146 protein-coding genes, 4 tRNA genes, 3 rRNA genes, 14 pseudogenes and 1 riboswitch (2 of these 168 only partly in view) are annotated in these 230,686 nt (G+C 40.7%); of the genes and pseudogenes, 101 read left to right on the top strand and 66 right to left on the bottom strand.

Features of this window, described 5'->3' with window-relative positions:
- Together NXV01_RS01330 and NXV01_RS01325 are read left to right on the top strand one after the other, a co-directional pair.
- A protein-coding gene (locus tag NXV01_RS01330) for a family 20 glycosylhydrolase (RefSeq protein WP_259021593.1) crosses the window boundary here: on the top strand, positions 1–1,089 show its final stretch. 1,437 nt of this gene lie to the left of the window's left edge; only the last 1,089 of its 2,526 coding nucleotides appear in the window; its start codon lies off the left edge, out of view; the stop codon is at positions 1,087–1,089.
- Between the two features lie 248 nt (positions 1,090–1,337).
- Entirely contained in the window at positions 1,338–5,366 is a 4,029-nt protein-coding gene (locus tag NXV01_RS01325; protein WP_259021592.1) for a hybrid sensor histidine kinase/response regulator transcription factor, read from the top strand.
- A gap of 62 nt (positions 5,367–5,428) precedes the next feature.
- On the opposite strand, the gene NXV01_RS01320 is transcribed toward NXV01_RS01325, so the two are convergent.
- Positions 5,429–6,943, bottom strand: a complete 1,515-nt coding sequence (locus NXV01_RS01320; RefSeq protein WP_195650393.1) for an SLC13 family permease — start codon at positions 6,941–6,943, stop codon at positions 5,429–5,431.
- 189 nt (positions 6,944–7,132) lie between these two features.
- Here NXV01_RS01320 and NXV01_RS01315 point away from each other — a divergent pair.
- From NXV01_RS01315 to NXV01_RS01285, 7 genes and pseudogenes are all read left to right on the top strand, one after another.
- A pseudogene (locus NXV01_RS01315) lies at positions 7,133–7,711 on the top strand (RNA polymerase sigma-70 factor); the annotation flags it as partial.
- A gap of 79 nt (positions 7,712–7,790) precedes the next feature.
- Positions 7,791–8,804 carry a FecR family protein gene (locus NXV01_RS01310; protein WP_259021590.1) on the top strand — a complete coding sequence of 338 codons (1,014 nt, stop codon included), beginning with the start codon at positions 7,791–7,793 and terminating at the stop codon, positions 8,802–8,804.
- A 267-nt stretch (positions 8,805–9,071) separates the two neighbouring features.
- The gene (locus NXV01_RS01305) at positions 9,072–12,440 is read left to right on the top strand and encodes a SusC/RagA family TonB-linked outer membrane protein (RefSeq protein ID WP_259021589.1); all 3,369 of its coding nucleotides are present in this window, start codon (positions 9,072–9,074) and stop codon (positions 12,438–12,440) included.
- A 23-nt stretch (positions 12,441–12,463) separates the two neighbouring features.
- Positions 12,464–14,110, top strand: coding sequence for a RagB/SusD family nutrient uptake outer membrane protein (locus tag NXV01_RS01300; protein ID WP_259023418.1), 1,647 nt, complete (start codon positions 12,464–12,466; stop codon positions 14,108–14,110).
- 35 nt (positions 14,111–14,145) lie between these two features.
- Positions 14,146–15,138, top strand: a complete 993-nt coding sequence (locus NXV01_RS01295) for a glycosyl hydrolase family 32 (protein WP_217722929.1) — start codon at positions 14,146–14,148, stop codon at positions 15,136–15,138.
- Between the two features lie 13 nt (positions 15,139–15,151).
- The gene (locus NXV01_RS01290; protein ID WP_259021586.1) at positions 15,152–17,230 is read left to right on the top strand and encodes a DUF5125 domain-containing protein; all 2,079 of its coding nucleotides are present in this window, start codon (positions 15,152–15,154) and stop codon (positions 17,228–17,230) included.
- Between the two features lie 149 nt (positions 17,231–17,379).
- On the top strand, positions 17,380–19,374 hold the full coding sequence (locus tag NXV01_RS01285; protein WP_259021584.1) for a glycoside hydrolase family 97 protein: 1,995 nt from the start codon (positions 17,380–17,382) through the stop codon (positions 19,372–19,374).
- Between the two features lie 155 nt (positions 19,375–19,529).
- Here the strand turns inward: NXV01_RS01285 and NXV01_RS01280 are convergent, their stop codons facing one another.
- Complete coding sequence (locus NXV01_RS01280; RefSeq protein WP_259021583.1) at positions 19,530–20,738, bottom strand: hexokinase; 1,209 nt, start codon at positions 20,736–20,738, stop codon at positions 19,530–19,532.
- A 1,371-nt stretch (positions 20,739–22,109) separates the two neighbouring features.
- Here NXV01_RS01280 and NXV01_RS01275 point away from each other — a divergent pair.
- The 6 genes from NXV01_RS01275 to rrf all read left to right on the top strand — a co-directional run bounded on the left by NXV01_RS01275 (position 22,110) and on the right by rrf (position 28,447).
- Complete coding sequence (locus NXV01_RS01275; protein WP_004327208.1) at positions 22,110–22,445, top strand: hypothetical protein; 336 nt, start codon at positions 22,110–22,112, stop codon at positions 22,443–22,445.
- A gap of 854 nt (positions 22,446–23,299) precedes the next feature.
- Positions 23,300–24,828: ribosomal RNA gene (locus tag NXV01_RS01270) — 16S ribosomal RNA — on the top strand.
- Between the two features lie 186 nt (positions 24,829–25,014).
- Positions 25,015–25,091 (top strand) — tRNA-Ile (locus tag NXV01_RS01265).
- A 58-nt stretch (positions 25,092–25,149) separates the two neighbouring features.
- Positions 25,150–25,223: transfer RNA gene (locus NXV01_RS01260), tRNA-Ala, on the top strand.
- Positions 25,224–25,379: 156 nt separating this feature from the next.
- Positions 25,380–28,259: ribosomal RNA gene (locus tag NXV01_RS01255) — 23S ribosomal RNA — on the top strand.
- 77 nt (positions 28,260–28,336) lie between these two features.
- Positions 28,337–28,447 (top strand): 5S ribosomal RNA (gene rrf / locus NXV01_RS01250).
- Together the 16S, 23S and 5S rRNA genes with 2 tRNA genes alongside form the textbook arrangement of a ribosomal RNA operon.
- A gap of 73 nt (positions 28,448–28,520) precedes the next feature.
- Here the strand turns inward: rrf and NXV01_RS01245 are convergent.
- Positions 28,521–30,311 carry a glycoside hydrolase family 15 protein gene (locus NXV01_RS01245; protein ID WP_259021582.1) on the bottom strand — a complete coding sequence of 597 codons (1,791 nt, stop codon included), beginning with the start codon at positions 30,309–30,311 and terminating at the stop codon, positions 28,521–28,523.
- A gap of 12 nt (positions 30,312–30,323) precedes the next feature.
- Positions 30,324–32,597, bottom strand: coding sequence for a bifunctional alpha,alpha-trehalose-phosphate synthase (UDP-forming)/trehalose-phosphatase (locus tag NXV01_RS01240; protein ID WP_259021580.1), 2,274 nt, complete (start codon positions 32,595–32,597; stop codon positions 30,324–30,326).
- 369 nt (positions 32,598–32,966) lie between these two features.
- Here NXV01_RS01240 and kdpF point away from each other — a divergent pair, with 369 nt between their 5' ends.
- The 8 genes from kdpF to guaA all read left to right on the top strand — a co-directional run bounded on the left by kdpF (position 32,967) and on the right by guaA (position 42,503).
- Positions 32,967–33,047 carry a K(+)-transporting ATPase subunit F gene (gene kdpF / locus NXV01_RS01235; RefSeq protein ID WP_032849815.1) on the top strand — a complete coding sequence of 27 codons (81 nt, stop codon included), beginning with the start codon at positions 32,967–32,969 and terminating at the stop codon, positions 33,045–33,047.
- Positions 33,048–33,078: 31 nt separating this feature from the next.
- Complete coding sequence (kdpA, locus tag NXV01_RS01230) at positions 33,079–34,785, top strand: potassium-transporting ATPase subunit KdpA (RefSeq protein ID WP_259021579.1); 1,707 nt, start codon at positions 33,079–33,081, stop codon at positions 34,783–34,785.
- 18 nt (positions 34,786–34,803) lie between these two features.
- Complete coding sequence (gene kdpB, locus NXV01_RS01225; protein ID WP_074638340.1) at positions 34,804–36,837, top strand: potassium-transporting ATPase subunit KdpB; 2,034 nt, start codon at positions 34,804–34,806, stop codon at positions 36,835–36,837.
- A 16-nt stretch (positions 36,838–36,853) separates the two neighbouring features.
- A complete protein-coding gene (locus NXV01_RS01220; RefSeq protein WP_148365815.1) occupies positions 36,854–37,426 on the top strand; it encodes a K(+)-transporting ATPase subunit C in 573 nt (190 codons plus the stop codon).
- Between the two features lie 118 nt (positions 37,427–37,544).
- Positions 37,545–38,309 carry a hypothetical protein gene (locus NXV01_RS01215; protein WP_007767477.1) on the top strand — a complete coding sequence of 255 codons (765 nt, stop codon included), beginning with the start codon at positions 37,545–37,547 and terminating at the stop codon, positions 38,307–38,309.
- Positions 38,310–38,393: 84 nt separating this feature from the next.
- On the top strand, positions 38,394–39,524 hold the full coding sequence (locus NXV01_RS01210; protein ID WP_004309023.1) for a sensor protein KdpD: 1,131 nt from the start codon (positions 38,394–38,396) through the stop codon (positions 39,522–39,524).
- A gap of 19 nt (positions 39,525–39,543) precedes the next feature.
- On the top strand, positions 39,544–40,983 hold the full coding sequence (locus tag NXV01_RS01205) for a cell wall metabolism sensor histidine kinase WalK (RefSeq protein WP_259023417.1): 1,440 nt from the start codon (positions 39,544–39,546) through the stop codon (positions 40,981–40,983).
- 212 nt (positions 40,984–41,195) lie between these two features.
- A complete protein-coding gene (guaA, locus tag NXV01_RS01200; RefSeq protein ID WP_148365798.1) occupies positions 41,196–42,503 on the top strand; it encodes a glutamine-hydrolyzing GMP synthase in 1,308 nt (435 codons plus the stop codon).
- A gap of 726 nt (positions 42,504–43,229) precedes the next feature.
- Here guaA and NXV01_RS25865 read toward each other — a convergent pair.
- Together NXV01_RS25865 and ribB are read right to left on the bottom strand one after the other, a co-directional pair.
- Positions 43,230–43,993: pseudogene (locus tag NXV01_RS25865) on the bottom strand (DeoR/GlpR family DNA-binding transcription regulator).
- A gap of 5 nt (positions 43,994–43,998) precedes the next feature.
- Positions 43,999–44,613, bottom strand: coding sequence for a 3,4-dihydroxy-2-butanone-4-phosphate synthase (gene ribB / locus NXV01_RS01180; protein ID WP_259021576.1), 615 nt, complete (start codon positions 44,611–44,613; stop codon positions 43,999–44,001).
- A gap of 264 nt (positions 44,614–44,877) precedes the next feature.
- Here ribB and NXV01_RS01175 point away from each other — a divergent pair, with 264 nt between their 5' ends.
- The 26 genes and pseudogenes from NXV01_RS01175 (at position 44,878) to NXV01_RS01050 (ending at position 77,750) form a co-directional block, all read left to right on the top strand.
- Entirely contained in the window at positions 44,878–45,720 is an 843-nt protein-coding gene (locus tag NXV01_RS01175) for a transketolase (protein WP_258978495.1), read from the top strand.
- Positions 45,714–46,631: pseudogene (locus tag NXV01_RS01170) on the top strand (transketolase family protein); the annotation flags it as partial. The gene NXV01_RS01175 and the pseudogene NXV01_RS01170, both read left to right, overlap by 7 nt.
- A 46-nt stretch (positions 46,632–46,677) precedes the next feature.
- Positions 46,678–48,165: a glycerol kinase GlpK gene (gene glpK, locus NXV01_RS01165; protein WP_259011194.1), complete on the top strand. Its 1,488-nt coding sequence runs from the start codon at positions 46,678–46,680 to the stop codon at positions 48,163–48,165.
- Between the two features lie 23 nt (positions 48,166–48,188).
- Positions 48,189–49,612 (top strand): annotated as a pseudogene (locus tag NXV01_RS01160) (L-fucose/L-arabinose isomerase family protein).
- A 15-nt stretch (positions 49,613–49,627) separates the two neighbouring features.
- Positions 49,628–50,647, top strand: a complete 1,020-nt coding sequence (locus NXV01_RS01155) for a GRP family sugar transporter (RefSeq protein WP_259011193.1) — start codon at positions 49,628–49,630, stop codon at positions 50,645–50,647.
- A gap of 109 nt (positions 50,648–50,756) precedes the next feature.
- A complete protein-coding gene (locus NXV01_RS01150; RefSeq protein WP_259011192.1) occupies positions 50,757–53,990 on the top strand; it encodes a TonB-dependent receptor in 3,234 nt (1,077 codons plus the stop codon).
- Positions 53,991–54,003: 13 nt separating this feature from the next.
- Complete coding sequence (locus NXV01_RS01145) at positions 54,004–55,902, top strand: RagB/SusD family nutrient uptake outer membrane protein (protein ID WP_259021574.1); 1,899 nt, start codon at positions 54,004–54,006, stop codon at positions 55,900–55,902.
- Between the two features lie 16 nt (positions 55,903–55,918).
- Positions 55,919–57,589, top strand: coding sequence for a DUF5123 domain-containing protein (locus NXV01_RS01140; RefSeq protein ID WP_259021573.1), 1,671 nt, complete (start codon positions 55,919–55,921; stop codon positions 57,587–57,589).
- Positions 57,590–57,656: 67 nt separating this feature from the next.
- A complete protein-coding gene (locus NXV01_RS01135; protein ID WP_259021572.1) occupies positions 57,657–58,931 on the top strand; it encodes a nucleoside hydrolase-like domain-containing protein in 1,275 nt (424 codons plus the stop codon).
- Between the two features lie 250 nt (positions 58,932–59,181).
- Entirely contained in the window at positions 59,182–60,639 is a 1,458-nt protein-coding gene (locus NXV01_RS01130) for a pectate lyase (RefSeq protein WP_259011188.1), read from the top strand.
- 106 nt (positions 60,640–60,745) lie between these two features.
- Positions 60,746–62,173, top strand: coding sequence for a DUF1593 domain-containing protein (locus NXV01_RS01125; RefSeq protein WP_258978483.1), 1,428 nt, complete (start codon positions 60,746–60,748; stop codon positions 62,171–62,173).
- Positions 62,170–63,261 carry a pectate lyase gene (gene pelA, locus NXV01_RS01120; protein WP_258978482.1) on the top strand — a complete coding sequence of 364 codons (1,092 nt, stop codon included), beginning with the start codon at positions 62,170–62,172 and terminating at the stop codon, positions 63,259–63,261. Before NXV01_RS01125 ends, pelA (NXV01_RS01120) begins: the two co-directional genes overlap by 4 nt.
- 492 nt (positions 63,262–63,753) lie before the next feature.
- Positions 63,754–64,935 (top strand): glycoside hydrolase family 105 protein, encoded by a 1,182-nt coding sequence (locus NXV01_RS01115; protein WP_259021570.1) that lies wholly within the window; start codon positions 63,754–63,756, stop codon positions 64,933–64,935.
- 4 nt (positions 64,936–64,939) lie between these two features.
- The gene (locus NXV01_RS01110; RefSeq protein ID WP_258978480.1) at positions 64,940–66,340 is read left to right on the top strand and encodes a glycoside hydrolase family 28 protein; all 1,401 of its coding nucleotides are present in this window, start codon (positions 64,940–64,942) and stop codon (positions 66,338–66,340) included.
- Positions 66,341–66,419: 79 nt separating this feature from the next.
- A pseudogene (locus NXV01_RS01105) lies at positions 66,420–67,852 on the top strand (glycoside hydrolase family 140 protein).
- 11 nt (positions 67,853–67,863) lie between these two features.
- The gene (locus NXV01_RS01100) at positions 67,864–69,399 is read left to right on the top strand and encodes a pectinesterase family protein (protein WP_259021569.1); all 1,536 of its coding nucleotides are present in this window, start codon (positions 67,864–67,866) and stop codon (positions 69,397–69,399) included.
- A gap of 318 nt (positions 69,400–69,717) precedes the next feature.
- Positions 69,718–71,142 carry a site-specific integrase gene (locus NXV01_RS01095; RefSeq protein ID WP_259021567.1) on the top strand — a complete coding sequence of 475 codons (1,425 nt, stop codon included), beginning with the start codon at positions 69,718–69,720 and terminating at the stop codon, positions 71,140–71,142.
- Positions 71,143–71,145: 3 nt separating this feature from the next.
- The gene (locus NXV01_RS01090; RefSeq protein ID WP_259021566.1) at positions 71,146–72,201 is read left to right on the top strand and encodes a hypothetical protein; all 1,056 of its coding nucleotides are present in this window, start codon (positions 71,146–71,148) and stop codon (positions 72,199–72,201) included.
- A 94-nt stretch (positions 72,202–72,295) separates the two neighbouring features.
- Positions 72,296–72,628 carry a hypothetical protein gene (locus tag NXV01_RS01085; RefSeq protein ID WP_259021564.1) on the top strand — a complete coding sequence of 111 codons (333 nt, stop codon included), beginning with the start codon at positions 72,296–72,298 and terminating at the stop codon, positions 72,626–72,628.
- Complete coding sequence (locus tag NXV01_RS01080) at positions 72,625–73,179, top strand: YfjI family protein (protein ID WP_259021563.1); 555 nt, start codon at positions 72,625–72,627, stop codon at positions 73,177–73,179. The genes NXV01_RS01085 and NXV01_RS01080 overlap by 4 nt, the downstream gene beginning before the upstream one ends.
- 40 nt (positions 73,180–73,219) lie before the next feature.
- Positions 73,220–74,020: pseudogene (locus NXV01_RS01075) on the top strand (DUF3987 domain-containing protein); the annotation flags it as partial.
- Between the two features lie 115 nt (positions 74,021–74,135).
- Entirely contained in the window at positions 74,136–74,987 is an 852-nt protein-coding gene (locus NXV01_RS01070) for a toprim domain-containing protein (protein ID WP_259021562.1), read from the top strand.
- Between the two features lie 407 nt (positions 74,988–75,394).
- Complete coding sequence (locus NXV01_RS01065) at positions 75,395–75,724, top strand: hypothetical protein (RefSeq protein WP_259021561.1); 330 nt, start codon at positions 75,395–75,397, stop codon at positions 75,722–75,724.
- Between the two features lie 7 nt (positions 75,725–75,731).
- A complete protein-coding gene (locus tag NXV01_RS01060; protein WP_259021559.1) occupies positions 75,732–76,133 on the top strand; it encodes a hypothetical protein in 402 nt (133 codons plus the stop codon).
- Between the two features lie 24 nt (positions 76,134–76,157).
- Positions 76,158–76,913, top strand: a complete 756-nt coding sequence (locus NXV01_RS01055) for a hypothetical protein (protein ID WP_259021558.1) — start codon at positions 76,158–76,160, stop codon at positions 76,911–76,913.
- Between the two features lie 168 nt (positions 76,914–77,081).
- Positions 77,082–77,750, top strand: a complete 669-nt coding sequence (locus NXV01_RS01050; RefSeq protein ID WP_259021556.1) for a hypothetical protein — start codon at positions 77,082–77,084, stop codon at positions 77,748–77,750.
- 548 nt (positions 77,751–78,298) lie between these two features.
- Here NXV01_RS01050 and NXV01_RS01045 read toward each other — a convergent pair.
- Positions 78,299–78,372 (bottom strand) — tRNA-Met (locus tag NXV01_RS01045).
- Positions 78,373–78,595: 223 nt separating this feature from the next.
- Between NXV01_RS01045 and NXV01_RS01040 the strand changes: the two genes are divergently transcribed.
- From NXV01_RS01040 to NXV01_RS01025, 4 genes are all read left to right on the top strand, one after another.
- Positions 78,596–78,982, top strand: a complete 387-nt coding sequence (locus NXV01_RS01040; protein ID WP_148365797.1) for an START-like domain-containing protein — start codon at positions 78,596–78,598, stop codon at positions 78,980–78,982.
- A gap of 76 nt (positions 78,983–79,058) precedes the next feature.
- Positions 79,059–80,957, top strand: a complete 1,899-nt coding sequence (locus tag NXV01_RS01035; protein ID WP_259021555.1) for an LptF/LptG family permease — start codon at positions 79,059–79,061, stop codon at positions 80,955–80,957.
- A gap of 5 nt (positions 80,958–80,962) precedes the next feature.
- Positions 80,963–82,180 (top strand): bifunctional 3,4-dihydroxy-2-butanone-4-phosphate synthase/GTP cyclohydrolase II, encoded by a 1,218-nt coding sequence (locus NXV01_RS01030; RefSeq protein WP_148365795.1) that lies wholly within the window; start codon positions 80,963–80,965, stop codon positions 82,178–82,180.
- Positions 82,181–82,262: 82 nt separating this feature from the next.
- Positions 82,263–83,456: a pyridoxal phosphate-dependent aminotransferase gene (locus tag NXV01_RS01025; protein ID WP_148365794.1), complete on the top strand. Its 1,194-nt coding sequence runs from the start codon at positions 82,263–82,265 to the stop codon at positions 83,454–83,456.
- Between the two features lie 237 nt (positions 83,457–83,693).
- On the opposite strand, the gene NXV01_RS01020 is transcribed toward NXV01_RS01025, so the two are convergent.
- Positions 83,694–83,864: a DUF362 domain-containing protein gene (locus NXV01_RS01020; protein WP_002559159.1), complete on the bottom strand. Its 171-nt coding sequence runs from the start codon at positions 83,862–83,864 to the stop codon at positions 83,694–83,696.
- A gap of 180 nt (positions 83,865–84,044) precedes the next feature.
- On the opposite strand from NXV01_RS01020, the gene metA reads away from it, so the two are divergent.
- The 4 genes from metA to NXV01_RS01000 are packed head-to-tail and all read left to right on the top strand — an operon-like array spanning position 84,045 to position 88,497.
- A complete protein-coding gene (metA, locus tag NXV01_RS01015) occupies positions 84,045–84,962 on the top strand; it encodes a homoserine O-succinyltransferase (RefSeq protein ID WP_074559981.1) in 918 nt (305 codons plus the stop codon).
- The gene (locus NXV01_RS01010; RefSeq protein WP_259021554.1) at positions 84,959–86,788 is read left to right on the top strand and encodes a U32 family peptidase; all 1,830 of its coding nucleotides are present in this window, start codon (positions 84,959–84,961) and stop codon (positions 86,786–86,788) included. Before metA ends, NXV01_RS01010 begins: the two co-directional genes overlap by 4 nt.
- A complete protein-coding gene (locus NXV01_RS01005; RefSeq protein ID WP_195650004.1) occupies positions 86,785–87,930 on the top strand; it encodes a zinc ribbon domain-containing protein in 1,146 nt (381 codons plus the stop codon). The genes NXV01_RS01010 and NXV01_RS01005 overlap by 4 nt, the downstream gene beginning before the upstream one ends.
- A gap of 39 nt (positions 87,931–87,969) precedes the next feature.
- The gene (locus NXV01_RS01000) at positions 87,970–88,497 is read left to right on the top strand and encodes a GNAT family N-acetyltransferase (RefSeq protein WP_259023414.1); all 528 of its coding nucleotides are present in this window, start codon (positions 87,970–87,972) and stop codon (positions 88,495–88,497) included.
- 518 nt (positions 88,498–89,015) lie between these two features.
- On the opposite strand, the gene NXV01_RS00995 is transcribed toward NXV01_RS01000, so the two are convergent.
- From NXV01_RS00995 to NXV01_RS00965, 7 genes are all read right to left on the bottom strand, one after another.
- Positions 89,016–91,481 carry a TonB-dependent receptor gene (locus NXV01_RS00995; protein WP_259021553.1) on the bottom strand — a complete coding sequence of 822 codons (2,466 nt, stop codon included), beginning with the start codon at positions 91,479–91,481 and terminating at the stop codon, positions 89,016–89,018.
- Between the two features lie 156 nt (positions 91,482–91,637).
- Positions 91,638–92,240 (bottom strand): LuxR C-terminal-related transcriptional regulator, encoded by a 603-nt coding sequence (locus tag NXV01_RS00990; protein ID WP_148365791.1) that lies wholly within the window; start codon positions 92,238–92,240, stop codon positions 91,638–91,640.
- Between the two features lie 16 nt (positions 92,241–92,256).
- A complete protein-coding gene (locus NXV01_RS00985; protein ID WP_259021552.1) occupies positions 92,257–93,909 on the bottom strand; it encodes an NAD(P)/FAD-dependent oxidoreductase in 1,653 nt (550 codons plus the stop codon).
- 45 nt (positions 93,910–93,954) lie between these two features.
- Positions 93,955–94,329 carry a GxxExxY protein gene (locus NXV01_RS00980; protein WP_409012946.1) on the bottom strand — a complete coding sequence of 125 codons (375 nt, stop codon included), beginning with the start codon at positions 94,327–94,329 and terminating at the stop codon, positions 93,955–93,957.
- A gap of 59 nt (positions 94,330–94,388) precedes the next feature.
- The gene (gene radA / locus NXV01_RS00975) at positions 94,389–95,756 is read right to left on the bottom strand and encodes a DNA repair protein RadA (RefSeq protein ID WP_008777372.1); all 1,368 of its coding nucleotides are present in this window, start codon (positions 95,754–95,756) and stop codon (positions 94,389–94,391) included.
- 12 nt (positions 95,757–95,768) lie between these two features.
- Positions 95,769–96,968, bottom strand: a complete 1,200-nt coding sequence (locus tag NXV01_RS00970) for an ATP-binding protein (protein WP_148365789.1) — start codon at positions 96,966–96,968, stop codon at positions 95,769–95,771.
- A 103-nt stretch (positions 96,969–97,071) separates the two neighbouring features.
- The gene (locus tag NXV01_RS00965; RefSeq protein WP_195650002.1) at positions 97,072–98,109 is read right to left on the bottom strand and encodes an asparaginase; all 1,038 of its coding nucleotides are present in this window, start codon (positions 98,107–98,109) and stop codon (positions 97,072–97,074) included.
- Between the two features lie 401 nt (positions 98,110–98,510).
- Between NXV01_RS00965 and thrA the strand changes: the two genes are divergently transcribed.
- From thrA to thrC, 3 genes are all read left to right on the top strand, one after another.
- On the top strand, positions 98,511–100,946 hold the full coding sequence (thrA, locus tag NXV01_RS00960) for a bifunctional aspartate kinase/homoserine dehydrogenase I (protein WP_148365787.1): 2,436 nt from the start codon (positions 98,511–98,513) through the stop codon (positions 100,944–100,946).
- A gap of 99 nt (positions 100,947–101,045) precedes the next feature.
- On the top strand, positions 101,046–102,254 hold the full coding sequence (locus tag NXV01_RS00955) for a cofactor-independent phosphoglycerate mutase (RefSeq protein WP_148365786.1): 1,209 nt from the start codon (positions 101,046–101,048) through the stop codon (positions 102,252–102,254).
- 13 nt (positions 102,255–102,267) lie between these two features.
- Entirely contained in the window at positions 102,268–103,569 is a 1,302-nt protein-coding gene (gene thrC / locus NXV01_RS00950; RefSeq protein ID WP_099146748.1) for a threonine synthase, read from the top strand.
- 132 nt (positions 103,570–103,701) lie between these two features.
- Here the strand turns inward: thrC and NXV01_RS00945 are convergent, their stop codons facing one another.
- From NXV01_RS00945 to NXV01_RS00935, 3 genes are read right to left on the bottom strand one after another with little or no spacing between them, the layout of a single operon-like run.
- Positions 103,702–104,328: a thiamine diphosphokinase gene (locus tag NXV01_RS00945; protein WP_259021551.1), complete on the bottom strand. Its 627-nt coding sequence runs from the start codon at positions 104,326–104,328 to the stop codon at positions 103,702–103,704.
- On the bottom strand, positions 104,325–104,891 hold the full coding sequence (gene pnuC / locus NXV01_RS00940) for a nicotinamide riboside transporter PnuC (RefSeq protein ID WP_148365783.1): 567 nt from the start codon (positions 104,889–104,891) through the stop codon (positions 104,325–104,327). The genes NXV01_RS00945 and pnuC overlap by 4 nt, the downstream gene beginning before the upstream one ends.
- A 12-nt stretch (positions 104,892–104,903) precedes the next feature.
- The gene (locus NXV01_RS00935) at positions 104,904–107,153 is read right to left on the bottom strand and encodes a TonB-dependent receptor (RefSeq protein WP_259021550.1); all 2,250 of its coding nucleotides are present in this window, start codon (positions 107,151–107,153) and stop codon (positions 104,904–104,906) included.
- A riboswitch (TPP riboswitch) is annotated at positions 107,154–107,250 on the bottom strand.
- Positions 107,251–107,379: 129 nt separating this feature from the next.
- Between NXV01_RS00935 and NXV01_RS00930 the strand changes: the two genes are divergently transcribed.
- Positions 107,380–108,288: a mechanosensitive ion channel family protein gene (locus NXV01_RS00930; RefSeq protein ID WP_148365781.1), complete on the top strand. Its 909-nt coding sequence runs from the start codon at positions 107,380–107,382 to the stop codon at positions 108,286–108,288.
- A 102-nt stretch (positions 108,289–108,390) separates the two neighbouring features.
- On the opposite strand, the gene NXV01_RS00925 is transcribed toward NXV01_RS00930, so the two are convergent.
- Both NXV01_RS00925 and NXV01_RS00920 read right to left on the bottom strand, forming a co-directional pair.
- The gene (locus NXV01_RS00925; RefSeq protein ID WP_004306417.1) at positions 108,391–108,630 is read right to left on the bottom strand and encodes a hypothetical protein; all 240 of its coding nucleotides are present in this window, start codon (positions 108,628–108,630) and stop codon (positions 108,391–108,393) included.
- Positions 108,631–108,697: 67 nt separating this feature from the next.
- Complete coding sequence (locus tag NXV01_RS00920) at positions 108,698–109,984, bottom strand: O-acetylhomoserine aminocarboxypropyltransferase/cysteine synthase family protein (RefSeq protein ID WP_099146753.1); 1,287 nt, start codon at positions 109,982–109,984, stop codon at positions 108,698–108,700.
- A gap of 178 nt (positions 109,985–110,162) precedes the next feature.
- Between NXV01_RS00920 and NXV01_RS00915 the strand changes: the two genes are divergently transcribed.
- The 5 genes and pseudogenes from NXV01_RS00915 to NXV01_RS00900 all read left to right on the top strand — a co-directional run bounded on the left by NXV01_RS00915 (position 110,163) and on the right by NXV01_RS00900 (position 113,211).
- On the top strand, positions 110,163–110,633 hold the full coding sequence (locus NXV01_RS00915) for an Lrp/AsnC family transcriptional regulator (RefSeq protein ID WP_004299136.1): 471 nt from the start codon (positions 110,163–110,165) through the stop codon (positions 110,631–110,633).
- A 216-nt stretch (positions 110,634–110,849) separates the two neighbouring features.
- Complete coding sequence (locus tag NXV01_RS00910; protein WP_259021549.1) at positions 110,850–111,476, top strand: CatB-related O-acetyltransferase; 627 nt, start codon at positions 110,850–110,852, stop codon at positions 111,474–111,476.
- Positions 111,477–111,492: 16 nt separating this feature from the next.
- A pseudogene (locus tag NXV01_RS25860) lies at positions 111,493–111,594 on the top strand (alpha/beta hydrolase); the annotation flags it as partial.
- Positions 111,595–111,790: 196 nt separating this feature from the next.
- The gene (locus NXV01_RS00905) at positions 111,791–112,747 is read left to right on the top strand and encodes a bifunctional helix-turn-helix transcriptional regulator/GNAT family N-acetyltransferase (RefSeq protein ID WP_259021548.1); all 957 of its coding nucleotides are present in this window, start codon (positions 111,791–111,793) and stop codon (positions 112,745–112,747) included.
- A gap of 2 nt (positions 112,748–112,749) precedes the next feature.
- Positions 112,750–113,211 (top strand): DUF3795 domain-containing protein, encoded by a 462-nt coding sequence (locus tag NXV01_RS00900; RefSeq protein ID WP_148365862.1) that lies wholly within the window; start codon positions 112,750–112,752, stop codon positions 113,209–113,211.
- Positions 113,212–113,231: 20 nt separating this feature from the next.
- Here NXV01_RS00900 and NXV01_RS00895 read toward each other — a convergent pair whose 3' ends face one another.
- The gene (locus tag NXV01_RS00895; RefSeq protein WP_148365777.1) at positions 113,232–113,450 is read right to left on the bottom strand and encodes a hypothetical protein; all 219 of its coding nucleotides are present in this window, start codon (positions 113,448–113,450) and stop codon (positions 113,232–113,234) included.
- 249 nt (positions 113,451–113,699) lie between these two features.
- On the opposite strand from NXV01_RS00895, the gene NXV01_RS00890 reads away from it, so the two are divergent.
- Positions 113,700–114,896, top strand: coding sequence for a PLP-dependent aminotransferase family protein (locus NXV01_RS00890; protein WP_258978455.1), 1,197 nt, complete (start codon positions 113,700–113,702; stop codon positions 114,894–114,896).
- On the opposite strand, the gene NXV01_RS00885 is transcribed toward NXV01_RS00890, so the two are convergent.
- The 4 genes from NXV01_RS00885 to NXV01_RS00870 form a co-directional block, all read right to left on the bottom strand.
- The gene (locus NXV01_RS00885; protein WP_258978454.1) at positions 114,888–116,300 is read right to left on the bottom strand and encodes a PLP-dependent aminotransferase family protein; all 1,413 of its coding nucleotides are present in this window, start codon (positions 116,298–116,300) and stop codon (positions 114,888–114,890) included. The two genes, NXV01_RS00890 and NXV01_RS00885, sit on opposite strands and share 9 nt — an antisense overlap.
- A gap of 246 nt (positions 116,301–116,546) precedes the next feature.
- Positions 116,547–117,017: a GyrI-like domain-containing protein gene (locus tag NXV01_RS00880; RefSeq protein ID WP_074557540.1), complete on the bottom strand. Its 471-nt coding sequence runs from the start codon at positions 117,015–117,017 to the stop codon at positions 116,547–116,549.
- Between the two features lie 31 nt (positions 117,018–117,048).
- Positions 117,049–118,179 carry a GyrI-like domain-containing protein gene (locus NXV01_RS00875; protein WP_259021547.1) on the bottom strand — a complete coding sequence of 377 codons (1,131 nt, stop codon included), beginning with the start codon at positions 118,177–118,179 and terminating at the stop codon, positions 117,049–117,051.
- Positions 118,176–118,592 carry a DUF3788 domain-containing protein gene (locus tag NXV01_RS00870; RefSeq protein ID WP_258978452.1) on the bottom strand — a complete coding sequence of 139 codons (417 nt, stop codon included), beginning with the start codon at positions 118,590–118,592 and terminating at the stop codon, positions 118,176–118,178. The genes NXV01_RS00875 and NXV01_RS00870 overlap by 4 nt, the downstream gene beginning before the upstream one ends.
- A gap of 196 nt (positions 118,593–118,788) precedes the next feature.
- Between NXV01_RS00870 and NXV01_RS00865 the strand changes: the two genes are divergently transcribed.
- Positions 118,789–119,409, top strand: coding sequence for a hypothetical protein (locus NXV01_RS00865; RefSeq protein WP_259021546.1), 621 nt, complete (start codon positions 118,789–118,791; stop codon positions 119,407–119,409).
- Between the two features lie 31 nt (positions 119,410–119,440).
- Here NXV01_RS00865 and NXV01_RS00860 read toward each other — a convergent pair whose 3' ends face one another.
- Positions 119,441–120,148 carry a LytTR family DNA-binding domain-containing protein gene (locus NXV01_RS00860; RefSeq protein ID WP_259021545.1) on the bottom strand — a complete coding sequence of 236 codons (708 nt, stop codon included), beginning with the start codon at positions 120,146–120,148 and terminating at the stop codon, positions 119,441–119,443.
- Positions 120,145–121,152 carry a sensor histidine kinase gene (locus tag NXV01_RS00855; RefSeq protein WP_259021544.1) on the bottom strand — a complete coding sequence of 336 codons (1,008 nt, stop codon included), beginning with the start codon at positions 121,150–121,152 and terminating at the stop codon, positions 120,145–120,147. Before NXV01_RS00855 ends, NXV01_RS00860 begins: the two co-directional genes overlap by 4 nt.
- A gap of 230 nt (positions 121,153–121,382) precedes the next feature.
- Here NXV01_RS00855 and NXV01_RS00850 point away from each other — a divergent pair, with 230 nt between their 5' ends.
- From NXV01_RS00850 to NXV01_RS00840, 3 genes are read left to right on the top strand one after another with little or no spacing between them, the layout of a single operon-like run.
- Positions 121,383–122,486: an efflux RND transporter periplasmic adaptor subunit gene (locus tag NXV01_RS00850; protein ID WP_148365765.1), complete on the top strand. Its 1,104-nt coding sequence runs from the start codon at positions 121,383–121,385 to the stop codon at positions 122,484–122,486.
- A gap of 9 nt (positions 122,487–122,495) precedes the next feature.
- The gene (locus NXV01_RS00845; RefSeq protein ID WP_259021543.1) at positions 122,496–125,639 is read left to right on the top strand and encodes an efflux RND transporter permease subunit; all 3,144 of its coding nucleotides are present in this window, start codon (positions 122,496–122,498) and stop codon (positions 125,637–125,639) included.
- 12 nt (positions 125,640–125,651) lie between these two features.
- Positions 125,652–127,013: an efflux transporter outer membrane subunit gene (locus tag NXV01_RS00840; RefSeq protein ID WP_259021542.1), complete on the top strand. Its 1,362-nt coding sequence runs from the start codon at positions 125,652–125,654 to the stop codon at positions 127,011–127,013.
- Positions 127,014–127,056: 43 nt separating this feature from the next.
- On the opposite strand, the gene NXV01_RS00835 is transcribed toward NXV01_RS00840, so the two are convergent.
- Positions 127,057–127,902: a hypothetical protein gene (locus tag NXV01_RS00835; protein WP_259023412.1), complete on the bottom strand. Its 846-nt coding sequence runs from the start codon at positions 127,900–127,902 to the stop codon at positions 127,057–127,059.
- Positions 127,903–128,125: 223 nt separating this feature from the next.
- Between NXV01_RS00835 and NXV01_RS00830 the strand changes: the two genes are divergently transcribed.
- A complete protein-coding gene (locus NXV01_RS00830; RefSeq protein ID WP_195649980.1) occupies positions 128,126–129,433 on the top strand; it encodes a hypothetical protein in 1,308 nt (435 codons plus the stop codon).
- A gap of 58 nt (positions 129,434–129,491) precedes the next feature.
- Here the strand turns inward: NXV01_RS00830 and NXV01_RS00825 are convergent, their stop codons facing one another.
- A complete protein-coding gene (locus NXV01_RS00825; RefSeq protein ID WP_148365758.1) occupies positions 129,492–131,621 on the bottom strand; it encodes a cation:proton antiporter in 2,130 nt (709 codons plus the stop codon).
- A 300-nt stretch (positions 131,622–131,921) separates the two neighbouring features.
- Between NXV01_RS00825 and NXV01_RS00820 the strand changes: the two genes are divergently transcribed.
- Genes NXV01_RS00820 through NXV01_RS00810 form a run of 3 tightly spaced genes read left to right on the top strand, consistent with a single transcriptional unit; the run spans position 131,922 to position 137,373 of the window.
- Complete coding sequence (locus NXV01_RS00820; protein ID WP_259023411.1) at positions 131,922–133,031, top strand: efflux RND transporter periplasmic adaptor subunit; 1,110 nt, start codon at positions 131,922–131,924, stop codon at positions 133,029–133,031.
- 6 nt (positions 133,032–133,037) lie between these two features.
- Positions 133,038–136,145, top strand: a complete 3,108-nt coding sequence (locus NXV01_RS00815; protein ID WP_217721304.1) for an efflux RND transporter permease subunit — start codon at positions 133,038–133,040, stop codon at positions 136,143–136,145.
- Positions 136,123–137,373, top strand: a complete 1,251-nt coding sequence (locus tag NXV01_RS00810) for a TolC family protein (protein ID WP_259023410.1) — start codon at positions 136,123–136,125, stop codon at positions 137,371–137,373. Before NXV01_RS00815 ends, NXV01_RS00810 begins: the two co-directional genes overlap by 23 nt.
- A 103-nt stretch (positions 137,374–137,476) precedes the next feature.
- Here the strand turns inward: NXV01_RS00810 and NXV01_RS00805 are convergent, their stop codons facing one another.
- The 4 genes from NXV01_RS00805 to NXV01_RS00790 form a co-directional block, all read right to left on the bottom strand.
- Positions 137,477–137,860 (bottom strand): MmcQ/YjbR family DNA-binding protein, encoded by a 384-nt coding sequence (locus NXV01_RS00805; RefSeq protein ID WP_148365754.1) that lies wholly within the window; start codon positions 137,858–137,860, stop codon positions 137,477–137,479.
- 21 nt (positions 137,861–137,881) lie between these two features.
- A complete protein-coding gene (locus tag NXV01_RS00800) occupies positions 137,882–138,454 on the bottom strand; it encodes a Crp/Fnr family transcriptional regulator (protein ID WP_074557505.1) in 573 nt (190 codons plus the stop codon).
- Positions 138,455–138,621: 167 nt separating this feature from the next.
- Positions 138,622–140,112 (bottom strand): group II intron reverse transcriptase/maturase, encoded by a 1,491-nt coding sequence (gene ltrA, locus NXV01_RS00795; protein ID WP_258978446.1) that lies wholly within the window; start codon positions 140,110–140,112, stop codon positions 138,622–138,624.
- A gap of 232 nt (positions 140,113–140,344) precedes the next feature.
- A complete protein-coding gene (locus NXV01_RS00790) occupies positions 140,345–140,497 on the bottom strand; it encodes a hypothetical protein (protein WP_167511788.1) in 153 nt (50 codons plus the stop codon).
- A 310-nt stretch (positions 140,498–140,807) separates the two neighbouring features.
- Here NXV01_RS00790 and NXV01_RS00785 point away from each other — a divergent pair, with 310 nt between their 5' ends.
- Both NXV01_RS00785 and NXV01_RS00780 read left to right on the top strand, forming a co-directional pair.
- Complete coding sequence (locus NXV01_RS00785; RefSeq protein WP_259021540.1) at positions 140,808–141,128, top strand: multidrug efflux SMR transporter; 321 nt, start codon at positions 140,808–140,810, stop codon at positions 141,126–141,128.
- A gap of 209 nt (positions 141,129–141,337) precedes the next feature.
- Positions 141,338–142,420: a linear amide C-N hydrolase gene (locus tag NXV01_RS00780; RefSeq protein ID WP_148365382.1), complete on the top strand. Its 1,083-nt coding sequence runs from the start codon at positions 141,338–141,340 to the stop codon at positions 142,418–142,420.
- A gap of 212 nt (positions 142,421–142,632) precedes the next feature.
- Here NXV01_RS00780 and NXV01_RS00775 read toward each other — a convergent pair whose 3' ends face one another.
- Complete coding sequence (locus tag NXV01_RS00775) at positions 142,633–143,283, bottom strand: HU family DNA-binding protein (protein WP_148365380.1); 651 nt, start codon at positions 143,281–143,283, stop codon at positions 142,633–142,635.
- A 347-nt stretch (positions 143,284–143,630) separates the two neighbouring features.
- Here NXV01_RS00775 and NXV01_RS00770 point away from each other — a divergent pair.
- From NXV01_RS00770 to NXV01_RS00760, 3 genes and pseudogenes are all read left to right on the top strand, one after another.
- Positions 143,631–145,722 (top strand): annotated as a pseudogene (locus tag NXV01_RS00770) (BT4734/BF3469 family protein).
- Between the two features lie 383 nt (positions 145,723–146,105).
- A complete protein-coding gene (locus NXV01_RS00765) occupies positions 146,106–146,651 on the top strand; it encodes a methylated-DNA--[protein]-cysteine S-methyltransferase (RefSeq protein WP_148365377.1) in 546 nt (181 codons plus the stop codon).
- The gene (locus NXV01_RS00760; protein ID WP_115485012.1) at positions 146,648–147,499 is read left to right on the top strand and encodes a methylated-DNA--[protein]-cysteine S-methyltransferase; all 852 of its coding nucleotides are present in this window, start codon (positions 146,648–146,650) and stop codon (positions 147,497–147,499) included. The genes NXV01_RS00765 and NXV01_RS00760 overlap by 4 nt, the downstream gene beginning before the upstream one ends.
- A gap of 115 nt (positions 147,500–147,614) precedes the next feature.
- On the opposite strand, the gene NXV01_RS00755 is transcribed toward NXV01_RS00760, so the two are convergent.
- From NXV01_RS00755 to NXV01_RS00735, 5 genes and pseudogenes are all read right to left on the bottom strand, one after another.
- Positions 147,615–148,358 carry a hypothetical protein gene (locus tag NXV01_RS00755; RefSeq protein ID WP_148365375.1) on the bottom strand — a complete coding sequence of 248 codons (744 nt, stop codon included), beginning with the start codon at positions 148,356–148,358 and terminating at the stop codon, positions 147,615–147,617.
- A gap of 38 nt (positions 148,359–148,396) precedes the next feature.
- Positions 148,397–152,740, bottom strand: coding sequence for a tetratricopeptide repeat protein (locus NXV01_RS00750; RefSeq protein WP_259021538.1), 4,344 nt, complete (start codon positions 152,738–152,740; stop codon positions 148,397–148,399).
- A gap of 52 nt (positions 152,741–152,792) precedes the next feature.
- Positions 152,793–153,233: a DUF4062 domain-containing protein gene (locus tag NXV01_RS00745; protein ID WP_259021537.1), complete on the bottom strand. Its 441-nt coding sequence runs from the start codon at positions 153,231–153,233 to the stop codon at positions 152,793–152,795.
- Between the two features lie 443 nt (positions 153,234–153,676).
- Positions 153,677–155,516 (bottom strand): annotated as a pseudogene (locus NXV01_RS00740) (RagB/SusD family nutrient uptake outer membrane protein).
- Between the two features lie 15 nt (positions 155,517–155,531).
- Entirely contained in the window at positions 155,532–158,618 is a 3,087-nt protein-coding gene (locus NXV01_RS00735; protein WP_259021536.1) for a TonB-dependent receptor, read from the bottom strand.
- 541 nt (positions 158,619–159,159) lie between these two features.
- On the opposite strand from NXV01_RS00735, the gene NXV01_RS00730 reads away from it, so the two are divergent.
- Both NXV01_RS00730 and NXV01_RS00725 read left to right on the top strand, forming a co-directional pair.
- Complete coding sequence (locus NXV01_RS00730; RefSeq protein ID WP_015531339.1) at positions 159,160–159,576, top strand: helix-turn-helix domain-containing protein; 417 nt, start codon at positions 159,160–159,162, stop codon at positions 159,574–159,576.
- Between the two features lie 15 nt (positions 159,577–159,591).
- Complete coding sequence (locus NXV01_RS00725) at positions 159,592–159,996, top strand: helix-turn-helix domain-containing protein (protein ID WP_004299170.1); 405 nt, start codon at positions 159,592–159,594, stop codon at positions 159,994–159,996.
- Between the two features lie 503 nt (positions 159,997–160,499).
- Here the strand turns inward: NXV01_RS00725 and NXV01_RS00720 are convergent.
- Positions 160,500–161,825, bottom strand: coding sequence for an ATP-binding protein (locus NXV01_RS00720; protein ID WP_148365367.1), 1,326 nt, complete (start codon positions 161,823–161,825; stop codon positions 160,500–160,502).
- Positions 161,826–162,039: 214 nt separating this feature from the next.
- Here NXV01_RS00720 and NXV01_RS00715 point away from each other — a divergent pair.
- Positions 162,040–162,231 (top strand): annotated as a pseudogene (locus NXV01_RS00715) (transposase); the annotation flags it as partial.
- Positions 162,232–162,348: 117 nt separating this feature from the next.
- Here NXV01_RS00715 and NXV01_RS00710 read toward each other — a convergent pair.
- The 3 genes from NXV01_RS00710 to NXV01_RS00700 form a co-directional block, all read right to left on the bottom strand.
- A tRNA-Lys gene (locus NXV01_RS00710) sits at positions 162,349–162,421 on the bottom strand.
- A 94-nt stretch (positions 162,422–162,515) separates the two neighbouring features.
- Positions 162,516–163,649, bottom strand: coding sequence for an AI-2E family transporter (locus NXV01_RS00705; RefSeq protein WP_148365300.1), 1,134 nt, complete (start codon positions 163,647–163,649; stop codon positions 162,516–162,518).
- 20 nt (positions 163,650–163,669) lie between these two features.
- A complete protein-coding gene (locus NXV01_RS00700) occupies positions 163,670–164,269 on the bottom strand; it encodes a thymidine kinase (protein WP_234133628.1) in 600 nt (199 codons plus the stop codon).
- A 140-nt stretch (positions 164,270–164,409) separates the two neighbouring features.
- Between NXV01_RS00700 and NXV01_RS00695 the strand changes: the two genes are divergently transcribed.
- From NXV01_RS00695 to NXV01_RS00675, 5 genes are all read left to right on the top strand, one after another.
- Complete coding sequence (locus tag NXV01_RS00695) at positions 164,410–165,072, top strand: hypothetical protein (protein WP_259021535.1); 663 nt, start codon at positions 164,410–164,412, stop codon at positions 165,070–165,072.
- A 12-nt stretch (positions 165,073–165,084) separates the two neighbouring features.
- Positions 165,085–165,759 (top strand): 16S rRNA (cytidine(1402)-2'-O)-methyltransferase, encoded by a 675-nt coding sequence (gene rsmI, locus NXV01_RS00690; protein WP_004299177.1) that lies wholly within the window; start codon positions 165,085–165,087, stop codon positions 165,757–165,759.
- 33 nt (positions 165,760–165,792) lie between these two features.
- Positions 165,793–166,650, top strand: a complete 858-nt coding sequence (locus tag NXV01_RS00685) for a hypothetical protein (RefSeq protein WP_074638712.1) — start codon at positions 165,793–165,795, stop codon at positions 166,648–166,650.
- A 96-nt stretch (positions 166,651–166,746) separates the two neighbouring features.
- Positions 166,747–167,439, top strand: a complete 693-nt coding sequence (locus NXV01_RS00680) for a YjjG family noncanonical pyrimidine nucleotidase (protein ID WP_074638711.1) — start codon at positions 166,747–166,749, stop codon at positions 167,437–167,439.
- A gap of 61 nt (positions 167,440–167,500) precedes the next feature.
- A complete protein-coding gene (locus NXV01_RS00675) occupies positions 167,501–168,151 on the top strand; it encodes a MarC family protein (RefSeq protein ID WP_074638710.1) in 651 nt (216 codons plus the stop codon).
- 134 nt (positions 168,152–168,285) lie between these two features.
- Here the strand turns inward: NXV01_RS00675 and NXV01_RS00670 are convergent, their stop codons facing one another.
- From NXV01_RS00670 to NXV01_RS00605, 13 genes and pseudogenes are all read right to left on the bottom strand, one after another.
- Complete coding sequence (locus NXV01_RS00670; protein ID WP_074638709.1) at positions 168,286–169,863, bottom strand: arylsulfatase; 1,578 nt, start codon at positions 169,861–169,863, stop codon at positions 168,286–168,288.
- A gap of 71 nt (positions 169,864–169,934) precedes the next feature.
- Positions 169,935–170,609: a DUF3823 domain-containing protein gene (locus NXV01_RS00665; protein WP_148365297.1), complete on the bottom strand. Its 675-nt coding sequence runs from the start codon at positions 170,607–170,609 to the stop codon at positions 169,935–169,937.
- Between the two features lie 19 nt (positions 170,610–170,628).
- A pseudogene (locus NXV01_RS25855) lies at positions 170,629–172,471 on the bottom strand (RagB/SusD family nutrient uptake outer membrane protein).
- 5 nt (positions 172,472–172,476) lie between these two features.
- Complete coding sequence (locus NXV01_RS00650) at positions 172,477–175,848, bottom strand: TonB-dependent receptor (protein WP_217721291.1); 3,372 nt, start codon at positions 175,846–175,848, stop codon at positions 172,477–172,479.
- A 236-nt stretch (positions 175,849–176,084) separates the two neighbouring features.
- Complete coding sequence (locus NXV01_RS00645; RefSeq protein WP_195649176.1) at positions 176,085–177,092, bottom strand: FecR family protein; 1,008 nt, start codon at positions 177,090–177,092, stop codon at positions 176,085–176,087.
- A 74-nt stretch (positions 177,093–177,166) separates the two neighbouring features.
- Entirely contained in the window at positions 177,167–177,754 is a 588-nt protein-coding gene (locus NXV01_RS00640) for an RNA polymerase sigma-70 factor (protein WP_074638704.1), read from the bottom strand.
- Between the two features lie 356 nt (positions 177,755–178,110).
- Entirely contained in the window at positions 178,111–179,523 is a 1,413-nt protein-coding gene (locus tag NXV01_RS00635) for a RagB/SusD family nutrient uptake outer membrane protein (RefSeq protein ID WP_074638703.1), read from the bottom strand.
- Between the two features lie 20 nt (positions 179,524–179,543).
- Positions 179,544–182,378 (bottom strand): annotated as a pseudogene (locus NXV01_RS00630) (SusC/RagA family TonB-linked outer membrane protein); the annotation flags it as partial.
- A 451-nt stretch (positions 182,379–182,829) separates the two neighbouring features.
- Positions 182,830–183,330: a lipid-binding protein gene (locus NXV01_RS00625; RefSeq protein ID WP_074638015.1), complete on the bottom strand. Its 501-nt coding sequence runs from the start codon at positions 183,328–183,330 to the stop codon at positions 182,830–182,832.
- Between the two features lie 10 nt (positions 183,331–183,340).
- On the bottom strand, positions 183,341–184,033 hold the full coding sequence (locus NXV01_RS00620; protein ID WP_074637983.1) for a BT_2262 family domain-containing protein: 693 nt from the start codon (positions 184,031–184,033) through the stop codon (positions 183,341–183,343).
- Positions 184,034–184,057: 24 nt separating this feature from the next.
- The gene (locus tag NXV01_RS00615; RefSeq protein WP_074637981.1) at positions 184,058–185,554 is read right to left on the bottom strand and encodes a SusD/RagB family nutrient-binding outer membrane lipoprotein; all 1,497 of its coding nucleotides are present in this window, start codon (positions 185,552–185,554) and stop codon (positions 184,058–184,060) included.
- Between the two features lie 12 nt (positions 185,555–185,566).
- Positions 185,567–188,557, bottom strand: a pseudogene (locus NXV01_RS00610) (SusC/RagA family TonB-linked outer membrane protein); the annotation flags it as partial.
- A gap of 851 nt (positions 188,558–189,408) precedes the next feature.
- On the bottom strand, positions 189,409–190,596 hold the full coding sequence (locus NXV01_RS00605) for a site-specific integrase (protein WP_195649174.1): 1,188 nt from the start codon (positions 190,594–190,596) through the stop codon (positions 189,409–189,411).
- Positions 190,597–191,045: 449 nt separating this feature from the next.
- Here NXV01_RS00605 and NXV01_RS00600 point away from each other — a divergent pair, with 449 nt between their 5' ends.
- The 5 genes and pseudogenes from NXV01_RS00600 to NXV01_RS00580 all read left to right on the top strand — a co-directional run bounded on the left by NXV01_RS00600 (position 191,046) and on the right by NXV01_RS00580 (position 201,169).
- Positions 191,046–194,249 (top strand): TonB-dependent receptor, encoded by a 3,204-nt coding sequence (locus tag NXV01_RS00600; RefSeq protein WP_259011145.1) that lies wholly within the window; start codon positions 191,046–191,048, stop codon positions 194,247–194,249.
- 32 nt (positions 194,250–194,281) lie between these two features.
- Complete coding sequence (locus NXV01_RS00595) at positions 194,282–195,910, top strand: RagB/SusD family nutrient uptake outer membrane protein (protein WP_195649171.1); 1,629 nt, start codon at positions 194,282–194,284, stop codon at positions 195,908–195,910.
- A gap of 144 nt (positions 195,911–196,054) precedes the next feature.
- A pseudogene (gene hflX, locus NXV01_RS00590) lies at positions 196,055–197,310 on the top strand (GTPase HflX).
- A 97-nt stretch (positions 197,311–197,407) separates the two neighbouring features.
- Complete coding sequence (locus NXV01_RS00585) at positions 197,408–199,399, top strand: DUF4954 family protein (RefSeq protein WP_148365286.1); 1,992 nt, start codon at positions 197,408–197,410, stop codon at positions 199,397–199,399.
- Positions 199,400–199,531: 132 nt separating this feature from the next.
- Complete coding sequence (locus NXV01_RS00580; protein WP_148365285.1) at positions 199,532–201,169, top strand: fumarate hydratase; 1,638 nt, start codon at positions 199,532–199,534, stop codon at positions 201,167–201,169.
- Between the two features lie 151 nt (positions 201,170–201,320).
- Here the strand turns inward: NXV01_RS00580 and pelA (NXV01_RS00575) are convergent, their stop codons facing one another.
- The 7 genes from pelA (NXV01_RS00575) to NXV01_RS00545 all read right to left on the bottom strand — a co-directional run bounded on the left by pelA (NXV01_RS00575) (position 201,321) and on the right by NXV01_RS00545 (position 210,574).
- Complete coding sequence (gene pelA, locus NXV01_RS00575) at positions 201,321–202,415, bottom strand: pectate lyase (RefSeq protein WP_259021530.1); 1,095 nt, start codon at positions 202,413–202,415, stop codon at positions 201,321–201,323.
- Positions 202,416–202,448: 33 nt separating this feature from the next.
- A complete protein-coding gene (locus NXV01_RS00570) occupies positions 202,449–203,792 on the bottom strand; it encodes a TolC family protein (protein WP_148365283.1) in 1,344 nt (447 codons plus the stop codon).
- Positions 203,789–206,821: an efflux RND transporter permease subunit gene (locus tag NXV01_RS00565; RefSeq protein WP_148365282.1), complete on the bottom strand. Its 3,033-nt coding sequence runs from the start codon at positions 206,819–206,821 to the stop codon at positions 203,789–203,791. The genes NXV01_RS00570 and NXV01_RS00565 overlap by 4 nt, the downstream gene beginning before the upstream one ends.
- A gap of 15 nt (positions 206,822–206,836) precedes the next feature.
- A complete protein-coding gene (locus NXV01_RS00560; RefSeq protein WP_148365281.1) occupies positions 206,837–207,922 on the bottom strand; it encodes an efflux RND transporter periplasmic adaptor subunit in 1,086 nt (361 codons plus the stop codon).
- A gap of 97 nt (positions 207,923–208,019) precedes the next feature.
- Positions 208,020–208,952, bottom strand: a complete 933-nt coding sequence (rsgA, locus tag NXV01_RS00555) for a ribosome small subunit-dependent GTPase A (protein WP_148365280.1) — start codon at positions 208,950–208,952, stop codon at positions 208,020–208,022.
- 98 nt (positions 208,953–209,050) lie between these two features.
- Positions 209,051–209,611, bottom strand: coding sequence for a ribosome recycling factor (gene frr / locus NXV01_RS00550; RefSeq protein ID WP_004299198.1), 561 nt, complete (start codon positions 209,609–209,611; stop codon positions 209,051–209,053).
- A 51-nt stretch (positions 209,612–209,662) separates the two neighbouring features.
- Positions 209,663–210,574: a DMT family transporter gene (locus NXV01_RS00545; protein ID WP_259021529.1), complete on the bottom strand. Its 912-nt coding sequence runs from the start codon at positions 210,572–210,574 to the stop codon at positions 209,663–209,665.
- A gap of 377 nt (positions 210,575–210,951) precedes the next feature.
- Here NXV01_RS00545 and NXV01_RS00540 point away from each other — a divergent pair, with 377 nt between their 5' ends.
- The 7 genes from NXV01_RS00540 to NXV01_RS00510 all read left to right on the top strand — a co-directional run bounded on the left by NXV01_RS00540 (position 210,952) and on the right by NXV01_RS00510 (position 227,597).
- Positions 210,952–214,983, top strand: coding sequence for a response regulator (locus NXV01_RS00540; RefSeq protein ID WP_259021528.1), 4,032 nt, complete (start codon positions 210,952–210,954; stop codon positions 214,981–214,983).
- 131 nt (positions 214,984–215,114) lie between these two features.
- Positions 215,115–218,174, top strand: coding sequence for a TonB-dependent receptor (locus NXV01_RS00535; protein ID WP_259021527.1), 3,060 nt, complete (start codon positions 215,115–215,117; stop codon positions 218,172–218,174).
- A gap of 14 nt (positions 218,175–218,188) precedes the next feature.
- Positions 218,189–219,802: a RagB/SusD family nutrient uptake outer membrane protein gene (locus NXV01_RS00530; protein ID WP_148365276.1), complete on the top strand. Its 1,614-nt coding sequence runs from the start codon at positions 218,189–218,191 to the stop codon at positions 219,800–219,802.
- Between the two features lie 25 nt (positions 219,803–219,827).
- The gene (locus NXV01_RS00525; protein WP_259021525.1) at positions 219,828–221,942 is read left to right on the top strand and encodes a BACON domain-containing protein; all 2,115 of its coding nucleotides are present in this window, start codon (positions 219,828–219,830) and stop codon (positions 221,940–221,942) included.
- 11 nt (positions 221,943–221,953) lie between these two features.
- Positions 221,954–224,617: a glycoside hydrolase family 2 TIM barrel-domain containing protein gene (locus NXV01_RS00520; protein ID WP_259021524.1), complete on the top strand. Its 2,664-nt coding sequence runs from the start codon at positions 221,954–221,956 to the stop codon at positions 224,615–224,617.
- A 3-nt stretch (positions 224,618–224,620) separates the two neighbouring features.
- Positions 224,621–226,033, top strand: a complete 1,413-nt coding sequence (locus NXV01_RS00515; protein WP_259021523.1) for an agarase — start codon at positions 224,621–224,623, stop codon at positions 226,031–226,033.
- Between the two features lie 10 nt (positions 226,034–226,043).
- Positions 226,044–227,597 (top strand): hypothetical protein, encoded by a 1,554-nt coding sequence (locus NXV01_RS00510; protein ID WP_195649162.1) that lies wholly within the window; start codon positions 226,044–226,046, stop codon positions 227,595–227,597.
- A gap of 105 nt (positions 227,598–227,702) precedes the next feature.
- Here the strand turns inward: NXV01_RS00510 and pyrH are convergent, their stop codons facing one another.
- On the bottom strand, positions 227,703–228,413 hold the full coding sequence (pyrH, locus tag NXV01_RS00505; RefSeq protein WP_004306551.1) for a UMP kinase: 711 nt from the start codon (positions 228,411–228,413) through the stop codon (positions 227,703–227,705).
- Positions 228,414–228,467: 54 nt separating this feature from the next.
- The gene (locus tag NXV01_RS00500; RefSeq protein ID WP_195358527.1) at positions 228,468–229,796 is read right to left on the bottom strand and encodes an MATE family efflux transporter; all 1,329 of its coding nucleotides are present in this window, start codon (positions 229,794–229,796) and stop codon (positions 228,468–228,470) included.
- 112 nt (positions 229,797–229,908) lie between these two features.
- Here NXV01_RS00500 and NXV01_RS00495 point away from each other — a divergent pair, with 112 nt between their 5' ends.
- On the top strand, positions 229,909–230,592 hold the full coding sequence (locus NXV01_RS00495; RefSeq protein WP_259021522.1) for a lipopolysaccharide assembly protein LapB: 684 nt from the start codon (positions 229,909–229,911) through the stop codon (positions 230,590–230,592).
- A 32-nt stretch (positions 230,593–230,624) separates the two neighbouring features.
- Here NXV01_RS00495 and NXV01_RS00490 read toward each other — a convergent pair whose 3' ends face one another.
- A protein-coding gene (locus tag NXV01_RS00490; RefSeq protein ID WP_148365269.1) for a zinc-dependent metalloproteinase lipoprotein crosses the window boundary here: on the bottom strand, positions 230,625–230,686 show its 3' end. It continues 1,231 nt past the right edge of the window; the window shows 62 of its 1,293 coding nt (coding positions 1,232–1,293); its start codon lies beyond the right edge, outside the window; its stop codon occupies positions 230,625–230,627.

The following is a 230,686-nucleotide window of genomic DNA, read 5'->3' as shown; positions in this document are numbered from 1 at the left end:
AATTTCACAGATAATGTCATTAATGTCGCAATGCCTTCTACATACCGTTTTCTTGAAAAAGTGATTGATGAAATCGGGCGGATGTATCAGGATGCGGGAGTAGAATTGCCTGCTTTCCATGTAGGTGGTGATGAAGTGCCGGAAGGTATTTGGGAAGGTTCCGCTATCTGCTGTACTTTTATGAAAGAACATGGACTGACTAAGATACGGGATTTGAAAGATTATTTTCTGGAGCAAATTCTGGAAATGTTGGATAAACGTAATATACAGGCGGTTGGATGGCAGGATATTGTTATGAATCCGGATAACACCGTGAACGAACACTTCAGAAATAGTAAGGTCTTGAATTATTGCTGGAATACAATTCCGGAACAAGGTGGGGATGAAGTTCCGTATAAGTTAGCAAATGCGGGCTATCCTATTATACTCTGTAATGTGGGTAATTTCTATTTGGATATGGCCTATTGTTATCATGTGGAAGAGCCGGGATTGCGTTGGGGCGGTTACGTAGATGAGTATGTAACGTTTGATATGTTGCCTTTTGATATTTATAAGTCTTTACGGCGGAATTTGAAGGGTGAATCTGTGGATGTAAAAACTGCCTCAAACGGTAAACAACCCTTGACAAAAGAGGGCTGTCAGAATATTAAAGGTTTGTCCGGACAAATCTGGTCGGAGACAATCCGTAGTTTTGAACAGATAGAATATTATCTTTTCCCGAAAGTCTTCGGGCTGGCAGAGCGCGCTTGGAATGCTCAACCATCGTGGGCATTATCTTCGGACAACAAGATATATATGGATGCCAAACGGAAATATAATGCCGGTATTGTAAATTATGAATTGCCTCGTCTGGCAAAGCGGGGAATTAATTTCCGGATATCTCCTCCCGGTATTATTGTAAGGGATGGATTATTACTGGCTAATACAACCAATCCAAATGTGGTAATCCGGTATACCACTGACGGTAATGAGCCTAATGAAAATTCTGTAGTATGGAAAGAACCGATAAAATGCGATGCTCCATTGATAAAGGCTAAAGCTTTTTGTTTAGGGAAAGAAAGCGTAACAATTGTATTGATAAATAAATGATATCTGAATAGAAGGCTATTTTAATAATATTAGGATAGCTTTCTATTTATTTTGTGTGTTTTGGAAACTTTAGGAATATTGAAAACGATATAAATTTCAGGTTCTTCTTTACACTGTTCAATAAACTCCACCTGTATACATGAGGATTAATTTAATTATCAGTTGAAATATAAATACATTTATCATATTGTGTTTTTATTAATTTTTTCATATTTTTGCAGGGAGTTTTTGGAATATTTGTGAAAGGCATGGATAGTTTTATAAAAATGAGAAGGTATTTGTTGTTTATAATCCTTCTCATTAATGGTACTGTAAGCAAGGGGCAGATTTATAAGTACATAGGGCTGGAAGATGGTTTGAACAATCAGAAAATATACCATATCCAGAAAGACCGAAGAGGGTATATGTGGTTCTTGACTCAGGAAGGGGTAGACCGTTATGACGGCAAACATATCAAGCATTACACCTTTTCCGACAACAGCATGAAGTTGGACTCGCGGATTGCCTTGAGCTGGCTTTATATGGACAGAAAGGATAGGTTATGGGTGATTGGTCAAAAAGGGCGTATTTTCAGGTATGATTCACAACATGATAAATTCGAGCTGGCCTACATACATCCGAAGCTGATTAGAAATAAGTCTCAGGCATTTCTTAATTACGGTTATCTGGATAAAAATGACCATGTCTGGTTGTGTTATAAAGACACCATTACTTGGTATAATATCCGTACTGGCACAACGCAGGATATGGTAATGCCGGTCCACGGGGAAATAACTGCCATCGAACAGACGGAGGGCAACCATTTCTTTATCGGTACGGGAAGCGGTCTGTTTCATGTTGGAGTAGAAGAGGGGAAACTGAAGTTGGTTTCCGATGAAGTCGTGGAAAGTATAGTTACACCGGTACATGAACTCTATTATCACGCTATTTCAAAACAATTGTTTATAGGAGGCTATAAAGACGGAATACTTGTGTATGATATGGGGGAATCGGGAAAAATCACTTCCTGTCATTCACCAAACAATGTAGAGATTAACCGGATTGTTTCATTGAATGCTCATGAATTGCTAGTGGCTACAGGTGGAAAAGGTGTATATAAATTAGATGTGAATACCTGCCTGAGTGAACCATATATAACGGCTGATTATAGTAGCTATAATGGGATGAATGGAAACAATATCAATGACATTTATGTGGATGAAGAAGAGCGTATCTGGCTTGCTAATTATCCCACTGGTATTACAATCCGTAATAACCGTTATCAGAGTTACGACCTGATAAAACATTCTCTCGGAAACAACCGGTCACTGGTGAACGATCAGGTTCATGATGTGATGGAGGATAGTGACGGCGATCTTTGGTTTGCTACCAGTAATGGTATCAGTCTCTATCAGACCGGTACAAAAGAGTGGCACTCCTTTTTTAGTTCTTTTGATCCGGTACCGGATGATGAGAATCACATCTTCTTAGCACTGTGTGAAGTCTCTCCCGGTGTGATATGGGCTGGTGGTTTTACCTCCAATATTTATAAGATAGAAAAAAAAGGGTTTAAAATAAGTTGTTTTTCTCCTGCTTCTATTGCAGGAATACGCCCCGACCAATATATTTTTGATATTAAAAAGGATTCGAACGGTGATATTTGGTCTGGTGGATATTATAATTTAAAACGTATCAATCTTGAGACTAAAAGTGTGCGTTTGTATCCGGGGGTAAGTTCCATCACCACCATTCTGGAGAAAGATGCCCGGCAGATGTGGATTGGTACGAGAATGGGGCTTTATCAGCTTGATAAGAAATCTGGAGTTTACCAATATATTGACTTGCCTATTGAGTCTCTTTACATATGTGCATTATACCAGAGGGAAAACGGCATCCTGTATATTGGTACCCGTGGAGCCGGACTTCTAGTTTATGATAGCAATGAAGGGAAATTTATTCATCAGTATCGGGCTGACAACTGTGCGCTGATTTCCGACAATATTTATACGATTCTTCCACGTCAGGACGGCAGCCTCCTGATGGGAACGGAGAACGGTATTACAATCTATTCACCCAATGAACACTCCTTCCGCAACTGGACGCGGGAGCAGGGGTTGATGAGTGTCAATTTTAATGCAGGCTCTGCCACCGCTTACAGTAGTAGTACGCTTGTTTTTGGCGGTAATGACGGTGCTATCAGGTTCCCGACAGACATACAGATACCGGAGCCGCATTATTCACGTCTGTTGCTGCGTGATTTTATGATAGCCTATCATCCTGTTTATCCGGGTGATGACGGATCTCCCTTAAAGCAGGATATTGACGAAACCGAGCAGCTTGAATTAGCCTACGGACAGAATACTTTCTCTCTTGATGTAGCTTCTATTAATTATGATTATCCGTCCAATATTCTTTATTCATGGAAAATTGACGGTTATCATAAAGAATGGAGCCGTCCGAGCCACGATAACCGGATTCTTGTCAGAAATTTGCCTCCCGGCAGTTATACTTTACAAATTCGTGCCATATCCAATGAGGAGAAATATAAGACTTATGAGACGAGGAGCATTCAGATCATTATTACACCTCCGGTATGGGCCAGTATGTGGGCCATGGTGGGGTATGCAATTCTATTGGTGTTGGTTATGATTATCATATTCCGTATTATCATGTTGCACAAACAAAAGAAGATATCGGATGAGAAAACACGGTTCTTTATTAATACGGCCCATGACATACGTACACCGCTTACATTGATAAAAGCACCGTTGGAGGAAGTTGTAGAAAATCATATGGTGACTGATAAGGCATTACCTCATATAAATATGGCTCTTAGGAATGTGAATACATTGCTTCAACTGACGACCAACCTGATAAACTTTGAGCGGATAGATATTTACTCTTCTACCCTTTATGTATCAGAGTATGAGCTGAACTCTTATATGAATGATGTTTGCGCTACTTTCCGCAAATATGCCGAAATGAAACATATCAAATTTGTTTATGAAAGTAACTTTGACTATTTAAATGTGTGGTTTGATAGTGACAAGATGGGATCTATTCTAAAAAATATTTTGTCCAATGCATTGAAATACACGCCGGAAAATGGCAGTGTGTGTATTTGTGCTTACGAGGAAGGAACCACTTGGAGTATCGAAGTGAAAGATACAGGAATTGGTATTCCTTCATGTGAGCAGAAGAAATTATTCAGGAACTATTTTAGAGGTAGCAATGTTGTCAATCTGAAAGTAACGGGTAGTGGAATCGGGCTTATGTTAGTATATAAACTGGTCCGGTTGCATAAGGGAAAGATTCAGATTCAAAGTGCCGAACAACAGGGTACTTGTGTCCGGATAACTTTTCTGAAAGGAAATAAACATTTCCATAAGGCTAAATTCATTTCCCCTAAAGAGGTGGATGAATGTCCGGAAGTTACCATGTCGGGTGAGGCTCCGGATTTGCCGGTCATGAAATCTCCACAGATGAACAATTCTTCGCAACGTGTTTTGGTAGTGGAAGATAATGATGATTTGCGCAATTATCTTGTTGATATGCTTGCCGTAAGTTATTACGTTCAGTCTTGTTCCAATGGAAAGGATGCACTTGTCATTATACGGGAATTTAATCCGGATCTCGTCATATCTGATATAATGATGCCCGAAATGAGTGGGGATGAGCTATGTTCAACTATAAAGAGTGATATTGAGATGTCCCATATTCCAGTCATTTTGCTGACCGCACTAGGGGATGAAAAAGATATACTCGGAGGACTGGAAATCGGAGCAGATGCTTATATCACCAAACCTTTTAGTGTGGGAATACTTAAGGTTACTATTAAAAACATACTTGCGAATCGTGCATTGCTCCGTCAAGTTTATAATAGTATTGAAGATGAAGAGAAGGATTTACCAGCTAATTGCGCTAATACCTTGGATTGGAAATTTATAGCTTCAGTTAAGGAATGTATAGAGAAGAACATGGGAGATCCGGGCTTTAATGTGGAGATGCTTAGCAGTCATCATCATATGAGTCGTACAAGTTTCTTTAATAAATTAAAAGCGTTGACCGGTTATGCTCCGGCTGATTATATCCGGATGATACGTTTGCAACATGCTGCACAGTTGTTAAAACAGGGTGAACATACAGTAACGGAGGTTTCTGATATTGTTGGATTCTCGGATGTGAAATACTTCCGGGAGGTATTTAAGAAGTATTACGATGTAAGTCCAAGCAAGTATGCAGAGTCGGGAAAGGAGGGAGCTTCTTCGACAACCAATTTTCGAAACGAGACAGATTAACCAAAAAGCCCTGTAAGAATGTTTTCTTCTCACAGGGCTTGTCTTTATGGGAAAGGAATTATTTATAGTAATTTGTTGGAGCCAAGTATAATCAGCATGGTATATCCCAGTATTAGTCCGATGATTCCCATAATTATGCCGACTTTTTCCATATCTTTTTGCTGAATCATACCCGTGGCATGTGCCAGTGCGTTGGGAGGGGTACTGATGGGTAATATCATTGCTAATGATGATCCGATTGCTACCCCGATCAATAAAGTTTCTACCCCACCTAATGAAGACAGGTTTTCGCGCATGCTGCTTCCTGCAATAGCAAGAATAGGGACGAGCAATGCCGCAGTAGCCGTATGTGAGATGAAGTTTGCCATGGCATAACAAATCAGTCCGGAGCCGACAATCATTAGTACAGGAGGCCATGTGTTGAAGGGGATAGCTTCAATCATATGTTTGGCCAGTCCTGTTTCCTGTAAGGCAACACCCAGTGCGAATCCACCGGCTACCATCCAGAGCACACTCCAACTGATTTCTTCCAGGTCACGTTTAGTGATAACCCCTGTTATACAGAATACGGCTACCGGAATCATGGCTACTACATTGGAATTCACTCCTGTCACTTTGTCAAACATCCATAGGACGACAGTGATAGCAAAAGTGATATAAACCACAATGGAACGCCAGTCTTTTTTTGCTTCACCTTCAATTTGTAATTCGATATTTTTTTGTTTAAAAGGGAATAGTCTTAAGAGAATAAACCACGCAATAAATAATACAATAATGGTATAAGGCAACATAAAACTCATCCACTCTCCGAAACCGATGTTTAAGTTTAGCCCTTCCGGGTCATTCAGGTATTTTAAAGCAATGGCGTTGGGTGGAGTGCCGATAGGAGTTCCCATACCGCCTACATTGGCAGCTACAGGAATAGCCATGGCCAGACCTATTTTTCCTTTACCGTCTGCTGGCAGTGCTTTTAACACAGGAGTAAGGAAAGTGAGCATCATGGCAGCTGTAGCCGTATTGCTAAGGAACATTGAAAAGGCTGCTGTAACGAGAATGAATCCTAATAGTACATAGCGTGACTGTGTTCCGAAAGGTCGCAGCATGACGCGTGCCAACAATACGTCCAGTCCGCTTTTGGTTGCTGCGATGGCAAGTATGAACCCACCTATAAATAGCATAATGATAGGATCGGCAAAGCAGTGCATAATGGATTTATACTTGACTGTCTGCCCTAACTTATCAGCTGAAATATTTTGTGTGAGGAACCATAAGCTACTGTCGGAAACGGTGAGTAATAGTAATACAACAATCAATACGGAAGTTGTCCATGCAGGGACAGCTTCGAATACCCACATCAGTGTGGCAAAAATAAAGATGGAAATAAGTCTTTGTTCTATGACGGTTAATCCTTCTATTCCAAATGTGTCAATAGGGAGGAGCCATAAAATAAGGGAGAGGGTAATAGCTACGGTTAACTTAATGCATCGGGTTACTGTCTGATTTTTTGCCAACCGTTTGGCTTTTTTCAAATCCTGATAAGCCTCTACTAGATGGAAGCCGTGAAAAATTTTGTACATAATACTAGGTTAAGATAAAATTTAAAAAAACGGTGCAAAAATAACTTTTTATTCCATATTTAGTTATTAGGAGATGATTTTTTTTCTTTATTTTTTCTAGCTAAAGTGTCTTTGGAGATATTAATATAGATATTAGGTTAATTAGGACAAATTCTCTAAATTTGTGCCATTAACTTGACTAATACATCCATGGAGCATACTGAAACTTTAATAGTGGAGCAGTTGAAGACAGGCAATGAAGATGCTTATCAATACATCTATGACCGTCACTATGCTCTGCTGTGTCATGTCGCGAATGGCTATGTAAAAGATCAATTCCTCGCGGAAACCATCGTCGGAGATACTATTTTTCATTTATGGGAGATTCGTGAAACGCTGGAGATTTCCGTTTCCATCCGTAGCTATTTGTTGAGAGCCGTCCGTAATCGTTGTATCAACGATCTTAATTCAGAATGGGAAAAGCGAGAGATTGCGTTTTCATCTCTAATGCCCGATGAGATAACAGACGATAAAATGACGATATCCGATTCGCATCCGTTGGGGACATTGCTGGAGCGTGAACTGGAAGAGGAAATATATAAAGCCATTGATAAATTGCCGAACGAATGTCGTCGCGTGTTCGATAAAAGCCGTTTTGAAGGAAAATCATACGAAGAAATTTCTCAAGAGTTAGGCATCTCTGTCAATACGGTTAAGTATCATATAAAGAATGCATTAGCATCTTTACAAACGAATCTAAGTAAATATCTGATTACTCTACTTTTTTTTTCGGGTAAAAACGAAAAAAAGTCATTTTTAGACTACCCTCAATTAAAAATCTACTGTCTCCTTTATAGAACGCAGAAAAATGGAAGAAGAAAAGAAACATATTGATGAATTGATTGCAACCTATCTGACCGAAGGTTTGGACAAAAATGCTTTAGCCGAACTAAAAGCATGGATAGCTGCATCACCTGAAAATGAGGATTATTTTATTCAGCAACGGGAAGTCTGGTTCTCTGCCGTGAGCCGTGAAGCCGCGTCGAAATACAATAAAGACAAGGCATTCGATACCTTTAAGAATCGTATCGGGAGCCGGAAGCAAGTGGAGAAAGCTCCTCGCCAGGAATTCCGTTTGTCGGCGTTGTGGCGTTATGCCGCGATTATCGCAGTCATACTTGCAGTAGGATGCTTCTCATATTGGCAGGGAGGAGTGAATGTAAAAGACACTTTTGCAGATATATCCGTAGAGGCTCCTTTAGGATCAAGAACGAAACTCTATTTGCCTGATGGTACATTGGTTTGGTTGAATGCCGGTTCACGAATGACCTACTCACAAGGCTTCGGAGTAGATAACCGTAAAGTAGAATTAGAAGGCGAGGGATATTTTGAAGTCCAACGGAATGAGAAACTCCCTTTCTTTGTAAAGACCAAAGATTTGCAATTGCAGGTATTGGGAACAAAATTTAATTTCCGCGATTATCCGGAAGATCATGAAGTGGTAGTATCCTTGTTGGAAGGGAAAGTAGAATTAAGTAATTTACTGAAAAAAGAGAAAGAAGCTTTCCTTGCACCCGACGAGAGAGCGATATTAAACAAAGCGAACGGATTGATGACCGTAGAAACTGTCACAGCTTCCAATGCCTCCCAATGGACGGATGGCTATCTGTTTTTTGATGAAGAACTTTTGCCGGACATCGTGAAAGAACTGGAACGTAGCTACAATGTGAATATCCATATAGCTAATGATTCATTAAATAAATTCCGGTTCTACGGAAACTTCGTCCGTCGGGAACAAAGTATTCAGGAAGTGTTGGATGCATTGGCATCTACAGAGAAAATACAATATAAAATTGAAGAGCGCAATATAACTATCTATTAACCGGTTACCAGAGATTATAATACTATGATTGTTTAACCTTATAATTGAAGAATATGAGTAAAGGAAATAATACTGAATAGTCTTTAGTGAATGATAAGGAGAGAAAAATAAAAACCGGAAGATCTCGAACATCTTCCGGCTCCTGAATCTCTTCTTTAACAACTTTCAAACGTGAGCATGTTTTCAAAAGAGATTATGCAAAGTTAGCAAAATACATCTCTTTTAAAACGAGTTATTCAAGTTTTAATTAAATAATTTGTTTATTTTATGAATTACAGGAAGAAGGCCATATTAATGGTCGTGGCTCTCTTTTGCCTTAACATAGCAATGCTAGCCCAGGCCGTTTCATTGAAAATGAATAATGTTTCAGTGAAAGAAGCAATGACGCAATTGAAGAATAAAAGCGGATATTCTTTCGTATATAAAGTGGGAGACCTGGATACCAGGAAGATTGTAAGTGTAAAGGCAAAACAATTGAATGAAGCTATCGATCAGATATTGTACGGGCAAGAAGTTGTTTATGAGGTAAAGGGCAAGAATATTATTGTCCAAAAAGGGCAAGCGCGGCAGAAAGTTTTGAAAGATAGTAAGAAACGAAAAATCATGGGTGTGGTGAACGATCTGAATGGTGAACCTATTATTGGTGCTACTGTAAAGGAAAAGGGAGATGTTAATGGAACTGCGACCGATTTGGATGCAAAATTTGTTTTGGAAGTATCATCAGGAGCAGTATTGGAAATCTCTTATATCGGTTATCAGACACAAGAAGTAAGAGTTGGTGACCGGACAACTTTAGCTATTACCTTGATTGAAGATCAGAAGGTGCTAGATGAAGTGGTAGTAGTGGGATATGGTACAACCTCCCGTAAAAACTTGACCACAGCTATTGCGACGGTAAAAACTGAAAAAATATCGAAAGCTGCTAATAGTAGTGTAGCCAGTATGTTATTAGGACGTGCGGCAGGATTACAGGCTACGGTAAATAGTACTCAACCCGGAGGTGAAATAAATATTTCTATTCGTGGTGGTGGAAATCCGATTTATGTTGTTGATGGAGTAGTAATGCCAAATTCTTCTTTAGAAGTCGGGAGTGGGGAAACTGGATTGCCGGATGGTGTTAAACGTGCCGCTTTGGCAGGCTTGAATCCTAGTGACATAGAATCTATTGAAGTACTGAAAGACGCTTCAGCGGCTATCTATGGTATCGGTGCAGCTGATGGTGTTATCCTGATTACAACCAAAAAAGGAGTAGAAGGGAAGCCTCATATTACTTATGAAGGGAGTTATTCTATTCAGAAGCGTTATTCTTATGGGATGAATCGTCTGAATTCACAAGAATACATGAATATGGTCAATTTGTACGGAAAAGAAAATTATTTGTTTATTAATGAGCAATATCCTTATGGAAATGTGGGATATGATGGTAAATGGACTCCGGTATTTACGTCTGAACAGATAGCGAATGCAACTACAACAGATTGGTTGAGTTATGTATTGAAGACAGGGCAAGTTAATAATCAGAATTTGACTATTAGTGGCGGTTCAAAAACACTGCGTTATTATTTAGGATTAAACTATTATGATGAAGACGGGGTTGTTCGTAATGCCGGAATGCAGCGTTATTCTTTGCGGACCAATATTTCTGCGCAGCTGTTTAGCTTCTTGAAGTTGACAACCATTGCTAATTTGAATCATAATAAATATAGTAATTCTACGGTAGGAGGAGATACCGGTAATCAAGGGAATTCGGCAGCAGGGTCACTTTATACAGCAATGAATTATCCGCCTTATCTCGCTATGTACGATAATATGGGAGAATATACAATATTCGGTAGGGAACCGAATCCGTTGGCTGCATTAGAAATTTGCGACGAATCTAAACAAAGTAGTTATTATGTGAACTTTGCTCTTGATATTGATATTATCAAGAATATGTTGTCGGCTAAATTGTTGTATGGTGTGAACAAAGAGAATGGAAAACGTTCTGCCTATATTCCTAAAGATGTTTATTGGGGACTTGTTCGTAAATCAAGAGGAAGCCTTGGATATAATGAACGACAGTATGAAACGATGGAAGGTACTCTTTCTTTCCGGCATAAATTCTGGAATATGATAGATGTGAATGCTGTTGCAGGTATGGGGCGGTATTTAGACAAGGGAACCGGAATGACCGTCTCTTACCAGAATGCTAATGATATGATTAACGACAGCAACCTGGCTGCAGCGGATGGGCCTTTCTCTCCAACTTCGTATAAGTATGAAAATGAGAAACGTTCTCAATTCCTTCGTGCTTCTTTCGATGTATTGGAACGTTATGTATTGACAGCTACTTTACGGCGGGATGGAACAGATAAGTTCTTTCCGGATAAAAAATATTCGTTGTTCCCTTCTGCTTCAGTGGCATGGAAAATGTCTAATGAATCGTTCATGCAAAATCTTTCTTGGCTGAATCTATTGAAGGTTCGTGCTAGTTATGGTGTGACGGGTAGTGACAATTTAGGAACTTCTTTATATGGTATTATCGGTATATCCCGTGAAGATGTTAAGTTTTCGAATAGCGGCGTTACTTATGTACCTTATGCACTGCAAAGCGCCAATTATTCGGATGTGACCTGGCAAAAGACAACGATGAAGAACATAGGATTAGATTTTTCAATTTTGAAAGATAAAATATGGGGAAGTCTTGATTTTTTTCGGAATGATGTGACTAACTTGTTGGGAACAGCTCCCACTTCTTTATTGAATATGTACGGTTATCGTCCTATAAATGGAGGGCATTATAAACGGACTGGTGTAGAATTGTCCTTAAACACCTTGAATATCCAGACACCACATTTTAAATGGACTTCTTCACTGGCATTGTCTCATTATAATGCATATTGGATTGAGCGGATGCCGAATTTTGATTATAAGAAATATCAGAAACGGGAAAATGAGCCGATGAGTGCTTATTATTATTATAAGACAATTGGTGTCATTAATGAAGATAGGAGCAACATGCCAGATTCTCAACGTTCGTTACCTCGTGAAGCACAGTTACCTGGATATCCTATTATTGATGATCGCAATGGAGATGGCAAAATAGATATCGATGATATTTATATGGATAACACGTTGCCTAAGGTATATTATGGTTTTGGTAATACCTTTACTTATAAGAATTTTGATTTGGATGTTTATATGTACGGACAGTTGGGCGTGAAAAAATTTAATTCTACTCATGCTAGTAATTGTTCTGCAGCCAATTTAGCAAGCGGAACATTGGCAAGTAACCCTACAGATTATGCTTATTCTATTTGGAATTCACAAATCAATTCCAATGGGACTGTACCGGGAATTGCTTCCAGTAAATCTGTAGCACTTCCGGAAAATGCCCCGATCAACACCTTCTGGGAGAAAGCCTCGTTTTTGAGAGTCAGAAACATTACATTGGGATATAACTGGGATACGAGGAAACTTGCTTTTCTAAAGGGGAATATACAGAATATCCGTCTTTTTGTAGATTTTCAGAACCCATTCACTTTGACCAAGTTCGAAGGTGATGATCCGGAAATAACAACAGCTGCCGGTAATCTTGGCCATGGGCAATATCCTCAATTAAGAGTCTATTCTTTTGGTGCGAAAATTTCATTCTAATTGATATAAAATGTAGAAATATGATGAAAAAGACAATATTATTACCAATATTATCTTCCTTATTACTTTTATTGGGAAGTTGTGAGAATAATTTCGATGCACATATCTATGGCGACCTTATACAGGGCAAATATCCGTCTACAGAAGATGAATACGTCTCTTATATGATGACTTGTTATATTCCGTTTACATCGGTATTTACATATCAGATAAATAGTGGAACAGGACAGCACGGCTTCTATGTTGCTACCGGGGGAAATATTCGTATGTTTGACTCTACGTCGGATATAATGGCACCAGCTGTAGTGAAATGTAGCGATGAATGGCTCCGTCTTTCTCAGGCAAACTTTGAAAATTGCTATTATTACTGGAGAGGTTGGGTAGATGATGCCAATAACCTGAATCATTTTCCTAAAACGGCAGAGGTAACTCGTTTTACGGAGATTATCGGTACGCTGGAAAAAGCTCCTGAAGATGTACTGGCTAAAGAAAAGAAGAATAGCCTGTTGGGAGAAGCCCGTCTATGCCGGGGGATGATGCTTTATTACTTGATGCATATTTATGGTCCGGTGCCGGTTGTAATTAACCCCGATGATGTGTTTAATGAAGAAGCACTGGGAAATACTGTGCGCCCTACATTGAATGAGATGTGCGGATGGATTACAGATGATTTGGAGTTTGCAGCCAATAATGCTCCTGAAACTACATTGGAAAAAGGGCGATATACCCGTGATTATGCTCGTTTCTGTCTGATGCGTCATTGTTTGAATGAAGGGGGATATATGGATGGTTATTATAAAAAAGCATTAGATATGTATGAGGCTTTGAAAGGTAAGTATTACTTGTTCAAATCGGGCAGCAATCCATATACGGACCTTTTTAAAAATGCCAATAAATTTAATAACGAAATCATTATGGCAGTAAGTTGTGATCCAAATGCTGACGGGAATCCTAAGAACGGGAATGCCAATGTTCTTTCTTGGTTGGTTGTTCCTAATGAAGCGTCAGCATTGGATCCGACAGGAAATCGTACTCCTTTCTATCCGCAAAATGGCGGTTGGAATGCTTTTTACAATGTGGCTCCTAAATTCTATAATAGTTTTGAAAAAGATGATTTACGCAAAGAGGCGATTCTAACAGAATACTGGACAAAAGATGGAATTAAGGTGACTAAAAGTGATATTGGGGTGAAATGGGATGGATTTATTTGTAATAAATTTCCAGTGGAAACTTCAGGTACTTTCCAAGGAACAGATATTCCTCTAGCACGGTGGGCCGATGTGTTGCTGATGTATGCTGAAACAGAAGTTCGTTTATCGAAAGCAGCGCCGACTGCAGCTGCAATAGCTGCAGTGAATGAGGTGCGTAATCGTGCCGGACTGGGAAATCTATCCTCTGAAGCTCTGTCATCTGCGGATGCATTTCTGACTGCAATACTGAAAGAGCGTGGGCACGAACTATTTTATGAAGGATGTCGTAAGATTGATTTGATTCGTTTTAATCGTTATGCACGTGAGACGGCTGCAACGAAGGGCAATGTCCCTACAAAACAGTATATGCCTCTGCCCAATTATGCTGTAGACCAAGCAGCAGAGAATGGAAAAACTCTCGAACAAAACTATGAAAGACCAGATTGGAAAACAGATAAAGATGCAGCTGGTGGAATCTAAGAAAATGATTTTTATTCAATTAAATAACAAATAACATGAAATATATGAATTATCTAATAGGTATGCTAATGATATTTGCCGGATGGGGATGTTCGGATGATACGATACAAGAAAATAAAGAGCCGATGGTAGCTACTGATGGCGGATACTTATTTGCCCATATGACAGATGAAAATTATGCCCGTTTATTTTATTCTGTTTCGCGTGATGCATTCCATTGGGAAACATTGAATAAAAAGCGGATTGTGTTGCCTGACTATTGCGGTCATCCTGATATTTGTCAGGGTAAGGATGGTGTGTTTTATATGATTGGCGTACAGCCTAATACGGGGATACCTATATTGTGGTCATCCTCAGATTTAGTGACTTGGAAGAGTGATAAGTTGAAAAAGTCTATATTTAATAAAATATCAGCTTTGGGTTATAAGAATGAAGAAACCTATTACGGAGCTCCGAAAATATTTTATGATGAGGCAGGTGGGCAATATATTATTACTTGGCATGCCGGTAAAACTGGGAATGACGGAGATACATCAGAATGGAAGACGAAACGTACATTTTATATTTTGACATCGGATTTCAAAACTTTCACCGACCCGAAACGTCTGTTCGATTTTACAGGTAGTGACGAAGACATGGCAACTATAGATGTGATTATCCGTAAAGTGGGTGATGAGTATTGTGCTATCATAAAAGATGAACGCTGGCCGGAAGATGCTCCGGAAGTAGCTAAGACAATTCGTATGACAAAGTCGAAGACTCTAACAGGACCATACCCCAATCCGGGAGCGGCAATTACCTCATTAAGTGTGTGGCATGAGGCTCCCATACTCGTTCCTACAGTAGATGGCGAAGGATTCTTTCTCTATGCAGAACGTTATCCGAAGCAATATGACATGTTTAAAGCTTCTTCGATAGACGGTCCTTGGACTGAATGTTATTTTCAAGGTCCCGATGCCCGTCACGGATGCATTGTTCGAGTAAATGAGAAGGTTTATCAGGCTATTTTAAAGGCATACAAGAAATAAAAAGGACAAATATATGATGAAGAACTATTATATTGTAATATTATTACTTATTTCAGCCCTTGTCGTATCCTGTACGGATAGTGTGGAGAAATATGACAACTGGCCTGAATGGAAAACGCAAGGTCCGGTCACTGTAGGCGGAGAGAAAATGACCGAGACGTATTATACCAATTATATAGGGAAAAAACTTCATTTGACGAAGGAGGCAGAAGTTGATTTTACAGGATTCGATGCGTTGGAATTTGCTTTACAGCCTCATTTCTGGGAGTTTATGTCTGACACAAAAGCCCGTTTTAAAGGTGAAACCGGTGAATACGATTTGATTTATGATGCAACTAATGAGTTGGTATATGTAGAACAACCGGAGAAACAATATCCCGATGCCCTCTACCTGATAGGTGCTAATTTGGGACATCCGGGGGCTGGCAGAGTTATTTCGGCTACATGGAATTTGGATACACCGGATAATGGAATGACCTGCTGTCGAATATCAGACAATGTGTTTGAAATATCACTCTATTTGGCAGAGAATTTTGGTTTTAAACTTTTCAAACACCATGGATGGGGAACTCATCCGGAGATTGAAATTTGGGCACAAGATCTTACTTTAGATAAGCCGACTTTAGTTCAGGGATTATCTTCCGGTGATTTTGTGGCGGGACCTTTGTTTAAGTCTGGTATATATCGTTTGACAATAGATATGAAGAATGGCACTTTCTCTATGCAACCGCAGAATGGCCAGTCTTCTGATGACAATTTTGTAGTTAATGGTCAGGAAATGAGTATCCTTCCCGGTGTATCTTCTTATCTGGGAGTGAAGCTGAATTTACACAAAGGAGATGTACTGAATTTTGAGAATTTCGGTGATATCAGTGAGATGATTCAACCTGATTTCTTTGAAAATGCTGCAGAAGACCAAGCTGTTTTCCGTGGAATGGATGGAGAATATAAACTATATTATGATCCGGGTAACAGGCTGATTTATGTTGAGAATGTCCAATCGGAATTTCCTGATGCTTTGTGGACTTGTGGAAGTGGATATGGCCATCCGGCTGCTGAAAGTGTAACGGCTCATGGCTGGCAATTTAATACGGGTGATTCCTATCAGTGTATAAAAGTTGGTGAAGGTATTTTCGAGATAACATTATTTTTGGATCATGATTTTCATCTGTTATTTTTTAAGAAGCGTGCGGATTGGGGGACAGGCTTTGGAACTTTAGTGCTTGATCCGTTACCTGCTAATCTGTTGGATAAACATTACCAAGTTTCTAATTTGAGTAGCATAGGCAATGGACATTTCACTGGTGATCTTATTCCTGGTAAAGATTTTACTCCTGGAGTGTATCGTCTTCGCATTGATATAAACAAAAGGGTTATTGCCGCGGTCAATAAAATGGATGAAGCCGATGTTAAACCATTAGAATTCAAGATAAATGGAAAACTGATGCAGCAAAGTGGAACGTCTGACTTCTTTGAAGTGGAACTGGCTTTGACACAGGGGCAAACTGTTGCATTTGAAGGATTCTCCTATTTAGAATATATGCTTCAACCGGAATTTTTTGAATTGGTTGACGGACACTATAAGTTTAGGGCTGTCAGCGGAACTTATCGTATCGACTATCAAATAGATAGAGAATTTATTTATGTGGAAAGAATAGATAAAACAAACTATCCTGATGCGATGTGGCTTACCGGAAATGGCTTTGGACATCCCAAGACGGATGGCAGTATCTGGAATTATCTGAGTGTGGACGATACCGGATGGGGATTTGCTACTCCCGGACAATATCTTTGTTGTGCTAAAACAGGTGACGGGATCTTTGAAACGACATTCTATTTTCACGCGAATTGGGGATGTGTGGCTTTCTATCAGGGAAAACATGTGACTGGTGCTTGGTATTATGCTATCAAATCTTCTGAAGTAAATATTGTTTCATCAGATGGCTCATTTGGGCGTGCATGGGGCTATGATGCTGGCGGAGGAAATGATGTTAATTTTGGAGCTACAATTGATAACATAGATAACCAATATGGAGTCTATCATTTAAAATGGGATATGAATACAAATACTTGTATTATTACAAAACTCTAGTGTAGAATTTTGTGTATAAAAAGAGAAAGATCGGAAGTAATGCCGATCTTTTTTGCCTTTGTTTTTAGTTTTCATATAGGTTACTACCATATATTATTTTATTTTTGCATCATTCTTCTTATGATTTGATAACTACTATAATTAAAACCATGAAAAAACTGAAGATTTTATTATTTCTATGTGTTGTCGCATGTACGCTTACGGTACAAGCACAAAAACAATTTACCTTGAACTCTCCGGATGGGAAACTCCAAACAACTATTACCATCGGTGATAAGTTGACTTATGACATCCATTGCGACGGACGTCAGATACTGACTTCTTCTCCAATTTCGATGACATTGGATAATGGAGAAGTTTGGGGAGAGAAAGCAAAGTTGGCCGGCACTTCCGGGAAAAAAGTAGATCAGATGGTTCCTTCTCCTTTCTATCGCGCCAACGAGCTAAGAGATTACTATAATGAACTGACTCTCCGGTTTAAGAAAGATTGGAACGTAGAGTTTCGTGCTTACAATGATGGTATTGCATATCGCTTTGTCAGCCGGTCGAAGAAACCTTTCAATGTAGTGGATGAAACTGTAGATTACCGTTTCCCGTCCGATATGGTAGCCTCTGTTCCGTATGTAAAAGCGGGGAAAGACGGTGATTACGAATCCCAATATTTCAATTCTTTCGAGAACACTTATACTACTGATCGATTATCGAAACTGAATAAAAAACGTTTGATGTTTTTGCCATTAGTAGTGGATGCTGGTGAAGGTGTCAAGATTTGTATCACAGAATCCGGTTTGGAGAATTATCCCGGTCTCTATTTATCTGCTGCTGAAGGGGAAAACCGATTGACGGGTAAATTCGCCCCCTATCCCAAGAAGACGGTGCAGGGCGGACACAATCAACTTCAGATGTTGGTGAAAGAGCGTGAAGTTTACATTGCCAAAGTAGATAAACCCCGAAGTTTTCCATGGCGAATGAGCATTGTTACCACTTCCGATAAAGATTTGGCGGCAAGCAACTTGAGCTATTTGTTGGCTGCTCCTTCCCGTCTGACGGATATTTCATGGATCAAACCCGGTAAAGTGGCATGGGATTGGTGGAATAACTGGAACTTGGATGGCGTTGATTTTATCACCGGAGTAAATAATCCGACTTATAAAGCATATATTGATTTCGCTTCTGCAAACGGAATAGAATATGTAATCCTTGATGAAGGTTGGGCAGTCAACCTGCAGGCGGATTTGATGCAAGTAGTGAAAGATATTAATCTGAAAGAACTGGTAGATTATGCAGCTTCCAAAAATGTAGGTATCATTCTTTGGGCTGGTTATTATGCCTTCGATCGTGATATGGAGAACGTTTGCCGTTATTTTGCCGACATGGGAGTCAAAGGCTTTAAGGTCGATTTTATGGATCGTGACGATCAGTATATGACAGCATTCAATTATCGGGCTGCCGAAATGTGTGCTAAATATAAATTGATTCTCGATTTGCATGGAACGCATAAACCGGCCGGCTTGAATCGTACTTATCCGAATGTGTTGAACTTTGAAGGGGTTAATGGCTTGGAACAGATGAAATGGAGTCCGGCTTCGGTCGATCAGGTGAAGTATGACGTACTGTTGCCTTTCACCCGTCAGGTTTCCGGTCCGATGGATTACACCCAAGGCGCGATGCGTAATGCTTCGAAAGGCAACTATTATCCTTGTAACTCGGAACCTATGAGCCAGGGAACTCGCTGTCGCCAACTTGCTCTGTATGTGGTATTCGAGTCTCCTTTCAATATGCTGTGCGATGCGCCAAGCAACTATATGCGCGAACCGGAATCAACCGAATTTATTGCCAATATTCCGACCGTATGGGATGAAAGTATCGTACTTGATGGTAAAATGGGAGAGTACATCGTAACGGCGCGCCGGGCAGGAAATGTCTGGTATGTAGGTGGAATTACCGATTGGACGGCACGTGACATTGAAGTAGATTGTTCCTTCTTGGGCGACAAGACATACGATGCTATATTATTTAAGGATGGAGTGAATGCCCACCGGGTTGGACGTGATTATAAATGTGAATCTTTCCGGATAAAGAATGACAGTAAGCTGAAGATTCATTTGGCACCCGGAGGTGGTTTTGCACTGAAGATCAAATAATAGCTACTTTAGGTTCTATATTCTATCTAAATATTGAACCGGATTTGACAAGTCTGAAAATAGGTTCGATGCTGTATCTGTAAATTTGATACAGCATCGAATTTTTATGAACAGGCCGATTGAAGACCTGCCGGACAATGATAAATTAGAACATGTCAGGATAATGCCGCAATACCTGTTCCTATCAGATTGGCATTATTCATACTTTTTATGTCGATCTCTACGTCTTCCAAACCAAATAAACTGAAGAGTTCCCGTAATTTCTCCATGACAATCATATTATAGTTTTTATCTTTTCTGTTCTTGCTCCAGAAAAGACTTCCTTCGGCAACCAGGCAAATTCTCCTTATCTCCTTATTGTATGACTTTAGCAACATGATAAGCCCTGTAAGTGAAGCTGCAACCAATTGCGCCGATCTGCCATATATCCACTGTGCCACCTGCACATACACATCTTTATAAATATCGGGATAGTTCATGATAGAGGTAAGCTTTTGTGCATCGAATTTTTCTTCAAATTCTTCCAGAGGAAAAGTCGCTTTTAGAATGTCTCCCAAGTACATGCCGGATACAGCTTTCTCGAAACGTTGTCTTCCCGGATTGTCGGAGATTACATCTACCGTATTATCTACTGCGGTGAGGAATGGCGGATGAAAGTTCCCCGACTCCAGATTAACGGGAATCAAGCCATCGACCTTATGTGACGGACTTAACTTCTTAATTTTGTCAGCCGGAATAAAGGTAGCCATATTGGTGCCTGTTCCCACAATCAGACCTATATATGCATCGTAACTGTTGTCGGTAAGTCCTGCAAATAAACTGGCTACGGTGTCATTAAGCACTTTTATATTCGTAAACTTGATTTTATTTCTTTCGTTTAGATAGTCCAGCAAAGGCTTCCCTACCACTTCTCCAATCATCTCTTTTATGTCAACTCCTTTTGTCCAGCGTAAGAGTTTGGCATCTCCGCTTGGCACAGACTCTGTCGGATAAGAAAAGCAATATCCGATTGGCATTTCTTTCTCCCGTTTTATTCCGGTAATCATGTCTGCCAATTCTTTGAATAACTCTTCGCGGGTATAGCCGGGAGATTTCATAACCGACATGTCTTTCTTCCAACCATTGTTGGGGTGAATGGTTGGAGGAACTTTACTGAAGTCAACGATTGCCACCCGATAATTGGTTCCTCCCAAATCAAGCACTAACGATTTACCATTAATACTACTTGCTTTCGGAGTGATAAAAGTTGGAATGCATTGTATCTCTGCATTTTCAGTGTTCAATCCCTCTTCTACTTTTGCTTTGAATGAACGGGCAATTTCTTTGAGTTGCTCATTATCTAACTGAAAAATATTCTTCTCCATGATATTGACTTTTATTGTGTATACTATGATATATATGAATAACAACTGAAAAGGAATTTTGCTCGGTCGGTCGGTATACGGTATATGGATTCGGCCGGATTCCTGATTTATCTCTTTCTTTTTTGCTCTTTCCTAAAAAATAACCTTTCGTTGAATTCAAGTTCTCCTGCAAATGATATTTCTCATGTTCTCATAAGTGGTATGGTATTTGTTTGTAAATCAATAATATAATAGTATGAGAAATAAACAGTAAAATGGTATTTCTCATAGTATTTCCATCATTTATCCTTAAAAAAGCTGCATTTCTCATCGGTTTCAACTCATTTCTCCTCTTATTCTCATACTCCTTTTATCTATTTTGCTCATTTCTCATGCATGATGGCTGTAGCTTTTTCCGGACTATCGCCGGACTTGCGATTATTCCTTTCCTTATGTCGTTTATTAATCAACTTCCTATTGTTTACTGCTTTCCTGTGTATCATTCACCTTATATCTTTATGTTTTTCCTTAATCATTTTCATTCCTTCCTACTACTATCTGTATCGTTCCACTCCAGTGAACAGGCTTGTGCACTAGAGTGAAAAGAACCGTCCACTCGAGTGGAACGATCTGTTCACTGGAGTGGAACGATACAGATACAGGTCGGAAAATATACAAATGTCCGCTCTATATACTTTCAATAAGCACTGGTAATATATTGTAAAGCAGTGTATAGTCTGGTATTCTACTTGGTCTTTAGCTTAGAATCTGGCTTGATAATTTATAGGATAAATGGTTAAAATACTATGAGAAATACCTTGAAAAGGTATGAGAAATGCGTTGTTTTATGGACAAAATGCTGGTAATACTATGAGAAATGCTATTTTCTATTTTATTTCTCATAGTGTTATGTCTTTGATTTACAAGATATTATTATGTGCGTTATGAGAACATGAGAAATGAAAATGAAAAATCGTTTCTAGTAGAATGTCAGATACGTGTTTTTTTATATGATATAGACTAGATTAATTGATAAAGCATATTTTTTTTCTGTCAAAATTGTTTGTTTAATAGATATTTATTTCTACTTTTGTCATAGTTTACTTTCGAGCGAAGGAAGTAGCTTTTTAATAATTTTATTGAGAACGGTTATTTGTTGCATTCTATATAAAAATCCGCTAATTTTTTACCAGTGAATGACAATGAGTGACAGGTCTCGCGCACTTTTGCATATATACTTTGTTATATACACAATTGGGCGTGGGGCTATCACTTATGTTCACTGGGGGTCTTAGCGGATACCTTATATAGAGCGTAAGTAGATAGTTCCCACGTTCTCTTTTTATATAAACCTCGCACCACCGGGAACTGATGTGGTAATTCATATAAACTATGTGCGGAGACTTTAATCGTATCATCATTCAGCTATCGCAGCATCCTGTTGTGAACAAATCTTTCTCTGATTTAACCTGTACCGAATGCGAACAGGCATATGTCTTGATAAATGAATTGATTAGTTTATCAGTAGAAGAAGATTATACCCTATTGGATTATATTCAGATGGCACGCCTGAAGTATTATCTCGGTGAGCTTTCTTGCAAGATATATTCTGTAAAGGAAGATGCCGCCCTTCATTATGGTAGCGCCCTTCATTTATTGGAGAAAGGCGGTCTCGATCTGAGCCTAAAGAAATGGATTGAACTTGTCAGCCTGCGTATGGAGGAATAAATCGTCGTTGCATTTCAATTCTGCATTTCCTGACGTATGTTTGCCTCATTGCTTTTTGCATATACTTGATTGAATAATCCTGTATATGCAAAAATCATCATGTCTTATAATCCGGTTTTGGTATATTTTATATGGCACTTCTCTTTTCTCTTATGATTTTCTTCTTAATTTATCTTTGCCTTACACTCGCCCGCTCGCCCGCGTGTGATATAATAATGTGTATTTCTCTTCTTGTTTCCGCGCACAATCTATCTGTAACTTAAAAATATGTTCTACAACATCGTTATGCATCAGCACTTTAGCAAATGTATTCAAAAATAATTGGAAAAAATAGTTTGATATATTTGGATTGTATACCAAAAGGGGCTACTTTTGCACCCGCTTTCCAAGAGAAGAAAGCCTTGAAAAATTGACTTAGTGAAAAAGCGGAATCCCACTTAAAGAAAAGAACAAAAAACTTCCGAAAAAGTTTGGATAGTACTAAATAAAGTTCTTATCTTTGCAGTCCGATTCGCAAAGAAAACCGGCGAGTTCTTCTTTCATACATTCTTTCCCTTTCGCATAGAGAGCCAGAGAAATTGAGTAAAAAGAAAAACTGAAAAAAAACTTCCGAAAAAGTTTGGTAGTTAAAAATAAAGCCCTTACCTTTGCACCCGCTTTTAAAACGAAAGCAACAAGTTCTTTGAAATATTGATAAACAATACAAGTAGTACAAGTAAAAATAGAACCGTCAATACTTGTCTTATGAAGTAGCGATACAATTAAGACTAACAGGTATTTGAATAAGGTCAATAAAATTACGGCGTCCTGAACAGAGCAAAAAGATCATCTTAATCGATGATAAAAATACTTTTACAATGAAGAGTTTGATCCTGGCTCAGGATGAACGCTAGCTACAGGCTTAACACATGCAAGTCGAGGGGCAGCATTTCATTTTGCTTGCAAAGTGAAGATGGCGACCGGCGCACGGGTGAGTAACACGTATCCAACCTGCCGATAACTCGGGGATAGCCTTTCGAAAGAAAGATTAATATCCGATAGCATATCAATCCCGCATGAGATTGATATTAAAGAATTTCGGTTATCGATGGGGATGCGTTCCATTAGTTTGTTGGCGGGGTAACGGCCCACCAAGACTACGATGGATAGGGGTTCTGAGAGGAAGGTCCCCCACATTGGAACTGAGACACGGTCCAAACTCCTACGGGAGGCAGCAGTGAGGAATATTGGTCAATGGACGTAAGTCTGAACCAGCCAAGTAGCGTGAAGGATGACTGCCCTATGGGTTGTAAACTTCTTTTATATGGGAATAAAGTTTTCCACGTGTGGAATTTTGTATGTACCATATGAATAAGGATCGGCTAACTCCGTGCCAGCAGCCGCGGTAATACGGAGGATCCGAGCGTTATCCGGATTTATTGGGTTTAAAGGGAGCGTAGGTGGATTGTTAAGTCAGTTGTGAAAGTTTGCGGCTCAACCGTAAAATTGCAGTTGAAACTGGTAGTCTTGAGTACAGTAGAGGTGGGCGGAATTCGTGGTGTAGCGGTGAAATGCTTAGATATCACGAAGAACTCCGATTGCGAAGGCAGCTCACTAGACTGTTACTGACACTGATGCTCGAAAGTGTGGGTATCAAACAGGATTAGATACCCTGGTAGTCCACACAGTAAACGATGAATACTCGCTGTTTGCGATATACAGTAAGCGGCCAAGCGAAAGCATTAAGTATTCCACCTGGGGAGTACGCCGGCAACGGTGAAACTCAAAGGAATTGACGGGGGCCCGCACAAGCGGAGGAACATGTGGTTTAATTCGATGATACGCGAGGAACCTTACCCGGGCTTAAATTGCATTTGAATATGTAGGAAACTATATAGCCGCAAGGCAAATGTGAAGGTGCTGCATGGTTGTCGTCAGCTCGTGCCGTGAGGTGTCGGCTTAAGTGCCATAACGAGCGCAACCCTTATCTTCAGTTACTAACAGGTCATGCTGAGGACTCTGGAGAGACTGCCGTCGTAAGATGTGAGGAAGGTGGGGATGACGTCAAATCAGCACGGCCCTTACGTCCGGGGCTACACACGTGTTACAATGGGGGGTACAGAAGGCAGCTACCTGGTGACAGGATGCTAATCCCAAAAACCTCTCTCAGTTCGGATCGAAGTCTGCAACCCGACTTCGTGAAGCTGGATTCGCTAGTAATCGCGCATCAGCCATGGCGCGGTGAATACGTTCCCGGGCCTTGTACACACCGCCCGTCAAGCCATGAAAGCCGGGGGTACCTGAAGTACGTAACCGCAAGGAGCGTCCTAGGGTAAAACTGGTAATTGGGGCTAAGTCGTAACAAGGTAGCCGTACCGGAAGGTGCGGCTGGAACACCTCCTTTCTGGAGCGATGTCGTAACTGTCACCTAAACGTGACAGCCACTTAAAGACTTTAAAGGTTCTGTTTTTTGTACTACTGGTACTTGTTTATTTATAATATATAGATCAACCATCTATAGAAGTATAGATAGAGATAAACAAGAGAAAAAAGAAGCCGAGTCTAACATACAGGTAGACAAGGTTGAACTAGTCCTATAGCTCAGTTGGTTAGAGCGCTACACTGATAATGTAGAGGTCGGCAGTTCAACTCTGCCTGGGACTACCAAGCTCAAGAACGAAGGAATGACGCGTCAGCGGAATGCAGCAATTCTTGATAACCTCTTGGGGGATTAGCTCAGCTGGCTAGAGCATCTGCCTTGCACGCAGAGGGTCAACGGTTCGAATCCGTTATTCTCCACGATCTCTGAAAAAGAGAAACGATCTTTGACATGATGTACAAAAAGTAAAATTTTAGTAAGAGCTAAAAGTATATATCAAACCGTACGTGATTGATATTGTCATTGAGTATTATTTTTAAATTCTCAATTCTCAATTTTCAATTTAAGAAGTTTGAAAGAAAGTAAGCAAGGGCGCATGGCGGATGCCTTGGCTCTCGGAGGCGATGAAGGACGTGATAAGCTGCGATAAGCTTCGGGCAGGTGCAAATAACCTTTGATCCGAAGATTTCCGAATGGGACAACCCGGCATTCTGAAGGAATGTCATCCATCCTAGATGGAAGCTAACGCAGGGAACTGAAACATCTTAGTACCTGTAGGAAAAGAAAATAATAATGATTCCCCTAGTAGTGGCGAGCGAACGGGGATTAGCCCAAACCAATGTTGTTACGGCAATATTGGGGTTGTAGGACCACGACATCGCAAGACATTTCATGAGTAGAACCCTTTGGAAAATGGGACCATAGACGGTGATAGTCCGGTATACGAAGTGAAACGAAGCGTAGTGGTATCCTGAGTAGCGCGGGACACGAGAAATCTTGCGTGAATCTGCCGGGACCATCCGGTAAGGCTAAATACTCCCGAGAGACCGATAGCGAACCAGTACTGTGAAGGAAAGGTGAAAAGCACTTCGAATAGAAGAGTGAAATAGTCCCTGAAACCGTGCGCCTACAAGCGGTCGGAGCTGTGTAAGCAGTGACGGCGTGCCTTTTGCATAATGAACCTACGAGTTACTTTTTCCGGCAAGGTTAAGTGTCTCAAGACATGAAGCCGAAGCGAAAGCGAGTCTGAACAGGGCGATTAGTCGGAAGGAGTAGACGCGAAACCAAGTGATCTACCCTTGGTCAGGTTGAAGGTTAGGTAACACTAACTGGAGGACCGAACCGATAAGCGTTGAAAAGCTTCCGGATGAACTGAGGGTGGGGGTGAAAGGCTAATCAAACTTGGAGATAGCTCGTACTCCCCGAAATGCATTTAGGTGCAGCCTTGGGAATTACTACTGTGAGGTAGAGCGACTGATAAGATGCGAGGGCTTCACCGCCTATCAAGTCTTGATAAACTCCGAATGCGCAGTAGTTCGATCCCAGGAGTGAGGGCATGGGTGCTAAGGTCCATGTCCTAAAGGAGAAGAATCCAGACCATCAGCTAAGGTCCCGAAATAATTGCTAAGTTGAACTAACGAAGTCAGATTGCTAAGACAGCTAGGATGTTGGCTTGGAAGCAGCCATTCATTTAAAGAGTGCGTAACAGCTCACTAGTCGAGGAGTTTGGCGTGGATAATAATCGGGCATCAAGCAATTTACCGAAGCTATGGGATCAGTAATGATCGGTAGGGGAGCATTCCACTCCGCGTCGAAGGTGAAGCGTGAGCTTTGCTGGAGCGTGTGGAAAAGCAAATGTAGGTATAAGTAACGATAAAGGGGGTGAGAAACCCCCTCGCCGAAAGACTAAGGTTTCCTGATCAACGCTAATCGGATCAGGGTTAGTCGGGTCCTAAGGCTCAGCCGAACGGTGAGGCCGATGGCAGAACAGGTTAATATTCCTGTACTACCTTAAAGAGTGACGTGGAGACGGAGGAGTGACAGCGCCGCGGACTGACGGAATAGTCCGTTGAAGGGTGTAGATGTTGATTGCGGCAGGCAAATCCACCGCAAGAGTCGAACCTGATAGTATACCGAATTCTTCGGAATGAGGTAATAGTGCGTGTAAACATACTCCCAAGAAAATCCGCTAAACTTAATCTTTAAGGTACCCGTACCGCAAACGGACACACGTAGTCGGGTTGAATATACTAAGGCGCTTGAGTGATTCACGGTTAAGGAACTAGGCAAATTGACCCTGTAACTTCGGGATAAAGGGTCCCAACGAGAGTTGGGCGCAGAGAATAGGTCCAGGCAACTGTTTAACAAAAACACAGGGCTGTGCTAAATTGAAAGATAACGTATACAGCCTGACACCTGCCCGGTGCTGGAAGGTTAAGAGGAGATGTCATCGCAAGAGAAGCATTGAATTGAAGCCCCAGTAAACGGCGGCCGTAACTATAACGGTCCTAAGGTAGCGAAATTCCTTGTCGGGTAAGTTCCGACCTGCACGAATGGTGTAATGATCTGGACACTGTCTCAACCGTGAGCTCAGTGAAATTGTAGTATCGGTGAAGATGCCGATTACCCGCGATGGGACGAAAAGACCCCGTGAACCTTTACTATAGCTTAACATTGAATTTGGGTAATTGATGTGTAGGATAGGCCGGAGACTTTGAAGCAGGTACGCCAGTATTTGTGGAGTCGCTGTTGAAATACGGCCCTTTGATTATTTGAGTTCTAACTCCAAAAATGGAGGACACTGTTTGGTGGGTAGTTTGACTGGGGTGGTCGCCTCCAAAAGTGTAACGGAGGCTTCTAAAGGTGCCCTCAGGACGATTGGTAACCGTCCGTAGAGTGTAATGGCATAAGGGCGCTTGACTGGGAGACAGACAAGTCGATCAGGTAGGAAACTAGAGCATAGTGATCCGGTGTTTCCGTATGGAAGGGACATCGCTCAAAGGATAAAAGGTACTCCGGGGATAACAGGCTGATCCCTCCCAAGAGCTCATATCGACGGAGGGGTTTGGCACCTCGATGTCGGCTCGTCACATCCTGGGGCTGGAGAAGGTCCCAAGGGTTGGGCTGTTCGCCCATTAAAGTGGCACGCGAGCTGGGTTCAGAACGTCGTGAGACAGTTCGGTCTCTATCTATCGTGGGCGTATGAAATTTGCGTGGCTCTGACACTAGTACGAGAGGACCGTGTTGGACTGACCGCTGGTTTACCAGTTGTGCCGCCAGGTGCATTGCTGGGTATCTAAGTCGGGATTGGATAAGTGCTGAAAGCATCTAAGTACGAAGCCAGCCACAAGATTAGATTTCTTAGGGTCGTCAAAGACGATGACGTTGATAGGATGCAGGTGTAAAGGTGGTAACATCAAAGCCGAGCATTACTAATTGCCCGTTCACTTTCTTTCGAACATGTACCGGTTGGGTATATACGTTTAGCTTGCTATACACTGAAGTTTTACTTTTCATCATGTCATAACCTTATTCAGGTGGTTATAGCACGAGGGTTCCACCTCTTCCCATTCCGAACAGAGAAGTTAAGCCTCGTCACGCCGATGGTACTGCGTAACAGTGGGAGAGTAGGTAGCCGCCGTTTTTATAGAAGCCCCTTGATTCATTTTGAATCAAGGGGCTTTCTGTGTTTTATCACTTCTGAATCAGGGCGTTCTCTAAGGCCGGATAAAAGATAACCTCTTCTCTTCTTCTGCAAATAAGATAGCTGTATTTACTAATGCCAGATGTGAATATGCCTGCGGGAAGTTGCCCAACTGTTCTTTGGTTTCGAAATCAATATCTTCACTAAACAATCCGAGATGATTGGAGTATTTCAGAACTTCGTCAAACAGGCAGCGTGCTTCTTCTTTATGGCCAGTTACAAACAATGCCCGTATAAGCCAGAATGTACAAATCGTAAAAGCAGAAGTAGGCAACCCGAAATCATCTTTGCTGTTATAGCGATACATAAGTCCTTTATGGAAAAGGGCTTTCTTGACAGCTTCCACTGTTTTATGATAGCGTATATCATCTGCTTCTATAAATCCATAGGGTTCCATCAATAGTAATGAAGAATCCATTGCTTGATTATTATATGTCTGTGTGAAGCTTTGAAGTTCCTTATTCCAGCCATATTTCATCACGTCTTTCTTTATTTTTTCGGCTTCCAGTTGCCAACGTTCGCTATAATTATATTTGTTAAGCATTTGAGCGATTTTAGCTCCGCGATCTAAAGCTACCCAACACATCACTTTGGAAGAAACAAAGTGTTGTCCTTCTCCCCGGATCTCCCAGATTCCCTTATCGGGCTTTCTCCAGTTTTCTACTACTTTTGCTAAAATGGTCTTTACCATTTCCCACATGTCTTCAATTTCATCCAGTGTGCCGGGCATGAGGCGATAATATTGGTAAATCAGGTCCATCAGGTAACCAAAAGAGTCGTTTTGTTTCTGATGGTATGCATCATTTCCTATTCGTACAGGTTTGGAGTTCTTATAACCGGATAGATGGTCGAGTATCACTTCGGTTAGTTGGTGCTCACCCCGGATGCCATACATAATTTGATAGTCATGTTTGGAAACGAATGTGGATTGGATAAATTTCATAAAGCGTTTGGCTGCACCGGTATGTCCGATTTGAAACATGGTTTCGATGGACATGGAAGCATCCCGAAGCCAGCAAAAGCGATAATCCCAGTTGCGCACTTCTCCCACAGCTTCCGGAAGGCTTGTAGTTAGTGCTGCCAGCACAGCTCCGTTGTGGTAGGACATTAGTTTCAGAACCAATAAACTCCGTTCGATTACGTCATTATATAGAGTGTATTTCTTGCTTCTGTCTGTCCAGTTCAGCCAATATACCAGCGTACGACAGTATTCTATTTTCTCCCTTTCTATGTCGATTGGGATCACTTTCTCGTTATAGGAGAGCAGGAGAAATTCGTCTTTCTCAAGAATGATTTCTTTTTTCTCTTTGATGTCCTGAAGAGACAGGGAAGCATATAAATATTGTCTGTCCTTGTTGTCGAAGGAGCAGTAGGATTCTATATACTGTGGAGTGATATTAAGGATCACTTGTCCCTGTGCATAGTTTGGCGCCGGGTGGTAGTTGATCTTGAAACGCGGTTTTCCTTTTATCCAATGTATGTAGCGGTATAATTCGGCAGGTAAATAATGCCCTGTTTCGTCTTGGGAACGATAGCAGGGCATATAGTCGAGCACTACGAATTCTCCTTCATCGGAGGAGAATTGAGTAGAAAGAATATTGGTGTGGGGGACATAACTTTGTGTGATGCAATAGTCTCCGGAAACTTCGAATCCGAAAGCTCCTCCTTTCTCCCGGTCGAGCAGACTGGCAAAAATAGAAGGAGAATCGAAATCGGGAAAACAGAGCCATTCGATATTTCCGTTCTGCGAAATGAGAGCTGCGGTTCGGCAGTTACCTATCACTCCATAATTTAAATTATTCATATTGATTGCTTTTTATTGAGTTTTTAATAGATCTTTGAGAAAGTCGAAAGCGAAAGTCAGGCGATTCTTAATACTTCCTTCTTTTGTGGCAGTTTTTTGTTTGCCTAGTAAAGACCGTAAGAAAGGAAGTACGTCAGATTGGGCAGACAGGTGATAGTGGGCGGCTTCGGATACGCTACCTATTTTAATGGTGATAGCGCTCATCGGCAATGCCTGAAACATATCTTCATCTGTAGTGTCGTCTCCCATCGCTATAACAAAATCATAACGTCTGTTGGCTAGCAGACGCCCCACCTCCGAACCTTTATTGCAATCCGGTGATTTGATTTCGATCACTTTATTTCCTTGCAGAATTTGTAGTTTCTGCCGGGTACAGAGCGAAATCAGCGTGTTGACGAGTTGCTGGGCTCTTAATGTGCCGAGCCATGCGTCACTTTCACGATAATGCCAGGCCAGGGCAGTTTCCTTCACTTCCAGATGGGAACGGGGAGTACGGTCTACAAACATTTGAAGGATAGAGAGAATACCTGCTCCCCATTCTATCTTCTTTATGTTTTTATGCCAGACTCCGTTTTCTTTATAGAAAGCCCCATGTTCGGCAGCCATAGAAATAGGAAGGGTGCCAAGCCATTTTTCTAATGTAAAGTGATCCCGCCCGCTATTGATAACAATATGATTGGCGGGATCGCTAGCCAGTTGTTGTAGAATAGAAATGAGTTCCGGTGTAGGTTGTGCATCCTCAGGACGTGGTTTGAGAGCCGTCAGTGTACCATCATAGTCCAGCAGAATCAGGCGTTGTTTGGCATGGTTATACTTGAGTTTGATTTGTGCAATGCTAGCGGCTACGATACGTTTTTTTCGTAACATATCGTTTTTCATACATGTCGCGTTCAGTTCATTGACAAAGTCGGCTGCCCATTTGTTGACTGTCTGTACGGACAGAATGCTTTGCATACGTTGCAGGCGTTGTTTTTGTTCCTCTTCGGGCATTTCAAGTGCCTGGCAAATAGCATTTTCTATTTGTTCCGTATCGTTCGGGTTGATTTGGATAGCGTCCGTCAATTCTACGGCGGCACCTGCCATTTCGCTAAGGATAAGTACACCGGGATTGTCACATTTGGTAGCTACGTATTCTTTGGCTACCAGATTCATTCCGTCCCGAAGTGGAGTGACGAGGGCTATGTCGGCCACATAGTACATGGCAGTCAGTTCTTCCAGTGAAAAGCCATGATAGAAATAACATACGGGAGTCCAGTTCATTGTGGAGTAACGTCCGTTGATAGAGCCGATTTCTTCGTCAATTTTTGTTTTTAGTTCCGCATAGCTGCCTACATGATCGCGTGAAGGGACAATGACCATTGCCAATGTAACTTTACCGTGATATTCGGCATGATGTTCGAGGAAGGTGGCAAAGCCACGAAGACGGTGCAATATGCCTTTGCTGTAATCCAGCCTGTCTACTGACAGGATCAGTTTATGCTCGCCGAAAAGTTTCCGGGTTCGTTCAATGGCCTGGTGTACTTCTTTATTTTCTGAAGCCTGATGATAGGATTCATAGTTGATTCCCATCGGCAATGCTTCTACTCTGACCATCCGGTTGTTGATCTGTACTTCATCCAGTTTGAAGTCGAGATGCAGCACACGTTCTACGGCACTGATGAAGTGACGCATATAGTCATGAGTATGGAAAGCTATGAAGTCTGCTCCCAGCAGACCCTTCAGAATCTCGGCACGCTCCGGAAGAATACGGAAGAGTTCGTAAGAAGGGAACGGGATATGATGGAAATAACCGATACTTAGTTCCGGATATATTTTCCTCAACATTCCGGGAAGTAGCATCAGTTGATAATCCTGTATCCATACCTTATCGCCGGGACGTATCAGCCGGAAAATCTCCTCACAGAAGAGTCGGTTGACTTGTTGATAGGATTGCCAGAAACAGTTCTTATATAAGGTATAAGCATAAAAGTAATGGCACAAAGGCCAGATAGTACTGTTACTGTATCCTTCGTAGTAGTTTTCAATTTGCTTTTCCGACAAGAAAACCGGATGAAAATTCATTTCCTGTAGTTTCTCGTTAATCTCCTGCTGGTCCTTCTCTTCATTTGTACATATTCCGGGCCAACCTATCCAGTGCTTCTCATAAGAAGTCTGGAGAGAATCTAAACCTGTTGCCAGTCCGCCTTCGCTACGCGAAAATACGAATTTGCCGTTTGTGCCGGCTACTTTGACAGGTAATCTGTTTGCAATAATATAAAGTTTCATATCTATTTCTTCGCAAAGCATGTACCAATTGACTTATGTTGATGCTTAGCCGTTTATTATCAACTGATTATGAAAATGTAGTATCCTCCTTTTGTCTTTTCAAAATGGAATCCTTTTTTCAAAATGGAAGGGTATGTCGGATGGAAAGAAAGTAACAGCTTGTTTGTATCTATTTGAATGTTAGCTCATTATGTATTCTTTGTTTTTTGTGGCACGCATTTGGCATGAAGAATGGCAAGTAAAAATTTATAGTAATCATTTAAAAGGTAAAAACATGGGAATAACACTATCATTTATTTTCTGCCTGTTGAGCGGTTTCGCTTGTTTCTGGCTGTTCTGGAAATGTGTAGACTGGTTTGAGAATATTTAAAGAAAAAAGGAGAATTGATTATGTACACAGCATTATTCGTATTAGGTATTGCAATCTTCGGTTATTTGATGTATGTGCTCATCAAACCCGAGAAGTTTTAAAGTAACACACACAGTTTAAGGTAAAAAGTATATGAATACAGAAATTTTAGGCGTGGTTGTTCAGATAGCCTTGATGGTGATTCTGGCTTATCCACTGGGAAAATACATTGCCAAGGTCTACAGAGGAGAAAAGACTTGGTCTGATTTTATGGCTCCTATCGAAAGAGTCATTTATAAAGTTTGTGGAATCGACCCCAATGAAGAAATGAACTGGAAACAATTCCTGAAAGCATTGTTGATTTTGAATGCTTTCTGGTTTTTCTGGGGAATGGTACTCTTGGTTTCACAAGGATGGTTGCCTTTAAACCCGGACGGCAACGGACCGCAGACTCCGGATCAGGCATTCAATACCTGTATTAGTTTTATGGTGAACTGTAACTTGCAGCACTATAGCGGTGAAAGCGGACTGACTTATTTTACTCAATTGTTCGTCATCATGCTTTTCCAGTTTATTACCGCAGCAACAGGTATGGCTGCTATGGCAGGTATTATGAAGAGTATTGCTGCAAAAACAACCCAAACGATTGGTAACTTCTGGCAATTTTTGGTAATAAGTTGTACGCGTATCTTATTACCTCTTTCTCTGATTGTAGGTTTTATCCTGATTCTGCAGGGAACTCCGATGGGATTTGACGGTAAGATGAAAGTCACTACTCTTGAAGGTCAGGAACAGATGGTTTCTCAAGGTCCTACGGCCGCAATTGTTCCTATTAAACAGTTGGGTACGAATGGCGGTGGATATTTTGGCGTGAACTCCTCTCATCCATTGGAAAATCCGACTTATCTTTCTAACATGGTAGAATGTTGGTCTATCTTGATTATCCCGATGGCGATGGTATTTGCACTGGGTTTCTATACCCGCAGAAAGAAGTTGGCTTACAGTATATTCGGAGTAATGCTTTTCGCTTTTCTGGTCGGTGTGTGCATTAATGTCAGTCAGGAAATGGGGGGTAATCCGCGCATCGATGAGCTGGGAATTGCACAGGACAATGGTGCGATGGAAGGTAAGGAAGTGCGTTTGGGAGCCGGAGCAACCGCGTTGTGGAGTATTGTAACGACCGTAACTTCCAATGGTTCTGTGAATGGTATGCATGATTCTACCATGCCTCTGTCCGGTATGATGGAAATGCTGAATATGCAGATTAATACCTGGTTTGGCGGTGTAGGTGTAGGGTGGATGAACTACTATACATTCATTATCATTGCAGTGTTTATCAGCGGTTTGATGGTGGGACGTACTCCGGAATTCCTCGGTAAGAAAGTGGAAGCCCGCGAAATGAAAATCGCTACGATTGTAGCTCTGCTTCATCCGTTTGTAATCTTGGTGTTTACGGCAATCTCAAGTTATATTTATGTACACCATCCAGATTTTGTGGAAAGTGAAGGTGGGTGGTTGAACAACTTAGGATTCCACGGTTTGAGTGAACAGCTTTACGAGTACACTTCCTGTGCCGCCAATAACGGTTCCGGTTTCGAAGGCTTGGGTGATAATACTTATTTCTGGAACTGGACATGTGGTATCGTTTTGATTCTGAGTCGCTTCCTTCCTATTATCGGACAGGTTGCCATTGCCGGGCTGCTGGCGCAGAAGAAATTCATACCGGAAAGTGCCGGTACGTTGAAGACGGATACATTGACTTTCGGAGTAATGACATTTGTAGTTATCTTCATTATTGCCGCTCTGTCATTCTTCCCGGTACATGCATTGAGCACGATTGCTGAACATTTAAGTTTGTAATACTGAATTAGAGAAGATATGAAAGATAATAAATCAGCTTCTTTGTTTCCAAAGGAGCAAGTTATAGAAAGTTTGAAACAATCATTCGTGAAACTGAACCCACGAATGATGATAAAGAATCCGATTATGTTTACGGTAGAGGTGGCTACGGTAGTCATGCTGCTTGTGACGCTCTACTCCATTGTTAATTCTTCACAGGGTTCGTTTGCTTACAACATTGCCGTGTTTATCATTCTGTTTATCACTTTGCTGTTTGCCAATTTTGCCGAAGCTATTGCAGAGGCACGTGGTAAAGCACAGGCCGACAGTTTGCGTAAGACTCGTGAAGAGACACCGGCAAAGAAAGTGGAAGGCAATAAAATCGTTACTGTCAGTTCTTCACAGTTGAAGAAAGGGGATGTGTTTGTCTGCGAGGCAGGAGACGTGATTCCTTCCGACGGTGAGATTATTGAAGGGTTGGCTTCTATTGATGAAAGTGCCATTACCGGTGAGTCTGCTCCGGTCATTCGTGAGGCAGGTGGCGACAAGAGTTCGGTAACAGGAGGCACGAAAGTACTGTCCGATCATATAAAGGTAATGGTGACTACCCAACCGGGAGAAAGTTTTCTTGATAAGATGATCGCATTGGTGGAAGGTGCTTCCCGCCAGAAAACCCCGAATGAGATTGCATTGACTATTTTGCTGGCAGGTTTTACGCTTGTTTTCGTCATTGTGTGTGTGACTTTGAAACCGTTTGCCGATTATAGTAATACGGTCATCACTATTGCTTCGCTTATTTCTTTGTTTGTGTGTCTGATCCCGACAACTATCGGTGGACTTCTCTCTGCCATCGGTATTGCCGGTATGGACCGTGCACTTCGCGCCAACGTGATTACTAAATCCGGTAAAGCGGTTGAAACTGCGGGCGATATTGATACATTACTGCTGGATAAAACGGGTACTATCACCATTGGTAATCGTAAAGCAACTCATTTCCATACAGCTCCGGGTGTCGATCTGCACGATTTTGTGGAAACTTGTCTGTTGTCTTCCTTATCCGATGAAACGCCGGAAGGTAAGTCTATCGTAGAATTGGGACGTGAGTCGGGCATTCGTATGCGTAATCTGAATACAACTGGAGCACGTATGATTAAGTTTACGGCTGAAACCAAATGTTCGGGAGTAGACCTGGCAGATGGAACGCAGATTCGTAAAGGTGCTTTTGATGCCATCCGTAAGATGGTGGAAGGTGACGGGAATGAATTTCCGAAAGAAGTGGAAGAGATTATTTCTTCTATCTCAAGCAATGGTGGTACACCGCTGGTAGTATGTGTAAACAGAAAGGTGACTGGTGTTATTGAACTGCAGGATATTATCAAACCGGGTATTCAGGAACGTTTCGAACGTCTGCGTAAGATGGGAGTGAAGACGGTAATGGTGACAGGTGACAACCCGTTAACTGCAAAATATATTGCTGAAAAAGCTGGTGTGGATGATTTTATCGCCGAAGCGAAACCGGAAGATAAGATGGAATATATCAAGAAGGAACAGCAGGCTGGTAAATTGGTTGCAATGATGGGAGACGGAACGAACGATGCTCCTGCTTTGGCACAGGCCAATGTGGGCGTAGCCATGAATAGCGGTACACAGGCAGCGAAGGAAGCTGGTAATATGGTCGACTTGGATAACGACCCGACGAAGTTGATCGAGATTGTGGAAATCGGTAAACAATTGCTGATGACACGTGGTACGCTGACTACTTTCTCTATCGCCAATGACGTAGCGAAGTATTTTGCTATCGTTCCGGCCTTGTTTATGATCGCCATTCCCGAACTGGCTGCTCTGAATATCATGCATCTGCATAGTCCTGAAAGTGCTATTCTTTCGGCAGTCATTTTTAATGCGATTATTATTCCGATTCTGATTCCGTTAGCTTTGCGTGGTGTGCAATACAAGCCGATAGGTGCGAGTGCTTTGCTTCGCCGTAATCTGCTGATCTATGGTGTGGGTGGTGTGATTGCTCCTTTCGTGGGAATCAAATTGATAGATTTAGTAGTAGGTTTATTCTTTTAATTAAAAAACAATAGCAATGAAAACTTTATTGAAGTCATTAAAAATAACACTTGCTTTTTGTGTCTTTTTTTCCGTGTTCTATATCCTTATCCTGTGGGTGTTCGCACAGGTAGCGGGTCCTAATAAAGGAAATGCCGAAGTAGCTACGCTGGATGGGAAAGTAGTGGGAGCGGCTAATGTAGGTCAGATGTTTACAAAAGATATTTATTTCTGGGGACGTCCATCTTCTGCCGGAGACGGATATGATGCTACGAGTTCCGCAGGTAGTAATAAAGGGCCTACGAATCAAGAATATCTGGATGAAGTGAAAGCGCGTATTGATACTTTCCTTGTACATCATCCTTATTTGAATCGTGCGGATGTGCCAGCCGAAATGGTTACGGCCAGTGGTTCGGGACTGGATCCTAATATTACTCCTCAATGTGCGTATGTGCAAGTGAAAAGAGTAGCACAAGCACGTGGATTGAGAGAGGAACAGGTGAGAGCAATTGTTGATAAAAGCATAGAAAAACCGTTTTTGGGGTTGTTGGGAACAGAAAAGGTGAATGTATTGAAATTGAATATCGCTTTAGAGGAAAGCAATAAGTAGATGAAGATTGAGCAGCGTTCCTGTCCGGACCGTTTGGGTTATGCCGCGGTTCAAATTAACAGGGTTGGATAGGGCGCTGCTTTTTTACGGAAACATAAAATAGAATAAGATAAGAAGTATGAAAAGTTTTTTTAGTAAAAAGAGTTTTTTAGGAACAATGGCTGTAGCAGCCGTTTGTATGTTGGGAACAGTTAATGCACAAGCACAAGAGTTTACTATACAAGGTGATTTGGTAAGTTCGTATGTATGGCGTGGTATTTATCAGGGGGGAGCTGCTTCCTTTCAGCCGACTTTGGGATTTAGCGTAGGTAATTTCTCGCTTACTGCATGGGGCTCAACCAGTTTGAGTGAGAGTAATAAAGAAATTGACCTGACCGCAGCTTATAAGTTCGGTGAAGCAGGACCGACGCTTTCTGTAGCCACTCTTTGGTGGGACGGACAAGCTGATGTGGCCAATGGAGAACTTACCAATAATTATTTTCATTTTAAAAGTGGAGACACCGGACATCATTTTGAAGCAGGGTTAGCTTATACGCTTCCTATTGAAAAGTTCCCGTTATCTATCGCATGGTATACCATGTTTGCCGGTGCTGACAGAAAAACGACTGATGAGGGGGAAGAAAAGCAGGCATACTCTTCTTACGTAGAACTGAATTATCCGTTCAGTGTGAAAGGAGTTGATCTGAATGCTACTTGTGGAGTGGTTCCTTATAAGACTCCGCAGTATAATGTGAATGGGTTTGCAGTGACGAACCTAGCTTTGAAAGCAACGAAAGCAATAAATTTTAATGATAAGTTTTCATTGCCTATATTTGTACAGGCTATATGGAATCCACGTTTGGAGGACGCCCATTTAGTATTTGGCGTAACTTTAAGGCCATAAAATAAACTCATGAATTTTTGTGAAACCCGTGGTGATCGTGATGATTACTACGGGTTAGGATGTTTAAAATAACAGATTGACGTAATGGATGATAGAGAACATAGTGTACAGTATTTTTTGGATCTGATAAAGAAGTCCCACCGGGGCAAATTCAAGGTCTATATCGGTATGATAGCCGGTGTGGGAAAGTCATATCGTATGCTTCAGGAGGCACATGAACTGCTGGAGAACGGTGTGAACGTGCAAATCGGCTATATCGAAACTCATGGACGCGCCGGAACGGAAGCATTGTTGCAAGGGCTCCCTGTCATTCCGCGTCGTAAAATCTTCTATAAGGGGAAAGAATTGGAAGAAATGGATCTGGATACGATTATCCGTGTCCATCCGGAAATTGTAATTGTGGATGAACTGGCTCATACCAATGTAGAAGGTAGTTTGAACGAGAAACGTTGGCAGGATGTGATAACTTTGCTGGATGAGGGAATCAATGTGATTTCGGCAATCAATATTCAGCACATTGAAAGCGTGAATGAAGAAGTGCAGGAGATTACGGGTATTGAAGTGAAAGAACGGGTGCCCGACAGTGTTCTTCAGGAAGCGGATGAGGTGGTGAATATTGACTTGACGGCAGAGGAGCTGATTGCACGTTTGAAAGCGGGTAAGATATATCGTCCGGAAAAGATTCAGACGGCATTGGATAATTTCTTTCGGACAGAGAATATTCTTCAGTTACGTGAGTTGGCTTTGAAGGAGGTAGCGTTGCGGGTAGAAAAAAAGGTGGAGAATGAGGTGGTGATGGGAGTAGCCGTCGGACTCCGGCATGAGAAGTTTATGGCTTGTATCAGTAGTCACGAGAAAACACCCCGGCGGATTATCAGAAAGGCGGCAAAGTTGGCAACCCGGTATAACACCACTTTTATAGCCCTGTATGTTCAGACTCCGAAAGAGAGTATGGATAGAATCGATTTAGCCAGTCAACGGTATCTGTTGAACCATTTTAAGCTCGTGGCGGAACTTGGGGGAGAGGTGGTACAGGTGCAGTCGAAGGATATTTTGGGGAGTATCGTCAAGGTTTGTAAAGAGAAACAGATATCGACAGTTTGCATGGGAACTCCTAATTTAAGGTTGCCATACGCTATTTGTTCTATACTGGGATATAGAAAGTTTTTGAATAATTTGTCACAAGCTAATGTAGATTTGATTATACTTGCATAATATTAATCGTATGAACGTTATGAATATTAAAACGAAACTGATTCTTGGTATCGGAATGCTGGCCGGAATGATTATTTTGTTGGTTACACTTTCAGTAGTGAATCTTCAAATCCTGACAGCGACAGAACCTGATAGTCCTGCTGCTATGCCCGGATTGGAACGTGCTTTGTTATGGATTTCCGTAACGGGAGGAATCTGTATCTTGACCGGACTGATATTGCTTTATTGGTTGCCCCGTACTATCAGCAAGCCTATTAAAGAGCTGAAAGAGGGAATTCTTGAAATAGCCAATCATAATTATGAGAAGCGTCTGCAGATGAATAATAATGAAGAATTCCGGGATGTGGCGGATAGTTTTAACCGGATGGCGGAGTGTTTGACCGAATATCGTGCCAGTACTTTGTCGGATATTCTTTCTGCAAAGAAATTTATTGAAGCAATTGTAAACAGTATCGATGATCCGGTGATCGGACTGAATATGGAGCGTGAGATTTTGTTTATCAATGAGGAAGCACTCAATATCTTGAATCTGAAACGGGAGAAGGTGATTCGTCAATCGGCGGAGGAACTGGCTTTGAAGAATGACCTGTTGCGGCGGTTGATCCGTGAATTGGTGACGCCAAGTGAGCAGAAGGAACCGTTGAAAATATATGCTGACGATAAAGAGAGTTACTTTAAGGCCTCTTATGTCCCTATCATTAATACGGAGGCTGAAAAAGGGGAACCCCGCAAACTGGGTGATGTTATTTTATTGAAGAATATCACGGAATTTAAGGAACTGGATTCTGCCAAGACTACATTTATTTCGACGATATCTCATGAACTGAAGACTCCGATTGCCGCTATTATGATGAGTCTCCAACTGTTGGAAGATAAGCGTGTCGGTGCATTGAATGATGAACAGGAGCAGTTGTCTAAGAGTATCAAGGAGAACAGTGAGCGTTTGTTGAGTATCACCGGAGAGTTGCTTAACATGACGCAGGTGGAAGCTGGGAAGCTACAACTGATGCCGAAGATTACCAAACCGATTGAGTTGATCGAATATGCGATCAAGGCTAATCAGGTGCAAGCGGATAAGTTTAATATCCAGATAGAAGTGGAATATCCGGAAGAGAAAATAGGCAAGCTCTTTGTCGACAGTGAAAAGATTGCTTGGGTATTGACGAATCTGCTAAGTAATGCTATCCGTTATTCTAAAGAAAACGGACGTGTGATTATCGGTGCCAAACAGGATGAAAATAGGATCGAACTGTACGTTCAGGATTTTGGAAAGGGTATCGACCCGCGTTATCACAAAAGTATCTTCGACCGTTATTTCCGTGTGCCCGGAACGAAAGTGCAAGGCAGTGGATTGGGATTATCTATTTCCAAGGATTTTGTGGAAGCTCATGGCGGTACGTTGACGGTAGAGAGTGAATTGGGTAAGGGCAGCCGGTTTGTGATGCGGTTGAAAGCGTAGATTTGAAGGGTTGTATGGAAGAATCAGGTTATTGCTATCCATCTGCATACTATGTTGTTCCAGTTCTTTAGTTGCAAGAAAAACGTTACTCTGTTCTGAAACTTTAGAGAATCAATGCATTATAGTCTCTCTAAAAATCTTTATATTTGCAGACCGTTTGAAAATGATAGTGAATAATAACAATACAATAACTTAAAAACAACCAAAATCAGATGAAGCAGGATATGATTGTTATCCTTGACTTGGGTAGTCATGAGAATACGGTATTGGCTCGCGCCATCCGTGCATTAGGAGTTTATAGTGAGATTTATCCTCACGATATCACAGTAGAAGAACTGAAAGCATTGCCCAATGTAAAGGGTATTATTATCAATGGTGGCCCGAATAATGTAATCGATGGCGTTGCTATTGATATAAATCCGGCTATCTATACTTTGGGAATTCCTGTCATGGCTGCAGGACATGATAAAGCGACTTGTGAAGTGAAGTTAGCAGAGTTTACAGATGATATCGAGGCTATAAAGGCTGCAGTAAAGTCTTTTGTTTTCGATACTTGTAAAGCCGAAGCTAACTGGAACATGAAGAACTTTGTCAATGACCAGATAGAATTGATTAAGCGTCAGGTGGGTGATAAGAAGGTATTGTTGGCTTTGTCGGGTGGAGTTGATAGTTCTGTGGTAGCTGCTTTACTTCTGAAAGCTATTGGTAACAATCTAGTATGCGTACATGTTAATCATGGTTTGATGCGTAAGGGAGAGTCTGAAGATGTGGTTGAGGTATTCAGTAACCAGTTGAAGGCAAATCTTATTTATGTAGATGTAACCGATCGTTTCCTGAATAAGCTGGCTGGTGTAGAAGATCCGGAGCAGAAACGTAAGATTATTGGTGGCGAGTTTATTCGTGTGTTCGAAGAAGAAGCGCGTAAGCTGAATGGTATTGATTTCTTAGGTCAAGGTACTATTTATCCGGATATTGTGGAAAGTGGAACGAAAACTGCTAAAATGGTGAAATCTCACCATAATGTAGGTGGTTTGCCCGAAGATTTAAAATTCCAACTTGTAGAACCATTGCGCCAATTATTTAAAGATGAAGTTCGTGCTTGTGGTTTGGAGCTAGGTTTACCTTATGAAATGGTTTACCGTCAACCGTTCCCTGGACCTGGTTTGGGCGTACGTTGTTTGGGTGCTATTACACGTGAACGTTTGGAGGCAGTACGTGAATCCGATGCCATTCTGCGTGAAGAGTTCCAACTTGCCGGACTGGATAAAAAAGTATGGCAATACTTTACCGTAGTGCCTGATTTTAAATCCGTGGGGGTACGTGACAATGCTCGTTCTTTTGATTGGCCGGTTATTATTCGTGCTGTCAATACGGTAGATGCTATGACGGCTACTATTGAGCCGATTGATTGGCCTATCCTGATGAAGATAACAGACCGCATTCTGAAAGAAGTGAAGAATGTAAATCGCGTTTGTTATGATATGTCGCCGAAACCTAATGCGACTATAGAGTGGGAATAAAATAAAATTGAATAGCTCCGAAAGTTGGATGGATAACTTTCGGAGTATTTGTTATATTTTGCCCAGAAGGATAGAAGTCACCAATAAATATATGTTTTTCTCCTTTCCTTTATTTCATTTTGATATTGTTAAGATATTGGATAACCTTTTCTCGTATTGTTACTTATTTTGATTATAAACATTGTCTTTACATTATCTCTTCATATGGTTGCTATGGTTTATAGGATAAGTAGGAATCTTTGTTGGTGAATTAATTCTTTCTATTCTATAGGATGGTGATAGTTGGTATGCCGTATAATTCTGAGTATATCACGTCACTATTTTTTTTCTATGCTAGTCAGAATTCTTACGTTTATTCATTAGTTTATCTTACCCTAAATTGTGTGCGATGATAGTAAAGTACTGGATAGGTTATTTCTCTTACAAGCCGTATTCAAAAAAATAGGTGCTGAGGTGGATTTGAAATATCATAACTATTTTGTTAGATAAAGCCGAAATGTTTGAAAATATTTAATTGGAAATTGGTACTGTTCGCAAGAATAATGATCCTATAAGAGGAGAATGAATATATAAATCTGTATTTGAATTAAGAAAGCATATATTAATAGTGGGTTGTGTATGATAGTAAAAGGAAATACTATTTATATCCCTTTCTGCTTGTTGGAGGAGAAGGAATGTAAAATATATGTTTTGGCCAAATAATGCCGAATAATCTAATATGGCTCTTTACGAGAATATAATATTCACATTTTTTCTTCTTATTTTCTCTATACTTTCATTTGAAATTTTATTGTCTGTGATAATTGTTTGTATAAGTGATATTGATCCTAGGTTTGCTAATGAACTAATTCCTATTTTAGAAGAATCTGCAACTAAATATGCTTGGTCGGCAGATTTAATCATGGCAGATTTAACGATTAAATCACTCAAACTAGGATATGTAAGACGCATATCTGAGGAAATTCCAGCAGTAGCTAGGAAATAATTTATTAGCATGAATATCTTTAAAAGAATCTGCTGCCATTTTTCCTGTTAGGGACAGTGTTGGTGCCTTAAATTCTCCTCCTGTTACGATAAGGCTAATTCCAGGATTCTCACCGAGTATTAATGCAATGTTTAACGCATTTGTTATAACAGTAAGTTTTTTGTAGTTTATGAGAAGCTTGGCTATTTCAGTGGTGGTTGAGCCAGAGTCTAAAATAATACTGTCTTCTTCATTTATTAATTCTAAAACTTTTAATGCTATTTCTCCTTTTTTCTTCTATATGGCTTTGATTAAGTAGTTGTCCTGTTTTTGCAAATGAACCAACATCTTTCAGAAACGCTCCTCCGTGCTCTCTTTGGATATATCCCATGTTTTCTAAGACTTCCAAATCCTGTCGTATAGTTACATCTGTGACTTTAAAGATTTTGCTTAAATCTTGAACTTTTGCATGTCCGTCTTCGCGAATTAAATTTAGTATTTTTACTCTCCTTTGATTTAGTGCCATATTACTTATAGATTATTTTTTATGCGGTATTCTTGAATGCTTTTTATCGATATTATTTTAAGTTGATATTTTTGAGCTAATGCGTATAATTCAGGTAAGCGGGCCATTGAACCATCTTTGTTTAATATTTCAATAAGGGCTCCACCTGCTTTTAGCCCTGCTAATCTTGTCATATCTAGCAATGCTTCTGTATGACCGTTACGTTCTAATACGCCATTTTTCACTCCATAAAGAGGAAAAATGTGTCCAGGGCGTGCTAAATCTGTAGGAGCTATATCTTCTGATACTAATGCGCGTATAGTAGCAGAACGATCGAAGGCAGAGACTCCTGTTGTACATCCATGACCACGTAAGTCAACCGACATTGTAAATGGTGTACCTAAAAGAGAGGTATTTTGAGAAGCCATGGGATATAGTTCTAATTCCTCACAGCGAGTGCGAGGTAATGGAGCACAAAGTAAACCTCTGCCGTTGGTTATCATGAAGTTGACTATTTCTGGTGTTATTTTTTCTCCTGCAACGACAAAGTCTCCCTCATTTTCTCTGTCTTCGTCATCTACAATAATTATAATTTTTCCTTGACGAATCATTTCTAATCCTTCTTCAACAGTATTCAGCATGTCTTTTCAATTATTTATTTTTGCAAAATTAATTAAAATCGAAAATAAACGAAAAATTCAATATGCTTTTTAATAATTAATAACCTTGCAATATTCATAATAGTAAACTTCGTATAATAGGATTATCTTATTTTATATTGTTTGGTTCTCTTTTGTTTTCAAGTTAATAAATGTGAATAAAATTACGAATGCTTTCGAATTGCTTTGTTTTATTCTTTTTTATTCTTTTCTTTGTCGAGGAAATAATCTAAAATAGATAATAATATGAAGATAAAAGAACTAAAGTTGCAATCGGAGGAGAATCGAAGACGGTTGATGGAGGTTGTTTATAAGGCAAAGGCAGGACATATTGGAGGTGACCTTTCTTGCTTAAATGTTCTTACAGTTCTCTATTTTGATACGATGAATATTGATTCTAAGACTCCTAAAGCGATTATGAGGGATCGTTTTATTATGAGTAAAGGTCATTGTGTTGAAGCCTTATATGTGACTCTTGAAGCAAAAGGTTTTATATCTCATGATTTGGTAAACTCTCTAGGGAAATTTGGCTCTGTACTTTCGGGGCATCCTACTATAGAAGTTTCTGGTATTGAGGTTAATACTGGAGCTTTGGGACATGGGTTATCTATTGGAGTTGGTATGGCTATTGCGGCAAAAATGGATGGTCATCCCTACAGAACCTTTGTCTTGATGGGGGATGGTGAGCAAGGAGAGGGTTCTATTTATGAAGCTGCTATGGCTGCTAAACAGTATCACTTGGATAATTTGGTGGCAATAATTGATCGTAATGGTTTGCAAATAAGTGGAACTACGGAAGAAGTCATGTCTTTGGAAAGTATTTATCAGCGTTGGAGTGCTTTGGGATGGGATGTAAAAGAAATGAATGGGGATGATATTGGTGATATAGTGGATACGTTTGAAAAGATTGATTATTCAAATCATCAGCCTCACTTACTTATATCTCATACTACTAAAGGAAAAGGTGTGTCCTATATGGAGGGAATTGCTAAATGGCATCATGCAGTGCCTTCAAAAGAACAATACGAAGAGGCTATTCGGGAAATTTCAGATAGAATTGTTGTTTTAGAAAAAGAAATAATATGTTAGCTTGCAGAAAGATATTTACTGAAACCTTACTAGAATTAGCACATCTAGACAAGGATATAGTGGCGGTTACAACTGATGCTCGTGGCTCTGTGACATTAGGGGATTTTGCAAAGGAGTTACCTCAACAATTTGTTGAATGCGGGATAGCAGAGCAAAATGCAGTCGGTATTTCTGCTGGGTTGGCCCATAGCGGAAAAAAAGTATTTGTTTGTGGTCCAGCTTGCTTTTACATAGCTCGTAGTCTTGAACAGGTTAAAGTGGATTTAGCTTATAGTCGTAATAATGTGAAAATATTTGGGGTGAGTGGTGGAGTTGCTTATGGAGCATTAGGTGCTAGTCATCATAGTTTGCATGATATTGCTGTAATGCGTACTTTTCCAGGAATGAATATGGTTCTGCCATGTGATGCACGACAAACTAAGAAACTTGTGAAATTATTAGTTGATTATCCTGAGCCTGTATATATACGAGTTGGACGTGCTGCAGTTCCAGATGTTTATGAAAATGATGATTTTGAATTAACTTTTGGGAAAGCGAATACTTTACTTGAAGGTTCTGATCTGACAATCATCGCAGCAGGTGAGACTGTATATCATGCCTATCAAGCTGGTCTTATGCTACATCAAAAAGGTATACAAGCACGGGTTCTTGACATGGCTTTTATTAAACCCTATGATAGAAATGCTATTTTAAAAGCAGCTGTTGAAACTGGAAGAATTATAACAGTTGAGGAACATAGTCGGTTTGGAGGATTGGGAAGTATTGTCACCGAAACTATTTCGGAAATGCCAGTTCCTGTCCGTATTATAGGAATACCAGATGAGAATGTTATTCATGGACAATCATCGGAAATATTTACTTATTATGGCTTAGATAAAGAAAGCATCTTTAAAACGGCTTTGGATTTTTTAAACGTGCAGTCAAGTATTCTTGATAGACCTATAATATCTGATATTTATGAATCACAAAATAATTGCAATTGATCAAAGTACATCTGCAACGAAGGCAATGCTCTTTAATGAAAAATGTGAGTTGTTGCGGAGGGTGAACATTAGTCATCAACAATATTATCCGAAAGTAGGATGGGTAGAGCATGATCCAGAAGAGATCTATCAAAATGTATTGAGATCAATAACAGAACTAATAAAACAAGAAAAAGAAATATGTAATTATTCTTTAGCTATTACAAATCAGCGTGAAACAGTTGTTGTTTGGAATAAAAAGACTGGTAGACCTATATATAACGCAATAGTTTGGCAATGTTTGCGAGGTACTTCTATCTGTAAAGAATTAAAAGAAAAAGGATATGATAAGCTGGTGCAATATAAAAGCGGTTTGTTATTAGATCCTTATTTCTCTGCGAGTGGTGTTAAATGGATTCTTGATAATGTGGAGAATGCTCGTGAGATGTCAGATAAAGGTGAATTATTATTGGGAACGATTGATTCTTGGTTGATTTGGAAATTAACAGAAGGTCGGGAGCATGTAACAGATTACACCAATGCTTCTAGGACACTGCTTTTTAATATTCATACCTTAAAATGGGATGATGATTTACTTGAACTATTTACAATTCCTCGTAATATGATGCCACGTGTATGCTCCTGTGATTCTATATTTGGAGAGACGACAATAGGAAATCTATTCAATGTCCCCATTCTTATAGCTGGCGTTTTAGGAGATTCTCATGGTGCATTGACTGGTCAGATGTGCTTTGAGGCCGGCTTGGGAAAAGTTACTTATGGAACAGGATCCTCTGTTATGTTAAATATTGGAGAAAAGTTTATCACAGCTCCTAGGGGAGTGGTAACCTCAATAGGTTTTTCTGCTTTAGATAAAATATTTTATGCTTTTGAGGGAAATGTTCATTGTACAGGAGCTACTATAAATTGGTTAGTGGAGGGGTTGAGATTGATAGATTCGCCGGCTGAAATAGAAGAATTTGCATCTATGATGGAAGATACAGCTGGTGTTTATTTGGTTCCTGCATTTGCAGGATTAGGGGCACCTTGGTGGCAGCCTAAAGCTAAAGCCGTTATTTTAGGTATGACTTTAGGAACGGGTAAAGCACAAATTTTACGTGCTGCACTTGAATCAATAGCTTATCAGATAAAAGATTTGGTAGATATGATGTCTCAAAAGGCGGGCATATCTTTACAAGAATTGCGAGTAGATGGTGGTCCAACTAAAAATCAATTTTTGATGCAATTTCAGGCTGATATGTTGCAGGCTACAATAAGTCGTTCTAATATAGAGGAGGCATCGGCATTAGGGGCTGTTATAATGAACGGCTTAGCTCGTAAAGTTTGGAATAACTTTCAAGAAGTAGCTAACTTGTGTGCTGCTAAAAAATATATATATCCACATATGGATAAAGCAAGAGCTAGAAGTTTCCATAATGGTTGGTGTGAAGCTGTAAAAAATGTTATTTCTATATATAAATAATTTAAATTTGATGCTGTATGAAAATGAAAAACAAAAAGAAAATGTGTTTTGGTGTTATTATTGGAACCCGAGCTTATTTTAATGCAGAATTGGCAAAAGATGTTCGTAAACAATTGTTGACGGTACTTACAAATGAAGGTTATGATTATGTTATTTTACCAGAGGATGCGACTCCTACAGGGAGTAGTAGTATCGAAACACGAGAAGATGGTTTGAAAAGTGCTGCTTTATTTCGTGAAAATCGTGAACGCATTGATGGGATCATAGTTTCATTACCGAATTTTGGCTTTGAAATCGGTATAATTAATGCTATTAGTATAGCAGAATTGAATGTTCCAATTTTAGTACAGGCATGTGATGATGAAAATAATAAAGTCGATTTGGATAGCCGTCGTGATGCCTTTTGTGGAAAAATATCAGTTTGTAACAACTTGTATCAATATGGTATACCTTTTACGGATACAACTTTACACACTTACTCTATTTTCTCTGATTTATTAGCTAAAGATATTAATAAATTTGCTGCAATTTGTCGTGTTGTTAATGGACTTCGACATGCTCGTATTGGAGCTATAGGTGCCCGTCCTGCGGGTTTTCAAACAGTTCGTGCAAGGAAAAAATTCTTCAAGCTACCGGAATTACTGTTGTTCCAGTTGATTTATCGGAAATATTGGCAGTTGCTAGCAAAATAGAGAATGACAATTCTGCTTTATTGCAAAAAGTAGAAGATATTAAAAAATATGCGTTAGTTCCGCAAGAATATGATGGGAAACTTATACTTCAGGCAAAATTTGGTTTGGCTGTGGAGCAATGGATGGAAGCAAATGCAATCGATGCTGTAGCTATCCAATGTTGGGACTCTTTGGAACAGAATTATGGTTGTGCAGCTTGCGTAACAATGAGTATGCTAGGAGAAAAACTTATTCCGGCAGCTTGTGAAGTCGATATTGCTGGTGCCGTTTCAATGTATGCGTTAACTTTGGCTTCTGGTCGTCAGTCGGCTTTATTAGATTGGAATAATAATTTTGCAGAAGATCGTAATAAATGTGTTTGTACCCATTGTGGTAATTTTCCCAAATCCTTTGTTATGGATAACATTACACTAGGCACTTTAGGTGTATTAGGAAGGACACTTGGAAAAGTAAATACATTTGGAGCTGTTTATGGGAAGGTTAAACAAGGAGAATTTACGTTTTTTCGTATCTCTACTGATGACACTAGAGGATGTATTAAATCATATTTGGGAGAAGGAAAAATTACTGATGATCCTTACGGAATGGATGGGTGTATTGCAGTAACTAAAGTGAATAATTTGCAGACCTTGATGAAATATATTTGCAAGAACGGCTTTGAACATCATGTAGCGATGTGTCGCGGTAATGTAAAGGATATTTTGGAAGAAGCTATTAATAACTATTTGGGATGGGAACTATATATTCATGTATAATAAATGTGATAATCCATGATATTAATTAATAATTATATATTGGCGATTCTCTGTTGTGTTGTTTGTTGTGTCTGTTGGGGGTCGTGGGCGAATACACAGAAAATGGTTGCTACTGATAATAAGTGGAGTTTTGAGTTGTTCTATTGGGACTTAACTATTGGCTTGTTTTTGACAGCCTCGTTAGCTGCACTTACTTTAGGATCTATGGGAAATGAAGGTCGTACTTTCTTACAAGACTTAGAAGTTTTTGATTGGAAAAGTATTAAATATGCATTTTTAGGAGGTGTTGTTTGGAATTTTGGTAATATTTTTCTGACAGCTGCTATTTCTGTAGCAGGTATGTCTGTGGGATTTCCCATTGGTGGTGGTCTTGCATGGATTGGTGGTATTATTTTCAACTATTTGTTAATAGTTTTTGCAGGTCAAATGTACCCTGGTAATCAAGTATTGTTATGGTTAGGTGTAATAGTTATAATTATAGCTATCTTTATTTGTGGTAAAGCATATGCTAAATTGCCTACAAGCAAAACTAATACACCTAAAATGGGTATATTGCTTGCGATTATAGCTGGTATTGCTATTATGTTCTTTTATGGGTTAGTAGTAAAATCATTGGATCCATTTTATGTTGCAGGAGGCTCTGGTACCCTAACTCCCTACACAGGTATATTTTGTTTTGCAGTTGGTATTTTAGTTACTACACCTATTTTTAATAGCATTGCTATGCGGAATCCTGTAAAAGGTGAAAAAGTAACTATGAAGGAATATTTTGCAGGTAGCGTCAGAACACATTTTATTGGTATATTAGGTGGATTTATTTGGATGGGAGGTATGGTTGTTAGTTTTATGGGAGCTGGAGCTGCCAATCCCGCTATTTCATATGCGTTGAGTAACGCTGCTCCGGTAGTAGCTATGGTATGGGGGGTATTTGTGTGGAAAGAATTCAAGGAAGCACCAAGTGAAATTAACAAGTTGATAGCTGCCATGTTTCTCTTGTTCATTGCAGGATTGATACTTATTACTTTGTCTAACTAAAACATAGGTTGAAACATTTTCGAGATTAATAGAAAAGGAGGAACGAAAAAATCTTTCCTAAGCAGATGAATTTATCTGATATTCTCGGAAATTAAAATATGATTTTATTATGAAAAACAGTTTGAAACATTTTAAAGCGTTTGTATTTATACTATTCTGCTTAAATATACTTTCTTCTGCATTTGCTGTGGAATATATAAATTTTGTAGGAGAAGTATCATCAGTAAATGAGAAAATAAAGGGACAGGTGGTGAGTGACTTGGGAGAACCTTTGATTGGTGCCACAATAGTTCTTAAGAAAACAGGAAAGGGTACAATAACTGACCTTGAAGGTAATTTTTTTATTGATATACCTAAAGGTGAAATTGAATTAGAAGTTTCATATATTGGTTATAAAACCCAAATAGTCAAGGTCAAAGATAGGAAAAACATAGTTGTCAGGTTACAAGAAGATAATGCGTCTTTGGATGAAGTTGTTGTTATTGGTTATGGAAATATCCGTAGAGAGGCTCTAACAGGCTCTGTTTCTTCCATCAGTGGAAAGACTATATCACAAGTTCCTGTAAGTTCTGTCGCTGAAGCGATGGTTGGTAAACTCGCAGGTGTCCAAATTACTACAGCTGATGGTTCTCCTGATGCTGATATTATGATTAGAGTTCGTGGCGGTGGTTCTATAACTCAAGATAACTCACCATTATATATTGTAGATGGCTTTCCCGTAGATAATTTGAAAGATATTGCTCCTACTGATATTGAATCTATTGATGTGTTGAAGGATGCTTCTTCTACCGCAGTTTATGGTGCTCGAGGAGCTAATGGTGTAGTAAATATAACAACAAAACGAGCAAAAGAAGGGAGGACGTCTATTTCTTTTAATTCTTATGTGACTTTAAGAACACTTTCTAAGAAGTTAGATGTGCTTGACCCTTACGAATTTGTATTACTTCAATATGAATATGCACGTTCCAGATCCTCAGAACCTACTTCTTTTATTGACAGATATGGTGATCCTTCAGAATTTTATATCTATAAGAACTATAGTGGTGACGATTGGCAAGATGAAGTTATGGGAGGTACTTCTTTATCTCAATATTATAATGTTACTATCAGTGGTGCGAGTCCTAAAAATCAATATAACTTGAGTTTTACTCATCAAAATTCACCCGGAATTTTGGCTGGTAATGGTTTGCAAAAAACATTTTTAAATTTTAAGTTGAAGAGCCAATTGTTCAGCTTTTTGTCTTTCGAATATAATACTCGTTTTGTTAATACGAAAACTGATGGTGCAGGAACTGATGGAGTTAGCGTTCTTTCAGCTCTTGAATATGCACCTACACAAGGTTTAACAGATTTTATGCAACTTCCACCTGCTAGTGATGATTATACACCTGAAGAGGAAGAGTATGTAACAAGATATAATCCCCGTGAAAATGTTTATCAAAATTGGAAACAAAAAGGAGGTACTTTGTTTAATACAACAGCTGCGTTGAACTTGACTATTTTAAAAGGACTAACGTTTAGAACGGAATTTGGCATAGATTTTAACAATAGTTATCAGAAACGTTTTTATGGATCTAAGAATTCGAATGCTGATAGATATAGTAATGGTATGCCTTATGTTGAACTGACTAAAGTAGAGTCTCCGAAATATAGGCTTGCTAATATATTAACGTATCAATTTGATTTAAAAAAACAACATCATTTTAATTTAATGTTAGGACAAGAACTTAATAATAGTCAGAGTCTAACAAATTTTATGAGTGCTCGTTACCTCCCTATGAGTATTACGCCTGAAAAAGCGTTTGACAATATGACTTTGGGTGAGGCCTATCAGACAAATAGTTCTAAAAGTACTCCTGAAAGATTAGCTTCATTCTTCGGACGACTTATGTATGATTTTAATAGAAGGTTCTATGCAACTTTTACGATACGCGCTGACGGTTCAACGAAGTTTGCCCCAGGTAATCAATGGGGATATTTTCCTGCTGCTTCATTAGCATGGAGAGTCTCTGAAGAAAGATTTCTGAAAAATACATTTGTTTCCAATCTAAAGGTCAGATTAAGTTCTGGTATTTCAGGAAATAACAGAATAGCGAATGATCTTTGGAAATCAACTTATAAATTAAGTTCCTCGAAAGGTCCAGGATGGAATGAAGCTATAAATTCGTATTATACATATGGTTCAGATTATTTACCAAACCCTTCCTTGAAATGGGAAAAAACAATCACGAATAATTTAGGTTTTGATTTTGGTTTTTTTAATGAAAAATTAAGTGGTACATTAGATTTATATGTAAATAATACAAAAGATTTGCTTGTGCCATCATCTATTCCTCAGACAACAGGCTTTTCGCAGCAACAGACGAATGTGGGCGAGACTCAAAATAAGGGTATTGAATTGACATTAAATGCCTCATTAGTCAGGACTCGGAATTTTACGTTAGATGCAAATTTTAACGTCGGAATAAATAAAAACAAAATAGTCAAGTTGGCATCTGGAGAAACTTTATGGAAGAAGTCATCAGGTTGGGCTAGTACAGATCAAACTCCATATGAAGATTATTTAGTGGAAGTTGGTAATTCTGTTGGTTTAATGTATGGTTATACAAATGATGGATTTTATCAAGTTGATGATTTTGATTATAATGAAGTCACAAAAGAGTATGTTTTAAAGGAGGGAGTTGTAGATGGTTCGTCATTAGTTACTCCATATCCCGGAGCACCTAAATTTAAAGATGTATATGAAGATGGTACAATAGATGAAAAGGATTTGTCTGTTATAGGCAAGGCTATGCCTAAATTATCAGGAGGATTTGGCTTGAATGCAACATGTAAAGGATTTGATTTTTCTATGTTTTTTAATTATACTATAGGAAATGATGTTTATAATGGAAATAAAATGCATCTAGTTTCTTGGTGGAGAAATAGTTATAATAATTTATCGACGTTAGTTGACAGCAAACATCGTTTCCGATATTTTGATGATGAAGGTAATGATCTGCGAACTAACCCACAGTTACTTAAAGAGTTTAACAAAAATGCAACGATATGGAATCCTACAAAAATGGGATCTGCATATATGATGTCTTATAATGTTGAAGATGGTTCATTTTTAAGATTAAATACATTAACATTAGGATATACTCTGCCAGTTTATTTTACTAAAAAAATAGGTATCAGTAATCTAAGATTCTATTTTACGGGCTATAATCTTTGGACTCTAACTTCTTATTCTGGTTATGATCCGGAAGTTAATATGATGAATGGTTTAACCCCTGGAATTGATTCCAATAAATATCCAAGAAGTAGAACTTATACATTTGGTGTTAATTTAACATTCTAAAAAAGTAAAAGATATGAATGCAATGAAATATTTATTATTGTTATGTATGGTATCATTATTTGCATGTGATGACTATCTAAATGTGGACTCACCCTCAAATTTTGATAATAATTATGTATTTAATTCTGAAGAAGAGATTTTCAGAGCAGTATCAGGTATTTATCCTCCACTAGTGAATGTTTATAGTGGACGTTGGATTACTTTATTTTTACCTAATACAGATGTTGAATTTAAGGATGTAAGTGAGAGCCCAAGTGCGCGTGGAGAGGATTATCCTTGTTTTGCTCCCACTTCTATTGATTCCAATTTGTCTAGTGTTATGGCTGAATTGTATAAAGCTGTAAATCTTGCAAATGCTATAATTGATGGTATTGAGAATTCTCCTTTATATGCACAAGCTGATCTAGGAAAGGCTTCTAATCTTTTACAATTGTATGGTGAGGCGAAAGTGCTACGTGCAATGATTTATCATGATTTAGTCCGTTCTTGGGGGGATGTGCCATTTTTGCTCAAACCTTCTTCTTCTGATGATGAGATGCAAGTTCCTCCTACAGATAGAGATGTGATATTAACTACATTAATTGAAGATTTGAAGAGTGTAGAACCAGTTATGCAGTATGCAAAAGATATTACTTATGGTGTGGAGCGAGCTTCTAAAGAATTTTGTCAGGGTTTGATTGCGCAAATAGCCTTGACGCGCGGCGGATGGACGCTCCGGCCTAATAAAGAAAATCCGAATGAGGTGGGTACAATGGAACGCAGTGAAGATTGGCAAGAGTATTATCAGATAGCGGAGAAATATTCAGGTAAAGTAATTTTTGAAGGACACCATAATTTAAATGTGGGATATGAAGAATTCTGGCGTCTCGTATGTAACTGGAAAACACTAAATAATGATGATTTTATATTTGATATTCCTGTCTTGAAAGGTGGTGGTAGTGGCGAGTTTTGTTACTATGTTGGTGTTCCAATGGATGAAGGTGATAATAACCCATATGGGAAATCGAGTGGAAGTTATAGTTTATCAACTTTGTATATGCTTTCTTTTGATAAAAATGATTTGCGTAGAGATGTTACCTGTGTAAACTATAAGTATGATTCAAATCTTAATCAGACTGGGCCTACAATGGGAAGTAACCAGTTGGCGGGCATTAAAGATGGAAAATATAGAAGAATCTGGATGGATACCCCTTTGGGTTCTACAACATCAAAAAGTACTGGAGTTAATGCTTCATACATGCGTTATGCAGATGTTTTATTAATGTATGCTGAAGCTGTAAATGAAAACAATAATGGGCCGACTGATGCTGCAAAGGAAGCACTTAAAAAGGTAAGGAGAAGAGCTTTTCCCGAAAAGATTTGGAATGAAAAAGTGGAAAATTATGTAAATTCAAAATCTGATAAAGAAAGTTTTTTTCAAGCTATTGTTGATGAGCGTAAATGGGAATTTGGCGGTGAGAATAAAAGAAAATATGATTTAGCCAGATGGAATTTATATGGAAAAGTCATAGTGAATTTCTATAAAGAAGCCATTGCTATGGGGAAAAATGCAAACGGGCTGGAAGCGAATAAATATTATGACGTTCCTGATGTATTTTATTACAAACAAATAGATGACCCTGATAGGCCGGGTAAGAAAAAGATAGAATATTTAGGATTGTATGAACGTTTGTCTGTTGCACCTGTGGGGTATTCTTCTAAACCTTTCGCTAAAGCGTTTATGACACAAAATGCTGTAACACTTGAATGGGAACCATGTGCAACATTAAAAAGATGTTTTCGTGGATATTTTACACCGGAAACAGTAGAGGCTATTGATCCGGAGAAAGATCCTGTTCCGTATTTGATGCCATATGGAACACTTTTCTTGTCTTCAAATTCAAATCTGAAAAATTATTATGGGTTCAAATAATTTAAAATGAATAATTATGAATAAAACATCTACTTTCTTTAGAAAGCTATTAAGTATTCTGCCGATAATCATTTTATGTTTTGCATGTAGTGATAGTGAACGGCAGTTTCAAGAGGGCATATTTAGACCGAAGTTAGTAGCAGGATATCCTATTGTGGAAGCAAATACATTTAAATTATTATGGTATCAGGTAGATAATGCAGAGTCATATACGGTACAGGTATTTAAAGATGATTTATATACAGACTTGATTGACGAGGTGACCATATCTGAAACTTCTTATAAAAGTCCTAAATTGCCTTATTCTACACTTTTTTATGTAAGATTGAAAACTAATACTGCAAATGATATTTCTTCGATATGGTGTGAGGTCAAAATAGCTACGGATGATAGAGCTATACCTTCTATCTTGAATGAAGTGGCAGATAAGAATATTTCGGAAAATGGAGTAGTAATAACATGGAATGTTAATGATGAGTATCCTGTTGACAGTATAACTGTTTCTAAATTAGAGGTAAATGAGGATGGAACCTATTCTAAACCAATTGAAATAGAGTTGACAGAAGAGCAATATTTACGTGGCTCATATAATATTTTAGGATTAAAGGAAGCTACAACTTATGTGGTGACTGTCTATAATTCAAGGATTGAGGATGTGTATGAAAGGCCATATAATTCTATAAAATTTAAAACAGCCGGTCCACCGGAAGGTTCAATTGTAGTGAATCCAGATGATGATTTGAATGCTATCTTGAAGGCAAATGAGGCGAGGGAAGATATACCGGATGGGCAAGCATATTATATAAAAGGAGGAGCATCTTTTGATCTCGAGGGATACTCATTTACGAAAGGATTTCAATTAATTGGTGTTGTAGGAACTACTACTACAATTAATGTTAAGTCTCCATTTACTCCAAATGGAAATTCTGCCGGGAAAATTATCTTTACCAATATTAGCTTACAAGGTGAAGTGGCATTGATTATTAATGAATTGTCAGATGGATTGAATTATATTTGGCAAGGTCTCAAAATAGAAAAATGCTCTATTTCAGCATTCCCATCTGGATTTGTTATGGTTAATTCATCAGTTGGGAACAATAAAAGAATTATAGATATTACTATAGATGATTGTGTTTTTCATGATATGGAGGGGGGAGCTTTAGTTGCAACTGACAAGTTCAGCGATTTGAATGGTGTCATTGCAATTGATAAAATTTCAATCACTAATTCTACATTTATGAATTCGCCCAAAATGACCCTATTGTTTTTACCGGATGCTTATGGTAATTCAAAAACTGATATTGAATTGTTTATGCAAAATGTTACAGTTTTTGAGGCTTTAGGTCAACCTGGTTCTGGGGCACGTGTTATACAAGCTAATAAACTTCAGAAGACATCCCAAATAACTATCTTGAAATGTTTATTTAGCAATGTGGAAAATGCTTATAATGATACGTATGCTTTTTATGAACTGTGTCTTTCTGGAAGTGCAGTGACTACATATAAGGACAATTATCGTACAGGTAGTGCATCTGAATCCTCAAGAAATAGTAAAGAAATAACGACCAACTTGAACGTTCCTCAAGAAGATTTATTTGTAGATTATAGCAAGGGGATCCTACAGATAAAAGACCCGTCTTCTGTAATATATTTAAATAATATTGGTGATCCAAGGTGGATTGAATAAAAAGTAAAAAGGGGTAGTGAAATATTGTGTCTCTCTACCCCATACACACATATTTTATTAAATAATCATGAGGATAAAAGCTTTTTTGATAGTATGTTTATTTGTTAGTATTTTGTTTGCTTGTACCAATAAGGAGCAGTTTGTAAAAGCACGTATATTGGTAAGTACAGATATTGGTGGGACAGACCCGGATGATAATCAATCAATGGTTCATTTATTAATGTATAGTGATCTTTTTGATTTGGAAGGATTAATCTCTTCTCCCTCTTTTGGCGATGGCTCTAAGGAGGAAATATTGCGTATGATTAGTTTATATGAGAAGGATTTTTTTAAATTGCAGAAGCATGCTGAGAATTTAGTAGAACCTGAAATATTGCGTAAATTATGTAAACAGGGGAGAAAGGGAAGAGCACCATTAAAAGGTTTCTCGGACGCGACAGAAGGTTCAGAATGGATTATTCACTGTGCTCGTGAAAAAAGTGAACGGCCTCTTTGGGTGTTAGTATGGGGAGGACTTGATGATTTAGCTCAGGCTTTACATGATGCTCCAGATATTGTACCGAATATCCGAGTTTATTGGATTGGTGGTCCTAATAAGAAGTGGAGTGTCAATGCATATACATATATTGTAGAAAACTTTCCTAATCTTTGGATGATTGAAAACAATGCTTCTTATCGTGGATTTATAGGGAATAATAAGAAAGATAAGTTTAATGAACTATATTATGAAGAATGTATAAATGGCGCAGGAAATTTAGGTACAGACTTTAAAAATTACTATAATGGCAATGTGAAAATGGGAGATACTCCTTCTTTATTGTATATAATGGATGGGGATCCTAGTGATCCTTTGGGTGAATCATGGGGAGGAAGTTTTGAGAGAATTTCTTATAGTCCGCGAAAGATCTTTCATCGTAATACTACATTGAGAGATACAGTTTCTGTTTATTCAGTTATCGAGTTTCATTTTAAGGGACCAAAGATTGATAACAATATTGAAACACCTTGTTTTACATTTCGTATTGACAAGCAAGATTGGGATGGTTATTATTTGGGTGATGGTAAATATTGTGTTAAATATGTGCCTAAAGCACCTGCTGTTTTGGAATATCAGATCATGTCAGAAATTAAGGAACTTGATGGAATGAAGGGTGAATTTGTCGTTGATAAAATGTGGCCGGGGTATATAACAAAAGATGCATATCAACTAGGCGAAAACTGGTATACAGATAAAGCTGAACTATCTCTCTTTGAGGGACCATGGCAAGGCTTTAAAACTGTAGCAAAATGGAAAACTACGGTTCTTTTGGATTGGGAGAAGAGATGGAACTGGTTAAAATAAATTTTGCTTTTATTTTTCTGGATAAATTGTAATAACCTTTATTGTTCGAATTATGAATAAAATAATGCGTTTTAACAATTGAGGGTATAATTCTATCTATGGTGGAGAGAAATCTATTAAGGGAGTAAAATTTTGCTTTATTTAGTGCGAGTTTTGCTTCTAATCGCAATAAAAACTCCTAAGGTGGGTATATATCGAAATCTATTTTGAATAATATATAATGAAAATTATTGTAATAATAATGCGTAAAATGAATTTAATAAAGGATTGTATGTTTTTATCTTTTGTTGGCATATTGATGACATGCAGCTGTTCTTCGTCTTCGGATGCAGAGAATTCTATGACTGATGAGGTCGAAGATGGGGAAGTAACTGAAGTTTTAGCTTTTCCTACAGCGGAGGGATATGGTAAAAACACTGTAGGTGGTCGTGGAGGTGTCGTTTATGAAGTAACAAATTTGAAGGATGATGGAAATGGCAGTTTGCGTGCCGCTGTCGAAGCTTCAGGACCTAGAACTGTTGTGTTTCGTGTTTCTGGTATAATTGAATTGAAAAGTCCATTGAGAATTCGGAATCCGTATATTACAATTGCAGGTCAGACTGCTCCAGGTGATGGCATTTGCTTGAAGAATTATCAAATTACAATTGACGCTAGTGAGGTTATTATACGTTATATAAGAATACGTTTAGGCGATAATATAGACTCTGCACAAGATGCTATATTCTGCCGTTATTATAAAAATATTATAATAGACCATGTTTCTGCTAGTTGGAGTATTGACGAGTGTATTTCTATTTATCGTTGTGATAATGTGACTATCCAATGGAGTATTATTGCCGAAAGTTTGTATAAATCAAAACATGAAAAAGGCAATCATGGCTTTGGTGGTATATGGGGATCCAACAACAGTACCTATCATCATAATTTATTGGCTCATCATACTAGTCGTAATCCGCGTTTTTCAGATGGATCCGGATATAATGATTTTCGTAATAATGTGATTTACAATTGGGCTTACAACAGTTGTTATGGTGGAGCTGGATTTGATTCTAGCATGCCTGAATATAATAGTTTTACAGTAAATATAGTTGCTAATTATTATAAACCTGGACCTGCTACACGTCCAGATTGGACAAGTTATCGTATTGCTAATCCTACCACATTGGATTCTAATGGTAATCCGTGTTATGGTAAATGGTATATAGCTGATAACTATATGGCAGGTAATGCAAAAGTTACAGCCAATAATTGGGATGGAGGTGTACAAATTAGTAATGGGGACCTGTTGCAGTTGAAATTGAATAAACCTTGGAATTCCATGCCTATAAATCAGGAAACACCTGCGGAAGCTTTCGAATCAGTCATGTCTAATGCTGGTTCTATATTGCCTAAGCGTGATTTGGTTGATGAAAGAATTATAGCTGAGGTACGGGGTGGATATGCTACTTATGAAGGTAGTGGTTATAAGACTGATGGAAAGCCTATTCCGGATATCACTAAGAAATGTGGCATTATTGATACTCAAGAGGATGTTGGCGGGTGGCCTGAATATAAAAGTTTACCTGCGCCTGTTGATACAGACCATGATGGTATGCCAGATGAATGGGAAAAGGAGAAAGGACTGAACCCCAATGATCCTTCTGATCGTAATAAGATTGCCAAAAATGGATACACATATCTCGAAGTTTATTTAAATAGTATACAATGAGTGATATATAACTGCATATCAATTATTGTGCAAAGGTGATGTTTAAGTAAAAATCTAATGGCTTTATGTGGTATTATAATTGAATAGAATATATAAATATCTGAATATGAAAGTGTATAGTAATATTTGTATGTATTTGTTTTTGGGGATATTATTGATCCCGTTTACATCTGTTTATGCTTCATTTAAGCAAAAGCCTAGAGTTATTGTACTAACGGATATAGAGAACGAACCGGATGATGCAATGTCACTAGTTCGTTTCCTTACATATTCTAATCAATGGGAGGTAGAAGGTATTGTAGCGACGACATCCATTCATCAAAAAAAGAAAATAGCTGCTTGGAGACTTCGAGAAATTGTAGAAGCATATGGAAAGGTTCAGCCTAATCTTTTGAAACATGAACTTGGGTATCCAACTGTTGATCATCTGCTCTCTGTGATTAAAGAAGGACGAGCAGATTACGGTATGTATGCTGTTGGAAAGGATATGGATTCTACGGGATCAGAATTAATAATAGAATCTGTTGATCGAGAGGATGAACGTCCGGTTTGGATATTAATATGGGGAGGACCTAACTGTTTGGCACAGGCCTTATGGAAAATTAAAGAAACCCGTCCTACTAAAGATGTAGAAGCTTTTGTTAAGAAACTTAGAGTGTATTCCATTTCCGATCAGGATGATAGTGGTGTTTGGATTAGAAAAACATTTAAAGACTTATTTTATATAGTGAGTCCTGGTTATCATCGTTTTGGAGGTTATCATTATGGAACTTGGAGTGGAATCAGTGGTGATAAATTTCATGGACGTTTTACTGGAGCTGACTATGCTATCGTAGATAATCCTTGGATGGATAAGCATATTCGTTGTAAGGGACCTCTGGGAGCACAATATCCTTCTATGAAATTTCTGATGGAAGGCGATACGCCTACATTTTTATATTTGATAGATAATGGTCTTGGTAATCCAGAGCACCCGGATTGGGGGAGTTGGGGAGGACGCTATGAGTTTTATTTACCTAGGACTGAACGATGGTTCATTGAACCTGAAACTCGTCCTATTTGGACAGACGTACAAGATGAAGTTATGGGGAATGATGGCTTTTGGCATACTAGTAACAAGGCTACTATATGGCGCTGGAGAGAAGCTTTTCAGAATGACTTCTCAGCCCGTATGGATTGGACGATCAAAGATTACAAAAATGCTAACCATCCTCCTATTGTTCGTATGACTTGTCCCAAAGAGATAATAGCTAAAATAGGAGATCGCATAGAATTGAATGCAGAGAAAAGTATTGATCCTGATGGTGATAAATTGTCTTATCATTGGTTTTATTATCCAGAAGTAGGCACTTTCAATATTGCAGCAGCACGTACAGGCAATCCTCTTGAGATAGAAGATTCGGATAAGGGTAAAGCTTGGTTTGTGGTGCCAAAGAGTGAAAGGTTGGGGACAATACATATAATCGTAGCTGTTACTGACAATGGAACTCCTGCGTTAACAAGATATGGACGAGTAATTATAGATGTAAAATGAAAAAGGAGCTATTAATAACTGTTGGGTTGTGTTTATGCTTTGTCATATTGAATGCACAACAGAATTTGGATGGATTATCATGGCGCAAAGTTGCTTGTAGTATGCCAGAGACTTGGTACGGTACAGAACAAGCGAAGCATATTGCAGATAAAGTCTTGCTTTATCAAACAGAAATAGGTGGGTGGCCTAAAAATACAAATTTTCACACGAATGTTAATAGTGAAGAGATGAGTAAAATACGAACATCAGGAATTGGAGCTACATTTGATAATGAAGCAACGATAATGGAAATGCGTTTTTTAGCCAAAATTTATACTCATAGAAAAGAAGAAAAGTATCGCAACTCTTTTCTTAAGGCCTTTAATTACATATTATATGCGCAATATGATAATGGTGGTTGGCCACAGTTTTGTCCTGTTCGAAAAGGAAAAAGTGTAGCTTATTCAGGTCATATAACCTACAATGATGGTGCTTATGTGAATATAATGAATCTTTTAAAAGATATTTATGAGGATGCTCCTTCCTTGAGTCCTCTTGAGCTAGAGGAAAAAATAAAAAAACGAGCAAGACAGGCTTTCGACAAGGGGGTAGAATGTATTTTGAAAACACAGATCCAAGTGAATGGATTGCCTACAGTTTGGTGTGCGCAACATGATGAGCAGACTCTTAAGCCTGCTAAAGCACGTGCCTATGAATTGCCATCTTTTAGTGGAGTCGAATCTGTAGGAATTGTATTACTTTTGATGAAAATACCTAATCCTTCACCTGAAATTATTGCTTCGATAAAGGGAGCGGTCAAATGGTTTGATGAGCATAAAATTGTTGACATGAAATTTGAACGATACCGTGATGAGCAAGGAGAAAGAAATGCTAGGCTTGTTCCATCTAAAGGTGAAAGGGTGTGGGGCAGATTTTACGATTTGGAAACAGAAAAACCTTTTGTTTGTGATCGTGACGGAGTAAAGAAAGATAATCTAAATGAGATTGGTAAAGAACGTCGTGGAGGATATACATGGTATGATTCTGCACCCGATAAAGTGCTTGACGCATACCCGGAATGGCTCATGAAAATAACTAGTAAAGAATGATAAATACCTATCCGAAAATGTTGTTTGTATAAAAAGCGAAAACGATTGTCGTTATTTGTAGGGTTTGTTTTATAACTCTGAATGTAGTCCATTATAGATTGTGTTTTGGTTCATAAGTAGCTATGATTACTATCTCTATATTGGTGATGGAATATGTGTTAGAATATGTTGGTAAGAATACTATGATGAAAGGGTTAGGTGATTGGGGGCTGGGTTGATGGTTCTCTTTATGAAAGAAGTGAGCTTGCCTTCGTATAAATCTTGTTTTGTAAGAGTCTTGAAACCATACTTTTCTACTTGAGAATAGTCGGAGATAGTGTTAAGTTGACGAATATGCTTTGTTGGAATGGGGTGAAAGGAAAATTGGACTCCATTTCTGAATGAAGATATGAAAGCTATCGTACAAAGTAGAGTGAATGGTAAGTAGAGTAAGATTGTGGCACGCTATAGAGATGTTTATTTGTATTTATTAATCTATAATCTGTATTTATTATGAAGATGAAGGGTGTTTTATACCAAGTATTTGTACTGATTTTGTTGATGGTATTTGTGGGAAATGGAGCCATTGCACAAGAAAAAATGTATTTGCGAATGGCTGATTCTGAAATGAAACGTTTTCCGGAAGCATGGCGGATAGATAGTGTAAAACGCCCTGTTTTCGGATATTGTCATGGTGTTGTGACGCTTGCTATGCTTAAAGCATGGAAACAGGCTAATAATAAAAAATACTATCAATATGTGGAGCAATATGCCGACATGATGATAAATGATGAGGGAAAGATCATGAATTATGATTATATCAATGGTAGGCATAATATTGATATGATTAATGCAGGTAAAATATTGTTTGATGTGTATGAGCAAACAAATAACCCCAAGTACAAAAAGGCAATGGATATGCTTTATAATACTATGCTGAGTCATCCACGTAACTCATTAGGTGGTTTTTGGCATAAGGAGATATATCCTTGGCAAATGTGGCTTGATGGTTTGTATATGGGTTCTCCTTATTTGGCACAGTACGCGGTTGTTAATAATAAACCCGAACTGTTAAATGATGTAATTATGCAATTTGTTATAGTAGAGAATTTTATGCATGATTCTATTACTGGATTGTATTTTCACGCTTGGGATGAAAAGAAAATACAAAAGTGGTGTGATCCTGAAACTGGATTATCTTATCATTTTTGGGGGCGTAGCATCGGATGGTGGTTTATGGCTTTGGTTGATGTTTTGGATTTTGTTCCCCAGAATCACCCATTACGTGAAAATCTACTTTTTATGGTGGAAGGGCTGGCCGATTCTCTGTCTAAATATCAGCATGATGGACTTTGGTATCAGATAGTAAATCTAGGAGATCGTGAAGGTAATTATGAGGAAGCTTCGGCTACTGCTATGTTTATGTATTCTATAGCCAAAGCTGTAAACAAAGGGTACCTTGCTAAAAAATATATGAAGATTGCCGTCGATGCTTATGATGGCATAATGAAGAAACTGATTCGTATTGATGCCGATGGAACGGTTAATATTACTCAGTGTTGCATGGTTGCTGGTTTAGGAGGAAATCCTTATCGTGATGGCAGTTTTCAATATTATATAAATGAGCCGGTTCGTGATAATGATCCGAAAGCTATTGGACCTTTTATAATGGGCTGTATTGAATTAAATAAATAAGAAAATGAAGAACGTAAGTATATTAATTGCACTTTTTGTGATAAGTTGTAGTAATACTATAAATGCCGCGACTTCAAATTGGGGGATGGCTAATAAGATAATCAAGAGTATAAAGAAAACTTCCTTTCCAAATAGAGAATATAATATTTTAGATTTTGGAGCTGTGCCAAACTCCACTGAATTAGCTTCTGAAGCAATTAATAATGCTATTATTGCTTGTAATCAAAATGGGGGTGGTGTCGTAATTGTACCAAAAGGGGAATTTTTGACAGGTCCAATTACTCTTAAAAGTAATGTGAATTTCCATTTAGAGAGAGGTGCAGTTGTGAAATTCTCAACACGGCAGGAACTTTATTTTCCTCCAGTATTAACACGCTGGGAGGGGATTGATTGTTATACAACTCGCCCAATGATATATGCTTATGGAGAAACTAATATTGCGATTACTGGCTATGGAACTATTGACGGACAGGGCTCCAATGATAATTGGTGGCCATGGAATGGTAATCCGAAGTTTGGTTGGAAACCGGGCATTCCTTCACAAAAAAGTGGAAGCCGTGATAGACTGCAAATGTATTCAGAAGGAGCTGTTCCTGTGGCAGAACGTATATTTTCTTTAGAAGATGGATTAAGACCGCAATTGATTAATTTTTACTCTTGTAATTTAGTGTTGATTGAGGGAGTCAGACTTCAAAATTCGCCTTTCTGGGTGATACATCCTGTGTTTTGCAAGAATCTTATTGTACGTGGAGTACATATTAAAAGTTTAGGACCTAATGGTGACGGATGCGATCCGGAGTCATGTTATAATGTTCTGATAGATGATTGTTATTTTGATACAGGTGATGATTGTATTGCAATTAAGTCTGGGCGTAATGTTGATGGACGTAAGTGGAATATTCCAAGTGAAAATATTGTGATTAAAAATTGCACAATGAAAAATGGGCATGGTGGAGTCGTAGTTGGAAGTGAGATTTCCGGAGGGTTTAAGAATCTTTTTGTAGAGAACTGCAAAATGGATAGTCCTGAATTAGAGCGTGTTATTCGTGTTAAAACGAATAGTTGCCGTGGTGGTGTGATAGACGGTATTTATGTGCGAAATATTAAGGTTGGTCAATGTAAGGAAGCTGTGTTAAAAATCAATTTGGATTATCAGCATGATGAAATTTGTAGTCGAGATTTCCCTCCTTCAGTAAAAAATGTCTTTTTAGATAATGTTCAATGTGATAGGAGCCGCTATGGAATACTGATTATAGGTTTAAGAGATACTTTGAATATAAATAACATACAACTTTCTAACTGTCGGTTTAATAATGTAGAACGAAAATATGATATCAAAGGTGCTTCCAATGTTAGGTTTCATAATTTATTTATAAATGGTGAGAATGTGGGGAATAAAGATTGAAACTGCATTGTGAGAAAAGTTGTTATTCTTAATAGAAACAGGTTACAAATTATAGACAACAGTGAGAAATAAATGCATAATGAAAAAGATTCTACTTATAATTTACTCATTAGGAATTCTTCTATTACCAATACAAGCAAAGTTTAATGTTGATCTGCCTTGGAGTAATGGAAAGTTAATAGTCTCCGATGAAGGCAGATATTTGAGGCATGAGAATGGAGTACCTTTTTTTTGGTTGGGAGAAACGGGATGGTTGATGCCGGAACGTTTAAATCGTGATGAGGTTCGTTTTTATCTACAGAAATGCAAACAGGCTGGATATAATGTAGTGCAAGTACAAACAATAAATGCTGTGCCTGCCATGAATGTGTATGGGAAGTATTCTATGGTAGACGGATTTGTTTGTAACAAGGCAGATCATTCTAATGAATATGGATATTGGGAGCATATGGACTATATAATTAAAATAGCAGAGGAAAATGGTATCTATGTTGGGTTGGTTTGCATTTGGGGGGGCTGGTAAAAGGAGGGCTTATGAATGTAGAACAAGCTAAATCCTATGGTAAGTTTTTAGCTGAACGGTATAAAAATGCTCCTAATATAGTTTGGATAATTGGAGGAGATATACGTGGAGATATAAAAACTGAAGTTTGGGAAACCTTGGCACATGCTATTAAATCAATTGACAGGAATCATTTAATGACATTTCATCCATTTGGGCGTACTGTTTCGACTACATGGTTCAACAATGCTGATTGGCTGGACTTTAATATGTTTCAGAGTGGACATCGCCGTTATGGGCAACGTAAAGGGGATGGGGATTATACAATTCAAGATAATACGGAGGAAGATAACTGGCGCTTTGTGGAATATAGCTTGTCTCAAAAACCATTAAAACCCGTACTTGATGCTGAACCGAGTTATGAAGACATTCCGCAAGGGTTACATGATATACGAGAGCCTCGTTGGATGGCTACTGACGTGCGTCGATATGCTTATTGGTCTGTTTTTGCGGGGGCTTGCGGGCATACTTATGGAAATAATAATATTATGCAGTTTTATCGTCCGGGGCTAGTTCCTTCTTATGGAGCGAATAGGGCTTGGTGGCACGCGTTGGAGGATGCGGGCTTTAATCAAATGCAGTATTTGAAAAATCTGATTCTTGCATTTCCTTATTTTGAACGTATTCCTGACCAGACTATAATTTCAGGTCAAAATGGGGAACGTTATGATCGTGTAATAGCTACCCGGGGGGAAGATTATCTGTTGGTATATAATCATACGGGATGTCCTATGGAAATAGATTTGGACAAGATTAGTGGAGAGAAGAAAAATGTATGGTGGTATTCTCCGAAAAATGGTAGCTTAAAATATGTGGGAGAATATGATAGTAAAATTACTCGTTTTTATAGTGATACTAGTTATGCAAGGGATAGTGACAGAGTATTAATTGCCGTGGATATAAATAAAGAATATATTAGCAAATATTGGAATGAAATATTGGTTAAATAAAAATGGATAAAATGAATATAAAGAATAAAATATTTGTGATGTTGATAGTATTAATTTTATCTTCATTTACAACAGAAAAAAAAGTGATAACAGTCTTCATGGTTGGTGATTCTACTATGTCCAATAAGCCGCTGATTGGTGGAAATCAAGAGAGAGGATGGGGGCATATGTTAGGAGGCTTTTTCACAGAGGAAGTTTATGTGGAAAATCATGCACGCAATGGAAGAAGTAGTAAAAGTTTTATATCAGAGGGACATTGGGATGAGGTTCTGAAGCGTTTGTCGCCAGGAGATTATGTTATTATACAGTTTGGACATAATGATGAGAAAGCGGATAGAGCGCGGCATACAGAACCGGGAACGACATTTGACGAAAATTTGCGTCGTTTTGTACGTGATACGAGGGCTCGTGGGGCAACTCCTATATTGTTAAATGCTATTGTACGACGAAATTTTGTATCACAAATGGACTCTTCTTTTGTTAGAGATGTTCGTAAAATTCCTGATAATAAAGAGTCTGTAGTTGAAGGAAATATTTTATTTGATACTCATGGTGCTTATTTAGAGTCACCTCGTAATGTCGCACATGAAATGAAAGTGCCGTTTGTCGATGCAAATCGAATTACACATGATTTGATAAGTAGTATGGGGCCGGAAAAGAGTAAGGAATTGTATATGTGGATAGAGCCAAATGCTATTGTTGCCTGCCCGCAAGGCCGGCAGGATAATACCCATTTGTCGGTTTATGGTGCTCGTATAATAGCGAAGTTGCTTATAGATGCAATTGCGAGAGAGGTTCCGGCATTGGGTAAATATGTACGGTATTATGATTTTGTGGTAGCAAAAGATGGAAGTGGGGATTTTTTTACTCTTCAAGAGGCTATAAATTCTGTTCCTGATTTCCGTTTGGATAAACGTACAAATATATTGATACGGCCGGGGATTTATGATGAAAAACTTATTGTTCCAACATCAAAGGTTAATGTCAGTTTATTGGGACAGTCAGACGTAGTTATTTCTCATAGTAATCATACTGAAAGAAATGATTGTTGGAATGTAAGGGAGATTAATTGGGGCACTGCTATCTGTTATGTATTTGCTCCAGGTTTTTGTGTTGAGAATGTGACGTTTCACAATGACTCACAATCTGATATCTCGGCAATAACTTGCTTTATTGCTGGCGATAATGTAAAATTTGAAGATTGCTTTTTTAAAGGGAAAAAGAATGTGCTTTATTGCATAGGAAGTGGGATCAAATATTTTAAGCGATGTAAGATAGAGGGTATTCCCAGTTTTATTCATGGAGGGAAGAAAACTGTACTGAATGAATGTGTCATTATTGATAAAGAGAACACTCCTGAATCGGCGGAGATGAAAAATATGCTAAAAAAGATAAGTAAAATATCTTACAGATGTACCTTGCAAAGAAACACTAAAAACGAAAAGATTGATAGTCAATTGAGAAAGAGTGATGTGATCAAATACGATGAGTTTGATTTTATGTGGAATCCAATAGATATGGAAAAGGGATTTGATGTTTCTAATTAAATATATAGGGTCGTTAATTAGCGTCACCTGTACCAATTGAGCTAAAAAAGAAAAAGGCACCCAGAAGTGGAAGCCTCCCAAATGCCTTATTCTTATCAAGTAGCGGGACCCGGGATTGAACCGGGGACCTCATGATTATGAATCACATAGAAGCGTTTTTTCTTGATTTTTCTTGTTTTAAATGAAATATTTATTTTGGATAATTGTCTGATAATCAGTGATTGTGTATTGAAATGTTTTTTGTATATTTGTATCGTTTCCCGATTGTGATTTCACAATGATTTCACTTACCTTGAAAATGATATAAAACACATGAATATGAAAGAAGAAAAAGGCTTAGGACATTTGAAGCAGGAACGACACCTTAATATTGTTGCCACATTGACAATTGATACAAGGAAGAAGACGAATAAGATTGATGAGAGATTACCAGTTTGCGTTCGTATCTCTCAAAATCGGAAATCTATTTATTTTAGAACCGGATTTTTAGTAACTGTTGGCGAGTGGGATGAGCTGCGTCATGCGACAGGTCGTGGAGTTATTGATAAAGAAGAAAGTACTTGGGGGAAAAAGCAAAAACAAATAAACCTATTCGATAATATTTGGAAAAAGGTGGTGGAATTGTCTAATGATGGTTGCTTTTCCTTTGATGCATTGAAGAAGAGAGTTAAGAATAAGCAGGATGATAAGACTTTCTTAAAATTATGGGAATCTGTAGCTTCAGCTAAAAAGTTAGGAACAGCTGAAAGTTATAGGATTGCGGCAAAATGTTTTGAAAAGCTTGTTGGAGATATTGGATTTGAAGATGTTACAGAAGAGACATTTGAAAGATGGAGAGGTGCAATGTTGAACGAATCTTATTCTCTTACTACCGTTGGTATATATATGCGTGCTTGTAGAGCTGTTGTAAATGAAGCTGTTAGAAGAAAATTAATTGATGTAAGAAATTACCCTTTTGGTAAGGGGAAAATAGAAATAAAGAGAGGTGCTACGAGGAAGGAAGAATATTTATCTGTGTCTGACATAATACGATTGTATAATTTTTTGGAGCAAGATATGCCTGCACATTGGAAAGCGGGTTATAAATTTGTAGTACTTCGTAGTGTTGCCACATTTTTGGCTGCTTATTTGGGAAATGGTATGAATTTGGCAGATTTAGCTCGCTTAGAATATAATGATTATTATTTTTCTACTGGTAAATCATGCTTCCGTTTTTTACGAACTAAAACTAAAGATAAATCAGATAATCAAAGTGAGGTGATAGTTCCTATTATACCGGAATTGCGATCTATTATAGATAAATATGCTAATGAAGAAAAATACGGTGAGAGAGTGTTTGATTATATTTTAGAAGATATAGTAGATGAAGAACTGATACGAAAACGAATTGCTCAAGAGAATAGTAATATCAAAGATAGATTAGAAGTTGTTTGTAAGTTGCTTGAAATGCCTCAACGACCGAGTATGACGTGGGCAAGACATTCTTTTGCAACGAATTTAGCTCATGCGGGAGTGCCGGAAAGATATATATCACAAGCAATGGGACATAGTACAAGTAAAAATGTGACAGCGCTTTATATTAGTGAGTTTCCTCATGAGAAGATGATGCTGTTTAACTCGTTTTTGTTGAAAGAGGAAGGTGATGGTGAAAAGGTGTTGCAATCAGAAAGAAATATTTTAGATGAACTTAAAAATATCCCTAAAGAAGAATTACTATTAATGTTTGCTAAATTAATGCAGTAAGATATGGAGAATCATAATAAAATGAAATTATGGGAGGACTTATCTCAAGAAGAAAAAGATTCCTATTATTACAATGAAAATAATACTTTATCAAGACTAGCTCCTTTATTAAAAGCTAATCCTGTTTTTTCAGAGATAAATATGGATGAGCACTTTAAACGAATAGTGACTTTGGCAACAGATGAGACTTTATATAAGAAAATACAAGAGGGTAAGGCTAAAAAATGGTACTATTCCAGTTGGAATAAAACAGAAGTGGAAGTTTTTTATGATGCATATTTTGATAATTTGTTACTATCAATAGATCATACTCAAGAACTCGCTTGTTTAAGTGCTGAAGGCGAGATAAGAGCTAATGGAGACAAACAGGAATATATTAAATATTTAGAAGGGGAATTGAAAAATAGACAAGCACTGACTATAAGAAGATATAAACAATTAGGTATTGAATGGTATCAAAAAGGTATGCCTGATATTGATAGGAAAAGCGTTCTGTTTGGATTGTTTGATATTGATAATCTGGAACAGTTTCGATGTTTTGTATCAGATTTGATGTTTATCAAGCGAGTAAAAGATTTGATTGAAAAAGTACGCTGTCCTCTTATTGAAGAAGGAGTAATTCAGACTTATTGTGAAGATAATAAAAAAAGAGATAAAGCCAAGGAGGAAAAAATAGAAAATGATATTGTTACATGGTTTTATAAGTGTTTTGCATCGTATATAGAAAAGCCACATATCACATATCTTGAGGAAATTTTGCTTTGTTTTTTAAAAACCGGAGTAGTACCAGAGAATATATCGGAAATACATATGGATGAGAGAATAAAGAGAGGGGACATATACTCGTTTATGTGGTATGTTTGGCATTTATGGAATAATAGATCAAATAGAATAACCAGAGAACAATGTGCTTTGTTTTTATTGAAGGTTTTTCCTAAGCTATGTTGTTATTGGAATAAGGGTGGCAATCGTTATACTCCTTTAGAGATTACAACTATAAAGAAGCATTTGAAAGCTGATGAGGGTAAATTTATCAAGCTTCCCAAACAATTTAAATAGTAGAAAAACAAAATAGTTAGAGCTTTTTCAGTGCCGTTTGGGCACCAATCGGGCACTAAGTTACTTGCAACCATAATTTTAAAGATACAAAGTTATGACAAAAAGTAATGAAAGCCCTGTTGGAATAGCAGGCATGGAAGCAGGAGTTATTATTTCTCTTTCAAAAGAAGGGTTATATAAGTTAGTAAATGATGCAGTAAACAATGCTGTTGAAAAGTTGGCTATCCAGAAGCCTCAACCCTCTAAAACAAAGTTGAAAGGATTCCGTCATGCGAGTAAGGCTGTAGGCGTAGGCGTTAATACCTTGATGAAGCTTCGAGATGAAGAAAGAATTAGATGCTATAGCGTTGGCAGAAATTTCTTCTTTTACAAAGAGGAGTTATTGGAAGATTTAGAAAAGCTAGGGAAAGGAGGTACGGCTGTATGAAACAAAAGAAAAATCTCCCTGCGTCTCCGCAAACAGGCGCAGGGGAAATCCTCCAAGCAGAAAAGCCTATTAATACTGAAACAAAGATAGTTAATTCTAGCGAAAAATGCAATAACATAGATGTATTGAATACAACTTCTTTGCAGGACGACAAAGCGTCACATTTGGCAGAAGACAAAAACAAGTCAAGCAATGATAAAGAACTAGAATTTCCTATTTATGGATTACCCTCATTGATTCAAGAAATGACGATGCAGGGCGCAGAGGTGTATCAAGTACCAAAAGAACTTTTCGCTGTTAGCTTAATTTCCGCAATGTGTGCTGCAATTAAAAAGAAAGCGAAGTTAATAGATAAATATATAAATTACCCCCAATTATGGATCATTATAATTGCAAAAAGTGGCGTGGGAAAGTCTGCTCCCTTATCAATCGCTTTTAAACCATTAGAAGAAAAAGAGCATAATGAATATTTACTTTATTTAAAAGAGTTGGAAAAGTGGCAAGAGGCGGAGAAAAAAAAACTCCACAAACTCTGCTCGACCGACCTTTGAATGTTATCTAAACAATGATGCTACTCCCGAAGCTTTACTAAGCACTATTGGGGAAAGTAATGGAATTACTATTTATAGAGATGAGTTGGTCGGTTGGTTTAATGACTTCGGACGGTATGCAAAAAGTGGAGAAGTGGAAAATTATCTATCAATATATAACAATACCAGTATAAGAGTAAACCGTAAAGGAGAAAACATTACGATTATTAATGATCCGTTTTTATCAGTAATCGGCACAACCCAACCTGATGCTCTGAAAAGGTTTCTGAAAAATGAAACAATGATAGACAATGGATTCATGCAACGCTTTCTATTTGTGTTTCCACCGGATTTCCCAAAGCCATATTACAAGGATCAAACGATGGATAAGACACTGTTGGCTAATTATGATTCTTTTATAAACGATTTGTGCATCATGCCGGAATCTGAAACTTCTTTTTCAGATGAGGCTAAAAAGGCATTTATAAAATATGCCAATGAATTAACAGATAAGATAAACCAAACAGAAAACAACTTTTTACGTGCGGTATATTCTAAAATGGAAATTGCGCTCTCTCGTTTATCCTTAGTTGTTTATATTGCAAAAGTGAAAACAAAAGAAACGCACACCAATACTATTGAGGTTTCGATTGTTGAGTATTGTATTCAGATTTGTCGCTATTTTACCGCAATGGCAGAAAGGGTTAATACACATTTATTAAATGATACAGAAATCTTACGACTATCAAATGCTGATATTTTCAAAGAACTATCCAAGAGATATGAGAAGCTAAATCAATCCAAATTAGCGGAAGCGATAGGTATTACTCAACAAGCCGTAAACAAACTTTTGAATAAATAACATTATGGTTGTATGGTTGTAGGTTGTAATGTCATTAAAATACTATAAATAAAGACATTTGCGAATAATCAACCTACAACCTAACAACCTCTTATATTTTAAAACTAATAAGAATATGAAAGCTAAAGATATCAGTATTGAAAGCTATATTAATAGAAAACCTGTGAAAAGAAAAAATGGTTATGGATTATACATATCTCCGTTTAGGGATGAACGCAACCCAAGTTTTAAAATTAACTATGATAAAAACTTATGGTACGACTACGGAACCGGTGAAGGTGGTTCAGTTATAGACTTAGTAATGAAGCTAGAGCAATGCAATTTTTGTACGGCATGTAAGATCTTAGAAAATGGTGATTTTTCTTTTCACCGGGAAAGTCTAAATTCTTCTCCGATTCAGTCTTATTCTGAAACGATGATAAAGAGCATAACCGTACCACATTCATCGGGATCCCTCATGCAATATTGTATTAGCAGGGGAATAAGTAGTAATATTGTGGGTGCATACTTAAAACAAATATACTATGTCAATAATAATAGAGAATATTATAGTTTAGGAATGCAGAATGTACTAGAAGGATGGGAAATAGTCGGACTCAACCATTTTAAAATGGTTATCGGTAACAAAGCGTATTCGATCATCAAAGGGGAACGCAGCAATGAACTTTGTATCTTTGAGGGCATTTTTGATTTTCTAAGTTTACTGATGATAGGAGATAGAATAGTTCCCAAAACTGATTGTGTAATACTACATAGCGTTACTACTTTAAAACAGACAAAAGACATTTTAAACCAATATGATGTTATTCATAGTTTTTTAGATAACGATGAAGCGGGCAAGAAATGCTATACGGAACTATTGGCGATGGCAGGAAAGAACAAGGTTGTCACTTATGATTTTTATCAAGATTATAAAGATGTTAACGACTATCTGTCAGATAAGAAAAGAACTGCGTTAAAAAAATAAATTAATCGAGAGCGAAAGCAGGTTTAATTATTCTATGAATTATGTACTATATATATTATTATTAATATATTATATACTAGTTATATAATAATGTATTGAACATTTATTCTTTTATCAAAAACTTTTCATATTTTTGCATCGTATACAACAGTCGTGTTGAATTACTATTTATGAAAACATAGCGTTTTGCTATTATCGTTGCTTCGAGAAACTACCACAATCAAAAAGCATACAAGGATAATAGGCACAGAACGCCTGCGCATAGGCGTGGGATGTGCTTATCTTGTATGCAGGTATGTGGTAGTACCTTCGAAGCGTGATATGTACATACTCACGCTCTTTTTATGCTTAGACGTGAGGTAAGTATTGATTTAATTCACTTTATGTTTAACTATAAAAAGAAAAAAATGGAAAGTCAGAACGAACAGGAAAGTTTCAATAATGGAACTGTCGAGCAACAAAAAACGGTCAATCTCAATTTTATTAAAATCTTTGAGATTATATTCTATGTGTTAGGTGTTATATTTATAACGTTTGGTTTTAAATATTATGCTAAAGATTTAAACTTTGGCGATAATCCTTTGAAATTTTATGAAGAACAGTATGTTGGTGGCGATGCTTATAATTACATCATTTCAGCGTCACGTTCTTCTGCGGTAATGGTAAAAAGTCTGATTTGGATGGTACTGGGATGTTCATCAGTGATAATAGGTAGAACGTTATCTTGTAAAAAATGATATTACTATGCAAATAAAAAGACGTACATTAGCTATAATCTGTTCTATACTAACCTTAGTGATAGTATTTGGATGGGTGTGTTATAAAAAATATGACCGCCAAAGAAAAGAGGAGTTGGCATTCTCTAAATTGATGGAGGATTTTGATAGAGCAATAGAGCGGGAATATAAAAATCTTCTTCGAGAATATGAGTCTATTGTGGAAACTATAAACGATAATAGTTATTCTTATGGTTTTAGATATAGGTATGTTGTTAAACTCAATAAGTTGTTAGATTGTCGACAATATGATTATATAGGTTCTGAATATTCTACAGTAGCAAACTGTATTGATGAACAACCTCGTAAAAAAGAAGAGGACCTTAAAATTCTTAAACAAAAAGCTCAACTAAAAGCGTTTGAAAATTGAATATCATAAAATCGTAATATTATTATGGCAAGAAAAGGTAAATGGGATTATAAACCCGAATCATGGAAACATATGAGCAAGAGGAATGATTATGGCTGCATGGTTATAATCATGATATTTTGTTGTTTGATAGGAATTACTTCTTGTTGTGTTGGTTGTTCTAAAGAAGATGAAGGCTATGATTCCCCTAACTCTAATGAAACCAATGAGTCTGAAAATACTATTGATAAAATAGCAGGAGTATGGGAATCTTTAAATAATGATTTATTTTTTATATCAATTTCTCCACAAGGAAGGGTTTCATATTGTTTTAGTCAATATACAATGGGAATAGGATATGGTACATTGAAGAATGGAGAGCTTGTAATTGAAAATGACTATTCAGGTTATTCCGACAAACTATACATGGATATCACAGGTGAGATAATGAATCTTAGAGGGTTAATCAAAAAGAAGAAAACTGATGAGAATGAAGGTATAAAACTTTCTTTTAAGAAAGTCAATGAAAAAAATGTGTATTCTTTTATAGGACAGTTTTGGAATCCTGGAGTAAGTATGGGTGGCGGATATACGAGTGAATCATTGAGTTTTGTCGGAGATTGTATTGCACAATATAAACGATACAAACGACAAAGTTGGGAGGTTTCATACGAAAGTCTATGGTATTGCGTGCCAAGAAATCATCATAGCAAAGGTCAGATAGTGTATTTTACTCCCTCAAACAGTAGCGATTCTTATATTGGAGTACGTAATAAAAGTTTATTTACTCTTTATTTTTAAACAATAAAATAGATAATACTTTTTATATTTTCTTTTAAAAGCAGTATAAGCTTAACTATATTATATACAAATTAACCTATGAAGAACCTTTCATAATCTAAAATACACTACGAGTTGGATTACTTACAATCACTTTTATTTAGTATTAACCAATGAACATATAAATATATGAAAACTACAATAATGCTATTTATTTCTTTTCTCTTTGCAACTTCCTTTATTAGTTGCGAACAAACTACAGAAGACCGAATAAAACATGAGTTTAAAATTTATGTAAAGGAAAACTTCGGAGAACCAAGAGATTTGAAAGAAGTAACGTCTATCAAACTAACTGATACTATCAGCTATAAAGAATTAGATTTGATATTGGGAAACGCCCAAAATGTTCTTAATGGGATCAAAATTTTGCAAGACAAGTTTATTAATATCAACAAAAAGAAATTAGCTCATACATATCAAAAGGCTAGCCGTGAAGAGAGATCGGACATGAATAAAAAATTACATGATTTAATGGATATATCAGATACCTACGAATCTGAATATCTAGCAATGGCAGTTGAAATAGACAGTATGAAGATTGATAAGGATAGAATTATTTCCTTTCATTATGAAATTAAAGCAAGAATCAAAAAAGGAGATGAAAAAAAGGTGGAAATATACCATGCTTATATGAATAATAATGGTGATATTAAAATTAGAGACTATGAATTAAAAATGGACGAGATGCCTAAAGAATATCAAGAGATATTTAAGAAGCTAGAAGATTTTCTTCCGATTGCCGAAAAAATGCAAAAATCATATATAGACTTTTTCAATACAGTCAAAAAATATGAGTGATAGATATTTTGCTTGAAAAATATTTTGAGACAGAAGTGAAAAATGCAAAATAATTGTTGTTTTATTCAGTCAAATTAAAGAAACGGACTCTTCCTAGTTATAGTCGAACAGGAAGAGTCTGCTGATATAATTATAACTAAAGGTTTTGAAACAAAGCTAGCAGTAAAAAATATATTTTAGTTCAGATAAAAAATCAGAAAAATTAAAATTTGTAATTTAGCGGCTATATTTAGAGCACCCTGATTTACCCCCTCCCCTATGCCTTTCTCTATTTTAGACCATTTTATATATGAGGAATATAATGTGTTACCCAAATAGAGAAAGTTGCTAAAATGCCAATATGGGTATGCTTAAAATGAATTTTGAGAAGCTGTTCTATCTGTGTGGTAGGTAGCTTTTCTTTGTTTATGAAAGGGTAAGATATATGTTTGTGAGCTTGGCTTTGAAAATTTGTGATTTCACTATGATTTCACCGGTTAGTAAAATAAAAAAAGACAACCAAGAGTGGAAGCCTCCTAATTGCCTAATTTACAAGCCTTTCGACTTAGTAGCGGGACCCGGGATTGAACCGGGGACCTCATGATTATGAATCATGCGCTCTAACCAGCTGAGCTATCCCGCCATCGTTTCTCGATTGCGGGTGCAAAGATAGATGATTTTTTATAATCTCCAAAACAATTCATAACTTTTTTGTGTTTTTTCTTTAAGAAAGCTCTTTATTTTCCCTATGAATAGGGAGTTTGGGGCTCGATAATGAAAGAATAAATAATAAAGTGTCTGATTTATGCGATGTATTTAGAAAAAAGTATTTATCTTGGCACACGTAAAAACAATTCGAAATTGCTATGAAAAAGGAAAAGATTCATTTGGAGTATTTGTTGAATGCAACGTCTAAAAATATTCTTTGGGGAGCTATTAGTACACCGACCGGGTTGGAGGACTGGTTTGCAGACAAAGTTATTTCTGACGATAAAATAGTAGAGTTTCATTGGGGCAAGACAGAACAGAGGAAAGCAGAGATTATTGCCATCCGCTCTTTCTCTTTTATCCGCTTCCGTTGGCTGGATGATGAAAACGAACGCGATTATTTTGAAATCAAGATGACTTATAATGAGCTGACTAGTGACTATGTGTTGGAAATTACCGATTTCGCAGAGCCGGATGAAGTAGGCGATATGAAAGAATTGTGGGAGTCACAAGTAGCTAAATTAAGAAGAACTTGTGGTTTTTAGTTAACTTTCAACTAAAAATTTTCGATGCTCCTTTTTTTGTGCTAATTTTGCATCCTAATTGCACGAACCTATTAAGATGCTACGCATAAAGAAATTAGATATATTCATCGTAAAGAGCTTTTTGATGCTCTTTATTGGTACATTCTTCATCTGTCTGTTCATATTCATGATGCAGTTCCTGTGGAGATATGTAGACGAATTGGTCGGGAAGGGATTGGAGATGAGCGTAATGGCTCAATTCTTCTTTTATTCCGCATTAACACTAGTGCCAGTATCGTTGCCATTGGCGGTGTTACTGGCTTCTTTGATTACTTTCGGTAACTTTGGCGAGCGTTATGAATTGCTTGCGATGAAAGCTGCAGGTATTTCCCTCCTTAAAATCATGCGTCCGCTTGCTTTCTTCGTTTGTGGGCTTGTCGGTGTCTCATTCTATTTCCAAAATGTAGTAGGTCCTATCGCCCAGGCTAAGCTGGGAACCCTGATTCTTTCGATGAAACAGAAATCTCCGGAGTTGGATATTCCGGAAGGAGTTTTCTATTCTGAAATAAAGGATTATAATTTAAAGGTAGCTAAGAAGAACCGGAAGACCGGTATGCTATATGATGTGTTGATTTATAGCATGAAAGATGGGTTTGAGAAAGCACGTATTATATATGCTGATTCCGGACGTTTAGAGATGACAGCGGATAAGCAGCATCTTTGGTTACATTTGTATAGCGGAGATTTATTTGAGAATTTGAGGGCACAAAGTATGAAATCGGAGAATGTACCTTATCGACGCGAGGAATTCCGGGAAAAACATACCATTATTGAGTTTAATTCCGATTTCAATATGGTTGACGGTGAGATCATGGGTAAGCAGTCCAGTGCTAAGGATATGGCACAGTTGCAGAGTTCCATAGATTCAATGACGGTAGTGGGCGACAGTATCGGGCGACAGTATTACAGGGAAGTGGCAGAAGGAAACTTCCGTCCTTCTTATGGATTGACAAAGGAAGATACGATCAAAATAGAAAAGGCGGATATTCATGAATATAATGTAGACAGTCTTTACGAAGTAGCCTCTTTAACGCAGAAACAGAAGGTGATTTCTTCTGCTGTCAGTCGTGCGGAGAACGTGGCCAACGATCTTGGGTTCAAGAAATTCACGATGGAGAACAATGATTATAATATTCGTAAGCATAAGACCGAATGGCATAAGAAGATAACGATTTCACTCTCTTGTCTGCTGTTCTTCTTTATCGGAGCTCCATTGGGCGGAATTATCCGCAAAGGAGGTCTCGGAATGCCGGTAATTGTATCTGTGTTGGTATTTATCATTTACTATATCATTGATAATACAGGATATAAAATGGCCCGTGACGGTAAGTGGATAGTATGGATGGGAATGTGGACAAGTAGTGCGGTCCTTGCCCCGTTAGGAGTTTTCCTTACCTATAAATCGAATAAGGATTCTGTGGTGCTTAATGCAGATGCCTATATTAACTGGTTCAAGAAGATTGCGGGAATCCGTAGTGTACGCCATATATTTAAGAAAGAAGTGATTATCCATGATCCTGATTACACACGTCTGAACGGTGATTTGGAACAACTTACTGCAGAGTGCAGAGCGTATGCTGCCAGGAAACGATTGGAAAAAGCACCGAATTATTTTAAATTGTGGATGTCGAGCGAGGATGACAACGAAGTAATGGCTATCAATGAAAAGCTGGAAGCGTTGGTTGAAGAAATGTCCAATACGAAATCGGCCACTTTGATCGGTGCATTAAACAATTATCCGGTTATTTCCGTTTCTGCTCATGTGCGCCCGTTCCATATATATTGGTTGAATTTGGTAGCCGGAGTCATTTTCCCTATCGGTTTATTTTTCTATTTCCGCATCTGGGCGTTCCGCGTTCGTCTGGCTAAGGATATGGAACGGATTATAAAGAACAATGAACAAATTCAATTCATCATACAGAAAATCAATAAATAAGTGTTATGAAAGAGACTATTAAAATGGACAGAATAGAAGATGCGATTGCCGACTTCAAAGAAGGCAAGTTTGTCATAGTAGTGGATGATGAAGACCGCGAAAATGAAGGCGACTTGATTATTGCAGCTGAAAAGATAACTCCCGAGAAAGTGAATTTCATGTTGAAACATGCGCGTGGGGTGCTTTGTGCGCCTGTCACGGTGTCTCGTTGCAAGGAGTTGGATTTGCCGCATCAGGTAAGTGACAATACTTCCGTGTTGGGAACTCCTTTTACGGTTACCATTGACAAACTGGAAGGCTGTACAACAGGTGTTTCTGCTTCCGACCGTGCCGCTACTATTCAGGCGTTGGCCGATCCTGCATCTACACCGGCAACCTTCGGTCGTCCCGGACACATCAATCCGTTATATGCACAAGAAAAAGGAGTGCTTCGCCGCGCCGGACATACGGAAGCTACGATTGACATGGCTCGTCTGGCAGGACTTTACCCGGCAGGTGCTTTGATGGAAATCATGAGCGAAGATGGAACAATGGCACGTTTGCCCGAACTCCGCCAGATGGCAGATGAACACGGACTGAAACTGATTTCTATTCATGACCTGATTGTTTATCGTTTGAAACAGGAATCCATTGTAGAAAAAGGAGTGGAAGTAAATATGCCTACCGAATACGGAAAGTTCCGTCTGATACCTTTCCGCCAGAAATCAAACGGATTGGAGCATATGGCTATATTTAAAGGTACATGGAGTGAAGACGAGCCTATCCTGGTGCGTGTCCATTCATCTTGTGCTACAGGAGATATCCTTGGTTCGCAGCGCTGTGACTGTGGCGAACAGTTGCATAAAGCGATGGAAATGATCGAAAAAGAAGGAAAAGGTGTGGTGGTTTACCTCAATCAGGAAGGACGCGGCATCGGTCTGATGGAAAAGATGAAAGCATATAAACTTCAGGAAGACGGAATGGACACCGTTGACGCAAATATTTGTCTGGGACACCTTGCCGACGAACGTGATTATGGAGTAGGTGCACAGATTCTTCGTGAACTGGGCGTACACAAAATGAGACTTTTGACAAACAATCCGGTAAAACGTGTTGGTTTGGAAGCCTATGGATTGGAGATTGTAGAAAATGTACCTGTTGAAACAGTTCCTAATCCGTATAATGAGCGATACTTGAGAACGAAGAAAGAAAGAATGGGGCATACTTTACATTTTAATAAGTAAATTGCCAATTTGTTTCCATATATCAAATATTATCGTTTATTTTGCAACGATTTTCACTCAACAACAATAAAATAGATACAAAATGAATCAATTATCAGATCGTTTGAACAGCTTGTCGCCGTCGGCGACGCTTGCCATGTCTCAAAAGAGTAACGAGCTCAAGGCACAGGGTGTTGATGTTATTAACTTAAGTGTAGGAGAACCTGATTTTAATACTCCTGACCACATCAAAGAAGCTGCGAAAAAAGCCATAGATGATAACTTTTCCCGTTACTCTCCGGTACCGGGCTATCCGGCTTTGCGCAATGCTATTGTTGAGAAACTGAAAAAAGAAAACGGTCTTGAATATACAGCCGCCCAGATTTCATGTGCAAATGGTGCAAAACAATCAGTTTGTAATACAATCCTTGTATTGGTAAATCCGGGTGACGAAGTAATCGTTCCGGCTCCTTACTGGGTAAGCTACCCGGAAATGGTGAAAATGGCAGAAGGTACTCCTGTAATCGTTTCGGCAGGTATCGAACAAGATTTCAAGATTACTCCGGAACAGCTGGAAGCTGCTATTACTCCGAAAACGAAAGCTTTGATTCTTTGTTCTCCGTCCAACCCGACAGGTTCGGTATATACAAAAGAAGAATTGGCCGGACTGTCTGCTGTATTGGCTAAACATCCGCAGGTGATCGTAATTGCTGACGAGATTTACGAACATATCAATTACATCGGCGCACATCAAAGTATCGCTCAATTCCCTGAAATGAAGGAACGTACAGTGATTGTAAACGGTGTTTCCAAAGCTTACGCTATGACAGGATGGAGAATCGGTTTTATTGCCGGTCCGGAATGGATTGTAAAAGCGTGCAACAAATTGCAAGGTCAGTACACTTCAGGTCCTTGTTCCGTTTCTCAAAAAGCAGCTGAAGTTGCATATACAGGAACACAGGAACCGGTAAAAGAGATGCAGAAAGCATTCGAACGCCGTCGTGACCTGATTGTGAAATTGGCTAAGGAAGTTCCGGGATTTGAAGTAAACGTTCCGCAGGGCGCTTTCTACTTGTTCCCGAAATGTGATGCTTTCTTTGGAAAGAGCAACGGCGAACGTAAGATTGCAGATTCTGATGATTTGGCAATGTACTTGCTGGAAGAAGCTCACGTGGCTTGTGTAGGTGGTGCTTCTTTTGGTGCTCCTGAATGTATCCGCATGAGTTATGCTACAAGCGATGAAAATATCGTAGAGGCTATCCGTCGTATCAAGGAAGCATTAGCTAAATTGAAATAAGAGTTCACCACAGAGGGCTCAGAGGACACAGAGAAGAAACAATGAAAGGATGTGTCATCACCTATATAAATTAGAAATCCCCCTTGCCACAAATGCTTTGTAGCAAGGGGGATTTCACTAAAAGGAGAGTTGTGACACATCCCCAAACTATTTTACTCTGTGTCCTCTGCGTCCTCTGTGGTGAAAAAAAAGGCTGCCTTCCGTAGAAAGCAGCCTGTACATTTTTTGTAGCTTGTATTATTCAGCCGGGTGAATTGCTTCAGACGGACAAACGTCTGCGCAAGTACCACAGTCAGTACATACATCTGGGTTGATAGAATAGATATCACCTTCAGAGATAGCTTCTACCGGACACTCGTCAATACAAGTACCGCAAGCAATACAATCGTCACTAATTACGTAAGCCATTTTTCTAAGATTTAAATTATTAGTACTAATTTCTTCGGCAAAAATAAGGCTTTTATTGATTAGTTGTTATGCTTCTATGATTAAATTGACTTAATTTGTACGTCTTCTAAATAAGCAACCTCCCTATTATCTGCTATATTTTTCGTATTTTTGCATTCAAATTACTAATATATAGCGATTATGCCTTTAAATTTACCCGATAAACTACCTGCGATAGAGCTTTTGAAGGAAGAAAATATTTTCGTGATCGACACTTCCCGCGCTACGCAGCAGGATATTCGTCCGCTACGGATTGTGATTCTGAACCTGATGCCGTTGAAGATTACAACGGAAACAGACTTGGTGCGCTTACTTTCGAATACCCCTCTTCAGGTGGAGATTTCGTTTATGAAGATCAAGAGCCACACGTCGAAGAATACGCCGATAGAACACATGAAAACGTTCTATACGGATTTCGACCAGATGCGTCATGAGAAGTATGATGGTATGATTATCACCGGAGCCCCTGTAGAACAGATGGACTTCGAGGAGGTGACCTATTGGGATGAAATTACGGAAATCTTTGATTGGGCACGCACGCACGTCACTTCTACCTTATATATATGTTGGGCTGCACAGGCCGGATTGTATCATCATTATGGAGTTCCAAAATATCCGTTGGAAAAGAAGATGTTCGGCATCTTTGAACATCGCGTACTGGAACCTTTCCATTCCATCTTCCGTGGTTTTGACGATTGTTTCTATGTGCCGCATAGCCGTCATACGGAAGTGCGCAGGGAAGACATTCTGAAAGTTCCGGAACTGACGTTGCTTTCCGAATCGAAAGAAGCCGGTGTCTATATGGCAATGGCACGGGGCGGACGTGAGTTCTTTGTCACGGGACACTCTGAATATTCTCCGCTGACACTGGATGCGGAATACCGCCGTGACTTGGATAAAGGCCTGCCAATAGAGATCCCTCGCAATTATTATATAGACGATGATCCTGAAAAAGGCCCGTTGGTACGTTGGCGTGCCCATGCCAATTTGTTGTTCTCCAATTGGTTGAACTACTTTGTTTATCAGGAAACACCTTACAACATCAATGATATTAAATGATAAAGCAGCGTAAAATAGAACTTCTCGCTCCGGCGAAAAACCTGGAATGTGGTATTGAGGCTATCAACCATGGTGCAGATGCTGTATATATCGGTGCTCCGAAATTCGGAGCCCGTGCGGCAGCTGTGAACTCATTGGAAGATATTGAAGCATTGGTGCAGCATGCTCATTTGTATAATGCACGTATTTATGTCACGGTCAATACGATTCTGAAAGAAGAGGAGTTGAAAGAGACGGAGGAGATGATTCATGCACTTTATCGGATTGGTGTCGATGCACTGATTGTACAGGATATGGGAATCACGAAACTGAACCTTCCTCCGATACCGCTTCATGCCAGTACGCAAATGGACAACCGTACGCCGGAAAAAGTGAAATTCCTTTGGGAAGCAGGTTTCCGTCAAGTGGTGTTGGCGCGGGAGTTATCGTTGCGTGAAATAAAGAAGATTCATAAAAGCTGTCCGGAAGTACCTTTAGAAGTATTTGTACATGGGGCGCTTTGTGTCAGCTATAGCGGGCAATGCTATGTCAGTCAGGCCTGTTTCGGTCGTAGTGCCAATCGTGGAGAGTGTGCACAATTCTGCCGTCTACCTTTTAGTCTGGTAGATGCGGACGGGAAAGTGATTGTTAAAGACAAACATCTGCTTTCCCTGAAAGATATGAATCAAAGCGACGAACTGGAGCAACTGTTGGATGTCGGAGCTTCTTCATTTAAAATAGAGGGACGGCTGAAAGACGTGTCTTATGTGAAGAATGTAACGGCCGCTTATCGCCAGAAACTGGATGCAATCTTTGCCCGTCGTCCGGAATATGTACGTGCTTCTTCGGGTACGTGTAGTTTCGAATTTAAACCACAACTCGACAAGAGTTTTAGTCGTGGATTTACTCATTATTTCTTGCACGGACGTGATAAAGAGATTTTCTCTTTCGACACTCCTAAGTCGTTGGGCGAAGAGATGGGAACCATGAAGGAGTCCCGTGGCAACTATCTGACAGTTGCCGGACTTAAATCCTTTAACAATGGAGACGGTGTCTGCTATATCGACGAACAGGGACGTTTGCAGGGTTTCCGCATCAACCGGGTGGACAGCAACAAACTCTATCCGCAGGAAATGCCCCGTATCAAACCCCGCACTACGCTATACCGTAATTTCGACCAGGAATTTGAGCGAATCCTTTCCCGCAAATCTGCAGAAAGGAAGATCGCAGTGAAAATCTTGCTTGCCGACAACAATTTCGGTTTCTCTCTGACATTGACTGACGAAGATGATAATAGCGTTACAATCACTCTCCCTCGTGAGAAAGAACTTGCCCGGACTCCACAGACGGACAATCTGAAAACGCAACTGTCCAAACTGGGGAATACACCTTTTGAAGCAAAAGAAATAGAAATATCCTTTACCGGGAACTGGTTTTTGCCGGCTTCAGTGTTAGCTGATTTCCGCAGACAGGCAATCGACCGGTTAATAACTGCCCGTCGAATCAATTATCGTCAGGAATTGGCAGTATGGAAGCCAACGAGTCATGCTTTCCCGCAAACGACATTAACATATCTGGGGAATGTAATGAATACTCGTGCAGCTTCTTTCTATCAGGAGCATGGGGTACAACAGGTAGCCGCAGCGTACGAAAAAGAAGCAGTGGAAGATGCGGTACTGATGTTCTGCAAACATTGTTTGCGTTATAGCATGGGCTGGTGTCCTATCCATCAACGGGTACGTTCACCTTATAAAGAGCCTTACTATCTGGTATCGAATGACGGCAAACGTTTTCGTCTGGAATTTGATTGTAAGAATTGTCAAATGAAAGTAAAGGCTGCGCAATGAGAATCATTTTTCACCACAGAGGACGCAGAGGACACAGAGGATATAGTGAAGGTAACATCTTCACTCATTCTTCTGATACAGACTGTTTGCGTGTTTTTGGGAAAAAGTGTAGAAAGTTTCTCTCTTTCCCTTTTTTCCCCCTTTTACCCTCTGTGTCCTCTGCGTCCTCTGTGGTGAAAACTGTGATGAAAACTGTGATGAACTTACTACTATGTTTATTTTTGCTCTCATCCTGTTATTATAAAGCCCCGGCTCTGGATTCGGAAGAACTGTCGAAGAAGACGAAAGACTCGTTGACCTACTTGTACGAGCGGCATTATACCTGGAATACAAATCTGGAAGTAGTCGATGATTCCATCTCTTTGGAATGTCTTCCGATAAAAGATACTTTTATTCAGTTGAATAAAGGGGATAGGGTAGTGGTGGCAGAGTTTGCGGTTCATCCTGCCGATAGTGTAGACAGTATTTGGGTGAAGCTGGCTCATACACAGGATGAACAGGGCTGGATACGTGAAAAAGAACTCAAAACATCATTTGTGCCGACTGATAGTATTTCGCAGGCTATTCATCTTTTCAGTGATACACATGCTTCTTATTTTATTATTATCTTCGCTTTATTCGTTGGTGTATATCTGTTTCGTGCTTTTCGTCGAAAGCAGTTGCAGATGGTCTATTTTAATGATATAGATAGTGTTTATCCATTATTTCTCTGTTTGTTGATGGCTTTCAGTGCAACGATTTACGAATCAATGCAGGTCTTTGTGCCGGAAACGTGGGAGCATTTTTATTTCAATCCTACTTTGTCGCCATTCAAAGTTCCTTTTATTCTCTCTGTCTTCTTGTTGAGCATCTGGTTGTTTTTGATAGTCGCTTTGGCGGTGCTGGATGATTTGTTTCGACAGTTGACTCCCGCTGCGGCTATTTTTTATTTGCTAGGGTTGATGTCCTGCTGTATTTTCTGCTATTTCTTCTTTATCCTGATGACACATATTTATATCGGTTATCTGTTTCTTGCCTTTTTTATGCTGGTTTTTGCGAAGAAAGTCTGTCGGAACATTGGGTATAAGTATCGTTGTGGACGTTGCGGGGAAAAAATGAAGCAAAAAGGTATATGCCCCCATTGTGGAGCGATTAACGAGTGATTTTATTATCTGTTTTATTTCTGAATAACTTTTCAAATGATGAAAATCAGGTCTACTGAAATAAAAGAACTCCCTTTAGTGATGGAGATTTATGACTATGCCCGTGCTTTTATGCGTGCAACCGGGAACACGACCCAATGGATTGACGGCTATCCGTCTGAAGCATTGATTCGTCAGGAAATTGAAGAGAGCCATAGCTTTGTCTGTATCGGTGAACAAGGAGAAATCTTGGGAACTTTTTGTTTCATACTAGGTGAGGATCCTACTTACCAACAGATTTATGAAGGTGCATGGCTCAATGACGAACCTTATGGAGTAATTCACCGATTGGCAACGAACGGAAAGCAGAAAGGGGTGTCGGAAGCTTGTCTGGACTGGTGTTTTCAACGTTGGCCTAATGTCCGGGTAGATACTCATCGGGATAATAAGGTCATGCAACATATACTGACGAAGTATGGCTTTCAACGTTGCGGCATCATTTATGTTAAGAATGGGACGGAACGTATTGCTTATCAGATGAAGCGTTTGCATGGTGGGGTGGAGGAATCTGATCGTACTGAAGTATAGGTCAGGTACGTTGGATGATGAACGAAGCAGTCTTAGGTATAAGCAAACTGATAGCAAGCAGTAGGTAAACTAATGCCGAAGCATTGATAAAGTTCCGGTAAGGTGTCGGTATAGTTGTGGTAAGGTGCCGCTATCTTTACCTTCCCACGGCCGTGGTAACTTCTTCCCACAGTCGTGACGAGATCCTCCCACGGCCGTGGAGAGATGCGACCACGGCTGTGGAGAGTTAAGGATAGCGTAGGTCTGACAGAACAATACCGATTGGGTAAATTAAGTATAACGGCTTTATAATGCAAACTTCATAGGGACATACGTTCTTCTATCCCGTATTCTATGCTGTTAATCTACAAAGAGACAGGCTGACAATAAAAGTCCGAATCTTTTATTGTCAGCCTGTTTTTGGTTATTGTCAGCGCTTATTGTCAGCCGTTAATGTGCTGAAAATCATTGCTCTGTATGGATAAAAACCTTTGGCTGACAATAAAAAGACTAAATAATATCCTTATGAGTAAAAATGATTAGAAGCGGCAGCGAAGATCTACTCCAAATTGCATTGGGCGTCCTTTCTGCATGAAACCTTTGTTCATTGTTTCGAAATAGAAGGCCGCATAGTCTTTATTCAGGAAGTTGCGTGCCCAGAAACTAATCATTGCATCACCGATTTCCAGATTCGTTCTCCAGTTGAGCGTGCCATAGAAGGATTGGCTGACGTCGTTTTGTTCAGTCCAGTAGATACGTCCGGCAGCATTATAGTTCGCTTGGAGCACAACCCGGTCGAAGATAGAACGTGGGCTGCAGGTGATCGCATATTCTCCACCGATATTTAATGTATGCTTGGGAACGAAAGGGACATATTTGCCATTATAATCCGCAGTTACTTTGGAACTGCCATCTTTTTGTCCTTCTGTAATTACATAATCAGTAAAGGTGGCATAGGTATATCCGTAACTGGCATTCAGACTAAGTTCTTTAGTCACGCTGGCACGAAGAGATGCTTCTGCACCATAACTACGGCTTTTTCCCGCATTGATGGTAATACGTCCCAAACCGCTTTCTGCAAATTGAGAGAGTTGTTGGTCGCGGGTGTCCATATAAAATGCTGCAAGATCAGCCCAAAGCCTACCTTCCCACAACGTAAGATGACTGCCCACTTCGTAGTTCCACGAATATTCGGGTTTGTACGTAGTAGACGTTTTTACATTAATCTCTTTGGTTGGTACCATTTGGTCCATCATTTTTATGATGGTTGCCCCCCATGTGGCATCTTGCCCTATTGTCGGACTTTCTTTAATGGCATTCATCATCGAGTTGGTCAACTCTGTTTGTGATAAGTCAGAGAACATCTGGATATTATATCCTCCCGAACGATATCCCCGGGTAACGGTGGCATACACATTATTTTGGTTCTTCCATTCATATTGAATAGCGAATTTAGGGAGAAGTTGTACATAGTCAGTCGATAGCTTGCCTACGAAAGAGGCCGGAGCTTTCATATTCTGATCGGACAAGTTTATTGAGTTGGGACCCATAGCTAAGTGAAAATCAAAGCCAAAGTCTACAGGAGTACTAAGGGAATTGTACTTCATACTGATCTTTTCGTAATCGAGTCGGAGTCCCGCTGTAACGGACAGTCCTTCGATAAATAGGTTGTTGAAAGTAGACTGATGATAAAGTGCGCCGCTAAGAGTCGGGGTATCGAAGGTTCCTCCTACACTTAGTGTCGGGTTATGTACGGTCATTCCCATAGTAGGTGCACCGGGTTTGGAGGCAATCTCTTCAAAAGCGGAATTGGCGTTGTTTTCAATCATCGTTTTCACTCCTTCTTCTTTGAACAGAACGGGACCTGTGGTATGTAGCCATTGGTAGAATCCGAAAGCTCCCGTAGTCCATTGCCATCTCTTTCCGGGTTTGGCTTTCAAGACAATTTCTTCGGAAATGGTATTTGCCCTTTGCTTTTGCTCGATATTAAAGATATCTCTTTCTGTGAAGTCCTGATCGAGGAACATACGGTCATTCAGGTTCTGATAACCTGTCGCGGCACTCAATATAAAGTTACAGGCTTGATATTCGATGTTGACACCAGAATTGAGCAATCCACGGCGGTAACTGCTGCGGTCGTTATATGAAATTTTACCGATGTAGTCTGCCCGGTCCTCTGTAATTTCTTTACCCTTTTCTTTAGCTTTGGCTATGCCGTTTTGAGTAATCCCGGTATAGTAGTACGGATACCCGCCCTGGTCGCTATATTCATAGTTCACGGTCATGTCTATTTTCAGATTAGATGTCGGCAGGTAAATCCCACGAAAACGTCCGCCTCCGGCGTTGCTTTTGTCGACTTTTTCATTGTTCCGTGCAGAGTTTTCAAAGAAGCCGCCCGTGTGTTCGTAGAAACCTCCGGTAGAAAAAGCAAAGCGGTCGGATATACGGTGATAATGGGTGAGTGAAACGTTATAATTATTGTAAGTTGCTGCTCCCATGCGAATATCGGTACCTTGATAAGTGAAAGGCGATTTTGTGTGCACCTTGATAAGTCCTCCCATCGTGTTACGTCCGTAGAGGGTACCTTGTGGCCCGCGAAGAATATCAATACGTTCGATATCAGCATAGTTGAAGTCGAAAGCGGATTTGTCGATATAAGGGATATTGTCTACATAAAGTCCTACGGACGGAGTATTGATGCGTGAGCCGATTCCGCGGATATAAATCGAAGTAGTCAGTTTGGAACCGTAGTCAGGGATAAACAGATTGGGAACAATACCTGTCAGGTTCTTTACGGAATTTACCTGGTTGGCGCGCATATTCTCCTGTGATAAGACGGTGGCGGCTACCGGCAGATCACGCAGTTTACGGTTTTCTTTCGGAGTAGCAATCACTACCACCTCTTCGATGTCTACTATTTTTAGTGAGTCTTTGGGGAAATCTTCAGCCCATGCTGTCCCTGTCGTCAGGAGCATGAGGGCAATCATAATCTTCTTTGTCTTCATCTGCTGTTAATTTATCTGGTGCAAAGTAACGGCAAATATAGATGACGGTCAATCCTCATTTATTAGGATTTGATTCACCACAGAGGACGCAGAGGACACGAAGGTATGATTCTTAAATTTTATATCCTCTGTGTCCTCTGCGTCCTCTGTGGTGAATCAGATTCGGTCGGCTTCGATATATCCGTTCATTACAGCATAAATAGTCAGCCCGGAGACGGACTTAATGCCTAATTTCTCCGTGATATTTTTTCGGTGAGTGATAACGGTAGTCAGGCTGATATTCAGTTTATCTGCTATTTCTTTGTTGATTAATCCTTTGGTTATCAGTACGAGCACTTCTATTTCACGGGCGGATAGAATTTCCTGATGAGGCTGCATCGGAGGCATGGGCGGCATATCTTTTACCGGATAACCGTCGTGGTGAGCATGTTGGTGAAGTTTCAATATATTTTTTACCAGCTCTTCTTCGGATTCGTGAATGTTGAGTACAGGTACGCCGGACAGTTGGAATTGCGGACTGTCGCTTGCCAATACAATCGTTTTTCGTTTCCGGGGGAGAAAGAAAGCATTGTGCTCCACGTAAATCTGTGCGGAAATGAAATAGTGGGCATACATATCCGGAGTATCGTCCATCAGTTCGCTGAAGTGATGGAAAGTCCGTATGGTCGCCATAGGAATCATTTCCTCCAAGATTCCTTTCAGACCGAGAGAGGTCAATGTGTTTGCTTCTATAATTGCTATTTCGGGTTGATAATTCATTTTAGTCTAGTTTTTATTAATGATTGAAATAGTTGGCTACTGCTTCTGCACATCGTTCGCCGTCTACCCCGGCAGACACAATTCCTCCGGCATAGCCTGCGCCTTCTCCGCAAGGAAATAATCCGCGAACGGTGACATGTTGCAGAGTATCCTTATCGCGTATGATACGAACGGGAGAAGAAGTTCGTGTCTCCACACCAATCATTACTGCCTCATTTGTCAGGAACCCGTGACTGCTGCGTCCGAATTGTTGGAAACCAAGAGATAGCCTTTTATTAATAAATGATGGCATCCAGAAATGAAGTGGAGACGAAATCAATCCCGGACTATAGGATGACTCGGGCAGATCGTAACTCAATTTCTTGCGGGTAAAATCCAGCATGCGTTGTGCCGGAGCAGTCTGTCGTCTGCCTCCCTGCAACCAGCATTGACGTTCCAATTCCTCTTGAAAGTGAAGAACAGATAGTAACTGTGAATTAATCTCTGAAAGTTGTGAACTTTTCAAATTCGGATTCAGTGCCATTAGCTGCTCATCTTGTTTCGCAGCCAACTCTTCATTCCTCATTTTTAATTCTTCATTTTCCAAATCTTCCGGTTGGATTTCCACTACCATTCCCGAATTGCTCCACCGTGACCCACGGTTGGCAGGAGACATTCCGTTTACTACCACTTGTTCCGGTCCGCTGGCGGCAGGAACGATGAAACCTCCGGGACACATACAGAAACTATATACTCCTCTGCCTTCTGCCTGTGTTACAAAGCTGTATTCTGCAGCGGGCAGGTATTTGCCCCGTCCATTCTTATTATGGTATTGTATTTGATCGATCAACATTGCCGGATGTTCCAGACGTACTCCGACAGCGATTCCTTTCGCCTCAATCGTCACATTATTGGCAGCCAGCCAACGATATACATCTCTTGCCGAATGTCCGGTTGCCAGTATCACAGGTCCGAGAAAGGTCTTTCCTGTATTTGTTTCGATACCTTTGACTTCACCGTTCTCAATAATCAATGCATCCATTCGTGTCTGGAAATGTACTTCTCCGCCACATTCGATAATGGTATTCCGCATATTTTCAATGACACGTGGCAATTTGTCTGTTCCGATATGCGGATGCGCATCCACCAATATCGAAGTCGAAGCTCCATGCTGGCAAAATACATTCAGAATCTTATCTACATTTCCTCTCTTCTTGCTCCGGGTATAGAGTTTCCCATCCGAATAAGCTCCTGCACCTCCTTCTCCGAAACTGTAATTCGATTCCGGATCAACAGTGTGTTCCCTGCTGATTTGTGCCAGATCTTTCTTACGTTCGCGCACGTCTTTTCCACGTTCGATGACAATAGGACGTAATCCGAGTTCAACGAGGCGTAAGGCAGCGAATAGCCCGCCGGGACCTGCGCCAACGACAATCACTTGCGGTTTTCCCTCTACATTATTATATATAGTATGTTCGTACTCATCTTCTTGCGGCATTTCCTTGATGTATGCCCTCACCTTCAGATTGACGAAGATAGTCCGCTGGCGTGCGTCAATACTCCGTTTCAAAATTCGGGTAGCGGTGATGTCACGCAGATTCAGACCTTTTTCTTTAGAAAGATATTCCTTTAATTTCTGTTCGTTTGCAGCAATTTCGGGAAGTATACGGAGTTGGTATTCTTGTATCATATATTTTTTACCACAGAGGACACAGAGGTCACAGAGTTTAATTTTTTAGATAATAAAACGTTTGATTCCTTGTTTTAAATGGGGTACATTGAAATTTAGTAATAATCCATATTTCAGGTTACTAAGTTTCATGTACGTTAGTAATTGGGCAGAATGTACCGGTTGCAGTGTTTCCACGCTTTTCAGTTCTATAATGAGTTGATTATCTATCAACAAATCTATTCTGTAATCTGTATCTAATTGGGTTCCTTTATAGATTATAGGTAATTTCTTTTGCCTTTCTACATCTATGGAGTTTGCTCTCAATTCATAAAATAAGCAGCTCTCGTATGTACTTTCAAGCAAACCTGCTCCCAATTGAGTATGCACCTCAAAAGCTAATCCCAGCACTCTACTCGTTAAATTATTAATATCTTCTATCATCATTTACTTACTTGATTAATCACTCCTCTGTGTCCTCAGTGTCCTCTGTGGTGAATCTAACCGAATAAAGCCCTGAACGCCTCTTCCACTTTCCTCACCGGCACTAATTCAATCTTAAGCTTTTGAGTATCAATCCCCTGCAGATTATATTTCGGCAACAAGAAACGTTTGAAACCTAACTTTTCAGCCTCACCGATACGCTGCTCAATCCGATTCACAGGACGTATCTCTCCCGACAGACCGATTTCTCCCGCCATGCAAACTTCCGGTTCAATGGCTGCATCCATATTGGAAGAAAGGATCGCACTGATCACCGGCAGGTCGATAGCCGGATCATTCACTTTCAGTCCTCCGGCAATATTCAGAAACACATCTTTCTGTGCCAACTTAAATCCCACGCGCTTTTCGAGAACAGCCAGCAGCATATTCATTCTTCTCAAATCGAAACCGGTTGCCGAACGTTGCGGATTTCCGTAGACTGCAGAGCTTACCAAAGCCTGTGTCTCAATCAAGAACGGTCGAATCCCCTCAATGGCGGAAGCAATGGCTACCCCGCTCATCCCTTCATGATCCTGACTTAGCAAAAGTTCGGAAGGATTACTCACTTGGCGCAACCCATCCTGACGCATTTCATAAATACCTAATTCTGCCGTACTACCGAAACGATTCTTGATACTGCGTAGAATACGATACATATAATGTTGGTCGCCTTCAAATTGAAGAACGGTATCTACGATATGTTCCAGCACTTTAGGTCCTGCAATACTTCCTTCCTTATTAATGTGTCCGATCAGCAATACAGGCGTATGCGTTTCTTTCGCAAAACGAAGAATGGACGCCGAACACTCTCTGACTTGCGCTATACTTCCGGGAGACGATTCGATACTTTCGGTGGAAATAGTCTGTATAGAGTCGATAATCACTAAATCGGGATTCGTATTCTTGATATGCACATAAATCTGTTCGAGTGAAGTCTCGCAAACGATCAGGCAATCGCTGGAAGTGTCAGAGAGACGGTCGGCACGAAGTTTCAGCTGTCGTGCACTCTCTTCACCGGATACATAAAGAATCTTCTTTTCCGGCATGTGCAGTACGGTCTGCATGACGAGCGTCGATTTACCGATTCCCGGTTCGCCGCCTATCAAGACAAGAGAACCCTGTACAAGTCCGCCCCCCAATACACGATTCAGTTCATCATCGTGCATATTGATGCGTGGTTCATCGTCTGCCTCTATGTCGCTAAGCGCCAGTGGCTTGGGCTTCTGTGTTTCAATGCCCGACACCGGACGGCGGTTAGTGGGTTCTTTCCGTACGATTTCCTCAACATACGTATTCCATTCTCCACACGACGGACATTTACCCACCCATTTCGGTGAATCCTGTCCGCAATTACTGCATACATATACGGTTTTCTCTTTTGCCATATTCTTACTCCTTCAATATAAAAATCCGAATGTCCAAAGTGGAATCTTGTTTCCGGCGGAATATTCAATATCATCTGCAGCGATAAATCCCTGCTGACTATTGGCTATCTGTTTCCCGTCTTTACTTTTTCCTCCGACTTCTATCGTATATTTGCTGTCTATTGTATAGTCTGCACTGCGTGTGCAATATTCCACACGATGTTGATAGGAGAGTTGGTTTACCATGAACACTTCTCTCAATGTACTTTTGTTTACATCCTTAAAGGTCAATGCATAAAGCAGGTTGGTATTTTCCATATAAATCTTATCCGGCTTTTGTAGTTTCTTGATAGAATCATTATCCGAATAAAGAAGGTGGATTAATTTAGCCCTGTCCAGATATTGTAGATAAGCCAGAATAGTAGTCCGTGAAAGTTCCGCCATGGCGGAAAGTTTGGTGATATCCACCATAAAGGGCACTTCGGAGGAGAGGATTCCCAGCAGGCTTTTTAGTTTACGTACGTTACTGATATCCACTCCACATTGCTGTGGAAGTTCGATTTCAAGTATCAGGTTTGCTATATTTTCGATGCGTGTATAGTATTCCGCATTTCCTTCCAGATAAAAAGGATAGTATCCATGTTTCAAATAATCTTCAAAATAGGCAAGAGGGCGGCATTGGGAATTTACTGCATTACAGATTCCATCACTGTTGTCCAGTATCTCTTCCAGTGTATAAGGGCGGATTTGAATCTGATGGAATAAGTGCAGATATTCACGGTAGGATAGCCCCTGCATATTATATGATATGCATCGGCGGGATAAGTCGGCTTCCGCATTCAGAAGTTGTAGTAAGGATGAACCGGTAAATACTATTTTCAGTTCAGGAAACTCATCATATATGTTTTTGATTTCTTTGCTCCACGACGGATATTTGTGTACTTCGTCCAGAAAGAGGCACTTTCCTCCTTTCAGGTAAAACTGTTCGGCAAGTTCGCTAAGAGAATGTTGCGTGAAATATAGACTGTCCAAACTCGTATATAAGGCACTTTGGCTATCATTCGCATAATGAAGTTTTAAGTATTGAAGCATTAAAGTCGTTTTCCCGACTCCACGGGCTCCTCGGATAGCAATCAGGCGATTATCCCAGTTGATTGTATCCATCAAGCTCCTGATATATGCGGTAGAAGTAGCCGTTAATAGCCTTTTGTATCTTCTGATGAGTGTATCCATATCTTAATATGTTTTCTATGGAAGACAAAAATAGACATAATTTGTTCAACGTGCAAAACAAATTCAGATTAAATCTGTTCAACGCATAAAACAAATAGAAGATTTACAGCGTTATCTCTCCTGCTATCGAACGGTTCATCCGGTCGCGTACCTCATCCGGGGTATATCCATGTCCCAGTAAGAACATTAATTTGGTGACTGCCGATTCCGTTGTACTGTCATATCCGGAGACAACGCCTGCCTGCAACAACTGATATCCCGTTTCGTAACGTTCCATTTCTACCATTCCTGCGCTGCATTGTGTCACGTTGACAATCACAATTCCACGCTCACTCGCCTGACAGAGCCGGCGTATAAACCATTCCTTCCGGGGAGCATTCCCCGAGCCGTATGTTTCGAGCACCACCGCCTTTAAACCTTCAATCCCCAGAATGGTGGCAATTACATTTTCCTGGATGCCCGGAAAGAGCTTCAGTACCACTATATTGGTATCCAGCAAATAGTGCGGTTTCAATTCCCGCTCTTCCCCATTTCCGTGAATCTGCACATTATTATATTTAATATGGATTCCCGCTTCCGCCAATACCGGATAATTGAAAGAACGGAACGCGTTGAAGTTTTCCGCATTCATCTTTGTCGTACGGTTTCCCCGCATCAGGTGATTTTCAAAGAAGATGCATACTTCCGGCACTAGCGCCCTTCCTTCCTTGTTTTGTGCGATGGCAATCTCGATACTGGTCATCAGATTTTCCTTTCCGTCCGTGCGGAGTACGCCGATGGGAAGCTGTGAGCCTGTGAGGATAACAGGTTTATCCAATCCTTCCAGCATAAAACTTAGTGCGGAAGCGGTATAAGCCATCGTGTCCGTTCCGTGCAGGATGACGAAGCCGTGGTAACGATTGTAGTTGTCATGAATAATGCGTACCAGCTTCCGCCACATATCCGGTTCCATATCCGACGAATCCATCGGGGGATCAAACTGATAGGTGTCAATTGGGAAATTGAACTTTTGCAGTTCGGGGATATACTTTTGCAGTTGCTCGAAGTTAAAGTTCTCCAGAGCACCTGTCGCGGCATTCTCAATCATACCAATTGTTCCACCGGTGTATATTAACAATACGGAAGTATTTAATGGGTTCATAAGCTGATTTTGTGCGATTGTTTTCGCAAATATAAGAATAGATTTGATAAATAAGTAACAAAATGTCATAAAAGTAAAGGCGAATGACCGGATAAAGAAAAGGTGGAAGATTCTTTTTATCAGAAAAAAACCGAAAAAAGTGATAGATTGAACGTTTTTATTATTACTTTTGCGACACTTATCAAAAACAAGAGTAGAAACAAGGACTATGATGAAGTACTATCCGCATACAGTCACATCCATGTGTACCATGACCCTTAGGGGTTAATGGATAGTTTTTGTGTATCTACGTGATTCACGCTTGTATAAGCAGGCAAAATTCAAATTCAATTTTATTCGTAAACAACCAATCGTTCTGTAAAAAGCAAACTGCAGGACATTGCATTTAAATAAGTATCTTCATGAAAGTAATGAAATTCGGCGGAACATCCGTAGGTTCCGTGAACAGCATTTTAAGCGTAAAGAGAATTGTAGAGTCGGCAAATGAGCCGGTAATCGTAGTTGTTTCCGCATTGGGAGGCATCACTGACAAATTGATAAATACATCGAAGATGGCGGCAGTGGGAGATTCAGCCTATGAGGGTGAGTTCCGCGAAATCGTTTACCGTCATGTGGAGATGATTAAGGAGGTGATTCCTGCCGGAGAAAAGCAAGTATCGTTGCAACGTCAGGTTGGCGAGCTGCTGAACGAATTGAAGGATATCTTTCAGGGAATTTACCTGATTAAAGACCTTTCTCCGAAGACTTCGGATACAATCGTCAGCTATGGTGAACGCCTTTCATCGATCATCGTCACCGAACTGATTGAGGGAGCAAAATGGTTTGATTCGCGCACTTTTATCAAGACGGAAAGAAAACATAGCAAGCACACGTTGGATACAGAATTGACTAATAAATTGGTGAAAGAGGCTTTCCATTCTATTCCTAAAGTAGCACTGGTACCGGGATTCATCTCTTCGGATAAAACAACAGGGGATGTAACAAACCTCGGACGCGGTGGCTCGGACTATACGGCTGCCATTATTGCTGCGGCGCTGGATGCGGCAAGCCTGGAAATCTGGACAGACGTAGACGGATTTATGACGGCTGATCCGCGTGTCATTTCGACTGCTTATACCATTACGGAATTGAGTTACGTAGAAGCGACCGAACTTTGTAACTTCGGCGCAAAGGTGGTTTATCCGCCGACTATCTATCCCGTATGTCACAAGAATATCCCTATTCTAATAAAGAATACATTCAACCCGGATGGAGTGGGAACGGTTATCAAACAAGAAGTTTCCAACCCGCAGAGCAAGGCTATCAAGGGTATTTCCTCCATCAACGACACAAGCCTGATTACTGTTCAAGGGCTTGGCATGGTAGGTGTGATCGGTGTGAACTACCGTATCTTTAAAGCATTGGCAAAAAATGGAATCAGCGTATTCCTCGTGTCACAGGCTTCCTCGGAAAACAGTACTTCTATCGGTGTGCGTAATGCCGATGCCGACCTGGCTTGTGAAGTGCTGAACGAGGAATTTGCGAAAGAGATAGAGATGGGCGAGATTTCTCCGATTCTGGCGGAAAGAAATCTGGCAACAGTGGCTATCGTAGGTGAGAACATGAAACATACACCGGGTATCGCAGGTAAACTTTTCGGTACACTGGGACGTAATGGTATCAACGTTATCGCTTGCGCACAGGGAGCTTCGGAAACCAATATCTCTTTTGTTGTCGATTTCAAATCCTTGCGTAAATCATTGAACGTAATCCACGACTCTTTCTTCCTCTCCGAATATCAGGTATTGAACCTCTTTATTTGTGGTGTCGGTACGGTAGGTGGCAGCTTGGTAGAACAGATTCGTTGCCAGCAACAGAAGCTGATGATGGAAAACGGACTGAAACTTCATGTGGTAGGTATCATTGATGCCTCCAAGGCAATGTTCAGCCGTGAAGGTTTCGACCTTGCCAACTTCCGTGAAGAACTGCTGGAAAAGGGCAAGGACAGCAGCCTGCAAACCATCCGCGACGAGATTATCGGAATGAATATCTTTAATTCCGTATTTGTAGACTGTACGGCCAGTGCTGACATAGCATCGCTTTACAAAGATTTCCTGCAACACAATATCTCTGTGGTAGCAGCCAACAAGATTGCGGCTTCTTCCGCTTATGAAAACTACCGTGAACTGAAAACGATTGCCCGCCAACGTGGTGTGAAGTATCTGTTCGAAACCAACGTAGGTGCAGGTCTTCCGATCATCAATACAATTAATGACCTGATTCATAGCGGTGACAAGATTCTGAAGATTGAAGCGGTGCTTTCCGGTACGCTGAACTATATATTTAATAAAATCAGTGCCGATATTCCTTTCAGCCGTACCATCAAAATGGCACAGGAAGAACGCTACTCTGAACCGGACCCACGCATTGACTTGAGTGGAAAAGATGTGATCCGTAAATTAGTGATTCTGGCACGTGAAGCCGGATACCGTCTGGAACAGGAAGATGTTGAAAAGAACCTCTTTGTACCGAATGACTTCTTCGAAGGTTCTCTCGAAGATTTCTGGAAACGTGTTCCAAGTCTCGATGCAGACTTTGAAGCCCGTCGCCAGGTATTGGAAAAAGAAAACAAACACTGGCGCTTCGTTGCCAAACTGGAGAATGGAAAAGCCTCCGTCGGCCTGCAGGAAGTAGGAGCCAACCATCCGTTCTACGGCCTGGAAGGCAGTAACAATATTATCCTGCTCACTACGGAACGCTATAAAGAATATCCGATGATGATTCAAGGATACGGTGCCGGTGCCGGCGTAACGGCTGCCGGAGTATTTGCCGACATCATGAGCATCGCAAACGTTTAATAAATTAAAAATTGAGAATTAAAAATTGAGAAATACCATTCCGAAACGGATCTTAGGCTTTCTTTCATTTTTTAATTCTCAATTCTCAATTTTCAATTTATGAAGCATATCATCATATTGGGAGACGGAATGGCCGATTGGCCTGTGAAGTCATTAGGGGACAAGACGCTCCTGCAATATGCAAAGACGCCTTATATGGATAAGCTAGCCCGCATGGGACGTAACGGCCGCCTGATTACTGTGGCGGAAGGTTTCCATCCGGGTAGTGAAGTTGCCAATATGTCCGTGTTGGGATATAATTTGCCAAAGGTATATGAAGGTCGCGGACCGCTGGAAGCTGCCAGTATCGGTGTGGATCTGAAACCGGGCGAGATGGCAATGCGCTGTAATTTGATTTGTGTGGAAGGAGAAATTCTGAAGAATCACTCCTCCGGACATATATCTACGGAAGAAGCGGATGTATTGATTCAATATCTGCAAGAAAAACTGGGCAATGACCGCGTACGTTTCCACACAGGAGTTCAGTACCGCCATCTGTTGGTTATCAAGGGAGGTAATAAAGAACTGGATTGTACACCTCCGCATGATGTACCTTTGAAACCTTTCCGTCCGTTAATGGTAAAACCATTGGTTCCGGAAGCGCAAGAAACAGCAGATCTGATTAACGACCTGATTCTGAAATCACAGGAACTGCTGAAAGATCATCCGTTGAACCTGAAACGTATGGCAGAAGGTAAAGATCCTGCGAACAGTATTTGGCCTTGGAGCCCCGGTTACCGTCCGCAGATGCCTACTTTCTCCGAGACTTTCCCGCAGGTAAAGAAAGGAGCAGTCATCTCGGCTGTCGATCTGATAAACGGAATCGGTTACTATGCTGATTTACGTCGCATCGCAGTAGAGGGAGCCACCGGACTTTATAATACGAACTACGAAAACAAAGTGGCCGCTGCCTTGGAAGCATTGAAGACGGATGATTTTGTTTATCTGCATATCGAAGCCAGTGATGAAGCCGGACACGAGGGAGACATCGACTTGAAACTTCTCACTATCGAGAATCTCGATAAACGTGCCGTAGGTCCTATCTACGAAGCAGTGAAAGATTGGGACGAACCGGTAGCCATCGCTGTATTGCCCGATCATCCTACTCCCTGTGAGCTTCGTACCCATACATCCGATCCCATTCCGTTCCTTATCTGGTATCCGGGTATCGAGCCGGACGAAGTGCAGACGTATGATGAAGTAGCCGCTTGCAACGGTAGTTACGGACTTCTGAAAGAAGACGAGTTTATAAAAGAATTCATGAAATAAGTCACCACAGATTATGAAATATTATAGTACGAATAAACAAGCACCTGTTGCCTCACTGCAAGAAGCGGTGGTAAAAGGGCTTGCTGCCGACAAAGGGCTGTTTATGCCTATGTCTATCAAACCTCTTCCACAGGACTTTTACGATACGATTGATAGTTTATCCTTTCAGGAAATTGCTTATCGCGTAGCCGATGCTTTCTTCGGTGAGGATATTCCTGCCGATACGCTGAAACAGATTGTATATGATACATTAAGTTTCGATGTACCTTTGGTTAAGGTGGCAGATAACATCTACTCACTTGAACTATTCCACGGACCGACGTTAGCATTTAAAGATGTAGGCGGTCGTTTCATGGCACGTCTCTTGGGATACTTCATTAAGAAAGAAGGACAGAAGAATGTCAATGTATTGGTAGCTACTTCCGGTGATACGGGAAGTGCTGTTGCCAACGGCTTCCTCGGTGTGGAAGGTATTCATGTGTATGTGCTTTATCCGAAAGGAAAAGTGAGCGAAATACAGGAGAAGCAATTCACTACGCTCGGACAGAATATCACTGCGCTCGAAGTGGACGGAACGTTTGATGATTGCCAGGCATTGGTGAAATCTGCTTTCATGGATAAAGAATTGAATGAACACCTTTCATTGACTTCTGCCAACTCCATCAACGTAGCCCGTTTCCTGCCGCAGGCATTCTATTATTTCTATGCTTATGCACAGTTGAAACGTGCCGGAAAAGCCGATAATGCCGTGATCTGTGTGCCTAGTGGAAACTTCGGAAATATCACCGCCGGATTGTTTGGTAAGAAGATGGGATTGCCTGTGAAGCGTTTCATTGCTGCCAATAACCGCAACGATATTTTCTATCAATACCTGCAAACAGGTAAGTACAATCCCCGTCCGTCTGTCGCAACGATTGCTAATGCTATGGACGTAGGCGATCCGAGTAACTTTGCCCGCGTACTTGATTTATATAGCGGTTCACATGCTGATATCTCTGCCGAGATTTCAGGAACAACTTATACCGATGAGCAAATCCGTGAAACGGTGAAAGAAACTTGGAAAGAACATCATTATCTCCTTGATCCTCATGGTGCTTGTGGGTATCGTGCGTTGGTAGAAGGTTTGAAAGAGGGAGAAACAGGTGTATTCCTTGAAACGGCTCATCCTGCCAAATTCCTCGAAACAGTGGAAAGTATTATTGGAGAAGCGGTAGAAATCCCTGCCAAATTGCAGGAATTTATGAAAGGCGAGAAGAAAAGTTTGCAAATGACAAAAGACTTTGCGGACTTCAAGAAGTACTTGTTGACGCTTTAATCCTCTTCTTCCTATGAATGAATTTGTGCCACCTTGTTGGCACGGTTGTGCCATCGAAGTGTCACGGTCGTGCCAACAAGGTGGCACAGTTGTGACAATAGGGTGGCATAAACCGGGTAATTGCCATATCGTTTATATAGAAGCTAGGAACACTAAATATTCTCCCGTACAATGAACAGTAAACTCATTAGCTGTTGCTTCATTAAGCGTTCCTTGCCACCAATTCGTAAAATCACTAAGAGGATAAACCAGTCCCTCTCCTTGCAATCCTTTCGCTCCGAAATTGAAAATAGAAACTTGCTGTCCCGGATGAGAGGCGAAAGCTTGCGTGTCTTTGGCGGGAATAAACATACCATAATCGGTAACGGTTCGTACTTCCATACCGCTTTTCATATAATCTAGCAACAAACTGATATTTCCTAATGTGTGGTCTTCCCGTTTTCCGGTAGCACCGACGATAGCTATTTTCCGGTAGCCTTTTTCTTGTAAGAAGTGGACGGCCTTGGTTTGGTCATTCGTTTCCTGATCGGCTATATGGTGGATAATTTCTGAAAAGCGTGTTTTGTTTTCCGGCGAAAGAGAATCTCCGTCGCCAATAATAATATTGGGAGTATGTCCACGTAAGATATATTCATCGGCTGCTCCATCGCAGCAGATCACGAATTCTGCTTCTTCCAGTATTTGCAGGGGAAGAGGATGGCTGGGATATTCGCCATTGGCTAGTATCACGGCTTCGGGAGTATAGTGTTCGTATTTCATTGTATGCTCATTAATTTTTTCCACTTAAAGTAGCCAAAGATAGCTATAATGGAGTAAAGTCCGTACAAGGCGGAAGTAAAATAAAGGTCTTTGTAGATATAAAGTCCGCAGCAGACAATATCCACAAGAATCCAGGCAAACCATTGTTCGATGTATTTGCGCGCCAGCATCCACATGCCGACAATACTTAATGCAGTAGTAAAACTGTCCAGCCAGGGAACGTTGCTATCCGTATATGCTATCAGTATCCATGCAATACCGAGGAAAGAAACGACGAATACCAGAAAAAGAGGTAAGTAACATTTTCCCGGAGTATGTATGATAGGAAGATCTTTGGATTTTTCCCCTCCCCACATCCAGAATACCCAGCCGTAGATGGCAGCTATCAGGTAGTAGATATTGATGCCAAAGTCAGCATACAATCCGGCTTTGTAATATACGAAGATGTAGATGGCAGGCATCACGATGCCCGCTATCCAAAGGTAGATACTTGCCCGGTACTCTAACCAAAGGTAGACCAGTCCGACAATCGTACCGAATATTTCCAGAAAATTCAATTCCATAACTCTGTTTGATTAAAAGCGGAAAGAAACATGTCCCATAACATTTGTCCCTGCTTGTGCGGCATATCCGGCATAGTTTCCCCGATTTTCCAGCGTATCGGTGTAGTCACTTGACGCCCAGCCGTTGTTTTCATATTTTTCATTAAACAGATTGTATACAGTAAATCCTACCGTAACTTCTTTCAGTACTTTCTTGGGGTGGAAGCTGTACGCCAGATTGAGGTTGCTGACAAAATACTTATCAAGAGTCAGTTCTTCAACTTCTGCGTTTGTCATATATTGTTTGCTTACAAACTGTGATTGCAGGGCAGCTTCGAATCCCTTAGATTTGAATGAGAAACGATTGTTGAGTAGGAAGTCCGGTGAGAAAGCAATGCGAGTGTCTTTATGCTTTATCTGAATAGTCGGGAGAGAAGTAGAGCTACCGTCGTCATTATAGTGGTAGCCCGGCAGGCTCTCTACGAAATCCTGAATACGGTTTTTGCTCCATGTAGCGTTGATGTCCCATTGAAACCATTTGCACGGTTTGATTCCCAGCATGATTTCGATTCCCATGCGATAACTGTCCGGCACATTTTCGGTCAGTGCTTCACCTATATCGTTTAAGGCTCCAGTCAGAACCAGTTGGTCGGTATAGTCCATGTAGTAGAAGTTTGCACCTGCCGTCAGCCATTGGTTGGCGAAGGTATATCCCGCTTCATAGTCGAGCAGCTTTTCTGCTTTGGGGTACGAATCCGGATCACCATCCGTATAATTGTTTCTTGTCGGCTCTTTTTGAGCAACCGAGAAAGACGCATAGACACGATGGTTGGAAGTAATGTTCCAGTTTAATCCTACTTTCGGATTAAAGAAATCGAACTTTTTGTCTACTGCCAGTGGGCGCAGCGCATTCTTGCTCCAGTCATATTTATCATTGTTTCCGTCGATGGTATAGTTGATGTGGCGATACTGGAGATCGGCATAAGCACTTAGTCCTCTGGTAAGATCGTAATTTGCTTTCAGATAAATATTGCCATCGGTCTTCTTGGATTTGTTGCGGTAGTATTCATGGTCGGGCGATAGAGTACCCACGTAATTTTTCACCCAGGGGACTTTTCCGAAGTTATTGCCCCGGTATTGATTTAATCCGCCGCCTAGGGATGCACTTAGCCTGTTGGCTGCGTAATTGAGGGAAAAAACACCACCGCCAAATTTGTTGTCCATCTTCTTTTGACGGACTAGATCGCTTTTAGCTATTTCGGTTCCATCTATTGTAAATGGCTTTAAACCATATTCTATCAGGTATCTGTCATCTTTGTACTCTTCGTAATAACCGTCACCTTTGGTATAATGTAAGGCAACGTTTAGATTCCAATCCGTTGAGAAAGTATGGTTGAAGAGAAGTTGATAATTCTTTTGCAAGTAATTATCTGTTTGGTCGTCGTAATAATGTTTTTTGCCGTTGGCGTCGGTGTACATTTCCCCGCAAGGATTGTAGCGTCTGCCAAATTCTTCCATTTGCTCTTTTGTTGCGTATCCCCAAGCATGATATGTCTTTTCTTTTCCGGCAAATGCAATCAGTTTCACAGAGGTGTTTTCTGCAAAATAACCTCCTTGCAGGTAGTAAGAGTTCAAGTCCACCGAAGCACGGTCTATGTATCCGTCCGTACCGATATTGGAAAGGCGGGCATCAAACGTCCAGTGGTTATTGAGTAAGCCGGTTCCCACTTTCACTGTTTCCTTGTGCGTGTTGAACGAACCGTATGAACCATTGAATTCGGCGTATGGTTTCATAGATGCACCTTCGGTTTGCATATTGACACTGGCTCCGAAAGCACCTGCTCCATTTGTTGATGTACCTGCTCCGCGCTGCACCTGCATATCTTTTACGGAAGAAGAAAAGTCGGGCATATTCACCCAGAACAGGTTATGGCTTTCGGCATCGTTCATCGGTATGCCGTTTACCGTGATGTTGATTCGTGTGCCATCAGTTCCACGTACGCGAAGCGTCGTATAGCCAATACCGGCTCCTGCATCCGACGTGGTCAGTGTGGAAGGAGTCATACTTAGCAGATAGGGGATATCCTGTCCGAAGTTTACCTTTTTGAGTGCTGCTTTATCTATATTGGTGAATGCCACGGGAGTTTTGGCTGTGGCACGTGTGGATACTACCTGCACCTCTTGCAGGTTTACTACTCTCATACTGTCCTTTGCACTCGTCTGTGCATGAACAGTGATGCCTGCGCCCGATAAGGCGACGGCCATCCATACAATTCTTTTCATTTTGCTTATTAATTAGTTCTCTACGCCGGCATTACCCGGATCAGATTCTATGGGTATGTTCTCAGCCCGTCATGTTAAGGCACCCCTACCAGTGAATCGACTGCAAAAATACGGCTTTTGAAGGAGGAAAGCAAAAAAAACTTTTAGATTTACTAAAAACAATATAACTTTGTAGATTGTTGAAATACCAATACAACAGTTTATTCATTTAATATATAATTTAATTATGCTACTCTTACTTCAAGCAACACAAGCTGCGGATTCTGTGCAAGTGGCCGCAGATGAATTAATGAAAGAGGCGATTGCCAATGCCGACGGATTGGATAAGCTTTCGCTAATTACTCAACAACTGATAGATTTTGGTATTCGTGCCGGAGAACGTATACTGATTGCGGTCATTGTCTTCATCGTCGGACGTTTTTTGATTTCGCTACTTAATAAGTTTATAAGACGTCTGATGGATAAACGAAAAGTGGATGTAAGTATCAAAACTTTCGTTAAAAGTCTGGTAAATATCCTGTTGACGATCCTTTTGATCATTTCTGTTGTCGGCGCCTTGGGAGTTGAAACTACTTCGTTCGCAGCTTTACTGGCTTCTGCCGGTGTGGCTATCGGTATGGCTTTGTCCGGTAATTTGCAGAACTTTGCCGGAGGATTGGTTATTCTTTTGTTCAAACCTTATAAAGTGGGTGACTGGATAGAAACACAGCAAGGTTCATCCGGTACGGTAAAAGAAATCCAGATATTTCACACCATCCTTACGACTGCGGATAATAAATTGATTTATATCCCAAATGGTTCATTGAGCAGTGGAGTAGTGACCAATTACAGTCATCAGGAAACCCGCCGTGTAGAATGGATTATTGGTATAGATTATGGGGAAGATTACAATAAAGTTCAGCAGATAGTTCGTGATATTCTGGCCGCCGATAAACGTATCCTGAATGAACCAGCTCCGTTTATAGCTCTTCATGCCCTGGATGCCAGCAGTGTGAATGTAGTGGCACGTGTCTGGGTAAACAGCGGAGATTACTGGGGTGTCTATTTCGATACAAATAAAGCAATTTACGAAACCTTCAATGAAAAAGGTATCAACTTCCCTTTCCCACAGCTTACTGTGCATCAGGGAAATTGATTGTTATACTCTGATAATTCAAAAAATAAGGGAGTTGTACTTAACGTGCAACTCCCTTATTTTTTGGAAAACTTGTCTGGCGTGATTGAATAAATCTCTTTTTTATTTTATACCGAAATCTTCGGCTAATTCATATCTATCTTCTTTGATTCCCAGTACATGATTGATTTTTCTCCTTTTCTCGAGATCTTTAAAGTAGTTTTCCACAACCTGATAGAGATCGAAGTTAGTGGTTGATCCTGCGGCTAAATCGAGTGATTCCACCATCTTTTCTACGGCTTGATGGATTTTCTCTGCGTCTATCAGATGCAGTTCGTTGCTGTGTATTAAATATTTTTCCATGACTGCAATGTTTTAATGTTATATAGGTATAACATCTTGCAGTCATGGAAAGTTCAATGATTGAATGTTAGATTTTGGCAAGTGCCTGATCCAAATCCGCAATCAGGTCATCAATATGTTCCGTTCCAATCGATAAGCGTACAGTGCCCGGATAAATCTCTTGTTCGGCGAGTTCCTGTGCATTGAGTTGCGAGTGGGTAGTGCTTGCCGGGTGGATCACCAATGATTTCACATCGGCAACATTGGCAAGCAGGGAGAAAATCTCCAGGCTGTCGATGAAGCGGTGTGCTTCTTCTTGTCCGCCTTTGACTTCGAAAGTGAAAATAGAACCGGCGCCGTTCGGAAAATAACGCTGATACAGCGCATGATCGGGATGATCGGATAATGACGGATGGTTCACTTTCTTCACTTTCGGGTGATTGTTTAAGAAATTCACGACCTTCAACGCGTTTTCTACATGACGTTCTACGCGCAAGGAAAGAGTTTCCAATCCTTGTAACAGGATAAAAGCATTGAATGGACTGATGGTGGCACCTGTGTCGCGCAGCAAAATAGCCCGGATGCGGATGGCATAGGCAGCCGGACCTGCCGCATCAACAAAACGTACTCCGTGATAGCTTGGATCGGGTTCGGTCAGTTGTGGGAATTTGCCGGAAGCCACCCAGTCGAATTTGCCTGAATCTACAATGACTCCTCCTAATGAGGAACCGTGTCCGCCAATGAACTTTGTTGCGGAATGTACAACGATATCTGCTCCGTGTTCGATAGGGCGGATTAAATACGGAGTACCGAATGTGTTGTCAATAATCAAAGGAATTTTGTGGCGATGAGCTATTTCGGCTACTGCCTCTATATCAATGATATTTGAGTTCGGATTTCCCAGCGTCTCGATAAATACGGCTTTCGTATTTTCCTGAATGGCTTTTTCAAAGTTCGATAAATCACTGGGATCGACGAATGTGGTTGTGATGCCATAGCTGGGTAAGGTATGAGCCAGTAAGTTATAGCTTCCTCCATAAATCGTTTTGGCTGCTACAATATGATCGCCTGCACGAGTGATATTCTCGAAAGCATAAGTGATGGCAGCAGCACCCGAAGCAACTGCCAGTCCTGCTACTCCTCCTTCAAGAGCAGCTACGCGTTGCTCAAAAACTCCTTGAGTGGAGTTGGTCAGACGACCGTAGATGTTTCCCGGGTCCTGCAGGCCGAAACGTGCGGCTGCGTGAGCGGAGTTGTGAAATACATAAGAAGTAGTCTGGTAAATAGGTACTGCGCGGGCATCTGTTGCCGGATCTGCTTGTTCTTGTCCTACATGAACTTGTAAAGTCTCGAAATGTAAATTCTTTGTTGCCATAATCGTATATTTTTTAAGTTTAATATTCTTTCCTTATTTTCTTGCAAAGTTATGGGATGGAGATATATCGAACAAGATATAGATAAAATACAGAAAATAATGCTATTTTTGTACCGTTATATAGAATAATATAGTTGCGTTATTCCTAAAAATCACCTTTTAGAAGAATATTTTTCTTATGGATACTTTTGATAAACTGGATAGAGTCGATTTGCAAATACTCCGTACTTTGCAAGAAAACGCCCGATTGACAACCAAAGAGCTGGCCGCACGGGTGAGTCTTTCTTCAACTCCTGTTTTTGAACGTCTTAAACGGTTGGAGAGTGGAGGATATATAAAGAAGTATATTGCCGTGTTGGATGCGGAAAAGCTGAATCAGGGATTTGTCGTATTCTGCAGTGTGAAGCTTAGACGGCTGAACAGGGATATAGCAGCCGAGTTTACGCGGATCATACAGGATATTCCTGAAGTAACCGAATGTTATAACATATCAGGTAGTTATGATTACCTGTTGAAGATTCATGCTCCCAATATGAAATACTATCAGGAGTTTATTCTGAATGTGTTGGGGACGATTGATAGCTTGGGATCATTGGAAAGTACGTTTGTGATGGCGGAAGTGAAGCATCAATATGGGATACATATTTAGTTCGTTGTGTGATAGTCTGAAATTTATCTTGTATATTTGCTATGTAATATAAATCCAGTTCTGCTAACACAATGAAATGGCAACTTTGTAAATAGCTTCGCCCATACGGATTGTAACAATAGAAAGTTCTGCTGTTACAACTGTTTGTGATTTAACCTAAATCACAAGTTATTTTATTTATTCTATTCAATAAACCATATAAAAGTAGCTATTACAATGAATTCGAACATATATCCTCGTACCAATGATTTTCAGACTATTTACCTGAATACGGTGATTAAGAATCCTGCTATTATCGTAGGTGATTATACAATATACAATGATTTTGTAAATGATCCGGTTCTTTTTGAGAAGAACAATGTTTTATATCATTATCCGATTAATAAAGATCGCTTGATAATAGGAAAATTCTGCTCCATAGCCTGTGGAGCTAAGTTTCTTTTCAACAGTGCAAATCACACATTGAATTCTTTATCCAATTATACATTTCCTATCTTTTTTGAGGAATGGAATTTAGATAAGGGAGATGTAACTTCTGCCTGGGATAATAAAGGAGATATAGTAATAGGTAATGATGTCTGGATTGGATATGAAGCTGTTATCATGGCAGGAGTACATATTGGAAATGGGGCAGTCATTGCGTCGCGGGCAGTGGTTACTAAAGATGTTCCTCCTTATACGATAGTAGGTGGGACACCGGCCAAAGAAATCCGGAAGCGTTTTGATGAGAATACGATTGCCCAATTGCAGAAATTGCAATGGTGGGATTGGAGTATTGAGAAGATATCCGAATGTATACCTTATATTACAGGTGGAAAGATTGAAGAACTGATAAAAAGATAAATGTTACATCATAGACATGAAGAAACTAATTATTGTATTTGTTCTTTTATTATCAGCACTCTCTTGTTTCTCACAAACAGAATTTACAACTTGCCTTTTTGATACTTCAAGAAACAGGGCTCATGGAAACACGTATGCCAAATTGGGAAAGGGGAGTGGCAAATATTCTTTTCACTATTTCCTGATGTTTATCCATAAATAGAACTAATTACGTAACTGCTTACGTATTTTTACGAAAAATGTTTGTTCATATGATGAAAAGCTAATATATTTGCGTAATCAATTACGTATTTAGTAACGCAACTAATAAAAACATGGACTTTTTTAATCAGACGGGCAAATTAGCCATCGGTAGCAGATTACGCATGTTGACCGATAAAATAACAGTAGATGCGGCCGCCATCTATAAAATGTTTGGAGTAGACCTCAAACCGAAATGGTTTCCTGTATTTTTTGTATTATCGCGTGGGGAGGCAAAAACCATTACGTCCATAGCCAAAGAGATTGGTCATTCTCATCCTTCCGTGAGTAATATTATTAAAGAAATGGTAGCTAAAGGATTAGTGAAAGAGACAAAGGACAAATCCGACGGGAGAAGAAACATGGTCATGTTATCTGCCAAAGGAAAAAGAATGTCCGACTCTTTTTCGGAACAGTGCATAGATGTTACGGCAGCTATTGAGCAAATCACGCAGCAAACCCGGAATGATCTTTGGAAAGCTATCGAAGAATGGGAGAACCTTTTGTCGGATAAATCCCTGTTGGAGCGGGTGAAGGAAGCGAAAAAGGAACGAGAGAGTAAGGACATCAAAATAGTTCCTTATGAACCTTGCTATCAATCTGCTTTCCGGACTCTTAACGAAGAGTGGATAACTGCTTATTTTCGGATGGAAGAGGCCGATTACAAGGCTTTAGATCATCCAAAGGAATATATTCTGGATAAAGGAGGAGCTATTTTGGTGGCTCTTTATAAAGATGAACCGGTCGGTGTATGTGCTTTGTGTAAGATGGATCATCCGTTGTATGATTATGAGTTAGCCAAGTTGGCTGTTAGCCCCAAGATTCAAGGAAAAGGTATCGGAGTACTACTTTGCGAAGCAGTTGTAAATAAAGCGAAGGAGCTTGGGGGCAAAAGGCTCTTTATAGAGAGCAATACACGTCTGAAACCGGCTATCCATATTTATCATAAGTTAGGCTTCAAGGAACTTCCCGAATATCACACGACTTATGAAAGAGGAGACATACAGATGGAATTAATAATTGAAGAGTGAAAATGAAAAAGGTGGATGGTGAATTTATTAAGGGGCGCATTGCCCCTTGTGGACTGCATTGCGGAAAATGCTTTGCTTTTGCCGATGGAGATATTTCTTATCACAGCGGTGAACTCAAGAAGGCATTAGGCAATTTTGATGTCTATGCACAACGTTTTGTAGAGATGCTTGATGAGCCTGTCTTTGCAAAATACCCCGATTTTAAAGAGTTTTTAAATCATTTGTCCGTGGCGACTTGTCAGGGGTGCAGAAAAGAAAAATGCAAGTTGTTCAAAAACTGTAATGTTCGTGTATGCAGCGAAGAGAAGCAAGTGGATTATTGCTTCCAGTGTAGCTGTTTTCCTTGCGAGAATACAGGTTTTGATGAACATTTATATAAGAGATTTGTAGCCATCAACAAACGGATGCAAGAGATTGGAATAGAAAAATATTATGAAGAGGTAAGGGATTTACCTCGCTATTAATTTATGGCTTTCTCTCTGCTTCATTCCAGTTCCTGTGCATAAATGTTGATGGCGCGTAATGCCTTTAATATTTCAGTCGGGGTGATCCCCTGACATTCTATTCTCAACACTTTTTCCCAATCCTCCATATCTACATTCCATTTGTAGATTTGGGGACATAGGGTGAAAAGCGCTGCGATATGTTTGATATCCCGTACATTCTTTACCGAGGTGCGAAAAATTAGTATTTGCTCTTCCATAGTTACTATCGATTACTTTTGTTTTCTGTGCAAAGGTAAGTTTAAACAGGGTTCTGTATAGGATTATTCGACGAACGCCCTGATTTCTCATGACGAAATAAGTAATATGGGAGATTAACTTCATATAGCTATCCTTTGAAAACTCCCTCATCTGTACCTGTCAATATATAAAAAAGTGTATCTGTTCTCGTCTTTCTTTTTTGCTTTACTTTGCAGTGTTGTTTTAATCTCCTAATATACTTAAAGGTTATGAAGTTGAATTTTGCTAAAAGAATGTCTTATATAAAGGCTTCGGAAATAAGAGAGATATTAAAAGTGACTGAACAGGAAGATGTGATTTCGTTTGCCGGTGGTCTGCCTGCTCCGGAACTTTTCCCAATAGATGAAATCAATAAGATTAATCAGATTGTATTGAAAGAAGCAGGTACAAAAGCACTTCAATATACCACAACGGAAGGTTATGCTCCTTTGCGGGAATGGATTGCCAACCGGATGAACGGGCGTTTGGGCACGGCTTTCGATAAAGACAATATTTTGATAACCCATGGTTCGCAACAAGGATTGGACTTGTCTGGAAAAGTTTTTTTAGACGAAGGAGATGTCGTGCTTTGTGAAAGCCCGACCTATTTGGCTGCGATTAGCGCATTCAAAGCGTATGGGTGTAGCTTCATTGAAATTCCCACGGATGAGGAAGGGATGATGATGGACGTTTTGGAAGATGTTTTGAGTAACACTCCGCATATAAAACTGATATATGCGATACCTACCTTTCAGAATCCTACAGGAAAAACGTGGAGTCTGGAAAGACGCAGGAAATTGGCTGAATTATCTGCCAAATACAGTGTTGCAGTTATTGAGGATAATCCGTATGGCGAGTTAAGGTTTGAGGGAGAACCTTTGCCCTCTATAAAGTCTTTTGATGAGGCTGGAAATATCTTGTGTACAGGCAGTTTTTCGAAAATATTCTGTCCCGGCTTTCGGATTGGCTGGATTGCGGGGGATAAAGATATTATCCGCAAATATGTATTAGTCAAGCAAGGTACGGATTTACAATGTAACACTATTGCCCAGATGACCATTGCCGAATATCTGAAGCGGTATGATATTGATAAACATATTGCAAAAATAGTCGAAGTATATAGAAAGCGCAGGAATGTTGCGATTGAAAGTATAGAACGTTGTTTTCCGGATACAATAAAGTTTACTCGTCCCGAAGGCGGACTATTTACCTGGATAGAACTTCCTGTGGGGATTTCAGCACGCGATGTTTTAGTCAGAAGTCTGGAGAAAAAGATTGCTTTTGTTCCGGGAGGTTCTTTTTATCCGAATGGCAACAAGGAAAATACGCTTAGAATAAACTACTCCAATATGCCTGAAGAAAAAATAGAGAAAGGGCTGAAGACTCTCGGAGAGGTGGTAAAGGAGTATATCCGCCAATCAGAATGATTCTTTGATAATGTTTCCTAAAACCTGCAAGCGTTCTTCGATAAAAGGACTCCATTGCTGACCGAAACTCAAACGCATACAGTTTTTGTACTGGTCGTGCAGTGTAAACATGCGTCCGGGAGCAATGCTGATCTTGTGTTGCATGGCTTTGTAATATAATTCTGTGGTATCAATCTTTTTGTTTAGTTCCACCCAAAGCATGAAACCTCCCTGCGGAGTTATGATTTTAGTGTCTTCGGGGAAATAGTAGGTAATAGATTGTGCCAGATGAAGACTGTTGGAATGTAATTCATGGCGCAACCTGCGTAAATGATTCTCATACCTGCCGTTTTCCATAAAGTTGGCAATGGCCTCCTGATTGAGGGTAGGAGTGGATATTAAATGAATATGTTTTTGGCGAATAACAGCATCCTTAAATTTACCGGGGGCAATCCAGCCTACCCGGTAACCGGGAGCTAATGTCTTTGACACAGAGCCACACCATAACACAAGTCCCTTTTCATCGAAAGCTTTGCATGGCTTAGGGCGTGAATGTCCGAAGAATACATCACCGTATAAATCATCTTCAATCAGAGGAATATTATATTCAGCCAACATCTGCACTACCTCTTTTTTATGCTCATCGGGCATACAACTTCCCAGTGGATTACTGAAATTACTGATAAGCAGGCATAGATTAATCTGCGGTAATACTTTTCTTAAAGCATCGGGCTCAATACCTGTTACAGGGTTGGTGGGCAGTTCCAACACCCGGAGTCCCATGCTGTTGGCCAACTGCAATATGCCGAAATAAACAGGACTTTCAACAGCTATCGTATCTCCTTTTCGGGCAATAACAGATAATGCTAAAGAGATAGAATTGGTCACTCCCGTGGTAGTGACAATATCATCTTCAGTCAGATTTCCATTCCAGCTATATGCAAAACGGGCAATATAGTTTCTTAACCGAATATTTCCCTGCGGGTCTTCATACCTGGTACCGTTTCCCGGAAGTGAATACATTGCCTTGATTAATTCCTTATTGAGCTTTGCAATAGGCAATAGAACGTCTTCCGGTATTCCCAGTGAGAAACGGGTGATGGACAAATCTTCGATGGAATGATATACTTCCATGATTAAGTCGGCCTCTTCCTTTCCTAAAGATTGAGTTGCAGGTTGTGTTGTTGCCGGAGCAGACAAATTTAATGGTTTATAATTGACAATGTACCCTGATTTGGGGCGGGAGATGATAAATCCTTCCTTTTCCAGTTCATAATATACCTGGATTGCCGTGTTTAAACTCACGCCATATTCATTGCTGATAGTACGTAAAGAAGGTAATTTCTCGCCTGCTTTCCATATACCTGTTTTTATTTGCCAAGCGATAGTGCCGGCTATCTTTTGATATAGGATTTCTCTTTTCATGTTTATTCAGTCTCCGGCAAAGATACAAAAATGATGTCTGCATCTGTTGTGTTTGATCTATTTTGTGGGGTACTTCAGGGTATAAGAACTCATTTTTCGCTATGCTATTTTTAGTTGTTCTCCTTGAATACAATATCTTTTTCGTTGCCTAATGAGTTTTCGTTTGACTTAAGTTGAACGAAAACTGGAATGTATATTCGATAGTTATTGATAGTAAGGAAAGAAATAACTAGATGAAGTAAATATTCATAATAGTGGCATTTCTATTCTCGTCACCTGTTCTTCTTCGGGTATGTTGGGATTACTGTAATAATATTCTATGGATGTTCCCGAAGGTTTGTAACCGTTGTTTTTTATCCATTCCATCATTTCATTGTACAGGACAGCCAGTTCACTGTAAGTTCCTCTATGCAGACAGGAAGCTATTTTTCTTTCCGGTATCGTAATAGATCGTATATTCCCTTCACCCTGTAACTCTCTGGATGATTTTAGACCAATAATCATTTTTATATTGTGCTCAGTCAGGCTCTCAAAGTCGGGATACTCAACGTAAGGAATATCAGTAGTGACTTCGCCTTGTGCCTTAAATAAAGAGTCTATTTTTACGAAGTTCTTCCCGATAGCCTCCGACATTCCGTTCATATCCGTGTGTACTTCAACAGCCAAAGCGGATTGCTCCGGTTGTTTCAATAGCATGATTTCTGAAATCTTTCCCATAATACATTGTTTTTAGAGTGTTGATAATTTCTTATTTCTTTGTGACCGGAATATAAATGTCGGTCATTAATTCTGTTCTAAGAGTAGAATAGGGACGGTTCATATACATCTCAAAGCTAAAGGTACTTTGAGGGCGATATTTACTTTCCGGAAACCACTTTTCATAAATAGTCCGGTATAACTTATGCAACAAAGAGTAGTCTCCGATATGTCTGAATACAGCATAACGTCCACCGGGAACTTCCATCACTTCCGGTTGCGAATCATTTTCAGTGGCATCGATTGTCACCCCGAGATAGAAGCGGCATTTATTCATGGGAGTTATGGACGGGTCATCCATACTAAGGCTGACAAACTTATAATTCAACTTTTCTTCATTATGCTGCTTGGCGTAATTGGCCAGTCTGTTCCATATTAATTTGTATCGGAGCTCATCTTTGTATTTTTCACCAACCTCGATACAAAATACTTTCATTGGCAGAATCGACCGGATTTCAGGAGTGATAACCGCATGTTGCTCATCATACATCGGCTTGTACTTCTCTCTATATTGAGAGCTCGATACGCCAAAATGTTTTTTGAAGGCTTTGGCTAGACTAAATTTGGTCTGATAGTTTGTCTGTTCCGAAATCTGATTTAATGTAAACTCGGTGGATACTAACAAATGTGCTATTTGTTCGAGACGTAAACGCTGTATGTAGCTTCCGATATTTTCTCCGGCAACAGTTTGAAACACTCTTCTGAAGTGATATTTGGAAAGTCCGCTTATCGTGCTAAGCATGTCTGTATTCAAAGTCTCGAATAAATGATTATTGATATAAACGATTATATCCTGAATCTTCTGGTGATGGATATTACAGGTTTCCAGCTTCTGTTTCCACCGTTTCAGATGGGGTAACCGTTCGTTGAGGATGTGCCTAAGTTCCTCCGGCGAATAAGCAGTACCTGCATATTCATTGTACTTGTCGGTGTATTTTATCCAGATATTAATCATTTCCGACATCGGAATGTCAACGATATATTTTCCGTCTTTCAGACAGTAATAGCAATATTCATCACTTCGCGAACCGTCGGAGTTAGTACCCAGATATTTCTCTACATCAAAGCGGAGAGGCATCCCGCAACTTTGACAATATCTCTTATTTATTTCTGATTCAATCATCGGTTTGGTTTTCGTTTGATAGATAGGAGCCGCTCTATATCATTAAATAAAGAAGTATCTTTTAACTCGAACATAAGCCACTTCCCATCATGGAAAGTGGTCGTCTCATCATATATCTTTTGAGTCGCATTGGAGAACATTTCTCGCATGGATTCGAATTTAGTGCGTTCATCTTTACCTAAAATAACCATGAACCCAATCGTTTGCTCTTTGGCGTATAGGGCACATAGAGTTTTTCCGCCTCTGCGATATTTGTATTCGTAGGTCCATTTTTTTCCTCCATGATTCCACATTTGTTCCATATTGTACTTCTGTTCGATAAGTTGGCGAAGTGAAGTCCATAGATCATAAAGTTCCTTACCAGTCAAGGCTTCCAGAGTTTTGGGAGTTGGGATTTGAAAAGTTTTTTTCATGGCATTCCGTATTAACTTTTGATTATCTACATCACAAAGGTAGACTGAATTTCTAATAGATCGTTGTCCAATATAGGCATTTTAGGCAGTGCAACTGAACAAACTGTCCCGAAATTAATTTATTTTGTAGAAGTGGGATATTGATGTATTCCCTTTATCTTTGCATTAATTTAAAACAAAGCAAAATTTGAAGAAAATGAAAACAATGCTATTAGCGGTAGGCACTCTGTGCCTCATGGCAGGTTGCTCGTCGAAAGTGAGCAGTTCTAAAGGAATTGTAAGTGATGCAACCATGAATACGGTAACGATTGTCACGGATAAAAATGATACTCTTTCATTCAGTACGATGGATGCGAATAAAGAAGAAGTCGACGGTTTACTTCTGAATGATACGCTGGAAGTGTTTTATACAGGAAAATATACACCGGGGATGCCGGCTTCCAAACTAGTTCAGTATCCGCAATCTCCGCTTGTGGGAGGTGACCGGGATGAACATGGCTGTATCGGCTCTGCCGGATACGTATGGTGTGAAGTGCAAAAAGACTGTATCCGCTTATTTGAGAAAGGGATTCGTACAGAAGCGGTGGATGGCAGCGGCATTTCAGCTTTCATTGTCTTTGGTCCCGATTCTACACAGCTGGAACTTTTCTTCTCCAATAATCAGCCCAATGAAATATTGGAAAGGCGTGGACTGCTTTCTGGAGGTTATGCATGGAACGTGGAAGACGATGATACGAAAAATGTACGCTTGATAGATGGCTTGTGGACAATCAGCCAAAGAGATAAATTGATTTATAGCCAGAAGGCCGGGAGCTGATTTAAAAAGCTCCGGTATTCTGTAGATTTGTTTATAGTGTCATATTTCTGGCCGTCAATGTAGCATAGACATTTTCTGCGTATTGTCTTCCTATGGGGATTACAATCCGGCATCCGGTCAGGTTTATTTCCCGTTTAGAGAACCGTTCCACCTTATTAACCGGAATGATATAGGAGCGGTGCGTACGTAGAAAAGACTTTTCGGGTAACATCTCCTGAATACTTTTCAGACTTGTGCGCGATAATATATAGTTGCCGTTTATACGGAATATTTTCGTATAATTCTCCATTGCTTCGATATAAAGAATATCGGAGATAGGGATGGATATGTTATTGTATTCTTGTTTGATTATGATGTTTTCCGGTACTTTATGCTGGCGTGCTTCAATAAGGACAATCGCTTTCTCAACAGCTTTTTCAAATCGTTCATAAGCAAAGGGTTTATGCAGGAAATCCACGGCATCGAGGTCGAAGCCATCCAGTGCATACTGTGCATGGGCTGTCGTAAAAATAAGGCAACTTTCGGGAGGAAGCGCATGGGCAATATCCAGTCCGTTGGTACTGTTCATTTCAATATCCAGAAAGACCAGATCAGGTTTGCACCGGGCTATTTCTCGCAGTCCGGTCAGCGGTTCGCTGAAAGTAGTAAGTTCCAGTCCTCCTTTTCGTTCGCAAAACTGGCTGATGATGAGCAATGCAATCGGTTCGTCGTCAATAGCGATACAAGTAAGCTTTTTCATCGTAGTTGAATGTTAAGATAGGTTTTGAAACATCCGTTTTCTTCTTTTGTAATCAATGCAAAGCGGCTGGGATAAAGAAGCTCCAGTCGTTTACGGCAATTGTCTATTCCGATGGCATGAGGATTTTTGTGGTTCTTCTTCATAATCATATTCTCGGTTTCAAAGTTTAGCAGTCCCTCCTTTACAATGATACGAATAAGAATTGTACAGTCCGTGTCGGACGAAACGCCGTATTTGAAACTGTTCTCGACAAAAGTAATGAGAATCATCGGAGGAATCTGTATCTGTTCGTCATCCATCTCGGTTTCAAATACCACTTTCGTATGCTTGTTTAAACGCAAAGATTGCAGGTCAACGTATTGGCGTATATATTCTACTTCATTGTTTATGGAAATCAGATCTGAAGTAGTCTGGGCATACATATATTTCAGAATATTGGAAAATTTGATAAAGGCGGATTCTGTTTTGTCCGACTTCGTAAGTACCAGCCCGTAGAGAGCATTTAATGTATTGAAAAGGAAGTGCGGATTGATTTGTGCCTTGTAGAGAGCCAGCTCCGCCTTGTTCTTTTCTGCTTCAATCTCCTGTTTGGAAAGAATTTGCCGGAAAAGTTCAAAGATCAGTTCTATGGAAAGGCTGAACCCCGTCACTACCAGAAAAAAGAACCACACAGTCTGTGCCCGCATATGTTGCCGGGTTTTATGCATTATCGGATCTATATTGTCGGGTTCCGGTGGATATGGAAAGTGGGTTAGCAACCATGTGATGAAGATAAGCGATAGCATGAGCAGTAAGATATGTCCGAACTTCCGTTGCATGAAAAGCATCGGTAGTTTCACTTTACGGTAGATGAAGTACAGACCGTAAAGATAGGCAATCAGGGTCAGCATAAAGACCGTGTGGTGTACAATCCATTTGTCTACCGGCACTAGCATGATGATGGGCGGCATGATTACCAGACAGAAAAGCAAGTCGATGTAAACAGGTATATTAGTACGTTTCATATTCTTCTCATTGCTCGTTTAACTCCCGGAAGTATATTTTCTCACTTCTTTGCAAAGATAAAAGATTGTTCTGAAACCCCAAGCATTCCCTTTTGTCGTTCGTCATCATATTCTTGCCGTTCGTCACTACATTCTTATTTTATTGTTTGATAATTCTTAGATTTGGTCAGTCGCGTTTTTTATGGAATAATGGGTTATAAATCATTAACAATCATTTAAATATAGCTACAATGAAACAACTAATCATTTTTGCCTTGGTTTGTTTGCCTCTGTTATGTGCTTGTGGAGGTTCGCAACAGAAAAAGGCAGAGGCCACGTACAAAACACTTACCGTAACACAAAGTGACCAGATTTTAAAATCCGATTATACAGCTACGTTACGAGGGCGGCAGTATGTTGAAATTCGTCCGCAGGTGAGTGGCATTATTACCGGAATATGTATCAATGAAGGGGATCCTGTCCATAAAGGGCAGACACTTTTCATTATCGACCAGGTTCCTTATAAAGCAGCGTTGGAAACAGCAGTTGCCAATGTAAAAAGCGCGGAAGCCAAGCTTGCCACTGCTAAATTGACAGCAGATAGTAAAGCTGAACTTTACAAAGAACAGATTGTGTCCGAATTCGATCTGCAAACAGCCCGTAATGAACAAGCGGCGGCAGAAGCGGCATTGGCACAGGCTAAGGCACAGGAAGTGAATGCGCGCAATGACCTTTCTTATACCGAAGTGAAAAGTCCGGTGAACGGAGTCGCCAGCATGATTCCTTATCGGGTAGGGGCGTTGGTGAGCAGCAGTATCACCGAGCCGTTAGTCACTGTTTCGGACGACAGCGAAGTATACGCCTATTTCTCCATGACGGAGAATCAGATACTCGACTTTGTACAACAATATGGCTCACTTAAAAAAGCGATAGAAAACATGGACGAAGTGGAACTGACTATGAGCAATGGAAAAACCTATTCCCATACCGGAAAGGTAGACGCTATCAGCGGTACGGTGGATGAAGGAACCGGTGCTGTTGGACTGCGGGCTGTTTTTGCCAACCCCGACCAGTTCCTGCGTAACGGTGGAAGTGGTAAAGTAGTAGTTCCTACTATAAAGAAAGGATGTATCATTATTCCGCAAGCGGCTACTTACGAATTGCAGAATCGTATATTTGTATATAAAGTGGTCGACGGTAAAGCGAAATCAACCCCGGTAGAAGTGTTCCGGTTGAATAACGGTACTGAATATATCGTTGAAACAGGACTTGAGCCGGGTGATGTTATTATAGCCGAAGGTGCCGGACTGGTGCGTGAGGGAACAGTAATCAAGAGTGATCCGACTAAAGAATAAGATGCCGTTATGAAAATCAGAACATTTATAGACCGGCCTATTCTCGCAGGAGTAATTTCGGTCGTTTTTCTTATCATCGGATTGATAGGACTTTCGCAGCTTCCTGTTGAACAGTTTCCTGAAATTGCACCTCCTACCGTCAGTGTTTCCGCTACCTATACCGGTGCTAATGCGGAAACAGTACAGAAGAGTGTAGTCGTGCCATTGGAAGAAGCGCTCAACGGGGTAGAGAACATGATGTACATGACCTCTTCCTCTACCAATAACGGTTCAGCGAGAATCACCATTTACTTCCGTCAAGGGACCGACCCCGATATGGCGACAGTTAATGTGCAGAACCGTATTGCTACGGCACAAGGATTATTACCGGCAGAAGTCACTCGCAGCGGTATCACCGTCCGTAAGCGCCAGACAAGTAATATCAAAGCATTGGCATTGTATAGCCCCGACAACACGTTCGATGAAAGCTTTCTGAATAACTATCTGAAAATCAATATCGAACCCCGTCTTTCACGTATTGCCGGTGTGGGTGAGGTGAATGTGATGGGAGCGGACTATTCGTTGCGTATCTGGCTCGATCCTGCCAAGATGGCTAAATATGGATTGGTTCCGTCCGACATCACGACGGTACTTGACGAACAGAATCTGGAAGCCCCTACGGGAACGCTTGGCGCCGAATCGAAGAATACTTTTCAGTATGTATTGAAATATCGCGGACGTTATGAAGAAGAAAAGGATTATGGCAATCTGGTAATCCGTTCGCAGGCAGGAGGCGAGGTGCTACGGCTGAAAGATGTGGCACGTATCGAATTGGGTGCCAACTCTTATACATACATCGGTGAAGTGAACGGGCATCCCGGTTCCAACTGTATGATTGCGCAGACTTCCGGTTCGAACGCCAATGAGATTATTAAGGAAATAGATAAGGTGACAGCAGAGATTGCTCAAGGATTGCCTAAAGGAATGGAGCTGGTAGACCTGATGAGTTCGAAAGATTTTTTGGATGCATCCATTAAGAATGTGATCAAAACCTTGATTGAAGCCATTCTGTTAGTGGTACTTGTGGTTTACGTTTTCCTGCAAAATTTGCGGTCTACGTTTATTCCGGCCATTTCTATCATCGTTTCCCTTGTGGGTACTTTTGCTTTTCTCTATGCCGCAGGTTTCAGTCTGAATATGTTGACGTTGTTTGCACTGGTGTTGGTTATCGGAACGGTGGTGGATGATGCTATTGTTGTGGTGGAGGCGGTGCAGGCAAAGTTCGATGAAGGATATAAATCGGCTTACCGGGCCACCATTGATGCCATGGGGGGCATTACCTCGGCACTGGTAACTACCACCTTTGTCTTCATGGCGGTATTTATTCCCGTATGTTTTATGGGAGGAACTACCGGAACGTTCTACACCCAGTTCGGACTGACCATGGCTGTTGCCGTAGCAATATCTCTAATTAACGCGTTAACTTTAAGTCCCGCTCTCTGCGCACTGATAATGACACCGCACATGGAGGCTGCGAAAGGGGAGAAGTTGAGTTTCTCATCCCGTTTCCACATGGCATTTGATAGTGCTTTTCATCGGTTGGTACTGAAATACAAGAGTGGCGTATTTTTCATGTTGAAGCGTAAATGGCTGGCAGGAGCATTGTTGTTAGTCGCTTGTGCGGGATTGTTCCTTCTGATGAAAACCACCAAGACCGGGTTGGTTCCTCAAGAGGATATGGGAACTATCTTTGTAGATGTGCGTACTTCACCCGGAAACAGTCTGGAAGAAACCAAATGTGTAATGGACGAAATAGATAAGCGTATTCATGACATACCGCAAGTCAGAATGTTTTCTAAAGTGACGGGTAACGGTATGATAAGCGGTCAGGGAGCATCGAACGGTATGTTTATCGTCCGTCTGAAACCGTGGGATGAACGTACGGAAAAGGAAGACGGTATCAATGCTGTTATTAACGAGATTTACCGGCGTACGGATGACATTTCTTCTGCGCAAATTATGGCCTTTGCACAACCGATGATTCCCGGGTATGGGGTAAGTAGTGGTTTTGAAATTTATATCCAGGACCAGAAAGGCGGTTCGGTAGAAGATTTGCTGAAATACACCCGTCAGATGATTGACGCGTTGAATGCCCGGCCTGAAATCGGACGTGCTTCGACTTCGTTCGATACAAAATATCCTCAATTTCTGGTAGAAGTGGATGCCGCCCTTTGTAAGCGGAATGGAGTGTCACCTTCGGATGTATTGAGTACTTTGTCCGGCTATATCGGTGGTAACTATGCATCCAATATGAACCGTTTCTCCAAACTTTACCGTGTAATGGTGCAGGCTTCACCGGAATTCCGTTTGGATACCGAAGCATTGAATAATATGTTTGTCCGCAATTCCAACGGAGAGATGTCTCCTGTCAGTCAGTATCTTACTTTGACACGAGTCTACGGTGCAGAGTCGCTGACGCGTTTCAATCTGTTCTCTGCCATCTCCGTCAATGGTGCTCCGGCAGATGGTTACAGTTCCGGACAAGCTATTCAGGTGGTACGTGAAGTTGCGGAACAAGTGTTGCCGGCAGGTTATGGCTTTGAGTTCGGAGGTATGTCACGTGAAGAATCCTCCACAGGGAATACCACCACACTGGTATTTATCATCTGTGTAGTCTTTATCTATCTTATTCTTTGTGCGCTCTACGAAAGTTTGTTCATTCCGATTGCGGTGATTCTTTCTGTACCATTCGGACTTGCCGGAAGTTTCCTTTTTGCCAAGATGTTCGGACTGGAGAATAATATATATTTACAGACAGGTTTGATTATGCTGATCGGCTTGTTGTCGAAGACAGCTATTCTGCTTACGGAATATGCTTCCGAACGCCGCCGTCAGGGAATGACAATCACACAAGCGGCTGTTTCGGCTGCACAAGTCCGTCTGCGTCCAATTCTGATGACTTCTCTTACGATGATATTCGGTATGCTACCGATGATGTTTGCATCGGGAGTAGGAGCAAACGGTAATATTTCCATCGGTGTAGGAACCGTAGGTGGAATGTTGATCGGTACGGTTGCTCTGTTGTTTATCGTACCTGTATTGTTTATCGTATTCCAGTATCTTCAGGAAAAACTGATGCCGGCACGTAAACCGGAAGAGTTGGAGAATCTTTAATTGTTGAAGTGTATGAAAAAGATAATAATATGTTTATTCCTGTCGGCCGGATTGAGCGGTTGTCATGTGTACCGGACTTATGAACGTCCGGATATGACGGTTACCGACAGTCTTTACCGACAGCTGGTGGTTGCAGCGGATACCGCTTCCATTGCTTCCCTTTCGTGGAAGGAACTGTTTACCGACCCGCAACTGCAACAACTGATTGAAACGGGTATCGCGAATAATACCGATTTGAATATCGCCCGTTTGAAAGTGAAAGAAGCAGAAGCATTACTGCTTTCTTCCAAGTTGGCTTATCTGCCTTCTGTATCGCTCACTCCGCAAGGAACATTGAGTAGCGTGGATGGTTCGAAAACCTCCAAGACCTATGATCTGGCAGCATCGGCAGACTGGGAACTGGATATTTTCGGAAAGTTGACCAATGCCAAACGAGGAGCCAAAGCCGCCCTCGAACAGAGTGAAGCCTATAGGCAAGCGGTACAGACACAACTGGTAGCAACGATTGCCAATAGTTACTATACCCTGTTGATGCTTGATAAGCAATTGGATATCACCCGTCGCACGGCTGAAACATGGGATGAGAACCTGCGTGCAATGAAAGCATTGAAAAGAGCCGGGCAAACGACGGAAATGGCTGTTGCCCAAACAGAAGCGAGCAAGCTATCGGTAGATGCCTCCGTACTTTCTATTGAACAGCAAATCAGTGAAATGGAGAATTCTCTTTCCGCTCTGTTGGGTATGGCTCCGCAGTTGATAACACGTTCTACGCTTGACAACCAGCGTTTCCCGGAATCCCTTTCAACCGGAGTGCCGTTGCAACTGTTGCACCGTCGTCCGGATATTCGTCAAAAGGAAGCTGAACTGGCTGGGGCTTTTTATGCAACGAATCAGGCACGTTCTGCTTTTTATCCCTCTATCATGTTGAGTGGTTCCGCAGGATGGACAAACTCGGCAGGTGGCGCTGTAACCAATCCCGGACAGTGGTTGCTTTCCGCTGTCGGCTCATTGGTTCAGCCACTTTTCAATCGCGGGCAGAATATTGCTAATCTGAAAGTAGCGAAAGCACAACAGGAAGAGGCGTTACTCACCTTCCGCCAAAGTTTGCTTGATGCAGGAACGGAAGTAAACGATGCGTTGGTGCAATGGCAGAAGGCGCAAGGCCGTTTGGCACTCTCCAAACAGCAGGTCACTTCGCTTCAGTCCGCGGTGCGTAGTTCCGAACTGTTGATGCGGCACAGTTCGCAAAACTACCTGGAAGTACTTACTGCTCGTCAGACTCTGTTGCAGGCGGAATTATCCGTCGCTTCCAATCGTTTTGATGAAATACAGGGAGTTATTAATCTTTATCATGCATTGGGAGGAGGATACTGATTGATAGTAGATGGATTAAAATAAAATTGTTAGTAAGTTGATATCAAAGATGCTGAATATATAAACTTCCATCATAATCTTTGTATTTAGCATCTTTGTATATATCAACCAGTTGATTACTGTAATCAAGGATTATATCTGTGGAGGTTTGGGATAAATTGGTCGCCAGAATACCACTTCCCAAAATGCCGGGATTACATAATACACTGTCTTTCCTTATTGAATTCATGGTAAGCTCTACACCTGTGTAATCTTTGATGCCGGCCTTTTCCAGACTGGATGTAATATAGTTGTCCAAAGATGCTTTATCATCTCCGGTCATGAATCCATACCATAATAAACACTTCATTCCTAATAGAGTAGCCTGTATCAGGACATCGAGATAGGTTACTCCAGAATCTCCTTTCTTGTCTATTTCGTAAGGATCGATATGGATGAAAGAGGATGTGGGAAGTGAAGGCAGTAGCTCTATGGTACCTCTCGAAGAGTCGGCATGATGTATCTCTACAGAGGCACTTGATCCGATTTGTTTGGCATAGGTACCCACATTCTCCAGTGCACTCTTTTCTAAATCAAAGAATACAAACCTTTTTGCTTGCTTCCCTAATACATTCATAGCCAAGGCAGGTGAACCTAAATAATTTCCTTTTGCCATCTCTCCGCTTTCCAGTTGGTAATATATAGAATCTTTTAGAGATGGGGTCTCATCTGCTTTCTCCAGGAAATGATAGATGCCATATTGCTGCTCCGGGGTTTGTGTCATCGGATAGATGGCACATGCCGAATTGGTCTCTACATATACTTGCGGAGTTTCATTCTTGAGTACTTCACAGAGTATCAGATGTTTCAAGACATCGGGTTGTTTTGCGAAATGAGTGTAAGTTGCCATATCGGTGTATTTAGGAATTAACCAATTCATGAATCGAAGTCGCACCAATAGCTTCGGAATTTGGCATGGTGCTTCCTTTCTTTAAATGTTCTTTGTGAATTACATAATTCTACAAATATAAACAGATAGGATAATACGGGAAAATAAAAGGGTACTTTTTATCTGAAATCATTATGGACAAATTGTATTTTTAGTTAGCTTTGTAGAAATAAAACAAAGAATTATGAAAATGAAAGTCTTGCTATCTGCCATTGTATTTACGCTCTATACTGTTTCCTATGCTCAGAATATGAAAATGATTGATACTAGTGTGCCTAAAAAAGATAAAAAGGAGGCTGTGGTAGTTGAATATGATTCGTTAACTAATATACGCCCTTATAAAGATGCTTCCTATTATAAACAATTTGTTGGGCAAAGTATTTTGTTCTATCCCCGGAATCCAAATTCTTCGGAATCACTACCTAAGTATTATGCTAATTTTCTAACTTCTAATGAGCAGGTTGTTGCCATTGACACTATTTGGCGAAAAAAAAGATCTAACCCTAAACCTAAAGATTATAAATTAAATCAAATAACCTCCAAGAGATATAAACCTCAGTTGGTGAAGGATGGTTATGTTACTTTATGTGCTTCTTTTCACGATATACTTGAACAAGGATATAGGATTTTTCCATTTGAAATATATAGAGCAACGAATCATTCAATGGAAAAACATGATGGCATTTTCACACCTTATAATGAGATAGAAGGCAGGACTTTTAAAATTTTAGATATAGAGCTGTCTGATGCCGGAGTTGAAAAAAACACAATTTTTGCACTACAGTCTGAAGAAGGTGATACTCTTTATTGGTATGCTAAACGTGGTGAGTATGATGGATTCAATTATACTAGGCAACACTATCCTGTCATTGTATTAGGATTTATGGATAAAATGAAACAGTTGTATTTGAATAAAGACATATACATTAAAAATATTCATCCGATTAATAAATATAAATGTATGGAAATAGCCTATTCAGGCAGTGAAGATACTTATATGGTTCCTTCATTTGTTCTGAAGAATGATAGTGCCGATTTGATAATGCCATTATGTGAGAGTCCATCTCTATTTTCATACGAAGTAAGCATATTTGATAATCAGAAAAGAATGACTCAGATGTATTTCTATAATTTGGATGTTGTTGAAGCAGACGTTTATGAGGAAACAATGGAAAGAGAAAGACTTGCTAAAGAGGAATTATTGATGAAGGAAAAGTTAGCACAAGAAGAGGCAAAGAAGTTAGCCAGTATAAAAAGACAACAGAGAACTAAAGAATTATATAAGAAATACGGAAAAGCTACGGCGGACTTGATATTAAAAGGCCAAGTGTGCATTGGGATGACTAAGGCGATGGTTTTGGAATCATGGGGGCATCCTTCGGGTGGTATTAATAAGACTACCGGTGCATGGGGGACACATGAACAATGGGTATATGGAATGGGACAATACTTGTATTTTGAGAATGGAAAATTGACAACTATACAAAATTAGTCTGTTCTTGTTTTGTATGAGCAGCCTGTAATTTTAACAAGGGAGACACAATGAAATATCAGTCTTTCTTAAACCACCTGTAAAACCATTTACCCACCTTCTCATAATGCCGGGTTTCGGTATCAGTGTATAGTTTAGAGAAGAACGAAGTATCTAATGGTTCTCCCGATTGGTTAGGATATAATACGATTAAGCTATTGTTGGAGAAGTACTTACTAAGCTGTCTCGGTAGTTTCTCAAAAGAACTGTCGTAAGAGAGAGTTCCCGGTCGTGCACTGATAATAACTAATAAATGGTCGTAGCTTACTTGTCCCGTCAGCACCAGCAAGTCATTCCAATCTTCCAAAAGGGAGAAATCGGTAAGTGTCTGCTTATGCCGTTTCTTTATCCACGTTTGCAGGCGTATGGTCGTTTTTTCATTGGCAAAGAAATGTACCCGGCATCCGAGGGTACTTCCCATTCGACAGAAATGTTCCATCCAATGAGGAAAACCGGATTCGTATTCGGCTTTAGGAGGGACGGCAATGACAATTCGTTTGATTGTATGGACTGGTATTAGAAACTTAGAGATAATTATCTCACAGTTTAATCCATTCAATAAATGTTCGGCAAGTATTCCAAAGTATGAGTCTGTGATATTTTTCTTACGATGCAGACCGGTGATAATACTTGTAATCTCATTTTCCTTGACTGAATGTATAATGCCGGAAGCTATATTCAAATCATACCGTGTGACTTTCTTCAGTGGTACATTTGCTTCTGTTGCTGTCATTTCCGCTTTTTCCAGGTAATATTTGCTTCGAAGTCGTAGATTATCGGAATTATTATTGTCGTTGATTACATTGAGGGCCAGTAGATTATCTTTCAATTTAGAATCACGTATGATTAGAGACAGATTCACCATGTCCTCGATAGTGTCCGGGTTGGCTATGGATACTAAAATCTTCTCTGTTTCTTTTGAAGATTCATTTTCCGATAGTGAGTCATCCATTGCCACTTTTCTGGCTGCCCGTTCGGTGATCAGTGAGCTCACTACGCAAGTGACCAGGATAAGCAAGACTGTGCCGTTCAGTACATCATCATTCAGCAAGCGCTCGCCGGTGGGCAGAATAATGTTATATCCGACTAATACGGCCGCCAATGTGGCTGCTGCCTGTGCGTTACTTAAACCATACATCAGATTTCGTTCAAGAACAGACATCTTGTATATCTTTTGTGTCAGCCAGCAAGCAATCCACTTGCCTGTCAGTGCCATGGTGATCATTACGGCAGCAACTTTTAAAGCATCCCCATGTCCGAAAATAACCCGTAGGTTGATTAACATTCCTACTCCGATAAGGAAATAAGGAATGAAGAGGGCATTACCGACGAACTCTAAATGATCCATCAATGGAGAAACGTGCGGAATGAGTCGGTTGAGTACTAATCCAGCGAGGAAAGCTCCCAAAATACCTTCCATACCTACAAGTTCCATCAGTCCTGCTCCTAAAAAGACCATTGCAAGCACAAAAATGAACTGCATCACGTTGTCATTGTATCGGTGGAAGAACCAGCGACCGATGCGTGGGAAGAAATAAATGATAAGTGCTCCTAGAAAGATTACTTTTACTACTAGCCAAATCCAGAATAAACCACCGGTTTCTCCTTTGAATAATCCGCCTATAACGGCTAGTACTAACAGCGTGAGCGTATCCGTCACGGCCGTTCCTCCTACAGCAATACTTACACTACGATGGCGGGATATACCGAAGCGGGTGACGATGGGATAGGCAACGAGCGTATGGGAGGCATACATACTGGCTAGCAGTACAGAAGTGATTACACCGTATTTCAGATAAGATATATTTGCCACGAACCCAATCCCGATGGGAATGATGAAAGCCAGTAATCCCAGCACTAATGCTTTGTTTCGCGTCTCTTTGAAATCCCCCATGTTCATTTCCAGACCGGCCAGAAACATGATGTAATAAAGCCCGACTTTGCCGAATAACTGAAAACTGCTATCACGTGCCAGGATATTAAATCCATGTTCGCCAATAGCCAATCCCGCCAGGATCATACCGATAATATGAGGAATGCGCAGCTTATTCAATAATATCGGAGCAAACAAAATAATTAGGAGTACAAGGAGAAATATCCATGTAGGGTCGGTGATAGGGAATGTTAAATCAAGGCCAATCCAATCCATAATTTGACAAGTTCGTGATATTTGTTCCGCAAAATAACCTAAAAAAAAGCTTCTAAAAAAGGATTAGTTAATAAAATTAGTCATTTATTTTTTCTTCAGATTCATGATCGATGGAATGAAGAATGCGAGTGTCCCTGTTATCACAATTGCAATACCGCATATAGCAAAGAGATTGGCTATACCGATAGCATGACTCTAATAAAATTCTAATAGCGTTCTAACAAATCTCTAACAGGCTTCCGGAATACCTTCACTTACCTTTGCATCCGAAAAAGAATGCTAACAATATTTTTATGGATGATGATGAAAAAGAAAAATTTGCAAATGCTTTTAATTTGCGGTGTATTGCTAGTTACCGCATGCAAGAGTAAATCAAAGGAAGAACAACAGAGTGGTTATCGTATGGAAGGTGACACAGTGCAGATCACAGACCGTTTTTTATCTGAAAAGATAAAAGTGGCTGAGGCCAGACTTGAACCTTATTCCAAAGAAGTGATAACTTCCGGTGTGGTGCGTCCTATTCCTACCCGTTATGCCTGCATTGCTTCCCCTTTTGCAGGAAGAGTTACAAAATCGTATATACAAATCGGACAACAGGTGAACCGGGGAACCCCTTTGTTTGAAATCAGCTCACCGGATTTTACTACGGCACAAAAAGAATACTTCCAGGCATTATCGTCACGTGAGCTGGCTAAGAAAGATTTAAAGCGCAAAGAAGACCTGATAAAGAACGGAGTTAGTTCGCAGAAAGAACTGGAAGAAGCACAAAATGCTTTGCTTATTGCCGACAAAGAGTTTGAAAATGCGTCTGCTGCACTGGAAGTATATCAGGTAGAGTATCCGGAGAATATGACACTGGGACAGCCCCTTGTGGTGCGTTCGCCTATTTCGGGCGAAATTATAGAGAATAATATTGTGACCGGACAATACCTGAAAGATGATATCGAACCTGTTGCGATAGTGGCAGATTTGTCGGAAGTATGGATTGCCGCCCAAGTGAAAGAAAAAGACATTCGGTTTATCAATGCAGGCAGTAGTCTGGATATAGAAGTGTCGGCCTTACCGGGGAGGGTGATTAAAGGTAACGTCTATCATGTGGAAGAGGCGGTTGACGAAGATACAAGGTCTATCAAAGTACTTTCGGTTTGTGATAATTCGAAGAAACATTTGAAATTGGGTATGTATACTACCGTCCATTTTCTTAGTGCTCCTATTGAACAGATTCAGATTTCGGAGAGCGCATTGTTGCAGGGAGAGAAAGACAGTTATGTGTATGTGCAGGTTACTCCGGATATCTTTGTAAGAACACCGGTGAAGGTAGAAGCGACCAAAGGTGGATTTGCTGTGATAAATGAGGGATTGCATCCGGGAGATAAAGTCATCAGTGAAGGAGGATATTATTTAAAATAGGAGATTATGAAGAAGGATTTGATGCTTTCAATTATACAGAAAAGATGGATCATGCTTTGTCTGTTTGTGATGATGTGTGTGTTCGGATATTACTCATGGACGCAACTTTCGATAGAAGCCTATCCGGATATTGCAGATGTCACATCGCAGGTTGTTACCCAAGTGCCGGGACTGGCTGCCGAAGAAGTGGAACAACAGATCACTATTCCTTTGGAACGTGCCATCAACGGTTTGCCCGGTATGCATGTTATGCGTAGCAAAAGTACGTTCGGACTCTCTATGATTACGATTGTATTCAAGGATGGGACAGAAGATTATTGGAGCCGTCAACGGGTACAGGAAAGATTGAATGAAGTGGAACTACCTTATGGGGCAGTCCCCGGACTCGATCCGTTGACGTCACCTGTGGGAGAAGTCTACCGTTATATTATAGAAAGTGACCAACATTCACTTCGTGAACTGACCGACCTCCAGAATTGGGTGGTTATTCCCCGTATCAAAGAAGTTTCAGGAGTGGCGGATGTGACAAATTTCGGAGGTATCACCACCCAGTTTCAAGTAGAAATAGATCCTTATAAACTGGAACAATATCACTTATCCCTTAGTCAGGTTATTGAGGCTATTGAAAATAACAATGCCAATGTGGGAGGCAGCATATTGAATAGGGGAGATCTGGGGTATGTGGTACGCGGTATAGGTTTGATAGAGAATCTGGACGATTTGGGGCATATTGTGGTCACTACAACTTCCGGAGTTCCTGTCTTTTTAAATGATATAGGCTCTTTGAAATACGGTAATCTGGAGAGGAAAGGTGTATTGGGATATACCGATCGTACCCGTGATTATTCGGAAAGTTTGGAAGGGATTGTGCTTCTTCTGAAACATGAAAATCCGTCTAAGGTATTGGATGGCATTCATGCAGCAGTGGATGAATTGAATCATGAAATTTTGCCGGAAGGGGTGCGTATACATACTTTTCTGGATCGTACCAGCCTAGTGGATACAACTTTGGATACTGTTTCCCATACGCTCTTAATGGGGATGGCATTGGTTGTTATTGTGCTTATTTTGTTTTTGGGCAACTGGCGTGGAGCATTACTGGTTTCAATCACCATTCCGGTATCCTTGCTTATCGCTTTTATCCTGATGCATCTTACGGATATCCCTGCCAATCTTCTGTCACTCGGAGCCATAGATTTTGGAATCATTGTAGATGGTGCCATTGTTATGCTGGAAACTATTCTCAAGAAACGTGAGGATTATCCCGAACAGTACATCGAAGAACAAAGTATCGCACAACGAGCCAAAGAGGTAGGACGCCCGATTCTTTTCTCCACCATAGTCATTATTACAGCCTACTTGCCATTATTCGCTTTCGAACGTGTGGAACGTAAACTGTTTACTCCTATGGCATTTACGATGAGTTATGCAATGATCGGAGCACTTTTGGTTGCTCTTCTGCTGATTCCGGGACTGGCTTATGCTATTTATCGTAAGCCGCGCAAGGTCTATAAGAATAAATGGCTGGAAAAATTGAAGGAGAAATATACTGGCGCAATAGTGAAACTCATAGAAAAACCAATAAAGACCATACTCTTTTCATGTTTGATTCTGATTGCAGGTAGCTTGTTAAGTGGTGTTGTAGGGAAAGATTTCCTTCCTGAATTGGATGAGGGTTCGATCTGGTTGCAGGTGAATCTTCCTCCCGGCATTTCTGTTGAGAAATCGAGAGAGATGTCCGATACCCTTCGTTTCCGTACGATGAAGTATCCCGAAGTAACTTATATCATGGTTCAGGCAGGGAGAAATGACGATGGTACAGATCCGTTCACCCCTTCGCATTTTGAGGTATCTATCGGGATAAAGCCTTATGATGAATGGCCGAAGGGAAAGACCAAGCAAGATTTGATTCATGAACTGGAAGAAGAATATAAGACACTGCCCGGTTTTAGGGTCGGATTCAGCCAACCGATGATAGATGGGGTGATGGATAAAATAGCCGGTGCGCATAGTGAATTGGTTGTAAAGGTATATGGTGAGGATTTTCGGGAAACACGTCGTATTGCGGAAGAAATCACCCGGGCGCTGGGAACGGTGAAAGGTGCCGTTGATCTGGATATTGACCAGGAACCTCCATTACCTCAACTGCAAATCATTATGAATCGGGATGCGATTGCCCGATATGGTCTGAACGTGTCTGATGTGGCTGATTTGATAGAGGTGGCAATCGGAGGGAAAGCTATTGCTCAGCTTTATCAGGGAGACCGTCAGTATGACATTACCTGTAAATATAAAGAAGAAATGCGGGATACACCCGAAAAGATAGCCGGATTGATGCTGACCTCTTCTACCGGAGCTAAAATACCCCTTTCGCAGGTAGCCGAAGTGAAGTTGAGTGTTGGAGAAAGTACGATCACTCGTGAAATGAACAGACGTCACCTGACGGTAAAGTTGAATCTGCGTGGACGCGATCTGGCTTCTTTCTTAAAAGAAGCGCAGAATGTGATCGATGCGAAAGTGAACTATGATAAAAGCAAATATACAGTCAAGTGGGGAGGGGCTTTCGAAAACCAGCACAGGGCTTATACCCGTCTTTCTGTCATTCTTCCGTTGACGCTGATGTGTATGTTTATTTTGCTTTATGCAACGTTCGGTAAGTTCCGGCAAGCCGGTCTGGTATTGTCCATCGTGCCTTTGGCGCTCTTTGGCGGAATGCTTGCGCTCAATGTACGCGGTATGACATTGAATGTATCGTCTGCCGTGGGCTTTATTGCCATGTTCGGACTTTCCATTCAAAACGGAATTATTATGGTATCTCAGATAAATAACTTGCGTAAAGGAGGAATGGAACTTCGGAAGTCTGTTATTGAAGGGGCACGTCAACGGTTCCGTCCCATTCTGATGACCTCGGTCACTACGGTACTCGGACTGTTTCCCGCTTCTCTGGCAACTGGAATCGGGAGTGATGTGCAACGTCCTTTGGCAACGGTTATTGTATATGGATTGATGTTCTCCGCACTCATTTCTATGTTTGTGCTTCCGGTTTTTTACTATCTGATTGAGAATAACGTTTTAAATAAAAAGAAGAATGATGAGAAGGAATATACACTTTAATATCTTGCTCCTTTTGTTGCTTGTGGAAGCAATGTCTGTTCATGCAGTGGCGCAAATACCGGACAGTACTCTCTATCAGAGTATTTCTCTCGATGAGTATCTGAAACGGGTAGGGGAAGGTAATCTAAACTATCTGGCAGAGAAATTGAATGTAAGTATAGCTGATGCGGAGATGATTGCGCAAAAAGTGCTTCCTGATCCGGAAGTGGGATTTGAAGCCGGTCATGAGACTTTTTCATTAGGGCTTTCCTATTCACTGGAATTAGGAAACAAACGAGGGGCACGGATAAAGTTGGCACGTAGTCAGATGGAGCTTGAAAAACTAATCCTGGAACAGTCATTTCAGAATTTGAGGGCCGAAGCTGCCAGTCTTTTTTTGGAGGCAGTTCTTCAAAGAGAGTTGCTTGAAGTACAGCAAAGTTCTTACCAGTATATGTTGCAATTGAGCCAGTCAGATAGTTTACGTTATGTGGCGGGAGAGATTACAGAGAATGATGCCCGGCAATCAAAGTTGGAAGCTGTCACTTTGCTCAATGCGGTTTATAGTCAGGAAGCTGCCTATCAGTCGGCATTGGTCGTGCTGAATAGACAGATGGGGATGGCTGCGGACACTCTTTATATTCCGTTAGGTCATTGGGATGAACTAAACCGTGAGTTTTATCTTTCGGAGTTGATTAAAGTAGGTCTGGATAATCGTATAGATTTGTTTACGGCTCAAAAAAATACGGAAGTTACTTCCCGTGCATATAAACTGACGAGGGCAGAACGCCGCCCGGATATTGGCTTGTCCGTTTCTTATGAAAAAGACTGGAATCGTTTTTTTCCATCGGCTCGTTCTGCTACGGTAGGAGTGTCTATTCCTTTGGCTTTTTCGAATATCAATAAAGGGGCCGTTAAGGCTGCTAAATTTCGTATTTCCCAGTCCGAAATTCAGGAGAAAGATATAGAACAACAAATACAGGCAGAGATTATGCAGGCGTGGTTCAGTTATGAAGCAGAGAAAAAGAAAGTGGTTCAATTTAAGTCGGGAATGCTTGGAGATGCTCAAAAAGTAATGGATGGGATGGTATATAAATACAAACGTGGTGAAACCAACATTTTGGATGTATTAGTCGCCCAGCGTACTTATAATGAAGTGCAGCAAGAATATCTTGAAACGATGAAAGGATATGCTGTCTCGTTGGTAGAACTGGAAAAGGCTTGTGGCATTTGGGACATACGTTTCTGAAAAGGGAGGATTCTTATCCGGTTCTACATTCTGCAATGACAGTAGAACCGGATATTTATTGTTAGAATACTAAATTGTAATTCTGATACCTGCCAACGAGAGTTTATGGCATTCTGTATCTTTCGCATATTCTATAATATTCTTCCTGTTTTTTCTTGGACAACTTCTTGATGACTTCTTCTACCGAATGATTAATCAGTTCTTTGATAAGTTTGTCGGGCACATCTCCCTCTAAGTATACGGTTATCCAATGTTTCTTATCAGAAAATGGTCCCCAAAAAATATCTCTATACTGTTCTATTAATTCTTCTGCCTTATCAGGAGCACATTTCATATCAGCCCAGAATCTTCCGTTCTTTGGTTGTAATGTGGCAAAAGTGAACATTTTATCCATGACCTTAAAAACCAGGACATTTTCACCAAACGGCATACATTCTGTTGCTCCTTTAACAGACAGGCAATAGTCTCTATACTCCTCTATATTCATGATTTCCCTCTTTGTTCTTTTTCAGAGCATTCGTTTCAGCTTTGCCCTGATCCGGCTCAAACTTACCGGAGTTATTCCCAGATAAGAAGCAAGGCATTCTAATGGCATTCTCTGCAATAACTCCGGATTGTTCCGGATCAGCTTCATATACCGTTCGGATGCATTGGTGAATAATAGGGAAATAAGTCTTTCCTCCGTTTGCATGAATTCGGATTCGGCAAACTTACGTCCCCAGTTGGCGATATGAATGTCTTCTTTGAATAATTCCTGTAAGTCTTTACGCTTCAGTAAATACAACTCCGACTCTTCCATCAACTCCATCGATTCATATCCCTGCTGGTTATCCACATAACTTTTCAGCGAGACAATGGCAGCACCCTCTTTCCCGATCCAGAATGTAACTTCTTTCCCATCCACAGGAATATAAGCTCTGACAATCCCTTTCTCGATAAAAAAGATATTCGTTTCAGTTTTACCGGCTTCCAGTATATGATACCCTTTGGGGTACGTCACTTTAGACAGATGCTTTGTCAATTTATCCATCGAAGCTTCCGGTATCGGGTATATCTTATTGATAATCTCGTGTATATCCATATAACATGAATGTTATGTAGGTCGGCGGCATTGCTGCCGCTTTCCCCATTAAGAACTGTACGTGCGACTTTCACCGCATACAGCTCCGATAATTCTAAATTTAATTCTCATAAAATTAAATCGGCTCATAATCATCTTGCGATGACTTGTTTCCGATAAAGTTTTCTTCACGCACGTTGACGGGCACTTTTGAGTTTCCGCCTTTCGAAGTATTCGTCCCATGATGGGTCGAACGGATTGGCCTCGCATCTTATCTTTGTGTGTCGCTTGATTGGAATTTCTGTCAGTTGCTGTAATGTGAACTTATCCTTTATTTCTCCACATACATATTCAAAACCGAAAATCCAATTTCTGCCACCTTTTCGGATAAAATACTTCTTCCTTATCCATTTCCTTGACTTGTCGGTATGTCTGCGATATGACCATCTTTTAAGTTGATTTATTAAGATATGGTCACATCGGCAGAACACCTCCTTTGATACCACATGGCTGTAGTAGTTACCCCATCCCTTTATTATAGGATTGAGTTTCTCTATCAGCTCCTGCTGGGATGATGCCTTACCTTTGGTCAGCACAACCTCATGCAGCTTGTCAGTGAAACGTTTCTGACTTTTCTTTGACGGCTTTATTAACAATGTGCCGTTGTACTTCCGGACATTGAAACCTAAAAAGTCAAATCCGTCACTGATATGTGTTATCAGTGTCTTCTCATCGGATAGGGTAAGTCCTCTTTCCTTTAGAAAAACTGTCAACATTTCCTTTATTTCAAGTAACGTTTTCCTTTTGTCAGCAGTGACAATGAAGTCATCCGCATATCTTACGAGATTGACTTTGGGGCAGTAAAGTTTTCCATTGACATAACTTGCCTTGTACTTCTCTTTGAGCATCCTTTCCATGCCGTCAAGAGTTGCATTTGCAAGTGTCGGTGAAATAATGCCGCCCTGTGGTGTCCCTTCAATAGTCGGTTGAAGCAGTCTGTTGAATACAACTCCACTTTTCAGCCATTTTCTTAATATCTGCCTGTCGATTCGTACGTTATCGAGAAGCCATTCATGGCTGATATGGTCGAAGCAGCCTTTTATGTCTCCCTCCAATATCCATTCGGGAGAGCAATCCCTGCTTAGCCATCTGTGAAGCGCATCTATCGCATCTGCCGTACTTCTGAACTTTCTGAATCCGTAAGAGTTTGCATCCGCTTCACTTTCCGTTATGGGTTCCAATGCCATAAGATACAGTGCCTGCATGGCTCTGTCTTTCATGGTCGGTATTCCCAACGGTCTTGTCTTGCCGTTTGCCTTAGGTATGTTAACTCTTTTCAATGGGAGGGCTTTATATCCTCTCCGTGTCAAAGAACGTATAGCTTCTATTTTATTGGCATCGGTATCCCACTTTATGTGGTCAACCCCTGCCGTGCGTTTACCTTTATTGGAGGTCACTTTCCTTACTGCCAATGCCTTGGCTTCGAACGAAGTGACAAGCAGGTGCTGCAAGGCTTTAACCTTGTTGTACCTCTTTTCTTTATGAGCCTTTGCTATTCGGACTTGCAGCTTTCTGACCTTTCGTTCACATTTGGAGAAGTCAATGCTTTTCCATGTTGTGTTACGCTCGGCTGAAGATGCACACTCGGCTTTCGCCTTGCTCCTTTGCTGTTTCTTCATTTCGTTAAAGTTCTACAATCGTTTCACAAAGAATTACCCTGCGGAAGTCTGCCTGCTTTCGCATGAGGTGACGTTTAAACCTCTATCTTCCGCATTACACGGAAGCGTTCGCTTTCTCCGCAATCCTTTACCCGCACATCATTCGGCTTCTCTTGCGATTGGCTTACCTGTCCGATAAAGGACAGGAGAGATACGGGCTTACCAAGTTCCGTACAAGTAACTTACGACCGACTTAAAGTCCGCCCATCCACCGGCAGTGCTGCATCCGTGTAGTCCTGAAAAAGAGAGAACTATCCTGACTGCCCGCCATTTTGGCTATAGCTTGTAAATATCCGTAAGCTATTCTTTTGTTACGATGGTGCAGCGGTTCACATACGTTACTCATATCGGTCAGCCTAACAGCCTATACATTGGATATTTCTGCATAGAACCATATTGTCAAGAGGGCTTCGCACCAAACAATTACTCGTAAAGCACGCCTCTTTAGGCTACTGTTGACGGAACAACAGGTTCAGACATTATGCTGAACAATTACTTGTACGACTTCTTGTCGCACCATTTTCTGCAAAAATACAAAAAGTTAGATTAGGAAAGAGGAATTGTTCATACTCTTATGCAGTCATTTCTTATCAAATGTAAAGTGAAAGCTCCAGCTGTCTGCCTAATTTTGCAGTCTGATTTTAAAATAGAAAGATATGAATTGGATAATATTGATTATTGCCGGACTCTTTGAAGTCGGCTTCACTTTTTGTCTGGGTAAGATAAAAGGAGCAACGGGTGCTGACTTTTATTTATGGGGAGCGGGGTTTGTAATCTCTGTAACCTTAAGTATGTACCTGTTGGCAAAGGCTGCGCAAACATTACCCATCGGCACTGCATATCCTGTTTGGACGGGAATAGGGGCAGTGGGAACCGTATTGATCGGTATTCTGTTTTTCCATGAACCGGTCACTTTGGGGCGTTTGTTTTTTATGACGACTTTGATTCTTTCAATCATAGGATTGAAACTGATGTAGTCCCGAAACCGCAATTGCTCGATGCCGACCGTAAGCTCACGGGTGTTCATCTTTGGGAAGATTATAATCCTAAAACCGAACGTTGGTACACCATCCAGAGTATGGCGATCAAAAACGTTTCAATATGCCGCATTTATCTGCAAACTAAAATAACCCATATTTTGTTGTCTTTATACAGTATTGAGTTTTTAGCGATAAATATATAAATAATGATGAAGATGACAAAGAACTTATTGTTAGGGATTGCTGCCGCCGTATGTGGCAGCACTTTTCAGGCTGTAGCTTGTACGGGAATCTCGCTGACATCCCGTGACGGCAGTTATGTGCAAGCCCGTACGATTGAATGGGCGCGCGGTGTGTTGCAAAGCGAATATGTGATTATTCCACGTGGCCAACAGCTCACGTCATTCACTCCTACAGGTGTCAATGGACTGACGTTTACGGCAAAATATGGGGTGGTCGGTCTGGCTGTTGTGCAAAAAGAGTTTATTGCCGAAGGAATCAATGAGGCAGGACTTTCAGCCGGACTATTTTTCTTTCCTCACTATGGTGGTTATGAGACGTATGATGCTGCACAGAACCAGCGGACACTGGCAGACCTTCAAGTGGCGGGGTGGCTGTTGTCGCAGTTTTCCACTATTGACGAGGTGAAGGCAGCCCTTTCTTCTGTACGTGTCGTAGGGCTGGAAAAGACAGCGGTAGTACACTGGCGTATCGGTGAACCGTCGGGACGTCAGGTTGTGTTGGAAATTGTAGGTGGTGTGCCGCATTTTTATGAGAATGAAGTAGGGGTATTGACGAATGCCCCCGGCTTTGAATGGCAACTTACTAATTTGAACAACTACGTCAATCTTCATCCGGGTGACGCTTCCGTGCAAAAATTGAGCGGTATTACGTTGCAGCCGACTGGTGGTAACTCCGGTTTTCTCGGCATTCCGGGCGATGCCACGCCTCCTTCTCGGTTTGTACGTGCTGCCTTTTATCGGGGGACAGCTCCTCAACGTGCTACAGGCTTTGATACCGTGCAGCAATGTTTCCACTTGCTTAACAATTTTGATGTTCCTATCGGTATAGAACATTCGCAGGGGGATATTCCTGATATTCCAAGTGCTACGCAATGGACCTCGGCTATCGACCTGACGAACCGGAAGATTTATTATGAAACGGCCTATAACAATTCGATACGTTGCATCGATTTAAAGGCTATTGATTTCTCAAAGGTAAGATATCAGTCACACCCGTTGGATAAGATACAGGAGCAGCCGGTTGAAATGGTTAAGATTCCCCGGTAAAAGATGGAACTGTATGGAGGTACTCTTGTGCAATAGTTGCTTGCATTAAGAATGTTCTCAAATAAATGTTGGTGACGTTTTTACCCTCACACCCTCACCCTATGCTTAATCCATTTATTCATCGGGGTTACAGGTGTGAGGGTAAAGGTGAGAGTAGGTGAGGGTAACTTTTTACCCTCACCCTGATTCGTCCTGATTTGGGTTGGCTAATCTTATTCCGTTTTTACACTAATTGCTTCATTATTACCATAATATCCATTTCCCGGCACATAAATCGGCTGCATGGCTCCACCCATATTGTTCAATTTACCTTCATCGCGCAGACGCCGGATATGTCGCATAGCTGTACTTCTTGCCATTCCGCAAAGGTATTGAAAATCATATCTTCGCATGAATGGGTGGGTTTGGAAGTACTTTGTCAGTTGCAGGTCAATTTCCTCATTCGTTAGTTGGGTGAAATCCAGTCCTCCTTTGAGGCTTTTCACTTTAAGCACGCCAAATTCGTTTTTCAATGTTTGATCGGCACGAAACTGGATGGCTTTCAGTTTCACTTTAGTTGCTTTCCGTTTAGTGCCTATCGTCACAGGTTCCGTGGTGGTCAGGCAGGGATGGAAATAACCGATGCCGTCCAGATGTACCTGGCGTCCTTCCGCCAATTCCTGTCCCATGATGTGCGAAAGAGCGTCGAGCACGGCAGAGACGTCCGTCTCCGTCAGTGAGCAACGTTCCTGAATACGCCGCCGCAGTACGTCGGTCCCTGTGGAACCGTTGTATTTGATGCGCGGATGCAGGGTCTTTTTGTTTTCTCCCTGCTGTTTGTCTGAAGGTTTCGGGTCTTCATACCAATCGAATAATATTGCCATAGCTTTTGTTTGTTTTTAAAGTAACGGTTCTTGTTATGTATTCTCTTAAGTAGTAATACGTTAGCGCTTAATGTTTCTTTTGTTAAGCTCTAATGTTTTGCAAGGGCTTACTCATGTGAACAAGACTGTTTACGTCTGTGGACGTTTTTATTTACAATTGATAGCCTGTTTGTTCACACGGGTGAGCCCTTGGCAACTACTAAGCAAAGATACATAAATAATAAGGCAAATGCAAATGAAATACGGGTATTTATCAGATGAAATGCTTGTTTTCCGGAAGATAAAAGCGTATCTTTACAGGAATTAAACATTTATATTTGATTGTAGAAAAAATAGACAAAAATAGGATGAAAATTACTTTAATCAGACAAGACAACGGGAGCGGAAAAGAAGCTCTTAGCATTTGCGAGGCAGGCACATTATTCGACAAAATGAAAACGGAAACGAAAGCGGGGCATATCACGGCTTTGCGGGAAATTATACCGTTATTGGAAGGTACATATGCCCGGTACGAACATATAGATAAGTTGCCATACATTTATTCTGCTGTGGAATATACCCGGACCAAAGAGGGTGAACGGAAGATGAAGCAGTATAACGGATTGGTACAGTTGGAAGTGAGCCGGCTGGCCGGTGGGTCGGAAGCGGAATTTGTGAAACGGCAAGCGGCACTTCTGCCACAGACTTTTGCCGCTTTTTGTGGTTCCAGCGGCCGTAGTGTGAAGATATGGGTGCGTTTTGCTTTGCCGGATGATGGAGGGTTGCCATCTGAAGAGGCGGAGGCGGAATTGTTTCATGTCCATGCTTATCGGCTGGCTGTGACATGTTATCAGCCGATGTTACCTTTCGATATTGATCTGAAGGAACCTGTGTTGACCCAGAAATGTCGTATGACGTTGGATGAGGCTCCTTATTATAATCCGGATGCAGTGCCGTTTTGTCTGGAACAGCCGCTTACGATGCCGGGAGAAGAGACTTTCCGCCAGCGGAAGCAGGGCGAGAAGAATCCCTTATTGCGATTGCAACCGGGATATGAGTCGGCGCAAACGTTCACGGATTTATGAAGCGGCATTGAACAGGGCACTTCAGGAAATGGAGAACTGGAAACGTGGGGACGACTTGCAACCTTTGCTGGTCCGCCTTGCCGAGCATTGTTTCAAGGCGGGTATCCCCGAAGAGGAAGCGATACGGCAGACGATGATTCATTATTATCGTGAGGAGGAAGAACTGGTGATTCGTTCGATACTCCATAATCTTTATCAGGAATGTAAGGGATTCGGCAAGAAATGCAGCATCAGCAAAGAGCAGGAGACGGCTTTTCTGCTGGAAGAGTTTATGAAACGCCGTTATGAATTCCGTTACAATACGGTGCTGGATGATTTGGAATATCGTCAGCGTGACTCCGTTCATTTTTGCTTTAAGCCGGTGGATAAACGGGTGCGCAACAGCATTGCAATCAATGCATTGAAAGAGGGAATCAGTGCGTGGGACCGTGATGTGGATCGTTTTCTGAATTCGGAATGTGTTCCTTTGTACAATCCTGTCGAAGAATATCTTTATGAGGCAGGGCGTTGGGACGGGAAGGATCGTATTCGTGCATTGGCTGGTTTGGTTCCTTGTGATAATCCGCATTGGCAGGAATTGTTTTACCGTTGGTTTCTTAGTATGGTGGCGCATTGGAGGGGAGTTGACCGGCAGCATGGTAATAGTACTTCGCCTTTGCTAGTCGGTTCGCAAGGGTATCGCAAGTCTACATTTTGTCGCATTATCCTGCCGCCGGAACTTCGTTTCGGCTATACGGACAGTATTGATTTCAAGAGTAAGCAGGAGGCGGAACGTTATTTGGGGCGCTTTTTTCTGATTAATATTGATGAGTTCGATCAGATTAATGTCAGTCAGCAGGGATTCCTGAAGCATTTGTTGCAGAAGCCTGTCGCGAATTTGCGTAAGCCTTACGGTAATACGATTCGGGAAATGAGGCGTTATGCTTCTTTTATCGGAACCAGCAATCAGAAAGATTTGCTTACCGATCCCAGTGGTAGCCGCCGTTTCATTTGTATCGAGGTGACGGCTCCTATTCAAACGAACGTTACCATCAATTATAAACAGTTGTATGCTCAAGCAATGGAGGCGATTTATAAAGGGGAACGTTATTGGCTGAATGATGAAGATGAAAATATATTGAAACAGACCAACCGTGAGTTCGAACAGGCTAGTCCGTTGGAGCAGTTGTTTCATTGTTATCTTAATCCGGTAGAGGAGGAAATGGAAGGCGAATGGCTGACTGCTATGCAGATTTTGAGCTATTTACAGACGAAAACACGGGATAAGTTGGCTATTAGTAAGGTGGGACAGTTCGGGCGCGCACTTCAAAAACTGAATATTCCTTGCCGTAAATCTCGTAAGGGAACGCTTTATCATTTGATGAAGGTGGAGTAGTTGATAAGGGGAATAGTCAATCGGAATCAGAGTGAGGGCAGGGTGAGGGTAAAAGTCACCCTCACTCTGCCCTCACCTTTACCCTCACACCTGTAACTCCCATGAGTAAAGGATTTGGTTCAAAGGGTGAGGGTGTGAGGGTAAATCGTATACAAAAATAAAATCGCGGCTTATTTTGAATTTAGTTGTCCTCTTTTTATAAGAATCGCAATTTTTGGGTCGTTTATCAGATATTTGTGTGCTAATTTTGTGGCATTGGAAACTAAAATGGGGTTGAAAGTCAAAATATGATGGATTGCTTTTTCAGTTGTAAGTACAATAAATGTATTTTTGCAGGTGTGGAAAACAAAAGCAGTGCTATCAATCCCCGAAAATAAGTTAAGATGGAAGATAAAAGGAAAGAAATAGTTGGCAATGTCATTCAGATACAGCGTTATCATTCTCCTTGTGGCGATTTGATGCTTGGCTCGTTTGAAGATCGGCTTTGTCTTTGTGACTGGGCGGTTGAAAGTCATAGAGATATGGTAGACAGGAGGTTGCGGAAAGTGTTGAAAGCCTGTTATGAAGAAAGTACATCCGAGGTTATACAGGAAGCGATTCAGCAGTTGGACGAATATTTCAATGGTGAACGGACTGCGTTTGAAGTGCCTTTGCTTTTTGTAGGTACGGATTTCCAGAAAAGTGTATGGTATAAGTTGCTGGATATTCCGTACGGTTCGACTGTATCGTACGGAGAATTGGCGAAACAGCTGGATATGCCGAAGGCTGTCCGTGCGGTTGCCGCTGCTAATGGTGCGAACGCTATTTCTATTTTTGCTCCGTGTCATCGTGTTATCGGCAGTAACCACACGCTTGTGGGTTATGCCGGCGGTCTTCCTGCTAAAAAACGGTTACTGGATTTGGAATTAAACGGCAAACCTCTGTTATGAATGAGCAAGAAACGCTTGATTATGCACGTATTGCACAGGCAATCGGGTATATAAGGGAGAATTTCAAAAGGCAACCGGGATTGGATGAGATTGCCCGGGAAGTGGCGTTGAGTACGGCACATTTCCAACGTATGTTTACGGAGTGGGCAGGGGTTAGTCCTAAGAAGTTCTTGCAATATACCAGTATTGAATATGCCAAGAAAATCTTGGATGAGACTCATGCGTCTTTGTTTGATACGGCACAGGAAACGGGACTTTCAGGTACAGGCAGATTGTATGATTTGTTTGTAAATATAGAAGGTATGACACCGGGTGAGTATAAAAACGGTGGTGAAAATCTTTCTATCAATTACAGTTTTGCCAAAAGTCCTTTTGGTGAACTATTTATTGCATCTACCAATAAAGGTATCTGTTGTCTGGAGTTTGCAGACGATCACGATGCGGCATTTCATTCCTTGTTGAAGAAGTTTCCTAATGCAACGTTTACTCCGGCTGTGGATGAGATGCAGCAAAATGCTTTATCCATCTTCACGCAGGATTGGAGGAAACTTAAAGATATAAAGCTGCATTTGAAAGGTACTGACTTTCAACTAAAGGTCTGGGAGACTTTACTGAAAATCCCTGTCGCCGGATTGACTACTTATGGAGATATAGCCGCAGGTATTAATAACCCGAAGGCTTGCCGGGCTGTAGGAACGGCTGTCGGTGAGAATCCCGTAGCTTTCCTTATTCCATGTCATCGTGTCATTCGTTCTTCCGGTGAGTTGGGTAATTACCACTGGGGAGAGATTCGAAAGACTGCAATTATTGGTTGGGAGGCTGCGAAAAATGGATATTTGAATAAATAATAAGTACTGGCGGTAAGAAAAGTCAGAAACGAGATATCGGGTTCTTCTTTCATTTATAAATCCCGGCTCAAGGATGAAACCGCAAGGCCGGGATTTATTTGTAGTCGAATGACTATCATTCCTCTTCTTCATTTATTCCTTCATAGCACCTGATATCCGCTTCAATCATGAAATTATAAATCAGTCGGGTTTTAAACATCATTCTCTCCTGCGACAATTCTAAATCAGCAAGCGTTGCTTCGATTCTATTGCAGAATTCATTTATTCTTTCTTCTTCCAGCATCGGATACATTTCGTAAACTCGCCGGACGAAAGGTACCATCGAAGCCTGCACCTGATAAAGTAGTATTTGGGGTTCATACTGGAAATCCACTTCGTCCATCTGTTTATGCAAGTGCTCGTTTTCGTAGGCTATTTGTTGAAACTCTTCGAAACAAGGTAAAAGCTGCTCTGAGTGATGAAGCAGTAATTTTATGGTTGCAATGGCTGCAAAACCTTTTTCCAGTTCATTTCCATATTGAAAATGGTTATACAGGGAACAAAATGATGCTTCCAGACAGAGCCGTTCAAATTCGGTGTCTTTTACCCACGGAAGATAAGTGAGCATAGGCAGGCATTCACCTAGCGTAAGCTGATCTTTACAGTCAAGTATTTTGATAAGATTACCTGGTCGGGTAAGGAATTGATACATAGTGTGCATGGCCAGGTATTTTTCCGCAAGCCGGTCCTCGTCCAATTCACGGGATGCTTCCAATTCGGACAACAGAAAATCGATATTCTCCTCCTTGTTATCTGGTTGTTGCTCTTCGGCACGTGCTATGTCTTCGTCAACCATATTTAAAATTTCCTGAATATTCATATTACATTATTATTTTTATACCTGTTTATTATTCTTTCTTAGTTTGGGGCTTGTCTTATTGCGACAATGCGGGTATTATAGGGTTCTTGCATACTGTCGGGCAATTCCTCCAACAGTCCGTGAAGTTGGTCGATCAATTTTTCTGCCTGTTCGATGTTGCCTGTTTGGAACATATAATCAATCAATTCAATGCCGATGGATATCCTGTACAAAAGGTCGTTGCTCTCATCTTTCAGTAGTTTCATGGCAGAATGTACCAGCTGTGTGGCATCCATTTCGCTACCGGACAAATAGAGTGCGAGAGCTTTGTGGATAGTCATAGGGGAGATTCCTGCATCGGTTTTGTCAGCTTCGTAACGGTTGAAGGCGTCCAGAGCTTCCTTGATATGCCCTGTGTCGAGAAGTATCTTACCGAGAACTTTGTCAATTCCGGGCAATGTGGAAATTGACGGATCTTGCTTCATGGCATTTTCCAGCATCTGAAGAGCCTCTTGCGGGTGGCTTAATGCATTGTAACATTTGGCCAGTGGTATGATGAGATTGGGTTCGTAAGTCAGGTTGGTTTCATAGAGCGGCAGGGCTTTATGATATTGCATGGTGTCGCAGTAGGCATTTGCTATCGTTATCTCTATTTGGCTTTTTATTTCGTCGGAAGGAGGCTGTGATTCAGCCTTCTGTAGCAAGTTGAGTCCCGCCGTGATTACCCTGTGCGGATTATCCAAAACGGCGTCCATTGTTATTCTTCGTAAACTAATCAGGTAATAGCCGTCTACGGTTATTCCACTGTTTGCAGCTATTTCTTCAAGAAAAGAGATGTACAGTTGATGTGCTGTATTGTACATGCCTAAGCCGATTGTGTAATCCATCAGAACAATTACTGCACTTTCGAGATCGATTCGGTAGTTTTGGTCATCAAACGATTCGTCTTCTTGTTTTAGATGTTCAATCGACGTACCGATTCCATTGCTTGCACTTTGGTGTGACTGCTTGTATTCTTCGTTATCGCTGGAGAGGACATAAACAAATTCGAAGCATCGGAGGATGACTTGCCAATATACAGTATCTTGTTTGGTTATGGCCTGCGCTATGTTGTTCAGACATGCTATCGTTTTCTTGTTGTAGAAGCCATACAAACTTAGCAAGCATCGTATTTCATGCCAGTAGCTCATTTCTGCCTGCTCGAAATTACCTCGATTCCAATTGAATTCGGCCATGTCTTTGAATACCCGTTTGGCCACAGCATCATTATCATTTTGGATAGCGATGTCGGCTGCCATACGATAGTATTCTTCTGCTTGGTCTTCTTCCTTTTTCATTTCCATTGAATAAGCCAGATAGCGATAAATCAGGCTTCGGGCTACTGACATTTTTTCAACCCCCTTTTGGTTGCAATGATGAAGGGCGCGATTGAACATATCGGCAGCTCTTTCAAAATAACCCGTCTGAAAGGCGTCTCTCCCTTGTCGGAAGGTATCGGTCAATGCCGGATCATCTATACCGATGTAGGTTGCAAATTCTTCGATTTCGGCATTTGCATTGGCTGTTTGCTTTTCATTGGGTTTGTCATTGGCCGAATCTTCTGTATTTTTATTTGCCTGTTTCAGTTGTTCAACCGTGTCCTTGTACTGCCTTGCCATCTGATCGTCGGGACCGAACAGGGCGGAGCGTATCTCCCAGGCTTTTTCAATGTGTTCGATTGCCTTGTCTATGTGTCCTAGTCTGAAACATATTGCTCCGTAATTATTGTTCGCATAGGCAGCTGCTTCATCCTGACTTTTATCGCATTCTTCCAGCAAAGCAAGTGATTTTTCGAGCGCAACTGCTGCATCTTCGAAACGATTGAAAGTGTTGTATGCTGCGGCCAGATAGGAGTATGAGGCAGCTTCTTTTTCCAGGTTATCCATATTATGCCAGGTTTCGGCTCCTTTCAGATAATAATGTTCTGAAAGCTTTTCATCATTTAGGACGAGATAGACTTTACCCAGATTGTCATACATGGTAGCAGCCAGTCTTGAGTCTGTTTGTTTTAATGTTTCGAGTAGACTGATGCACTCCAATGCTGTGTTGAGAGACAGATCAGGTTGGTTGGCCCGAAGATATATGGAGGCCTGGCTGTTCAGTAGCTCGGCCAGCGTTATGTCACGGTCTCCAATCTTTTGGTAAATATCTATCGCATGTCTCATATATTCGGTCGCTTTGGGATAGTTTCCACTATACATCTCAATTTCTGCAAGCGAGTGATATTCTTCTTGGGTATGCGTATTTTCATCTCCTAATATGTGCTGATATATCGTAAGGGCTTTTTCGGCATACTCTCTGGCTTGGTCAAAATCTTGTTCCATGCGGCATTCGAGTGCATAATTATGATATGCGATGGCTACATCAATGTCATTCTCACCTTTGAGACTGACATATATGTCCTGACTTTTCAGACGATATTCCTTAGCAAGTTCTTCTTCACCAAGCAACCTGTATATACCGGCGAGATTATCGTATGCTACGGCAATATCATCATGCATGTCCGGCAGGATGGATTTGCGCATCTTAAGGACTTTTTCGAGGATCAGCTTCGCTTTTTCCAATGCGTCTTTATCGACCGGATCTTGTGATTCGCCGATACTGTGGTATACATCAGCGATGTTACACAGGTAAGATGTTATTTTCAGGTCGTCTTCTCCGTAAGCATGGACTGCAAGTGATAATCCTTCCCTATATTCCTTTAACGCCTGGATGTATTCTTTTTTGCGAATACAGATCATACCAGCCAGATTGTGGAACGAGCAGCGTTCTTCACTGGTATCGCCGTCGGCCATCTGGTCGCACATACGGATTAGGAATTCTACCAGTTCGTAGGCTGCATCCAAATCATTCAGATAAGAAATACAGATGTTGGTCAGCCGGATAACGTCATTGCGGAACATCTGCCAATAAGCCCATTGTAGCATAACTGCCATTTCAGCCTTTTCAGCCATACTTCCCATAATCTGTTCAATATAGGCTTGTGAAATTTTATATTTTGAAGCATCGGCTTGTTTTAGTGTACGCCAGTAAAGTATGAATTCGTGAATGTTGTTGGTGCTAAACTGTCGGCTCATATAGCCGAGTGTTGAAATACATTCGTGGAGCTCGTCCCATTTTTCGGCGTGATAAAGTTGATAGGGGAGTTCCTCCATCTTGCGGAAGTTATTGTTTTCTTCGCGATTGAAATAGTCTATAATGTTCTGTCTTAATTGTACTTTTCTTTCGCTGTTAAGGTATTTCTGTTCAATAGCCTGTCGTATCATGTCGTGTGCAAAAACTACTCGTCCGTCCCTAATCATTAGGTGGGCCGTGTTTGCACAATAGAATTGAGACCAGTAGAGCGACGGGATGTTGCTAATTGCAATCAGTTCTGTTTCAGATAATCCATCTTTGGATAATGCTATCAGTGACAGCAAGTCTGATGTTAGCGAGGGGTAAAGTGGGGTGTTGTATATTTGCTCTTTGCGCTGTAATAGTCTGTCAAAAAACGAGTTGATGTCTGGCAGGTTAGTCATTTGGCTGATGAAGCTGGTCAGGCTGTCGAAATTTCCGAAACATCTGATTTCCTCAAGTAATGACATCAGTACCATGGTGTTGTCTGTTATGTCACTGCCTTTGAGTATCATGGTCAGTTGTTGTTCGGACAGCCGCTTGCGATAACGATCGAAAAAGTCTACAATCAGTTCCTTGCGTTGGTCGAGCAGTAAGGGGTAGACTGTTATTACAGGGTATTTCCGTTTTTTGAATACCTGCATGGTTTTATCTTCCTCGATAGTTGAAAAGATTATTTTTACATTGTCCGGGAAGTCAGGCAACCAGTTTAATAGTTTTGTTCTATGATTCCGGTCTGAAAGTTGATTGGCGCCGTCCAAAACGATTAGTAAAGGTTTTTGTCCGGCAATTAGTTGGGCCCTCAAGGCTAGTTTCTGGTAATCTATATTATCTGTATCGGTAGCATTGTGTTCGATTTGTCGGTCGTTTTCCTCCATCTGCTCAAGCCCGTATAGAGAGTCTATCTGGGTGGTTATATGCTTCGCAATATCCGTCGTGTCCAAACTCTGCGATGAGTTGGCGCTAAAGTGTGCTACCACATTCCACCGATCATCTTCGATGATATTTTTAAGCCAATAAGCCAAAAGGGCACTCTTACCCATACCGCTTTCTCCGGTAATCACCAGATGCTGGTTGGGTGTATTGTTTAGAAACTTGTCCAGGTAGGAGATATAAGCTTTATTGGGTATATAATTATCCGATTTGTCATCCAGAAAGGCTTGTAGTTTCTGTCTTTCGTGTACGGCAGGATCCTCGACTTTATCTTTGGGGAAAAGGTGGTCGAGCAATGCCCTGAATTCCGATTCCACCTGTTCGCCCAATTGTTCGGGGGAACAGTAATCGTAGGTGTTATATCTTTTGTTATTTCTTACTGTTTCTTTTTAGCTGCGCCTGCCTTGGATCGGTTTCCATCGTCTTTTCATCTGCTTCGCGTATATAGAACGAAGCATAGACCGGTTCGAGCGACCGAAGCACGCCATATTGAATTTCAATTTCCGTAATGCTCATCCCATGATCGAGGTCAGCGGCAAGCCATTCGTATCTGTCAGGCATGGCCTGGTGTTCAATGAGTGTTTCTTTCGATGGACACCAACCGTATCTTTCTCCTAATAATCCGATGAAAAACGGGTGTGAGTTCCGTATCTCGTCCAAACATATTTCCACCACTTTGCTTGATTTTGCTTCTTCTTCGGTGATTCCCCATCGCAGATCGACTTCAGTCAGTGTGACATTGCGTTCGTAGGCAATCTGCCGCAGTCTTGGAAAAACTTTGTTAACCAGCATATCTCTTTCGCTCTGCATATCTTGAAAGGTGGATGAAATAAATATCCTGATGTTCCTTGATTTTTGAAAATTGTTTTTCATGGTGGTATATGTATTAATCTGATTTCTACAAATTGTCGGATGGAACCTGGAACTTATAAAAAATCTCATTTATTGTATAGGCTGATACATCATACTTTTTTGTATTATCATCTAATTCCGAGATTTTAAATCTTGTTGCCCTTTAATACAAACATAGGGAAAAACTTTGATTTATTATAGCAATCTTGTAAAAAAGTTAGATTTTGCACTTCGATTTTTAAAAACACGTCAAAGAACACAGATAAATGGAGCTTGGGAGTTATCGCCTGCCTATGACCTTTTGCCAAGTAGCGGATATTCATTCTCAATGCGAATCTGTAGTCGAAATGTACAGGTGCCAGGATTGACTCCATAGCACCTGTACATATTGAAATATCTATTTAGTATCCCGGATTCTGATATTCACTGCCATTAGTGATTGTTGCGGTAAATGTGGTTGAAATGGGACGTAACGCATAATTCGGATGGAAGAACCGTGCCAGATCCGGATGGGTATTCTCCAGATACTCCGAGTTCTTAAACATGCCTGTCCGTTTCAAATCGTAGAAGCGGCAATATTCTCCGCAAAGTTCACGGCCTCTTTCGTCTAAGATATCCTGCACCGTAATACTCCCTGTGAGCGGATTTGCTCCGGCACGTTCGCGAACCTTATTGATATAACCGGCTGCATTCGTCCCGCCATTCAGGTAAATATCTGCTTCTGCCGCAATCAAATAAACTTCTGCCATACGCATGATAAACGTTGCATTCAGATTACCGTTTCTCTGTTTGGAAGCATTGGCTACATAATAATTACTGCTGTTATGCTTATTCAGTGACGGATAATAGTAGCGGAACTGGTTCTCATTTGTGCCGTCATTCTTGTAATTGCCTGTGACGTTTGTATAAGCATAATTCATGTTCACATTATGATTGTCGTCACTATATACATGATGATAATCAATCAGCAAATAATCAGAAATGTGTTCTTTTTGTTTCTCTGTTGCATAATCGATGTCCTGCGGCATGATGAATTTAATAGCTAAGTCACCTTTATTCAGAGCTTTGCCAATGACGGTTTCTTCCTTGTCATACATGTGTACGGCACTTTCGTCCCAAGTGTAATTCTTGTTCGCGTTCCACTCTGTAGTGAACGATTCATGAAATCTGGGGTCTAATGTTCCGTCTTTCTGCACATACAAACTCAATAAATGCTGTGTAGGCATAAAGATACCGGTTATTGAGCCTTCCCAGGTAAGCCGTGTCTCCTGATTGTCTTCACGAGCACCGAATTTATTGATATTACATAAGAAATACTCGTCGTTGCGATTCAACTTATAATTCCCATTGCTTGATCCGTGTCCGTCTGCTCCTGCATACCAGCGATGTTTCCAGAGAGCTTCCTTGTTTTCCCAGTTGTTGCTCTCTTTAAACACCTCGCTATACGATGGATACATATATGTATTGTATTTCCCACCGCCAGTTTCGCAATCGGTAATCAATTTCTTGGCTGCATCCAAAGCTTCCTGCAAATATTCGGTGCTTCCATATTCGTACGTCTGCAAGCAGGCTTTAGCCAGAAAACCGAGAGCGGCTTTCTTTGTCGGAGTGGTAGTTGTTGCATGCGTACCTGTTGGCAACCATTCGGATGCAAATCTTAAATCGGGGATAATAACCTCCTGATAGATGGTCATCGGATCGGTGCGGGTGGGGGGAGTAGGTCAACGTTTCCGTCACTACGGGTTCTGTGAGCATCGTCACTGCTCCGAATTGTTCCACCGCGTTGAAATAATACACAGCTCTAAGAAAACGGGCTTCCGCAATCTTTGCATTCCGTTCCTCTTCCGTGGTGTAAGGAGGTTTGTCTCCTAATGCGATGGCTTCGTTACAGGCTCCCACACCGTCGTAAGTCCCGTTCCACCAATTATTGGTGTAAGTCGTATTGGGCGATGTTCCTGCGAAAAACCAGAACCACTGCGTGTAACTGGTTGATTCGTTGGCTTTATACGTCCAAAGATCGGTGTCGCCTTCAGTCAGTGACATCCAGTCGGCAGCACCATAATAAAATCTTTCCATAGCAAAATAGCACTGGTTAATCAGGGTTTCATATCCATCGATGGAAGTAGCTAAAGCCTCTTTGGTAAATGCGCCCGGGTTGTACTCGTCCAAAGTGCAGGAGTGTAGAGACAGAGCCGAGAGCAGCACGCTGCAAAATATGAATTTTATATATATACTTTTCATGATTATAATCTTTAGTTAAAATGTCAAATTAACGCCAAAAACAAATTGCCGGTAGGTAGGGAATGCATCCGAACCGTTGGTTTCGGGATCAGTATCTTTCAATTGTTTGTCTTTTACAAAGATGAACGGATTGTAGGCTGTGGCATAGATGCGGCATTTTTCCATCAAAACCTTGCGTGATATGTTTACGGGCAGTGTATATCCCAGTGTGATATTCTTAATCTTGATAAAGGAACCGTCGCGTACTCTTAATGAAGGATATACGGTTTTTTGCTCATCTGCCGTTCCGGGACGGGGGAAATAGGCGTCCTGATTATCCTCTGTCCAGTAGTCTACACCTGCCAGCTGATTCTTGGTTACGCTCTGTTCGGCGGTATAATAGCCGAGCAGGTCGCTGTTGATCGTTTGTCCGTAACGTGCCATGGCAAAGACAGATAAATCAAAATTCTTGTAGGTGAAGGAATTGCTGAATCCGATGATCCAGTCCGGATTGGAGTGTCCCAGAATTTGTCGGTCTTCCGTACTGTATTTATGTACGCCTCCGTCACCTTTTTGGTCTAAGGTTTCTATCTTGATGAAGCCGGGTTTTACGCCGTAGGCATCCAATGTCTCCTGTGGAGTATCGGTTCTCCAGATTCCGGCATACTTATATCCGTAAATGGCCTTAATCGGTTCACCGACAAACAGATTTTCAGCAATCAGGTCACCGTCGGGCAGGTCGTCTATTTGTTCCTTGTTCCAGGTGACGGATAAAGTGGTGTTCCAAGTGAAATCCTTGTGCCGTATGTTGTGTGAAGTGATCGTTGCTTCCACACCTTGATTGCTGGTCTGGGCGATGTTTTGCCAGATGGCCAGAGGCGATCCCCATCCGGTCAGACCGCTGGTGATGGGCAATGTACGTTTGAATAATAATCCTTTGGTTGTTGTTTTGAACCATTCTAACGAGCCGTCGATGCGACCGTTCAGGATGCCGAAATCCAACCCTACATTCCAGTTGTATGATTTCTCCCATCCGAGATCGGAACTACCGTAACTATCAGCGTATTGCGTGAAAGGAACGATTTTCCCATTAATGGAAATTCCCGAAGCGGTATATACGTATGCTTGTGTTGTGGTGCTGTATGCGGTGGTTCCTCCCGAGTTACCCGTGATACCGTAGCTCACTCTCAACTTCAGGTTGTCCAGCCAACTGCGTGTCTTTTCCATAAATGCCTCGTCGGATATTCTCCACGCCAGTGCGCCTGCGGGGAAGGCATCCCATTTATGTCCGGTAGAAAATTGTGAAACACCGTCCCAACGGGTCGAGAAATTAAACAGGTATTTGCCCTTGTACGAATAGTTCAGACGGAAGGCAAAAGACATTTTCTGTGTCTGTGCGAAGTCGGATTCCACATGTTGGGAAGTGCCCGATGTCAGTCGCCAGAAAGACCATTGATCTACCATCTGACCGCTGGCGGCAGCCATGCTACTTTCCGACTGGTTCTTATTCCAGGAAGTAATCAGTGAACCTCCTAGATTATGGTCTTTTGCGATGGTTGTGTTGTAAGCGAGAATATTTTCCCAAGTGTAATTCCAGGCATTGTTGTTGGTGATGGAAGCATGCGGTGAACCTGCATAAGACGGACGGTTGGCATTACACTTTTCTCCCCAGTATTGCCCGCGGCGTGAGTGATTCAAAGTTCCATTGACACGACTGGTAAAAGTCAGGTCTTTGACGGGAGCTAGTTCGACATAGCCACTCATGTTCAGGTAGGTGGAACGGGTGTTGTCTACATACTGATTCTCTATGAAATCACTCATCGGGGAATATTGTCCCGTGATGAATTCGTGATTGATCTCCCCTTCTTCGGTATAAGCATCACCCAGCGGGATGGTGGAGAGAGATTTGGTGAATGTGTTTTTCACGCCGGAGTTCAAGTCCCGGTAGACTAAATTGGAAGTAAAGCCTACCTTTGCCCATGAAAATATCTGCTGATCCAGATTGAGGCGTAACGAATATCTGTTCAGATTCTCGTTGCTAAGTAAACCTTCCTCCCGGTTGTAGGAAGTCGAAGCAAATAATTTTGTCTTTTCAGTGCCGCTACTGACCGAAAGACTGTATTTCTCTGTGGTAGCTGTATTGCCCGATACTTCATCCACCCAGTCTATCCATTTGCCGTTGTTGTATGCATCTATAAAATCCTGTTTTCCCAGTAGGGCGGACATATCGGTGGGATAGTCACCGTTTTTATATTTATAGGCTTCCCGTTGATAGGTGACCCATTCATCCCCCGTCATCCCATGCCTGTAGTTGGGTGAACCGCTGAATCCGTAATAAGCATCGAAGTTTACGGTAGCTTTCCCCTCTTTTCCTCTTTTGGTGGTGATGATGACAACGCCGTTTGCTCCTGCGGAACCATAAATGGCGGTGGAGGAAGCATCTTTCAATACATCTACACTCTCAATGTCCGACGGGCTGACTTGGCTATAGCTGCCGGGGATTCCATCGATAATAAACAACGGTTCGTTGCTGCCATAGATGGATCGTGAACCACGAAGCAGGATAGTGACATCACCCCCTATCTGTCCTGAAGTTTTGGTGATATCCATTCCGGGTATCTTGCCTTGAAGTGCTTCCATTACATTATTGGTAGGAGCGGCCAGCACTTCCGCGCTCTTGACAGAGGTTACCGCACCCGTCAAATCCCGTTTTTTGACCGATCCGTATCCTACCACCACTACTTCATCAATCAGTCTGGCGTCTTCCGTCAGTATGATTTCCACCTTGTTCTTGTTGCGTGTATTGACTTCCTGTTCCGTGTATCCCATATAAGATACCTTTAATATTGCATTGGGTGCTACGCGCAGTGTGAATTGTCCGTCTACATTCGTAATCGTTCCGTTGCTGGTACCTTTTTCAACGATATTCGCTCCGATAATCGTCTCTCCTTGAGAGTTTTTCACTATACCTGAGATTGTTTTGCTCTGTTGGCAATAAGCCCGTGTTGATCCAAGTATCGATAAGGAACCTATTAATAAAAATAATAGGTAAAAATTCATTCTATAAACAGTCTTTAGGGAATTATTCCACCCTATGTTTGTTTTATCAGAAAATGATTTCATGTTTTTTGTTTAATTGTATGTTTACTAATTTGTTTTTGGATAGCTAAATTTCCAGACAATTTAAAGCTATGTCTCGATTGTAACGACTTTATTTATCCCATAGGCTATTAGATTTTATTGGTTAAATAATGATTGTTCAGAATGTCAATGTTAATTAAACATTATTCTGTTACTGTTTTGAATGTGGCGCCACGATTCCTGTCAGTAAAAAAACTGACAGGACAAAATTATGCATATAGAACTGGGAACTGAAAAAAATAAAGTTGACTTTTATCAGGACAGAGTTGTTTCTTACTACCTGTTGTATATTTGATTTTATAAGGTAATATTGTTGTTGATTAAACCTTTACCCGTTGTAAACTTTACGGTAGTAAAGTTTTAGAAGTAGATAAGAATGATAAAGACTGGGATAAAATAGATCTAATTAGGTTATATCAAAAGAGAAACAGATAGAAAGCTGTCTTTTTCAAAGGGCGATATGTAGTTGCGAATTTTATTTTCATTATCTTTGTCTCAATGTATTTACTAAAGCAATAATGATATGGATATTAAAGTAAAGGACAAGGTGAATCAAAGGCATGTCGGTCGCAATCTGCAAAGAATCCGTGTGTATCTGGGTATGAAACAGGAAGCGTTGGCTTCTGATCTGGGTGTTAGTCAACAGGAGATCTCGAAAATAGAGAAACAAGATGAAATAGAAGACGGACTGTTGACAAAAATAGCTGAAGTCTTGGGAATATCTACTGATGTCATTAAGGATTTTGATGTTGAAAAAGCCATTTGTAATATTAATAACTATAAAGATGCCACGATTTCTCCGGGAGCAATCGCTACTGTTTATGCTCATAACCAGCAGATTAATCCTCTTGAAAAGGTGGTTGAACTGTATGAACGCTTGTTGAAAAGTGAACAGGAGAAGATAGAGATTCTAAGAGAGTGCATAAAGCAGGGCAAATAATTAACAGACTGGAATATGGAAACGGAAAAGTACACAAATACGATTCATCTGGGAAGAAAAATTGAACGGGTGCGTCGGCTTCGGGGAATGACTCAAGCGGAACTCGGTGATCTGTTAGGTATAACAAAACAGGCTGTTTCGAAGATAGAACAGACAGAGAAGTTTGACGATGAACGGTTAGGCGAGATTGCTTCAGCGCTAGGCGTTACTGTAGATGGCCTGAAGAACTTTAACGAAGAAACGATTCTGTATAATACGAATAACTTCTACGAGAATTGTGGTGTTAAAAGTGCTGTCAGTAATACGGGCAATAATCAGACCTTTAATAGTTTTCCTGTTGAACAGGTAATTGAGATTTTCGAAAAGCTGTTGGATAAACAAAAGGAGCAATTTGAAACTTTAAAAAAAGAGAAGAAATAAATATCTCCAAGATATTGAATTTTATCAGTAGTAATTATATTCCTGATGCAATGATAGCTGAATTGATTTCCTCAAAAAACAAGGAAATAGATTGGTTGAAAGAAGAAATTAAGTTTTTAAGAGGGGAAAATGAAAAATTGCTGCGAATTGTGGTCGAAAAGATATGAGATGATGTTGTCATAATTATGTGATACACTTCTGTCTGTTTATATGGGTAGTTATCACATTTATGTTGTAAGCATAATTAAGATTTGATTGAAACTTTATAAATAATATTTTTTACTGTAAATATTGAGGTATCCAAACTCTCTTTAGTTCAAGGAGTTTGGATACATTTTTAAGTTTACTGTATTGTGGTGTAGTGTTCACAATACTGTAGTATCGTGATTTTCTATTCTGATTCACTAATGTCCCAATATTTTGTTTCCAATAATAATTTGAGAACAATCCAAGTCTTTCAATATTAATTTTAGTAATCATGGTGCTTTAAATAGAATTCACATCTACATATCTTCTATTGAAAAAAGCCTGCTCTCTATTTCATACTTAAACAAGATTTTTTTCCGTAATTCCTCTACTTTTAGTGTGAACAAATCCGGTTTGAAATTTTTGGATTGTCTTTTCACCTCTGCTACCAGAGCTTTTTTCTCTTCTGCATATAGTCCGACAATATCTATTTCATCCTGATCTTTATTATTCTTGCCTTGCCACCAAGAACCTATATCTGCAAATTCCTTGCTTTCCATCATCTGTTGGCGGAAATACATTTCCAAAGCTAAGCCGGAAAAAGTTGGATAATCCTTTTTAATAATATCAGCCAAGCGTTCAAAATTCTGTATCTCTATATAATTTTGATACTTGATAAAATACCGGAACCAGAAACGTAAAAACATATCCGATACTTCATAACGGACTGTCTGGGAACCCTCTTTTGAGAGTATAGGCCGTTTTTTCTTTATCAAATCATAGTCTTCTTCCAATCTCTTTAATTGTCCGCCCAGACTCATTCCACCCATAACAGTTTCCATTTCCGGCAAGGTATTCTTACCGTTGGAGATTGCTGATAAGATTGAAAAGTAATTGCCGTATTTTTTTCCGAACTCCTGTATCAGCAAAGCCTGTCCTTCGGTCAGAAAGGACGAATCGGGTTGCAACATGAAATCAACCATGTTTTCCATACTCGTACATCCATTGTCCATAAACTGCTCAATATACTTTGGAACACCACCGGTAAAGGTATAGAGTGCTAACAAATCATCTTTGGTATAGTCTGCTTTATGATCCGACATGATTTCTTTTAATATGGAAGTAGTGAAAGAAGACAATTTCATTATACTGTCAGCACGGCCATACAGCGGTTCTTTGGAATCTCTGAAGATTTTATTCATAAGTGTATAAACCGAACCGCTCACGATAAGATTGACATGGCTCTGCTTCCTCAGCCGATCCCAAGTATCCTGTATCAAACTGTAAATCTCTTGATTTATGTAATAGAATTCCTGAAACTCGTCAATAACCAGATTGTATTCCATCCGTGTTCCCAAATCCATTAAGAAACGAAACATTTCTGCAAAATTGGTAAGTTCTGGTACATAAATATTAAGTGCCTGTCGGATCTCGGAAGTAAATCGTAAACAAAGATCTGTTTCATTGCTTCGGCTGACAAATAGATATACCGTAGGAGTATCTTCACAACTTTTGAATATAAGACTGGTCTTACCGATACGCCGCCGACCGGTAAGTACCGTCATTTGTGAATGTACGGAAAAAGACACTCGGCGGACCTTTTCCAATAATGCTAGCTCTTTTTCTCTATTGTAGAATTTCATATCCTATCTTTTTATATTTGATTTCACCGTCGTAAAGTTTACCATCGTAAACTTTACGACGGTGAAATTTAAAATCAATAACAAAGTTACTAATAATTTCGAAACTATAATATGATTAAGGTTCTGAAAATCAAAAAAGAGTGAATACTTAACATTTCAGTTCATGCAGCATGTCTTGTTACACTAAATTAGTGTTCCGATACGTATTCCAGTTTTCAATGTCATTGCGGCTACATTCTACGAACACTATGATGATATTCTAAACTTCTATAACAAGAGGACATCAAACGCGGCAGCAGAGTCTTTCAACGCCAAGATCAAACTCTTTAGGGCAAACTTACATGGAGTGGCAGACAGAAAGTTTTTTCTGTTTAGAATGGCAAAGATATATGGATATCCCCACTAAATTTCTACTGCCCCGAATTACAACTGATCCCCCTTGATCCTCCTTTTTCAAACTGAGCCGGAGAAAGCCGTAGGGTAATAAAAAAGCCCCTGAAAATCAGAGGCTTTTTTATTTTCGTGATCCGCCTGGGGCTCGAACCCAGGACCCCAACATTAAAAGTGTTGTGCTCTACCTGCTGAGCTAGCGAATCAATCCTTATTTGCGAATCAGTTATTTCCTGATTGCGGGTGCAAAGGTAGTTACTTTTATTTAATTTGCAAGCATTCCGTAGAAAAAAGTTTCAATTATTTTTCCTCGTTATGGCTTGTTTCTTGATTATCAGTAGTTTCTACTTCATCATATTTTATCTTTTCTTTGTTGATAATAAAGCGTTGGTAGTAGGAGAGCATCAAAGTTGTTAGTGGCAAGGCGATAATCATGCCGAGCATTCCCATTAATGAACCCCAGATAGAAAGAGATAAAAGGATGATGGCAGGATTCAGTCCGGTAATCTTTCCCATGATTTTGGGGACAAGGAAGGTGTCCTGTATGATTTGCACGATTGCAAAGACGGCTAATGCACATGCAATGATAATCCAGAAGTTCTGTCCGGTGTCGGCAGCTTTGAGGATCGCCAATAAAATAGTGGGAAGGAAACCGATGATTTGCAAGTAGGGAACCATATTCAATGCTCCGATGAAAAGTCCCAAAGCGATAGCCATGGGGAAATCGATAATCAGGAAACCGATGCTGAAAAGAATACCTACGCAGAAAGCAACCAAAGCCTGTCCACGGAAATATCTGTTCATACCATCCTGTACGTCGTGAACCAGGTTGGAGGCAAACGTACGGTATTTATTGGGTAGCAGATGCAACCATCCTTCAGCTATCGCTTCGTAATCCAATAATATAAAGATTACATATAATAATATAATGAAGGAGGCAAGGATGCTGAATAGAATGTTGAGAGATTCTGCAAGCAAAGTCCACACTCTGGGGACGGTATCTTTGATTGCCGCCAGAATATTCTCTTCACTTAATACACGGTTCAGTGCCTGAAGATCGATGTTCTCGTGGATAAATTCAGAAAGATTCTTAGGCACATTGTTGCCGGCTCCATTGGTGAGGTAAGTCACCAGCAAGTCGTTCATTCTGCCTATTTCCGAAATCATCGGCGGCACTAACAGATAAAATAAAGTGATTCCGATAACTGTAATGAGGAATAAGGAACAGAAGATGGAAATAATGCGACTTTTTAATCGTAGTTTATACTGGAAGAATTTGACTAACGGATAGACCATATAAGCGATCAGCCACGCAATAAAGAAAGGTAATAACACTCCGCTAAGACGTTCCACAAGCATTAATATGCCTACAACTAACACACATCCGATGGAACCGCGTATAAAACTGTCGAATGTTATCTTTTTCCTTTCCATAATCTGTTTTTTTATAGAGTTTATATTTTCTGTTCATCTTCCCCTCGCGCACGGAGATAACATTCCCTGCACAGAGGCTCATATTCGGCTGTTTCGCCTAAAAGAACCTGTTTCTCATTTTTGACTGTACGATGTGAGAAAGAAGCCAGCTGACCACATTTCACACAGATCGCATGAACTTTGGAGACTTCATCGGCAATGGCGCACAATTGTGGCATTGGACCGAACGGATTTCCTTTGAAGTCCATATCCAACCCTGCAATGATAACACGGATTCCATTGTTGGCAAGCTGGTTGCATACATCAATCAAACCACTGTCGAAGAACTGCGCTTCATCAATACCTACTACATCTATCTCGGAAGTAAACAGTAAAATGCTGGCTGACGAATCGATGGGAGTGGAGGCGATAGAATGGCTGTCGTGAGAGACTACGTCTTCTTCTGAATAACGGGTGTCGATAGCAGGTTTGAATATCTCTACACGTTGTTTCGCGAATTTCGCTCTCTTCATTCTGCGAATCAATTCCTCTGTCTTTCCGGAGAACATAGAACCGCAGATTACTTCGATCCGGCCTCTTCTTCTAGTTTCCTGTATGTGGTCTTCTGAAAATAATACCATGAGATTTTGTGTTTTCTTGATTAAATAAATATGTGGACAAAGGTAAGCAATTCAATGTGCAAGAACTGTTAAATTATCCATTATTTTAAGTTATTGCATAAATTATTCCTACATTCGCACCGTATAAACAATGGACTGACATGAAACAGAAGCTATTAACAGATATTGAGTTGGATGTTCATGAGTTGAAGTATCTCATGGATTTATTTACCAAGGAGCCGACTCCGACTTTGTCTGAACTGTTGAAGCGGAGCATTACACGGATGCAGGGACGTTTGGACGAACTGCAACAGGAGGTGGATGCTGTTCAGGTAATTTCTCCGTCAGCTGTGGAAGAGACAGCGGAAGAGAAGGATGAAGTTGCCGGGGCTGAAGAAGATTCCTCCGTTATTATACAATCTCTCGAATCGGTTGACGTGAAAGAAGACGAGGAGGGAGAGACTATTGTTGCGGAAGAGCCCCCTTTAGTAATAGCAGAAGAGGAGCCTGCAATAGTGGAGGAACCTGTCGTTGAAACTGTTGTGAAAGAGGAAGAGCCTAAATCGGCTGTGTTGGGAGAAAGTCTCAAACTATCTGCCGGCTTGCGACATTCTATCAGTTTGAATGATTCTTTCCGTTTTTCTCGTGAACTGTTCGGAGGCAACACTGACTTGATGAATCGGGTTATCGAACAGATATCAGTAATGAGTTCCTACAAGACTGCAATCGCGTTTCTGTCCTCGAAAGTCGAATTGAATGAAGAAAAAGAAGCGGTGAACGACTTTCTGGAGCTACTAAAGAAATATTTTAATCAATCAGCATAAAACAAAAACAAGATGGGAAAGCTATATGTGGTACCTACGCCGGTAGGGAATCTGGAGGACATGACTTTTCGGGCTATCAAAGTCCTGAAAGAGGTCGATCTGATTTTGGCGGAGGATACACGTACTTCCGGTATCTTGCTGAAACACTTTGAAATAAAGAATGCAATGCAATCCCACCACAAATTTAATGAACATAAAACGGTGGAAAGTGTTGTTAATAGAATAAAGGCAGGTGAAACGGTGGCACTAATTTCGGATGCCGGAACGCCTGGAATTTCCGATCCCGGATTTCTGGTTGTTCGTGAATGTGTGCGCAACGGTATTGAAGTGCAGTGCTTGCCGGGAGCAACCGCTTTTGTTCCGGCACTCGTTGCATCGGGATTGCCGAACGAGAAGTTCTGCTTCGAGGGATTTCTCCCCCAGAAGAAAGGACGGCAGACACGACTGAAGACATTGGCGGAAGAACACCGCACGATGGTGTTTTATGAATCACCCCACCGTCTGTTGAAGACGTTAACACAGTTTGCCGAATATTTCGGCGCTGAACGTCAGGCAACCGTGTCGCGTGAAATATCCAAACTCCACGAAGAAACAGTTCGGGGCAGTTTGGCTGAATTGATAGAACACTTTACCGCTACCGAACCCCGGGGCGAGATTGTGATTGTATTAGCAGGAATAGATGATTAAATAACTTCATTAAAAAACGTAAAACGTAAACGTATGAAAAAGTTAGCTGTTTTATTTGTATGCGTAGCCATGTTGGCTTCGTGTGATGGCTTTAAAGGTGGAAGTAAAGACCTGAAAGCTGAAAATGATTCTCTTTTGATGGAACTGAACCAGCGTAATGCTGAACTGGATGATATGATGGGTACTTTCAATGAAGTTCAGGAAGGTTTCCGTAAGATCAATGCTGCCGAAAGCCGTGTTGACTTGCAGCGTGGAACCATCACTGAGAACTCTGCCAGTGCCAAGCAACAGATTGCTTCTGACATCGAATTCATCTCCAAGCAAATGGAAGAAAACAAAGCGCAGATTGCAAAGTTACAGGCACAGTTGAAGAACAGCAATTACAATTCTGCACAGATGAAAAAAGCTGTTGCCGCTTTGACTGCTGAATTGAATGCTAAACAACAGCGTATTGAGGAACTGCAAACTGAACTGGCTTCCAAGAATATCCGTATTCAGGAATTGGATGCTGCTGTCAGCGATCTGTCTGTAGCAAAAGAAACTCTGGCTGCAGAAAACGAAGCGAAAGCTAAAACCGTTGCCGAACAGGAAAAGAGCTTGAATGCTGCCTGGTTTGTATTCGGTACTAAATCTGAATTGAAAGCTCAAAAGATTCTTCAGAGCGGAGACGTATTGAAGAGCGCTGATTTCAACAAGGATTATTTCACTCAGATCGATATCCGTACGACCAAAGAAATCAAGTTGTACTCTAAACGTGCTGAGTTACTGACTACTCATCCTACCGGTTCTTATGAATTGGTAAAAGATGACAAAGGTCAGTTGACATTGAAGATTACTAATCCTACTGAATTCTGGAGTGTATCCAGATACTTGGTTATCCAGGTAAAATAAGGTAGATATCCCTTTTGAATTGCCAATGTGCTGATTCCTGGATTCAAGAAATTAGCACATTGGCTTTTTTGTTTCTTATTATACGCATAACTACTGATGAAATATAAAAATCTTTTTTTTGATCTTGATGATACCATCTGGGCTTTTTCTCAAAATGCCCGTGACACTTTTGAGGAAGTATATCAGAAATATTCGTTTGACCGCTATTTTGACTCATTCAATCATTATTATACTCTTTATCAACAAAGAAATACAGAACTCTGGATTGAGTACGGTGAAGGAAAGATAACGAAGGATGAATTGAACAGCCAGCGTTTCTTTTATCCTTTACAGGCTGTGGGAGTGAAAGATGAAATGCTCGCTGAACAGTTTTCGAAAGATTTTTTCGCTATTATCCCTACCAAAAGTACTTTGATGCCTCATGCAAAGGAGGTATTGGAATATCTTGCTCCCAAATATAACCTTTATATCCTTTCCAATGGGTTTCGTGAATTGCAATCACGCAAGATGCGTTCGGCAGGAGTGGACGGGTATTTCAGAAAGGTGATTCTCTCGGAAGATCTCGGAGTGTTGAAGCCTTGGCCGGAGATATTCAATTTTGCTCTGTCTGCCACTCAATCCGAGTTGCGCGAATCCCTGATGATTGGTGACAGTTGGGAAGCGGATATAACCGGAGCACACGGAGTAGGCATGCATCAGGCTTTCTACAATGTGACAGAACGGACTGCTTTCCCTTTCCTCCCTACTTATCACATCCATTCCTTGAAAGAATTAATGGATTTATTATAGGTTTTCTGGATTAAGTCGTATTTTTGTTGCGTTTTAGTTTTGCATAAAATACGATATAATCATGGATAGTACGCTTCTACCTTTCGCCTTGCTTTGTTTCACTTCATTCTTCACATTGACCAATCCATTGGGAACGATGCCTGTCTTTCTTACCATGACTCATGGTATGACGGATAAAGAACGTCAGTCTATCGTACGTCGTGCTACTATTGTGTCGTTTATTACATTGATGGTATTTGTCTTTGCCGGCCAGTTTCTTTTCAAATTCTTCGGTATCTCTACCAATGGTTTCCGTATTGCCGGTGGGGTGATTATCTTCAAGATAGGTTTTGATATGCTTCAAGCCCGTTATACACCGATGAAGTTGAAGGACGAAGAAATCAAAACGTATGCGGATGATATCTCTATTACGCCTCTCGGTATTCCTATGTTATGCGGTCCCGGAGCGATTGCCAATGCAATCGTTTTGATGCAGGATGCTCATTCTTATGAAATGAAGGGGATACTGATCGGTACTATTGCCCTGATTTATCTGCTGACTTTCTTTATTCTTCGTGCTTCCACGAGATTGGTAAAAGTCTTGGGTGAAACGGGTAATAATGTGATGATGCGTCTTATGGGATTGATTTTGATGGTGATTGCAGTGGAATGTTTCGTTAGCGGATTGAAGCCGATTCTGGTAGATATTGTGAGAGAAGGGATGATTCCCTGATGAATAAGAATATGAGGGACGGAGAGTTACTATAATGAAACTTGCCCCTGCTACAACTCTTTTTGTAACAGGGGCAAGTGCTTTTAGATACGTTTTTTAGATATTTTGCATGTCTTTATGTTACCTTTCTGTGGCTATTTTCCTTTGGGATATACATAATGTGTATTTGCCCATTTGTTCCATTCATTTACCATTTGTTTTAGAATTTTGGGATTTTCCCTGGACAAATCAACACGTTCTGTACGGTCTTTCTCCAAGTTGAAAAGTTCCCATACTTTAGAATTCTGGTCTTTAACGGCTTTCCAGTTTTTCCACCATACTACACAGTTGTCAAAGTGTTCACCAAAAATATATTCGTGCAATTCGGTGTCCGTATTGGTTAGTATCGGTAGCATGCTTGCGCCTTCCAAAGGAATGATCTCATTTCCTCCGTGATAGGTCTTCGGATAGGTTGTTTCCGCTGCATCGATGAAGGTTGCCATGATGTCGGGCAGGAAAGCTCTGTTGTGTCTTATCTCGCCATTGTATTTTGCATACTTGTCGGGCCAGGAAATAATCAATGGAGTGGAAGTTCCGCCTTCATACGCTCTTACTTTATACTTACGGTACGGTGTATTGCTCACCTGTGCCCATGGCAGACCATAAGACGGGTTGACCCATTCATTTGGATTGTTAATCATATCGATGGTTCCGAAACCTTTCTCACGATGAGGCTCGGCACATGCACCATTATCCGACAAGAAAATAAGTAAGGTGTTATTCAGCTCCCCTTTTTCTTCCAGGTACTTTATTAACCGTCCCACATTATAATCCATGCAATGAACTTGTGCCGCATATACTGACATTCTTCTATCCAGTTCTATTTGTTCATCTTCGGTCAGTTCAGACCATTGGCGACCCTCCCATTGAGCAAGGTCCCAGTTTTTGTCCACCAATCCCATTTTAATCATACGTTTCAAACGGGCTTCACGTACTTTCTGCCAACCTTTCCGGTATTTGCCTACAAACTTGTCTATATCCTCCTGTTTAGCATGTAACGGCCAATGGGGAGCGTTGTATGCCAGGTAAAGGAAGAACGGATTGTCATCCTTGGGGCGTTCATCGACAAATTTAATCGCATAATCAGTAAATGCGTCAGTAGTGTAATAAGGTTGTTCCGGTGGAGGCAACTGTTGATTGTCTAAAGTCAGATTGCGATCTCCATGAGGTTGCAGATAACTGCAAGCTCCCGACAAGATACCATAAAAATGATCGAAGCCACGTTGCAACGGCCATTTCTCTTGCCCGTGCATACCGACATGCCATTTCCCCGACATATAGGTATGATAACCGGCTTCTTTCAGCACTTCTGCTATAGTGACTGAATTACGGTTCAAATATCCCATATATCCGTGCACTCCATGATCTTCGGCAGAGTGAGGATCTTCGGACATCATTCCGATACCTGCCTGTTGGGGATAAAGTCCGGTCAGCAGACTGGCACGGGAAGGACAGGAGCGTCCTGTGTTGCAGAAATGGGTAAAGCGTACTCCTTTCTTTGCCAGATTATCCAAATTGGGCGTAGGAATTTCTCCTCCGTAGCACCCTAGGTCGGAATATCCCATATCGTCCACCATAATTAAGACAATGTTGGGCTTTGGGTCATTCTGGGCTGCTGCATGCAGAGACAGTAAGGATGCAGTTCCCATTAATAACATGTTTTTGTTTGTCATACAATTTTATTTTATTTTTGGGTTAGTTTATTTGTTTGACAAATATACTTATAAATTATTTCTCAGGTGAATTATTTCAGTCTGAAAATTTCTGAATAGACAGCTTGGTCCGCTCCGTTCGCTTTTATACCGATGCGGGCGAATAGGGCTTTGGCCGACTGTACATTCTGATTACTCGTAATATCCAGCGAAATATTTGTTACTCCGGGATTTATATTGGATAAATTTTGCCGGGCTATATTTGTGTTCTCGTCAACAAAAGTTGTTTTGCTGACGAGCAGCATTGCCTGGTTTATCTTTGCATCCTGTACTATTTGCTGTATATTGCACGTGCCGGATACGATGTTGTTATCCAATGTGATATTTTCGTCTGATATTGTAAAATAAGGGGTGACTTTTACTTCACACTGTGTTTTTCCTTTTACTTCCACATATATGGTATCGCGTTTATTCACCCAGGGACCGTTTTTGTCTTTAGTTACCAGTTTGTACGGACCATCGAAAAGTACTGCAGAGAAAGTTCCGTCCTGTGTGGCATACACGGTGATAGGATCATGGTTGGCATAACCATCCTGATACAGTTGTAGTTGAATACCTCCGTTTGTACCTTTCAAACCGAGTTGTTTTCCCTCATACGTGATTTTCCCTTCCAGAACTGATTCGGGTTCGTCGTAATTGTCTAAACCGCAACTTACGGCAAGCAGGGAAAGTGAAAGCAAAGAAAATATAGTTCCTATTTTTTTCATTGTCTTACAGTTTTATGTTTTACTGATACGGATTTTTCACTAATAGCGGGTTCTTGTTGAGCCAGCTGTTATCGAAGAAGTTATAATAGTTCTTCATCTGGAAATAGCGGGGGTAAGGAACCATGTAGGCTTTCTTTTTGTCGAACACCCACATCTTGTCATTGGCGCTTCCCGGATCATTGACCTGATAAGGGAATAGCTCGTAGAGCTGCGCATCCGGATTTTCCGAATTACCATCCCAGATTTCGTGAGCCAGGCGCCAGCGTTTCAGATCCCAGTAACGATGATCTTCCAATGCAAATTCCACCCGGTATTCGTGAACAATATCTTCCAATGTGATTGATTCCAGTTCGCTGATACCGGCGCGTGTACGAACAGGATTGATGTAGTTCAACGGATCATCTTCTCCGGTTTTATTAAGCTCATAAGCAGCCTCACAAGCTATCATATATGCTTCTGAAATACGGAAACGAGGATACCACATGGTACTCATCTTTGAATTGGTAGAAGCACCGATGGTTTCGTCCAGGAATTTGCGGAAGAAGAAACCTGTTTTGTTTATACGGATTTCATTTGATTCCATTGGTCCGTTGATAGAAGTTATCAGGCGGTTATTGTCATCGTAAGAATCGGCTTTACCTATGATTTCTTTCCAATTTCCGTTTCCGTCGGGCACTTTCTGACCAGCTTGCAACACTACTTCACTACCTCTGAATTTGGCTCCCGGATAAAGTACGGTTCCCCACAACCGGGCATCTTTATTGGCAAAGGCATCTTCCGGCCGACTGTACATGATGTAATTTCCGGATTCATCCTTAACTTTGATTGTGCCGTCGCGGTTGTCTTTGTATTCAAATGCTTCTACCAGATTTAATACTGCGCCGGAATAACAACGTTCCTGATCTTCTGCTAGAGAAGCGGGAATATTCTTTTGTGTGAATCCATGGGTGGCTCCCTGGATATGCATAATCTTTGGCCCAGATCACTTCATGATTATTCTCTTTGACACAGACTGCATTATAAAAATTCTGTCCCAGATCATTAGGAACCGTTATGTCCAGGTTGTAATAGGCAGAAGCTTGAGTTATCACCTCTTTGGCTGCTTCCAATGCTGTTTCGTAATATGGGGTAGCCATTTCCGCCGGAATACCGACTTCATTTCCTTCTGTGCGTATAGGGGCAACCATCTTATTATTGTAGTTGGCCAATGATCCTGCATAAACGGCAGCACGTGCTTTTAACATCAGGGCAGCCCAGCGTGTGGCACGGGCGGCATTGGTGGTAGGCTTTGTAGGCAGGTAATTTGCAATAGTCGCACATTCATTGATGATATAATCGTAGACTTCTGATTCTTTGGAACGGGGAACAGCCAAATCTGAAACATCCATTCCTGCCTCATATTCGTATACGTTATCATTCACAATAGGTACACCGCCTAAACCTCTGCACATACTAAAATATGCCCAGGCGCGTAAGAAGCGAATTTCACCTTCATATCGCAATTTCTCTGTAGATTCAAGTACGGTTGTAGCTCTTAATCCCGCCAGGAACTGATTTAAATTGCGAATATATTTATATGGATAAACTCGCCATTGATTGTCACTGTATTCCTGCATGTTATCACGGCCACCATCGGTCACGCAACCGTCGTCCACTTTAGTAAAGCTGGCGGGAGTAGCAAAGCTTTGTCCCCAATTCTCTGTATTTCCATAAAAACCGGCCAATACGGAGTTAATCATTTTAGCATCGCTGAAGATCTGGTCATTTGTCAATATCTGATCGGGATCACGATCTAAAAAATCAGAACAAGATCCTAATATCAAAGTTAAACTCAATAACAGGTATCCTTTTATATATTTCATTGCTTTTAGAATTTAAGTGTTAAACCCAGATTGATAATTCGCATACTTGGATAAGCTGTTCCGTTACCGGCTGAAACTTCCGGATCGATAGGTACATTGGTGAGTGTGAACAGGTTCTGTCCGGCAAGATATAACCTTAGACTGTTAATTCTGCATTTTTGCAGCCACTCTTTAGGGAAAGTGTAACCAAATTCCAGATTACGCAGTTTTAAGTAGCGGACATTGTACTTCCAGAAAGAACTTTCCCAATAATTACTGTGATTATTGGCATTGTTTCCGATTAGTAATGTCGGGTATTTTCCGGGAATCAAGTCACTGTTTGCATCAAAAATGTCGGCTAGTCTCCATGTATCTTCCATATAGTAAGCCGGGTTGTTTCCATTATTGTTAAATGGGATTTTTTGAATTAATGTCGGATTCCAGGTAGACATTCCCGCACCGGAGAAATCCAATGCTAAATCGAAACCTTTCCATGCGAATGCAAGGTTAAATCCAAAGTTCAGAACGGGTGTGGAGTCTTCTTTGTATCCGATGGGGCGTTTGTCCATATCGTTGATTATGCCATCCCCATTTTGATCGACATATTTGATATCACCCGGGCGTAATGTCGTATTTCCTTTCTGGTCATTGTCAATCGGCCACGACGCAATCTCTTCCCAACTTTGGAACTGGCCGTCTGCCTCGTATGCCCAGTTGACATTTCCGAAACGATGCCATGTAGAATTACGATATTCATCCCATGAATTACTGAACTTAGGATTATACTGTTCCCAGTTGTAGAAACGGGAATAGGTGAAATTGGCACTGATAGAATAGTGAAAGTCATTGACCTTATCACTCCAACGTGCAAGCAAATCATATCCGGTATGAACATTGGAATTGAGATTTTCCTTGGGACGCTCAAAGCCCACTTCTTCCGGAAGTAATACATCGTCACGGGAAGCCGGAATACCGGTTTTGATACGTCGGAAGAAATCTACGCTTCCTGATAAACGGTTGTTCAGGAAAGCAACGTCGAGACCAATGTCCAGAATTTTAGCCTTTGCCCATGAGAGCGTGGTAACAGGCAGGTTTCGTGGGGTAGTACCAATGATATAGGAACCGTCGATTACTCCTCCTCCCTGTTTGTAGTCGTAGCCTGTCATATAGTCGAAAGCACTGTAGCCGTCAACGTTGTCATCTCCTACCAATCCATAAGATCCCCGGATCTTTAAATCGCTGAAAATTGAAGCTATTCTTGATTCTTTCCAGAAGTTTTCTTCTGATATTCTCCAGCCTAATGAGGCGGAAGGGAAGAAACCCCAGCGATGATTGGGCGGGAATTTCCATGAACCGTCATAGCGTGCGGAGAAGTCTATCAGGTATTTGTTGGCGTAGTTGTAGTTGAAACGTCCCAGCCAGCCTAAACGTGCTTCCGTATTGTTACCGGTATCTTCGTATTTGTCAATCGTATCATAATAGATCAGATGCAATGAGTTGGAAGCCGGGATGGCATGCAGCCAAGACTTTGGGGTGTCTCTTTTTATTGCTTCAAAGCCGACAACTGCATTGATGGAATGTGCTCCGAATGCTTTTTCATAAGCCAGTTGAATGTTTGAAGTCAACTCTTCCACATAAGCATTCGTTCTTTCCCTCCAGGCACTGGCGCGTCCACCTACATCTACATATTCGTCCGTTGCTTCGTCATATCTATAGACACGATAGGTATATTCTTGATTGTTAAGTAATTCGCTTGCAAAATAATATCCGAACAAGGCTTTAGCTTTGAGTCCTTTGATAATTTCATATTCTGCGTTCAGGTTTAATTGGGCCATTCGCCAAGTGTCTTCAAAGGTTCCGCTTTTCTCAAAATTCAATAATCCGAAGTTTAAGCCATTGTCAGAGCCTACTGATGCCGGATAGTTAGGATTGTCATTGGCAAACGGGCGGACAGTCGGTAGATTGCGGTAGGTGGCCGCTGTCGGGTTTGAATAGTCGTCGGTTCCCGGTACACCCGGATTCTTCAACTGTTTGATACGTCCGTTCATGTTCATGCCGATTTTGAATTTATCAGTGACCTGTGCTTCGACATTCATTTGTACGTTGTATCGTTTCATACCGCCATAATTGCGAATGGCAGATTCCTGATTCATGTGTCCGACACTGAAATAATAATTGATCTTGTCCGAACCTCCGGAAACATTGGCATTGACATAATATTGCGGAGAAGTCACCCAGATGTAATCATACCAGTTAAATGGCACATATCCCTTTTCTGTACCTTGCCGCCATTTCTCCAGATCTTCTTTATTATATAAACGGGACGTCTTTCCCTGAATCGTTTCAGACTGTATGTAATTCTCTACATACGTTACGGCGTCTGCCGGTTCCGGTAAGCGTGATACATGTTGCCAGCCATAATAAGTATTTAGCGTAACTGTACTTTTGCTGTTTTTCTTTCCTTTCTTGGTGGTTACAACAATGACTCCATTAGCGGCACGTACACCATAAATGGAAGCAGAGGCGTCTTTCAGAATGGAAATGGATTCGATGTCATTAAAGTCAATATTATTGAATTGGCCTTCATCAGACTGCACGCCGTCAATTACAAATAAGGGTGTTCCCATGTTACGGATTTGCAAGGTAGTGGCATTTCCCGGGCGACTGTCTGTAGATCTGTAGTTCAATCCGGCTACCTTTCCAACTAATGCTCCGGAAGTGTTTACCGCTGAAGATCTGCCTATATCATCAGCTCCTATGGAGGCGATAGCTCCTGTCAGGGTGGCTTTCTTTTGAGCAAGGCCAAAGCCAGTCACTACGACTTCATTTAATAATTTGGTGTTTTCTGCCATTATGATTTTGACATTTGTCTTTCCGGAAACTACGGCCAGTTCCTTAGTCTCATATCCGATATAAGATACCTGCAGTTGTGATTGTACCGGAACTTTTTCTAAGGAGAAATTACCGTCAATATCAGTGATGGCTCCATTGGTAGTTCCTTTCACTAACACGTTTGCACCGATTATAGGATTGTTCGCTGTGTCTACTACACGCCCTGTTATGCTCTGTAATTTTGTCTGTTGTGAAGGCAATTCGTCAGATAATACAATCTGGAAATTAGGCTTAATCAGATAACTGAATGGAGCCTGCGAAGAAAGCTCTTTTAAAACCTTTTCTATACTGCTATTCTGTGCTTCGAGAGAGACTGCCTTATTGAGATTAGCCAACTCTTCATTATAGAAGAAACGATATTCACTTACTTTTTCTATCTGTTTTATCACTTTCTTCAAAGGTTTGTCTTTCATGGTGAGAGTGATCTGCCCCATGACACTTAGACTACTTGATAAAAATATAATAATATATAATATTCGGGAAAAGAGATGCTTGATGTTACTCATTTTATAGGAAATTAATCATTAAACAATAAAAAAGATGTAACTTTACAAGCTGAAAATCGGGTGTATATACCCTCTGACACTGCCTTCCGCCAGTTGTCAGTATCAGAGTGAGTTTCCAAGTTCCGATTTAAGCTTAAAGGAGATAGTCCTGACCTTGTCAGGCTATCTTTTTTATTCTATCGGGGCTATTTCATACGCATTGGATTTTAAAGGTTAATAATTAGAAATATATTGGGTTACCTATTGCCTAGTATTATGGTGTCTCCACGAGTTTCATAAGTGATGGGAGAGGTTAGGCTAATTAGTTCGATTACATTATCAAGGCTATTGTTGCAGATCACTCCGGAGAAGCGGTGTTTTTTGATACGTTCGGATTTAAATATTATTTGGACATTATACATCCTGTTAAGTAGCACGGCAATTTCTTCCAGCGTTTCTCCATTAAAGACAAGATCATTGTTTCGCCACATTTTTGCATACGATGAATTATCCAGTTTATGCATTATCAGCTTGCCAGAACTCCGTTCAAATGTAGCGTTTTCGTCAGGAGAAAGAATAACGTTATCTCTATCGGAAGAAACACGGACCGAACCGGAAAAAAGTGTTGCGATGATTTGAGAGTCTTCCCGGTAGGCTTTTACATTAAAAGTAGTTCCCAAAGCTTCTACATTCATTCCCGCCGTTTCTACAATAAATGGTTTCTCCTTATCCTTAGCTACTTCGAAATATGCTTCGCCTGTCAATGACACCACTCGTTGGGTGGCTCCATAATTTGCATTGTAATGCAGTTGGGTATATGAATTTAGCCAGACGACTGTACCATCCGGTAAGGTAATGTTTGCCCGTTGGCCTTTTCCTGTCTGGACAAGATAGCTCTTGTCCGTTACTGTGGGTTCTGTGAGAGAAACTGTATATAAATGACCTCCTATTCCTGCTCCTATGATTAAAAGAATGATTGCTGCATACTGGAATAAACGTCTGATTCGCATTGTCCGTTTCTGTTTGAGTCTATTCAACTCTTGTGCAGCATTATGCATTTGACTTTTGACCCGTTCAAACATACGTCCTTGTACTTCGGCAATGAGCTTGTTATTAGAGCCTTTCCAGGTTTCCTGATAATAGTTGGATAACTGTTCTTTTGCTTCCTGACTGTGGAGCCAGTCCGACAGTATTCGTTCTTCATCCGGAGAGGTCTCTCCCCGCATAAAACATTCTAATAATAATATATTCGTATTCTTCTCCATGGGCTTTTATTATGTATATCTCCATGGAGCCAAGAATCCTTACAGGGGGCAAAGATTTTACTCAGTATTTAACACTATTTAAAATTATAAGAAAGAAAAAATAGAGCCAAAGCTACAATTTCATTAGCTAATTTAGAGCGTAAGAAATGAAGGGCACGATATAATTGCGTTTCAACTGTTTTTTCAGATAGAGACAATTGGGTTGCTATTTCTTTATTTGTCAGATGTTGTTTCCTGCTCATGAGGTAGATTTTCTTCCGGGAAGAGGGTAACTGTTCTACCAGCTCGTCTATATATTCTTGTAGGGAGTCGGTGTCAACGTCTATTTCAAAGTGCTTGTCGGCATCAGTTTGTTTGATTGAATCCAGAAAACGTTCCGAGAGCAGCCGCTTCTCTGTTTCTTTATATACCATGTTGCGTGCTATCGTGAAAAGATAGGCTTCAAAACCTTCTTCCGGTTTGATATCCTGATGTCTTTCCCAAATCTTCAGAAATACATTTTGAGTGAGGTCTTCTGCTAGTGTTCTATCATATAGAAGTGAATGAATAAAGTGGAATACACGTGAATTGTATTTCCAGAAAATAGTATCAAAGGCTTTCTCATCACCTTTTTGTAAAAGTGATAAAGTATGTGTATCTATTTTCTCTAAAAATTGATCCATATAATTTTGTGTTTTCAGTTTCTTTCAGAGAACATTTAGAGAAGCATAAGTCTCTTAATCGTTGTTTATAAGGGAAAATATATGCTCTTTTAATGTAAAGGTTTTAAATGGATGGCAAATATAAGGAACATTTTTTATTTTAAATTCTTTTTATAAAGAAAATATGTTGGTTGGTCGAATGTACGGAAAAGTGTATTTTATGAGATTGAATGAATAAGCGAGATGGGTGTTTCTATTGTAATAAAGGGTTATCTGATTATAAATAGTGAGGCCTGCAAATTCGATTGACTCAAAATTTGCAGGTCTCATCTTTTACTTAAAACTGATCCTTATATTAAAGACAATTTTAAAAAGTATTATCGAGGTAGATTATTACTCCACCCCTCTGTTTGTATAACTCCAAAACCTGAATTGACTTCAAAAGAAGGTATTGGGTACACAAATTTTGCGATGTTGAAATTAGTGTACGATCCATCTGCTACACTAATAATTTTGCCTAATCTTCTTGCATCAAAGAAGCGATGTCCTTCTTGAACCAGTTCTAATTTTCTTTCTTTATCAATGGCATCAATAACCGTTTGATCCTCTGCAATTTCACTGTCATCCAAGTCCGGGTTTCTTTTTGCAGCTACTTCTAATAGTTTTTCTTTGGCTTTGCCATAATCAGGAGTTGACTGTTTTGCATATGCTTCTGCCTGTATTAAATACATTTCAGGCAGTCTGAAAACCGGCAAATTAGAAATCTGATTATTGGTTGTAATACCACGCATTTTTCCACCAGTCCACGTATCGCCAAGAAGTGCCAGACGAATATCATTAGGTGAATATTCTGCTATTGTTGCGCTGTTAATAGACAAACCGTATTTATTCCATAAAGTATTCAGAGCATTAGCGGACAAATAATCATCTTCGGCTTTTGCTATAAAGAAAATGTCTTCTGTCGAAACAGCTAATGTCGTGTACATATTCTTATAGTCTTCTTTGGTTGATACAATTGTACCGCCACTTAGGGTTATTGCCTCTTGAGCCGCTGTAATAGCCCCTTCGTAATTTTTCATATAGAGTTTTACGCGAGCTTCAAGTGCAGCAACTGCAGCCGTATTCATATACTGTTTACCTACATTTTCAACACCTTCTTTAGCATAATATTCTTTAGCCTTCGTTATATCATCAAGAATCAGGCTATAATTTTGTTCTACACTGACTCTTGACACCTGTGAATAGGCAGGAACGGGTTCAGTAACGTTCACGATACCTAATGTCGTTTTATTGGCTTCCGAATATGGCAAACCGAACATATTAGTCAAATAGAAAGAGCAGAGGGCTTTAATTGCATAGGCTTGAGCGATGCATCCTTCCACTTCTGCCAGATCCCCCTTTGTTACTTCTTTAAATGAAGCACCTTCTTTAATGATACGTGCACAACGGTCGATAGCCCAATATCCGTATGCCCATATTTCTTCTATGTATGAATTAGTATCCAGTATCTGATAGCGGAAGATGTCATAGAAATGAGACGTTGCAACGGAATGTGAAGTGATATCCGTTGGCGCATCTCCAATTGCTAATACATCACGTCCCAGAAAACGATATGAACCTAATGTGTAATATACACCATTTAGAGCATTCTGAAAATCTTGGGTAGTAACCAAGGCTTCTTCTGTCGGAACAGAAGTTGATGGCGTTTCTGTCAAGAAGTCATCGCATGCGGTGAATGAAATTGCCATCCAACCGGTTAATAAAGCAAATAATATTTTCTTCATTGTCATAAATTTCTAAAGTTATTTTTTTAGAAGCTGAGATTAAGACCGAACATGATATTTCTAGCTACAGGATATGCCCAAGACTGCATACCGGTAGATCTAGTTTGTGGATCAAATCCTATAAAATCTTTAGCAGTGATAGTGAACAAATTGTCAGCAGAGATATAAACTCTTAAATTGTCAATAGCCACTTTATTCATAAGGTTCTTTGGAAGAGTATATCCTAAAACCATGGATTTCATTCTTAAATAAGAACCGTTCATTAAGAAACGGCTGGAATTAGTTTCTGCTCCCGAGTTGTCTCCAGCTACGAATTTGGGTACGTCGGTTATATCTCCCGGCTTTTGCCAGCGATTGTCATAAACATAGTTAGACACCGGGCCTAAGAAATAATGTCCAACCTGCATGTCAAATGCAAATCCGGAGTTATACACTTTATTTCCTAGGGTGAAACTGGTATCAAAAGAGAAGTCAAAACCTTTGTATTTGAAATTCATTCCAAAGCCACCATAAAATTTAGGATCGGCGGAACCTACAATTCGCTGACCGGCCTCATTTACATTTTTTGTTTTCTCATCCCCTTCTTGTCCTTTATACCACATTGCTTCTCCTGTTTCAGGATCCACTCCTGCATATTCCGGCATATAGAATGTATTATATGCTTCACCAACTTTTCTGATAGTTAGAGTATTCTCAATTGGTTTTTCTGTGGCAAGTTTTATGATTTTATTTTTATTTGCCGTACCAGTGAAACGAACATCCCAACTGAAATCCTTATTTCTAAGTACGTTAGCGTTAATCAAGAATTCTATACCTTTGTTTTCCATCTCACCTACATTTTTCAGAATAGACCCGAATCCAGTTGTGTAAGAAAGTGGTACATCAAATATCATATCTTTTGTCCGTTGGTTATAATAGTCTACTTCGAGTGTCAGTCTTTCGAAGAAAACAGCATGGATACCGATATCGGCTTTCGCAACAGTCTCCCATTTAAGATCCGGATTGGCTATTTGGTAAGGAATAGCTCCAGGTTTGCCATTATAAGAATATCCATAATTATACAATCCCATTGCTGCATAATAACCAATATCCTGATTACCTACAGTTCCATAACTACCTCTGATAGTCAAATCTGTCAACCAGCTTTTGGTGTTTTCCATAAAGCTTTCGTTAGAAATACGGTATTTTGCTCCTATAGACCAGAAAGGAGCCCATTTGTTGTTTATACCAAATCTCGACGAACCGTCATAACGGAAACTGCCTGACAGATAATATTTATCATTCAAATTATATTCTGCATTCATAAAGAATGAAGAAAGAGTGCTTGCTTTGGTTGAAGATCCCGCCCCTGTTGGTTTGGAAGCATTGTCCAGTTCAAAAACAGCATCACTAGGATATCCACTGGCAGCTGCATAAATTGTTCTATAAGATATTTTCTGTGCTTCTTGTCCCAACAATACATTCAAATGATGCATGTCTTTGAAAGTGCGGTTGAAGTTTACGGTATTGGTAATGGTTAAGGTTGTTGCCCTTTCTTGGTTTCTTTGACCAAGCATACCGCTACCGGAATATTGAGGATTATAAATTGAACTGTAAAAGAACTCGTCCAAGTCAATCAGGCTCAATCCTGCATTTGTCTTCCATGTTAAGCCATCAATAATATTATAAGTAAAATATGGATTCACAACCAATGTAATCTGCTTTTGATTACGTTTATCACCTTTTTCTTTATCGTTAATAGCTACAGGATTATAATTAACATTTGTATTATATGTTCCGTCTTCATTGCGCACCTGTTCAAACGGACGGATGTCATATACTGCTACAATAGGATTAGTATATTGGCTTTCAGTCATCGTGTTGTTTATATCGGAGAGTGCTCCATTCACAGAAAGTCCATATCCTATCCGCCCGCTTTTTCCATCTAAACTAATACGTCCGCTATAGCGTTTCATTCCAGTTCCGATGACGATACCTGTATTCTGAAAATATCCTCCACTAATATAATAGCGCAAATTTTCATTCCCACCTTGAGCACTGATATCATATTCTTGTGAAAAACCATTTTGCAGAATCTCCTTCAGCCAATCCACACTCTTGATATTTTGCGTCAAGTCCACATTATACCAATCCATAACATAGGCATTCAGCCATTCAGCAGAAGTCATGCCATCTTCACCGTCATATCCTGCATTTGTTAGTCCTTCAGTCCAGATTTCTTTGTATTTATCCAGATTTGTCGTACGGTAATCATGATTTATCTTACCAATAAAGCTAGTTCCGACTTTTGCGTTCACATTAAAACGCGCTTTTCCCAGACTACCTTTTTTAGTAGTAACTACAATTACTCCATTCGCTGCACGAGCTCCGTAAATAGCCGTTGCTGTAGCATCCTTCAAAACTGTGATGGACTCAATGTCGTTAGGATTGATATTAGCCATCGGACTTGCTGCCATATCCCCTGTTCCGGCTTTGTTATAAGCTCCCATTTTGTCTGTGTAGATGGCAATACCATCAATTACATATAAAGGTTCAGTTCCGGAGTTCATTGAACCGACCCCACGAATAGTAGTAGAAGCATATGCACCAGGTTGTCCAGTCAAGCTGTTTACTTGTAAACCAGCAACTGATCCTTCCAAAGACTTCATAAAGTTTGCATCTGTTTTTTTCATCAAGTCCTTGTTATCCACCGTTTGGGCAGATCCCGTAAATGCCGCTTTTTTAGTTACCCCATATCCGGTTACCACAACCTCATCTATTAGCTGTGCATCAGATTTGAGAATCACTCGCAAATTGGGCTTTATCGCCACTTCCTGAGTCTGCATGCCGATATACGAAATCTGCAAAGTCTTTGCAGAACTAATAATTTTGTAATATATTGAATGCTAAACAGTTATCATTCACGCAAACACGTGAAAAAAAAAGTATTATTTGATTAATAATGAACTAGATATTTAATTAACAGCTGATTACAAGAAAAAACGCGAACAGTTCATTTTGCATATGTGATACTATTTCTCTACCCAAATAACACACAATGAGTTAATAATCAGGTAAATAATAGTTTAACTAAAAATATTTATATAGGGTAAGTAGTATCTTGCTGTTTTCAGGCATCTTCATTTGTATATAATTAGTCAGATATTAGTAAACCTCTCAATAAAAATGTTGTTTGCTCTTTTTATTCTAGTGGAGATAAATCTCTTGTAAATATTGCAAAACTTTTTCTCCTTATATATTTAATGATTATGAGATATAAAAGGCCACTCCGAAATTCGAAGTAGCCTTTTATATGATTGTACGGTTTTCTAATTAGAAATCGTCAGCAGGAAATCCAGTACGACGGAATCCGGAAACTTTATAAGTTAATCCATTTTCATCGTCATCAAACTGTACCATGTATACAATACTATCAGCAGGCATACCACTAGGAGTTGTCGCTGCATTCTCTAATACTTTCCCATCACTGATCTTTACTTTAGATTCATAAATAACATTGTTCACAAAATCAGGAGTTGAGAAAGTCCGCTCGGCATAGTTCACATTCACTTTCAATTTATACTCCCAAAAATTATTTAAATCATCCAACCACATTTCAGTATTACTGTTGCTAGCGGTATTATAAGTACTCATTTGTATATGTCCGGCACCATATGGGTCTTCTACTTCTTCTCCATCAATTATTGCATTCACTGTAACCCACCAGTCACCAGCCATTTTTTCAATAGCAGTACCACCTGGTTCTGTGTCGTCATCACATGCCACAACTGTAAAAGCCAGTGAAGCCAAAAGCAATATCATATATTTCTTCATAATCATATTTTTATTTTTTTACTATAATATCAAAAGATAATTGACCGGCATAATCGATGCTCCATCTCAAAGTTCCTGTTGCAGGATCCAACGATGTATTAGTCATTTGATCCATAGAGTCTCCCCAGCCTGCAACATAACTTTCTATAGGAGTAATGGTATTGTCTTCATTTAATTCAAATTTTCCAACCATTGCATAATCTGGTCCGTAGCCTGTACGCTGATCATACCAGCCTCCCAAGAAATCCGTGATATAAAATATTCCCGGTTCTATTTGAAATATTACAATCTCATATCCACTAAAAGCCACAACTGAAGGAACTGTCCGTTTGCTTCCTTCAGCCAAAGTATAAATCCCGGACTGTAGTGGAGAAGGAGTGTTATCTGCCACATATACTGTTCTCGTAAAGGTTTTGGCAAAACCATCTTCATTATATGCCGCATACACTAAGTTATAAATACCCGGGGTATTTACATCAACATTTCCTTTTATCTCTACGGATGATGTGATATCTTCCCCATTCATTTCTGCGTAGTATCCAGGCTCTACATAAGGTTGCCCTTTTTCTAAAACAATCTTTGTGTCACCCAGTCTTTCTAACGTTACGAAGTAGGTAACCTTGGAGGTATCATCCGTTGATTTGTCGCAAGACCCGAAGACAAACGACAAACATATCAATATGCTATATGCTATTTTTTTCATATGTAAAACTTGCTAAGTTATTTTTTATTTGATATCCCACCAGACAGGAGTACTTCCCGGTACCCCTGCAGGAGTATTTGCATTCTGTTGACGTGCACTTAACGGATAAGTCATCCGTTTCATCAGTCCGCCTGCTTCCAGCCCATTGGTCCATGGTGCAACTAAATCTCCCGGAGTGTATATTGATTCATTAGCTTGTATCTGTGCTGCCGAATAAGAAGATAGTTGCGGACAATCTGTGCGTCGGATCTCACTCCATGCTTCCATGTGGTCCATATAGAAAAGAGAAACCCATTTCTGCATATAAATCAAATTCAGTTTTTCAACTGATGTGGAAGCTGTAGACCATGCACATGCTCCCTCTAAGATAGTGTTCTCTTGTCCTGTAAATCCGCGAACAGCAAAATCAGCAGTTACCCCTGCTTCATATGCACTTTTCGCATTTGCGTCATCATTCAGAAAGCGAATATAAACTTCTGCTATTAAGAATTGTAATTCAGCCTGAGTAAAAAAGTAAACAGGTTTTGTTGGACCGATGGAATAATCAATAGCACTTACATTTTTATTTTTCCAATTATCAGTACCCAATATGCTTTGCATATGTGTTTTTCCTCCAGGAAGTTGTCCGACATATTTTCCATCTGCATCCGTTTTGTTAATACCATAGGCAATACGTGGGTCTCCTGTACTATTCAAATAAGAAATCAGCGGATATGCAGCGCAATGATTACCCGTCAATCCTACTGCATTTGTATTATACCATGGATTACGTTTGTCTGTTTCATCTACAAAGCAGTCTAATTTAACATCTCCGGTAAAGAATTCATTGTTTTGTACCAGATTTTTCACTTTCTCTGTGTAAGAGGCAACGTCTATATTGGCATCAATGAAACGTAGATACATACGAAGACGGAGAGCATTGGCAAATCCTTTCCATTGAGCAAGATCCTTATTGAACACCAAATCCGGTACGTCCATACCACTTCCATCCAAGGCTGACTCTGCTGCATCCATTTCATCCAATACGCCTCTATATACAGTTTCGCCATTATCCCATTTGGGTGTTGCATTGGCATTCCCTTGCAAGGCTTCAGAATAAGGCGAGTCGCTTGTATTGTCTACCATTATTTGAAAAGCGTACGCTCTCAAGATAGTGGTGGCAAAACGGTCTGCCGGATTGGTCGTCTTTTCCAAAACCTGTTTGGCATCTTCTAAAGCACCTGCAAACAAGATTCTATATGAATAGTCCATTTGCTGTGATGATTCTGTAAAAGTGTACTCACATAAAGTATTGTATTGGTTCGCTTCCGGCTTTTGTTCATAGTATTGGGCGAAAAAGCCTGCATAATTATAAATTTCTCCTCCTACTGCCGAAGCGATAGAAGCACTAATGGAAGGGAATATCAAGTCGGCTGTTACCTGATCGTTCATCGGATAGTTCGGGTCGTTGTTGATATCCAAGTCGCAACTTGTAAATAATGCCGTTGTTGCCAATGATGCATATAATAATATTTTCTTCATATTTATTCCTGTTTAAAATTTAACCATTAAGTTGAAACCGAAACGGCGTGAGCTAGGATTAGCTGTGTATTCTCCATAGTTACCTTCAAGATCATTACCAAATGAAGTCATTTCGGGATCAATAAATGTATTGCTGGATGGGGTCCAGATGAATAAGTTATTACCATATGCGGAAACTTTCACTGCCTGAAAAGGTGTTTTGGCCAGCCATCTTTTTGGCAAATCCCAACCTAATACTACAGAGCGAAGTTTTACATACGATTTATCTACAAGGAAGCAACTTCCCAGATCGGAACCTCCGTCGCCCCAGTATTTATAAATATTAGAACTGGTAATGGGCGTTGTATTTTCTACGTAAGTAATTTGATCTCCATTTACAATCTTATTTACAGAGTTTGGCACAATAAAAGGATTTCGATCGTTATAAGTAGTCTGGATTGCATTACCTGTAAAATAATTAATATCTTTGGTACGTGAATACATGACTCCACCCTGACGGATATCAAAGTCAATACCCAAGCTTAAACCTTTGTATCTCAATGTTGTAGAAACGCCCATTTGATATTTATTATTCATATCTCCACAGATTCCGAACTCACCAGCTTCAACAGGTAGACCTGTTGAAGAGTTGACAACAACTCGTCCTTGAGGGTCGCGTTCAGCTACTTGCGCTTTGAATACTCCGACAGGCATTCCTGTAATAGCGTACATACTAGTTCCCCCATTTAATCCATAAATATTTGTAATACCACCCAGTTCTTCAGGCAAACTGATTACTTTACTCCAGTTCTTTGTAAAGTTCCATGTTAGTTCCCAACTGAAATCTTTAGTTCTGATCGGAGTTCCACTAATTAACAATTCTATACCACGATTTCGTATCTTACCTAAGTTCATGTTTTGCGCTGTATAGCCTGAAGCCGGATCCATGGCTAAAGAAAAAATCTGTTTGTCAGTATTACGATTATAATAAGAAACATCGAAAGACAAGCGATTTTTGAAGAAAGCCATATTTAAACCGATTTCAGCCTCTGTCGTCATTTCCGGACTTAGTGTATTACTACCTAAAATGTTACCTGCCGAATAAGCATTGACACCTCCTAACGGGAAGGTGAGGTATCCAAAAGGTATTCTATTTGAAGATTGTGCATATACAGGATTAACCATATACACATCAGCATCATTACCGGTTTTACCCCAGCTGGCACGTATTTTACCAAAAGAAATGATATTGCTTAAATCACTATTTAATAATTCGCTGAAAATGAAACTACCGGTAAAACCCGGATAGAAGAAACTGCGGTTCCCTTTCGGAAGAGTAGAAGACCAGTCGTTACGAGCTGTAACTGTCAGATACAGCATGTTTTTCCAAGAACCTTCAAACTGTCCGAACACACCCATCAGACGTCTAAGTTCCAAATGTTGTTCAACAATTGGAGTTTTACCAGAATTCTTCAAGTTAAACCATGTCGGGATAGTCAAATCGTTTACCTCCGAATATTGGTAAGAGACTTTACGCTCATTTCCATTGAATCCGACTAACGCATTGATATTAAAATCACTGATCGGCATATTGAAATTAACCATAATATCTTGATTAATTTCACGACGCCGGGTTATCTGTTCTGTATATTGTCCTGTCTCACCAGAGAATGGACTACTGGAACCTTGTCCTTCTCCGTTGGGTGTTCCTTCGTAATAAAGAGCATATAAATTAGGTTTTCCTTTATCGCTCTGGCCGGTTGTAGTATCCAATCCCATACGATATGTGAATTTGAAATATTTCAAGAATTCATAATCTAATTGGAATTTGCCATAAAATCTTTCAGATTCATATTCGTTCAAATAATTTTCCAGAATATAATATGGATTCATCACGCCATAAGGAGTATAATAATAGCCCGGAGTGTTAAACGGATCATTCTGGTCTTCTAGCCCTATAATACTGACATCGCGTGGTGATTGATAGAGGGAGTTCAGCATAGAGAGCCCTTGCCCCGTAGTAGCAAACTTATTTTTCTGATAGGCATAGTTTAATGAAGAAGAAAATGTTAATGCGCCTACCTTATGGCTGCCACGTGCGGAAAAGGTGTATTTGTCATAACTGTCAGCGTCTGTTGGAATCATACCATCGTCGCTAATTTGAGAGAAAGAAACATAATAATCACTTTTGTCTGTTGCTCCATTAAATGAAAGGCTATTGCTATACCTGAACCCGGCATCAAAAAAGTCTTTAATGTTGTCAGGCATTGCTACATAAGGCTTCAACTTTTGCGAGTTATTATACACATTTCCCCATAATTGCATTGAACCATCAAAACGAGGTCCCCAAGAACCATTTTCCAACTCCGTATGGTTACCGTTCCATCCCATACCAAATTCATTCTGAAATTCCGGTAAACGTAAAATTGTAGACCATTGTACACCGCCATTGTACTCAATACCAACACCTTTATTCTTTCGTCCACTTTTCGTTGTGATCATGACTACACCATTTGCAGCACGACTACCATATAAAGCAGTTGCTGCCGCACCTTTTAGAATTGTCATGTTTGCCACATCATCCGGATTAATAGCGTTTGCTCCATTACCAAAATCATATCCGCTGTTCAAACCATCTGTAGAATATACTGTAGAGTTATTCAATGGTACACCATCCACTACATATAATGGTTGATTTGTACCCGATAGTGAACTAACACCACGAATAATTACAGAATTTGAAGAACCAGGATCTGATGAAGTACTGGAAATCTGAACCCCCGCAATTTTACCTGCTAAACTTGACATAACATCGGAAGTACGACTCTCCGCAATTTTGTCACCTCCCACAGAAGTCGCAGCATACCCTAATGCTTTTTCGGAACGTTTAATACCCATTGCTGTAACAACAACTTCATCAATTTGCTGGGCATCAGACCTAAGTACTACCTTTAAATTAGATTTGATAGCTACTTCTTGAGTCTGCATACCAATGTACGAAATCTGCAAAGTCTTTGCAGAACTAAATACAAGTATAATATATTGATTACTAACAATATACACCTATCTACTTTCCTGTGACAATAAATCTTTTGTTGTGGTTATTGTGCAGATTATCAATATGTTAAACACCTGTCAAACATATTAAATTGCTGATTTATGATACCAGATTTCTATCAAAAATAGGACATAACCTTCTATTAATTAATTGTTTAAGCTCTTATCTTATATGATATAAACTAAAAATTATTTCCATCTTAACGCTTGAAGATGGGTTTTCTTGTTCTAAATTATATCCAATAATTACTGATTATAATAATATATCCATTAGTAAACAATAACCTATGAAAAAGAAAAACTCCAAATGAAAAAATGCATATTTTATTACTGTATATTTTTAAATATGCAGGGGCGGACTCAAATCTTCCTCAAAATCGTAGAGAATATGATTGATGAATATTCATATTGAATGGTTATATACTTATTTTATATCAAATAGATTGCATAATTACATATAACTATATCAAAGGAACCATTTGTCATTTATCTGATGAACAAATGGTAGAACCAAAAATACCGAATTTTAGTAGCTATTAGAGGTCGTCAGGTTTATAAATTAGCTTTTAATCCTTTCCTTTTAAAGAAAGCAAAGGCTTCTCTACGACCAATGACTCGTTCCTTTTAAAGGAACGCTTTATTCCTTTAAATGGGACGAGTAATAATATTCGTAATAATAATGTATATTTAGATTATGTATATGCGTTTTCGGAACTTATATTGCATATCCTTTCATTTAATTATACACACTTTCTTCTATTAGAGAAAATTATACCTTCCATTTCTAAAACCAAATCTTAAAAACAGAACACTTTCGTTTAGGCTTTGTGCTTATTATTATTTGAAGAGGCAGTTTTCTCGAGATCACGCACCACTGTAATATCCATTATATTTGCATATACCTGTGTGGTCTTTACACTTTTATGCCCTAATAGTTTTTGTACAGTAGTTATATTGGCACCATTATATAATAATAAGGTAGCATTTGTATGACGGGCGGTGTGAAACGATACACGTTTATCAATTTTAGCCAGACCTGCCAATATATTTAATTCCTTATTAATATTAGAATTGTCTTTTAACTTGAAAAAACTGTTGAGGTCATCTTTATAGCGTTGCAATATTTGGATTCCTTTACCTTCAAATAATAAATATAAAGGAAGACGTACTTCCATACCTGTTTTGACAGATTTGTATATTATCCAAGTTTCCTGATGAAACTCAACAATATTTGCAGAGGTCAGATTAGTGAAATCAGAATATCGTAATCCTGCATAACAACAAAATAAAAATGCATCTTTTGTTTTTTGCAGTCTCGTATATCTTCCTGTCAACTGTAAATTCTCAAATTTGTGTAACTCTTCCGGAGCTAAGTGTGTATGGCTTCCTTCTATACTTTTAATTTTATATTTTCTAAAGGCATACTTCTGTATATCCATATACTCCTTATTTATTGCAACATTAATATATCGTTTCAGATGCTTCATGTGCTTGGCAATAGTATTAAGGTGATAACCTTTAGATTGCAGGTAATTATCAAAGGAAGACACAAATTCAAATGTCAAATCGGTAAATAATACCTCTTTCTTGAATTCCTGAAGTAATTCAAGCGTGGAAAGGTGATTTTGACGGGTACTCTCTTTCAAAGAAGAATTAGCTATCTCCTCTTTAAAAAAAGTCAAAAATGACCTTCCATTGCTTAGGGGTTTATCAATAGAATTTTTTAATAAATCTAACGATATGGACTTTCCCTGTTGCCATAGCCCGAGTTCTGTTTGCTCAATAGCCGCTATATTTTCATATAACATACGATTCAAGACATTCGCATTAGGATGATTCCTTACCATTTTTCGTTTGGTATCCCACTGTTCCGGTTTGAGATATATTTTGGTGGAGAAATACATTTTTTTTCTGTTCAAGTAGGCCTCTACCTGAACTAATGCCATTCCTCTTTTATTCAATCTCTTCTTTCTGTTAAACACAAGGTTGTAACTGATCTTTTCCATACTTTTATTTTTTAATTAATAATAGAACAAATTAGACGTGATTCTGTGCTATATTAGAGGCAAATAAGCATTAATATCTCTAAAAAATAAATCCTCAAATCACTTGGTATTCACAAAACTTAAAATTAAATGCCACTTTTTTATTCCTTTTTTTGCGGAAAAAGCAAAAAGAACAACTTTTAAAGACGTTTTATGACCAAAAACGAGTAAAAGAAATATTAAAATATACATTTTGTTTATGCAAAAAGCTATTACTTGCTTTATTGATCAACGTTTTTAATTAACACAAACATGCTTTTCAACATAAATTCAGTATAAAAAATAACAAAATGTTATATTTGCAACCTTTTTTTATTAATATAGTTGTTAGTTTCAGTTTTATTAATATATTTGCAAATTGTTAGAGTAAAGATACAAATAATGTAAAGTTAAACTTTAAGAGAGATTTTATGAAAAGAAAATTAATGCTGTTATTGGCATGCCTTTTTGTGGGCATAGGTCTAGTAACTGCCCAAACTCAAAAGGTCACAGGCGTTGTGATTTCTGAAGAAGACGGGCAGCCAGTTGTTGGCGCTTCTGTGTTAGTAAAAGGTACTACTCAAGGTACAATCACAGATGTAGATGGTAATTTTAATTTATCAAATGTACCAAGTTCTGCAAAGACTTTGCAGATTTCGTACATCGGTATGCAAACTCAGGAAGTGGCTATCAAGCCTAAAATGAGGGTGGTAATGAAGACTGATGCAGAAGCATTGGACGAAGTGGTAGTCGTAGCTTATGGTACGGCTAAGAAAGAATCATTGACAGGTTCCATTTCAGTGGTTGATTCAAAAAAGATAGAAAAGCGTCTTACCACTAGTGTGACCGGAGCGCTTGAAGGGTCTGCACCCGGTGTTCAGGTAAATAATACATACGGGGAACCGGGTAAAGCGCCTTCTATCCGTATACGTGGTTTCGGGACATTGGTTTCAGGAGCTTCCGATCCATTGATTGTTGTAGACGGTGTGCCTTTTGATGGAAATATTGCTGAATTGAACTCTAACGATATTGAAAGCATGTCTATCTTAAAGGATGCCGCTTCTGCCGCTTTGTATGGAAATCGTGCTGCTAACGGTGTTGTGTTGATTACAACAAAAAGCGGGCGTGGCTCGGATAGACCAACTATTACTTTGCAAATAAATCAAGGTATTTATAATCGTGGTATTCCGGAATATGAACGGCTTGGCGCTAATCAATGGATGGAAACATCATGGATGGGGTTGAAAAACTATGCCATGACCGGTAGCTTGGGATATAACGAAGCTGATGCCGCAGATTATGCCACAAAGAATATTATAAAGGGGTATGCGCGTCGCAATATTTATGATGCTCCTGACGATGCTTTATTCGATGCCAATGGCAAACTGATAGCCAATATGTTACCAGGGTATGATGACCTTGACTGGGCAAAGGACATTGAACGCAATGGATACCGTCAGGAATATAACTTATCCGCCAGTTCCTCTTCCGAGAAACTGAATGTTTATTCCTCTATTGGTTATCTGAATGAAAAGGGATATATCATTGCTTCCGGTTACGAACGTTTCTCCGGACGTATTAATACTGTTTATACTCCAAACAAATGGTTGAAAGCGGGGGTTAACTTAAACGGGTCTATAACTAAGAGAGATTACAATGACAATGCTACCGGAGATTATTTTGCCAATCCGTTTTATACTGTTCGTTATATGGCTCCGGTATATCCGTTGTTTATGCACAATGCCGATGGCTCTTATGCTTTGGATGAATTTGGTGAAAAGCAATATGATGTTACTTCTTCTTATTTGAGTAATCGTAATATTGCTTACGAATTGCGTAATAATAAGGAAGAAAGCCGTCGCAATGTATTGGGTGGACAAGCATTTGCTACGATTAATCTGCCGTATGACTTTTCAGTAACAGTCAAGGGGGATATGAGCAACAGCACTTCGAACAATAAGAAATATGATAACCCCAAAATTGGTGACGGTGCCACAAACAATGGACGGTTGACTAACTATGCTTACCAGTATACCAATTATACTATGCAACAATTAATAAACTGGAATCATACTTATAAGAATATACATAATGTGGATGTGATGCTGGGGCATGAAAATTATAGCTGGCAGCGTAAAGTGACCTATGGAATGAATACGGGTATGGCTGTCGATGGTAATCTGACGATGGGTAATTTCCTTACTAATTCTTATTTCGCTGGTTATGATGACGAATATAAAACAGAGTCTTATCTAGCGCGTGCACGTTATAACTATGATGAGCGCTATTTTATTGAGGCTTCTTTCCGTCGTGACGGTTCTTCCCGTTTCCATCCGGACAATCGTTGGGGGAATTTCTATTCATTGGGTGCAAGTTGGAATGTGAAGCGCGAAGCTTTTATGCAGAATATCGACTGGGTAAACCATTTGAAACTTCGCGCATCGTATGGCGAAGTGGGTAACGACGCAGGCGTAAGTTATTATGGTTATATGGCATTGTATACTATTGACAAGAATGCTAATGAGGCCGCTTTGTTGAAAAAATCTTTATCGGCTCCGGATATCAAATGGGAAACTACCCAGACATTCGATTTCGCTTTGGAAGGTCGTTTGTTCGATCGTTTGAATTTTGAGATTGGCTATTTTGACAAACGTTCCAAAGACTTGTTGTTTGAAGTGAGACTGCCACTTTCGGCTGGTTCCTATCCTTGGGTGGATGATGGTGCACCGATGAACCTTACTCAATATCGGAACATTGGTACGGTGTCTAATCGTGGTTTTGAAATTTCTTTGGATGTGGATGCCGTCAATAAAGGAGACTGGAAATGGAATATCGGAATGGACGCTACTTTTCTGAAGAATAAGGTGATTAAATTGCCGGATGGAAAAGATATCTTGCACGGTAGACAAAATTATTCGGAAGGTCATTCTATTTATGAATTTTATACCTATCATTTCGTTGGAGTTGATCAAATGACCGGACAGTCGCTTTATACCCTTGATCCTGATAAAAAGGATGCTGCTGCGGAAAATGATGCGCTGACTACGATTAATGGTACGGATTATACGACTATAACTTCTTATGGAAAGCGGGATTGGGCAGGCTCTGCGTTACCTACGGTTTATGGTTCTGTACGTTCTACGCTTACTTGGAAAGATTTGAGCATGAATGTTTTGTTAACCTATGGTTTGGGTGGTAAAGTGTATGATGGTAGTTATCAGGGGTTGATGGGCTCATCAGTGATGTCATCAGGTTCCGCGTTGCATAAAGATGTGTTGAAATCATGGAATGGAGTTCCTGAAGGAATGACTGCTACATCTGCTGACCGCATTGATCCTAATGGAACACCCGCTTATGATTTTAACCGCGCTTCTGATAACAACGCTGTGAGCGACCGTTGGTTGGCAAATGCTTCTTACTTGGTATTCAAAAATTTGAATTTGTCTTATAGTTTACCGAAGAAATGGTTGAATCATTGGGGGATTGGTGGATTGACATTGACTGCCGGTGTTGAAAACCTCTTTACAGTCACTGCGCGCAAGGGATTGAATCCGCAATTCTCATTTAATGGTGAATATGATGATACTTATGTAACTGCTCGAGTTTATAACTTGGGGCTGACTGTCAAATTCTAAAGACTGGAACATTTAAAACAATAAGAATAATTATGAAAAAATATATCAATAGATTGTTTATAGGAGCTTTAGTTGCAGGCGCATCTTTACTGGTATTTTCTTGCAGCAGCGACTATCTTAATACAGCTCCAACCGACTCTATCGGAACGGGCGATGCTGTCGGTACAACCGACAATGCCATGAAGGCATTGAATGGAATTGCTAAGATCATGACTACTCAGCAATATTACTTCGGTGGTGGCTTTTGCGGTGAAAACAACATTATGATTCAATATGAAAGCTATCCGAGCGAAAACTACAATTATAACTATTATGCGAACGGATGGGCGCCCATTTTCAATCAGACGTTTCATAACCGCACAAATAGCATTTATGATGCATACGCATGGTACTATTATTATACGATTATTGGTAATGCGAATACCATTATCTGTAATATTGACGCAGCGGAAGGAAGTGATAGCGAAAAGAATTTCATCAAAGCGTCTGCACTGACATTTCGTGCGTATGCTTTCGAGAAGCTGACGCATTATTATTGCTGGCGTTGGCAAGATTCCAACAACGGGGCTTCTCAAGGCCTTGTCCTCCGGTTGGATGAGTCGACAGGCAGTATGCCTTACTCTACATTGGCGGAAACATATACGCAAATTTATAAAGATTTGGATGATGCTATTTCTCTTTTTCAGCAATCTGGTTTTGACCGTGAAAATGGAAAAGTTTGGATTCCGAACATTAATGTCGCCCACGCTGTTTATGCTCGTGCTGCCTTGACTAAACAGGATTATGGGAAAGCTCTTTCCGAAGCCAAACTTGCCCGTGAGGGATATCCGTTAATGAACAACACTGATTATCAGAATGGATTCTGTAATCCTACAAGTGAATGGTTGTTTGGCAGTTTCGGTAGCTCCCAAGAAAATAACTGGTATTGGAGTTATGGCACACAGTATGCTTGTAACGGTTATTATGCGAACAAACAAGGTGCATATGAAGGTGCCGGAGCTATTGGTCGCGAATTAATCAACCGGATTCCTGACAATGACGCACGTAAAGCATTGTTTCTGACAGAGGATAAGTTTCCCGGATATGATTGGACGGATGAGGATGTGTTAGATCCTGATTATGCTATTTTCTGGGACGATGCTTTGAATAGTGACGTGAAAAATTATATAGACAGAATAGCCGTGTCCGGTTTGGAGGCTCCTTATCAGGCTGGAACTTATTATTTGGGTGCACAGTTGAAATTCTATGTGTTCGACACTCCGGGAGTATCTTATTTGCCCTTCATCCGTTCTTCGGAAATGGTATTGGTGGAAGCAGAAGCCAATTATTTTTTGGATAAGCCAACTGATGCGCAAGCTGCATTGGTTGATTTGAATGCCACTTCCGGACGTAATCCTTCATATACTTGCACCAAGATTGGTGATGATCTTTGGAATGAAATCATGGATTATCGTGAACTTGAACTTTGGGGTGAAGGTTTTGCATGGAGTGACTACAAGCGTTGGAACCGTCCCGTGGTACGGAAGTCTGTTGCACAAGGTGGCAATGCATATCCTTCTGTTGCCATTACTATTCCTGCTGACGGTGTTAATAAATGGACTTGGGATGTGCCGTTGAATGAGACGGACTATAACGATGAACTTCAGTTTGGAGGAAAATAGGAGGCTGTTTGGTATACAATTTCTGAACCTAAGTATATAAAAAATGAGGATAATGTAATATGGGGACTTTTTCAATGTCCTCTAAAACATTGTCCTCTTTTTTTTTGTTATATTTGCACCCGCAATATTATATATAATAAAAGAATGAAAGAATTTGTAATATCCGAAGCCAAAGTAGAAACAGCAGTGCTTGTAGGACTCATCACACAAACGCAGGATGAGCGTAAGACAAACGAGTATCTGGATGAACTGGCTTTCCTTGCCGAGACGGCTGGGGCGGAAGTTGTGAAACGATTTACGCAGAAGTTACCGACAGCTAACTCTGTGACTTATGTCGGAAAAGGAAAGTTGGAAGAAATCAGACAATATATCCATGACGAAGAGGAAGCAGAACGTGAAGTAGGAATGGTCATCTTTGATGACGAACTTTCTGCGAAACAGATTCGTAATATTGAAGCTGAACTGAAAGTGAAGATACTGGACCGTACTTCACTGATTCTTGATATATTTGCCATGCGTGCACAGACTGCCAATGCGAAGACACAGGTAGAACTGGCACAGTATAAATATATGTTGCCACGTTTGCAGCGACTCTGGACTCACTTGGAACGCCAGGGAGGTGGTTCCGGTGCCGGTGGTGGTAAAGGTTCCGTGGGACTTCGTGGTCCGGGTGAAACACAGCTCGAGATGGACCGCCGTATCATCCTGAACCGTATGTCATTGCTGAAAGAACGTCTGGCAGACATTGACAAACAGAAAGCTACCCAGCGTAAGAACCGCGGACGTATGATACGTGTTGCACTGGTTGGTTATACCAATGTGGGAAAATCAACCATGATGAACCTTCTCGCAAAGAGCGAAGTGTTTGCAGAAAACAAGCTGTTCGCAACGTTGGATACCACTGTACGCAAAGTGATTATCGATAATCTACCGTTCCTGTTGTCGGATACGGTAGGGTTTATTCGTAAGTTGCCTACCGATCTGGTAGAATCTTTCAAATCAACGCTGGATGAGGTGCGTGAAGCGGATCTGCTTGTACACGTAGTCGATATTTCCCACCCCGGATTTGAGGAACAGATTGAAGTGGTGAACAAAACACTGGCAGAGATTGGTGGCAGTGGCAAACCTATGATACTTGTATTTAACAAAATAGACGCTTACACCTACGTGGAGAAAGCGCCGGACGACCTTACCCCCGAACAAAGGAGAACTTAACACTCGAAGAACTGATGAAGACGTGGATGGCAAAGATGGAGGACAACTGCCTCTTTATTTCCGCCCGCGAACGAATCAATATAGACGAACTGAAAAATGTAGTTTATCAGCGAGTGAAAGAATTACACGTTCAGAAATATCCCTATAACGATTTTCTTTATCAGACCTACGAAGAAGAGGAATAATTAATCAATATGCTTATGTACTGATGTGCCAACTGGCTGCGTGTACTGCATCGGAATTGGCGCATTGGCATATGGGCACATTAACACATTATTAAAAATGAAAGACTATCGTAGATTGACTGAAGATGAGGTACTTCAGTTGAAGAGTCAGTCGTGTCTGGCTGATGATTGGGGAAATGTATCAGTGGCAGAGGGGTTTAATTGTGAGTACGTCCATCATACCCGTTTCTCGGGTGAAGTGAAACTGGGAGTATTCGAAGCAGAATTTACATTGCCGGGGGGAATCAAGAAACATTCGGGATTACGTCATGTGACGTTGCATAATGTATCGGTGGGCGATAACTGTTGTATTGAGAATATCCAGAACTATATTGCTAATTACGAAATTGGCAGTGATACCTTCATTGAGAATGTAGATATTATCTTAGTGGATGGGTTGAGCACTTTCGGTAATGGGGTGGAAGTGGCAGTCTTGAATGAAACGGGAGGTCGTGAAGTGTTGATGAACGACAAACTGTCGGCACATCAGGCATATATACTTGCACTGTACCGCCATCGTCCCGAACTGATTAACCGCATGAAATCCATTGCGGATTATTATTCCAACAAACATGCTTCTGCTGTCGGCAGTATTGGCAATCATGTGATGATTCTCAATACGGGCTCGATCAAGAATGTCCGGATTGGAGATTACTGCCATATCTGTGGAACTTGCCGCTTATCCAATGGCAGCATCAACAGTAACGTGACGGCACCTGTTCATATCGGACACGGTGTAATCTGTGATGACTTCATTATCTCTTCCGGCTCTAAAGTGGATGACGGCACGATGCTGACTCGTTGCTTCGTCGGTCAGTCCTGCAAGCTGGGACACAATTATTCTGCTTCCGATTCTTTGTTTTTCAGTAATTGTCAGGGAGAGAACGGTGAGGCATGTGCTATTTTTGCAGGTCCTTTTACAGTGACACACCATAAATCTACTTTATTGATTGCCGGTATGTTCTCGTTTATGAATGCGGGTTCGGGGTCCAATCAGAGTAATCACATGTATAAGTTAGGTCCTATCCATCAGGGAACGATGGAAAGAGGAGCGAAAACCACTTCCGATTCATATATCCTGTGGCCGGCACGTGTTGGGGCCTTCTCTTTGGTAATGGGACGTCATGTTAATCATGCCGATACTTCCAATCTTCCTTTCTCTTACCTGATAGAGCAGCGGAATACCACTTATCTGGTTCCGGGAGTTAACTTAAGAAGTGTAGGTACCATTCGTGATGCACAGAAATGGCCGAAGCGTGATAATCGAAAGGATCCGAACCGGCTGGATTATATCAATTATAATCTGTTGAGTCCTTATACCATTCAGAAAATGTTTAAAGGACGTTCCATTTTGAAAGAATTAAAACGTGTGTCCGGTGAAACTTCAGAGATTTACTCCTACCAGAGTGCTAAAATCAAGAACTCCTCTCTGAACAATGGAATTCGTTTTTATGAAATCGCAATTCACAAGTTCTTGGGAAACTCCATCATTAAGCGGTTGGAAGGCATCAACTTCCAGAGCAATGAAGAAATCCGTCAACGACTGAAACCTGATACGGAAATCGGAATCGGGGAGTGGGTGGATGTTTCCGGACTGATTGCTCCCAAGAGTGAGATCGACCGATTGCTGGATGGGATAGAGAAGGGAACGGTCAATCGTTTGAAATCCATCAATGCAAGCTTTGCAGAAATGCATGAGAACTATTATACCTATGAATGGACATGGGCTTATCATAAGATTCAGGAATTCTACGGTCTGGATCCGGAAACGATTACAGCACAAGATATCATCGGTATCGTGAAAGCATGGCAGCAAGCTGTTGTCGGATTGGATAAGATGGTATATGAGGATGCCAAGAAAGAATTCTCGTTGTCTTCCATGACCGGATTTGGTGCTGACGGCTCCCACGACGAAATGAAGCAGGATTTTGAGCAAGTACGCGGTGATTTCGAAAGCAATACTTTTGTGACTGCCGTCTTGAAACATATTGAAGATAAAACAGCTCTTGGAAACGAGCTTATTAGACGTATCGAAAGCATACAAGAATAAAATAAGCAAATGATAAACGGGAGAGTTCCTCCGTTAATTATGTTTTAATCTTTAATTTTTAATCTTTAATTTTTAATTTATATACTACCTTTGCCACACTAACTAACAATTACGTAATAAAATAAGAAACTTATGGCAACACCTCCGTTTAAGTATCAGCCCATGTTTGAGAAGGGAAAAGATACAACTGAGTATTATCTGCTTACAAAAGACTATGTATCAGTAAGCGAGTTTGAAGGAAATCCCATCCTGAAAATTGAGAAAGAAGGTTTGACTGTGATGGCTAATGCAGCTTTTCGTGATGTGTCATTCATGCTTCGTCGTTCACACAACGAACAAGTTGCTAAGATTCTGAGTGATCCGGAAGCAAGTGAAAACGATAAGTATGTGGCACTGACTTTCCTGCGCAATGCGGAAGTTGCTTCAAAAGGTGTACTTCCTTTCTGTCAGGACACTGGTACTGCTATTATCCACGGTGAAAAAGGACAACAGGTATGGACTGGATATTCTGACGAAGAGGCTCTTTCGCTGGGTGTATATAAAACATATACTGAAGAGAACCTGCGTTACTCACAGAATGCGCCTCTGAATATGTACGATGAGGTAAATACCAAATGTAACCTCCCCGCACAGATTGACATCGAAGCTACCGAAGGCATGGAGTATGAGTTCCTTTGCGTAACAAAAGGCGGTGGATCTGCCAACAAGACATATTTGTATCAGGAAACAAAAGCAATCCTGAATCCCGGTACACTGGTTCCGTTCCTGGTTGAAAAGATGAAAACATTGGGAACAGCCGCTTGTCCTCCTTATCATATCGCTTTCGTTATCGGAGGTACTTCTGCTGAAAAGAACCTGTTGACAGTGAAGCTGGCTTCTACTCATTTCTATGACAATCTGCCGACTACCGGAAACGAATATGGCCGTGCATTCCGCGACATCGAACTGGAAAAAGAAGTTTTGGCAGAAGCTCATAAGATTGGATTGGGCGCGCAATTCGGAGGTAAATATCTTGCTCATGACGTACGTATCATCCGTTTGCCTCGTCACGGTGCTTCTTGTCCGGTAGGTTTGGGAGTATCTTGCTCTGCCGACCGTAACATCAAATGTAAAATCAATAAGGAAGGTATCTGGATTGAGAAACTGGATTCAAATCCGGGTGAGCTTATTCCTGTAGAACTGCGTCAGGCAGGTGAAGGTGATGTGGTAAAGATCGACCTGAACCGTCCGATGTCGGAAATCCTGAAAGAACTGACTAAATATCCGGTAGCTACCCGTCTGTCATTGAACGGAACGATCATCGTAGGTCGTGACATTGCTCATGCTAAACTGAAAGAACGTTTGGATCGCGGCGAAGACTTGCCACAGTATATTAAGGATCATCCTATTTATTATGCAGGTCCGGCAAAAACTCCGGAAGGCATGGCTTGTGGTTCTATGGGTCCTACTACAGCAGGACGTATGGACTCTTATGTAGAACTGTTCCAAAGTCATGGCGGTAGCATGGTAATGTTGGCAAAAGGTAACCGTAGCCAGCAAGTGACAGATGCTTGTAAGAAATATGGTGGTTTCTACCTTGGTTCTATCGGAGGTCCGGCAGCTATCCTTGCACAGAACAACATCAAGAGCATCGAGTGTGTGGAATATCCGGAATTGGGTATGGAAGCTATCTGGAAGATTGAAGTGGAAAACTTCCCTGCATTTATTCTGGTAGATGATAAGGGTAACGACTTCTTCAAACAGTTGAAACCGTGGAATTGTACTAAATAGTCGGTTTAACTCCGTTTATATAAGACTTTGAGAAGACGGTGTAAAAGCCTTTAATTAAAAAATCCCCTCATTACAATCGTGTAGTAAGGGGATTTCTCATTTTAAGGACTTTCCGGATATTCGCTTTGGTAGGGTAAATATCAGTCTTTGATTATTTATTCTGTTCTTTCTTCCATTTCTCGTATCTTTTCAGCACCTTACTTCCATCTTTGTTATACCAACTATAACCATTCCGGCGTTCGTGTCCGATTTCCGAGATATCATATTTTTTTATACCGTCACGATCACAGAAGAAGGGCCGGTTAGTTTCCAGTTCATAAAAGCGTGCCCAGAGAGTGGGGCAGTCTTCACAAGGAACCATACGATAGTCTTTTTTCCCTTCGCTGTTAGTGAAATATTCTTTTTGTAGCCCTTTGATTTCAGACTTCTGGAACCATTTGATGGCTCCTTCTATCGATTTTACAACTTCTGTAGATGGATTGGGGAGTGACATAAGTAGTAATACAATGTTGTCTGACTCCTGCCCGCTTAATGACGGAAGTTCGTAAGCACGTGCTTTGCATGGTTCCAGAGTGACACGGTCGTGCTGCGCACACCATACTGCCAATTCTCCGTTTTGGCGCACTTGTGTTTTGAGTATACACTCTATGCCTTTATCAAAAGCTTTGCGTGCCTGTTTGCAGATATCTTCAGGCAGGAAAGTGTAAGGAGTCTTCTTTTCGTATATTTCCCGAAGCTGATTCATCACTCTTACCATGGCGTTGTCATTGTAGGTGATTTGTATGTAATAACCTTTGGGGCGTGGATAGAATTGAGGCCATCCACCATTTTCATATTGCGCTTTGAGCAGATATTGGATGCCGTTCAGAACTCCTTCTTTATATTTTTCTTTTTGAGTAGCCAGATAAAGCCGTGCCAGATATTCGATTTCCGTAGTGGTGGCGTTGTTGTCGATTGTGCTTTGGTTGGTATCCTCTTTGGCCTTTAATGCTGCCTTATATTCCTGTTCTGTCAGTTCTGCCGGCATATAGATATTCTTGGGCCAGCCTCCGGTGGTTTGCTGATACAGTAACACGTTGTCACCAATGCGTAGGGCTTCTTCCGTCTTGAAGAAATCGTCGTCAAATTTGGGAGCGATGTGTACCCATTCTTTGTAATTTTGCTGTTTTCTGTAATCTGCTGCTTTTTGGGCTGAGATGTTTGTCAGGATAAAAAGTAGCAATAAGAAAAGACTTGGTTTTCTCATGGCTTTGTTATTTAATGTTTGGAAACTACTTCCTTATTCCAGAAACTTCGTAATTTTTCCACTGATCTGTAACAGGGATATTTCGCAGAGCTTCGTATTGTATTCGGCGGAGAGGATGCGTTCTTCTGCATCTAACAAACTCTTTTGTGCTTCGCGTACTTCAAAACCGGAGAGATCTCCCTGTATATAACGATCCATGGCAATATCGTGGTTGTCCTTGGCAGTTATCAGATTCTGTCGTTCCAGATTCAGCAACTGGAGGTTGTTGCGATAGGCTTGCCATAGATTGCTGAGATCGGAACGGAGTGCTAGCTCCAGATCCTGCCGTTCCAGACGACGATTCTTGAAAGCCAGACTTGCATTTCTCTTTTCCCTCCGTCGGTTTCCGTCGAATATGTTGAAGCCGACAGTTATTCCGGCATTAAAGCCCAGATCACCTCTTCTGCTGTTTGCATTGATGTCATACTTGTTGAACGTATATCCATATCCGGTATTTAATTTGAGATACGGATAGTTGCGCGAGTTTATTTTCTTGTAGTCCAATTGGGCAAGTACCGTATTCTGATCCGCCTTTAGCAAAGAAGCATTGGTTGCCAATGTGGAATTCCATAAATCATCAAATTGCAAGTCGCTGTGTACGTCGATGGTGGAATCTTTGATAATAATGTTTTGGTTTACATTGTTGTTGGCCATCAGCTCGTTCAACTGGATTCGTGAAGAATGCAGCAATTCCTGTTGTTTGATATATTGGGCACTGTCTGCATTGAAGTCCACCTTCGCCTGCTGATAATCCAGCCCTGAAAACTTTCCGACCAGATGGCTGGCCTCTGCTATACGCAAGCGTTCTTTGGAAAGTGACATTGCATAATGAAAGTTTTTCAGACGGATCTTCTGCTGGATAAAATTATAATATTCCGAAGTCAGGGCTGCAATAAAGTCCTCAATGGCAATACGGGTATTTGTTTCGCCTTGACGCTCCAGTTCTTTCAGCTGTTTGTATGTAGTACTAATATTAAACCCGTCGAAAATAGTCCAGTTGAGGTTGAGACCGACGTTAACCGTCTGATCGTAGACGCCGTTGTTTTTTGTTATCTCTCCGGTAGCACGCGCTTTTGTTTCAATATTGTCCAGATTTCCGGTGTATCCTGCAGAAAAGTCCAATGTAGGCAGATATCCGGCATTCCCTAGCGTTGCATTATTCTTGCTGATCTGCTCTTCATTATGTACGATACGTAGAGAATAATTGTTTTGTAATCCCTCCTCCAGGCAATCTTTCAGGGTGCGTATCTGTTGTGCCTTAGCAAAAGAGACTGATAAGAAAGCACAGGCAATGGTAATATAGATGATGTGTTTCATGCAGATTCCTTTCTGTTTCATTCTTGTAATTTTTTGATTCGGTTAGTTGAAATGTAACTGTAAATAGCCGGTACAATATACATCGTGAGCAGAGTGGAGACCACCATACCGCCCACAACTGCCGCACCCATGGCAATACGTTGGTTACAACCTTCTCCGGTGGCAAACGCCAGCGGGATAAGTCCCAAGACCGTAGAAGCACTAGTCATCAGAATCGGACGTAGGCGTTGCAGGGCGGCATCTTTAATAGCGTTTATTTTGTCCTCTCCGGCTTCCTGTTTCTGATTGGCAAATTCCACAATAAGAATACCATTCTTTGCCACCAGGCCGATCAGCATGATAATACCGATCTGGCTGAAAATATTCATTGTAATATTGTTGAAATACATGAATACCAAGGCTCCGGCAATAGCCAACGGCACTGTCAACATAATAATCAACGGATCTTTGAAACTTTCAAACTGGGCGGCCAGAATCAGATAGATCAGAAGGATTGCCAAAATGAAAGCAAACATCAGACTGGAAGAACTTTCGCGATATTCCTTGGAGTCTCCTGCCAGAGCAGTACGGAAGGTATCATCCAGTGTCTCTTTGGCAATCTTGTCCATTTCGTCGAGACCTTGTCCGATTGTTTTGCCATCCGCCAAACCTGCGGAAATGGTAGCAGACACAAACCGGTTGTAGCGATATAACTTTGGAGGAGCAATTCCGCTCTCCAGTTCAATCAAGTTATCCAGCTGAATCATATCCCCATTATTGCTACGTACATAAATAGCTTTCAGGTCGGCAGGCTTGTTACGTTGCTGGCGATTGATTTCCCCCAGAATTTCATACTGTTTCCCGTTCATATAGAAATATCCCATACGCTGACCGCTCAATCCGTATTGCAATGTCTGAGCAATGTTTTTAGTGCTTACCCCCATGATGCTGGACTTGTCACGGTTGATTTGTATACGGGCTTCCGGCTTGCTGAATTTCAAGTCGACGTCCGCCATTTGGAAAACAGGATTTTCGTATACCTTAGCCATAAATTTAGGCAGCACTTCTTCTAATTTTTCCAGATTGGTGGCTTGAAGTACGTATTGGACGGGCATACTTCCACGGCGTCCGCCGAAAGAAGATTGCTGCTGTACGAATGAACGTGCCATCGTTTTCTTCTGTACCGCTTTCGAGATATTCTCGGCAACTTCCATCTGTGTGTAGTTACGGTCTTGCATATCCTTCAATGTGATGCGTACATTTCCGCTACCACTGGATACACGGGCGGTAACAGCTTCCGCATCGGGAAGAATAGAGTCTACCAGTTGATTAATATCCTCCGTGTAATCCCGGATATATTCGTAAGTGACACCTTCTGCCCCCCGGGTGTTAATACTGATTTGCGAACGGTCCTCAAGTGGAGCCATTTCTGCGGGAATGGCATTCCATAGAAAACCGATCAGGCAAATGGTGATGAAGGTAAATGGAAGAGCAATCCAGCGTTTGCTGAGGAAAGCGGCAAGTGACCGGCTGTACAGCCGGTTCATTCCTTCGAAGAATGGCTCAGTCTTCGCATAAAACCAACTTTGCTTTTCCCTCTTTATAAGCAATTTCGTTGCCAGCATCGGAGTGAAAGTCAATGCCGCAAACGAAGAAATGATGACTGAACCCGAAATAACGATACTGAATTCCCGGAACAATCGTCCTGTCATTCCATCCATAAAGACGATAGGGAAGAATACGGCAACCAGCGTGATAGTCGTTGAGATGACGGCAAAGAAGATTTCTTTAGCTCCTTCTATTCCCGCTTCTTTGGGAGCCATTCCCTTTTCAATACGGATATAAATATTTTCTGTCATAACGATGGCGTCGTCCACCACCAACCCCACCGACAGTACGATGGCGAGCATGGAAAGTACATTAATGGAGAATCCTGCCAGATACATAACAAAGAATGCTCCGATCAGAGAGACAGGGATTACGATACAAGGCACCAATGTGACGCGCCAGTCACGCAGGAAGAGGAAGATAATGATGATTACGAGTACAAAAGCTTCATATACAGTCGATTTAACCTCATTGATAGATGCGCGGATAAACTTGGTGTTGTCAAAACCATAATTATAGTGCACATCTTCCGGCAAATCTTTTTTCATCTGCTCCATGCGTTGATATACAGCATCCGCGATTTCAATATGGTTGGCACCCGGCTGTGGAATGACTACGACACCTACCATAGGAACTCCGTTCATTTTCATATAACTCTTGATATCGGCGGGTCCCAGTTCTGCACGTCCGATATCACTGAAACGTACAATACGGTTATCCTCTTCTTTGATAATCAAATCATTGAATTCATCTGCAGTATGCATCAATCCCAGTGTGCGGATAGTCAGTTCGGTGGTATTTCCTTCGATACTACCGGAAGGAAGTTCCACGTTTTCATTGTCCACGGCATTTTTAACATCGATAGGAGTAATACCATATCCTGCCATCTTTACCGGGTCGAGCCAGAGGCGCATGGAGTAACGTTTTTCTCCCCAGATAGATACACTACTAACGTCGGCAATCGTCTGTAATTGTTCCTTTACAGTCAAATCTGCGATTTCGCTCAATTCCAATAACGTGCGCTTGTCACTTTGAAGAGCAACCATCAGGATGGGCATGGCGTCAGCGTCCGCTTTTGAAACGGTCGGAGGGTCACAGTCGCGGGGCAGATAACGCTGGGCACGTGAAACCTTGTCACGTACGTCATTGGCCGCCGTTTCCAGATCGACGGACAATTCAAATTCTACCGTGATGCGGCTTTGTCCCTGCTGACTCACACTGGACAAAGAACGGATACCGGGAATACCGTTGATATTCTGTTCCAACGGTTCGGTTATTTGATTCTCGATAACATCGGCATTAGCTCCCGGATAAGAGCAGCTGACAGAAATGATCGGATTATCCACCGACGGATACTCACGGACACCCAGATAATTGTATCCGATGAATCCGAAAAGGAGGATGATGATCGTTAATACTGTGGCTAATACCGGGCGACGTATACTTAATTCGGATATATTCATAAGGTGCTGGTATTATTAATCAATGTTGTCAAGAGTAACGGCAAGTCCGGTACGTAGTTGCAGTGTTCCTGAAGTAATGATGGTATCTCCCATGTGTAATCCTCTGATCACCTGCACTTCAGATGCGGTGCGGATGCCGGTAATAATATCCACCGGTTCGGCTTTTCCTGATTTATACAGATAGACCTTGTCTTTACCCATTTCCGGTACAATTGCTTCTGTGGGAATGGCAATTGCGTTAGGTATTTCATCCTTTTTCAACAGCACGCTTGCGTAACGGCCGGGAAGCAGGATGTGATTGACATTCGGGTATAATGCACGGGCGGTAAACTGATGCAGGTTCGGGTCAATAGCTGATTCCACAGCATACACTTGTGCGCCGAAAGCATCCAAGTTTCCTTCAACGCTGAAGTTCAGGTTAGTCCCCTTTTTGATTTGCTTGGCATAACGTTCCGGTACGGAGAATTCCACTTTCAATGGAGCGATTTTAGTCAGTTTGGCAACAACAGTGGTCGGAGAGGCATAAGTACCAACACTGACTTGGCGAAGTCCGATCACTCCGTCGAACGGAGCACGAAGTTCGGTTAACTCGATATTGGTTTTGATGATCTCTATATCTGCGTTCAGGGTTGCCAAATCCGTTTTCACCTGTTCGTAAGCTTCTTTACTGACGGCATCCCGTTTCAACAGAGCATCTTGACGGAATACACGGTCTTCTGCCAGTTTTAATTGTGAAACGAGGCGTTGTAATTGTGCCTGCAACTGCCGGTCGTTTACTTTGGCAAGCAACTGCCCTTTCTTTACGGCCGTTCCTTCTTCGAAGTTGATTTCCACAATTTTTCCCGAAGTTTCGAAAGACAAATCCACTTCCTCATCGGGTAGAAGTACGCCGGTAGTGGTAAACTCGTCTGTCAGGGATTGTGGCTTTATGACTTTAGCATTTACATTTAGAACTTGTTTTCCTTTTTTCTGATTGCCGCCCATCACTTTGTCGGCAGCTGCTAGTTCGTCGTTTTTTTTCGGTAATTGTGAATAGATTCCTCCACCGATAATTCCGGCACCAACAAGAATAATGATGCCCCATTTAGTTTTTTTATTCATGGTTTAGTATTGTATATAGCAGTTATGATACATCTTTAGAGATTAGACTTCCCCCGTCGGGAAAGGTTTAAAGAAAGAAAGGGTAAAAAAGAGTTAATCAGTAAGCAGCCCGATATTTGCCTTCCTCTTTATCCTCCAGCATATTTAAATAAGAGGTATAGCGCGATTCGCTGATAAGGTGTTCTTCTACGGCCTTGCGTACGGCACATCCGGGTTCATGACGGTGAGTGCAGTTGCCATATTTGCAGTCGGCGGAAGTCTTGAATATTTCGGGAAAATAATGCCCGATTTCCTCTTCTTCCATATCGAATGTGCCGAACCCCTTGATGCCCGGAGTGTCGATAATGTAGCCATTTCCCTCCACGGGGAACATTTCGGAGAAAGTAGTGGTGTGCATACCTTTGTTATGGTAAGAAGAAATCTCGCCGGTCTTGGCTTCTATGCCCGGCAGTATGGAATTGATAAGAGTCGATTTGCCGACTCCCGAATGTCCGGAGAATAAAGTGATCTTGCCTTCCAATGCCTTTTTTATTTCGTCCACCCCATTACCGTTTTTTGCAGAAACCTTGAAACAAGGGTAACCGATCTGTGTATATAGGTTGATAAGTGCGTCCAGATAGCGGAGTTCATCCTCGTCGTAAGCATCTACCTTGTTGAATACTAGTTTGACGGGAACGCGATAAGCTTCTGCGGATGCAAGAAAGCGGTCAATGAAAATAGTGGAAGTTTCGGGGTAGTTGACGGTTGCTACCAACATACACTGGTCGAGATTGGCGGCAAGGATGTGGGATTGTTTGGAAAGATTGGAAGAACGGCGGATGATATAGTTTTTCCTGTCTTCGATCTCGCTGATAAAAGCAGTTCCTTCCTGATTAAGTATAATCTGAACACGATCGCCCACTGCGACAGGATTGGTGCTGCGAATCCCTTTCAGTCGGAAATTACCCTTGATTTTACATTCGATAGATTGTCCGTCATCGGTTTTCACCTGATACCAACTACCCGTGTTTTTGATTACTAATCCCTTCATAAATTGAGGTTGAGAATTGAGAATTAAAAAATTAGAATGAACTGTGACATGTAGTATGCCGCACTTTATTTCTCAATTTTTAATTCTCAATTTTCAATTTAAACAGTCATAATTTCTTTATCCTTTTCAGCCAGCATATCATCGATTTGCTTGATATACTTATCATGGATTTTTTGCAGTTTGGCTTCCGCATTCTTCTGTTCGTCTTCTGCCAGTCCGTCTTTTACAGCTTTCTTCAGTGCGTCGATACCGTCACGACGAGCGTTACGTACACTTACTTTAGCTGTTTCACCTTCTCCTTTACACTGTTTTGCCAGTTGTTTACGACGTTCTTCCGTCAAAGGAGGAATACCGATACGGATCATTTCACCATTGTTTTCGGGCATGATACCGAGGTCAGAGTCGATGATTGCTTTTTCGATAACACGGAACATGCTTTTATCCCACGGCTTGATTACGATACTGCGGGCGTCCGGAGTAGTAATTGCTGCTACATTGCTGATAGGTACCATACTTCCGTAAGAATCTACGCGGATACCATCTAATAAGCGGGCACTCGCTTTTCCTGCGCGGATATGTGCCAGTGCTTCTTCCAGATACATGATGGCCATGTCCATTTTTTCTTGTGCATTGTCAAGGCAAGTCTTTACGTCTACCATATTTTTTGAGATTTAAAATTGCATTTTGATTGATTAAGTAGCAAAAGTATATTATTTTTTGTTCATCTGCAACAGCATTCCCATCTTTTTTATGAGTGACTTACCGATGATAATCAAGGTAACAGCGGTGATAATCATTAAAATACCTGCCATTAACCGGGGAGTCAGTTTTTCGTGAAACAGGAGAACACCGAAAAATAGAGCTGTCACCGGTTCCAGGGCACCCAGTATGGCTGTTGGAGTAGAGCCTATGTAATGGATGGCGAGTGCGGTACAGATCAGTGATACGGCAGTCGGCAGAATGGCTAGTGTCAGTACGTCGGCCCAGAGCCAGACTGACGGTATTATTTGTAGCTCCGTACAAAAATTTAAACGGACGATATAAACCGATAGTCCGAACAAAATGGCGTAAAATGTAAGCTTGGTGGTCGGCAGGTTTTTCAGTGTCGAACGGTTCACGCCTACTATATATATAGCATAAGAGAGTGAGGACAACAGAACAAAGATGATTCCCAAAGTCGACAGCGGTTTGTTTCCATCTCCCTGATAGAGCAAGGCGATACCTGAAAGCGCCAGCAGGATGGAAAAGACGGTAATTGCGGAAATCTTTTCTTTGAAGAATATCCCCATAATGACAGCTACCATCACCGGGTAGACAAAGAGAATGGTAGAAGCTATTCCGGCATCCATATAATTATAGCTCATAAACAAAAGCAGTGATGAAAAAGAGAATAGCAATCCCATAATGACTAAGGGCAAAACGTCTGCCTTGTGAAGCGCAAAGGATTGATGCTGCATTTTCATCAGAATACCCAGTACGATTGCGGCGAAGAAATAACGGTAGAATAAAACGGTATCGACACTCATTCCGGCTGCATAGAGCGGAAGTGCAAAAAGAGGATTCATACCGTAGCTGGCAGCGGCAATCACTCCATAGATAAAACCTTTGGTTTTTGGGGTCATTGTTCTATTTTTTATTGGCGTGCAAAAGTACGCAGTTCACCAATGATAAACAAGTGTTTAGGCGGTTGATAGTATAATTTAATCTTTCGTATGCTAAAAACTATTTCTTAGTAAAGAGGGAACTAATCTTGTTTATGCATAAAATTAATCGTCTGACAGTTGTTGAACTTGCGTCTGACTACTGTTGAACTTTCGTCTGACAACTGTCAGACGAAAAAGAATCAACTGTCAGACGATTAATTTTATTCGATCGGGGGATTAGTTATATGCAGTCCGGGGGATAATTAACAGGTAGTAGCCAGACAGTTTTTTGAATAAATGCTTGCATATATCTTGGATTTTCTCGAATATTGCATCCGAATTATCGAAAAACACTGATGACCAAAGCTAACTTTCTTGTTATTTACTGCCTGTTTATATCGGTACTTTGTTGCATGGCAAATGTGACGAAGGATATCAATATGCGTTTTAAAGATGTAAGGCAAGGACTTTCGCATCAAACGGTCAATTGTTTCTATCAGGATGAATTCGGATTTTTATGGATTGGTACTCAAGACGGACTGAATCGCTTTGACGGTCGTAAATTTGAAGTCTTCAAACCGGATAACGCGAATCCCTATTCAATCAATATAAATAATATCCGGCAGGTTTGCGGAAACAGGGAAGGATTGCTTTTTATCCGTAGTTTGCAGAGCGTGACTATTTATGACATGCGTTTGAACCGTTTTAAAGTGCTGCGTGAAGGAGAAGTGGCAGGAATCTGCTATGCGCACGACGCGTTATGGATAGCTACCGGAAAAGAAATCTATCGTTATCGTGGCTTCGACCAAGCGCCCGAATTATTCTTTTCATTTCCTTCGGATGGAGGGGATGTATTGATGAACAGTCTAATGGTTCGTCAGAATCAGACCGTGGTGGTGGGTACTTCTTCCAAGGGTATTTATTGTATCGATCAGGCTGCTCATATCACCCGTCATATTGATGTGGGGGCTGTCAACTCAATTACGGAAGACAGAAACGGGAGCATCTGGATAGCTACCAGAAACCGGGGACTTACCCGATTGGAGGCAAATGGGGAGCTTACTCATTACAGATATAATAAGGTGGCTGATCATACGATCAACCATGATAATGTGCGTCATGTGACACAAGCCAATGATAGTCTTCTGTATATCGGAACTTACGCCGGTTTGCAGACTTTAAATCTCTCTACCGGAGAGTTTACGGATTATGAATATGACTTGAATGTGGAGGCAGCCGATATACGTTCCATCATTTCGATGCATTACGACACTTCGGGAACTTTATGGCTGGGCACTTTCTATCAGGGAATACAATATTATAATGTAGCGAATGATGCTTATCACTTTTACCGTTCGTCTACGGCTGTTGGCGGGCATTTGAATTCCTATATCATCAGTTCCATTGCCGAAGACCGTTCCGGGCGGATCTGGTTTGCAAGTGAAGGAAGCGGATTGAACTATTATGATAAACATGCCAAACGTTTTTTCCCGCTTAAACATTTATATGCTCAAGAGCTGTCTTTTAAGATTGTGAAGTCTCTGTATTATGAGAAAGAACCGGATTATCTTTGGGTAGCTTCGCTTTATCAGGGCATCAACCGGATTAATCTGTCGACCGGACATATAGAATCTATTTCGGAAAATATCGATACTCCGGAAGGAAAAACAGTTGACAGGGCCTATAATCTGGTAAAAATGATAGAGTTTTCCGGTCACGATTCCTTATTGATAGCCGCCAAGGGTGGGCTGCTTGTATTGGATAAAAAACATCTCCGGTTGCATCATTTCGAACATCCTTCTTTAGCTTCCAGACATTTGTCGCAGGTTTGGGATATGACGTTCGATAAAGAAGGGGATTTGTGGCTGACCACTTCTTTTGATCTGATACGGGTCAATTTGAAAGCAGGCATTTCCCATAGTTATCCTTTCTCTCAAATAGCGCAGAGCACGGCGCAGCACCACATTAATCACATTTTATGTGATAGAAAAGGACGTATATGGCTGGGATCTACGGGATCGGGAATTTATCTGTTCGATAAGAAGAAAGATATCTTTGTAGGATACGGAGCGAAGCAGGGACTGGAGAATGGATTTATCACCGGATTGGTAGAGAGTCCGCTGGACGGTTCCATTTATGTGGCAACGAATGGCGGTTTCTCTAAATTCAATCTAGCCACTACCACATTCGAGAACTATAACAGGCAGAGTGATTTTCCCTTGAATAACGTGAATGACGGAGGGCTGTACATTGCGTCCGACCACGATATTTATGTCTGTGGACTGGCAGGCATCGTTTCCATAGCCCAGGAGAAACTGAACAAGCAGTCTGTGGAGTATAATGTGTTCGTAAAACGCGTGCTTGTGGATAATACGGAAATTCAACCCCTTGATTCGTTGGGACTTATCAAGGAAACGGTATTGTATGAACATCAATTAGTATTGCCGCCCAGGTATTCTTCCGTCACTTTTGAGATAGCGAGTAATACCCTGAATAATATTTCCAACATCGGTCTGGAATATAAACTTGAAGGATTTGATAACGAATATATGAAGGCGGGAGATAATACGATGGTTACTTATACCAATCTTCATCCGGGGCGTTATACTTTTCATGTTCGTGGCGACCAGTTGCGCATTCACGATCAGGAAGCACCTTCTGCCAGTTTTGAGCTGATAGTGGAGGCTCCCGTTTATCAACGGGCATGGTTTATTTTGCTGATGATATTGGCAGGTATTCTTATTGCAGGCTATATTATCCGTATGTTCTGGATACGGAAAACCTTGCAACATTCTCTATTGGCCGAGAAACGGGAAAAAGAGTATATCGAAAATGTGAACCAGTCCAAACTACGTTTCTTTACCAATGTATCGCATGAGTTCCGTACTCCGTTAACGCTTATATCCAGTCAGCTTGAGATGCTCCTGATGCATAAAGACATGATCCCCGAGGTGTATAATAAGATTTTGGAGATTTATAAGAACTCCCGCCGGATGAATAATCTGGTGGATGAGGTGATTGATATCCGTAAGCAGGATCAGGGATATCTGAAATTGAAAATTTCCAAAGAGAATATTGTTGCGGTGATAGAGGAGATTTGTTGTTCTTTCTATAGCTATGCGCAGCTGAATAAGATCGATCTCCGTTTTTCTTCCACTTTGAAAGAAGCGGATTTGTATATTGACAAGACGCAGATAGAGAAAGTGTTCTATAATCTATTGTCCAACGCTTTTAAATATACGAAGCCCGGTGACTGGATTTCTGTAGAATTGGCAGCGGAAGGAGAGAATGACATTGTGATTTCAGTCAACAATTTGGGTGTCGGTATTGAAAAGTCCAAGATCAAACATGTATTTGAACGGTTTTGGCAGGATGATTCGGCAACAACTACACGGACTGTCAAAGGATCGGGTATCGGGCTGGCAATGGCAAAAGGTATTGTGGAATTGCATCAGGGAACTATCGGAGTGGAAAGTGAGCCGAATGGAATAACGTCTTTTATCGTTACTCTTCACCGGGATGCAAATGTGAATGTGGAAGCATCTTCCTCTGCAGATGAACGCGTTGCCGAACATTATGTAATAGAGCCTCAAGAAATCTCGGAAATGGTGAAGCCGGATAAAACGGTGAAAATACTGATTGTGGAGGATAATCCGGAGATGCGTAAGGTGTTGGCACAGATTTTTGAACAGATATATGATGTATATACGGCTGCCGACGGGCAGGAAGGATTGGAGCAGGCTTCTTCACTACAACCACAGATGATTGTGAGTGATATTATGATGCCAGTCATGTCCGGCCTGGAGATGTGCGAGAAGTTGAAAAGCAATTTGCAGACCAGTCATATTCCTGTGGTATTGCTGACTGCCCGCAACCGGGAAGAGCATACCTTAGAGGGCTTGCAGACGGGAGCGGATGATTATATCTCCAAACCTTTCAATATCAAGATATTGGTGGCCCGTTGCAATAATATCATCCAGACTCGTAAACTGCTCCAGCAGCGGTTTGCCCGGAATGATGAACCTAAAGTGGAAGATCTTCCATTTAATCCGATCGATAAAAAGATGCTGATGGATGCTACGGCGATTGTGGAATCTTATATTGATAACGCAGACTTTGACGTAGCCACTTTTGCACGGGAGATGTGCATGAGCAGAACGTTGCTTTTCACTAAACTGAAAGCATTGACCGGACAGACCCCGAATGACTTTATTTTATCTTTGAGACTGAAAAAGGCAACAGAAAAATTAATCAATGATCCCAATGCCCTGATTGCTGATATAGCATTTGATTACGGCTTTTCTAATCCAAGTTATTTTATCCGGTGCTTTAAGAATGCTTATGATATTACTCCGGCTGCTTATCGAAGAAAACACGCAAATTGTTAATATATAGCGTTTTATGTGTTTCTCTCTTAGCGAGAATTGTACTATTTGAACTTTTATACGGACGATTCTATTATTCGAAATCACTAATTATTTGGATTTTTGCGCTGTAATCATTCAAATTATTACATAGTATGAAAAACATCGTAATTAAATGGGCTGTGTTCCTGACAGCCTTTCTTATCTCTTTAGAGGTTAGTGCTCAAAACGTCAGAGTTTCTGGAGTTGTGACAGACGCACTTGGACCAATCCCCGGAGCTAATATTATGGAGGAGGGGACTACTAACGGTACAGTGACGGATGTAAATGGAAAATATTCAATCAGTGTATCTGCAAAATCTACCCTTGTTTTCTCTTGTATAGGATATAAGGAACAGAAGATACGTGTCGGTACGAAAACGGTATTGAATGTGGATATGGTAGAAGAGTCGAAAATGCTCGATGAATTGGTCGTTGTCGGTTATGGAGTTCAGCGTAAGAGTGATGTGGCAACTTCGGTAGCCTCGGTCAAAGCGGATGAAATGAAGACATTTCCCGCCGGCAATGTGGCTGATATGTTGCGTGGACGTGCCGCAGGTGTGAATGTAACGAGCAGTTCGGGACGTCCGGGATCGACTCCTTCGATCACCATTCGCGGTTCCCGTTCTATCAGTGCGGACAATGCTCCTTTATATATCATAGATGGTTCTCCTTCCAGTGCAACGGAGTTTAGCACGTTGAGTGCGGACGATATTGAGTCGGTTGAAATTCTGAAGGATGCTGCGTCGCAGGCTATTTATGGAGCACGTGCCAGTGACGGTGTGGTACTGGTTACTACCAAACGCGGTAAAGCCGGAAAGGTGGAAGTCAGTTATAATGGTTATCTGGGTATCCAGTCCCTATGGAGAAATTTTGATTTTTATTCTCCCGAAGAATATATGCAGCTTCGTCGTGAAGCGAAGGCACATGATAAGGGAATTATTGATGCACGTGAGATTTCGATAGCCGAGGCATTGGAAGATGAGGTTATGCAGCGGGTATGGGCCAGCGGAAAGTTTATCGACTGGGAAAAAGAAATGTTCAGAAATGCAATTTACCATAATCATGATGTCAGTGTACGTGGAGGAACAGAGAAAATCAAAGTATCGGCAGGTGCCAACTATTTTGACCAACAGGGAATGGTGGTTACCGGATCGGGATACCAGAAGTTTTCTTTAAGGTTGAATCTGGACTTTGAAATATCAAAGTGGATTAGTTTTGGTATCAATTCTTCTTATGCGATGACTAAACAAGATCGTGAGGATGGTAACTTTAATGATTTTATTACCAGTTCCCCATTGGCGGAAATATATGATGCGGATGGCAAGTATACAAAGTATATCAACTCGGAAGGAAATTATAATCCTTTGTACCGTGCCCAACATTACGGACGTGAAGTCTCTCGCGATAATTACCGCCTGAACTTTTTTATGGATGTGAAGCCTTTCAAGGGATTCAATTATCGTCTGAATACTTCCGTTTATAATCAGACATCTGAAGACGGCTCCTATAAAGATTCCCAATATCCGGGAGGCGGAGGAACAGCTGTGCTCGACGAATCACGTACGCAGAACTGGCTGGTTGAGAATATTGTGACTTATAAAGTGCCTATCCGCAATAAGAAACATCAGTTGACGTTGACCGGTGTGCAGTCTGTCGACCATAATGGCTCGAAGTCTATCGGCTATTCAGTAGAGAATCTTCCGGTAGATAAAGACTGGAATTTCATTTCTCAAGGTGAGTTTACAGGCAAGCCCCGTCGTCAGTTTAATGAAAATAATCTGGTGTCGTTCATGGCTCGTGCACAGTATTCGCTTTTAGACCGTTATCTGTTGAATGTGGCTGTTCGTCGCGACGGTTCCAGCCGTTTCGGAAAAGAAAATAAATGGGGTACATTCCCGTCGGCTGCTTTTGCCTGGCGTGTAAATCAGGAGAATTTCCTAAAAGATGTGTCGTGGATTGATAATCTCAAACTGCGTGTCAGTTATGGTATTGTTGGTAATCAGAACGGTATCGGCAATTATACGACTTTGGGACTCGCAGATAATAAAGGATATGAGTTTGGAGATACTTTCCAGATGGGATATTTGCCGGGTAAGGAGCTTTCTAACCCGAACTTGAAATGGGAACAGTCTGCAACGGCTAATTTAGGTGTTGATTTTAGTTTCTTTAATGGTCGTCTGAATGGTACGGTGGAATATTACAATACGCATACGAAAGATCTATTGGTGGAACGCTCTTTGAATGCATCACTTGGATATACCACTATGCTGGATAATCTGGGAAAGACGAAATCCAGTGGTATCGATCTTTCTTTAAATGGTGATGTGATACGTACGAAAGAGTTTACCTGGTCGCTTGGAACCAATTTCAGTATGTATAAGAATGAAATTGTCCGTATTGACGATACGCTCGATGAAAATGGTAAACCCGCCAGTCAGGTAGCACAGGGGTGGATTATCGGAGAACCGATTAATGTATATTATGATTATCTGGTAGACGGAATTTTTCAGTATGATGATTTTGATATCACTCGTGACGGTACGGGGAATCTGGTATATACGCTGAAAAACACCTATGACAGTAACAATGACGGTGTAGCCGACAGCCCGATTGATTACGGCGGCGCTATTGAACCGGGTATGGTTAAAGTGCGTGATAACAATGGAGATGGAAAGATCACGGCAGATGACAGAGTGCCTATCCGGAAAGATCCGAAATTTACCGTCTCTCTTTCTTCCACATGGAACTGGAAAGGATTTGACTTGTTCATGGATTGGTATGGAGTTTCCGGCAGAAAGATAAAGAATAGTTATTTGTATGACTATAATTCCGGAGGTTCTTTGCGCGGAAAACTGAATGGAGTGAAGGTGGATTACTGGACTCCGTTCAATCCGTCGAACAAATTCCCGCGTCCTTCTTATAGTGCAGACCCTTCTTATTTGAGTGCCATCGCTATTCAGGATGCATCTTATATCCGTTTACGCACCTTACAATTGGGATATACTTTCCCGGCCAGACTATTGAAGAATACTCCGATTCATAAATTGCGTCTGTATGCAACTGCTACTAATTTGCTGACATTTACGGAGTTTAAGTCTTATAGTCCCGAACTGACTCCCGGGTCTTATCCGGAGTCCAAACAATATGTATTTGGTGTCAATGTTTCATTCTAAAATAAAGAATCCTTATGAAAAAGTTAATATATACAGCCTTTGTCATCTGCGGAATGTTGACCGCTTCCTGCTCGGATTTATTAAATCTGGAATCAAAGACAGACGTGACGAACAATTATCTGTTCACTACTCCCGAAGGGTTGAATACAGCTGTCACAGGTCTGTACTCTCTGGCACGTGAATTGCCGGGTGGAGCGGATAATAATGAATCCAATCTGTACATCGTTACTATGTGTGACTTTAATACGGATATTGCGATACTTAGAGCAGGTGTTTCTACTTCAATCGGACGTTTGAATACGAGCTTTACTCCAAGTACTGGGGATGTCAATAAGTTCTGGAAACATCACTATGGTATTATTGGAAAAGCAAATGAAATTATTGTAGCCGCAGAAGCCTTGGGGCTGGACGACAGCGATGTGCTCCATGCATGGAGTGAAGCGAAATTCTTCAGAGGACGGAGCTATTTTGAACTCTGGAAACGCTTTGACCGTCTTTATCTGAATATCACCCCGACCACTGTCGACAATCTGAAACGGGAATACAAACCGGCTTCTCACGCAGAACTGATGACACTGATTACAACTGACTTGGACGATGCCATGAAAGGGCTGGACTGGTCGCTTTCTCAAAATAATGGAAATGTATTGTATGGACGGGTAACAAAAGCTACTGCCAAACATGTCCGTGCGCAGGTTGCCATGTGGGAGTCGGATTGGGATACAGCCATTGAGGAATGTGAGGATATCTTTAAGCAGGAAGGCATCTACTCGATGGAAAAGAAAGCCGAGAATGTATTTAATGGGGCAGATTTGAAATCTCCGGAAGTGTTATGGAGTTTCCAATATTCACAAAACTTGGGTGGAGGTGGTTCCGGAACTCCGGTTGCCGGACATCGTATCTCTATTCAAACCACTACCCGGATCAATAAAATTTCGGGTTGTATCAATACAGCCGATCAGGGTGGATATGGTTGGGGACGTATTTATCCGAATACCTATCTGTTGAGTCTGTACGATCAGGCAAAAGATACGCGATATAATGAGTTGTTTGTTCACCGCTTTAAATACAATGACCCGACTTCTCCTAAATATGGAGAATTGATTCCTCTAACACAGAGTTCCAGCTATTGTGAAACACTGCATTTTATGTCGAAAAAATACTTTGACCAATGGACGACGGCTGATAATCCGGACCGGACAACGGGTTTCAAGGATCTGATTGTCTATCGACTGGCAGAAACTTACTTAATGGCGGCAGAGGCATATATGCGTCGTGACGGAGGTATGAGTACAGATGCTTTGCGCTGTTACAATAAAACATGGGAACGTGCGGGAAATGATAAATTTGCAGGTCCTCTGACACAGGATATACTTTTGGATGAATATGCCCGTGAGTTGAATTTTGAAGGCGTTCGCTGGCCTTTGTTGAAACGTTTGGGACTCTTGGGCGAAAGAGTGAAAGCGCATTATGGCGAGACGAAGGCTGAAAACCCTTATCTGGATAAAGACTATGCGGAATGCCGTACCAGTTTTGTGGTTGGAAAGCACGAATGTTGGCCTATTCCACAGGAACAGATTGACTTGATGGGGAAAGAGAATTTCCCACAGAATGAGAACTGGTATTAAGCGATTGATTATCTGTAAAACATGAATGAATATGAAAAAAATAATATACTTCTTATTGATTTTAAATCTGGGATTGCTTTCCTGTGTCGATGATGCATCGGTACGCGTGATGCCTGAATTTAATTGTAAAGATACAAAAGTAAATTTGGCGAAAGCGGCGGGTTCTTCTGTTACGTCGCTGTTATATACTAATGTCGGTCAGGTTGTTGCACAGTATGAAGCGGAGTGGCTTTCTGTAGATGTAAGTTCTAAAAGTGTTGTCTACACGGCCTTGGCACAAAATGACGGTGAAGATGCAAGAACGACTGTTGTGAAACTGACTTGCGGCTCATATACAGTGGAGGTGACGGTTACCCAGGATTCTAAAGAACCGGATCTTTCTTTGAAGATAGGACAAAGTGTGGATGAGGGTATCGGTATGATTTTCTGGGTAGATCCTTCGGATAATATGGTAGGAAAAGCGGTTTCAGTGAAGCGTCAGGGAGGGAATCCTTTCGAGGCTTCTGTGATGTCTCATAATGCACTTTCCACCGTCAACGGATATGCTAATTCTGCCTTGTTCACTTCTCCGTCGGCAAATGATGCGGTAGCATATTGCCAGTCGTTGGGTGACGGATGGTATCTGCCTGCCCGTGATGAATTATGGGAATTGTTTGATGCCTATAATGGTGTTGGACATGCTGATCCGGATTTTATTTCAGCCGTACCTGATAAACTGACGGAAGTAGAGAAGGCGGCACGTGCTGCATTTGATAAGATGTTGACTGATTTACAAGGTGATGTGATGAACGAGGCTGCCGGTTCGGGCAATGGCGAAAGCTATTGGTCGAGTACGGAAAACGCAGCGGGTAATCAGGCTTATTGGGTACGTTTCGGTAAATCGGGAGCTGATGCAGGAAATAAGACTGCTACTAACCGTTTTGTGAGATGTATGCGTACAATCGGTGATTATACTTATCCTGAAGAACCGGCAACATTGACGGTTAATCCGAATCCTGTGACATTGGAAGGAGCTAATGAAGCGGAAGCAAATGTGACATTGACATCCAATAAAACGGTATTTAGTGTGGTTTTGGCAAATGATTCCTGGCTTTCGTATATTATTTCGGGCACAACAGTTACGTTCAAGGCAAAATCTAAAAATACCACTGGCGATGTTCGTACGACTATTGCTACGGTTACAGCCGGTACTGGCACAGCCGCTAAGTCGGTGGAGGTAACGGTGAATCAGAATGTTGCGGCTGAAGGAGGCGCTTCTCTCGAGTTAAGTACAAATACCGTGACTATTACTCCTGATGCTGTGACGAAATCAGAAGGAATAACGATGATTTCTGATGAAACAGAATTTACAGTAAATATAACTGATGAGTCTTGGGTGAAAGCGTATGTTGATGTAACAAGTAAAACTCTTTATTTCTGGACATTATCTCCTAATTTGAATAGTTCTAACCGGATAACGACTGCTACGGTAATAGCCGGAAGCGGAGCGAATGCACCTAAGCAAGAAGTTACTATTACACAAAGAGGGCTCTTAAGTTCCGAGTTTGCGGTGGGACAGGTGATTGCGGATAATGGTTCGTTAAAAGGAGGCATTGTGTTCTGGGTAGATGGCACTAATCGTGGTAAGGCTAAGATTATGTCATTGGACAGAGAGAATCTGGCATGGTCTACGGCAAGCTCTCCGGCTTCTACCGGTTTAACTTTATCCAATGACAATGGCTTGGCAAATACTACTGCGTTGGCAGCATTGCCGAATGCAGCAGAAATGCCCGCTCTTAAATATTGTATGGATAAAGGTTCCGGATGGTATTGGCCTACGAGAACGGATTTGGAACAGATGTTTGAAACTTATAATGGGACTGCAGTGGCAGATGCAACGGAGAATAACCCGGATGCAATTACTGATTTTGAGAAAGCAAACCGTACAGCTTGGGATCAAGTGATTACTGGTGCAGGAGGAACTATCATGAATACGGGAGCAGCATCTGCTACCGGAGATTCTTATTGGGCTAGTCGCGAAACGTCGAGCGGTACAAGCGCATTTTATGTACGTTTTGGAAAACCGCTTGCCTGGGATAAATCGAATGCTAAAAAAGACGGTAAAAGATTTGTTCGTGCAGTCCGTTCAATTTCGAAATAATGGTATTAGGTATGTATAAGGTATATCAAAAAACAATTTTAGCCTGTTTGTTACTGGTTATGACCGGCACGGTTTATAGTCAGCGTGTGACGCAAACGATTAATGACGGTTGGAAGTTCTCCCTCTTTGAGGGAGATGCGTCCACTGCTGACTTTGATATTTCCGGTTGGACTGATGTTTCCATTCCTCATACGTGGAATGCAAAAGATGCAGAGGATGAAATTCCCGGTTATTTCCGGGGAAAAGGCTGGTACAGGAAACTGGTGACAGTGGAGGAACTGATCCCCGAACAAAGAGTCTATCTTAGTTTTGAGGGGGCCAATCAGGAAACGAATGTGTTTGTGAATGGAACGTTTGTTGGAAATCATAAAGGTGGTTATTCCGCTTTTACGTTTGACGTGACTGATTATGTTCATGCCGGACGCAATCTGATAGCTGTGAGTGTTGACAACTCGCATAATCCGGATATTGCTCCTCTTTCAGCGGACTTTACTTTCTTCGGGGGAATCTATCGGGATGTTTATCTGGTGTATACTTCTCCTGTGCAACTGTCTGCTACTCATTACGCTTCTAGTGGTGTGTATCTCAAAGCATCGAAGATTACGGATTTGCAAGCAAATATTTCAGTGAAGACATTCTTGTCCAATGCTTTGAAGAGTAATCAATCATTGATTCTTGAAACGGAGATTTTGGATGCAGATGGTAACAGAGTAGCGCTTTCACAAAAGAAAGTAAATGTGAAGGCGGAAGAAAAGAATGTAGCTTTTGAATCGCTCATGACTATTACGCAGCCTAAACGTTGGGATGTGGACTCTCCTTATATATATAAGGTGTATAGTCGTCTGAAGAATAAAAAAGAGGAGGTGCTCGATTGTGTTGTCAATCCGTTGGGAATTCGTGAATATCATTTTGATGCGGAGAAAGGTTTTTTCTTGAATGGGAAATATCGGAAATTGATTGGTACCAGTCGGCATCAGGATTACAAAGGAATGGGAAATGCTTTGCGGGATGAAATGCATATCCGGGATGTACAGTTGAGCAAGGATATGGGAAGTAATTTCCTGCGAGTGGCTCATTATCCGCAAGATCCGGTTGTGATGCAAATGTGTGATAAGTTAGGACTATTGACTTCAGTTGAAATTCCGGTAGTGAATGCCATCACTCAAAGTAAGGCATTTATGGATAATTGCGTGGAACAGGTGACAGAAATGGTTTGTCAGAACTATAATTATCCGTCTGTTATCATTTGGGCTTATATGAATGAAGTGCTTTTGCGTCCTCCTTTTAACCCCGAAAATAAGAAGGAGCGGGCGGACTACATGACATTCCTTCATCAAATAGCTTCGGCGGTTGAGGCGCAGATCAGAAGTCTGGATTCGGAACGCTATACCATGTTGCCTTGTCATTCTACTTCTCAAATCTATCAGGAAGCGGGAATTACAGAATTACCGATGTTATTGGGTTTTAATCTTTATAATGGATGGTATGGTGGTAGCTTGAGTGGATTTGAAGAGAAACTGGAAGAACTTCACAGGGAGTTTCCTTACAAACCGTTGCTCATTACCGAATACGGGGCGGATGTGGATACTCGTATTCACTCTTTTTCGCCGATGCGGTTTGACTTTAGTTGTGAATTTGGTTCCATCTACCACGAACATTACTTGCCTGAAATTCTAAAGAGGGATTATATCGTGGGAGCTATGGTTTGGAACTTGAATGATTTTTATTCTGAAGCCAGAAGAAACGCCATGCCTCATGTGAACAATAAAGGGGTGGTAAGTACGGATAGAGAACGTAAAGATGGATATTATCTTTATCAGGCTTATCTGAAAGAGTCGCCTGTCCTGCACATTGCTTCTAAGTCATGGAAGAATAGGGCGGGAGCCAGTCGGGATGGAAAGAGCTGTACGCAACCTTTGAAGGTGTATACCAATGCAGATAAGGTGGAAGTCTTTTTAAATGGAAAGAGTTTGGGAGTATATCCGGTATCGGATAAGGTCGTTTCTGTGGATATTCCTTTTGTCAACGGAGAGAATGTGGTAGATGCTGTAATTGAAAAAGAGGGACGCGAATATCGTGACCAGTATGTTTGCAATTTCCAATGTGTCAATGTGAAGAGCGGCTTTACGGAAGTCAATGTATTATTGGGTGCTCAACGCTATTTCGAGGACCGGACAGCAGAACTGTGCTGGATACCCGAACAGGCTTATGAAAAAGGCTCATGGGGATATATTGGCGGAAAAGTGGCTCCGAATAAGACTCGTTACGGTTCTTTGCCTGCCAGCGACACTGATATACTGGGAACGGATCAGGATCCTATCTTTCAGACGCAACGGGTAGGTATTGAGGCCTTTAAAGCGGATGTGCCGGATGGTGTCTATGCTGTATATTTGTATTGGACGGAACTTACTTCCGAAAATAAAAGAGAGGCTTTGGTGTATAATTTAGGAAATGATGTGGTGAAAGAGGAGTATGCAAACCGGGTATTTTCTGTGGATATAAATGGGGTATCTGTCGCCGGGCAAATGAATATTGCAGAAGAATACGGTTCCGAACGTGCGGTCATTAAAAAATATATTGTTCCGGTTTCAAAGGGAAAAGGGCTTGTCATTCGTTTTGGAGCGGTGGAGTCTGTGCCTATTTTAAATGCAATACGAATCGTAAAAGAATATTAGAACATGAAAAATAGTATAGTTATATTGTTTTTACTGCTGTTGTCCCAGTTGGGCTATGGACAGGGGCACGCATTTAAGGTCACTGCCCGTCCATGGGTGAAAGGACAGAAAGATCTTCCATGGAAGGAGTATGATACCCGTACCATTGCTCAACTGGATGGTTTTAAAGCTACTGATAAAGTGCATGTAAATGAGTATGGAAGTGATTTGGATGCTCCGAGGCACCGGGCTACTGGATTTTTTAGAGTGGAACGTATTGGAAATCGTTGGTGGATGATTGATCCCGATGGATATCGGCATTTACAAAAAGTGGTGGTTGGAGTACGTTTGGGTACCTCTGAACGCAATAAACAAGCCATGCTGGATAAATTCGGTACGGAAGAAAAATGGATCGAAGGGACGGCACAGTTGATTCATTCACTGGGCTTTTCTGGTGCGGGCTCTTGGAGTAACGAAGAGGCGATTGCTTCTTACAATGCATCCCACAAGGAGGTCTTGACCCGCTCAATCATTCTTAACTTGATGAGCGGATATGGTAAGAAACGGGGAGGAACTTATCAGTTACCTGGTAACACGGGATATCCTAATCAGTGTATTTTCGTTTTTGACCCGGAATTCGAAACTTATTGTGATGAGATGGTGCAAAAACTGGTTGCAAATAAAATGGATAAAAACATCATTGGTTATTTCTCGGATAATGAACTTCCGTTCGGACCCAAGAATCTGGAAGGCTATCTGACTTTACAGAACCCTGGTGATCCGGGAAGAGTGTATGCGGAATCCTGGTTGAAAAAACAGGGAATTACTTTGCAGCAAATAACCGATGAGCACCGGGAGGAGTTTGCGGGGGTGGTAGCTGAACGATATTATAAAGTGGTATCGGAAGCGATTCGGAAGTATGATCCCAATCATCTCTATCTAGGCAGTCGTTTACATGGAAAACCGAAGTTTATCCGCCAGATTGTGGAAGCGGCAGGCAGGTATTGTGATGTCGTTGCAATTAACTACTATGGAGCGTGGACGCCGAGTGAGAAGACCATGAAGCATTGGGGAGAATGGGCTCAAAAACCTTTCATCATTACGGAATTTTATACGAAAGGAATGGATTCCGGACTGGCGAATACGACAGGAGCAGGTTTTACCGTTCAAACTCAACAGGAACGTGGATATGCCTATCAGCATTTTGTTTTAGGATTATTGGAAAGTGGAAATTGTGTCGGATGGCACTGGTTTCGTTATCAGGATAATGATCCGACGGCAAAAGGGGCAGATCCTTCGAATCTGGACTCTAACAAGGGACTGATAGATAATGAATACAATCTTTATAAACCGTTGGCCGATGCTATGAAAGAATTGAATATCAATGCCTATCGTTTGGCCGACTGGTTCGATCAACAATCAAATAACAATCAATAAAATACATACCATGAAAAAAATATTTATACTGGGAGCTTTACTGTTTATAAGTTCTATTCCTATGGTTTCTTGTACGGATGATGATGATAAGGACCCTAATTTTATGCCTCCTGATATAGTGATGGGTGAGGGAGATGTGGAGTCGGAATACCCGGAAGATTTGCCCGTTCCCGGAGCTTCTGTGGTATATGCTCCGTCATTAAATACCAATATGTATCGTCCTATCAGTGTCAAGTATTCCAGTGCCTATCCTCCCATATCCAGTTGGACAACGGGGAATACACGTATTATTGCTTATATGGATGGATATAAACCGGCTATTAAGACATTGAAAGCATATCAGGAGTCGGTGAATAAGTATGGAAGTTCGACAACGCTTCCGAAACAAGCAGCTACGGGCAGGTTTTATACGAAGAAGATAGACGGGCGTTGGTGGTTGGTTGATCCGGAAGGTTATCTGCATCTGGAACGTAGTGCGACTTCTTTGCGTAAGGGGACTTCCAGTCGTAATAAAACAGCTTGGAATAATAGGTTTGGAACTGATGAGAAGTGGTTGTCCACCACTCAACGTGAATTGAGTGAGATCGGTTTTCATGGTACAGGTGCATTCTGTACAGGAACGTACTCGTTGATTCAGACTCATAATGCTTCCAATCCGAGCAGTCCGTTGACTTTGGCACCTTCCTTTGCTTTTCTAAGTCAGTTTAAGAGTGCGAAATCTTATAATTATCCCGGAGGAAGTGATGATAATGCTGCAGGCTTTGTGTTTTATAATGGATGGGCTGAATGGTGTGAATCATATTTGGCAGGTAGTGCTTTCGCAGATTATCTGCGTGATCCAAATGTATTGGGTTTCTTCTCGGATAATGAGATAAACTTCTCTTCAAACAGTTCCCGGATTTTGGATCGTTTCCTGGCTATTAACAGTTCGAATGACCCGGCTTATGTTGCAGCAAAAGCCTTTATGGATTCCAAGGGTACACAAAGTGTGACGGATGCCTTGAATAATGAGTTTGCAGGTATCGTAGCAGAGAAATATTATAAAGCAGTGAAGGAGGCAGTGATGAAAGTAGATGATAAGCTGCTTTATCTGGGGACTCGATTGCATGGAACTCCTAAATATATGGAGGGAGTGATGAGAGCTGCCGGAAAATATTGTGATGTCATTTCTATCAACTATTATAGTCGTTGGAATCCTGAACTGACAACAGCGATTGCAGACTGGGCAAGTTGGGCGGATAAGCCGTTTCTTGTAAGTGAGTTTTATACGAAAGGGGTGGAGGATTCCGATCTGAATAACCAGTCGGGAGCCGGATATTCTGTTCCTACACAAAATGAGAGGGCTTATGCTTATCAGCATTTTACATTAGGATTGCTTGAAGCTAAGAATTGTATCGGATGGCATTGGTTTAAATATCAGGATGATGATGGTACGGATAATTCGTCGAAACCTGCCAATAAGGGTCTTTATGATAATTCTTATCAGTTGTTTCCTTATTTATCTTTCTTTGCCCGCGAATTGAATTTTAATGCGTATGATTTGATTCAATATTTTGATAAATAGGTATTCGTTTTGATATAGTATTTGAAAAGAAAGACAAAGTGCGAATTTTGCAATAGTAGTTTTTATCAAAGCTATACAGCAAAATTCGCACTTTTTATTTTCTGATTAATTGTGTACTAACGTACCTATCTCTTCTCCGCTGATTACTTTCTTTAAGTTACCTACTGTGTCCATATCAAATACGACGATAGGCAGATTATTTTCTTTGCACATACAGGTCGCAGTTAAATCCATAACTTTCAGACCACGTTTCAATACTTCATCATACGTAATGTCATCGAATTTGGTTGCGGTAGGATCTTTTTCAGGATCAGCTGTGTAAATGCCATCTACGCGAGTACCTTTCAGCATAACGTCTGCTTCGATTTCTATTCCTCTTAGTGAAGAACCGGTATCTGTAGTAAAGAAAGGATTTCCCGTTCCTGCAGACATGATAACCACTTCACCGTTTTCCATACATTCGATGGCCTTCCATTTACTGTAGAATTCACCGATAGGTTCCATCCGTACTGCGGTCAATACACGTGCTTTTACACCGGTAGCTACAAGAGCAGAACTTAGAGCGAGGCTATTGATAACGGTAGCCAACATCCCCATTTGGTCCCCCTTCACACGGTCAAAACCTTTATTGGCTCCGCTTAATCCGCGGAATATGTTGCCTCCTCCGATGACGATACCAATCTGTACCCCTTGTTCGTGGATTTCTTTGATTTGTTGAGCATATTCTGCCAGTCTTTTTTCGTCAATGCCATATTGCTTTTCGCCCATCAAGCTCTCTCCACTGAGCTTTAGTAAGATTCTTTTATACTTTGCCATACCTTTTGCTTTTTATTGTTTGCCGCAAATATAGAGATAATTTATCGGATAGCCTCACCGGGATGCGATTACTTTTTTCATTATTTGCCTTCCCAAAAAGGTTTGTACAATTCCTCGCAGGGAAAGATAAATGAGAAAAGCCAGCCACAGGGCGTGATTTCCCAGAAGAGGATGGAAAGCGTAATATACTCCGAAGAAGCTGGCGGAGGCGACTAACATGGAGTAAAGCATCTGACGGGTAGCGGTGGCACCAATAAATACTCCATCCCACAGGAAAGCAGAAAAACCAGCTAGCGGAATGATAAGTGCCCAGTAAAAATAAGTGTCTGAAGCGTTGATTACTGAAGTGTCATTGGTTAGCAATCCCAGAAATTCTTTTCCGCCGATTGCATAAAGGATGGTGAATATTAATGAAAGACCCAATCCCCAATAGAAAAGGTGATGTACTGTGTTGCGTAAGGCTGTTTGATTCTTGGCGCCTATATAACGGCCGGCCAATGCTTCACCGGCATAAGCAAATCCGTCCATGATGTAGGAAAACAGAGTGAATAGTTGCATGAGTAAGGTGTTTACGGCTAATACAATTTCTCCTTGGGCGGCTCCTGCAGAGGTGAAAAATAGGGTGACCGCAACCAAGCAAAGGGTACGGAAGAAAATGTCTCGGTTGACTTGGAAGAAACGGTACATGGCTTGTTTCTGTATAATTTCTTTCCATACGATTCGCTTTTTTAGTGCACTATAATAGCGCATATATAGCAATATGGCCATGAAGAAACCTGCATATTGTGCGATTAAAGTTCCTGTTGCCACTCCTGCCACTTTCATATCCAGTAAGTAGACAAAGGATAGGCTGGCTACAATATTGACAATATTCTGAGTAATAGCGATATACATGGGAAAACGTGAATTCTGCATTCCGATAAACCAACCGGCGAATCCATAAAGTCCTAATGTGGCGGGAGCTCCCCAGATACAGATATAGAAATAAGTAGTTGCCAGTTGCTCGACTTCCGGTGTGGTTTGTATCAGAGTGAATGCCAATTTTAGGATAGGGTATTGGAGTATCAACAGGCAAAGAGCTATAAATAATCCTACGCCAACGGAACGTAACAGTAACCGGGTGATTTCATTTAGATCATGCTGACCATATGCTTGTGAGGTCATGCCACTCGTCCCCATACGCAGGAATCCGAAAATCCAATAGATAATATTGAACAACATTCCCCCTACAGCGATGGCTCCAATGTAGGCCGGAGAACCGAGGTGTCCTACGATGGTAACATCGATAAGTCCCAGTAGCGGGACGGTGATATTTGATATAATCGATGGTATGGCTATCCGTAATATTCGTCTGTTTTCGGAGGATTGTTTTTTATCTATCATTTTATAGAAACACTTTTATCAAATTGATTGTTCTTTTCGTCCGCAAAGGTACATTTTTTATTTTTTTGTTGTATCTTTGTGAATCACGAACTAAATAGCAATCAGATAGATTATGAGGACCTTAACTATTTTTCTTTTATCTTTATTCTCACTGCCGCTGGCGCTGAATGCACAGTCGGTTGATGAGATGTTGCAGAAAGTATCTGCCGCCATTGAGGCTGGGCAGAATGGACAGGCTGTGAGCTATTTCCGGCAGACTATTCCTCTGAATATAGACCGTACGGAAATGTATTATTGGACGAATGTGGACAAAAATAGTGAAATTAGCTTCAAACTGGCTACCGAATTAGCTCTCGCCTATAAAAAGAAACGAAATTACGACAAAGCTTATTTGTTTTACAAAGAGTTGCTGCAAAAGGACCCAAATAATGTAGATTGTTTGGAAACATGTGCAGAAATGCAAGTGTGTCGCGGACAAGAAAAAGATGCTTTGCGTATGTACGAAAAAATATTGCAACTGGATGCGGATAATCTGGCTGCTAATATCTTTTTAGGAAACTATTATTATTTGATAGCAGAGCAGGAGAAGAAAAAGTTAGAAATGGATTACAAGAAACTTCCTTCTCCCACTAAAATGCAGTATGCCCGCTATCGGGACGGATTATCGAAGTTATTTACTACCCGGTATGAGAAAGCACGTAGTTCGTTGCAGAAAGTTGTTCTACGTTTCCCATCGACAGAAGCTCAAAAGACATTGGATAAGATATTGAGAATAGAAAAAGAGGTGAATCGCTAAGCGGTTCACCTCTTTTTATTATATTCAATTTGCTATTTTATAGTTCGTATTGGCAAATCCAAAGGTCCTTCATTAAGTGCACGAGTATTAATGT

This window comes from Bacteroides sp. BFG-606, assembly GCF_024788145.1.
Taxonomy (GTDB): Bacteria; Bacteroidota; Bacteroidia; order Bacteroidales; family Bacteroidaceae; genus Bacteroides; species Bacteroides vicugnae.
The sequence above is the reverse complement of the archived record's forward strand: the minus strand, read 5'-3'. Positions and strand labels throughout refer to the sequence as shown.

Excerpts from the sequence above, each read along its gene's own strand:
- NXV01_RS01325 (WP_259021592.1), top strand. The coding sequence starts at position 1,338 with ATGGATAGTTTTATAAAAATGAGAAGGTATTTGTTGTTTATAATCCTT.
- NXV01_RS01320 (WP_195650393.1), bottom strand. The coding sequence starts at position 6,943 with ATGTACAAAATTTTTCACGGCTTCCATCTAGTAGAGGCTTATCAGGAT.
- NXV01_RS01310 (WP_259021590.1), top strand. The coding sequence starts at position 7,791 with ATGGAAGAAGAAAAGAAACATATTGATGAATTGATTGCAACCTATCTG.
- NXV01_RS01305 (WP_259021589.1), top strand. The coding sequence starts at position 9,072 with ATGAATTACAGGAAGAAGGCCATATTAATGGTCGTGGCTCTCTTTTGC.
- NXV01_RS01300 (WP_259023418.1), top strand. The coding sequence starts at position 12,464 with ATGAAAAAGACAATATTATTACCAATATTATCTTCCTTATTACTTTTA.
- NXV01_RS01295 (WP_217722929.1), top strand. The coding sequence starts at position 14,146 with ATGAAATATATGAATTATCTAATAGGTATGCTAATGATATTTGCCGGA.
- NXV01_RS01290 (WP_259021586.1), top strand. The coding sequence starts at position 15,152 with ATGATGAAGAACTATTATATTGTAATATTATTACTTATTTCAGCCCTT.
- NXV01_RS01285 (WP_259021584.1), top strand. The coding sequence starts at position 17,380 with ATGAAAAAACTGAAGATTTTATTATTTCTATGTGTTGTCGCATGTACG.
- NXV01_RS01280 (WP_259021583.1), bottom strand. The coding sequence starts at position 20,738 with ATGGAGAAGAATATTTTTCAGTTAGATAATGAGCAACTCAAAGAAATT.
- NXV01_RS01275 (WP_004327208.1), top strand. The coding sequence starts at position 22,110 with ATGTGCGGAGACTTTAATCGTATCATCATTCAGCTATCGCAGCATCCT.
- NXV01_RS01245 (WP_259021582.1), bottom strand. The coding sequence starts at position 30,311 with ATGAATAATTTAAATTATGGAGTGATAGGTAACTGCCGAACCGCAGCT.
- NXV01_RS01240 (WP_259021580.1), bottom strand. The coding sequence starts at position 32,597 with ATGCTTTGCGAAGAAATAGATATGAAACTTTATATTATTGCAAACAGA.
- kdpF (WP_032849815.1), top strand. The coding sequence starts at position 32,967 with ATGTACACAGCATTATTCGTATTAGGTATTGCAATCTTCGGTTATTTG.
- kdpA (WP_259021579.1), top strand. The coding sequence starts at position 33,079 with ATGAATACAGAAATTTTAGGCGTGGTTGTTCAGATAGCCTTGATGGTG.
- kdpB (WP_074638340.1), top strand. The coding sequence starts at position 34,804 with ATGAAAGATAATAAATCAGCTTCTTTGTTTCCAAAGGAGCAAGTTATA.
- NXV01_RS01220 (WP_148365815.1), top strand. The coding sequence starts at position 36,854 with ATGAAAACTTTATTGAAGTCATTAAAAATAACACTTGCTTTTTGTGTC.
- NXV01_RS01215 (WP_007767477.1), top strand. The coding sequence starts at position 37,545 with ATGAAAAGTTTTTTTAGTAAAAAGAGTTTTTTAGGAACAATGGCTGTA.
- NXV01_RS01210 (WP_004309023.1), top strand. The coding sequence starts at position 38,394 with ATGGATGATAGAGAACATAGTGTACAGTATTTTTTGGATCTGATAAAG.
- NXV01_RS01205 (WP_259023417.1), top strand. The coding sequence starts at position 39,544 with ATGAATATTAAAACGAAACTGATTCTTGGTATCGGAATGCTGGCCGGA.
- guaA (WP_148365798.1), top strand. The coding sequence starts at position 41,196 with ATGAAGCAGGATATGATTGTTATCCTTGACTTGGGTAGTCATGAGAAT.
- ribB (WP_259021576.1), bottom strand. The coding sequence starts at position 44,613 with ATGCTGAATACTGTTGAAGAAGGATTAGAAATGATTCGTCAAGGAAAA.
- NXV01_RS01175 (WP_258978495.1), top strand. The coding sequence starts at position 44,878 with ATGAAGATAAAAGAACTAAAGTTGCAATCGGAGGAGAATCGAAGACGG.
- glpK (WP_259011194.1), top strand. The coding sequence starts at position 46,678 with ATGAATCACAAAATAATTGCAATTGATCAAAGTACATCTGCAACGAAG.
- NXV01_RS01155 (WP_259011193.1), top strand. The coding sequence starts at position 49,628 with ATGATATTAATTAATAATTATATATTGGCGATTCTCTGTTGTGTTGTT.
- NXV01_RS01150 (WP_259011192.1), top strand. The coding sequence starts at position 50,757 with ATGAAAAACAGTTTGAAACATTTTAAAGCGTTTGTATTTATACTATTC.
- NXV01_RS01145 (WP_259021574.1), top strand. The coding sequence starts at position 54,004 with ATGAATGCAATGAAATATTTATTATTGTTATGTATGGTATCATTATTT.
- NXV01_RS01140 (WP_259021573.1), top strand. The coding sequence starts at position 55,919 with ATGAATAAAACATCTACTTTCTTTAGAAAGCTATTAAGTATTCTGCCG.
- NXV01_RS01135 (WP_259021572.1), top strand. The coding sequence starts at position 57,657 with ATGAGGATAAAAGCTTTTTTGATAGTATGTTTATTTGTTAGTATTTTG.
- NXV01_RS01130 (WP_259011188.1), top strand. The coding sequence starts at position 59,182 with ATGAATTTAATAAAGGATTGTATGTTTTTATCTTTTGTTGGCATATTG.
- NXV01_RS01125 (WP_258978483.1), top strand. The coding sequence starts at position 60,746 with ATGAAAGTGTATAGTAATATTTGTATGTATTTGTTTTTGGGGATATTA.
- pelA (WP_258978482.1), top strand. The coding sequence starts at position 62,170 with ATGAAAAAGGAGCTATTAATAACTGTTGGGTTGTGTTTATGCTTTGTC.
- NXV01_RS01115 (WP_259021570.1), top strand. The coding sequence starts at position 63,754 with ATGAAGATGAAGGGTGTTTTATACCAAGTATTTGTACTGATTTTGTTG.
- NXV01_RS01110 (WP_258978480.1), top strand. The coding sequence starts at position 64,940 with ATGAAGAACGTAAGTATATTAATTGCACTTTTTGTGATAAGTTGTAGT.
- NXV01_RS01100 (WP_259021569.1), top strand. The coding sequence starts at position 67,864 with ATGAATATAAAGAATAAAATATTTGTGATGTTGATAGTATTAATTTTA.
- NXV01_RS01095 (WP_259021567.1), top strand. The coding sequence starts at position 69,718 with ATGAAAGAAGAAAAAGGCTTAGGACATTTGAAGCAGGAACGACACCTT.
- NXV01_RS01090 (WP_259021566.1), top strand. The coding sequence starts at position 71,146 with ATGGAGAATCATAATAAAATGAAATTATGGGAGGACTTATCTCAAGAA.
- NXV01_RS01085 (WP_259021564.1), top strand. The coding sequence starts at position 72,296 with ATGACAAAAAGTAATGAAAGCCCTGTTGGAATAGCAGGCATGGAAGCA.
- NXV01_RS01080 (WP_259021563.1), top strand. The coding sequence starts at position 72,625 with ATGAAACAAAAGAAAAATCTCCCTGCGTCTCCGCAAACAGGCGCAGGG.
- NXV01_RS01070 (WP_259021562.1), top strand. The coding sequence starts at position 74,136 with ATGAAAGCTAAAGATATCAGTATTGAAAGCTATATTAATAGAAAACCT.
- NXV01_RS01065 (WP_259021561.1), top strand. The coding sequence starts at position 75,395 with ATGGAAAGTCAGAACGAACAGGAAAGTTTCAATAATGGAACTGTCGAG.
- NXV01_RS01060 (WP_259021559.1), top strand. The coding sequence starts at position 75,732 with ATGCAAATAAAAAGACGTACATTAGCTATAATCTGTTCTATACTAACC.
- NXV01_RS01055 (WP_259021558.1), top strand. The coding sequence starts at position 76,158 with ATGGCAAGAAAAGGTAAATGGGATTATAAACCCGAATCATGGAAACAT.
- NXV01_RS01050 (WP_259021556.1), top strand. The coding sequence starts at position 77,082 with ATGAAAACTACAATAATGCTATTTATTTCTTTTCTCTTTGCAACTTCC.
- NXV01_RS01040 (WP_148365797.1), top strand. The coding sequence starts at position 78,596 with ATGAAAAAGGAAAAGATTCATTTGGAGTATTTGTTGAATGCAACGTCT.
- NXV01_RS01035 (WP_259021555.1), top strand. The coding sequence starts at position 79,059 with ATGCTACGCATAAAGAAATTAGATATATTCATCGTAAAGAGCTTTTTG.
- NXV01_RS01030 (WP_148365795.1), top strand. The coding sequence starts at position 80,963 with ATGAAAGAGACTATTAAAATGGACAGAATAGAAGATGCGATTGCCGAC.
- NXV01_RS01025 (WP_148365794.1), top strand. The coding sequence starts at position 82,263 with ATGAATCAATTATCAGATCGTTTGAACAGCTTGTCGCCGTCGGCGACG.
- NXV01_RS01020 (WP_002559159.1), bottom strand. The coding sequence starts at position 83,864 with ATGGCTTACGTAATTAGTGACGATTGTATTGCTTGCGGTACTTGTATT.
- metA (WP_074559981.1), top strand. The coding sequence starts at position 84,045 with ATGCCTTTAAATTTACCCGATAAACTACCTGCGATAGAGCTTTTGAAG.
- NXV01_RS01010 (WP_259021554.1), top strand. The coding sequence starts at position 84,959 with ATGATAAAGCAGCGTAAAATAGAACTTCTCGCTCCGGCGAAAAACCTG.
- NXV01_RS01005 (WP_195650004.1), top strand. The coding sequence starts at position 86,785 with ATGAGAATCATTTTTCACCACAGAGGACGCAGAGGACACAGAGGATAT.
- NXV01_RS01000 (WP_259023414.1), top strand. The coding sequence starts at position 87,970 with ATGAAAATCAGGTCTACTGAAATAAAAGAACTCCCTTTAGTGATGGAG.
- NXV01_RS00995 (WP_259021553.1), bottom strand. The coding sequence starts at position 91,481 with ATGAAGACAAAGAAGATTATGATTGCCCTCATGCTCCTGACGACAGGG.
- NXV01_RS00990 (WP_148365791.1), bottom strand. The coding sequence starts at position 92,240 with ATGAATTATCAACCCGAAATAGCAATTATAGAAGCAAACACATTGACC.
- NXV01_RS00985 (WP_259021552.1), bottom strand. The coding sequence starts at position 93,909 with ATGATACAAGAATACCAACTCCGTATACTTCCCGAAATTGCTGCAAAC.
- radA (WP_008777372.1), bottom strand. The coding sequence starts at position 95,756 with ATGGCAAAAGAGAAAACCGTATATGTATGCAGTAATTGCGGACAGGAT.
- NXV01_RS00970 (WP_148365789.1), bottom strand. The coding sequence starts at position 96,968 with ATGGATACACTCATCAGAAGATACAAAAGGCTATTAACGGCTACTTCT.
- NXV01_RS00965 (WP_195650002.1), bottom strand. The coding sequence starts at position 98,109 with ATGAACCCATTAAATACTTCCGTATTGTTAATATACACCGGTGGAACA.
- thrA (WP_148365787.1), top strand. The coding sequence starts at position 98,511 with ATGAAAGTAATGAAATTCGGCGGAACATCCGTAGGTTCCGTGAACAGC.
- NXV01_RS00955 (WP_148365786.1), top strand. The coding sequence starts at position 101,046 with ATGAAGCATATCATCATATTGGGAGACGGAATGGCCGATTGGCCTGTG.
- thrC (WP_099146748.1), top strand. The coding sequence starts at position 102,268 with ATGAAATATTATAGTACGAATAAACAAGCACCTGTTGCCTCACTGCAA.
- NXV01_RS00945 (WP_259021551.1), bottom strand. The coding sequence starts at position 104,328 with ATGAAATACGAACACTATACTCCCGAAGCCGTGATACTAGCCAATGGC.
- pnuC (WP_148365783.1), bottom strand. The coding sequence starts at position 104,891 with ATGGAATTGAATTTTCTGGAAATATTCGGTACGATTGTCGGACTGGTC.
- NXV01_RS00935 (WP_259021550.1), bottom strand. The coding sequence starts at position 107,153 with ATGAAAAGAATTGTATGGATGGCCGTCGCCTTATCGGGCGCAGGCATC.
- NXV01_RS00930 (WP_148365781.1), top strand. The coding sequence starts at position 107,380 with ATGCTACTCTTACTTCAAGCAACACAAGCTGCGGATTCTGTGCAAGTG.
- NXV01_RS00925 (WP_004306417.1), bottom strand. The coding sequence starts at position 108,630 with ATGGAAAAATATTTAATACACAGCAACGAACTGCATCTGATAGACGCA.
- NXV01_RS00920 (WP_099146753.1), bottom strand. The coding sequence starts at position 109,984 with ATGGCAACAAAGAATTTACATTTCGAGACTTTACAAGTTCATGTAGGA.
- NXV01_RS00915 (WP_004299136.1), top strand. The coding sequence starts at position 110,163 with ATGGATACTTTTGATAAACTGGATAGAGTCGATTTGCAAATACTCCGT.
- NXV01_RS00910 (WP_259021549.1), top strand. The coding sequence starts at position 110,850 with ATGAATTCGAACATATATCCTCGTACCAATGATTTTCAGACTATTTAC.
- NXV01_RS00905 (WP_259021548.1), top strand. The coding sequence starts at position 111,791 with ATGGACTTTTTTAATCAGACGGGCAAATTAGCCATCGGTAGCAGATTA.
- NXV01_RS00900 (WP_148365862.1), top strand. The coding sequence starts at position 112,750 with ATGAAAAAGGTGGATGGTGAATTTATTAAGGGGCGCATTGCCCCTTGT.
- NXV01_RS00895 (WP_148365777.1), bottom strand. The coding sequence starts at position 113,450 with ATGGAAGAGCAAATACTAATTTTTCGCACCTCGGTAAAGAATGTACGG.
- NXV01_RS00890 (WP_258978455.1), top strand. The coding sequence starts at position 113,700 with ATGAAGTTGAATTTTGCTAAAAGAATGTCTTATATAAAGGCTTCGGAA.
- NXV01_RS00885 (WP_258978454.1), bottom strand. The coding sequence starts at position 116,300 with ATGAAAAGAGAAATCCTATATCAAAAGATAGCCGGCACTATCGCTTGG.
- NXV01_RS00880 (WP_074557540.1), bottom strand. The coding sequence starts at position 117,017 with ATGGGAAAGATTTCAGAAATCATGCTATTGAAACAACCGGAGCAATCC.
- NXV01_RS00875 (WP_259021547.1), bottom strand. The coding sequence starts at position 118,179 with ATGATTGAATCAGAAATAAATAAGAGATATTGTCAAAGTTGCGGGATG.
- NXV01_RS00870 (WP_258978452.1), bottom strand. The coding sequence starts at position 118,592 with ATGAAAAAAACTTTTCAAATCCCAACTCCCAAAACTCTGGAAGCCTTG.
- NXV01_RS00865 (WP_259021546.1), top strand. The coding sequence starts at position 118,789 with ATGAAAACAATGCTATTAGCGGTAGGCACTCTGTGCCTCATGGCAGGT.
- NXV01_RS00860 (WP_259021545.1), bottom strand. The coding sequence starts at position 120,148 with ATGAAAAAGCTTACTTGTATCGCTATTGACGACGAACCGATTGCATTG.
- NXV01_RS00855 (WP_259021544.1), bottom strand. The coding sequence starts at position 121,152 with ATGAAACGTACTAATATACCTGTTTACATCGACTTGCTTTTCTGTCTG.
- NXV01_RS00850 (WP_148365765.1), top strand. The coding sequence starts at position 121,383 with ATGAAACAACTAATCATTTTTGCCTTGGTTTGTTTGCCTCTGTTATGT.
- NXV01_RS00845 (WP_259021543.1), top strand. The coding sequence starts at position 122,496 with ATGAAAATCAGAACATTTATAGACCGGCCTATTCTCGCAGGAGTAATT.
- NXV01_RS00840 (WP_259021542.1), top strand. The coding sequence starts at position 125,652 with ATGAAAAAGATAATAATATGTTTATTCCTGTCGGCCGGATTGAGCGGT.
- NXV01_RS00835 (WP_259023412.1), bottom strand. The coding sequence starts at position 127,902 with ATGGCAACTTACACTCATTTCGCAAAACAACCCGATGTCTTGAAACAT.
- NXV01_RS00830 (WP_195649980.1), top strand. The coding sequence starts at position 128,126 with ATGAAAATGAAAGTCTTGCTATCTGCCATTGTATTTACGCTCTATACT.
- NXV01_RS00825 (WP_148365758.1), bottom strand. The coding sequence starts at position 131,621 with ATGGATTGGATTGGCCTTGATTTAACATTCCCTATCACCGACCCTACA.
- NXV01_RS00820 (WP_259023411.1), top strand. The coding sequence starts at position 131,922 with ATGATGAAAAAGAAAAATTTGCAAATGCTTTTAATTTGCGGTGTATTG.
- NXV01_RS00815 (WP_217721304.1), top strand. The coding sequence starts at position 133,038 with ATGAAGAAGGATTTGATGCTTTCAATTATACAGAAAAGATGGATCATG.
- NXV01_RS00810 (WP_259023410.1), top strand. The coding sequence starts at position 136,123 with ATGAGAAGGAATATACACTTTAATATCTTGCTCCTTTTGTTGCTTGTG.
- NXV01_RS00805 (WP_148365754.1), bottom strand. The coding sequence starts at position 137,860 with ATGAATATAGAGGAGTATAGAGACTATTGCCTGTCTGTTAAAGGAGCA.
- NXV01_RS00800 (WP_074557505.1), bottom strand. The coding sequence starts at position 138,454 with ATGGATATACACGAGATTATCAATAAGATATACCCGATACCGGAAGCT.
- ltrA (WP_258978446.1), bottom strand. The coding sequence starts at position 140,112 with ATGAAGAAACAGCAAAGGAGCAAGGCGAAAGCCGAGTGTGCATCTTCA.
- NXV01_RS00790 (WP_167511788.1), bottom strand. The coding sequence starts at position 140,497 with ATGAGTAACGTATGTGAACCGCTGCACCATCGTAACAAAAGAATAGCT.
- NXV01_RS00785 (WP_259021540.1), top strand. The coding sequence starts at position 140,808 with ATGAATTGGATAATATTGATTATTGCCGGACTCTTTGAAGTCGGCTTC.
- NXV01_RS00780 (WP_148365382.1), top strand. The coding sequence starts at position 141,338 with ATGATGAAGATGACAAAGAACTTATTGTTAGGGATTGCTGCCGCCGTA.
- NXV01_RS00775 (WP_148365380.1), bottom strand. The coding sequence starts at position 143,283 with ATGGCAATATTATTCGATTGGTATGAAGACCCGAAACCTTCAGACAAA.
- NXV01_RS00765 (WP_148365377.1), top strand. The coding sequence starts at position 146,106 with ATGGAAGATAAAAGGAAAGAAATAGTTGGCAATGTCATTCAGATACAG.
- NXV01_RS00760 (WP_115485012.1), top strand. The coding sequence starts at position 146,648 with ATGAATGAGCAAGAAACGCTTGATTATGCACGTATTGCACAGGCAATC.
- NXV01_RS00755 (WP_148365375.1), bottom strand. The coding sequence starts at position 148,358 with ATGAATATTCAGGAAATTTTAAATATGGTTGACGAAGACATAGCACGT.
- NXV01_RS00745 (WP_259021537.1), bottom strand. The coding sequence starts at position 153,233 with ATGCAGAGCGAAAGAGATATGCTGGTTAACAAAGTTTTTCCAAGACTG.
- NXV01_RS00735 (WP_259021536.1), bottom strand. The coding sequence starts at position 158,618 with ATGAAATCATTTTCTGATAAAACAAACATAGGGTGGAATAATTCCCTA.
- NXV01_RS00730 (WP_015531339.1), top strand. The coding sequence starts at position 159,160 with ATGGATATTAAAGTAAAGGACAAGGTGAATCAAAGGCATGTCGGTCGC.
- NXV01_RS00725 (WP_004299170.1), top strand. The coding sequence starts at position 159,592 with ATGGAAACGGAAAAGTACACAAATACGATTCATCTGGGAAGAAAAATT.
- NXV01_RS00720 (WP_148365367.1), bottom strand. The coding sequence starts at position 161,825 with ATGAAATTCTACAATAGAGAAAAAGAGCTAGCATTATTGGAAAAGGTC.
- NXV01_RS00705 (WP_148365300.1), bottom strand. The coding sequence starts at position 163,649 with ATGGAAAGGAAAAAGATAACATTCGACAGTTTTATACGCGGTTCCATC.
- NXV01_RS00700 (WP_234133628.1), bottom strand. The coding sequence starts at position 164,269 with ATGGTATTATTTTCAGAAGACCACATACAGGAAACTAGAAGAAGAGGC.
- NXV01_RS00695 (WP_259021535.1), top strand. The coding sequence starts at position 164,410 with ATGAAACAGAAGCTATTAACAGATATTGAGTTGGATGTTCATGAGTTG.
- rsmI (WP_004299177.1), top strand. The coding sequence starts at position 165,085 with ATGGGAAAGCTATATGTGGTACCTACGCCGGTAGGGAATCTGGAGGAC.
- NXV01_RS00685 (WP_074638712.1), top strand. The coding sequence starts at position 165,793 with ATGAAAAAGTTAGCTGTTTTATTTGTATGCGTAGCCATGTTGGCTTCG.
- NXV01_RS00680 (WP_074638711.1), top strand. The coding sequence starts at position 166,747 with ATGAAATATAAAAATCTTTTTTTTGATCTTGATGATACCATCTGGGCT.
- NXV01_RS00675 (WP_074638710.1), top strand. The coding sequence starts at position 167,501 with ATGGATAGTACGCTTCTACCTTTCGCCTTGCTTTGTTTCACTTCATTC.
- NXV01_RS00670 (WP_074638709.1), bottom strand. The coding sequence starts at position 169,863 with ATGACAAACAAAAACATGTTATTAATGGGAACTGCATCCTTACTGTCT.
- NXV01_RS00665 (WP_148365297.1), bottom strand. The coding sequence starts at position 170,609 with ATGAAAAAAATAGGAACTATATTTTCTTTGCTTTCACTTTCCCTGCTT.
- NXV01_RS00650 (WP_217721291.1), bottom strand. The coding sequence starts at position 175,848 with ATGAGTAACATCAAGCATCTCTTTTCCCGAATATTATATATTATTATA.
- NXV01_RS00645 (WP_195649176.1), bottom strand. The coding sequence starts at position 177,092 with ATGGAGAAGAATACGAATATATTATTATTAGAATGTTTTATGCGGGGA.
- NXV01_RS00640 (WP_074638704.1), bottom strand. The coding sequence starts at position 177,754 with ATGGATCAATTTTTAGAGAAAATAGATACACATACTTTATCACTTTTA.
- NXV01_RS00635 (WP_074638703.1), bottom strand. The coding sequence starts at position 179,523 with ATGACAATGAAGAAAATATTATTTGCTTTATTAACCGGTTGGATGGCA.
- NXV01_RS00625 (WP_074638015.1), bottom strand. The coding sequence starts at position 183,330 with ATGAAGAAATATATGATATTGCTTTTGGCTTCACTGGCTTTTACAGTT.
- NXV01_RS00620 (WP_074637983.1), bottom strand. The coding sequence starts at position 184,033 with ATGAAAAAAATAGCATATAGCATATTGATATGTTTGTCGTTTGTCTTC.
- NXV01_RS00615 (WP_074637981.1), bottom strand. The coding sequence starts at position 185,554 with ATGAAGAAAATATTATTATATGCATCATTGGCAACAACGGCATTATTT.
- NXV01_RS00605 (WP_195649174.1), bottom strand. The coding sequence starts at position 190,596 with ATGGAAAAGATCAGTTACAACCTTGTGTTTAACAGAAAGAAGAGATTG.
- NXV01_RS00600 (WP_259011145.1), top strand. The coding sequence starts at position 191,046 with ATGAAAAGAAAATTAATGCTGTTATTGGCATGCCTTTTTGTGGGCATA.
- NXV01_RS00595 (WP_195649171.1), top strand. The coding sequence starts at position 194,282 with ATGAAAAAATATATCAATAGATTGTTTATAGGAGCTTTAGTTGCAGGC.
- NXV01_RS00585 (WP_148365286.1), top strand. The coding sequence starts at position 197,408 with ATGAAAGACTATCGTAGATTGACTGAAGATGAGGTACTTCAGTTGAAG.
- NXV01_RS00580 (WP_148365285.1), top strand. The coding sequence starts at position 199,532 with ATGGCAACACCTCCGTTTAAGTATCAGCCCATGTTTGAGAAGGGAAAA.
- pelA (WP_259021530.1), bottom strand. The coding sequence starts at position 202,415 with ATGAGAAAACCAAGTCTTTTCTTATTGCTACTTTTTATCCTGACAAAC.
- NXV01_RS00570 (WP_148365283.1), bottom strand. The coding sequence starts at position 203,792 with ATGAAACAGAAAGGAATCTGCATGAAACACATCATCTATATTACCATT.
- NXV01_RS00565 (WP_148365282.1), bottom strand. The coding sequence starts at position 206,821 with ATGAATATATCCGAATTAAGTATACGTCGCCCGGTATTAGCCACAGTA.
- NXV01_RS00560 (WP_148365281.1), bottom strand. The coding sequence starts at position 207,922 with ATGAATAAAAAAACTAAATGGGGCATCATTATTCTTGTTGGTGCCGGA.
- rsgA (WP_148365280.1), bottom strand. The coding sequence starts at position 208,952 with ATGAAGGGATTAGTAATCAAAAACACGGGTAGTTGGTATCAGGTGAAA.
- frr (WP_004299198.1), bottom strand. The coding sequence starts at position 209,611 with ATGGTAGACGTAAAGACTTGCCTTGACAATGCACAAGAAAAAATGGAC.
- NXV01_RS00545 (WP_259021529.1), bottom strand. The coding sequence starts at position 210,574 with ATGACCCCAAAAACCAAAGGTTTTATCTATGGAGTGATTGCCGCTGCC.
- NXV01_RS00540 (WP_259021528.1), top strand. The coding sequence starts at position 210,952 with ATGACCAAAGCTAACTTTCTTGTTATTTACTGCCTGTTTATATCGGTA.
- NXV01_RS00535 (WP_259021527.1), top strand. The coding sequence starts at position 215,115 with ATGAAAAACATCGTAATTAAATGGGCTGTGTTCCTGACAGCCTTTCTT.
- NXV01_RS00530 (WP_148365276.1), top strand. The coding sequence starts at position 218,189 with ATGAAAAAGTTAATATATACAGCCTTTGTCATCTGCGGAATGTTGACC.
- NXV01_RS00525 (WP_259021525.1), top strand. The coding sequence starts at position 219,828 with ATGAATATGAAAAAAATAATATACTTCTTATTGATTTTAAATCTGGGA.
- NXV01_RS00520 (WP_259021524.1), top strand. The coding sequence starts at position 221,954 with ATGTATAAGGTATATCAAAAAACAATTTTAGCCTGTTTGTTACTGGTT.
- NXV01_RS00515 (WP_259021523.1), top strand. The coding sequence starts at position 224,621 with ATGAAAAATAGTATAGTTATATTGTTTTTACTGCTGTTGTCCCAGTTG.
- NXV01_RS00510 (WP_195649162.1), top strand. The coding sequence starts at position 226,044 with ATGAAAAAAATATTTATACTGGGAGCTTTACTGTTTATAAGTTCTATT.
- pyrH (WP_004306551.1), bottom strand. The coding sequence starts at position 228,413 with ATGGCAAAGTATAAAAGAATCTTACTAAAGCTCAGTGGAGAGAGCTTG.
- NXV01_RS00500 (WP_195358527.1), bottom strand. The coding sequence starts at position 229,796 with ATGATAGATAAAAAACAATCCTCCGAAAACAGACGAATATTACGGATA.
- NXV01_RS00495 (WP_259021522.1), top strand. The coding sequence starts at position 229,909 with ATGAGGACCTTAACTATTTTTCTTTTATCTTTATTCTCACTGCCGCTG.